The organism is Pseudomonas sp. 1912-s (genome assembly GCF_029269205.1).
GTDB lineage: Bacteria > Pseudomonadota > Gammaproteobacteria > Pseudomonadales > Pseudomonadaceae > Aquipseudomonas.
Genome location: NZ_JARIXR010000001.1, coordinates 228,832 through 454,926, shown reverse-complemented (window position 1 = coordinate 454,926; position 226,095 = coordinate 228,832). Strand labels below are relative to the sequence as shown.

Annotated in this window: 223 protein-coding genes and 1 tRNA gene (2 of these 224 cut by a window edge); 112 read left to right on the top strand and 112 right to left on the bottom strand. The window is 61.6% G+C overall.

Annotated elements, in window-relative coordinates; all coding sequences use genetic code 11:
- The 3 genes in view from P3C29_RS02095 to P3C29_RS02085 are tightly spaced (at most 17 nt apart) and all read left to right on the top strand, a layout consistent with a single transcriptional unit that may run on beyond the window.
- Positions 1-194 carry the 3' portion of a (2Fe-2S)-binding protein gene (locus tag P3C29_RS02095; RefSeq protein ID WP_169387611.1) on the top strand. The gene continues 259 nt to the left of window position 1, outside the view, so 194 of the gene's 453 nt are visible here — the last part of the coding sequence; its start codon lies beyond the left edge, outside the window; it ends in the stop codon at positions 192-194.
- Complete coding sequence (locus tag P3C29_RS02090) at positions 194-2,446, top strand: molybdopterin cofactor-binding domain-containing protein (RefSeq protein ID WP_275963811.1); 2,253 nt, start codon at positions 194-196, stop codon at positions 2,444-2,446. Before P3C29_RS02095 ends, P3C29_RS02090 begins: the two co-directional genes overlap by 1 nt.
- 17 nt (positions 2,447-2,463) lie before the next feature.
- On the top strand, positions 2,464-3,807 hold the full coding sequence (locus P3C29_RS02085) for a cytochrome c (protein WP_010175837.1): 1,344 nt from the start codon (positions 2,464-2,466) through the stop codon (positions 3,805-3,807).
- A 282-nt stretch (positions 3,808-4,089) separates the two neighbouring features.
- Here P3C29_RS02085 and msrA read toward each other — a convergent pair whose 3' ends face one another.
- Entirely contained in the window at positions 4,090-4,596 is a 507-nt protein-coding gene (gene msrA, locus P3C29_RS02080; RefSeq protein ID WP_275963810.1) for a peptide-methionine (S)-S-oxide reductase MsrA, read from the bottom strand.
- Positions 4,597-4,839: 243 nt separating this feature from the next.
- On the opposite strand from msrA, the gene P3C29_RS02075 reads away from it, so the two are divergent.
- From P3C29_RS02075 to P3C29_RS02065, 3 genes are all read left to right on the top strand, one after another.
- Positions 4,840-6,177 carry an MFS transporter gene (locus tag P3C29_RS02075; RefSeq protein ID WP_169387607.1) on the top strand — a complete coding sequence of 446 codons (1,338 nt, stop codon included), beginning with the start codon at positions 4,840-4,842 and terminating at the stop codon, positions 6,175-6,177.
- A gap of 137 nt (positions 6,178-6,314) precedes the next feature.
- Positions 6,315-6,782 carry a thiol-disulfide oxidoreductase DCC family protein gene (locus P3C29_RS02070; RefSeq protein ID WP_275963809.1) on the top strand — a complete coding sequence of 156 codons (468 nt, stop codon included), beginning with the start codon at positions 6,315-6,317 and terminating at the stop codon, positions 6,780-6,782.
- Between the two features lie 210 nt (positions 6,783-6,992).
- A complete protein-coding gene (locus P3C29_RS02065) occupies positions 6,993-7,535 on the top strand; it encodes a GNAT family N-acetyltransferase (RefSeq protein ID WP_275963808.1) in 543 nt (180 codons plus the stop codon).
- 6 nt (positions 7,536-7,541) lie between these two features.
- On the opposite strand, the gene P3C29_RS02060 is transcribed toward P3C29_RS02065, so the two are convergent.
- Positions 7,542-8,105, bottom strand: coding sequence for a recombinase family protein (locus tag P3C29_RS02060; protein ID WP_010175847.1), 564 nt, complete (start codon positions 8,103-8,105; stop codon positions 7,542-7,544).
- Positions 8,106-8,376: 271 nt separating this feature from the next.
- Here P3C29_RS02060 and P3C29_RS02055 point away from each other — a divergent pair, with 271 nt between their 5' ends.
- Entirely contained in the window at positions 8,377-9,444 is a 1,068-nt protein-coding gene (locus P3C29_RS02055) for a fatty acid desaturase (protein WP_275963807.1), read from the top strand.
- A gap of 4 nt (positions 9,445-9,448) precedes the next feature.
- On the top strand, positions 9,449-10,594 hold the full coding sequence (locus tag P3C29_RS02050; RefSeq protein ID WP_275963806.1) for a serine hydrolase domain-containing protein: 1,146 nt from the start codon (positions 9,449-9,451) through the stop codon (positions 10,592-10,594).
- A gap of 108 nt (positions 10,595-10,702) precedes the next feature.
- On the opposite strand, the gene P3C29_RS02045 is transcribed toward P3C29_RS02050, so the two are convergent.
- From P3C29_RS02045 to P3C29_RS02035, 3 genes are all read right to left on the bottom strand, one after another.
- The gene (locus P3C29_RS02045) at positions 10,703-11,737 is read right to left on the bottom strand and encodes a methionine synthase (protein ID WP_169387603.1); all 1,035 of its coding nucleotides are present in this window, start codon (positions 11,735-11,737) and stop codon (positions 10,703-10,705) included.
- Positions 11,738-11,764: 27 nt separating this feature from the next.
- Positions 11,765-12,748 carry a DUF1852 domain-containing protein gene (locus P3C29_RS02040; RefSeq protein WP_275963804.1) on the bottom strand — a complete coding sequence of 328 codons (984 nt, stop codon included), beginning with the start codon at positions 12,746-12,748 and terminating at the stop codon, positions 11,765-11,767.
- Between the two features lie 240 nt (positions 12,749-12,988).
- On the bottom strand, positions 12,989-13,441 hold the full coding sequence (locus P3C29_RS02035; protein ID WP_169387601.1) for an Lrp/AsnC family transcriptional regulator: 453 nt from the start codon (positions 13,439-13,441) through the stop codon (positions 12,989-12,991).
- Between the two features lie 189 nt (positions 13,442-13,630).
- Between P3C29_RS02035 and P3C29_RS02030 the strand changes: the two genes are divergently transcribed.
- The 3 genes from P3C29_RS02030 to P3C29_RS02020 are packed head-to-tail and all read left to right on the top strand — an operon-like array spanning position 13,631 to position 15,628.
- Positions 13,631-14,248 (top strand): LysE family translocator, encoded by a 618-nt coding sequence (locus P3C29_RS02030; RefSeq protein ID WP_275963803.1) that lies wholly within the window; start codon positions 13,631-13,633, stop codon positions 14,246-14,248.
- Positions 14,249-14,272: 24 nt separating this feature from the next.
- Positions 14,273-15,112 carry a 3-methyl-2-oxobutanoate hydroxymethyltransferase gene (gene panB, locus P3C29_RS02025; RefSeq protein WP_275963802.1) on the top strand — a complete coding sequence of 280 codons (840 nt, stop codon included), beginning with the start codon at positions 14,273-14,275 and terminating at the stop codon, positions 15,110-15,112.
- A gap of 30 nt (positions 15,113-15,142) precedes the next feature.
- The gene (locus tag P3C29_RS02020) at positions 15,143-15,628 is read left to right on the top strand and encodes a MaoC family dehydratase (RefSeq protein WP_010175864.1); all 486 of its coding nucleotides are present in this window, start codon (positions 15,143-15,145) and stop codon (positions 15,626-15,628) included.
- Between the two features lie 70 nt (positions 15,629-15,698).
- On the opposite strand, the gene P3C29_RS02015 is transcribed toward P3C29_RS02020, so the two are convergent.
- Positions 15,699-16,931 (bottom strand): MFS transporter, encoded by a 1,233-nt coding sequence (locus P3C29_RS02015; protein ID WP_275963801.1) that lies wholly within the window; start codon positions 16,929-16,931, stop codon positions 15,699-15,701.
- 65 nt (positions 16,932-16,996) lie between these two features.
- Here P3C29_RS02015 and P3C29_RS02010 point away from each other — a divergent pair, with 65 nt between their 5' ends.
- The gene (locus P3C29_RS02010) at positions 16,997-17,992 is read left to right on the top strand and encodes an AraC family transcriptional regulator (protein WP_275963800.1); all 996 of its coding nucleotides are present in this window, start codon (positions 16,997-16,999) and stop codon (positions 17,990-17,992) included.
- A 14-nt stretch (positions 17,993-18,006) separates the two neighbouring features.
- On the opposite strand, the gene P3C29_RS02005 is transcribed toward P3C29_RS02010, so the two are convergent.
- From P3C29_RS02005 to P3C29_RS01995, 3 genes are all read right to left on the bottom strand, one after another.
- Entirely contained in the window at positions 18,007-19,116 is a 1,110-nt protein-coding gene (locus P3C29_RS02005; protein ID WP_275963799.1) for a beta-eliminating lyase-related protein, read from the bottom strand.
- Between the two features lie 133 nt (positions 19,117-19,249).
- On the bottom strand, positions 19,250-19,930 hold the full coding sequence (locus tag P3C29_RS02000; RefSeq protein WP_275963798.1) for a DUF695 domain-containing protein: 681 nt from the start codon (positions 19,928-19,930) through the stop codon (positions 19,250-19,252).
- A gap of 43 nt (positions 19,931-19,973) precedes the next feature.
- Complete coding sequence (locus P3C29_RS01995; protein ID WP_275963797.1) at positions 19,974-20,894, bottom strand: DMT family transporter; 921 nt, start codon at positions 20,892-20,894, stop codon at positions 19,974-19,976.
- Positions 20,895-21,018: 124 nt separating this feature from the next.
- Between P3C29_RS01995 and P3C29_RS01990 the strand changes: the two genes are divergently transcribed.
- The 7 genes from P3C29_RS01990 to P3C29_RS01960 all read left to right on the top strand — a co-directional run bounded on the left by P3C29_RS01990 (position 21,019) and on the right by P3C29_RS01960 (position 25,227).
- Positions 21,019-21,825 (top strand): helix-turn-helix transcriptional regulator, encoded by an 807-nt coding sequence (locus P3C29_RS01990; protein WP_275963796.1) that lies wholly within the window; start codon positions 21,019-21,021, stop codon positions 21,823-21,825.
- Positions 21,826-21,898: 73 nt separating this feature from the next.
- A complete protein-coding gene (locus P3C29_RS01985) occupies positions 21,899-22,351 on the top strand; it encodes a MarR family transcriptional regulator (RefSeq protein WP_201122640.1) in 453 nt (150 codons plus the stop codon).
- 28 nt (positions 22,352-22,379) lie between these two features.
- Complete coding sequence (locus tag P3C29_RS01980) at positions 22,380-22,943, top strand: cysteine hydrolase (protein ID WP_275963795.1); 564 nt, start codon at positions 22,380-22,382, stop codon at positions 22,941-22,943.
- Positions 22,944-22,945: 2 nt separating this feature from the next.
- On the top strand, positions 22,946-23,275 hold the full coding sequence (locus tag P3C29_RS01975; RefSeq protein ID WP_010175884.1) for a hypothetical protein: 330 nt from the start codon (positions 22,946-22,948) through the stop codon (positions 23,273-23,275).
- Between the two features lie 5 nt (positions 23,276-23,280).
- The gene (locus P3C29_RS01970; RefSeq protein ID WP_010175886.1) at positions 23,281-24,495 is read left to right on the top strand and encodes an MFS transporter; all 1,215 of its coding nucleotides are present in this window, start codon (positions 23,281-23,283) and stop codon (positions 24,493-24,495) included.
- 176 nt (positions 24,496-24,671) lie between these two features.
- Positions 24,672-25,043: a hypothetical protein gene (locus P3C29_RS01965; RefSeq protein ID WP_169387590.1), complete on the top strand. Its 372-nt coding sequence runs from the start codon at positions 24,672-24,674 to the stop codon at positions 25,041-25,043.
- Positions 25,044-25,047: 4 nt separating this feature from the next.
- A complete protein-coding gene (locus P3C29_RS01960) occupies positions 25,048-25,227 on the top strand; it encodes a DUF1289 domain-containing protein (protein WP_169387589.1) in 180 nt (59 codons plus the stop codon).
- 19 nt (positions 25,228-25,246) lie between these two features.
- Here P3C29_RS01960 and P3C29_RS01955 read toward each other — a convergent pair whose 3' ends face one another.
- The 4 genes from P3C29_RS01955 to P3C29_RS01940 form a co-directional block, all read right to left on the bottom strand.
- The gene (locus P3C29_RS01955) at positions 25,247-26,110 is read right to left on the bottom strand and encodes a DNA/RNA non-specific endonuclease (protein ID WP_275963794.1); all 864 of its coding nucleotides are present in this window, start codon (positions 26,108-26,110) and stop codon (positions 25,247-25,249) included.
- A gap of 158 nt (positions 26,111-26,268) precedes the next feature.
- Positions 26,269-26,661, bottom strand: a complete 393-nt coding sequence (locus P3C29_RS01950; RefSeq protein ID WP_207201850.1) for a DUF2846 domain-containing protein — start codon at positions 26,659-26,661, stop codon at positions 26,269-26,271.
- 35 nt (positions 26,662-26,696) lie between these two features.
- Positions 26,697-27,125, bottom strand: coding sequence for an Sbal_3080 family lipoprotein (locus P3C29_RS01945; RefSeq protein WP_201122635.1), 429 nt, complete (start codon positions 27,123-27,125; stop codon positions 26,697-26,699).
- A gap of 45 nt (positions 27,126-27,170) precedes the next feature.
- Complete coding sequence (locus P3C29_RS01940; protein ID WP_242487030.1) at positions 27,171-27,827, bottom strand: TetR/AcrR family transcriptional regulator; 657 nt, start codon at positions 27,825-27,827, stop codon at positions 27,171-27,173.
- Positions 27,828-27,898: 71 nt separating this feature from the next.
- Between P3C29_RS01940 and P3C29_RS01935 the strand changes: the two genes are divergently transcribed.
- Positions 27,899-28,765, top strand: a complete 867-nt coding sequence (locus P3C29_RS01935; protein WP_275963793.1) for an aldo/keto reductase family oxidoreductase — start codon at positions 27,899-27,901, stop codon at positions 28,763-28,765.
- A 3-nt stretch (positions 28,766-28,768) separates the two neighbouring features.
- Here the strand turns inward: P3C29_RS01935 and P3C29_RS01930 are convergent, their stop codons facing one another.
- Positions 28,769-29,464 (bottom strand): tRNA (adenine(22)-N(1))-methyltransferase TrmK, encoded by a 696-nt coding sequence (locus P3C29_RS01930; protein ID WP_010175896.1) that lies wholly within the window; start codon positions 29,462-29,464, stop codon positions 28,769-28,771.
- 95 nt (positions 29,465-29,559) lie between these two features.
- Here P3C29_RS01930 and P3C29_RS01925 point away from each other — a divergent pair, with 95 nt between their 5' ends.
- The 6 genes from P3C29_RS01925 to P3C29_RS01900 all read left to right on the top strand — a co-directional run bounded on the left by P3C29_RS01925 (position 29,560) and on the right by P3C29_RS01900 (position 34,887).
- A complete protein-coding gene (locus P3C29_RS01925; RefSeq protein ID WP_275963792.1) occupies positions 29,560-30,066 on the top strand; it encodes a GNAT family N-acetyltransferase in 507 nt (168 codons plus the stop codon).
- 75 nt (positions 30,067-30,141) lie between these two features.
- On the top strand, positions 30,142-31,032 hold the full coding sequence (locus P3C29_RS01920; protein ID WP_010175899.1) for a bestrophin family ion channel: 891 nt from the start codon (positions 30,142-30,144) through the stop codon (positions 31,030-31,032).
- A 129-nt stretch (positions 31,033-31,161) separates the two neighbouring features.
- Positions 31,162-32,664 carry a glycine betaine/L-proline transporter ProP gene (proP, locus tag P3C29_RS01915; RefSeq protein WP_275963791.1) on the top strand — a complete coding sequence of 501 codons (1,503 nt, stop codon included), beginning with the start codon at positions 31,162-31,164 and terminating at the stop codon, positions 32,662-32,664.
- 123 nt (positions 32,665-32,787) lie between these two features.
- Positions 32,788-33,216 carry a DUF2231 domain-containing protein gene (locus P3C29_RS01910; RefSeq protein ID WP_275963790.1) on the top strand — a complete coding sequence of 143 codons (429 nt, stop codon included), beginning with the start codon at positions 32,788-32,790 and terminating at the stop codon, positions 33,214-33,216.
- A complete protein-coding gene (locus P3C29_RS01905) occupies positions 33,213-34,505 on the top strand; it encodes a sorbosone dehydrogenase family protein (protein WP_275963789.1) in 1,293 nt (430 codons plus the stop codon). Before P3C29_RS01910 ends, P3C29_RS01905 begins: the two co-directional genes overlap by 4 nt.
- 82 nt (positions 34,506-34,587) lie before the next feature.
- Complete coding sequence (locus P3C29_RS01900) at positions 34,588-34,887, top strand: DUF3144 domain-containing protein (protein ID WP_010175907.1); 300 nt, start codon at positions 34,588-34,590, stop codon at positions 34,885-34,887.
- Positions 34,888-34,902: 15 nt separating this feature from the next.
- Here P3C29_RS01900 and P3C29_RS01895 read toward each other — a convergent pair whose 3' ends face one another.
- Both P3C29_RS01895 and P3C29_RS01890 read right to left on the bottom strand, forming a co-directional pair.
- Positions 34,903-35,283, bottom strand: a complete 381-nt coding sequence (locus tag P3C29_RS01895) for a type 1 fimbrial protein (protein ID WP_201122621.1) — start codon at positions 35,281-35,283, stop codon at positions 34,903-34,905.
- A 111-nt stretch (positions 35,284-35,394) separates the two neighbouring features.
- Positions 35,395-36,618: an MFS transporter gene (locus P3C29_RS01890; RefSeq protein WP_201122619.1), complete on the bottom strand. Its 1,224-nt coding sequence runs from the start codon at positions 36,616-36,618 to the stop codon at positions 35,395-35,397.
- Between the two features lie 124 nt (positions 36,619-36,742).
- Here P3C29_RS01890 and P3C29_RS01885 point away from each other — a divergent pair, with 124 nt between their 5' ends.
- A complete protein-coding gene (locus P3C29_RS01885; protein WP_201122617.1) occupies positions 36,743-37,447 on the top strand; it encodes a TetR/AcrR family transcriptional regulator in 705 nt (234 codons plus the stop codon).
- Here P3C29_RS01885 and P3C29_RS01880 read toward each other — a convergent pair.
- Entirely contained in the window at positions 37,350-38,273 is a 924-nt protein-coding gene (locus P3C29_RS01880) for a LysR family transcriptional regulator (protein ID WP_275963788.1), read from the bottom strand. The genes P3C29_RS01885 and P3C29_RS01880 overlap by 98 nt on opposite strands.
- A gap of 218 nt (positions 38,274-38,491) precedes the next feature.
- On the opposite strand from P3C29_RS01880, the gene P3C29_RS01875 reads away from it, so the two are divergent.
- From P3C29_RS01875 to P3C29_RS01855, 5 genes are all read left to right on the top strand, one after another.
- Positions 38,492-38,785, top strand: coding sequence for a hypothetical protein (locus P3C29_RS01875; RefSeq protein WP_275963787.1), 294 nt, complete (start codon positions 38,492-38,494; stop codon positions 38,783-38,785).
- Positions 38,786-38,826: 41 nt separating this feature from the next.
- The gene (locus P3C29_RS01870) at positions 38,827-40,083 is read left to right on the top strand and encodes a hypothetical protein (RefSeq protein ID WP_275963786.1); all 1,257 of its coding nucleotides are present in this window, start codon (positions 38,827-38,829) and stop codon (positions 40,081-40,083) included.
- 95 nt (positions 40,084-40,178) lie between these two features.
- A complete protein-coding gene (locus P3C29_RS01865) occupies positions 40,179-40,700 on the top strand; it encodes a sigma-70 family RNA polymerase sigma factor (protein ID WP_275963785.1) in 522 nt (173 codons plus the stop codon).
- Positions 40,701-40,704: 4 nt separating this feature from the next.
- Positions 40,705-41,664 (top strand): FecR family protein, encoded by a 960-nt coding sequence (locus P3C29_RS01860; protein WP_201122611.1) that lies wholly within the window; start codon positions 40,705-40,707, stop codon positions 41,662-41,664.
- Positions 41,665-41,738: 74 nt separating this feature from the next.
- Entirely contained in the window at positions 41,739-44,174 is a 2,436-nt protein-coding gene (locus P3C29_RS01855; RefSeq protein ID WP_275963784.1) for a TonB-dependent siderophore receptor, read from the top strand.
- Here the strand turns inward: P3C29_RS01855 and P3C29_RS01850 are convergent.
- Positions 44,149-44,724: a flavodoxin family protein gene (locus tag P3C29_RS01850; RefSeq protein WP_275963783.1), complete on the bottom strand. Its 576-nt coding sequence runs from the start codon at positions 44,722-44,724 to the stop codon at positions 44,149-44,151. The two genes, P3C29_RS01855 and P3C29_RS01850, sit on opposite strands and share 26 nt — an antisense overlap.
- Before the next feature lie 114 nt (positions 44,725-44,838).
- Between P3C29_RS01850 and P3C29_RS01845 the strand changes: the two genes are divergently transcribed.
- Positions 44,839-45,423, top strand: a complete 585-nt coding sequence (locus P3C29_RS01845) for a TetR/AcrR family transcriptional regulator (protein WP_275963782.1) — start codon at positions 44,839-44,841, stop codon at positions 45,421-45,423.
- A gap of 14 nt (positions 45,424-45,437) precedes the next feature.
- Here P3C29_RS01845 and P3C29_RS01840 read toward each other — a convergent pair whose 3' ends face one another.
- The 3 genes from P3C29_RS01840 to P3C29_RS01830 form a co-directional block, all read right to left on the bottom strand.
- Entirely contained in the window at positions 45,438-46,040 is a 603-nt protein-coding gene (locus tag P3C29_RS01840) for a hypothetical protein (RefSeq protein WP_275963781.1), read from the bottom strand.
- 96 nt (positions 46,041-46,136) lie between these two features.
- Positions 46,137-47,177 (bottom strand): hydroxyacid dehydrogenase, encoded by a 1,041-nt coding sequence (locus P3C29_RS01835; RefSeq protein WP_275963780.1) that lies wholly within the window; start codon positions 47,175-47,177, stop codon positions 46,137-46,139.
- Between the two features lie 28 nt (positions 47,178-47,205).
- Positions 47,206-48,570, bottom strand: coding sequence for an MFS transporter (locus tag P3C29_RS01830; RefSeq protein ID WP_275963779.1), 1,365 nt, complete (start codon positions 48,568-48,570; stop codon positions 47,206-47,208).
- Positions 48,571-48,724: 154 nt separating this feature from the next.
- On the opposite strand from P3C29_RS01830, the gene P3C29_RS01825 reads away from it, so the two are divergent.
- Both P3C29_RS01825 and P3C29_RS01820 read left to right on the top strand, forming a co-directional pair.
- Entirely contained in the window at positions 48,725-49,642 is a 918-nt protein-coding gene (locus P3C29_RS01825; protein ID WP_275963778.1) for a LysR family transcriptional regulator, read from the top strand.
- On the top strand, positions 49,635-50,528 hold the full coding sequence (locus P3C29_RS01820; protein ID WP_201122596.1) for a LysR family transcriptional regulator: 894 nt from the start codon (positions 49,635-49,637) through the stop codon (positions 50,526-50,528). The genes P3C29_RS01825 and P3C29_RS01820 overlap by 8 nt, the downstream gene beginning before the upstream one ends.
- On the opposite strand, the gene P3C29_RS01815 is transcribed toward P3C29_RS01820, so the two are convergent.
- A complete protein-coding gene (locus tag P3C29_RS01815) occupies positions 50,513-51,421 on the bottom strand; it encodes a LysR family transcriptional regulator (protein WP_010175927.1) in 909 nt (302 codons plus the stop codon). The genes P3C29_RS01820 and P3C29_RS01815 overlap by 16 nt on opposite strands.
- A 116-nt stretch (positions 51,422-51,537) precedes the next feature.
- Here P3C29_RS01815 and P3C29_RS01810 point away from each other — a divergent pair, with 116 nt between their 5' ends.
- The 3 genes from P3C29_RS01810 to P3C29_RS01800 all read left to right on the top strand — a co-directional run bounded on the left by P3C29_RS01810 (position 51,538) and on the right by P3C29_RS01800 (position 54,873).
- The gene (locus P3C29_RS01810) at positions 51,538-52,203 is read left to right on the top strand and encodes an RraA family protein (RefSeq protein ID WP_010175929.1); all 666 of its coding nucleotides are present in this window, start codon (positions 51,538-51,540) and stop codon (positions 52,201-52,203) included.
- An 11-nt stretch (positions 52,204-52,214) separates the two neighbouring features.
- Positions 52,215-53,423, top strand: coding sequence for a pyridoxal phosphate-dependent aminotransferase (locus P3C29_RS01805; RefSeq protein WP_275963777.1), 1,209 nt, complete (start codon positions 52,215-52,217; stop codon positions 53,421-53,423).
- Between the two features lie 91 nt (positions 53,424-53,514).
- Positions 53,515-54,873: a cation:dicarboxylase symporter family transporter gene (locus tag P3C29_RS01800; RefSeq protein ID WP_201122591.1), complete on the top strand. Its 1,359-nt coding sequence runs from the start codon at positions 53,515-53,517 to the stop codon at positions 54,871-54,873.
- Here P3C29_RS01800 and yghU read toward each other — a convergent pair.
- Genes yghU through P3C29_RS01780 form a run of 4 tightly spaced genes read right to left on the bottom strand, consistent with a single transcriptional unit; the run spans position 54,806 to position 61,451 of the window.
- Entirely contained in the window at positions 54,806-55,639 is an 834-nt protein-coding gene (gene yghU, locus P3C29_RS01795) for a glutathione-dependent disulfide-bond oxidoreductase (protein WP_275963776.1), read from the bottom strand. The genes P3C29_RS01800 and yghU overlap by 68 nt on opposite strands.
- A gap of 5 nt (positions 55,640-55,644) precedes the next feature.
- Positions 55,645-57,087, bottom strand: coding sequence for an efflux transporter outer membrane subunit (locus P3C29_RS01790; RefSeq protein WP_275963775.1), 1,443 nt, complete (start codon positions 57,085-57,087; stop codon positions 55,645-55,647).
- Positions 57,080-58,261 carry an efflux RND transporter periplasmic adaptor subunit gene (locus tag P3C29_RS01785; protein ID WP_275963774.1) on the bottom strand — a complete coding sequence of 394 codons (1,182 nt, stop codon included), beginning with the start codon at positions 58,259-58,261 and terminating at the stop codon, positions 57,080-57,082. The genes P3C29_RS01790 and P3C29_RS01785 overlap by 8 nt, the downstream gene beginning before the upstream one ends.
- A gap of 1 nt (position 58,262) precedes the next feature.
- The gene (locus P3C29_RS01780; RefSeq protein WP_275963773.1) at positions 58,263-61,451 is read right to left on the bottom strand and encodes an efflux RND transporter permease subunit; all 3,189 of its coding nucleotides are present in this window, start codon (positions 61,449-61,451) and stop codon (positions 58,263-58,265) included.
- A gap of 288 nt (positions 61,452-61,739) precedes the next feature.
- On the opposite strand from P3C29_RS01780, the gene P3C29_RS01775 reads away from it, so the two are divergent.
- Positions 61,740-62,156: a MarR family winged helix-turn-helix transcriptional regulator gene (locus tag P3C29_RS01775; RefSeq protein ID WP_275963772.1), complete on the top strand. Its 417-nt coding sequence runs from the start codon at positions 61,740-61,742 to the stop codon at positions 62,154-62,156.
- An 871-nt stretch (positions 62,157-63,027) separates the two neighbouring features.
- On the opposite strand, the gene P3C29_RS01770 is transcribed toward P3C29_RS01775, so the two are convergent.
- The 4 genes from P3C29_RS01770 to P3C29_RS01755 are packed head-to-tail and all read right to left on the bottom strand — an operon-like array spanning position 63,028 to position 67,868.
- On the bottom strand, positions 63,028-63,972 hold the full coding sequence (locus tag P3C29_RS01770; RefSeq protein WP_201122585.1) for an aldo/keto reductase: 945 nt from the start codon (positions 63,970-63,972) through the stop codon (positions 63,028-63,030).
- A gap of 12 nt (positions 63,973-63,984) precedes the next feature.
- On the bottom strand, positions 63,985-65,334 hold the full coding sequence (locus P3C29_RS01765; RefSeq protein WP_275963771.1) for an efflux transporter outer membrane subunit: 1,350 nt from the start codon (positions 65,332-65,334) through the stop codon (positions 63,985-63,987).
- A gap of 51 nt (positions 65,335-65,385) precedes the next feature.
- Positions 65,386-66,840 carry an MFS transporter gene (locus tag P3C29_RS01760; RefSeq protein WP_275963770.1) on the bottom strand — a complete coding sequence of 485 codons (1,455 nt, stop codon included), beginning with the start codon at positions 66,838-66,840 and terminating at the stop codon, positions 65,386-65,388.
- Positions 66,837-67,868: an HlyD family secretion protein gene (locus tag P3C29_RS01755; RefSeq protein WP_275963769.1), complete on the bottom strand. Its 1,032-nt coding sequence runs from the start codon at positions 67,866-67,868 to the stop codon at positions 66,837-66,839. The genes P3C29_RS01760 and P3C29_RS01755 overlap by 4 nt, the downstream gene beginning before the upstream one ends.
- 104 nt (positions 67,869-67,972) lie before the next feature.
- Here P3C29_RS01755 and P3C29_RS01750 point away from each other — a divergent pair, with 104 nt between their 5' ends.
- Both P3C29_RS01750 and mug read left to right on the top strand, forming a co-directional pair.
- On the top strand, positions 67,973-68,596 hold the full coding sequence (locus P3C29_RS01750; protein WP_275963768.1) for a TetR/AcrR family transcriptional regulator: 624 nt from the start codon (positions 67,973-67,975) through the stop codon (positions 68,594-68,596).
- On the top strand, positions 68,593-69,108 hold the full coding sequence (gene mug, locus P3C29_RS01745; protein WP_275963767.1) for a G/U mismatch-specific DNA glycosylase: 516 nt from the start codon (positions 68,593-68,595) through the stop codon (positions 69,106-69,108). The genes P3C29_RS01750 and mug overlap by 4 nt, the downstream gene beginning before the upstream one ends.
- Here the strand turns inward: mug and P3C29_RS01740 are convergent.
- From P3C29_RS01740 to P3C29_RS01725, 4 genes are read right to left on the bottom strand one after another with little or no spacing between them, the layout of a single operon-like run.
- Positions 69,105-70,223: an agmatine deiminase family protein gene (locus P3C29_RS01740; RefSeq protein WP_169387560.1), complete on the bottom strand. Its 1,119-nt coding sequence runs from the start codon at positions 70,221-70,223 to the stop codon at positions 69,105-69,107. The genes mug and P3C29_RS01740 overlap by 4 nt on opposite strands.
- Positions 70,224-70,243: 20 nt before the next feature.
- Complete coding sequence (locus P3C29_RS01735) at positions 70,244-71,332, bottom strand: extracellular solute-binding protein (RefSeq protein WP_275963766.1); 1,089 nt, start codon at positions 71,330-71,332, stop codon at positions 70,244-70,246.
- 1 nt (position 71,333) lies between these two features.
- A complete protein-coding gene (aguB, locus tag P3C29_RS01730) occupies positions 71,334-72,227 on the bottom strand; it encodes an N-carbamoylputrescine amidase (protein WP_275963765.1) in 894 nt (297 codons plus the stop codon).
- A gap of 4 nt (positions 72,228-72,231) precedes the next feature.
- The gene (locus P3C29_RS01725; RefSeq protein WP_275963764.1) at positions 72,232-73,284 is read right to left on the bottom strand and encodes an agmatine deiminase family protein; all 1,053 of its coding nucleotides are present in this window, start codon (positions 73,282-73,284) and stop codon (positions 72,232-72,234) included.
- Between the two features lie 134 nt (positions 73,285-73,418).
- On the opposite strand from P3C29_RS01725, the gene P3C29_RS01720 reads away from it, so the two are divergent.
- Positions 73,419-74,288, top strand: a complete 870-nt coding sequence (locus P3C29_RS01720; protein WP_201122568.1) for a LysR substrate-binding domain-containing protein — start codon at positions 73,419-73,421, stop codon at positions 74,286-74,288.
- Here P3C29_RS01720 and P3C29_RS01715 read toward each other — a convergent pair.
- On the bottom strand, positions 74,285-76,330 hold the full coding sequence (locus P3C29_RS01715; RefSeq protein ID WP_275963763.1) for a prolyl oligopeptidase family serine peptidase: 2,046 nt from the start codon (positions 76,328-76,330) through the stop codon (positions 74,285-74,287). The genes P3C29_RS01720 and P3C29_RS01715 overlap by 4 nt on opposite strands.
- Positions 76,331-76,489: 159 nt before the next feature.
- Between P3C29_RS01715 and P3C29_RS01710 the strand changes: the two genes are divergently transcribed.
- The gene (locus P3C29_RS01710) at positions 76,490-76,753 is read left to right on the top strand and encodes an Ada metal-binding domain-containing protein (protein WP_275963762.1); all 264 of its coding nucleotides are present in this window, start codon (positions 76,490-76,492) and stop codon (positions 76,751-76,753) included.
- 65 nt (positions 76,754-76,818) lie between these two features.
- Here P3C29_RS01710 and P3C29_RS01705 read toward each other — a convergent pair.
- Positions 76,819-76,894 (bottom strand) — tRNA-Asn (locus P3C29_RS01705).
- A gap of 175 nt (positions 76,895-77,069) precedes the next feature.
- On the opposite strand from P3C29_RS01705, the gene P3C29_RS01700 reads away from it, so the two are divergent.
- Entirely contained in the window at positions 77,070-78,452 is a 1,383-nt protein-coding gene (locus tag P3C29_RS01700) for a glycerophosphodiester phosphodiesterase family protein (protein WP_169387554.1), read from the top strand.
- A gap of 57 nt (positions 78,453-78,509) precedes the next feature.
- On the opposite strand, the gene P3C29_RS01695 is transcribed toward P3C29_RS01700, so the two are convergent.
- From P3C29_RS01695 to P3C29_RS01680, 4 genes are read right to left on the bottom strand one after another with little or no spacing between them, the layout of a single operon-like run.
- The gene (locus P3C29_RS01695; protein WP_275963761.1) at positions 78,510-79,334 is read right to left on the bottom strand and encodes an SDR family NAD(P)-dependent oxidoreductase; all 825 of its coding nucleotides are present in this window, start codon (positions 79,332-79,334) and stop codon (positions 78,510-78,512) included.
- Between the two features lie 2 nt (positions 79,335-79,336).
- Complete coding sequence (locus P3C29_RS01690) at positions 79,337-80,029, bottom strand: pirin family protein (protein ID WP_275963760.1); 693 nt, start codon at positions 80,027-80,029, stop codon at positions 79,337-79,339.
- A gap of 59 nt (positions 80,030-80,088) precedes the next feature.
- Positions 80,089-80,964 (bottom strand): pirin family protein, encoded by an 876-nt coding sequence (locus P3C29_RS01685; RefSeq protein ID WP_169387551.1) that lies wholly within the window; start codon positions 80,962-80,964, stop codon positions 80,089-80,091.
- A 20-nt stretch (positions 80,965-80,984) separates the two neighbouring features.
- A complete protein-coding gene (locus P3C29_RS01680; RefSeq protein ID WP_169387550.1) occupies positions 80,985-81,425 on the bottom strand; it encodes a DoxX family protein in 441 nt (146 codons plus the stop codon).
- 162 nt (positions 81,426-81,587) lie between these two features.
- Here P3C29_RS01680 and P3C29_RS01675 point away from each other — a divergent pair, with 162 nt between their 5' ends.
- The gene (locus P3C29_RS01675; RefSeq protein ID WP_275963759.1) at positions 81,588-82,505 is read left to right on the top strand and encodes a LysR family transcriptional regulator; all 918 of its coding nucleotides are present in this window, start codon (positions 81,588-81,590) and stop codon (positions 82,503-82,505) included.
- 6 nt (positions 82,506-82,511) lie between these two features.
- On the opposite strand, the gene P3C29_RS01670 is transcribed toward P3C29_RS01675, so the two are convergent.
- The 3 genes from P3C29_RS01670 to P3C29_RS01660 are packed head-to-tail and all read right to left on the bottom strand — an operon-like array spanning position 82,512 to position 86,088.
- Positions 82,512-83,744: a CaiB/BaiF CoA-transferase family protein gene (locus tag P3C29_RS01670; protein WP_201122560.1), complete on the bottom strand. Its 1,233-nt coding sequence runs from the start codon at positions 83,742-83,744 to the stop codon at positions 82,512-82,514.
- Positions 83,745-83,770: 26 nt separating this feature from the next.
- Positions 83,771-85,300 carry a 3-hydroxyacyl-CoA dehydrogenase gene (locus P3C29_RS01665; RefSeq protein ID WP_275963758.1) on the bottom strand — a complete coding sequence of 510 codons (1,530 nt, stop codon included), beginning with the start codon at positions 85,298-85,300 and terminating at the stop codon, positions 83,771-83,773.
- Positions 85,301-85,302: 2 nt separating this feature from the next.
- Entirely contained in the window at positions 85,303-86,088 is a 786-nt protein-coding gene (locus tag P3C29_RS01660) for an enoyl-CoA hydratase (RefSeq protein ID WP_010175990.1), read from the bottom strand.
- 263 nt (positions 86,089-86,351) lie between these two features.
- Between P3C29_RS01660 and P3C29_RS01655 the strand changes: the two genes are divergently transcribed.
- The 4 genes from P3C29_RS01655 (at position 86,352) to P3C29_RS01640 (ending at position 90,990) form a co-directional block, all read left to right on the top strand.
- Positions 86,352-87,209 carry an IclR family transcriptional regulator gene (locus P3C29_RS01655; RefSeq protein ID WP_169387546.1) on the top strand — a complete coding sequence of 286 codons (858 nt, stop codon included), beginning with the start codon at positions 86,352-86,354 and terminating at the stop codon, positions 87,207-87,209.
- 69 nt (positions 87,210-87,278) lie between these two features.
- On the top strand, positions 87,279-88,433 hold the full coding sequence (locus P3C29_RS01650; protein WP_275963757.1) for an acyl-CoA dehydrogenase family protein: 1,155 nt from the start codon (positions 87,279-87,281) through the stop codon (positions 88,431-88,433).
- Between the two features lie 186 nt (positions 88,434-88,619).
- Positions 88,620-89,894 carry an MFS transporter gene (locus P3C29_RS01645; protein WP_010175996.1) on the top strand — a complete coding sequence of 425 codons (1,275 nt, stop codon included), beginning with the start codon at positions 88,620-88,622 and terminating at the stop codon, positions 89,892-89,894.
- 169 nt (positions 89,895-90,063) lie between these two features.
- Positions 90,064-90,990 carry a GGDEF domain-containing protein gene (locus P3C29_RS01640; protein WP_201122553.1) on the top strand — a complete coding sequence of 309 codons (927 nt, stop codon included), beginning with the start codon at positions 90,064-90,066 and terminating at the stop codon, positions 90,988-90,990.
- Positions 90,991-91,026: 36 nt separating this feature from the next.
- On the opposite strand, the gene P3C29_RS01635 is transcribed toward P3C29_RS01640, so the two are convergent.
- From P3C29_RS01635 to P3C29_RS01605, 7 genes are all read right to left on the bottom strand, one after another.
- Complete coding sequence (locus tag P3C29_RS01635; RefSeq protein WP_201122552.1) at positions 91,027-91,821, bottom strand: iron-containing redox enzyme family protein; 795 nt, start codon at positions 91,819-91,821, stop codon at positions 91,027-91,029.
- A 46-nt stretch (positions 91,822-91,867) separates the two neighbouring features.
- Positions 91,868-94,330, bottom strand: a complete 2,463-nt coding sequence (locus P3C29_RS01630; protein ID WP_010176002.1) for an EAL domain-containing protein — start codon at positions 94,328-94,330, stop codon at positions 91,868-91,870.
- A 75-nt stretch (positions 94,331-94,405) separates the two neighbouring features.
- Positions 94,406-96,226 (bottom strand): ABC transporter ATP-binding protein, encoded by a 1,821-nt coding sequence (locus P3C29_RS01625; RefSeq protein ID WP_275963756.1) that lies wholly within the window; start codon positions 96,224-96,226, stop codon positions 94,406-94,408.
- Positions 96,219-96,854: a DsbA family protein gene (locus tag P3C29_RS01620; protein ID WP_201122546.1), complete on the bottom strand. Its 636-nt coding sequence runs from the start codon at positions 96,852-96,854 to the stop codon at positions 96,219-96,221. Before P3C29_RS01620 ends, P3C29_RS01625 begins: the two co-directional genes overlap by 8 nt.
- A 3-nt stretch (positions 96,855-96,857) precedes the next feature.
- Positions 96,858-97,802 carry a rhodanese-related sulfurtransferase gene (locus tag P3C29_RS01615; protein WP_010176008.1) on the bottom strand — a complete coding sequence of 315 codons (945 nt, stop codon included), beginning with the start codon at positions 97,800-97,802 and terminating at the stop codon, positions 96,858-96,860.
- A gap of 275 nt (positions 97,803-98,077) precedes the next feature.
- Positions 98,078-98,371 carry a BolA family protein gene (locus P3C29_RS01610; protein ID WP_003216739.1) on the bottom strand — a complete coding sequence of 98 codons (294 nt, stop codon included), beginning with the start codon at positions 98,369-98,371 and terminating at the stop codon, positions 98,078-98,080.
- A gap of 6 nt (positions 98,372-98,377) precedes the next feature.
- A complete protein-coding gene (locus P3C29_RS01605; protein WP_003216742.1) occupies positions 98,378-98,896 on the bottom strand; it encodes a DUF2059 domain-containing protein in 519 nt (172 codons plus the stop codon).
- A 193-nt stretch (positions 98,897-99,089) separates the two neighbouring features.
- Here P3C29_RS01605 and P3C29_RS01600 point away from each other — a divergent pair, with 193 nt between their 5' ends.
- Positions 99,090-100,478 carry a class II fumarate hydratase gene (locus P3C29_RS01600; protein WP_010176012.1) on the top strand — a complete coding sequence of 463 codons (1,389 nt, stop codon included), beginning with the start codon at positions 99,090-99,092 and terminating at the stop codon, positions 100,476-100,478.
- Here P3C29_RS01600 and P3C29_RS01595 read toward each other — a convergent pair.
- The 3 genes from P3C29_RS01595 to pap form a co-directional block, all read right to left on the bottom strand.
- Positions 100,472-101,431, bottom strand: a complete 960-nt coding sequence (locus P3C29_RS01595; protein WP_275963755.1) for a DMT family transporter — start codon at positions 101,429-101,431, stop codon at positions 100,472-100,474. The genes P3C29_RS01600 and P3C29_RS01595 overlap by 7 nt on opposite strands.
- 909 nt (positions 101,432-102,340) lie before the next feature.
- On the bottom strand, positions 102,341-103,525 hold the full coding sequence (locus P3C29_RS01590) for a thiolase family protein (RefSeq protein WP_275963754.1): 1,185 nt from the start codon (positions 103,523-103,525) through the stop codon (positions 102,341-102,343).
- A 102-nt stretch (positions 103,526-103,627) separates the two neighbouring features.
- Positions 103,628-105,145, bottom strand: a complete 1,518-nt coding sequence (gene pap, locus P3C29_RS01585; RefSeq protein WP_010176026.1) for a polyphosphate:AMP phosphotransferase — start codon at positions 105,143-105,145, stop codon at positions 103,628-103,630.
- 141 nt (positions 105,146-105,286) lie between these two features.
- Between pap and mnmC the strand changes: the two genes are divergently transcribed.
- On the top strand, positions 105,287-107,266 hold the full coding sequence (gene mnmC, locus P3C29_RS01580) for a bifunctional tRNA (5-methylaminomethyl-2-thiouridine)(34)-methyltransferase MnmD/FAD-dependent 5-carboxymethylaminomethyl-2-thiouridine(34) oxidoreductase MnmC (protein ID WP_275963753.1): 1,980 nt from the start codon (positions 105,287-105,289) through the stop codon (positions 107,264-107,266).
- Here the strand turns inward: mnmC and P3C29_RS01575 are convergent.
- Positions 107,263-112,056 (bottom strand): NEL-type E3 ubiquitin ligase domain-containing protein, encoded by a 4,794-nt coding sequence (locus tag P3C29_RS01575; RefSeq protein WP_275963752.1) that lies wholly within the window; start codon positions 112,054-112,056, stop codon positions 107,263-107,265. The genes mnmC and P3C29_RS01575 overlap by 4 nt on opposite strands.
- Before the next feature lie 232 nt (positions 112,057-112,288).
- On the opposite strand from P3C29_RS01575, the gene P3C29_RS01570 reads away from it, so the two are divergent.
- The 4 genes from P3C29_RS01570 (at position 112,289) to P3C29_RS01555 (ending at position 117,454) form a co-directional block, all read left to right on the top strand.
- On the top strand, positions 112,289-114,061 hold the full coding sequence (locus P3C29_RS01570; protein ID WP_201122537.1) for an N-acetylglutaminylglutamine amidotransferase: 1,773 nt from the start codon (positions 112,289-112,291) through the stop codon (positions 114,059-114,061).
- 3 nt (positions 114,062-114,064) lie between these two features.
- The gene (gene ngg / locus P3C29_RS01565) at positions 114,065-115,810 is read left to right on the top strand and encodes an N-acetylglutaminylglutamine synthetase (protein WP_275963751.1); all 1,746 of its coding nucleotides are present in this window, start codon (positions 114,065-114,067) and stop codon (positions 115,808-115,810) included.
- Positions 115,811-115,982: 172 nt separating this feature from the next.
- Positions 115,983-117,167 (top strand): osmoprotectant NAGGN system M42 family peptidase, encoded by a 1,185-nt coding sequence (locus tag P3C29_RS01560; protein WP_003216760.1) that lies wholly within the window; start codon positions 115,983-115,985, stop codon positions 117,165-117,167.
- A gap of 59 nt (positions 117,168-117,226) precedes the next feature.
- Complete coding sequence (locus tag P3C29_RS01555; RefSeq protein WP_003192759.1) at positions 117,227-117,454, top strand: YheU family protein; 228 nt, start codon at positions 117,227-117,229, stop codon at positions 117,452-117,454.
- 3 nt (positions 117,455-117,457) lie between these two features.
- Here P3C29_RS01555 and csrA read toward each other — a convergent pair whose 3' ends face one another.
- Positions 117,458-117,655, bottom strand: a complete 198-nt coding sequence (gene csrA, locus P3C29_RS01550) for a carbon storage regulator CsrA (protein ID WP_275963750.1) — start codon at positions 117,653-117,655, stop codon at positions 117,458-117,460.
- A gap of 224 nt (positions 117,656-117,879) precedes the next feature.
- Positions 117,880-118,701 (bottom strand): SDR family oxidoreductase, encoded by an 822-nt coding sequence (locus tag P3C29_RS01545; RefSeq protein ID WP_275963749.1) that lies wholly within the window; start codon positions 118,699-118,701, stop codon positions 117,880-117,882.
- Positions 118,702-119,030: 329 nt separating this feature from the next.
- Between P3C29_RS01545 and P3C29_RS01540 the strand changes: the two genes are divergently transcribed.
- Positions 119,031-119,183, top strand: a complete 153-nt coding sequence (locus P3C29_RS01540; RefSeq protein WP_003216767.1) for a DUF3309 family protein — start codon at positions 119,031-119,033, stop codon at positions 119,181-119,183.
- Between the two features lie 60 nt (positions 119,184-119,243).
- Here P3C29_RS01540 and P3C29_RS01535 read toward each other — a convergent pair whose 3' ends face one another.
- Positions 119,244-121,331, bottom strand: coding sequence for an LTA synthase family protein (locus tag P3C29_RS01535; RefSeq protein ID WP_201122535.1), 2,088 nt, complete (start codon positions 121,329-121,331; stop codon positions 119,244-119,246).
- Between the two features lie 322 nt (positions 121,332-121,653).
- Between P3C29_RS01535 and P3C29_RS01530 the strand changes: the two genes are divergently transcribed.
- Entirely contained in the window at positions 121,654-122,124 is a 471-nt protein-coding gene (locus P3C29_RS01530) for a methylated-DNA--[protein]-cysteine S-methyltransferase (protein WP_029616117.1), read from the top strand.
- A 37-nt stretch (positions 122,125-122,161) separates the two neighbouring features.
- On the opposite strand, the gene P3C29_RS01525 is transcribed toward P3C29_RS01530, so the two are convergent.
- Entirely contained in the window at positions 122,162-122,353 is a 192-nt protein-coding gene (locus P3C29_RS01525) for a PLDc N-terminal domain-containing protein (protein WP_010176042.1), read from the bottom strand.
- 68 nt (positions 122,354-122,421) lie between these two features.
- Entirely contained in the window at positions 122,422-122,952 is a 531-nt protein-coding gene (locus P3C29_RS01520; RefSeq protein ID WP_201122534.1) for a hypothetical protein, read from the bottom strand.
- Between the two features lie 201 nt (positions 122,953-123,153).
- Between P3C29_RS01520 and P3C29_RS01515 the strand changes: the two genes are divergently transcribed.
- Entirely contained in the window at positions 123,154-124,119 is a 966-nt protein-coding gene (locus tag P3C29_RS01515; RefSeq protein ID WP_275963747.1) for a hypothetical protein, read from the top strand.
- Positions 124,116-124,475, top strand: a complete 360-nt coding sequence (locus P3C29_RS01510; protein WP_201122532.1) for a hypothetical protein — start codon at positions 124,116-124,118, stop codon at positions 124,473-124,475. Before P3C29_RS01515 ends, P3C29_RS01510 begins: the two co-directional genes overlap by 4 nt.
- A gap of 18 nt (positions 124,476-124,493) precedes the next feature.
- Here the strand turns inward: P3C29_RS01510 and P3C29_RS01505 are convergent, their stop codons facing one another.
- Positions 124,494-125,009: an ankyrin repeat domain-containing protein gene (locus tag P3C29_RS01505; protein WP_010176046.1), complete on the bottom strand. Its 516-nt coding sequence runs from the start codon at positions 125,007-125,009 to the stop codon at positions 124,494-124,496.
- A 96-nt stretch (positions 125,010-125,105) separates the two neighbouring features.
- Entirely contained in the window at positions 125,106-126,932 is a 1,827-nt protein-coding gene (locus P3C29_RS01500; protein ID WP_275963746.1) for a long-chain-acyl-CoA synthetase, read from the bottom strand.
- Positions 126,933-127,329: 397 nt separating this feature from the next.
- Between P3C29_RS01500 and P3C29_RS01495 the strand changes: the two genes are divergently transcribed.
- Positions 127,330-127,608, top strand: coding sequence for a DUF3509 domain-containing protein (locus P3C29_RS01495; protein WP_003216777.1), 279 nt, complete (start codon positions 127,330-127,332; stop codon positions 127,606-127,608).
- 55 nt (positions 127,609-127,663) lie between these two features.
- Here P3C29_RS01495 and P3C29_RS01490 read toward each other — a convergent pair whose 3' ends face one another.
- From P3C29_RS01490 to aroC, 4 genes are all read right to left on the bottom strand, one after another.
- On the bottom strand, positions 127,664-127,954 hold the full coding sequence (locus P3C29_RS01490) for a helix-turn-helix transcriptional regulator (RefSeq protein WP_201122529.1): 291 nt from the start codon (positions 127,952-127,954) through the stop codon (positions 127,664-127,666).
- A 233-nt stretch (positions 127,955-128,187) separates the two neighbouring features.
- Complete coding sequence (locus P3C29_RS01485; protein ID WP_275963745.1) at positions 128,188-128,733, bottom strand: acireductone dioxygenase; 546 nt, start codon at positions 128,731-128,733, stop codon at positions 128,188-128,190.
- A 28-nt stretch (positions 128,734-128,761) separates the two neighbouring features.
- Positions 128,762-129,913: an MFS transporter gene (locus tag P3C29_RS01480; RefSeq protein WP_029616118.1), complete on the bottom strand. Its 1,152-nt coding sequence runs from the start codon at positions 129,911-129,913 to the stop codon at positions 128,762-128,764.
- A gap of 148 nt (positions 129,914-130,061) precedes the next feature.
- Positions 130,062-131,153: a chorismate synthase gene (gene aroC, locus P3C29_RS01475; protein ID WP_201122525.1), complete on the bottom strand. Its 1,092-nt coding sequence runs from the start codon at positions 131,151-131,153 to the stop codon at positions 130,062-130,064.
- 143 nt (positions 131,154-131,296) lie between these two features.
- Between aroC and P3C29_RS01470 the strand changes: the two genes are divergently transcribed.
- Positions 131,297-132,259 (top strand): alpha/beta fold hydrolase, encoded by a 963-nt coding sequence (locus P3C29_RS01470; RefSeq protein WP_275963744.1) that lies wholly within the window; start codon positions 131,297-131,299, stop codon positions 132,257-132,259.
- 100 nt (positions 132,260-132,359) lie between these two features.
- Positions 132,360-133,163 (top strand): hypothetical protein, encoded by an 804-nt coding sequence (locus P3C29_RS01465; RefSeq protein WP_201122523.1) that lies wholly within the window; start codon positions 132,360-132,362, stop codon positions 133,161-133,163.
- A gap of 85 nt (positions 133,164-133,248) precedes the next feature.
- On the opposite strand, the gene prmB is transcribed toward P3C29_RS01465, so the two are convergent.
- Positions 133,249-134,157, bottom strand: a complete 909-nt coding sequence (gene prmB / locus P3C29_RS01460) for a 50S ribosomal protein L3 N(5)-glutamine methyltransferase (RefSeq protein WP_003213129.1) — start codon at positions 134,155-134,157, stop codon at positions 133,249-133,251.
- Between the two features lie 239 nt (positions 134,158-134,396).
- Here prmB and P3C29_RS01455 point away from each other — a divergent pair, with 239 nt between their 5' ends.
- The 5 genes from P3C29_RS01455 to P3C29_RS01435 all read left to right on the top strand — a co-directional run bounded on the left by P3C29_RS01455 (position 134,397) and on the right by P3C29_RS01435 (position 137,172).
- Positions 134,397-134,987, top strand: a complete 591-nt coding sequence (locus P3C29_RS01455) for a cysteine hydrolase family protein (protein ID WP_010176063.1) — start codon at positions 134,397-134,399, stop codon at positions 134,985-134,987.
- 130 nt (positions 134,988-135,117) lie between these two features.
- Positions 135,118-135,438 (top strand): hypothetical protein, encoded by a 321-nt coding sequence (locus tag P3C29_RS01450; RefSeq protein ID WP_010176065.1) that lies wholly within the window; start codon positions 135,118-135,120, stop codon positions 135,436-135,438.
- 75 nt (positions 135,439-135,513) lie between these two features.
- Entirely contained in the window at positions 135,514-136,071 is a 558-nt protein-coding gene (locus P3C29_RS01445) for a Smr/MutS family protein (RefSeq protein ID WP_010176067.1), read from the top strand.
- Between the two features lie 79 nt (positions 136,072-136,150).
- Positions 136,151-136,696, top strand: coding sequence for a GTP cyclohydrolase I FolE (folE, locus tag P3C29_RS01440; RefSeq protein ID WP_003204506.1), 546 nt, complete (start codon positions 136,151-136,153; stop codon positions 136,694-136,696).
- A 104-nt stretch (positions 136,697-136,800) separates the two neighbouring features.
- Positions 136,801-137,172: a glutathione S-transferase N-terminal domain-containing protein gene (locus tag P3C29_RS01435; protein ID WP_010176073.1), complete on the top strand. Its 372-nt coding sequence runs from the start codon at positions 136,801-136,803 to the stop codon at positions 137,170-137,172.
- 95 nt (positions 137,173-137,267) lie between these two features.
- Here P3C29_RS01435 and P3C29_RS01430 read toward each other — a convergent pair whose 3' ends face one another.
- From P3C29_RS01430 to P3C29_RS01420, 3 genes are read right to left on the bottom strand one after another with little or no spacing between them, the layout of a single operon-like run.
- Entirely contained in the window at positions 137,268-137,582 is a 315-nt protein-coding gene (locus P3C29_RS01430) for a hypothetical protein (RefSeq protein ID WP_010176076.1), read from the bottom strand.
- Entirely contained in the window at positions 137,579-138,910 is a 1,332-nt protein-coding gene (locus P3C29_RS01425; protein ID WP_201122518.1) for an acyclic terpene utilization AtuA family protein, read from the bottom strand. The genes P3C29_RS01430 and P3C29_RS01425 overlap by 4 nt, the downstream gene beginning before the upstream one ends.
- Position 138,911: 1 nt before the next feature.
- Positions 138,912-140,204, bottom strand: coding sequence for a citrate:proton symporter (locus P3C29_RS01420; protein WP_201122516.1), 1,293 nt, complete (start codon positions 140,202-140,204; stop codon positions 138,912-138,914).
- A 131-nt stretch (positions 140,205-140,335) separates the two neighbouring features.
- Here P3C29_RS01420 and P3C29_RS01415 point away from each other — a divergent pair, with 131 nt between their 5' ends.
- A complete protein-coding gene (locus P3C29_RS01415) occupies positions 140,336-141,223 on the top strand; it encodes a LysR family transcriptional regulator (protein WP_275963743.1) in 888 nt (295 codons plus the stop codon).
- Positions 141,224-141,298: 75 nt separating this feature from the next.
- Here the strand turns inward: P3C29_RS01415 and P3C29_RS01410 are convergent, their stop codons facing one another.
- Both P3C29_RS01410 and P3C29_RS01405 read right to left on the bottom strand, forming a co-directional pair.
- A complete protein-coding gene (locus P3C29_RS01410) occupies positions 141,299-141,901 on the bottom strand; it encodes a glutathione S-transferase family protein (protein ID WP_201122513.1) in 603 nt (200 codons plus the stop codon).
- An 11-nt stretch (positions 141,902-141,912) separates the two neighbouring features.
- Complete coding sequence (locus tag P3C29_RS01405; RefSeq protein ID WP_275963742.1) at positions 141,913-143,079, bottom strand: PLP-dependent aminotransferase family protein; 1,167 nt, start codon at positions 143,077-143,079, stop codon at positions 141,913-141,915.
- 81 nt (positions 143,080-143,160) lie between these two features.
- Between P3C29_RS01405 and P3C29_RS01400 the strand changes: the two genes are divergently transcribed.
- From P3C29_RS01400 to P3C29_RS01390, 3 genes are all read left to right on the top strand, one after another.
- Complete coding sequence (locus P3C29_RS01400; RefSeq protein ID WP_177075541.1) at positions 143,161-143,595, top strand: MarR family transcriptional regulator; 435 nt, start codon at positions 143,161-143,163, stop codon at positions 143,593-143,595.
- 190 nt (positions 143,596-143,785) lie between these two features.
- A complete protein-coding gene (locus P3C29_RS01395; RefSeq protein WP_010176087.1) occupies positions 143,786-145,132 on the top strand; it encodes an NCS2 family permease in 1,347 nt (448 codons plus the stop codon).
- Between the two features lie 63 nt (positions 145,133-145,195).
- Positions 145,196-145,822, top strand: coding sequence for a LysE family translocator (locus P3C29_RS01390; RefSeq protein WP_010176088.1), 627 nt, complete (start codon positions 145,196-145,198; stop codon positions 145,820-145,822).
- On the opposite strand, the gene P3C29_RS01385 is transcribed toward P3C29_RS01390, so the two are convergent.
- Positions 145,819-151,032 (bottom strand): DUF6543 domain-containing protein, encoded by a 5,214-nt coding sequence (locus P3C29_RS01385; protein WP_275963741.1) that lies wholly within the window; start codon positions 151,030-151,032, stop codon positions 145,819-145,821. The two genes, P3C29_RS01390 and P3C29_RS01385, sit on opposite strands and share 4 nt — an antisense overlap.
- A 156-nt stretch (positions 151,033-151,188) precedes the next feature.
- Entirely contained in the window at positions 151,189-151,542 is a 354-nt protein-coding gene (gene uraH / locus P3C29_RS01380; protein ID WP_010176091.1) for a hydroxyisourate hydrolase, read from the bottom strand.
- A 389-nt stretch (positions 151,543-151,931) separates the two neighbouring features.
- On the opposite strand from uraH, the gene puuE reads away from it, so the two are divergent.
- From puuE to P3C29_RS01340, 8 genes are all read left to right on the top strand, one after another.
- On the top strand, positions 151,932-152,858 hold the full coding sequence (gene puuE, locus P3C29_RS01375; RefSeq protein ID WP_008432189.1) for an allantoinase PuuE: 927 nt from the start codon (positions 151,932-151,934) through the stop codon (positions 152,856-152,858).
- Positions 152,855-153,370: a 2-oxo-4-hydroxy-4-carboxy-5-ureidoimidazoline decarboxylase gene (uraD, locus tag P3C29_RS01370; RefSeq protein ID WP_169387526.1), complete on the top strand. Its 516-nt coding sequence runs from the start codon at positions 152,855-152,857 to the stop codon at positions 153,368-153,370. The genes puuE and uraD overlap by 4 nt, the downstream gene beginning before the upstream one ends.
- A gap of 81 nt (positions 153,371-153,451) precedes the next feature.
- A complete protein-coding gene (gene alc / locus P3C29_RS01365; protein WP_063032007.1) occupies positions 153,452-154,447 on the top strand; it encodes an allantoicase in 996 nt (331 codons plus the stop codon).
- A 188-nt stretch (positions 154,448-154,635) separates the two neighbouring features.
- The gene (locus tag P3C29_RS01360; RefSeq protein ID WP_010176097.1) at positions 154,636-155,139 is read left to right on the top strand and encodes an ureidoglycolate lyase; all 504 of its coding nucleotides are present in this window, start codon (positions 154,636-154,638) and stop codon (positions 155,137-155,139) included.
- Positions 155,140-155,189: 50 nt separating this feature from the next.
- Positions 155,190-156,491 (top strand): urate hydroxylase PuuD, encoded by a 1,302-nt coding sequence (locus P3C29_RS01355; protein WP_008432185.1) that lies wholly within the window; start codon positions 155,190-155,192, stop codon positions 156,489-156,491.
- Between the two features lie 135 nt (positions 156,492-156,626).
- The gene (locus P3C29_RS01350; protein WP_010176099.1) at positions 156,627-157,979 is read left to right on the top strand and encodes a nucleobase:cation symporter-2 family protein; all 1,353 of its coding nucleotides are present in this window, start codon (positions 156,627-156,629) and stop codon (positions 157,977-157,979) included.
- Between the two features lie 43 nt (positions 157,980-158,022).
- Positions 158,023-158,418 carry a hypothetical protein gene (locus P3C29_RS01345; RefSeq protein ID WP_169387525.1) on the top strand — a complete coding sequence of 132 codons (396 nt, stop codon included), beginning with the start codon at positions 158,023-158,025 and terminating at the stop codon, positions 158,416-158,418.
- Positions 158,415-159,200 carry an outer membrane protein OmpK gene (locus P3C29_RS01340; protein WP_003209104.1) on the top strand — a complete coding sequence of 262 codons (786 nt, stop codon included), beginning with the start codon at positions 158,415-158,417 and terminating at the stop codon, positions 159,198-159,200. The genes P3C29_RS01345 and P3C29_RS01340 overlap by 4 nt, the downstream gene beginning before the upstream one ends.
- A gap of 81 nt (positions 159,201-159,281) precedes the next feature.
- Here P3C29_RS01340 and P3C29_RS01335 read toward each other — a convergent pair whose 3' ends face one another.
- Both P3C29_RS01335 and P3C29_RS01330 read right to left on the bottom strand, forming a co-directional pair.
- A complete protein-coding gene (locus tag P3C29_RS01335) occupies positions 159,282-160,427 on the bottom strand; it encodes a patatin-like phospholipase family protein (protein ID WP_010176102.1) in 1,146 nt (381 codons plus the stop codon).
- Between the two features lie 32 nt (positions 160,428-160,459).
- The gene (locus P3C29_RS01330) at positions 160,460-161,395 is read right to left on the bottom strand and encodes a lipid A biosynthesis lauroyl acyltransferase (protein ID WP_010176103.1); all 936 of its coding nucleotides are present in this window, start codon (positions 161,393-161,395) and stop codon (positions 160,460-160,462) included.
- 118 nt (positions 161,396-161,513) lie between these two features.
- Between P3C29_RS01330 and minC the strand changes: the two genes are divergently transcribed.
- The 5 genes from minC to P3C29_RS01305 all read left to right on the top strand — a co-directional run bounded on the left by minC (position 161,514) and on the right by P3C29_RS01305 (position 165,738).
- Complete coding sequence (gene minC, locus P3C29_RS01325) at positions 161,514-162,251, top strand: septum site-determining protein MinC (protein ID WP_003209099.1); 738 nt, start codon at positions 161,514-161,516, stop codon at positions 162,249-162,251.
- Positions 162,252-162,450: 199 nt separating this feature from the next.
- Positions 162,451-163,263, top strand: a complete 813-nt coding sequence (minD, locus tag P3C29_RS01320; protein ID WP_010176105.1) for a septum site-determining protein MinD — start codon at positions 162,451-162,453, stop codon at positions 163,261-163,263.
- A 3-nt stretch (positions 163,264-163,266) separates the two neighbouring features.
- Positions 163,267-163,521, top strand: coding sequence for a cell division topological specificity factor MinE (gene minE / locus P3C29_RS01315; RefSeq protein ID WP_003175252.1), 255 nt, complete (start codon positions 163,267-163,269; stop codon positions 163,519-163,521).
- 96 nt (positions 163,522-163,617) lie between these two features.
- Positions 163,618-164,253 carry an RluA family pseudouridine synthase gene (locus P3C29_RS01310; protein WP_008432172.1) on the top strand — a complete coding sequence of 212 codons (636 nt, stop codon included), beginning with the start codon at positions 163,618-163,620 and terminating at the stop codon, positions 164,251-164,253.
- Positions 164,254-164,448: 195 nt separating this feature from the next.
- Complete coding sequence (locus P3C29_RS01305; RefSeq protein WP_003209095.1) at positions 164,449-165,738, top strand: M18 family aminopeptidase; 1,290 nt, start codon at positions 164,449-164,451, stop codon at positions 165,736-165,738.
- 65 nt (positions 165,739-165,803) lie between these two features.
- Here P3C29_RS01305 and glp read toward each other — a convergent pair whose 3' ends face one another.
- Both glp and moaB read right to left on the bottom strand, forming a co-directional pair.
- Entirely contained in the window at positions 165,804-167,030 is a 1,227-nt protein-coding gene (gene glp, locus P3C29_RS01300) for a gephyrin-like molybdotransferase Glp (RefSeq protein WP_201122501.1), read from the bottom strand.
- Complete coding sequence (moaB, locus tag P3C29_RS01295; protein WP_003209092.1) at positions 167,014-167,553, bottom strand: molybdenum cofactor biosynthesis protein B; 540 nt, start codon at positions 167,551-167,553, stop codon at positions 167,014-167,016. Before moaB ends, glp begins: the two co-directional genes overlap by 17 nt.
- A gap of 75 nt (positions 167,554-167,628) precedes the next feature.
- Here moaB and mobA point away from each other — a divergent pair, with 75 nt between their 5' ends.
- The gene (gene mobA, locus P3C29_RS01290; RefSeq protein ID WP_201122499.1) at positions 167,629-168,231 is read left to right on the top strand and encodes a molybdenum cofactor guanylyltransferase MobA; all 603 of its coding nucleotides are present in this window, start codon (positions 167,629-167,631) and stop codon (positions 168,229-168,231) included.
- 80 nt (positions 168,232-168,311) lie between these two features.
- The gene (locus P3C29_RS01285; protein ID WP_003209090.1) at positions 168,312-168,533 is read left to right on the top strand and encodes a YgdI/YgdR family lipoprotein; all 222 of its coding nucleotides are present in this window, start codon (positions 168,312-168,314) and stop codon (positions 168,531-168,533) included.
- Between the two features lie 57 nt (positions 168,534-168,590).
- Here P3C29_RS01285 and P3C29_RS01280 read toward each other — a convergent pair whose 3' ends face one another.
- The 11 genes from P3C29_RS01280 to P3C29_RS01230 form a co-directional block, all read right to left on the bottom strand.
- Positions 168,591-169,481, bottom strand: a complete 891-nt coding sequence (locus P3C29_RS01280) for a pseudouridine synthase (protein ID WP_085989930.1) — start codon at positions 169,479-169,481, stop codon at positions 168,591-168,593.
- A 65-nt stretch (positions 169,482-169,546) separates the two neighbouring features.
- Positions 169,547-169,882, bottom strand: coding sequence for a hypothetical protein (locus P3C29_RS01275; protein WP_029616120.1), 336 nt, complete (start codon positions 169,880-169,882; stop codon positions 169,547-169,549).
- 74 nt (positions 169,883-169,956) lie between these two features.
- Positions 169,957-170,193 (bottom strand): glutaredoxin family protein, encoded by a 237-nt coding sequence (locus P3C29_RS01270; RefSeq protein WP_010176117.1) that lies wholly within the window; start codon positions 170,191-170,193, stop codon positions 169,957-169,959.
- Between the two features lie 79 nt (positions 170,194-170,272).
- Positions 170,273-171,274, bottom strand: a complete 1,002-nt coding sequence (locus P3C29_RS01265) for an aromatic ring-hydroxylating dioxygenase subunit alpha (RefSeq protein WP_201122498.1) — start codon at positions 171,272-171,274, stop codon at positions 170,273-170,275.
- On the bottom strand, positions 171,271-172,410 hold the full coding sequence (locus P3C29_RS01260; protein ID WP_275963740.1) for a hypothetical protein: 1,140 nt from the start codon (positions 172,408-172,410) through the stop codon (positions 171,271-171,273). The genes P3C29_RS01265 and P3C29_RS01260 overlap by 4 nt, the downstream gene beginning before the upstream one ends.
- Positions 172,407-173,555 carry an ATP-grasp domain-containing protein gene (locus P3C29_RS01255; RefSeq protein WP_275963739.1) on the bottom strand — a complete coding sequence of 383 codons (1,149 nt, stop codon included), beginning with the start codon at positions 173,553-173,555 and terminating at the stop codon, positions 172,407-172,409. Before P3C29_RS01255 ends, P3C29_RS01260 begins: the two co-directional genes overlap by 4 nt.
- Positions 173,543-174,901: a F390 synthetase-related protein gene (locus tag P3C29_RS01250; protein WP_275963738.1), complete on the bottom strand. Its 1,359-nt coding sequence runs from the start codon at positions 174,899-174,901 to the stop codon at positions 173,543-173,545. Before P3C29_RS01250 ends, P3C29_RS01255 begins: the two co-directional genes overlap by 13 nt.
- Complete coding sequence (locus P3C29_RS01245) at positions 174,891-175,745, bottom strand: MBL fold metallo-hydrolase (RefSeq protein ID WP_275963737.1); 855 nt, start codon at positions 175,743-175,745, stop codon at positions 174,891-174,893. The genes P3C29_RS01250 and P3C29_RS01245 overlap by 11 nt, the downstream gene beginning before the upstream one ends.
- A complete protein-coding gene (locus P3C29_RS01240; protein ID WP_275963736.1) occupies positions 175,742-176,749 on the bottom strand; it encodes an NAD(P)-dependent oxidoreductase in 1,008 nt (335 codons plus the stop codon). Before P3C29_RS01240 ends, P3C29_RS01245 begins: the two co-directional genes overlap by 4 nt.
- Complete coding sequence (locus P3C29_RS01235; protein WP_010176128.1) at positions 176,749-177,768, bottom strand: beta-ketoacyl-ACP synthase 3; 1,020 nt, start codon at positions 177,766-177,768, stop codon at positions 176,749-176,751. Before P3C29_RS01235 ends, P3C29_RS01240 begins: the two co-directional genes overlap by 1 nt.
- Before the next feature lie 88 nt (positions 177,769-177,856).
- Positions 177,857-179,065 (bottom strand): ammonium transporter, encoded by a 1,209-nt coding sequence (locus tag P3C29_RS01230; protein ID WP_275963735.1) that lies wholly within the window; start codon positions 179,063-179,065, stop codon positions 177,857-177,859.
- Between the two features lie 348 nt (positions 179,066-179,413).
- On the opposite strand from P3C29_RS01230, the gene P3C29_RS01225 reads away from it, so the two are divergent.
- The 8 genes from P3C29_RS01225 to P3C29_RS01190 all read left to right on the top strand — a co-directional run bounded on the left by P3C29_RS01225 (position 179,414) and on the right by P3C29_RS01190 (position 188,268).
- Positions 179,414-179,728: a YqjD family protein gene (locus tag P3C29_RS01225; protein ID WP_010176132.1), complete on the top strand. Its 315-nt coding sequence runs from the start codon at positions 179,414-179,416 to the stop codon at positions 179,726-179,728.
- Positions 179,729-179,731: 3 nt separating this feature from the next.
- Positions 179,732-180,118, top strand: coding sequence for a phage holin family protein (locus P3C29_RS01220; RefSeq protein WP_003209078.1), 387 nt, complete (start codon positions 179,732-179,734; stop codon positions 180,116-180,118).
- Positions 180,115-180,456: a hypothetical protein gene (locus tag P3C29_RS01215; RefSeq protein ID WP_010176133.1), complete on the top strand. Its 342-nt coding sequence runs from the start codon at positions 180,115-180,117 to the stop codon at positions 180,454-180,456. The genes P3C29_RS01220 and P3C29_RS01215 overlap by 4 nt, the downstream gene beginning before the upstream one ends.
- Positions 180,457-180,550: 94 nt before the next feature.
- Positions 180,551-181,714 (top strand): EAL domain-containing protein, encoded by a 1,164-nt coding sequence (locus P3C29_RS01210; RefSeq protein ID WP_201122484.1) that lies wholly within the window; start codon positions 180,551-180,553, stop codon positions 181,712-181,714.
- A 72-nt stretch (positions 181,715-181,786) separates the two neighbouring features.
- A complete protein-coding gene (locus P3C29_RS01205; protein ID WP_201122481.1) occupies positions 181,787-183,118 on the top strand; it encodes a deoxyguanosinetriphosphate triphosphohydrolase in 1,332 nt (443 codons plus the stop codon).
- A gap of 225 nt (positions 183,119-183,343) precedes the next feature.
- The gene (locus P3C29_RS01200) at positions 183,344-183,751 is read left to right on the top strand and encodes a response regulator (protein ID WP_201122479.1); all 408 of its coding nucleotides are present in this window, start codon (positions 183,344-183,346) and stop codon (positions 183,749-183,751) included.
- 249 nt (positions 183,752-184,000) lie between these two features.
- Positions 184,001-184,627 (top strand): response regulator transcription factor, encoded by a 627-nt coding sequence (locus P3C29_RS01195; RefSeq protein WP_010176136.1) that lies wholly within the window; start codon positions 184,001-184,003, stop codon positions 184,625-184,627.
- 8 nt (positions 184,628-184,635) lie between these two features.
- Positions 184,636-188,268, top strand: coding sequence for a transporter substrate-binding domain-containing protein (locus P3C29_RS01190; RefSeq protein ID WP_275963734.1), 3,633 nt, complete (start codon positions 184,636-184,638; stop codon positions 188,266-188,268).
- A gap of 37 nt (positions 188,269-188,305) precedes the next feature.
- Here the strand turns inward: P3C29_RS01190 and P3C29_RS01185 are convergent, their stop codons facing one another.
- Positions 188,306-188,788 carry a GAF domain-containing protein gene (locus P3C29_RS01185; RefSeq protein ID WP_275963733.1) on the bottom strand — a complete coding sequence of 161 codons (483 nt, stop codon included), beginning with the start codon at positions 188,786-188,788 and terminating at the stop codon, positions 188,306-188,308.
- Positions 188,785-189,675 carry an ATP-binding protein gene (locus P3C29_RS01180; RefSeq protein WP_010176140.1) on the bottom strand — a complete coding sequence of 297 codons (891 nt, stop codon included), beginning with the start codon at positions 189,673-189,675 and terminating at the stop codon, positions 188,785-188,787. Before P3C29_RS01180 ends, P3C29_RS01185 begins: the two co-directional genes overlap by 4 nt.
- Before the next feature lie 167 nt (positions 189,676-189,842).
- Here P3C29_RS01180 and P3C29_RS01175 point away from each other — a divergent pair, with 167 nt between their 5' ends.
- Positions 189,843-192,152, top strand: coding sequence for a response regulator (locus tag P3C29_RS01175; RefSeq protein ID WP_275963732.1), 2,310 nt, complete (start codon positions 189,843-189,845; stop codon positions 192,150-192,152).
- On the opposite strand, the gene P3C29_RS01170 is transcribed toward P3C29_RS01175, so the two are convergent.
- From P3C29_RS01170 to msrB, 3 genes are all read right to left on the bottom strand, one after another.
- On the bottom strand, positions 192,136-192,588 hold the full coding sequence (locus P3C29_RS01170) for a MarR family transcriptional regulator (RefSeq protein WP_201122471.1): 453 nt from the start codon (positions 192,586-192,588) through the stop codon (positions 192,136-192,138). The genes P3C29_RS01175 and P3C29_RS01170 overlap by 17 nt on opposite strands.
- The gene (locus tag P3C29_RS01165) at positions 192,585-193,070 is read right to left on the bottom strand and encodes a glutathione peroxidase (RefSeq protein ID WP_010176144.1); all 486 of its coding nucleotides are present in this window, start codon (positions 193,068-193,070) and stop codon (positions 192,585-192,587) included. Before P3C29_RS01165 ends, P3C29_RS01170 begins: the two co-directional genes overlap by 4 nt.
- 132 nt (positions 193,071-193,202) lie before the next feature.
- Complete coding sequence (gene msrB / locus P3C29_RS01160) at positions 193,203-193,595, bottom strand: peptide-methionine (R)-S-oxide reductase MsrB (RefSeq protein ID WP_010176145.1); 393 nt, start codon at positions 193,593-193,595, stop codon at positions 193,203-193,205.
- 202 nt (positions 193,596-193,797) lie between these two features.
- Here msrB and P3C29_RS01155 point away from each other — a divergent pair, with 202 nt between their 5' ends.
- A complete protein-coding gene (locus P3C29_RS01155; protein WP_010176146.1) occupies positions 193,798-195,009 on the top strand; it encodes a pyridoxal phosphate-dependent aminotransferase in 1,212 nt (403 codons plus the stop codon).
- 314 nt (positions 195,010-195,323) lie between these two features.
- On the top strand, positions 195,324-196,211 hold the full coding sequence (gene htpX / locus P3C29_RS01150; RefSeq protein ID WP_003209055.1) for a protease HtpX: 888 nt from the start codon (positions 195,324-195,326) through the stop codon (positions 196,209-196,211).
- 51 nt (positions 196,212-196,262) lie between these two features.
- Here htpX and P3C29_RS01145 read toward each other — a convergent pair whose 3' ends face one another.
- Positions 196,263-196,919, bottom strand: coding sequence for a thiopurine S-methyltransferase (locus P3C29_RS01145; protein WP_275963731.1), 657 nt, complete (start codon positions 196,917-196,919; stop codon positions 196,263-196,265).
- A 102-nt stretch (positions 196,920-197,021) separates the two neighbouring features.
- Here P3C29_RS01145 and P3C29_RS01140 point away from each other — a divergent pair, with 102 nt between their 5' ends.
- Positions 197,022-197,789, top strand: a complete 768-nt coding sequence (locus P3C29_RS01140) for a class III extradiol ring-cleavage dioxygenase (RefSeq protein ID WP_010176148.1) — start codon at positions 197,022-197,024, stop codon at positions 197,787-197,789.
- A gap of 69 nt (positions 197,790-197,858) precedes the next feature.
- Here P3C29_RS01140 and P3C29_RS01135 read toward each other — a convergent pair whose 3' ends face one another.
- Positions 197,859-199,532 (bottom strand): DEAD/DEAH box helicase, encoded by a 1,674-nt coding sequence (locus tag P3C29_RS01135; RefSeq protein ID WP_003209050.1) that lies wholly within the window; start codon positions 199,530-199,532, stop codon positions 197,859-197,861.
- A gap of 423 nt (positions 199,533-199,955) precedes the next feature.
- Here P3C29_RS01135 and P3C29_RS01130 point away from each other — a divergent pair, with 423 nt between their 5' ends.
- Positions 199,956-200,747, top strand: coding sequence for a crotonase/enoyl-CoA hydratase family protein (locus tag P3C29_RS01130; protein WP_010176149.1), 792 nt, complete (start codon positions 199,956-199,958; stop codon positions 200,745-200,747).
- Between the two features lie 870 nt (positions 200,748-201,617).
- Here the strand turns inward: P3C29_RS01130 and P3C29_RS01125 are convergent.
- Entirely contained in the window at positions 201,618-202,373 is a 756-nt protein-coding gene (locus P3C29_RS01125) for a spermidine synthase (RefSeq protein ID WP_010176150.1), read from the bottom strand.
- Between the two features lie 119 nt (positions 202,374-202,492).
- On the opposite strand from P3C29_RS01125, the gene P3C29_RS01120 reads away from it, so the two are divergent.
- Entirely contained in the window at positions 202,493-203,839 is a 1,347-nt protein-coding gene (locus P3C29_RS01120; protein ID WP_010176152.1) for a 3-deoxy-7-phosphoheptulonate synthase class II, read from the top strand.
- Here the strand turns inward: P3C29_RS01120 and P3C29_RS01115 are convergent.
- Positions 203,819-205,048, bottom strand: coding sequence for a winged helix-turn-helix domain-containing protein (locus P3C29_RS01115; protein WP_275963729.1), 1,230 nt, complete (start codon positions 205,046-205,048; stop codon positions 203,819-203,821). The genes P3C29_RS01120 and P3C29_RS01115 overlap by 21 nt on opposite strands.
- Before the next feature lie 45 nt (positions 205,049-205,093).
- Positions 205,094-205,300, bottom strand: a complete 207-nt coding sequence (locus tag P3C29_RS01110) for a DUF1127 domain-containing protein (RefSeq protein ID WP_201122464.1) — start codon at positions 205,298-205,300, stop codon at positions 205,094-205,096.
- A 70-nt stretch (positions 205,301-205,370) separates the two neighbouring features.
- Here P3C29_RS01110 and P3C29_RS01105 point away from each other — a divergent pair, with 70 nt between their 5' ends.
- A complete protein-coding gene (locus tag P3C29_RS01105; RefSeq protein ID WP_201122462.1) occupies positions 205,371-206,252 on the top strand; it encodes a LysR family transcriptional regulator in 882 nt (293 codons plus the stop codon).
- Here P3C29_RS01105 and P3C29_RS01100 read toward each other — a convergent pair.
- On the bottom strand, positions 206,242-206,991 hold the full coding sequence (locus tag P3C29_RS01100; protein ID WP_029616122.1) for a sulfite exporter TauE/SafE family protein: 750 nt from the start codon (positions 206,989-206,991) through the stop codon (positions 206,242-206,244). The two genes, P3C29_RS01105 and P3C29_RS01100, sit on opposite strands and share 11 nt — an antisense overlap.
- Positions 206,992-207,099: 108 nt before the next feature.
- On the opposite strand from P3C29_RS01100, the gene P3C29_RS01095 reads away from it, so the two are divergent.
- The 4 genes from P3C29_RS01095 (at position 207,100) to P3C29_RS01080 (ending at position 210,190) form a co-directional block, all read left to right on the top strand.
- The gene (locus P3C29_RS01095; protein WP_275963727.1) at positions 207,100-208,050 is read left to right on the top strand and encodes a LysR family transcriptional regulator; all 951 of its coding nucleotides are present in this window, start codon (positions 207,100-207,102) and stop codon (positions 208,048-208,050) included.
- Between the two features lie 77 nt (positions 208,051-208,127).
- Positions 208,128-208,580: a MarR family transcriptional regulator gene (locus P3C29_RS01090; protein WP_169387506.1), complete on the top strand. Its 453-nt coding sequence runs from the start codon at positions 208,128-208,130 to the stop codon at positions 208,578-208,580.
- A gap of 149 nt (positions 208,581-208,729) precedes the next feature.
- A complete protein-coding gene (locus P3C29_RS01085; RefSeq protein WP_010176159.1) occupies positions 208,730-209,149 on the top strand; it encodes an organic hydroperoxide resistance protein in 420 nt (139 codons plus the stop codon).
- A 24-nt stretch (positions 209,150-209,173) separates the two neighbouring features.
- Positions 209,174-210,190, top strand: a complete 1,017-nt coding sequence (locus P3C29_RS01080) for an alpha/beta hydrolase (RefSeq protein WP_275963726.1) — start codon at positions 209,174-209,176, stop codon at positions 210,188-210,190.
- Positions 210,191-210,257: 67 nt separating this feature from the next.
- Here the strand turns inward: P3C29_RS01080 and P3C29_RS01075 are convergent, their stop codons facing one another.
- Complete coding sequence (locus tag P3C29_RS01075; protein ID WP_003218698.1) at positions 210,258-210,830, bottom strand: elongation factor P; 573 nt, start codon at positions 210,828-210,830, stop codon at positions 210,258-210,260.
- 49 nt (positions 210,831-210,879) lie between these two features.
- A complete protein-coding gene (gene earP, locus P3C29_RS01070; RefSeq protein ID WP_275963725.1) occupies positions 210,880-212,013 on the bottom strand; it encodes an elongation factor P maturation arginine rhamnosyltransferase EarP in 1,134 nt (377 codons plus the stop codon).
- 131 nt (positions 212,014-212,144) lie between these two features.
- On the opposite strand from earP, the gene P3C29_RS01065 reads away from it, so the two are divergent.
- A complete protein-coding gene (locus tag P3C29_RS01065) occupies positions 212,145-212,513 on the top strand; it encodes a hypothetical protein (RefSeq protein WP_275963724.1) in 369 nt (122 codons plus the stop codon).
- Between the two features lie 15 nt (positions 212,514-212,528).
- Entirely contained in the window at positions 212,529-213,011 is a 483-nt protein-coding gene (locus tag P3C29_RS01060; protein ID WP_275963723.1) for a transcription elongation factor GreAB, read from the top strand.
- A gap of 5 nt (positions 213,012-213,016) precedes the next feature.
- On the opposite strand, the gene cysB is transcribed toward P3C29_RS01060, so the two are convergent.
- The 5 genes from cysB to P3C29_RS01035 all read right to left on the bottom strand — a co-directional run bounded on the left by cysB (position 213,017) and on the right by P3C29_RS01035 (position 216,944).
- On the bottom strand, positions 213,017-213,991 hold the full coding sequence (cysB, locus tag P3C29_RS01055; protein WP_010176165.1) for an HTH-type transcriptional regulator CysB: 975 nt from the start codon (positions 213,989-213,991) through the stop codon (positions 213,017-213,019).
- A gap of 104 nt (positions 213,992-214,095) precedes the next feature.
- The gene (locus P3C29_RS01050; protein ID WP_010176167.1) at positions 214,096-214,596 is read right to left on the bottom strand and encodes a universal stress protein; all 501 of its coding nucleotides are present in this window, start codon (positions 214,594-214,596) and stop codon (positions 214,096-214,098) included.
- Between the two features lie 63 nt (positions 214,597-214,659).
- Positions 214,660-215,577 (bottom strand): 5'-nucleotidase, encoded by a 918-nt coding sequence (locus tag P3C29_RS01045; protein WP_010176168.1) that lies wholly within the window; start codon positions 215,575-215,577, stop codon positions 214,660-214,662.
- 15 nt (positions 215,578-215,592) lie between these two features.
- Positions 215,593-216,555: a putative 2-dehydropantoate 2-reductase gene (locus tag P3C29_RS01040; RefSeq protein WP_169387501.1), complete on the bottom strand. Its 963-nt coding sequence runs from the start codon at positions 216,553-216,555 to the stop codon at positions 215,593-215,595.
- The gene (locus P3C29_RS01035; protein WP_010176170.1) at positions 216,552-216,944 is read right to left on the bottom strand and encodes a hypothetical protein; all 393 of its coding nucleotides are present in this window, start codon (positions 216,942-216,944) and stop codon (positions 216,552-216,554) included. Before P3C29_RS01035 ends, P3C29_RS01040 begins: the two co-directional genes overlap by 4 nt.
- On the opposite strand from P3C29_RS01035, the gene P3C29_RS01030 reads away from it, so the two are divergent.
- Entirely contained in the window at positions 216,943-217,377 is a 435-nt protein-coding gene (locus P3C29_RS01030) for a PilZ domain-containing protein (RefSeq protein ID WP_201122450.1), read from the top strand. The genes P3C29_RS01035 and P3C29_RS01030 overlap by 2 nt on opposite strands.
- Before the next feature lie 133 nt (positions 217,378-217,510).
- Entirely contained in the window at positions 217,511-218,587 is a 1,077-nt protein-coding gene (locus P3C29_RS01025) for a 3-deoxy-7-phosphoheptulonate synthase (RefSeq protein WP_003218719.1), read from the top strand.
- Between the two features lie 112 nt (positions 218,588-218,699).
- On the opposite strand, the gene P3C29_RS01020 is transcribed toward P3C29_RS01025, so the two are convergent.
- Positions 218,700-218,981 (bottom strand): GNAT family N-acetyltransferase, encoded by a 282-nt coding sequence (locus P3C29_RS01020; RefSeq protein ID WP_003189869.1) that lies wholly within the window; start codon positions 218,979-218,981, stop codon positions 218,700-218,702.
- A gap of 626 nt (positions 218,982-219,607) precedes the next feature.
- Between P3C29_RS01020 and oprI the strand changes: the two genes are divergently transcribed.
- Complete coding sequence (oprI, locus tag P3C29_RS01015; protein WP_003172710.1) at positions 219,608-219,859, top strand: outer membrane lipoprotei OprI; 252 nt, start codon at positions 219,608-219,610, stop codon at positions 219,857-219,859.
- Between the two features lie 132 nt (positions 219,860-219,991).
- Here the strand turns inward: oprI and P3C29_RS01010 are convergent, their stop codons facing one another.
- The 3 genes from P3C29_RS01010 to P3C29_RS01000 all read right to left on the bottom strand — a co-directional run bounded on the left by P3C29_RS01010 (position 219,992) and on the right by P3C29_RS01000 (position 221,990).
- Positions 219,992-220,960, bottom strand: coding sequence for a L,D-transpeptidase family protein (locus tag P3C29_RS01010; protein ID WP_010176177.1), 969 nt, complete (start codon positions 220,958-220,960; stop codon positions 219,992-219,994).
- Between the two features lie 72 nt (positions 220,961-221,032).
- On the bottom strand, positions 221,033-221,326 hold the full coding sequence (locus tag P3C29_RS01005; protein ID WP_003218723.1) for a hypothetical protein: 294 nt from the start codon (positions 221,324-221,326) through the stop codon (positions 221,033-221,035).
- 58 nt (positions 221,327-221,384) lie between these two features.
- Complete coding sequence (locus tag P3C29_RS01000) at positions 221,385-221,990, bottom strand: arylesterase (RefSeq protein WP_275963722.1); 606 nt, start codon at positions 221,988-221,990, stop codon at positions 221,385-221,387.
- Between the two features lie 10 nt (positions 221,991-222,000).
- Here P3C29_RS01000 and P3C29_RS00995 point away from each other — a divergent pair, with 10 nt between their 5' ends.
- Both P3C29_RS00995 and P3C29_RS00990 read left to right on the top strand, forming a co-directional pair.
- A complete protein-coding gene (locus P3C29_RS00995) occupies positions 222,001-222,684 on the top strand; it encodes an ABC transporter ATP-binding protein (protein WP_010176179.1) in 684 nt (227 codons plus the stop codon).
- Complete coding sequence (locus tag P3C29_RS00990) at positions 222,684-225,194, top strand: ABC transporter permease (protein WP_201122447.1); 2,511 nt, start codon at positions 222,684-222,686, stop codon at positions 225,192-225,194. The genes P3C29_RS00995 and P3C29_RS00990 overlap by 1 nt, the downstream gene beginning before the upstream one ends.
- Positions 225,195-225,240: 46 nt before the next feature.
- Here P3C29_RS00990 and greB read toward each other — a convergent pair whose 3' ends face one another.
- Entirely contained in the window at positions 225,241-225,714 is a 474-nt protein-coding gene (gene greB, locus P3C29_RS00985) for a transcription elongation factor GreB (protein ID WP_010176181.1), read from the bottom strand.
- A gap of 159 nt (positions 225,715-225,873) precedes the next feature.
- Positions 225,874-226,095, bottom strand: the 3' end of a protein-coding gene (locus P3C29_RS00980) for a hypothetical protein (RefSeq protein WP_275963721.1). The gene runs 981 nt beyond the window's last position; the window shows 222 of its 1,203 coding nt (coding positions 982-1,203); its start codon lies off the right edge, out of view; its stop codon occupies positions 225,874-225,876.

The window sequence follows — 226,095 nt, the reverse complement described above, 5'->3', positions numbered from 1 at the left end:
CGTGGGTCGAGTATCAGGTCGCTCAGTGCGGTTACTGCCAGTCCGGCCAGGTGATGGCGGCCACGGCGCTGCTCAAGCACACGCCCAAGCCGAGCGATGCGCAGATTGAGGCGGCGATGGTCAATCTCTGCCGCTGTGGCACCTATAACGCCATTCATGCGGCGGTGCATGACCTTGCGAAGGGAGAGGCCTGATGAACGTTCGCATTGATCCCGCTGCCCTGCCCTTGGTCGCAGCGTTGACTGATCCGGTGAACCTGTCGCGCCGGCGTTTCCTGGCCAGCACGGCCGTGGGTGCGCTGGTGATTGGTTTTGGTCTGCCGCTGGGTTCTGGCCGGGTGCAGGCGGCCACTGCGGCCGCCGCCGGTGAGCGCGGTACGCAGGTGCCGGCGTTCCTGGAGATTCGGCCAGACAACACGATTCGTTTGCTCAGCCCGTTTATCGAAGGCGGCCAGGGTACGTTCACGGCGATGGCACAGATTGTCGGCGAGGAGTTGGACGCCGACCCGGCCACGTTCCTGGTGGAGTGTGCCCCGCCCGGCGAGGCCTTTGTGGTGATGGAGAATGGCATGCGTATCACCGGCGGCAGTATGTCGGTGCGCATGAGTTACCCGACGATGCGCCGGCTCGGGGCGTTGGCCCGGGCGATGTTGCTGGAGGCCGGGGCGCAGGCGTTGAAGGTGCCGGTGGGCGAGTTGTCGACCGAGCCGGGCAAGGTGGTGCACGCGGCCTCCGGGCGCTCCCTCACGTATGGCGAGTTGGCCGGGCGGGCGATGGACCTGCCAGTGCCGGACGTGGCCAGTGTGAAGCTGCGCGACCCGAGCCAGTTCCGCTGGATCGGCAAGCCGGTGAAGCGTCTGGATGCGTATGACAAGTCCACCGGCAAGGCGCTGTACAGCATTGATATGAAGGTGGACGGCATGCTCCACGCGGCGGTGCAGCATGCGCCCCGCCTGGGCATGACGGTGGGCAGCCTGCGCAATGAAGACCAGGTCAAGGCCATGCCGGGGGTGCACTCGGTGCATCGCCTGCCGGGTGCGGTGGCGGTGGTGGCTGAGCGTTGGTGGCATGCCAAGCGTGCGGTGGAGTCGATTCAGGTCGACTGGCTGGAGCCTGCGGCCGACTCGAAAGTGCGCGGGATGCCGAAGGACTTTTCCAGCGACGAGCACTTCAAGCACCTCGCTGCAGAAACCGGCCCGGCCCGGGATGATGAAAACGAGGGTGATGTGGCCGGCACGCTGGCCAACGCCAAGACCAAGGTCGAGGCCACGTACCACAACCAGTATCTGCACCATGCCCAGCTGGAGCCGCCTTCGGCGCTGGCGAGTTTCAATGCTGATGGTTCGCTGGAGATCTGGTTGCCGAATCAGGCGCAGGATATGTTCCTGGCCGATATCGCCAAGCGCACTGGCCTGGCGCCGGAGCGGATTACCCTGCATTCGCCGTTGTTGGGCGGGTTTTTCGGGCGGCATTTCCTGTATGACTCGGCCAGCCCTTACCCGCAGGCCATTGAGTTGGCCAAGGCGGTCGGGCGTCCGGTGAAGATGATCTGGAGCCGTGAAGAAGAATTCCTGCGGGACGTGCTGCGCCCGGTGGCGGCGGTGAATTTCCGTGGGGCGCTGGACGGTGACGGCTGGCCGGTGGCGATTGAGGCGGTGAGTGCCACCGAGGGGCCGACCGAGGCCCTGGCCGGTAAACAGGGCGAGAAGCTCGACCCGACGGCGCTGGAGGGTTTGTCCGGGAAGTCGTATGCGATTCCCAACAAGCGCATCGCGCAAATTTATGTGAAGGGCCCGGTGATGCTGGGCTATTGGCGGTCGGTGGGTAACTCGCTGAACGACTTTTTCTACGAGTCGTTTCTGGATGAGCTGGCGGACAAGGGCGGCAAAGACCCGTTCGAGTTGCGCCTGCATCTGCTGCGGGATAACCAGCGGCTGACCACGCTGCTGAAGGCGGTGGGCGAGTTGTCGGGTGGCTGGAAACGCGGCCCGTTTGTCGCCGAAGACGGCAGCAAGCGTGCGCGCGGGGTGGCGATGGCGTCGCCGTTCGGCACGCAGACGGCGGTGATTGCCGAGGTGTCGATCGAGAACGGGCAGGTGAAGGTGCATGACATCTGGCAGGCGATCGACCCGGGCAGCATCGTCAACCCGGCGATTGTCGAGGCGCAGGTGAATGGCGCGGTGTCGCTGGGATTGTCCCAGGTGCTGTTGGAAGAGGCGGTGTATGTGGACGGCTTGCCTCGGGCGCGTAACTACGATTTGTACCCGGTGCTGCCGCCTTCGCGGATGGCGCGGGTGCACGTGCGCGTGATCGAGAGCGGGGAAAAAATGGGCGGCATTGGCGAACCGCCGTTGCCGGCCGTGGCACCCGCCGTGGCCAACGCCGTTGCGGCCTTGACGGGGCAGCGCGTGCGCAGCATGCCGTTAAGCCGCCACTCCTTTACCTGACCGGGGCCTGAGCACTTATGAACAACCGCCGATTCGCAAGAACCGTTGGCTGGCTGGCGCTGCCGTGCCTGGTCGCGGCAGGCCTGCTGGCCTGGTATGTCACCCGAGAGCCTGCTTCATCGCTGTCCGCCGGGCCCGTCGCCACGGAGCCGGCGCTGGTCGCCCGAGGCGAGTACGTCGCCCGGGTCAGCGACTGTGTGGCCTGCCATAGCGTGCCCAACGGCGCGCCCTTTGCCGGAGGCCTGGAGATGGCCACGCCGCTGGGGGCGATCCATGCCACCAACGTTACGCCAGACCCGGAAACCGGTATCGGCCGCTACAGCCTCGCGGACTTCGACCGCGCGGTGCGCCACGGTGTCGCGCCGGGTGGGCGCCGGCTGTACCCGGCGATGCCGTATCCGTCCTATGCCAAGCTCAGCGACGATGATGTGAAGGCGTTGTACGCGTTCTTCATGAAGGGCGTAGCGCCGGTGCGGCAGGCCAATGAGCCGAGTTCGATCCCGTGGCCGCTGAATATGCGTTGGCCCATCGCGCTGTGGAATGGCGTGTTTACCGACAGCCAGCCGTACGTCGCCAAGGCTGGCAAGGACGAGCTGTGGAACCGCGGCGCCTACATCGTGCAGGGACCGGGGCATTGCGGCAGTTGCCACACGCCGCGGGGCCTGGCCTTTAACGAGAAGGCGCTGGATGAAAGCGGCAAGCCGTTCCTGGCCGGTGCCTTGCTGGATGGTTGGTACGCGCCGAGCCTGCGGGACGATCACAACACCGGCCTGGGGCGCTGGAGCGAGCCGGAAGTGGTGCAGTTCCTGAAGACCGGTCGCAATAAGCATGCGGTGGTTTATGGCTCGATGACCGAGGCGTTCAACAACTCCACCCAGTTCATGAGCGACGATGACCTGGCCGCGATTGCGCGCTATCTCAGGTCGTTGCCGGGGGACGAGCAGCGTGATGGGGCGGCCTGGCAGTATCAGGCGGTGTCGGCTGCGGCACGTCTGGATGTGCCGGGCGCCCATACCTACGTGACCCGCTGCGCTTCGTGCCACGGCTTGGAAGGCAAAGGGCAACCGGACTGGATGCCGCCGCTGGCGGGTGCCACCTCGGCGCTGGCCAAGGAGAATGCTTCGGCGATCAACATTACCCTCAACGGCTCGCAGCGCGTGGTGGCGGCCAATGTGGCGGACGCTTATCGCATGCCGGCGTTCCGGGAGCAGTTATCGGACCAGGAGATCGCCGAAGTGCTGACGTTTGTGCGCGGCACCTGGGGCAATCAGGGCGGTGCGGTGGATGCGAAGGCGGTGGGCAAGTTGCGTGAGCACACGGGCCCGGCGAGCAGCAGCCCGATTATTTTGCAGATGCGTTGAGGGGTATGGTGAGCGGGCTGTGGTGAGCTGGCCTGTGGTGAGCGGGCTTGCCCCGCGCTGGGCTGCGAAGCGGCCCCAATAAGGCCACCACAGAGTGTCAGGCACCATGCGGTGGCTGGTTTTAGGGCCGCTTCGCAGCCCAGCGCGGGGCAAGCCCGCTCACCACAAGTCCACTCACCACAGTCCGCTCACCACAAGCCCGCTCACCACAAAGGGATTCTGTGCCAGCTGCAAGAGTTGCGTAGATACCTGTGTTCATCAGGTACGCCCGCTCCCACAGTTTTAACTGCGTTTCGGCAGCTTCCAGTTCGGCCGAATAAAGTGGCAGGTGTAGCCATTGGGAATCCGCTCCAGGTAATCCTGATGCTCCGGCTCCGCCTCCCAGAACGGCCCCGCCGGTTCGATCTCGGTCACCACCCGGCCCGGCCACAGCTTTGACGCATCCACATCCGCCGCGGTGTCTTGCGCCACGTCGCGCTGCTGTTCGCTCAGGTAGTAAATCGCCGAACGGTAGCTCGGCCCCAGGTCGTTGCCCTGGCGGTTGGGCGTGCTCGGGTCGTGAATCTGGAAAAAGAACTCAAGAATCTGCCGGTAGGTGATCACCGCCGGGTCGAAGACGATCTCGATGGCTTCGGCGTGGTTGCCGTGGTTGCGGTAGGTGGCATTCGGCACGTCGCCGCCGGTGTAGCCGACGCGCGTTTGCAGCACGCCGGGGTAGCGTCGCAACAGGTCTTGCATGCCCCAGAAGCAGCCGCCGGCGAGGATGGCGGTTTCGGTGTGGTTGGTCATGGTGTTCTTCCCCTGGATGGATACAGCCCTAGTTATGGGGCCGGGTTGAGTAATACCAAGGCTGAACCGCGGGTTACCAGCGCCGCCCGTCGACAGTCCCCCGCGCCTTACCTGGCCCAATTCCTGCGTACTCCACACCCGCCAAGTCGCTACTGACTACGCGGACGACTCTTTTGAGCCCCGCCGCCCAACCCCTGCCCCCGATAATCAATCATCCCCCTACCACCGCCGAGGCCTTCCCCCATGACGAGCCCCTCCACCGAACAGGTCAGCCCCCAAACCCTGCGACGCGTGATCATCGCCGCCGGCATCGGTAACTTCGTCGAGTGGTTCGACTTCGCCGTCTATGGCTTCCTCGCCACCACCATCGCCCAACAATTCTTCCCCAGCGGCGACGCCAGCGCGGCGTTGCTCAAGACCTTCGCGGTATTTGCAGTGGCCTTTGCCTTCCGGCCTCTGGGCGGGATTTTCTTCGGCATGCTCGGCGACCGGATCGGGCGCAAACGCACGCTGGCCATGACGATCTTGCTGATGGCCGGCGCCACCACGCTGATCGGCCTGCTGCCCACCTACGCCGCCATCGGCGTGGCGGCGCCGATTCTGTTGTCGCTGATCCGCTGCGCCCAGGGCTTCTCCGCCGGCGGTGAATACGCAGGCGCCTGTGCCTATCTGATGGAGCACGCGCCGAGTGACAAACGCGCCTGGTATGGCAGCTTTGTGCCGGTGTCGACCTTCTCTGCCTTCGCCGCAGCAGCCGTGGTGGCTTATGCGCTGGAAGCGTCGTTGTCGGCCGAGGCGATGGGCAGTTGGGGCTGGCGCCTGCCGTTTCTGATCGCCGCGCCGCTGGGCCTGGTGGGACTTTACCTGCGCTGGAAGCTGGATGAGACGCCGGCCTTCCAGGCGGTGAAGCAGGAACACGCGGTCGCCCACTCCCCGCTCAAGGAAACCCTGCGCAACCATGGTGCGGCGATCTGCTGCCTGGGCGCTTTTGTGTCGCTCACGGCGCTGTCGTTTTATATGTTCACCACCTACTTCGCGACATACCTGCAAGTGGCCGGTGGTTTGAGCCGGGCGATGGCGTTGCTGGTGTCGCTGATTGCACTGATTTTCGCGGCGGCGATTTGTCCGCTGGCGGGGCTGTATTCGGATCGGGTGGGGCGTCGGGTCACGGTGATGACGGCGTGTGTGTTGTTGATCGTAGTGGTCTATCCGTCGTTCCTGATGGCCAGTTCCGGTTCGTTCGCCGCGTCTGTGGTCGGGGTGATGTTGCTGGCGGTGGGCGCGGTGCTGTGTGGGGTGGTCACGGCGGCGCTGCTGTCGGAGACCTTTCCGACCCGCACGCGGTATACGGCTTCGGCGATTACTTACAACATGGCTTACACGATCTTCGGCGGTACGGCGCCGCTGATGGCGACGTGGCTGATCAGCACCACGGGCAGCAACCTGTCACCGGCGTTTTACCTGATTGCGGTGGCGTTGCTGGCATTGGCGGGCGGGTTGGCGTTGCCGGAGACGTCGCGGATTTCGCTGCATGAGGTGGGCACCGAGGAAAAAGGCGCGGCGGCAGTCTTGTCGCGTTAAGTGAACACAATACCCAAGACAACAAACAGCTCCCACACTGGAGTCTCTTGGTTGATTGGATCGCCACTCCCTGAGTAAACAGTGCGAACGAACGCGGGTATGATCCAGGCTGACCCGGCCCGACTGGACCCACCCTCATGCCCGCCTCCCAAACCCGCCCCACCCCCGCGCCATTGCTCAAGCCCGGCGAAACCGTGGTGCTGTTCGACGGCGTGTGCAAGCTGTGCAACGGCTGGGCAAGGTTCCTGATTCGCCATGACCGCGACCACCGCGTGCGGTTGGCGGCGGTGCAATCGCCCGAAGGTCAGGCGCTATTGGCCTGGGCCGGGCTGCCGCTGGATCAGTTCGACACCCTGTTGGTGATCCGCGACCGGCACTATTGGGAGCGTTCGGAGGCGGTGTTCGAAATCATCGCGCAACTGCCTGCGCGCTGGCGCCCCTTGCTGGTGCTGCGGGCCATCCCGCGCTTCGTTCGGGATTGGGCTTACGACCGCATCGCGCGCAATCGCTATCGGCTGTTCGGAAAGTACGACACCTGCCTGTTGCCAGACCCGGACCATGAACGGCGGTTTTTGAATGACACGACAGCTGACAGCAGCAATTAATCGCCTTCCCAACAGAGCCTGTGTGACCTGCTCAATGTAATCAAACACCTCAGACTGAACCGAGTATTGATACTGCTTACGGCGGTTCTTCGAGACTGTGCCGTTATTGGTCAGACACATCATCACAAGGTTGGGTGGATCAGAAAACGGGAAAGGCGCCCGTTACCGATGCTTAAGGGCCAACAGCAGATCAACAAGGAGCGTCAAATAATGGAGCTATACACCGAACGGCTTTACATGCGGCAACTGGAAGCCGGCGACTGGGACCTTTTCCTCGCGTTACACACCGACCCGTCAGTGATCCAGTACGTGTGCGACGCCCCCTGCGAAACCGAAACCCGAGAGAAATTTGAATCCCGGTTGCCGCAATGGCTGCCAGGCGCCAGCCATTGGTTGTGCCTCGTCGTCTTCGACCGGCACAGCGGTTGTGCCGTTGGGGTCACGGGATTAAAGCTGGCAACCGATGAAGAGGCGACGGCAGAAGTCGGTTACCTGTTTCTCGCCGGGCATCAAGGAAAGGGCTATGGTTTTGAATCCCTGCAACAGTTGATGAAGTATGCCCACGAAACGCTTGGGCTGAACACGCTCACGGCCGTCGTGACCGAGGGAAATACTGCCTCTTGCCGCCTTCTTGAGAAGTGCGGCTTCCTGTTTGAGCAACGTCATTGCGACGCTTATCACATCAATGGGCAGTTACTTGATGACCTCCTCTACCGGCATCGGATAAGCGAGTCTCTGGATAACGGTCAATAGAATCCTCTACGTAGATCTCAAGTACCGATAAAGCGTCTGGCGACTGATCTCAAAATCGCGCGCCAATTTGGATCTGCTTTCTCCAGCGCAGGCGCGGTCAATCAAACTGACAACCTGAGTGTCAGACAGTTTTTTCTTGCGACCACCGTAGGACCCGCGATTCCTGGCGGTAGCAATTCCAGCGGCCTGTTTTTCCCTCGCCGCAGTGCGCTCGAACTGCGCGACCAGTTCCATGACCGCAATGATGGGCTCCACCACTTCAAGGCAGTCATGCCGGAAAATCAGGTTTTCGTTGGAAAACTCCAGCGTTACCTGCTTTTCAATCAGCCGGCGAATGATGCTGCACAGCTGCTCGGTACTGGAGGTGAGCGAGGCCATGCTGTCCACGACGACAGTGTCCCCGGGCTGCAGGTAGCGAATCAGCCGCTCAAGGCCTGCGCGATTCGCCGCATTGTCTGCACGCTCATCGCAAAACATTGCGTCAAATACATCAGGGCTTGTTATTTCCTCTACCGCGCCCTCAGGTTCTTGTAAAGAAAGCCGGAAATATTTGATGCGATGCAATCTCATGGTGCCTCCTTGGCAATACTTGTACAAAGTCGTTTTGTACTTGTACAAACTGTAACTAAACCATTAATTCCTTACACCTGTAACACTGAACCCACCCAAAATACACAGTTGCAAAGACTTGAACTTACCTTATCATTTTAAAACCTGCAATATTCCTAACAAGTGCAAGAAAAACAGTCGATTTCACTTTTACCGAATGACCCGCGTGAATTCACGCAGTGAATTCGTATGCCCGCTGTTTTATAGCCCGAAGCAAGCAGAGGATGAATTGATGAACGTCATGGAAAACGCGATAGACATTGATCGCCTGACTACCGATCAGGGAAAGATTGATCATGTAACCCGCAGCATTACCGAGCATGGGAATTACCTGCGCAAACGTTATCCGATCCTGCAACACCAGAATGCTCTGGGGGCGAGTGTCATGGTGTTTTCCCTGGTCGGGATGGTCGTGACGGGAGGGCTCTACATAAAGGGTTTCATCCCCGCCTGGACGTGTATCCTGATCAATGCGCTGCTCACGTCGTTCATTCATGAGATCGAACATGACTTGATTCATCGGCTTTATTTCCGAAAGCAGCCGCTGGCGCATAATGCCATGATGTTTTTCTGCTGGCTGGCCCGGCCGGGAATGCCGAGTCCCTGGTTAAGACGCAATCTGCACTTTCATCATCATAAGGAATCCGGAACGGATACGGATGTCGAGGCGTGGATCACAACCAGTGGCAGCCCTTGGGGAATACTCCGCTTATTGAAACTGATCGACGGTTTTGTATTTGGTTTTCTAAACGCGGTTTTTGCGCCGGGATGGCGGCAAAAGGTCAGATTGTTAGGCAGGATTATCCGACTCAATACACCTTTCGGGCTTTTGTACTGGGGGTGCTGGTATGTGTTCCTCGGCTACCACCTGTATGTGTGGGCGGGGTCATTCATGGGCCAGGATATTCAGAGTTCGGCTGCGACGCTGGAGTTCATGAATGTCATCAATAGCGTGGTAGTTATCCTGATCGCGCCCAATATAATCCGGCAGTTCTGCCTGTTTTTCATAAGTTCAAACATGCACTATTACGGTGATGTTGCCCCGCGCAATGCGCTACAACAAACACAGGTAATGAACCCTTGGTGGTTGTGGCCGTTCCAGATGTTCTGTTTCAACTTCGGCAGCACTCACAGCATTCACCATTTCGTGGTGAGAGACCCGTTCTATCTTCGTCAGATGACGGCACCTTATGCGCATAAAGTCATGGCGCAGGCCGGTGTCAGGTTCAATGACTTCGGCACCTATAAACGTGCGAACCGTTTTTCCCTGGGGCACTCTCAAACTCGGTCGCGGGGGTGAGTTCATGAACGCGCAAGGGATGTGTGCGACGCAGTTCGACGCCGTCAGGCAGGCTTTCGAGGAGATGTTTGATGATCCGCAGGAGCGTGGGGCCGGGCTTTGTGTGCAGGTAGACGGCGAGAGGGTTGTCGACCTGTGGGCCGGCATGGCAGATCAGGCAGGCACGAAGCCTTGGGCACGCGATACGCTGGCCAATACCTTCTGCGTTATAAAACCCTATGTGGCGGTGGCCGTTCTGATGCTGGTTGAAGCGGGCAAGCTGGAGCTGGATGCGCCAGTGGCCCGCTACTGGCCGGAGTTCGCCCAGCACGGGAAAGCCAAGGTCACTTTGCGCCAGGTGATGAACCACACCGCAGGCCTGCCGGCGCTGCGGGCACCCGACCATAACGCCATGATGTATGACTGGGAGCATATGGTGCGGGTGTTGGCGGCCGAGCCGCTTTGGTGGGAACCGGGAACAGACCTGGGGTACGGCACCACCACGTTTGGCTGGATTCTCGGTGAGTTGATTCGTCGGGTGGACGGACGAGATCCCTGTGTGTTTATCCACGAGGAAATTCTGGAGCCCCATGACCTGGACGTTCACCTTGGCGTGGACGAAAAACACTTTCATCGCATTGCCCGTTTCGACAGCGCCACGGGGCGAGTCGGTGATCCTTACTCGCAAGCGTTGCGCACCGTGCTGAAAAACCAGCCATCGCACATCGCGACATTGGCCTTCACCAACCCCGGGATGGTGCCCAGGCGAACCAGTGACCCGCGCTGGTGGGCCTATCGGCAACCGGGTGTGTGCGGGCATGGAACAGCTCACGGCCTGGCCGGTTTCTACAGTGCGTTACTGGCGGGACACTATATCGGTCGCGAGCTGCTCAGTGAGTTCACGCGAGAGCACAGCCATGGCATGGATCGGGTATGGATGCGCCCCATGCGTTATGGCTTGGGCTGCATGCTGGAGCAACAACGCGACCCGATGGCTTCCCACGCAATGGGCCCGAACACCTTTGGGCATATCGGGCTTGGCGGCCCGATAAGCTTCGCCGATCCCGAAAAGCGCGTGAGCTTTGGTTTTGTTACCACGACCTCAGGCAGCCATACGATGATTGATCCCCGCGCTGGCCGGCTATCGTCCCTTGTCTATGGGGCGCTTTGAATTCACGCTCAGGGCGACTGTTTTCCCCCGGGCTCCAAAGAGGGCCTGAAGCAGCGCGGTATTTTTTCAAACTGCCGCGCCCCTTCCGTGCCCCCTTCCGACTGTATTTCAGCGCAGGTTCAAGAGTTCTCTTCGAACGATTTCGGCGCCTGCGCTTAACGCATTGAGCTTGCCTCTCGCGACACCACGAGACAAAGGAGCCATGCCACAGTTAGTGCAAGGATAGAGCTTGTCGGCGTCCACAAACTGAAGGGCTTTGCGTAGCGTGTTGGCGACTTCTTCCGGGGTCTCAATGGTATCGGATGCCACATCAATGGCCCCTACCATCACTTTTTTACCGCGGATGAGCTCAATGAGGTCCATTGGCACATGGGAGTTGTGACATTCCAGCGAAATGATATCGATGCTGGATTTCTGCAGCTTTGGAAAAGCCTCTTCATACTGACGCCACTCCGAGCCCAGCGTCTTCTTCCAGTCCGTGTTGGCCTTGATGCCATAGCCATAGCAAATATGCACGGCCGTTTCGCATTTAAGGCCTTCAATGGCCCTCTCCAGGGTGGCGACGCCCCACTCATTCACTTCATCAAAGAAAACGTTAAAGGCCGGCTCATCAAACTGGATAATGTCAACGCCGGCAGCCTCCAGCTCCCGAGCTTCTTCATTGAGAATTTTGGCGAATTCCCAGGCCAGTTTTTCACGACTCTTATAATGGTTGTCATACAGCGTATCGATCATGGTCATGGGGCCAGGCAGCGCCCATTTAATGGGTTGATCGGTTTGCTGACGCAGAAACCTGGCATCTTCAACAAACACCGGCTTTTGCCGAGTAACCGCACCCACCACCGTCGGCACGCTTGCGTCGTAGCGATCACGAATTCTTACGGTCTCACGCTTCTCGAAATCAACGCCGCTCAGGTGTTCAATAAACGTAGTGACAAAGTGTTGGCGGGTTTGTTCGCCATCACTGACGATATCAATGCCGGCGTGCTGTTGTTCTTGCAGCGCCAACCGCAGGGCATCTTGTTTACCCTCGACCAATTCCTCGCCTTGCAACTTCCAGGGCGACCAAAGTGTCTCGGGCTGTGCAAGCCAGGAGGGTTTTGGCAAACTGCCAGCCGTTGACGTGGGCAATAGCTTTTTCATGATAGATGACCTTGTATTATTAATGATTTAAAAGGCGCAGTGGGCGGACCATTGCTCAAGCGTGGCCTGGTAGGGCTTGATGAAGTGCTCCTCAACAAATTTGCCCTGCTCAATCGCCAGCCGGCTACGTTCCTCTCGATCATAAACAATGAGCGTCAATGAATAATCCTGGTGTTTCAAACTCGGCTGATAGGACTTTCCTGCGGCGGAATTCGCGTTATAAATCTCGGGCCGGTAAATCTTCTGGAAAGTGTCCATCGTGCTGATGGTGCTGATAAGCTCAAGAGTGGTGTAATCACTGAGCAAGTCGCCAGAAAAATAAAAGGCCAAGGGCGCAACACTGTTGGAAGGCATGAAATAGCGGACCTTCAGCCCCATTTTCTTGAAGTACTCATCCGTCAACGAGTATTCATCCTGCTCGTACTCAATACCCAGCACCGGGTGCTGGTTTTCAGTCCGGTGGTAAGTCTTGGTATTGGAAACGCTCAGGCAGATGACCGGCGACTTTTTAAAGTTATCCCTGTAAGCACTTGAGTTCACGAAGCACTTGAACAGCTTGCCATGCAAGTCTCCAAAATCATCTGGCGTACTGAACGTTGGCTGATCCTTGTTATGCCCCAACAACACCACGCTGAAATCATAGTCCCTCACGTAGGAGGAGAAGTTATTCCCTACAATGCCTTCAAATCGCTCATTGGTTTTTCGATCAACGATATTCGTTTTCAATATTTCAATCAACGGAATGGCATGACTGCCGCCTTCAGCGTCAATGTCCATCTCAACAGAGATGATTTCAAGCTCGACGGTATAACGATCCCCCTTGGGATTATCCCAGTGGGCCAACGCATTGAAACGGTTGTCGATCATTCTCAACGTGTTGCGCAAGTTCTCCTGACGGTTCTTCCCTCTCGCCAAATTAGCAAAGTTGGTGGTGATGCGCGTATTTTCCGAGGGATGATAATCCTCGTCAAAACAAATGCTCTTGATCGTAAATACAAACTCTTTATTCATTATAATCTGACACCCTGTTTTCCGGGGCAAACCTGAAGTTATCTAGCACTTTTCTGGCTTGCACCCGGCAGTCTTCATATTATCTATAATTAAGAGGTATTTTAGGCTGAGCCATTGACTGAGTAATAATGAATTGATTTCACCAACTCTTTAGCCCTCTTCATGATGGAATAGTGCTGTCACCGACTGTGTGCGTAACCGCTGCGCGGGCGCTGAAGTAAAGAGCACGTAGTGCGCCAGTTACAACGGTAGCGCCCGGTCTTGAATGACCCGCTTCATCACCAGGGTGGAGGTCAGCCGTTGCACATTGGGCAGTGTGGAAAGTCTCTCGTCGTAAAGTCTTTGGAAGGCGGGCAAGTCCTGGGCAATCACGTGCAGCAGGTAGTCCGGCTCCCCGAACAGCCTCTGGGCATCGACCACCTGCGGGATATCCATGAGTGCTGTCTCGAACGCCTCGACTGCTTGCCGGTTGCCGTCTCGGAGCGTGGCAAACACCATGGCGGAAAAGTTCAGGCCCAACGCAACGGGATCAAGCTGCGCCCGATAGCCGAGCAACACACCAGACTCTTCCAGTGCCCGCACCCGCCGATGGCAAGGAGAGAGACTCAACCCTACGCGCTCGGCCAATTCCGTGACGGAAAGTCGCCCATCCCGTTGCAGTTCAGCAAGAATCTTCCGGTCTATTCTGTCCAATCAGAACTTTCTCCCCTTACAAGACACAATAACAGCATGCTTTGAGAGCAAATTCTAACCATATTTCACTAATCTTCCTCCCGTTATTAACCACCGTGCCCCGCATTAAAAAACCCGAGGGACGGCTTTTGAAAGGACAGGCAGGATGATGAATAAAGCGGTGAGTCACGAATGGGCGCGGGGGACGGCATGAGTTTCAGTACCTTTGCAGCCTTCTGGGCGATGTCGATTCTGTTCGTCATTACGCCCGGTGCGGATTGGGCCTATGCGATTTCTGCGGGGCTGAAACATCGAGTCGTCGTACCCGCCGTGGCGGGCCTGCTGTCCGGTCATTTGATCGCCACGCTGGTGGTTGCCGCAGGTGTTGGCACGCTGGTCGCCAGCCACCCGGTGGCCCTGTCAGTGCTGACGGTGGCCGGCGCGGGTTACTTGTTTTGGTTGGGCCTCAATATGCTCCTTCGCCCCGCCGCGCCCCGGGCGGATGACGTTCAAGCGTCCGGCTCATGGACGCGCTGGATGCTCAAGGGGCTTTGCATCAGTGGCCTGAACCCGAAAGTCTTCCTGCTGTTCCTGGCGCTCCTGCCTCAATTTGCCGATGCCACGGCGCCCTGGCCCGTGCCGATGCAGATGATCGTGCTGGGGCTCGTACACACCCTCAGTTGTGGCGTTGTTTATCTGTTGGTTGGGTTTGGCTCACACGTCGTACTGCGCACACGCCCCGCCGCAGCGCACTGGGTCAGCCGGTTCTCCGGGACAGCCATGCTCCTTATCGCAGTGACGTTGCTTACCGAACAAGTGCTGGACTAACTTTCCATCAGCGAGACAGACACCATGAACAACCAACCTTCGCCGTACGGCAGCGCACCGCTCGCCCGACAGACCCGAGTCCGGATTCCCCATCTGAAACAGATGAAGAGAGAGGGCCAGAAATGGGCGATGCTCACTGCGTATGACATGTACAGCGCCATTATTTTTGAAGAGGCCGGAATACAGGTGCTGCTGGTGGGTGACTCCGCCTCCAACAATGTGTACGGCAACGAATCCACGTTGGCCGTCACCGTTGACGAACTTATCCCTCTGGTTCGCGCGGTCAGCCGTTCGACCCGGCAGGCACTGGTCATTGCCGATCTGCCCTTCGGGTCTTACCAGGCATCGTCGGAGCAGTGTTTTCATACGGCTGCTCGTTTCATGAAAGAAGCCGGTGCACACGCGGTGAAACTGGAAGGCGGGACCGAGGTGCTGCCTCAGGTCGAGATGCTCACCCGTTCAGGCATACCTGTCATGGCGCACATCGGTTTTACGCCACAGCAGGAGCATCAACTGGGCGGCTATCGTGTGCAGGGTCGTGACGAAGATGCACAGCGCCTGATAGACGTTGCCAAGGCCTTTGAAGCCGCCGGTGCATTCGCCATTTTGATTGAGATGGTGCCCGGTGATGTGGGTCGAGCGATCACCGAGGCGGTTTCGATTCCAACCGTCGGGATTGGCGCTGGCAACCAGTGCGATGCACAAGTGCTGGTCTGGCAGGACATGGCCGGACTCCGCACTGGTCGCCTGCCGCGGTTCGTCAAGCAATACGCTGACCTGCGTTCGGTACTGCACAATGCGGCAAAGGACTTTGCACTCGAGGTGAGTACAGGAGCGTTTCCAGGCCCCGAGCATACGTTTTAGCTTCCCGCCCTCACCTTTCAAGGAGCCTGTATGACAAGCCCAAGAGAACGTGCCGCCGAAGGTCTGCAGGTTGGAGACCAGTTCACGGTCATGCGTTGTTTTTCAGAAGATGACATTCGTCAGTTTGCGCAGATTTCCCGCGACTACAACCCGGTGCATTGCGACACCCCGTACGCTGCGTTGCGCGGGTTCAAGAGGCCCATAGCCCATGGCCTGCTGACAGCCAGTCTCGTCACCGAAGTGGGTGGGCAAATGGGTTGGCTGGCGACAGGCATGAGTTTCGAGTTCAAGCGCCCCGTGTACGCGGGCGACCTGATCACCTGCCACTGGCTCATCGCAGGCATCGATGAGCAAGGGCATGCAAAGGCCGAAGTGCGGATAGTCAACGCAGAAGGCATCACGGTACTGGAGGCGACAACGACGGGTGTGCTGCCCAGTGCTGAACAACGTGAACGCCTTGGTCAGATGCTCGCTGAAGGAGACCCCACCAATGGTGCTGCCCGCCCCGAGGGTTGATTGATGGAAAGGGGGCGAACGGATCGGTCTACCTCGACCGTCCATACGCCCCTTTCCCCCAGGTATTTTTTCAAAGATGAAACGCTGCTCCCGCCTCTGCGCCTTGCCCAGGCGCATCAACCTTCACCTTCAACGCAATCAACAGCGCCGCCAACAGCATCAACACACCCGCCGCAACAAACACCCCGTCAATCCCACTGAAGCTGAACATCGCGCCGCCCGCCGCCGCCCCGGCGGCAATCGCCGACTGCACCGAGGCCACCACCATGCCGCCGGCGCTTTCGGCCTGATCGGGCACCGCCCGCGCCACCCAGTTCGACCAGGCCACCGGTACACCGCCAAACGCCAGGCCCCAGAGCATCAACAACCCCACCTGGCCCGTCACGGTCGCCGGCAACAGTGCCAGGGCGAGTGCCGCCACGCCGACCAGTGCCGGCATCAGCACCAGCGTGCCGCGGGGCAGACGCACCAGTAGCCATCCGGCCAGCAGCGTGCCGGCAAAGTTCGCCACACCGAAGCCCAGCAACATCAGCGCCAGCCCTTCGGCGTCGACACCGGTGGTGCTTTCCAGGAAGGGCCGGATGTAGGTGAACAACGCGAAGTGCCCGGTGTGCACCAACACGCACCCCAACATGCCCACGGCGATGCCCGGGCGCAGCAGTACGTCGAGCACTGTCCTCAAGCGTGCGGTCCTGCGGGGTGCGAGAGACGGCAATGTGAACAGCTGGAAAACCAGGGTCACGCCTCCCACGGCAGCAGCGGCCAGGAACGCGCTGCGCCATCCATAAAGACCGCCCAAAAAGCTGCCCAGCGGTACGGCCACGACCGTGCCCACCGCGATGCCGCTGAAGATGATCGACAATGCACGCGGCAGCAGCGCCGCCGGGACCAGCCGCATCGCCACCGCCGCCGCCATGCTCCAGAAGCCACCGAGTGCGACGCCCAACAACACCCGCATCAGCAGCAGCACCGTCAGGCTCGACGAGACCGCCACCAGCAGGTTGGAACAGATCATCAGCGCACTGAAGGCCAGCAGCACCACACGCCGATCGACGCCGCGGGTCAGGCCCGGCACCAGCAGCCCGGCGAACAACGCCACCACGGCCGTGACCGTCACCGCCTGCCCGGCCAACGCTTCCGAGACGCCGAGTTCGGCCGCCATCGGCGTCAGCAAACTGGCCGGCAGGTACTCCGCCGTGAGCAATCCGAACACACCCATCGCCAACGAAAACACCGCCATCCACGCGGGTGCCGCAGGGGCGGCCTCCACACCGGATACTGCATCACACACACTATTGCTCATCACCAGACATCCTCTAAAAGTTATCGCGACCGGAAGTCTAGGTACGAAGAGCAGGATGATCTATGATGCAAAATCTTGAATCCTTTACCGAAACCCCGGAAATGATGCCTCCAGAACCGTTCGACGTGTCCTCTGACCTCATCAACGAGCTGCTGCGCGGCATGCGCCTGCGGGGTGTCGAGTACCGGCGTATCCAGGCCGGGCCGGCGTTTGGCCTGGGTTTCCCGGCCAAACCCGGGCACGCCTACTTCCACCTTATCGCCGCCGGCTGCGTCACCCTGCGTACCGAGGACGGCACGCCATACGAGCTGACGCCTGGCAATGCGGTATTTATCTCCCATGGGGGCGCCCACCAGTTGTTGTCCAGCCCGGAGGTGCCGGTGCAAGCCATCGACAGCTTTGATGCGGCGTCCCTCGGTGATGCGGTGTGTGCGGTGGATGCCCGGCTCGATGGGGGCGAGGATCAAAGCACCCTGCTCTTCAGCGGCTGCATGGAGTTTGAGCTGGGGAGTTTGCAGGGCCTTGGCCGCCTGATGCCGGACCTCATGCTGATCGACGCCAAGGGCCAGCGTTATCCGGGGCTGATGCCGATCCTGGCGGCCATGGAGCGTGAAGTCAGCAGCGCCCGCATCGGCTTCGCCGGCATCCTTGCGCGCCTGGCAGACGTGGTGGCGGCCATGGTGGTTCGAGGCTGGGTTGAATGTGCGTGCGGGAATGCGTCCGGGCTGGTAGCCGCGTTACGCGACCCGCGCCTGGCCAAGGCCCTGTTGGCGTTGCATCAACAGCCGGGGCGCGATTGGACGGTGGAGGAACTGGCGGCGCAATGTCACACCTCCCGCTCGGTGTTCGCCCAGCACTTTCAAAGCACCCTCGGCCTGCCACCGCTGCGCTACGCCACCGAACTTCGAATGCGCCTGGCCAGCCAGTGGCTGACGCTGGAGCGGTTGCCAATCGAAACCGTGGCGCAGCGCCTCGGCTATAACTCCCAGGCGGCGTTCAGCCGGGCGTTCAAGCGCGTCACCGGGCAGCCGCCGGGAGCCAGCCGGCGACAGCTGGTTTAAGGGCAGCGCTGGCATCAGTCGCCTTGAGTTGCTCGCCGCATCAAGTCGGTGAACAGTTGCAGAACCCGCTCATCCTCCACGCCCAATAAGCGGTCACCCACATAACACTCGGTCTTGCACCACCCCGGCACCTCGGTGGGTTCCAGGTGGGTGAACAGCCAATAGCCGTGCTCTCGGGCAATCTCATCGCGAGCGTTGAGCAGTGCCGCCCGGTCTGCGTCGAAATACACGTGGAGCATGTTCACCTGCGGCGTGCGCGGCAGAAGACGAATACCGGGAATCGCCTGCAGGCAGCTCGCCAGCCTCAGGGTTCGCTGATAGCAGGCCTCGAGCGTCCCCAGGCGGTGATCGAAGCGCATGGCCGCCGAGACCACCATGGGGCTCTGCTTGATCAAGGTGCCCCCCAGCCGTTGGCGCCACAGGCGTGCCTGTTGGATAAAGTCGGTATCGCCAACCAGCAGCGAGCCGGCGATTCCGCCGAGGCCTTTGTAGGCCGAGACGTAGACGGAGGAGAAACCCTCGGCAATTTCCGCGTAGGAGCGCTGGTAGTAGGCCCGGGTTTCCCACAGGCGGGCACCGTCCATGTGCAGCGGCGTACCCGAGGCGGCAGCGGTGGCTTTCAAGGCTTCCAACTCATCCCATTCAGGCAGCTGCCCGCCGATCTCGCGGGCCGGCAGCTCAACCACCAGGCAGCTCAGTGGCTCGGCAATCGCTGCCAGGTCGTCGGCCAGGATCGGTCGCAAGCGGTGCCCCACCATCACCCCGTGCAAGTGCAGCAAGGCCTGGAATGCCTGCTCTTCGTGGAGCTGCAAATGAGAGGACGCATGGATCCCGAAGCGCGGCAGCCTGCCTCGCTCACTCCAGATGTTGACTGCAATCAATTGCGCCATCACCCCGCTGGGCATGAACACCGCAGCAGGCTTGCCCAGCAGTTCGGCCACCTTGGCTTCAAAGCCTTCAATCAACGCACCGCCCCCATAATGATCATGGGACACGTTGTTGGCCTGGGCCCACTCCGCCATTTCCTGGAACCACTGGGCCGGCGTGGGCTCGGCAAACCCGCTGATCTCGACAGTGCAGGCCGCCTTGAGTTGGCGGCGTTCTTCTTCAGTGTTTGGTATCACGGTAGAGCGCCTGTGCAGGAGAAAGTAGGGGCAGGAATGTCCGGCCCCGTGAACGTATCAGTCCTTGACGAACCTGGCCATGCGCAGCCTTGAAAGATCATCATGCCCACTGACCACTACAACCCTCCCGCCATCATTCCATGCACTTTTTCGGCGTCAGACGACTGTCTTGCGCAGTGTCCACGTCGGTGCCCAGGCCTGACTCCCTGCGTGCGCTGAACTCGATCGGGTATGGCCCGGTCGGTGCCAGCACCGACTTGATTCGTGCGATAAACACCGCGTCATCCCGGGTGTAGAAGATCCACTGCCGCTGCTTTCCACCGGTCACCGTGCAGGCCCACTTCGCCAGGCCATTTTCCTTCGCCGCCGCCAGCAGCAGGCTCTCCATGTCTTCCATGGGAACACGGTCCCTGGGCTCCGGGCCGAACCGCTTGGAAAGGTATTTCCAGGTGACTTTGATCTTGAATGGCTGCTCGCGCCTTTCAGTCGCGGAGAGTGAATCAGCTCCCCTGTAAGTCATGGGAGTGGGCGTATCCGGATAGTCGGAGAGTTGGAACGTAGGGGTGCCGGCTGGCTGAATTTCTAAGTAACGAAGGCTGCCCGGATCGTTAAGCGACTTGAGCAACTCCCTGAGCAGCGCCGCGCGGTCGGCCAGACAGTTATCGTAGCCCTGGCTGTTAACCGGCCCCTGTGCCAGACACGGCTCGAGCTCGAGCGGTGTGGGCGTGTGCGTGTGCGAACTGGAGCAGCCCGCCATGAGTGCGCTGGCCAGTGCGAAGAGTCGCAGGCGGTGATGTGTGGATGCAGCTTGCAAGAGACGCCTTTCCTTGTGCTAGTGATGATCATCAGTAGCATTATTATGCCATCACCTCGCTGCGCCGCCGCAAAAGATCATGCCCACTCACCACCACAATCCCCACCAGCACCAACACCGAGCCCACAATGAACGATGACTGCAAGGTCTCGTCCAGCAACCACACACCGAACACCACGCCAAACAAAGGCGTCATGAACGACAGCACACCCAACCGCGATCCCAGGTAACGGCCCAGCATCCAGAACCACACCAGCAGGCTCAGGAACGAGAACACCACGGTCTGGAACGCCAGGCTGGCCACCGTAATAGCCGAGAAATGCACCCCGGTTTGCCCGGTGGCCCACGCCAATGCAGCCAGGATTACAAACGCCCCGGCCAGTTGATAAAACAACGTCAGTGGCGCCGGCGCTCCGGCCAGTCGCGAGCAACGAATGGTGACCGTAGTGGCGCCCCACGCCGCCGCGCCCAACAAGCCCAGCGCATCACCCAAGCGCTGATCGGCCATCGAGGCATGGCTTTCACCCGGCGCGAAAAACGCGACGATCACGCCGACAAACGCCAGCAATATGCCGCCCCACTGCACCGCCGTCAGCCGCTCACTGGGGAACCGAACGTGCAACCCGATGGCCGCAAAGATCGGCGCCGTGTACAGGAAAATCACCATGTGCGCGGCGGACGTATAACGTAGCCCCTCGCCGACGGCCACGTATTCCAGGGCAAACAGCGCGCCCACCAACAGCCCGCCGCGCCAGGTGTCGAGGTTCAAGGTCATCTTGTTCCGGCGCAGGATCAGGATCAGGCCCACCAGCACAGCGGCAATGCCGGAGCGCAGGGCGATCTGGAAGATCGGCGCAATATCCGGCGCGGCGACCTTGATCGCCACCTGCTGAAGGCCCCAGATGGCGCACATCACCGTCATGGTGACCGCAGCGGGCCCATCAATCGGCTGACGCTTCTCCACGACACTCTCCCACCCACGTTTGTATGGGCGGAGTCTGCGATCTGCGGAACGGCTGGATATAGCGCCAAAACGACAAGCGATAGCGCACAATAGCCATTCGACTGGCCGCAGCGGTGTGATCCTGATGAACAAGCCATTTGCCCACCGGGTCGTTGCGCCGTTCACCGATGAACTGCCGACCCCCCTGTACTTTCGTGCCGCGCAGATGCAGGCCTTGACGACTTACCCGTGGCATCGCCATCCCTGGGGTGAGTTTGTGTATTCGTTCAGTGGTGTGATGGAGATCAAGCTCGCCGACGAGCACTTCATCGTGCCGCCGCAGTTTGGCCTGTGGCTGCCGCCCGAGGCCGAGCACCTGGCGCTCAATCGCCAGGAGGCTTATCACTCTTCGCTGTATATCGCGCAGCCGTTGTGTGAACACTTGCCGGACACGGCCTGCGCGTTGACGATCACCCCGTTGATCCGCGCCTTGCTCGACGACCTGCGGGCCTCACCGCCCGCGCCGGTGCAAACCGAGGAAGACAGCCGCCTGCTCTACGTGCTGCTGGACAAGCTGAAGCAAACCTCCCGCGTCGGCTCCTACCTGCCCGGCTCCAATGACCCGGTGCTGTCGCCCATCCTTGAAGCCCTGGAACAGAACCCCGCAGACGCCCGCTCCCTGGCCGACTGGGCGCGCCTGGTCAACGCCACCGAGCGCACGCTGCTGCGGCGCTGCCAGCGTGACTTGGGGATGTCGCTGAACCACTGGAAACAACGGCTCAAGGTGATGCACTCGCTGAGCCTGTTGCGAAGTGGCGTTACCGTCGAGACCCTCGCACTTGACCTGGGCTACAGCAGCTCCTCAGCCTTTATCAGCATGTTCCGCAAGCTCACGGGCGAGACACCCGATGAGTACCGCAAGGCAAAATTAGGGTCAGTCAAGGACGGTTGATGCAGGGTTTTCTGACAAAAATTTCATACAGCTAAACTGTACAGTTTTTCTGCACGCATGCTAATGTCCGGGCATGAACAGATCCTCCAACACCCCAGAAACCCAATCCGCCGCCGCCCTGGCCGCCGAACTGCGTATCTCCCTGGGCAAGCTGATCCGCCGGCTGCGGGAACAAACCCATCCGAATGATTTCACCTCCGCCCAGAAGTCGGTGCTGCTGCGCCTGGACCGTGACGGGCCCAGCACCGTCTCGGCCCTGGCCCGGGCCGAGAGCGTGCGCCCGCAGTCCATGCGCATCACCGTGGCCGGGCTTGAAACGATGAAAGCGATCAGGGGCAAACCCGACCCCAGCGATGGGCGACAAACCCTGATCGAGCTGACACCCGGCTTTCGCAAACACCTCATCGCCAGCCGGGCCGCCAAGGACGATTGGCTGTTGCGGGCGCTGCAGGAACAACTGTCTGCCGACGAACAAGCCGAACTCGCGGCGGCCGTAAAGCTGCTGGAGCGCCTCGCCGATTTTTGAGCCACCCCTTCCCGTTTGAGGACATTCCATGGCCGTCACCTCGCTGGATCCCAACACCGCGCTGATCATCGTGGACTTGCAAAAAGGCATCGCCGAGTACCCGTTCATCCACCCCATCGGCGGTGTGGTCGAACGCTCCCGTGCACTGCTCGATGCGTTCCGTGAACGCGGCTTGCCGGTGGTGCTGGTCAACGTCACAGGCTTTGCACCCGGGCGCACAGAGCGGCCACGGCGCAGCGATGTATTTCCACCGGGATGGGCCGACCTGCTGCCTGAACTCGGTCAGCAACCCGGCGACATGGTAGTGACCAAACGCACCTGGGGCGCCTTCGCCAGCACCGATCTTGAGGCGCAGTTGAAGGCGCTCGGCGTGACCCAAGTGGTGATCACCGGGGTGGCCACCGGCACCGGCGTGGAGTCCACCGCGCGCCAGGCCTATGAGGCTGGCTTTAACGTGACCCTGGCCACCGACGCCATGACCGATGCGAACGCCGAAGCCCACCACTACAGCCTGCATCAGGTGTTCCCGAAGCTAGGGGAAACCGGCACGGCGCAACACATCATCGGCTTGCTTGAAACAAGGGGTGCGTGACGATGCAGTGGCATGAACTGGTGTCTTACTTCTTCGGCGGTGTGTTGCTCGCCAACGCGGTGCCGCATTGCGTCAGTGGCTTGATGGGCCAGTCATTCCAGACGCCATTTGCCAAGCCGCGCGGCCAAGGGCGGTCTTCCTCGACGCTGAATGTGCTCTGGGGGTTTCTCAACCTGGTGATCGGCTATGTGCTGGTCTGCCGGGTCGGGGATTTCGCGCTCGACAACACCGCTGATGTGCTCGCCCTCGGGCTCGGGGCCTTGGTGCTGAGTGTGTTCCTGGCGCAGCATTTCGGGCGCTTCAACGGTGGTAATCCCTCAAGGCCGGTGTGAGTTCGATGGGCATTTTCCGCTCGCTGCGCAGCGTCAATTACCGTATCTGGGCCGCCGGTGCCCTGGTGTCGAATATCGGCACCTGGATGCAACGCACCGCCCAGGACTGGCTGGTGCTGACCCAACTCACGCCGCATAACGCCTCGGCCGTCGGTATCGTCATGGCGTTGCAGTTCGGGCCGCAATTGCTGTTGCTGCCCTGGACCGGCTTCGCCGCCGACCACTACGACAAGCGCAAGCTGCTGATCGTCACCCAGGGCGTGATGGGCGTGCTGGCGTTGATGCTGGGGGTGTTTACCCTGACCGGCATCGTGCAGCTGTGGCACGTGTATGCGTTCGCGTTTTTGTCGGGCTGTGCCTCGGCATTCGACGCCCCCGTGCGGCAGATTTTCGTGGCAGACCTGGTGGGCGAAGCGGACCTGTCCAACGCCATCGCGCTCAATTCCACCTCGTTCAACATGGCCCGCATGATTGGCCCGGCCGTGGCCGGGGTGACCATCGCGTCGGTGGGCACCGGCTGGGCGTTCCTGCTCAATGGCGCGAGCTTTTTCGCGGTGCTGGCCTCGCTGTTTCTGCTGCGGGTTTCCGGCCTGCACACCCGCCTGCGGGCACTGCGCACCAAGGGCAGCCTGACCGAAGGCTTGCGCTATGTGTGGGCCCGACCGGACCTGATGGCGATACTGATCATGCTGTTTTTGATCGGCACCTTCGGCATGAACTTCCCCATTTTCATCTCGACCATGGCCGTCACCGTGTTCCACGCCGATGCCCGTGGCTATGGGCTGCTGACGTCGACCCTGGCCATCGGCACCATCGCCGGGGCGCTGCTCGCCGCCGGGCGCGAGCGGCCACACTTCAAGTCGCTGCTGTACGGCGCGCTGGTGTTCGGGGTGGGTTGCACGTTGGCGGCGATTGCCCCGAACTATTGGCTGTTCGCCGGGGCCCTGGTGATCATCGGCGTGGGCGCCCTGACCTTCAGCAACACCACCAACAGCCTGATGCAACTCACCACCGAACCCGCCATGCGCGGCCGAGTGATCGCCCTGCGGGTAGGCGTGGCCCTTGGCGGCACACCGATTGGTGCACCGATTGTGGGGTGGGTGGCCGACCATCTTGGCCCGCGTTGGGCGCTGGCCGTCGGCGCGGCCTCGGGCATCCTGGCCGCCGGGGTGGCGGTCTATACGATGACGCGCAAGCTGGATCGGCCAAAGAAAATCTGACAGGCAAACCCAATCCAGTGTGGGAGCTGTCGAGCCCCAGCGAGGCTGCGAAGAGGCCCTGTCAGTCGATAAAGATGTCGCCTGCCAGTCCGCCTTCGCAGCCTCGCTGAAGCTCGACAGCTCACACCGTTGATCTCTCGGGTATCATCCCAGCCATCACCCATCCAGGAATCACCATGCCTTCAAACACACGCGACAGCGCCCGGATTGAACGTCGCCTGGTCGCGGCCCTGACCGAGGCCTGTGAAATCGCCAAGGCCGAAATCACCGGCTTCGACTGGCTGACCCACGAAGTCGACTACCTGGCCTTTGCCCAAAGCCTGGTCGTCATCTGGGTGTTCGATACACGGGCGAACCGGGAGTTGGCCCTTTCAAGCGGGCTGGACCGGCGCATGCGCGAGCTGACGGCCACGGCGCTGGAGGATGCCGGGGTGGATCGCCCTTCTTCGGACCGCTACGTGCGCTTCGACTCCGAGGAAGAATGCCACCTGCAGCATGGCGGCGATTGGCGCCTGCGCCTGCTCAAACTGTATGCCGTAAAGGGGTAAAGCCTTGGCTAAAGATATCGAGAATCCGTGCGTCTCAACCTGCCAGCTCAGTGGTGAGCTGTGCGTGAGTTGTGGACGCACCAAGGACGATATTCGCAAATGGAAAAGGATGAAGCGGCCAGAGAAGATGGCCGCTGTGCAGCGAGCAACGCTGCGGTTGAAGACGTTGAAAAAGGGCAAGTGACGCACCCGGTTTCAGGCCGTCAAGTACGCCCAACGGATCCCGTCACCGGCAGATTCCCCAGCAGCTTGAGCCCGGTGGTCTTCACAAACGTCGCGTAGTCCATCGGTTTCTCGATACGGGTTTCAGCGTTGGGCAGCACGTAGGCCCAGGCACGCTGGGACGATACGTCGTATACCAGCTTGAACAGGCGGGTCGGCACCCAGACCTTGTTGTCGCCAATGGTGCTGTAGCCCGGGTCAAACAGCGGGCCGGTGAACACAAACACATTGCCGTCGGCGCGCTTGGTGAACTTGCGCACGTCCGCCTCGACCTTGCTCCAGATCTTGCGGTTGTTGGTGGGGTCTTGCGGCACCATGTTCGACAGCGCGAAGGATTGGGCCATGGCGTTGGTGCTCGGCGCATCGGCGGCCGGCGATTGATGGCCACGGTCCACGGCCGGGTGTTGGCCACGGTAGTCACTCAACTCGGCACGCGCGCCCTTGGGAATGCGCGGGTCCGGGTAAAACTGGTTGGTGCGCTCCTCGCCTTTGGCGTCCTGCAACTGGCCGGCATTCAGGCGCTCGACCACCACCAGCGGGGTCTTGCTGGTTTGCGAGTAGAGCACCGCAAAATTATCGGAACACAGCGCCAGGGGTTTCATGGTGGCCGGCACGGTGGCGGTGTTGATCGGTTGCGCGGCCGGGAACAGGTCGGCGCAACTGTCGAACGACGGCTTTTTCTGTTGGTTTGAATAGAGGTCCAGGGCCGCGCCCTGACTGATGGAGCCCGAGCGGGAGGTGTGTTGCTGATGCGGCGTGATGAGGTCCAGCAGGCCACGGGCTTGCGCCCCGGTGGAGAGCAAAACAAGGGCCGACAGCCCAACTGCAATTTTGCGAAGGTGCATGGGTTAAATCTTCAAATGGGGGGGAGGAAAAAACGTACCGCGAGGCTCTATTCCGAGCCACACGACCGCTCACAGTCGTGCGGGGGTTATTGACCATCACTCCTTACATTAGTGCCGGGGCACCGGGGTTAACCTGCGCAGTCGTTGCAACCGCGCCGTCACTTCACCGGTATATACGAATACCCGCGCACCATGGTTTTCCCTTCGTTCGTCTCCCGCTTGCGAATCTTCTCGAACATGTTCTCCTGGGTGTACTCAACGAAGTATTCCTTGCCCGGCTCAACCGAGAGCGTCAGGAATACGTTCCGGGGATGCGGCTGCTGTCCGGCCGAAATCTTGTGCACGCCAGGGCTGACCAGCACCCAGGAATAGGTCTCGCTGCTCAGCCCCACGATTGCGCTGTCATCGATACTGAACACGCTGTCATAGAAGCTGCCCTGGATAACCTGGGTTCGCATCAGGTAAACCAGCGCCTTGCCTGGAGGTGGCGGCGGCGGTTCGAAATAAGGTTCGCTGGTGCTGGTATGACCACACCCTGGCAGTAGCAACATGAGCAACAGGACCGGGATACTTTTTATGAATGTGCTCACTTGGCCTGCCCCAATAGCTGGTTGATCACCGGTGCCATTTTTTCCTCGACCGTGTTGTATTTCGACAAATCGAAGCCCCCGCCGCCCGCCAGGGTGTACTGCGCAAAACCAATGGACTGGTCGCCTTTGTAGAGCCGGACGCTGGCATCGGACAGGTAGGCAGAAAAGTCCCAGGAACGAATGGCGGTGTAGGTCAGACGGTATTCACAATTGCCCGGAACCGGCGCGGCATACAGCCGGCTTTCAATGTGGTGCTTGCGCAGCAGCGTTTGCAGGCCATCGACAAAGTCCCCCACCACGACTTTGGGGTTCTCTTCGATGCACAACCGGGAGATGTTGTATTGAGGCGAGACAGGCTCAACCTTGACGTTGGTACACCCGGCCAAGGCCAGTAGCAGGCCTGCCGTGAGGGCTCTGGACAGCATATTCAATCCTTGAATCGAGAGTGATATCAAAATAATGGCCGCATGCTACTTTGGCGCCCTTTCGCGGTCAATTGGCGGCGACTGAAACGTTTGAAGATAAGCCCGCAGCAGCCGGGTCACCTGCTGTTCCAGGCCGGCTTCATAGGCCGGCGTTGCATTGCCTTCAAGCAGCGTCCGCACCGGGCCCACCACGGCACTGATCGAGATGGCCGCGGTTAAAAACGGGTCGTCAAAACGGGCATCCGATGCCGTCCCCAACATCGCCGCCACGGCGCCCACCATCCGCTTGTTGATCCGCGCCACAAGCTCCGCACCGCCCCGCTCAGCCGCAATGGCATAGAGGGCTTTGGACGCCGTCGGGTCCATGAGTTTCACCGCCAGAAAAGCCGTGACAAACCCCGACGCCATTTCCGCCACCGTGGCGCCCTGATGTTGATCGCAGGCCTGCTCAACGGTCTCGGCCACGTGCACCAAATGCTTTTCCAGGACTGCCGCCAGGAGTGCATCGCGGTTCGGATAGTACTGATAGAGACTGCCCACCGACATGCCCGCGCGCTCGGCCACGCGGGTCGTGGTGCAGCGGACCAGTCCCTGAGCCGTCAGAACCTGAAGGGTCGCCGTGTGCAGCGCCTCGACCGTCGCCGCCGAGCGCGCCTGGACCGCTGATTTTCTTGGCTTTAGGGAGGCTTTGGGAGTGCTCATGGAATGCGAATTCTAAACCTGAAGGATCCTTCATATTATAGGCTTCCTCCCGTCAAGCAAGAGCCACCGCCATGACCCGCTCAGGAAACCGCAGCACCTTCACTCTCGGTGATCGCACCGTCAACCGCGTCGGTTACGGCGCCATGCAATTGGCTGGCCCTGGGGTATTTGGCCCGCCAAAAGACCGTGATGCAGCGCTCGCTGTGTTGCGCGAGGCCGTCGCCTGCGGCGTGAACCATATCGACACCAGCGACTTCTACGGACCGCACATCACCAATCAGATTATCCGCGAGGCGTTGCACCCGTATAAAGACGACCTCACGATCGTCACCAAGGTGGGCGCCCGTCGTGGCGCCGATGGCGGCTGGTTCAACGCGTCGTCGAAGGCCGAGCTGACGCAGGCTGTGCATGACAACCTGCGCAACCTGGGCCTGGACGTGCTGGACGTGGTCAATGTGCGGGCCATGCACGGCGTGATGGGCACTGCCGAAGGCTCGATCGAAGAACCCCTGAGCGCCATCGCCGAGCTGCAACAACAGGGGCTGATACGCCATATCGGCATCAGCAACGTCACGCCCACCCAGGTGGCCGAAGCGCGAAAACTCGTGCGTTTCGTGTGTGTCCAGAACCTCTACAACATCGCCCATCAACACGATAACGCGCTGATCGACGAGTTGGCCCTGGAAGGCATTGCCTATGTGCCGTACTTCCCGCTGGGCGGATTCTCGCCGGTGCAGTCAGCGGTGTTGTCGAACGTTGCGCAGCGGCTTGGCGTCGCACCGATGCAATTGGCGCTGGCGTGGTTGCTGCGTCGCTCGCCCAACGTCCTGCTGATTCCCGGAACATCCTCGGTCCCCCATTTGCGTGAAAACCTCGCGGTGGGCGAACTGGAGCTTTCGGATGATGTGCTGGCCGAGCTGAACACCCTCGCGGGCTGACCCTCACGCCAGCAGCTCGGTAATCCACCGGGCTTGTTGCGCGACCTCTTGCACCTTGTCCTCGGGTACCGCCTGCCGCGCCTGGGCAAAGTCGTTCAGGGTCTGGTGTTTGTGGCGCAGGATGCGCTGCCACTTGAGCAGGAACTCCGGGCTGCGGGCCTGCATTTGCAGCGGGCCGAAGTACAGTTGTTCGGCGGTGTAGCTCACAGGCTCGGCGCGCTCGGCCACGATGATCTCGTAGAAGAAGCGGTTCTCCCGCAGCAGTTCCTCGCAGACGATGGAGTAACCGTTTTCCATCAACCATTGCCGCAAGGGTTGCTCGCCGCCGTTGGGTTGCAGGACCAGGCGCTCCTGGCCGTTGAGGCGCGCCTTGTCACTGTCGAGGATGTCGCGGATGGTCTCGCCGCCCATGCCGCAGATACTGATCGCGGTGATCCCGTCGCCCGGCTCGATCGCCGCCAGGCCACTGGCCAGGCGCACGCTGATGTAGGGCTCCAGTTCGTTCTCGCGCACCGTACGCTCGGCCGCACGAAACGGCGTCAACGCCACCTCGCCCGCCACCGCTGCTGCGATGGCGCCGCGACGCATCAACGCCACCGGCAGGTAGCCGTGGTCGGAGCCGATATCCGCCAGGCGCGCACCGGCGGGTACATGGGCTGCCACGCGCTCCAGGCGCATGGACAATGTGTGTTCGTTCAACTGCCGTTCCTTTTTGCCACGAATGGGCTCGTCTGCTCAGGATAACTGATGGGGTATGCTTGCTCACCGCACAAATTGCCAGGAAGAGGTGATCGATGACGTCATTTAAGGTTCGCGAGCTGAGCAGTACGGACACTGAAGCCTTGCTGGCCTTCGAATCCCGCAACCGTGAGTGGTTCGAGTCGCATATTGATGCACGCGAGCCTTCGTTCTATTCCGTACAGGGTGTGGCCGAGCACATCCAGGCCTACCTGGCCGACTTCGCCCTGGGCGCCTGGCACCCGTTTGTGATCGAGGACGCCAGCGGCGAAATCGTCGGCCGCGCCAATCTGAAAAGCATCGACTCACCGAAGGGTTCTGCCGAAGTCGGTTATCGCGTGGGTGAGCAAGCATGCGGGCAAGGGCTGGCCACTCAGGCACTCAAGCATCTTATCCAGCAGGCACAGGCACGTTGGGCGCTGACGCAATTGGTGGCGTATGTATTCCCGGAAAACGTGGGCTCACAAAAAGTGCTGCAGCGCTGCGGATTCGTGGCTGAACAGCCTGCTCCGGGCGACCAGGCTCCTGCCGAAAAGCGCTTCGTCCTGACACTCCAGACCTGAAGACGCGAACCTTTACCCGGAAAACACCGTCCGAGCTAGGGCACTGATGCTTACTGCTCGCCACGAGGTTTCCGTTTGAAAGCTGCCATCGTCAAAAAATACCGCCTGATCATCAAGACCATGGGCTATGTGGGCTGGGCGCTGTTCTGGCTGCTGCTCTGGGATATCGCCGTCACCGTGGATTTCATGCTGTTCCTCAACAGCAAGATCAACCTGCCGCTGATGCCCCTCACGCTGCTCGGCTCGGCGCTGGTGGTGCTGATCAGTTTCCGCAACAGCAGCGCCTACAACCGCTGGTGGGAAGCGCGCACGCTGTGGGGGGCGATGGTCAACAATTCCCGCAGCTTCGCCCGGCAGGTCCTGACGTTGCTGGATGACCCGGGCCACGAGATCAACCCGATAAAAGCGACCTTGCTGCGCCGTCACGTGGCCTATGTGAACTGCCTCGCGGCGCACCTGCGAGGCCAGCCGTGCCCGGATGAGATTCGGGCGTTTCTGCCGGCCGCAGAGTTCACCCGCAGCACCACCACCAATAACTTTGCCAACGACATCCTCAACGGTTCCGCGGCCCTGCTGGCCCAGGAATACAAGGCCGGGCGCCTCGACAGCATTCGCCTGGCGCGGCTGGAGTCGACCCTGGTGGACTTGTCCAACAGCCAGGGCGGCATGGAACGTATCGCGAATACGCCGCTGCCCTACCCTTACGTGTATTTCCCGCGGCTGTTTATTTCGCTGTTCTGCCTGATCGTGCCGGTGGGTCTGGTGGAATCCCTGGGCTGGTTCACCCCGCTGGCCTCCACGGTGGTGGGCTTTATGTTGCTGGCCATCGAACGCATCGGCACCGATTTGCAAAGCCCGTTCCGGGACAGCGAGCACCAGATCCAGATGGAAGCCCTGTGCGAGACCATCGAGAAAAACCTGCAATCGATGCAGCGTGATTCCCTGGGTGGCGACCGGATCAGTTGATCCTTGCCGGGCCGATAACAAAAAAAACCGGCCAGTGGTGAATTATTCAGTGTCCGCATGTATCTGACCCATTAAGCGCATGCCACCAAAACAGTGGCATCGAAATGGACCCGCGGCTGAGTAATTCCCATGAAATCACGCAAGAAAACCGTCAATCCGATTGGATTGGATGACATCACCATCGTCGACGACGCCAAGATGCGCAAGGCGATCACCGCCGCTGCGCTGGGCAACGCCATGGAATGGTTCGACTTCGGGGTGTATGGCTTTGTCGCCTATGTGCTGGGCAAGGTGTTCTTCCCCGAGGCGTCCCCCAGCGTACAGATGATCGCCGCCCTGGCGACCTTCTCGGTGCCCTTCCTGATCCGTCCGTTGGGCGGCCTGTTCTTCGGCCGACTGGGGGACAAATACGGCCGGCAAAAGGTCCTCGCGGCGACCATCGTGATCATGTCCCTGAGCACTTTCGCCATCGGGCTGATCCCCTCGTATGACTCGATCGGCATCTGGGCGCCGATCCTGTTGCTGCTGGCCAAGATGGCCCAGGGCTTCTCGGTGGGCGGCGAATACACCGGTGCCTCGATCTTCGTCGCCGAATACGCCCCGGACCGCAAGCGCGGCTTCCTCGGCAGTTGGCTGGACTTCGGCTCCATCGCCGGCTTCGTCCTCGGCGCGGGCGTGGTGGTGCTGATTTCTGCAGTGATCGGCGAAGAGGCGTTCCAGTCCTGGGGCTGGCGCCTGCCGTTCTTCCTCGCGCTGCCGCTGGGCATGATCGGGCTCTACTTGCGGCATGCACTGGAAGAAACACCGGCCTTCCAACAGCATGTGGAACAACTCGAACAAGGCGATCGCGAAGGCTTGGCGGGCGGCCCGAAAGTCTCGTTCAAGGAAGTCGCCACCAAACACTGGCGCAGCCTGATGACCTGTGTCGGCGTGGTGGTGGTGACCAACGTCACGTACTACATGCTGCTCACCTACATGCCGAGCTACCTGTCGCACAACCTGCACTACAGCGAAAACCACGGCGTGTTGATCATCATCGCGATCATGGTCGGCATGTTGTTCGTGCAGCCGATGATTGGCTTTGTCAGCGACAAGATCGGGCGCAAACCCTTCATTCTGTTCGGCAGCATCGCGCTGTTCTTTCTCGCCATTCCGGCGTTCATGCTGATCAACAGCGGCAAGCTCGGGCTGATTTTCTCGGGGCTGCTGATCATTGCGGTGGTACTCAACTTCTTTATCGGCGTGATGGCGTCCACCCTGCCGGCGATGTTCCCTACCCACATCCGCTACAGCGCGCTGGCCAGCGCCTTCAACATCTCGATCCTGATTGCCGGCCTCACGCCAACCGCCATGGCCTGGCTGGTGGAGACCACCAACAACCTGTACATGCCGGCCTATTACCTGATGGTATTCGCCGTACTGGGGCTTTTCACCGCCCTGACCATGAAGGAAACCGCCAACAACCCCCTGCGCGGTGCGGCACCGGCGGCGTCGGATATCGAGGAAGCCAAGGAGCTGCTGCAGGAGCACGAAGATAATATCGAGCAGAAGATCGAAGATATCGACGCGCAAATCGCCGAGCTGGAAGCCAAGCGTGAAAACCTGGTGCAGCAACATCCACGCATCAACTGACGCAACATATTTGGAAACGAATAGCGGGTGAACTAACGCGCAAGCAGCACGCTCCTTCCTTAAGCGCAGTCAGCGCGGCCCTGATGAGCCTCATCAGGGCCGCTCAACGATAAGGAGCCGCCCGTGACCGACACCACCACCCTCATCTACCGCTGCACGCCTGGCCCGCTTCACGCGACCTTGCTGGCCGGTACCGTCCCGCTGTTTCTCGGCGCCCTGCTGAGCGACATTGCCTACTACCAGACCTACCAGATCCAATGGAGCAACTTCGCCGCCTGGCTGATCGCCGGCGCCCTGCTGTTCTGCGGGCTGGCGGGATTGTTTGCACTGGTCAACCTGCTGCGTGCCGACCGCAAGGCCGGGCGCCCCACGGTGTACTTCCTGCTGTTGCTGGGGACCTGGGCGCTGGGCCTGGTAAATGCCTTTGAGCATGCGAAGGATGCCTGGGCCGTGATGCCTTCGGGCCTGGTGCTGTCTGCCGTCGTGACCCTGCTGGCCTGCGTGACCACGTGGGTCGGGCTGACCAACCTGCGCTCGGGAGGTGCCCAATGAAGCCTTCCAGCACGCTGACCGTTTTAAGCATGGCGATGTTGTTGAGCGCCTGCGGTGGCGAAGCCGACAGCACTCAAGCTCGCGGCCCCGACCCCAAGCTGCCGGAACCCCAGCGCGGCCTGTTGCCCAGCATGAAGATCGCCGAACCGGTGGCCTGGGGCGAGCAAAAACCCACGGTGCCCGAGGGTTTCAGCATCACGGCCATCGCCACCGACCTGCGAATCCCGCGCCAGACCCTGGTGCTGCCCAACGGCGACATCCTCGTCGCCGAAGGCCGCGGCGGCAGCGCGGCAAAGCTCAAGCCCAAGGACGTGATCGCCAGTGTGATCAAGGCCGAGGGCAACACCAAGGTCAAGGGCGGCAACCGCCTGACCCTATTGCGGGATGCCGACGGTGACGGCACCTACGAGCTGAAAACCGTGTTCGCCGAAAACCTCAACGCGCCCTACGGCCTGGCCTTTGCCAACGGCAAGCTGTACGTGGCGAACCAGGATGCGCTGGTGCGCTTCGACTACGAAGACGGCCAGACCAAGGCCGGTGGCCCGCCCACCACCGTCACCGAGCTGCCCGCCGCGATCAATCACCACTGGACCAAATCCCTGGCGATCAGCCCCGATGGCCGCTCGCTGTATGTGGGCATCGGCTCCAACAGCAACATCACCGAGCGCGGCATGGAAGTCGAGATTGACCGGGCGATGGTCTGGCAGATCGACGCCGCCACCGGTGCCCACAAGCCTTATGCAACCGGTTTGCGCAACCCGACGGCATTGACCATTCAACCGGGCTCCGGGCAGGTGTGGGCAGTGGTCAACGAGCGGGATGAACTGGGGCCGGACCTGGTGCCGGATTACCTGACCTCGGTGCGCGAAGGCGAATTCTACGGCTGGCCCTACAGCTATTGGGGCCAGAACGTCGACACCCGCGCCCAACCGCAGAACCCGGCCAAGGTCGCCGCCGCGATCAAGCCGGATTACAGCCTGGGTTCCCACGTCGCCGCGCTGGGCGTCGATTTTTCCATCCCGGCCATGGGCGAGAAATATGCCGACGGCGTCTTCGTCGGCGAGCACGGCAGCTGGAACCGGGACAATCCGGTGGGCTACAAGGTGATCTTCGTGCCGTTCAGCAATGGCCGGCCTGCCGGTGAGCCGCTGGACTTCGCCACGGGTTTCCGCGGGGACGATGGCAAGACTCGCGGGCGGCCGGTGGGGGTCACGGTTGATCCAAAGGGTGCGCTGATCATTGCCGATGACCTGGCCAACACGGTGTGGAGGGTGACGCGCAATAAATAAGGCCTGAAGCGGCCAACGTGGTTGCCTTCCCGTGGAGCGTGGCGGTACCTTCGCCGCACTCACGAACAGGAAGGTAACCGCAATGCCAGACACCACCGACAACGGCTTCTACGATCGCGCGGACGCGCACATCGAGCTGTCCAACGAACAGTTCAGGGCGTTCGCCGACCTGGGCAAAGTCAGCGCCTCGATGATGTTTGGCACCACACGCTTCAACGCCTGGGTCAGCGCACGCAGCTTTAAATCCGGCGAAGAAATGGCCCAGGCGCGTGAGGCGATGCTGAAGTATTTCTGTGATCAGTACCGGATGATGCTTGAGGATAATCTGGATGATCACATCAATAATTTCAGCCAGTACATGCTCGTCAAGGCACCTGAATAAGCTGGCTTTCTTTCCTCAAGGCGAGGTCAGCGTAATCAGATACTGCCCCGAGGTCACAGGCTTCCCTTGGCCATCCACCAACGCGTATTGCTGCTGGTAATAGCGGTCTCCCCGGCCGCTGTCGGCGACCAGCTTCACGTTCACGGCGCTGTGATCGAGGGCCGTGACCGAGCCCACCGGTGCCACGCTGCGCACGCTGATGGCACTGCCGCGTGCGGACGTCGGGCAGTTGTTGAGCGTCATCCCGTGGGCCACGGCGAGCGGTGTGCAAGACGCCTCGACGATGCTGCCGTGAAACGTGATGACACCCTGCCCTACGGAGCCTGCAGCCATGCAGGCACCGGACAGGCTGAACAACAGGCCAACATGGATTGCAGACATTCTCGTGATGCGCATGCCGATACTCCCTGGGTGATAAAGCCTATGCCCAGGGATATCGGCCGAGTGGCGGGTTATTTTAAGATTTGTCTGATGTTAGCAGCGGTTTTTCCACAGACTTTGGAAATATCAGTGCCCGCCAACTGCAGGCTTGCCGTGTGCCCTGTGCCCCGGCTTGAAGCCATGGAATCGCGCACGCCACACAATCGCGAAGCCCACCGCCAGCAGCGCCAACATCGCCCATGGGAAAGAAGCCACACCCCAGGTATCGAGCAACACTCCGCCGACCACACCACTTCCCGCAATCGCACTGTTCCAGGCCACCACGTTCAGCGACAGTGCCACGTCAGCCCCGTCCCCGGCCGCGTCCGCCAATGCCGTTTGCAGCAACGTTGCAGCGCCGCCAAAACTCAGGCCCCACACCGCCACACCGAGGTAAATCACGCCCTGCACCTGCGCCAGAAAACCGAACGCCAGGCACGTCGCCGCAAAGGCCGCCAGGCTCACCAGCACCGTGTTGCGCAGCGCTGCATCCACCAATCTGGCGGTCATCCAAATCCCGACCAGCGCCGCCACACCAAACACCAACAGCACCAGGTCCACCCGGTCCACCAACCCCGCCGGGGCCACAAACGGGGCGATGTACGTGTAGAGAATGTTGTGGGCGAGCATCCAGGCAATCACCACCGCCAGCACCGGCCGCACGCCCGGCGTGGTCAGTACCTTGCGCAGGGCCATGCGCTGATGGGCCGACTGGCCGGGGTAGTCCGGCACCTTCACCAATACCCACACAATCAATACCAACGTCAGCGCCGACATGACGCCGAACGTCGTGCGCCAGCCCACCAGCCCGCCCAGCCAGGTGCCCAGCGGCACCCCGAGTGACAACGCAATCGGGGTTCCCACCATGGCCAGCGCCATGGCCTTGCCCTGTTGATGCGGCGCCACCATGCGCCGCGCATACCCGGCCAACAAACTCCACGCCAGCCCCGCCGCCATCCCGGCGAGGAACCGCGCCAGCAGTGTCAGCCCATAGTGGGACGACAGCGCGGTGATGGAATTGAACAGCAGAAAACCGACGATAGTCAGCAGCAGCACATTGCGTCTGCGCCAGCCGCGAGTAGCAATGGTCAGTGGGATCACCGCCAACACCGAGCCCAGCGCATAGGCGGTGACCATCTGCCCGGCCATGGACGCTGAAATCGACAGGCCGTCGCTGATCAGCGGCAACAGGCCCGCCGGCAGGGTTTCGGTGACGATGCAGATAAAGCCGGTCATGGCCAGGGCGAGCAAGGCGCCGATGGGCAAGCGGTCGGGGACGGCGTCTGCCGATAAGGTGGTTGAGGGGGTCACAGGGAAACTCCTTGAAGAAGAGGACTTAAGTACCGATCGATATAAATGTTGGGCGCCCTACGCAGCGTTGTCAACGACTTATGTATCGACTAGTATTTATCTCATCACCCGAGAGGATTTCCACATGGCACAGATGGGCCGCCCCCGCACCTTCGACCGCGACCAGGCCGTGGAACAGGCCATGCACCTATTCTGGCAGCACGGTTACGACGCGACGTCCCTGAGCCAGTTGAAAGCCGGATTGGGCGGCGGCATCTCCGCGCCGAGTTTCTACGCGGCGTTCGGCTCCAAGGACGCGCTGTTCCAGGAGTGCGTGCAGCGTTATCTGGCGACCTTTGCCCAGGTCACCGAATGCCTGTGGGATAACAGCCTGCCGCCGCGCCAGGCCATCGAGACCGCGCTGCGCCAATCGGCGCGCATGCAGTGTGAAGACAGCCACCCCAAGGGCTGCATGGTGGCTTTGGGCGTGATGAGCGCGCCCTCCCCCGAGAGCGCGCAAGTGACCCATGCGCTGACCCATTCGCGGGAGCGCACCCGGGCGGGCATCGTGCATTGCGTGGAGCGCGGCATCAGTGCCGGCCAGTTGCCCGCCGAGACCAACGCCCGTGCCATGGCCACGGTCTACGACAGTTTTCTGCAGGGCGTGTCGATCCTCGCCCGGGATGGCGTGGAGGCCAGCGCCATCGACGCCGCAATCGGCCAGTTGATGCTGACCTGGGATGTGTCCGCCGCTACAGCGCCGCCCACTCGGTACGGTGCTCCAGCAGAAAGTCGACAAACGCCCGCACCCGATGGGGCACGTAGCGGCCGTGGGGATACAGCAAGGTAAACGGCCGCGAACGTCCGCCGTAAGGCTGCAACACCTCCACCAGGCTGCCGTTGGCCAACTCTTGCTCGACGATGAATTTGTAGGTCTGGAACAGCCCGGCGCCATGCTTGGCCAGGGTCACGCCACCCAGCACATCGTCGGAGCAGCTGTACCCGGCCTCACCGGCAAATTCCCGCTCCTTGCCATCGGCCTGGAACAACCAGGAAATGCGCCGCCCATTGCTCGGCAATTCGTACTGGATGCACTCATGGACCGGCAAATCCTCCAGGGTCTGGGGCGTGCCGGCGCGCTGCAGATACGCCGGCGATGCAACCACCACCAGCTTGGCGTCTTCGAGCAAGCGCGCGATCAGCGTCGAGTCCGGCTGGGCGCGCACGCGGATCGCCAGGTCGTAGCCTTCGGCGACAAAATCGATGTTGCGGTTGCTGATGTGAATATCCACGGTGACCTGCGGGTACAGCGCGCGAAATTTCGGCAGCAGCGGCAGGATGCGGTGATGGCCGTAAGTGGTCGGGATGCTGATGCGCAACAGCCCGGACGGCACCGATTGCGCGCCCATCATTTCCTGTTGCGCTTCCACCAGTTGCGTGAGGGCCTGGCGGCATTGCTCGAAAAACGTCCGGCCGCCATCGGTCAGGCGGATGCTGCGGGTGGTGCGCACAAACAGCCGGGAGCCCAGGCGCTCTTCCAGCCGCGAGATGCTGCGGCTGACGGCCGCCGGGGTCACGCCCGCCACTTGGGCGGCGGCGGTAAAACTGTTGGCCTCGGCGGCCAGGCAGAACAGCTCGATGCTGCCCAGCTGCAAGTCTTCGAAATGGCGCTTCATGATTGATTACACCGGGTATCCGCTGAACGACTGCCCTACACTTTCCTACGTTTTGGCGCACCAATACAGCGAATTCACTGATCAATAGAAGCGATATCACATTGACATTACTTCTTTCCAAAAAAAGCTTATATGTTCATACTGAGGCCCCTATTAAAGCTCGTGTCGCAGACTAGATGACACCGCATAGACCCAAATGACTCTCAAGGACGAATACCATGCCGGATGTCTCAGTTGAAATCTCGGAAACTGAAGCGCTCAACCAACTGATAAATCTCGACCCCCAAGCTGAAACTTCAAAACGTCACGGCATGGATGGGATCACTGTATTTACTGTGGTAATGACACTCGCCCCTTTGGTGATAAAAGGTATAGTCGACATCGTCAACGCCCAACTTGCTGCGAGAAAGCACGTGCGGGTCACCGTGAAAGGTGTTGAGATACGCGGAGTTAGCGAAAAAGCGCTACACGCCATAGTCGACAAAGCACTCAAAGCAGATACCGAACGGTGAACGGCGCCGAAAGAGTTGACCGTCTAATAAGTGCTACGCGCATGAACGTACAGCAGCGTGTAAATACTGACCTATACGAATCGACCATCGACAAAATAAAGATTTTCGCCGAAAGCATGGATATTAATTTAAATATCAGAATAGTCTACTCACCTAGCCGCCAGGCCGAGACTAGAACTTTTGGCGAGCATACTTGGCTAATATACGACCAGTACATGGGCCAGTCCATGAATTTGCTGAACCGTATATTTATAGAAGCAGACGATGACGAACCAGCATTTATATACTTCCATAAAGTTCTCTCAGAGCGATTACTTGAAGTAGGGAACCTTAACGAATCACTTCATTGCGCGTCAATTTATGCCCAAGAGCGCGACAAACTCAAGGGTAAATTTACAAATGAGAAACTTCGCGACACCTTGACTAATGCTCAAGAGCGTTTCTATTTCTACCATGAGTTTGGTCATCGCATTTATGCAGAACCCAAGCTACAGCCTTTAGTGCGAGAGCAGGTTCAACGTCTAGTTGAGGAATGCATCACGCAGAAAACCCTGCCACTAGACGAATTGATTCTTCAAATGCGGGCCGCCCCTCCAGCGGCCTATCACCACATGGATCTTGAACAGCTTATCAACGAGATCAGAAAAGACTTTATTAGTAAAAAAAAGTGCGACTTCACTCAAGCTACGCTTGCAGCCTTAGTTGACCCAGCAATTCATGAAGAGATATTTTGTGACATCTTGGCTGCCGACCTGTTATCCGTGGACGCCATCGTTAACGAATTAGATCAAACTGAAATTTTACGTGCTATTTATATCGGATTTTATCATCTCCAGGCATTTGAATACATTCGTCGATTTCCCAACTTACCAAGAGGCAACGGCCCCGTAGGCAGCGACTGGAAAAGAGACAATATGCCGAGAATCCAAGCCCGCAGCCACTGTTTAAAGTCTCATCTTTTATTTAGTTACGAAGGTCACTTACGCACTTTTTCAGAATTCGATGACGAGGCCATTTCAGCCAAAATCGAAAGCTTCGCAATTCAACTAATGGATGACCAGAAACGCCATTACGATTTAATTTTCGACATCACCATGAAAATATGTGACAACTTGCGCAGAGGAAATCGTATAGCAAAGCTAGGCAAGAAAGCGAAATCTCGCATAGAACCCAAAGCGCCACGTAGTGCAGCAAAAGGCAAACCCCTGACATCGGATGAGATCAAGGACATTATTTTAATCACCACTGGCTGGTTTCACGACGACATGCGGCCTGAACCCACTTCATCACTACCCTAAAATCCCTGATGCAGAGCGGGGAGAATAGGCACTTGCGCTGTCTACCGTCCCCCCGCTAACCTTGCGAATAATTCTTATCCGCAGACACTCCCGACATGTCCGCCAGCGACCTTCCCTTGAACCAGGCCGTCCATATGCTCTACGCCGAGCACCATGGCTGGCTGTTCGGCTGGCTGCGGAAAAAGCTCGGTTGCCCGCAAAACGCGGCGGACCTGTCCCATGACACCTTCGTGCGCATCCTCGCCTCCCGCGATGCCCTGGGCGGCATGCGCGAGCCTCGGGCGTTCCTCACGACCACGGCGCGCCACCTGATCATCGACCGCGCCCGCCGCCGCCAGATCGAGGACGCTTACCTGCGGGAACTGGCACTGACAATCGACCTGCTGGAAAGCTGCCAGCAATCGCCGGAACAGATCCTGCTGACCCTCGAAGCCCTGGAGCAGATTGCGTTCGTGCTCGACGGCCTGGCGCCGAATGCCCGGCAGGCGTTCCTCATGCATTTCCTGGAAGGGCTGCGCCAGGCTGACATCGCCAGCCGCCTGGGGATTTCCGAGCGCATGGTGCGCAAACACCTGATGAACGCCCTGGTGCACTGCCACCACGCGCTGGATGTTTGAGCCGATGCTTGACTCCCCGCAGAGCCTCGACGAGCAGGCCGCCAACTGGATAATGCGCCTGCACGACGGCAACCTCAGCGAGCGCGAGCGCCAGCAGTTCGAGCAGTGGAAAGCCCAGGACCCGCACCATGCTGCCGCAATCGAGCGCCTGCAAGGCTTCGTCGGCCGCTTGCAGGCGTTGCGCCCGCAACACGCGCCGGTGCAGGCCGCGCTGGATGCGGCGTTGGTGAAACGTCGGCGCAACCCGGCCGGCAGAGTGGTGCTTGGGTTGATGCTCGCCCTGCCCCTGGCGTTGCTGCTGCGCAGTTATCCGCCGAGTTATTTACTGGCCGACCAGCGCACCGCGCCGGCCGAGTGGCAGCGAATCGACCTGGACGACGGCTCGCAGTTGATCCTCAGCGGCAACAGCGCCGTGGACCTGACCTTCAACCCGCAGCAACGCCAGGTGAAGCTGCTGCGCGGGGAGATCCTCGTACAGGTGGCCCACGACGCCACGCGGCCATTTATCGTGGTGACTGAGGACGGACAAATGCGCGCACTCGGTACCCGCTTCACGGTCAAGCGCGAGGCGCCCGGCACGCTGCTGACCCTGCTTGAATCGAAGGTCGCCGCCCAGGATGCCAACCATCACCCGGCCGTCGAGGTCAGCGCCGGTGAACAGGCGCGCATCACCCCGCAAGCGGTCACTCCGTTGGGCCATGTCGACACCCGGGCGACCAACGACGCCTGGCAGTACCACCAACTGGTGGTCCAGGACCGGCCGCTGCCGGAAGTGCTCGATGAACTCGCCCGCCAGTATGGCGGACACCTGCAGTTCGACCGCGAGCAACTGGCCGACCTGCGGGTGTCGGCGGTACTGCCGCTGGACGAGCCACGACGTGCACTGCAACTGATCAGCGATGCGTTCCCGGTGCGGGTGCGCTCGTTCAGCCCGCTGTGGTTGAAGATCGAGCGCGAAAAATAAACCGGCGCGCCGGGTTCCGCTTTTTTTAATCGCCCCGTCAAGGAAGAAAGCACCTCATCACAGGAACCTCTTCCATGCCGTCGGATTTCAGCGTTTCGCGCCACCCCACGCGTTCTTTCGTGCCCCTTGCCCTGGCGATCAACCTGGCGACGTTTTCCCTGTTGGGCCTTGGCATCAGCTCGCCGGCGGCGGCCCAGAGCGAGGTGCAGCGCTACGCCATTGCACCCGGTGCCCTGGGTCCGGCGCTGAATCTGTTCGCCCAGCAGGCGCGCGTGGCGTTGCTGTTCGATGCCCGCAGCGTGGCCGGTTTAAGCACCGCCGGGTTGCAAGGCGAGTTCGCCGTCAACCAGGGTTTTGTCCGGCTGCTGCAAGGCAGTGGTTTCCAGGCCGTGCAAGGTGCCAACGGGTTTGTGCTGACGCCGGTGAGCAACACTTCGGGCTCACTGGAACTGGCGCCCACTTCCGTGACCGGGCTGACCGAAGAAGCCTCCACCGAACACGTCAAAGGCTACGTGGCCACCCGCAACCTGAGCGCCACCAAGACCGACACGCCGATCATCGAAACCCCGCAATCGCTGTCAGTGGTCACCAGCGACGAAATCCGTGATCGCCAATCGGAAACCCTGTCCCAGACCCTCGACCTGACGCCCGGTTTCACCAGCCAGCCCACCAGTTTCAACCGCACGTCGGACCGCTTTCGCATCCGGGGTTTCGACGTCGAGTCGGCCACCGGCGGATCGTTGCGAGACGGCCTGCGCCTGCAAAACAACTCCTACGACGGCGTGCAGGAACCCTATGGACTGGAACGCGCCGAAGTGATTCGCGGCGCGGCATCGGTGCTCTACGGCCAACTGTCGCCGGGCGGGCTGATCAACACCGTCAGCAAGCGCCCGAGCCAGACGCCGTACCACGAAGTGAACGTGCAGGCCGGGCAAAACAATCGCAAGCAATTGTCCGCCGACTTCACCGGCCCGCTGGGCGACAGCGAGACCTTGAGCTACCGCCTGACCCTGCTGGACCGCAAGAGCGACACCAGCGCCGACCACATCAACAACGACAAGGTCTACGTCGCCCCGGCCCTGACCTGGCGCCCGGATGACGACACCTCGCTGACCCTGTTGTCGTTCTACCAGAAGACCGAGACCCGCTTCTCGGCGCCACTGCCCTATCAGTTGGTAAAAGGCGTCGGCGACGGCAAGTTCCAGATTGGCCGTCACGACTTTATCGGCGACCCGAACTACGACGAAATGAACGGTGAGATGTCGGCGCTGGGCTACGAGTTCGAGCACCGGTTCGACGAGCACACCCGCCTCAGCAACAAGCTGCGCTATTACCAGTCGGAGGTGACCTGGCGCTACCTGCAAGTGAACGCCACGCCCGCCTTCATCGCCACGGCGCAAAACACCGGCATCCTGCGCCGCCAGTACAGCGACCGCGTCGAACGTTCCCGTGGCCTGGCCAGCGACACCAACCTCGAAAGCAAATGGCAATTCGGTGATTGGCAGCACACCTTCCTGCTGGGCTTCGACGGCTATGACACCAGTTACGACTCCCACAATTTCCGTGGCAATGCACCGTCGTTGAACCTGGCGAACTACGCCAACAACCAGCCGGTGGTGGTCAACCGCGCACCGAATACCGACCGGGGCTCGCAGATCGATGCCCTGCAAAAAGGCGTGTATTTCCAGGACCAGATCAGCTTCGACGAACACTGGATTGCCGTACTCGGTGGCCGCCACGACTGGGCCGACCAGGACACTGAACTGTTTCGCAACTCCGCTAAAACCAGCCAGAGCGACGAGGCCACCACCTGGCGTGCGGGGCTGGTGTACAAGGCTGACAACGGCCTGGCGCCCTACCTGAGCTACAGCGAGTCATTCTTTCCGGTGGCAGGCGTGGACAAGACAGGGCAAGCGTTTGTACCCACCGAAGGCAAGCAATACGAAATCGGCATTCGCTACCAACCCGAAGGCAGCGCCACCTTGCTGAGCGCCGCCGTGTATCAGTTGGTGCAAAAAAACGTACTGACCCAGGACCCCACCGATATCACCTATTCGGTACAAACCGGCGAGGTGCGTTCCCGTGGGCTGGAGCTGGAGGCCAAGACCGAAGTCACGCCGAACCTCAGCCTGATCGGCTCTTACGCCTACATCGACGCCCGCATTACCAAAAGCAATATCGCCAGCGAAATCGGCCAGCGCAGCGAAGACACGCCCTACCACCAGGCTGCCCTCTGGGCCGATTACCGCCTGGCAGAACTCGGCTTGCCGCAACTGCGCCTCGGCGGCGGAGCGCGCTATAAAGGCACCACCCAAGCCTCCGGCGTGCCGTCAGAGATGCCCGCGTATACGCTGTATGACGCCCGCGCCAGCTACGAGATCGACCCGCATTGGGAAGTTGCGCTCAACGCCAATAACGTCACCAACAAACGCTACACCTACTGCGAGTTCGCGATTTGCCGGTATGGCGATGAGCGCCAGTTGGTCAGTTCGGTGACGTATCGTTGGTGAGTGTGAGGCGTCCGGCGATCTTCGCCACCCGCTCGCCGTAGAGCAGCGCGGTCTTCATGTCGCCCTCGGGAATGCCGGAGGCGTCCGCATCCGCCGGGGCCTGTACGATCAGGCCCACCGAGCCGCCCAGGTTGTTGACGTCGTTACGGGTGGCGGCCACGGTGTTGGCCGGCAGCAGGCCCAGGCTGACCCAGATGCCGCCGTGTTGGGAAGCCAGGGTTTGCAGGCCGATCAGCGTGACCTGTTTGTCACCGCTGAAGCTGGCGCTCACGGTAAAGCCGCCAAACACCTTGTCTTGCCAGCCCCGGGTAAACCAGTACTTGGCGGTGGCGTCCGAGAACTTCTTGAACTGCCAGGCGCTGGAGCCCATGTAGGTGGGCGTGCCGAAGATGATCCCGTCGGCGGCGCTCAACAGTTCCCAGCCGTCTTCGGGAATATTTCCCTGTTCGTCCACTTCCAGCAGCCGCGCGCCTGCGCCTTCAGCCACGGTCTCGGCGACGCGGCGGGTATGGCCGTAGCCAGAGAAAAACACCACTACTGTGTTGGTCATGTGCAGCTGTCCTGTCAGGATTTTTGAGTAACCATACTGACCAGTCGGTTTGACTCTCGTCAAGACGTGACCCTAGACTCTTTTTCAACTGTTTTCGAAAAGGCGGGCATAACGATGGGGCGACCTTCACGCAAGGACGAGCTGCTGGCAGCAGGCATTGCGGTGTTACATCGCCAGGGCTATGCCGGTTCCTCGGTGGACGCCATCGTGGAAGAGGCAGGCATGCAGAAAGGCTCGTTCTTCGGGCATTTCGGTTCCAAGGAAGCCTTTGCCAGCGAAGCCCTCAAGGGCTATTTCAACGGCTGGACCGCCAATGCCGAAGCCATCCTGGCCAACACCGAGCTGAATAACCTGGGCAAGCTTGAGGCTCTGGTGCGGATTTCTACGCCCGGGGACTGCGAGGATTACGGCTATGGCTGCCTGATCGGCAACCTGGCCGCCGAGATGAGCATGCGCCACGACGACGTGCGCAACACCCTGGTGGATATCCTTGCCGAGTGGGCCAGGCCATTTGCACAACTGGTGCGCGAGGGCGTGGCCAGCGGGGAGTTTCGCGCCGGGCTGGAGCCCGAGGCCACGGCGCGCTTCTTGATCAATGCGCTGCAGGGCAGCGTACTGCGCGGCAAGGTGGACCGCACCACCGAACCCTACGAGGATTTCCTCTCACTGGCCTCCACGTTACTGCTGGCGGATGTGTGAAAGCAGCGCCGCACTCAGCGATTCAGGGTGGCCATGTAGCGGACGCTCGGGCCGTGGGCGTTGAGTCCGGGGTCCAGGTCATTGACCACGGCGTAGCGTTGCATCAACTGCGCGCCTGCCGAATGGCTGACCATGATGATTTCCTTGAGGGCCGGGAATCGCTGCCGGTCGGAAAGGTAGTGCACCACGTCATCAAGCACCTGGAAAGCCGGGATGCCCTTGTGGCCATATTGCGATTCGATGCCTTGCGCCCACTGGTCCCGGGGCCACAGGGGCATGTCGTCGCTGGCGCCTGCATCCTCCGGGGTGAGGAAGTCGGGGGCCAGCAACAGCGTGCGTTCGCCGGAGAACTTGGCGGCGCCCGCCAGCCTGGTGTGTTCGTCGCGGATGATCACCACGGCGCGCTCGACGGATTTGGGCGGGTTGTAGAGATCGGCGCTGGCGTAGAGCAGGAACGGGTAGGCCTGGGCGTCATGGCCCAGGCGCAGGACCTGGCGAGCATCAGTGTCGTGCCTGGCGTTGGCCCCGGCCTGGAGGTCGACGCTGGTGCAACTGGCTCCCACCGTCATCCAGGCGAAGGAGATCAGCACAGTGGCGAAGGTGCTGCTGCACTTCATGTCGGCAGTTCTCGTGTTTTTCAGAAGCCTATCAGCGCGGTTGCCCCCTGAAAAATATCCAGATAATGCGACTTGAATACTTTAAACATATGACGCTCAACCCCTGGCCTGGCTGAGGCGTTCACAGAACCGTTCCCACACCTGCGGGTTCAGCAGATGCGCCGGGCGCTCGCCCCGCAGCATCGCGGCGATCTGTTGCGCCGATGACCTCGCCACATTGCGCCGCCCGCCGTGGGTGACGCCCGCCGTGTGGAAGGTGGCGACCACATTGGGCAGCGTCATCAGGGGCGCGTCCTGCGCCGGCGGCTCGCAGGCCCACACGTCGAGGCCGGCGCCCCCGAGGTGGCCGTTATTCAAGGCCTGGAACAACGCCGCTTCGTCATGAATGCCGCCCCGGGCGGTGGAGACAAACACTGCGCCCGGCTTCATCGCCGCGAACTGTTCGGCCCCCATCAGGTGGTGAGTCGTGGCGTTCAACGGGCAGTGCAACGACACGTAGTCACTGCGCCCCAGCAACGCCTCCAGGGTCACCGGCTGTGCGCCCCGCTCGCGGATTTGTTCAGCGCTCAGGTACGGATCGTACGCCAGCACCTCCAGGCCAAAACCCTGGGCGATGCGCGCCGTGCGCCGGCCGATTTCACCGAGGCCGATCAGCCCGAGGGTGTTGCCGTGGATCTCTTCGCCCATCAGGTCTTCACGGCTGAAACCGCGTTCACGGCGCAGTTTGTTGTCGGACTCGACGATGCGCTTGACCACCGCCAGCAGCAAACCGAAGGTGTGCTCCGCCACCGAAAACGCATTGGCGCCCGCCTGGTTCACCACCGCGATGCCTGCACGGGTGCAGGCATCGACGTCTACCGTATCAAAGCCCGCGCCACCGGAAGACACGCAGAGCAGATCAGGGCACTGCGCGATCAACGCCTCGTTGACGAACCACGCCCGAGGCAGCTCGTCCTTGGCCGCCGACACATGGTAGGCATGGGCCCGGCTCAGGGCTGCCAGGGTGCGCGGGTCCTCGCCCTGATGAGCCAGCACCTGCAGCGCCAGGTTGGCCTCGCTGGAAACTAGTTCGTCAAACACGGGGCTGATCCATAAATCGAGCCGACAAACCTGCATGACGCGCGACGAATCGTTCATCCGGGATCCTTCAAAAAAAGTGAGTGGTTCAGGGTTTGGCGTGAGCCAGGGGCGATGCCAAGGGCTCGCGGTGATCCTGCGCACGCGCAGCGGGCCGTGGTTCGATCATGGTCAGCACGGTGGCGAAGGTGATCAGCGAACACACACCCAGGAAGCCGAACACGTAGTCCCAACTGAAGCTGTCCAGCAGCAGGCCGACCACGAACGGCGCGAAGGCCCCGCCCAGCGAGCCGCCGGTATTGACGATGGAGGCGGCAAACGGCACCCGGTCCTTGGTCGCCAGGCCCATGGGGTACACGAGGAAGGTCGAGAAACCGATATTCAGCAACACGCCCGCCAGCAGGAATACTGCCGCCAGCAACGCCGGATCGCTCGGTGAATGCAGCAGCACAAACATCATCACCACCGTGGCCAGCGAACTGATCAGCATGGCCGGCTTGCGGCGCTTGTCGAAGACCCGGTCCGACAGCCAGCCACCCAGCAGGTTGCCGATCACCGCGCCCACCCACGGGGCCGACGCCACCGCGCCCATGGTGATCACCGAAAACTGTTTGACGGTGATCAGGTAGGTCGGGATCCAGGTCATGATCGAATAGGTAATGCCCACCATCATGAAATAGCCGAACGCACAGGCCCACACATTCCACGACGCCAGGATGCTTTTGTTGTCGGCCAGGGGTTTGACGTCGCGGCTGCGAATCAGCCTGTCGACCCATGCCGGCATGCGCACCATGGGCCTGGCCACCACCTGCCCGTGCACCTCGGTGCCCTGGATATGCCGCACTTCGCTGGGCGATACATACGGGCTGTCCGCCGGGTCATCCTTGACCAGCCACCACCACAGCAGCGCGACAAAGAACCCCGGCACGGCAAAGAAGTAGAACACCTCGCGCCAGCCATACAGGTGCACGATCCAGGCACACAACGGCGGTACAAAGGCCGGCGCGAACTTGATCGAGGACATGAAAATACCGGTGGCCAGGCCCTTCTCGCTCGGCGGAAACCACCGGTTGATGATCGACACGATCCCGATATTGATCGGCCCTTCCGCCGCCCCCAACAACGCCCGCGCCAGCTTCAGTTGCAGCACGCTGCCGGTGAAGCCGATCAAGAGCGTGGCCAGTGAGGTCAGCACCAGGGAGCCGGTGAGCAGCTTGCGGATGCCGTACTTGCCGAACAGGTAGCCCGCGGGAATCTGCACGATGGCGTAGGTCAGGTAAAACAGGCTGGCCAGGGCACCGATGTCGGTGTTGCTGAGGTGGTATTCCTGCTTGATGAAAGGCACCACCACGCCGATGTTCGCGCGGTCGGCGCCGGCAACCATATAGGCCAGGAAAAACAGGGCCGCCACAACCCAGCGAAAGCCGCTGGCAGGCTTCGAATCCGCGTTCATTTCTTCACCGATTTTATTGGATTTATGGTCGGTAACTTCGTGAAGGGTCATTCACGCCAGTAGGCCGTGAGCCAAATAGTGCCGAGGAAATTTAAGTAGACATAGGGATATTCCGTGAACTAAAAATATTCCAAACCCAGATGAGACAACACCTGTGGCCACCTTCAAACAGCTGGAAGCATTGATTGCCGTGGTCGATCACGGCACCTTCGAGGGTGCTGCCACGCGCCTGGGGCTGGTGCAGTCGGCGATCACCCGGCAGATCCAGGAACTGGAGCACTGGCTGGGTTTCCCGCTGTTCGACCGCAGCGGGCGCAGCGCCAAACCGACCCTGATGGCCGCCGAAGTCGTGACCCACGCCCGGCAGGTGCTGCTGCAACGCGACATCGTCAGCAGTTGCCTGATCAGCCCCGAGGTGTTGAGCCGCAAACTGCGCATCGGCATTACCGAACTGAGCGCCCTGACCTGGCTGCCGCGCCTGATCAAGGCAATTTCGACCCACTATCCCAAGGTCCGCATCGAGCCGGAAGTGGAGCTCAGCGTGCGCCTGCACGGGTTGCTGATGGCGGGCCAGGTGGACGTGATCGTGGTGCCGGATGCCTTCAGCTCGAACGGCCTGGTCAAGGTTGCGCTGGATGCGGTGCACAATAGCTGGTTCTGCGCCCCGGGCCTGCTCGACCACCAGCGGCCGCTGGCCCTGGAAGACCTGACCCGCTACACCCTGCTCACCCAGGGCAAGCTCTCAGGCTCAGGGTTGCTGGTAGACCGCTGGCTCGCCACCCGGCACGCCAGCCCCCAGGCGCATATTCCCTGCAGCAGCCTGGCCGCGCTGGTCGGCCTGACCGTCTCGGGGCTCGGCGTCACCTACCTGCCCGACTCCACCGCCGCACCCTACCTGGCGAGTGGGCAACTGGTGCGGCTGTGTGTCGAGCCGCCGCTGCCGTCGACACCCTATGTGGCGCTCGCCCGGGCCGACAGCTACAGCCCGTTCCAGCGGCATGTCATCGAGTTGATCCGGACCCATTGCGACCTGCACCACCCCTATCAGCGGGAGGGCCTTGAGCATGATTAACCTCAAGCAGATTGAAGCGTTCTACTGGACCTTGAAACTCGGCACCTTGCAGCGTGCGGCCACGCAGTTGTTCCTCACCCAATCGGCGGTCACCAAGCGTTTGCAGGAGTTGGAAAAGCAGGCGTGCCTGCCGCTGTTCGAAGGCGCGGGGCCCAAGGCGCACTTGAGTGCCAAAGGCGCCGAACTGCTGGAGGCCTGTGAAGGTTTGATCGACAGCCTCGCCAGGCTTGACGGGCTGCGCGGAGCATCGCGGCACGCCCTGCGCACAGTGCGCATGGGGCTCACGGAACTGGTGACGGTGACCTGGTTTTCGGACTTTGCGGCGCGGGTGAAAGCAGTTCACCCGGAGGTGGCCTTGCACCCGGATGTTGACCTTTCGGCGTCGCTGCAAAGGAAGTTGCTGGATGGCGAGCTGGACCTGGTGGTGATCCCGCAGGACTACGTGACGCCGGCAATGGCGGCGATCGATTTGCAATCCGTCGAATTCACCTGGTTGGCACCGGCGGGCCTGGCGTTGCATGCGCGCTCGCTGTCCCTCAAGGAACTCGCGCAGTGGCCCGTTATTGTCCAGGGCGCGCACTCGGGGATCACCCAGCGTTGCGAGCAGTTGTTTGCCCGGGCGGGGATCGAGTTCAACCGCGTGTATGGCAGCAACAGCCTGTTCGCGCTGGTGGCGTTGATCCGCGCCGGGGTCGGGGTCAGTTGCTTACCCCGAGGGCTGTTTGGTGATGAGGTCCGGCGTGGCGAACTCCAGGAAATGCTCCTGGATACCCCGCCCGAGCCGGTCAACTATCAACTGGCCTTCCTCAAGCATGGCCACCTCGGCCTGACTGCCTCCCTGGCAGAGCTGGCCAGCCAGTGCGCGGCGGCTCATACAAACCGCTGAAGCAACAGCCGGGAAAAATCGCAGCATCGGCGGGCCAGTTGCGCAACGTTGCGGTTCAAACCGAGCTGGCGGTCCGAGCGGTGCAGGGCCACATAACGGATGCTCGGCAAGGCCGGTTCGGTGACCAATACCCGCAATGCCCCCGCCTCTACCAGGTGTGAAAGGCAGGCCGTGGGCAGGTAGCTCACGCCCACGCCTGACAGGGTCAGGCCCACCTGAACCAGCAGGTTATGGCTGGTCAGGGTGCGGGGCAGCTGCACCTCGTGGGCCGCCAGCCAACGCTCGTAGGTCAAGCCGGTGCCCGACTGCGAGCCCTGGGTCAGCACGGTGTAGTCCGCCAGCACCCCGAGGCTGACCGGGTCGTTGTCAGGGATCAGCCCGGGCACGCACATCCAGGCATTCTCCACACTGCCCAGCGGCGTACTCAGGAACCGCGAATCACTGTAGGCATCGGGCACGATGACCAGGTCCAGTTGATCACTTTCCAGTTTGCGAAACAGCTCGCTGCTCAACTCCACCGACGGCTCGATCTGCACCTTGGGATAAGCCTCGCGCAGCGCTTCGACCAGGGCGGGCAACCAGGTCAATGCGGTCAGCTCGGTGACCCCCAGGCGAAACCTGCGCACCAGCACTTCCCGGGCGCTGACCCGCTCCAGCAGGTAGTCACGGCGCTCCAGCAGGTCCTTGCCGTAGTCGAGCAGCTCGGCGCCTTTTTCGGTCAACCGCGCATTGCGCTTGCTGCGGTCGAAGACCTGCACATCGAAGGTTTCTTCCAGCTCCTGGATGCGCTTGGAAATCGCCGACTGCGACATATTCAGCTTGTTCGCCGCGGCCTCGAAACTGCCCAACTCGGCAATCCAGTACAACGCGTCGATTTGCTTGAACGTGATCATCGGCCACCTCCCATGAGAAAAAGCGATCCTATCAGATAATAAAATATCGCTAAAACTGTATGTTCATCGCTCCTAAGATCTAGCCACAGTCCAACAAGATCAATCGGAGATACGCCATGTCCTTGCCCGGTTCCCGCATCCTGCCCAACCCGCCCCTGGCTTCTGCCGAGGTGCTTGAAGCGTTTGCCCAGGTGGTCACCCCGCACATCAGCGACAACCTCGGCCGGCACATCGGCGCCCGGGGGCTGAACCGCTACAACCGCACCGGCAAGCTGGTGGGCACCGCGCTCACGGTGAAAACCCGCCCCGGCGACAACCTGCTGATCTACAAGGCCATGAGCATGCTGCAGCCGGGCCACGTGCTGGTGGTGGACGCCCAGGGCGACACCAACAACGCGGTGATCGGCGAGCTGGTCAAGCTCTACGCCCAGCAACGCGGCTGCGTGGGGTTTGTGATTGACGGGGCGATTCGGGATGTCGCGAGCTTCGAGGACACCCCCTGCTACGCCCGCAGCGTGGTGCATTGCGGCCCTTACAAGACCGGCCCGGGCGAGGTGAATGTGCCGGTGTCCATCGGCGGCATGTTGATCAACCCGGGGGATTTGCTGGTGGGCGACGAAGACGGCCTGGTCGCCTTCTCCCAGGCCGACGCCGCCGAGGTGCTGCGCAAGGCCGCCCAACACGCCGCCCATGAAGAAGAAGTGAAAGCCGAAATCGCCACCGGTGCGGTGCGCCAGAGCTGGATGGACAAGGTCTTGAAACAGGCCGGCCTGGCGGATTGAAGGGGATCATCATGAGCACTGCATTTCTGTCGGACCGGGTGCTGGGCATTGCGCCCTCCCCGAGCATCGCGGCCAACGCGCTGGTCACCGAACTGCGCGCCCAGGGCCGGGACATCGTCAACTTCACCGTGGGCGAGCCGGACTTCGATACCCCGGCGCATATCCTCGAAGCCGCCAGCGCCGCAATGCACAGCGGCGACACTCACTACACCGCCACCACCGGCACCCTCGCCCTGCGCCAGGCCATCTGCCTCAAGCTGAAACGCGATAACCAGCTGGACTACGGCCTCGACGAAGTGGTCGCCGGCTGCGGTGGCAAACACATCATTTATCACGCCCTGGCGGCGACCCTGAATCGCGGCGATGAGGTCATCGTGCACACGCCGTATTGGGTGTCGTACCCGGACATCGCGCGGCTGAATGACGCGACGCCGGTGATCATCCCCGGCGACGAATCACTGGGTTTCAAACTCTCGCCACACGCCCTCGAACAGGCGATCACCCCGCGCAGCAAATGGGTGATCCTCAACAGCCCGAACAACCCCAGCGGCGCGGTGTACAACGAGGCCGAACTGCTCGCGCTGGCCGAAGTGCTGCGCCGTCATCCCCACGTGTTGATCATGGCCGACGAGATCTACGAGCACTTCGTCTACGACGAGGCACGGCATGTATCGCTGACCCGACTCGCACCGGACTTGAAGCCGCGCACGCTGATCGTCAACGGCGCCTCCAAGGGCTACGCCATGACCGGCTGGCGCCTGGGTTTCGGGGCCGGCCCGGCCTGGCTGATCGCAGCCATTGCCAAGTTGCTCTCGCAAACCACCACGTGCCCCAGCTCCCTCAGCCAGGCCGCTGCGGTGGCCGCATTCGCCGGCGACCAGGCGCCTATCGCCGGGATGCGCGAGGTGTACCAGCAACGTCGCGAACGCATGCTGAGCTTGTTGAACGACATTCCCGGCGTGACCTTCACCCCGCCCGACGGCGCGTTCTACGTGTTCGCCAACGTCGCCGGGTTGATGGGTAAAACCACCGGGCACGACGAACGGATCACCAGCGACACCCAACTGGCCGAGCACCTGCTGCGTGAACACGGCCTGGCGACGGTGAGTGGTGCGGCGTACGGCATGTCGCCGTATATCCGCCTGTCGTTTGCCAGTTCCCTTGACGTGATTGAAGAAGGTTGCCGTCGCCTGAATGAAGCGTGCCATCGATTGCGCTGACGGATTCCCGCCCCACCCGGCGGCCACGGATGGCCGCTCACTGACTGCCTAGAACAACACTCATAATCATTGATATAAATGAGGCATTCCCATGCATACGCCCCGCATCGCGCTGGTCTGGCAGATCCTGATCGGTTTGCTCGCCGGCATCGCCATCGGCGCCCTGCTGCACCGTTTCCCCGAATCCCGGCCATGGCTGATTGAAAACCTGCTGCAACCGGCGGGCGATATCTTTATCAAGCTGATGAAGATGATCGTCGTACCCATCGTGTTTTCCTGCATGGTGGTGGGCATTGCCGGGCACGGTGACGGCAAGTCCCTGGGGCGCATCGGGGTCAAGTCCCTGAGCTATTTCTTCTGCATCACCACCCTGGCGATCATCGTCGGGCTGGTGATGGGCAACCTGCTCAAGCCCGGCGCCGGCACCGAGTTGTCCAGCCTGCAAGCCAGTGCAATGACCTTGCCCACCAGCAGCGCCGGCGGTGGCCACAGCCTGGGGCAGATCATCGTCGGGATCATCCCGGACAACGTGGTCAACGCCATGGCCCAGGGCAGCTTGCTCTCGGTGCTGTTCTTTGCGGTGATGTTTGGCCTGGGGGTTTCGCGTTTGCCGGCCGAACGCAAGGACCCGGTGATTGCCGTGCTGCGCGGGGTGTCGGAGGCGATGTTCAAGGTGACGTCGATGATCATGGCCTACTCGCCCATTGGCGTGTTCGGGATGATCGCGGTCACCGTGGCCAACTTCGGTTTCAGCTCGCTGTTGCCGTTGGCCAAGTTGATCATGGTCAGCTACGTGTCCATCGCGTTCTTCGTGCTGGTGGTGCTCAACCTGGTGGCGCGGCTGTGCGGGATCAACCTGTTTGCGCTGATGCGGCATATCAAGGATGAGCTGATCCTGGCGTTTTCCACGGCCAGCTCCGCGGCGGTGATGCCGCAACTGATGAAGAAGCTCGAAACCTACGGCGTGCCGCCTTCGCTGGTGAGCTTTGTGGTGCCGGTGGGGTATTCGTTCAACCTGGACGGTGCGTCGCTGTTCCTGGGGATCGGCACCTTGTTTGTGGCGCAGTTGTATGGCATCGACCTGAGCCTTGGCGACCAGGCACTGCTGGTGGTGACCATGGTGCTGACGTCCAAGGGCGCGGCCGGGGTGCCGGGGTTCATGTTCGTGATCTTGTCGGCGACCCTGGCGAGTGCGGGCTTGCCATTGGAGGGCATCGCCTTTATCGCCGGGGTGTATCGCCTGATGGAAATGCCGACCACCGCGTTGAATGTGCTGGGCAATGCCCTGGCACCGCTGGTGATCGCCAAGTGGGAACGCCGTGACGGCGCCGCTGACACCTGTGGTGAGGGAACAAGCTCCCTCGCCACAGGGAGCGCTGGGGTCAGTCGAGGTCCGACGCGTCATGACGCTCGCGCAGTTGCTCTGACGGCTCGCCCGAAACGCGGTTGACCCGGCGCCCACGCTGCACCGCAGGCCGCGCTTCGATGGCATCGGCCCAACGCAGCACGTGCGTGTAATCCTGTACCGAGAGAAACTCTCCACCCTCATACAAGCGGCCTTTCACCAGGCCGCCGTACCACGGCCAGATCGCCATGTCGGCAATGGTGTACTCGTCGCCGGCGATGTATTCGCGCTCGGCCAACTGCTTGTCCAGTACGTCCAGTTGACGCTTGGTTTCCATGGCGAAACGGTCGATGGCGTATTCGATCTTGGTCGGTGCGTAGGCGTAGAAATGCCCGAAACCACCGCCCAGGTAAGGCGCGCTGCCCATTTGCCAGAACAACCACGACAGGCACTCGGCACGGGCCGCAGGCTCGATGGGCAGGAACGCGCCGAACTTCTCGGCCAGGTACTGCAGGATCGCCCCGGATTCGAACACCCGAATCGGCTTGGGCCCGCTGCGGTCCAGCAATGCGGGAATCTTCGAGTTCGGATTGACCCCGACAAAGCCGCTGCCGAACTGGTCACCGTCGCCGATCTTGATCAACCACGCATCGTATTCCGCCCCCGTGTGCCCCAGGGCCAACAGTTCTTCCAGCAGGATCGTGACCTTTTGGCCATTGGGCGTTGCCAGGGAATACAGCTGCAACGGATGACGACCTACCGGCAATTCCTTGTCGTGGGTCGCACCCGAGATGGGCCGGTTGATACTGGCGAAGGTGCCGCCGTTTTGGGTCTTCCAGGTCCAGACTTTTGGCGGTACGTAATCAGTCATGCTTATTACTCCTTGGGGTTCAATTGCGAGGTGTCGGCCAACTGGGCCAGGTTCCAGCCGCCACCCAATGCTTTGATCAGCCCTACGTTGGCACTTAACTGTTGAGTCTGTAGATCCAGCACCGTTCGCTGTGCCTGCAACGACGCCACTTGCGCCGTCACCACATCCAGGTACGCCGCGCCGCCCTGGCGATACCGCGCCAGTGACAAGTCCTCGGCGTACTGCGCCGCAGCCGCCGCGTCCCGCTGGTCTACCAGGGCGGTGTCGAGCCCCGAAATGATCGACAGGTTGTTCTCTACCTGCTCGAACGCGGTCAACACTACACCACGGTACTTGGCCGCGGCTTCATCGGTGGCCGCCTTGGCACTGTCGACCCCGGCCTGGCGCGCGCCGCCGTCAAAGATTGTCCCCACCAGCGACGGGCCAATGGCCCAGAACAGGTTGGGCGCGCTCAGCAAATGCGCGAACTCGTCGCTCTGGAAACCGCCCTGGGCACTCAGGGTAACCGCCGGGAACCAGGCGGCTTTGGCCACGCCTATGCGTGCGTTGGCCGAGGCGATCCGGCGTTCAGCGGCGGCAATGTCCGGCCGACGCTGCAACAGCGTAGACGGTACACCGGTGGGCACGCCGGGCAAGGCGATATCCGCAACGCTGGGGGCAATCGTGTAGGTCGATGCGGATTCACCCAGCATCGCCGCTATCGAATGTTCGAGCACCGCACGCTGCACCAGGTTCTGGCTCAGTTGGGATTTGACTGTCGACAGTTGGGTACGCGCCCGCGCCACGTCGAGGCCGGAAACGATGCCACCGCCGTGCAGGCCTTCGGTCAGGCTCAAGGCCTTGGCATAGGCGTCGCTGGTTTGCTGCAGCAACTGGTCTTGCCGGTCGATGCCACGCAGGCGGATGTAGCTGTCGGCCAACTGCGCCTGCAAGCTCAAGCGCACCGAAGCCAGGTCGGCCTTGGCGGCCTGGGCATCGCTGGTGCCGGCGGCCACGGTGTCGCGCACACGGCCCCACAGGTCGACTTCATAGTCCACCTCCACGCCCAGGGTCCCGGAATCGTAGACATTCGGCGGCGTGGTTGCGCGCAGTGGCCGGGTGTCGGACTGACGAATGCGCTGGGCATTGCCGAACCCCGATATCTTCGGAAACAGCCCGGATTGCGCCTGGGCCACGAACGCCTGGGCCTGGGAATAGTGAGCCAGCGCCGCACTCAAGTCCGGGTTGTTTTGCAGCAACTGCTGCTCCATGCCATCCAGTTGCGGGTCCTTGTAGATGTGCCACCAACCGTCGCGGCTCGCTTGGTCGTTCGGCGTGCCGACGGTCCACGGCCCCTGGGTGTGAAACTGCGCGGCCACGGGCACCTCTGGCACATCCAACGGCGGCGCAAGGTGGCAGGCGCCCAGGCCCAGGGTGGCGGCCAATACTAGGCAAGTGCGCTTAGCCATGGGGTTTGGCCTCTGGGGTGTTGGCGGCCAGTTGCACCGAATCGTCGTCGGCCAGGCCGTCGGGCGGGGTGTCGATCACCCGGTCGGTGGCAGCCAGGCCACTGCCGATTTCCACGCTGTCGCCGAAGTCCCGGGCAATGGTCACGGTCTTGAAGTGCACGTGATTGTTCCCATCAAGGGTCGCCACGCGCATGCCCTTGTCATCGAACACAAGAGCACTGGCGGGCAGGCGCAGCACGTCGGTCTGCACCGGCAAGGTGAATTGCACGCTGGTGTAGGCGCCCGGCAACAGGCGGCTGCCGGGGTTGTCCACCAGCAGTTGCACCAGGGTGCTGCCGGACGCGGCATTCACGGCATCGGCGGTGGCGATCACCTTGGCGGTGAAGGTTTCACCGCGATATTCCGGCACGCTCAGACGCGCCACGGTGCCCACCTGGATCTGCGGCGCTGACGATTGGGGCACCTGCACATACACCCGCAGGCGGCTGACGTCAGAGACCGCGAACAGCTCTTTGCCGGTGGCGCCACCGGCACTGATCAACGCCCCCACATCGGTGGAGCGCGCAGTGACCACGCCGGCGAACGGCGCGGTCAGGCGCTGGAAGCCCTTGGTGGCAATCAACTGGTCGACGTTGGCCTTGGCCGCGACCACTTTGGCCTGCTTGGCGGTCAGGTCGCCGGTGCGCTCATCCACGTCCTGGCGCGACACCGAGTCCGACGCAAGCATCGCCTGCCAGCGCTTGGCGGTGGTTTGTGCCAGCGACTCGTCGGCCTGGGCCGAAGCCAGTACGGCCTTGGCTTGCAGCAGTTGCTGATCGAGCTCCGGCGTGTCGATTTCGGCCAGCAGTTGCCCGGCCTTCACGTGGTCGCCGATGTCGACGTTCCAGGTCTTGAGGTAGCCATTGACCCGGGCAAAGATCGACGCCCGGGAGTACGCCTCGAGGCGTCCCGGCAGGTTCAGCACCGGGCCCTGGGGCTGCACGCTCGGGGTGATCAGGATCACGCTGGGCAAGGCCTGGGCGTCGGTCCAGGTTTTCAGATCGCGGGATTCGCTGGCGCGTACGCCGATGCCGAATACTACCACGGCAACCAGCACCACCAGCCCCAGCACCAGCCAGAGCAGACCACGGGATTTACGGCGGGGTGAACCCGGATTGGAAACGGAAATGGACATGTCAAACCCCTTGAGTGGCGGTGGTCGCAAGCGTGGCGTGCTGACGCCGCCCGTGCACAAGACTGAAAATCAGCGGAACCAGGAACAACGTGGCAATGGTGGCGAAGGCCAGCCCGCCGATGACCGCACGGCCCAGCGGGGCGTTCTGTTCGCCGCCCTCCCCCAGGCTCAGGGCCATCGGCGCCATGCCGATGATCATTGAAATGGCGGTCATCAGTACGGGGCGCAAACGGGTGAAGCCGGCTTCAAGGGCCGCCTGCACCGCATCACCGTGCACCGCGAGCCGCTCACGGCAGAAACTCACCACCAGGATGGCGTTGGCGGTGGCCACGCCCATGCACATGATCGCCCCGGTCAAGGCCGGCACCGACAGCGGCGTGTGGGTGACAAACAGCATCCACACAATGCCTGCGAGCGCCGCCGGCAAGGCGGTGATGATCACGAACGGGTCGGCCCAGGACTGGAAGTTGACCACGATCAGCAGGTAGATCAGCACCACCGCGCCGAGCAGGCCAAACAGCAGGCCGCTGAAGGCCGCGTTCATGGTTTGCACCTGGCCCTGCAACAGCACCTTGGAACCGGTGGGCACCTCGCTGGCGTGGGCGGCGATGATCTTCTGGATGTCCGCCGCCACCGCACCGAGGTCGCGGCCCTGGATCGCGGTCAATACTTCCACCACCGGCTGGATATCCGACTGGGTCACCACCGAGTTGCTGTGAGTGCGCTCGATGGAGGCCAGGCCGCCCAGGGTCTGGTCTGACGCTGCACCGGCGCTGCCGCTCAACGGCAGGTTATGCAGGGCCGCCAGTGTGTCGAGGCCGTACTGCGGGGTTTGCATCACAATCGGGTACGACACGCCGTTGGCCGGGTTGAGCCAGAAAGTCGGCGCCACCTGGCTGGAACCCGCCAGGTTGACCACCAGGCTGTTGGTCACATCGCGTTCGTTCAGGCCCACCAACTGCGCTTGCGTGCGGTCCACATCAATCTTGAACGTGGGCAGTTGCCGTGACTGCTGGATACGCGCATCCACCACGCCCGGCACCCGGCGAATGTCCCGCAGCAAGGTGCTGGCATAGGTGAAGTTGGCCGGCAGGTTATTCCCGGCGATTTGCACATCCACCGGCGCGGAAGAACCGAAGTTGAGAATCTGCCCGACGATGTCGGAGGCCGGGAACGAGAACACCGCATTCGGGAATTCACGAGGCAGTCGTTCACGCAGTTCGCGCATGTAGTCGGCGGTGGGGCGATGGCCCTCTTTCAGGCTGATCTGGATGTCGCTGTCCTGGGAGCCAACGGTGCCGGTGTTGTTGTAGGCGACGTTGATCCCGCTGATGGCCAGGCCGATGTTGTCGACGATGGCCGCCAGTTCCTGCGGCTCGATCACCTTGTGGAGGGTGTCTTCGATCTGCGAGACCAGCCGCGCATTGCTCTCCACCCGCGTGCCGATCGGCGCCCGCACATGCAGCAGGATCTGCCCGGAATCCACCTCAGGGAAAAAGTTGCGGCCCAGGAACGGCACCAGCGCAAACGACACGGCGACAAACGCCAGCATCGCAATCACCACGATACGGCGGTGATGCAAGGCACTTTCCAGCGCACCGTGGTAAACCCCGCGAAACGCCTCGAACTGGCGCTCGAACCCGCGCTGGAACTTCACCAGCGGGTTGCTCGATGGCGCCACCACCGGCGTACCGTCCGCATGGTGTTCATGCGGTTTGAGCAGGTAATTGGCGAGGGTCGGCACCAGGGTTCGCGAGAGGATGAACGAGGCGATCATCGCGAAGATCACTGCTTCCGCCATCGGCACAAACAGGAAACGCGCCACGCCTTCCAGGAAAAACATCGGCACAAACACGATGCAGATACACAGCAAGGAGACGAACGCCGGCGTGACGATCTGCGACGCACCGTCGAGGATCGCCGTCTCCACCGGCTTGCCCTGCTCCAGGTGCCAGTTGATGTTTTCGATGGTCACCGTGGCGTCGTCCACCAGAATCCCCACGGCCAGTGCCAGGCCGCCGAGGGTCATGATGTTGAGGGTTTCACCGAGCGCCGACAGCGTGGCAATCGACGACAGAATCGCCAGCGGAATCGACGTGGCGATGATCACCGTGGAGCGCCAACTGCCGAGGAACAACAGGATCATCAGGCTGGTCAGTGCCGCTGCAATCACCCCTTCCCGGGCCACACCGCTGATGGCCGAACGCACGAACAGCGACTGGTCGCCGATCAGGTCGATATTCAGGTTGGGCGGCAAGGCGCCCTTGTTGTCGGCCAGTTTGTCCTTGATGCCGGCGATCACCCCGAGGGTCGAGGCCGAACCGGTCTTGAGCACCGGCAGCAGCACGGAACGGTTGCCGTTGACGTGCACGATGTTGGTCTGCGGCGGGTTGCCGTCCCGCACCGTGGCCACGTCACGAATCAATACGGTGGTGCCGTCGGCGGTCTTGATCGGCAGGTTTTCCAGGTCGTGGAAATCCGTCGGCGAGTTGTTCAGTTGCAGGTTGAACTCATAACTGCCGATCTTTTGCGTGCCCACCGGGGTGATCAGGTTCTGGGTGGCCAGGGCGTTGGCCACGTCCTGCGCCGAGAGGCCCCGCGCCTGCATTCGCGCCGAATCGAGGTCGATCTGCACCTGGCGCGTCTTGCCGCCGAACGGGTACGGCAGCGCGGCACCGGGCACCGTGGTCAGCATCAGACGCACGGTGTTGAGGCCCAGATCGCCCAGCCGCTGCTCGGTGAGCCCTTTGCCGGACAACGCCAGTTGCACGATCGGCACCGTCGAGGCGCTGTAATTGAGCACCAGCGGCGGTGTGGTACCGGGCGGCAGTTGGCGCAGGATGGCCTGGGACACCGAGGTCACCTGTGCGTTGGCCGTACTGATATTGACCCCCGGCTGGAAGTACACCTTGACGATGCCGAAGCCGTTCAGCGACTGCGCCTCGATATGGCGGATGTCATTGACCGTGGTGGTCAGCACCCGCTCGAAGGGCGACGTGATACGGCCGGCCATCTGGTCCGGAGGCAAGCCGGTGTACTGCCAGATCACGGCAATCACGGGGATGCGAATTTCGGGGAAGATGTCGGTCGGGGTACGCCAGGCCGCGAGCGGGCCCACAATCAGAATGAAAATAGCCAATACCAGGAAGGTATAGGGGCGCCGCAATGCGATGCGCACAAGGTTGAGCATAGGTCTGATCCAGACAGGAAGTTGATGACTGAAGGAGGTACCAAACAGCGCTTCCCTCCTGCCCCGCCCGTCTGTGATCCGGGCCAACTGCACTGACATCCGGTCAAAATAGAGGCATATGCCACGATATAGCGTTTAGAGGCATACGCAACTAATTTGTTGCTACATGTGTCAATATTCATCTTGCCGGATTAACGTTCGGTTAACCCTTGGCCTGTAGCGAGTGACCCGCCTGTGAAATGCGCACCGCCCACCCTGAATAGCCCCAGCACCTGCTCCAACGGAGCCGTGCGTCGCGCGTCCCGTCGCATGGCGCAGATCTATGACGAAGCGTTTGTGCCGTTTGGCCTGAAGGCTACCCAGTATTCGCTGATGAACCACATCGCCCAGGGTGACGCGCCCAAAATGCGCGACCTGGCGCATTCGTTGGTGATGGACCTTTCGGCCCTGGGGCATACGCTCAAGCCGCTGGTGCGGGACGGGTTGGTGGTGTTGCAGGTGGACGAGCTGGATCGTCGCAGCCGGCGGGTGCTGTTGACCGACGCGGGGCAGCGCAAGTACGAGGAGGCGCGGGTAGTGTCTCGGCAAATGGCGGTGCGGTTTGATGAGGTGTTTGGTGCTGAGGCGGCTTGCGAGTTGCGCAAGGCCATGGACTTTATTGCGTCTGATGAGTTTGCTCGGGCGTTGTTGGGTAAGGGTGGGTGATTGGGGGCATATCCGTTTCTTCGGTTATGGCTGGTATGGGTTCCGCTCTTACAGCGGGTCACTTTTGAAAAGAGCCGGAATGCCGGCCCAGCCAAAAGTAACCAAAAGGCTCTTGCCCCACCACTCGGCACCTCGCTCACGCTCGGTGTGCCCTCACTCCGGYATTACTRCGCGGGCCGCCGCGACGGGGCGTCCCTGCCCCGTCGCGGCTAAACCGGCGTCCTGCCGGTTTACCCGCTCCGTACTACCTGCGTTCGGCCAGCGTGGTTTAACGGGGCGCCTAAGATCAAGATCAAAAGCAGATCAACAGCACAGCGGCCTACAGGCCGGCTTGAGTGGTGTGAAGCAAAGGCAACATCAAGATCAAAAGCTACAGCGGGCACGGTCAAATGTGGGAGCTGGCTTGCCTGCGATAGCATCGCCTCGGTGTACCTGAAAGACCGAGGTGTCTGCATCGCAGGCAAGCCAGCTCCCACAGAAAAGCAGAGCTGCATCCGCTTCAGATTTGGTTTTCGCTTTGCTTTTGCTGTGGCTTCTACCACTCAAGCCGGCCTGTAGGCCGCTGTGCTCTTGCTTTTGATCTTGATCTGGCTCTGACTGCCCCATTCAGCCCGAGGCCGAACGCAGGTATTGAGGAGCGGGTAAACCGGCAGGACGCCGGTTTAGCCGCGACGGGGCAGGGACGCCCCGTCGCGGCGGCCCGCGGAGCAATGCCGGAGTGAGGGAACACCGAGCCTAGGCGAGGTGCCGACAGGCGGGGCAGAGCCTTTTGCTTACTTTGGGGCTTTTCCAAAGTGAGTCGCTGTAAGAGCGAAACCATAAGTAGCCGTTACCTAAATAACGGATATGCCCCCCTCCCCCCCGATTGAACTCAAAACTTCTCCCGCGAAATAAACCCCAACACCCCGGTATCCATCACCGGATTAAAACGCACCCGGGTCGTGATGTCCTTCTCGATCTCACGCATCGCCGCCTGAGGCAATGTGGAAATATCCGCATCCTCCTGAATCCGCGCCGGCGTCACCGAGGACGTCAAAAACGCCACCCCACGCTGCACCGACCACGCCAGCGCAACCTGAGCCGGCGTCTTCTGCACCCGCCGCGCAATCGTGGTAATCACCGGTTCATCCAGCACCCGCGGCCTCATCCCATGCCCCAGCGGCGCAAACGCCAGCACCACAATCCCGTGCTGTTTGCAGAACTCCAGCAACTCCCATTCGGGCAAATAGGGATGTGACTCAACCTGCACCACCGCCGGTTTTATCCGCGCCACCGCCACCAGCTCCCGCAACGTTTCCAGGGTGATGTCCGATAACCCGATGGACTTGCAGCGCCCCTCATCCACCAACCGCTCAAGCACCCGCCACGTCTCGATCAGCGTCACACCCGAGTCATACAGCACATGCCCAAACGCGTCCCGTGGATGCAGCTCGTCACCCGGCAGAAACGCAAACGGCGTATGGATCATGTAGCAGTCGATCACATCCACCCGAAGCCTGCGGCAACTGGCCTCAAACGCCGGCACCACCCGCTCGGGCCGATGGTTGTTGTTCCACAGCTTGGTGGTGATGAACAGTTCCTCACGCCGGACTTTACCGGCCGCCATAGCGTCGTGAAGCGCCGCCCCCACCTGCGCCTCGTTGCCATACCGCTCGGCGCAATCGAAATGCCGAAAGCCCGCCTCCAACGCTTCCGTGACGGCCTGGGTGGTAGCCGTCAGGTCCCTGAACAGTGTGCCGAACCCCACCGCCGGCATCGCGCCCGCGCCATGCTGCAAAGGAAAACGGGTATCGCGAAGGGCATCGTAATAGCTCATTTTTTTACTCCACTAGCGTTTGAAATCGTTGACCGAGCGACCGCCGAGCGCCACGAACAGGCGCACGGTGTCGAGGTGTCGGGCGGTGCTCGCCCGGATCTGCCCGAGCAGCGCCTGCTCATAGGCGCGTTGTGCCTCCAGCACTTGCAGCAAGCCGTTCTCCCCTGCTCCATAGGCGTGCTGGTTCAGGCGCAAACTGTTGTCGGCGGCCTGTAGCGCAGCGGTCTGCGCCTGGTATTCCTCGGCGTCGTGGTTGATCGCCTGCAAGGTGTCTGCGACCTGGCCGAAGGACTGGATGACGGTCTGCTGATAGTGGGCGAGCGCGGCGTTGTAGCCCTCCACCGCCGCTTGACGCTCGGCCTTGCGGGTGCCGCCGTCGAAGATCGGGCCCGCCAGCCCGGCGGCGAACCCCCAGAGTGCTGCACCTCCGTTGCCCGACGCGGCCTGGGCCAGGGAGGCGGAAAGCTCAACATGGGGATAGAGATTGGCAGTGGCTACGCCGACCGCCGCACTGGCGGCGTGCAGTTCGGCTTCGGCTTGCTGCACGTCCGGGCGGTCGTGGGCCAGTTCGGACGGCAGGCTGACGGGCAGTGTGGTGGCCGAGGCAAATTCAGCCAGGTTGAAGTCCGGCGCACGCCAATCCGCCGGCCCCTTGCCGGCCAGGATCGACAGCGCATGCCGCGCCGCATCGCGCTGCTGGGCCAGTGGCGGCAACAGCGTGCGGTCCTGCGCCAGCCGCGTTTCGGCCAGGGAAATATCGAGCTGCGTCGCCGCGCCGCTGTGTTGCGCGGCGCGCACCAGTTCGAGGTTTTTTGCGTCGGTGGCGAGCAAGGTCTGCACCGCTTCCATCTGCGCAGTGGCCGAGGCCATCAACAACGCCTGGCTGGCGACGTCGCCCGTCAGCGTGAGGTAGGCCGCTTCGAAGCGGTGTTGCTGGAGATCGGCAAACGCTTGCTGTTGCTCGACCCGGCGCTGGTTACCGCCGAATACGTCGAGGTCGAAGCTGACCTGCGGGCCGACGCCGTAGAAGTTCGTCACCGCGGGCCGGGCGGCGTTATGCACGCGCTGGCGGCCCGCCTGAGCAGCGAACTCCACCTGCGGGAAAAGCGCACCTTCCGCCGCCGCCACCGACGCGGCCGCCTGGCGCAACGTGGCGTCCGCCGCCGCCGCCAGCTCAAGGTTGCCGGCAATCGCCCGGCGCATGACGCGGTCCAGCGTGTGGGAATGAAAGGTCGACCACCAGTCGACGCTCACCTTCTGGTTGAACGAAACGCGCTGTTCCGCCTGCACGTCATAGTGCTGCGAAGCGGTAACGGACGGCGCCTTATAGTCCGGGCCGACAGAACAGGCGGACAGGGTCATAACGGCCGTGATAACAAGCCCATGGGGTTTCATTTGGCACACTCCGGAAAACTAGTGGGTCGTGACAGGTTTACGCAGCAGCAGAACCAGCGGGCTCACCACCAGCATCGCCCACAGCAGAATCTTGAATTGGCCGAGCACCGCGATGAAGGCGGCCTGGCCGGTGATGGCTTCGTTGAGCGCACCGAGCCCGGCCAGGGACGTCGATGCCGGGACCGCCTGCACGGTCAGGTGGCTGGCCAGCGCCACGTGCATCGCCTGGGTATTGTTGAAGAAGAACCACTGCACCACCGCCACGCCGAGGGTGCTGCCGTAGACCCGGGACAGGTTGAACAGCCCGCTGCCTTCAGGGCGCAATGTGGGTGCGAGGGTGCTGAACGCCACCCGGGAAAGTGCCGGCATCAGCAGGCCCAGGCCCGCCCCCTGGATCGCGCCGGCCAGCGCCACCGGCCAGCCATCCATCAACGGCGAATAACCGAGCATCGAGTGGTTGGCGTAGATCACCACGGCGATACCGGCGACCACGAACGGGCGGCCATCCAGGTGCCCGGGCACGCGGTTCATCAGCCAGAACGCACCCAGCAGACCCACGCCACGGGGGATGGTGAGGAAGCCTGTGGTGTCCGGCGGGAAGCCGAGCAGTTCGTCCAGCATCGGCGAGGTCATCGCCATGGTCGGCAGCAGCACGAAACCGACCGCGAAGAAGATGATGGTCGACAGCACGAAGTTGCGGTCGCGCAATAACCCCTTGCTGATGAAGTGCGTACTGGACGTGAATCGGTGCGCGGCGAACAGGTAAAATCCCAGGGCGCTGGCGGCCGCTTCCAGCCAGATTTCGGGCGAGTCGAACCACTCCAGGCGCTGGCCCCGGTCGAGGAGCATTTGCAGGCCGATCACGCCGAGGGTAAAGCTGGCGAAACCTGCAAAATCAAAGGCCGGCGCGCTGTTGGCTTTCTTCTCGGGTTGCAACAACGCCACGATCAATACGGCGTAGGCCAACAGCGGCAGGCTGGCGTAAAACATCCAGCGCCAGCCGAAATGCTCGCTGATCCAGCCGCCAATCGCCGGGCCGCTGACGATGCCCAGCAGCCCGATGGCCGTCCACAGCGGGCCGAATGTTGGCCGCTTTTGCGCGGCCAATGTCTCCAGGGCGATGGCCATCGACAGCGGTGCCAATACGCCGCTGGCGGCCCCCTGGATTATCCGGGCGCCGACGAATTGCAGCGAGGTGGTTGCCCCGGTCGCGAGCAGCAATCCGACGGCGAAGATCGCTATCGCCGCCTGGTAAACCGCCTTCACACCGAAGCGCGCGGCGAGCCACTGGGCCACCGGCAAGGTGATCGCGCTGGCGGCCAGGTACGAGGTGAAGATCCACCCCGCCTCATCGTCCGTCATCGACAAACTGCCCTGGATAAACCTGAGGGCCGAGTTCGGCAGCGACACGTTGACCGCCTGCAGCCAGGTCACCAGCAACGCCGTGAACCTGAGGGTGAGTGCGCTGTTCATGGGCCGGTCCTGGTATCAACGGTTACGGTGGCGCTGGTGCCGGAGAACAGCGGCAAGTCGGCGCTGGCGTCATCCAGTTCCAGGCGCACAGGCACCCGCTGGACCACCTTGACCCAGTTGCCGGTGGCGTTCTCCGGCGGCAGCAAGGCGAAGTCGGCGCCGGCGCCCGGGCTCAGGCTGGTGATGTGGGCCTTGAAGGGATGGTCCGGGTACGTGTCGAGCCTGACGGTTGCCTGCTGGCCGGCCCGCATATGGGTCATCTGGGGCTCGCGAAAGTTGGCTTCAACCCAGGTGCGACGGGGCGACAGCAAGGCGAAGGCCGGCGCGCCGCTGTTCAGGTAGTCACCGACCTGCACGTCATCCACCTTGGCGACGACGCCATCGTCGGGCGCATACACCGTCGCGTACGAAAGGTAGAGTTGCGCTTCATCGAGCTGCGTCTGGGCCTCGCGAATCGCGGGATGGCGGTCGATTTCAATGTCTGGATTGCCGTTCAAGGCCACCACCGTATTGGCGAGCTGCTGCTCGATGGACGCGACGCGTTGCCGGGCGACTTTCAAGTCGGTGTCCGCTCGTTCAAACACGGCCTGAGACACGAACTCGGTAGCCACCAGGGCCTTTTTACGGGCGAATTCCTTCTGGTCGAAACCCGCCGACTCCCTAGCCGCTTGCAGTTCCGCCTGCTGTTGCCGGTAGCTGGCCTTGAGGCCTTCAATGCGCAAGCGCGCCACGCTCAATTGGGCCTGAGCACGGTCAACCGCCACCTGGAACGGCTCGGGGTTGATCCGCAACAACACCTGCCCTTTGCGCACCGCCTGGTTGTCTTCCACGGCGATCTCGACCACCTGCCCGGACACCCGCGCATTGACCGACGCCTTCGCCACCCGGGCATAGGCGTTATCGGTGGATACATAGGGCGCATCCTTCAGGTAATACACATACCCCGCCGCGGCCACGAGTACCGGAAAGCCCACCATCAACAGTGAACGCCAGGGTGTGCGGGTCGTGTTTTCCAACGCTCTGCTCATGATCGAATCACCTTTACTGAGCCCGGGATTTCTGAGGCTTTAATTTTATGCGATGATGCAAGAATATCGGCCCACCCACCTCTACTCAAGGATTTTTGTACGTCATGGCACAAAAAAAGATCACAGAGGCAAAAGGCCGTGGCCGCCCGCGCGCCTACGACCCTGAAACGGCGCTGCAAAAAGCCCTCGGGGTGTTCTGGAGTACGGGGTATTCCGGCGCCTCACTGGACGGCATCGCCACTGCTGCCGGGATGAACCGGCCGAGCCTGTACGCGGCGTTCGGCGACAAACACGCGATCTACCTCAAGGCGCTCGAGCAGTATTGGGGCCTCGCGTCAGCCGCCATCGACGAGGCATTGGACGACCCGAGCCTGAGCTTGGCCGACGCACTGATGCACCTGTATGAAGGCCAGTTGTCGATCTACTTTTCGGGGGACGGCGAGCCACGGGGCTGCTTTATCATCGGCACCGCCACCACCGAAGCGGTCGAGGACGCCGAGATTCGCGCCGTGCTGTTGCAGCGCCTCGACGCCCTCGACGCCCATCTCGAAACCCGCCTGCGCACGGCCATCGAGGCCGGTGAATTGAAAGGCGGTGCAGACCCGGCAGCCGTCGCCGTGCTCGCCGCCTCTTTGGTGCACAGCCTGTCGATTCGCGCTCGGGCGGGCAAACCTCACGCCGAGCTGATCGCACTCGCGCGCAGTGCCGTGCAGGTCATCTGCGGATGAAGGAAGGACTGGACGATGTTCTGGCCGAAAATCTCGCCGTGATTTTTTGCGGGATAAACCCGGGGCTGCAGGCCGCCGCCACCGGGCATCACTTCATGGGCAGGAGCAACCGGTTCTGGCGCACCCTGCACCTGGCCGGGTTTACGCCCCATGAAGTGCAGCCGGAAAACGACCGCACGATCCTGCATTATCAGTGCGGGCTGACCACGATGGTGGAGCGGCCTACGGCCCGGGCGGATCAGTTGTCGGCGGATGAATTCAAGGCGGCGGCAGCGCGTTTTGAAAGCAAGATCACCCGTTATGCGCCACGGTTTGTCGCGTTTCTGGGGAAGGCGGCGTACAGCGCGTTGAGCGGTCAGCGGGACATTGCGTGGGGGTTGCAGCCGCATGCTCTCGGACATTCCCGCGTGTGGGTTTTGCCTAACCCCAGCGGCAGGAACCTGGGCTTTACCCAGGCACAGTTGGTCGAGGCATACGGTCAACTGAAGCTGGCACTGGGTGCCCCCGCCTAAACCGCCGGCTGGTGACTGGTCACACAATGAATCCCGCCGCCACCCGCCGCAATCGCATCGATATCGAGCTGCACCACCTCGCGCTCAGGGTAGAGCCTGGACAGTAATTCAAAGGCTTTTGCGTCGGCCACCTTGTCGCCGAACTCGGGCGCAATCACTGCCCCATTGATGACAAAGTAGTTGATATAGCCCGGCGCAAAATCCGGATTGTTCCGGTTGAAACGGCTCTTGCGCGGATTAAGCGGCGGCGACACGGTGTGCACCTGCAGCGGCCGACCGTCTGCGTCGGTGGCCTGCTTGAGAATGTCCAGGTGCGCCAGCGTGACCTTGTGATCATAGGACTCGGGGTCGGTGTCGAGGTTGGCAATCACCACGCCCGGCTTGACGAAGCGCGCATAAAAATCGACGTGGGCATCGGTGATGTCCTGGCCTTTGATGCCCGGCAGCCAGATGATCTTGCGCAGGCCCAGGCGTGCCTTAAGCTCTGCCTCCACCTCGGCCTTGCTCCACCCGGGGTTGCGGTTGCCATTGATCCAGCTGCTCTCTGTCATGATCCCGGTGCCGTGGCCATCCACCTCGATAGCCCCGCCCTCGCCCACCAGTTCGCTGCGAATCGGCCGGGCCTCGGCGACTTCGGTGACCAGGGCAGCCACCTGCGCATCCTCGGCGTGCTGCTGTTTGTTGCCCCACCCGTTGAAATTGAAATCCACGGCGCCCAGCCCGCCCTGGCCATCGATGACAAAATTGGCACCGGTGTCGCGCATCCAGATGTCATCCAGCTCGGTGACCACAAACGTGGTGTTGCGGGTGCCGCATTTTTCTTCAGCCAGCGCTCGCTCCTCTTCCCGACAGAACACGGTCACCGGCTCGTGACGGGCGATGGCGCGGGCGATCCGGCCCAGGGCTGCTTGCACGTCGGGCGTAAAGTCCTCGTGAATGGCCTCCTGCGCGCCAAAGGCAATGAACGCCTGCTGATGTTTTTCGCCTTCGTCGGGCATGAACCAGTGGCCCTGGGTGGCGGCCTGTGCCCAGCGCGAGCCCAGCCCGACGGACACGGCAGCGCCCAGGGTGGCGACCACCGATACCTGTTTGATGAATTCGCGACGTGTTGCCATGGGTACCTCTGGAAGTGGGATCATTGGACGGTAGCGGTCTTGAATTTGGTCCATACGCGCATGCGTGCACGCATGTCCGCCTGGGGGATGTCTTTTCCCGGGATCAGACGCTCAAACGTGGCCTCATCCGGGTAGATCTGCGGGTTGTTGCGCATCGCCGGATCCACCTCGGGACGCGCCTTGGCGTTCGCGGTGGGGTAGCCGGTGAAGTTGCTGATGGCGGCCATGTTCTGCGGGCGCATCACGAAATTGATGAACGCGTAGGCGTACTCCGGATGCCGGGCATCGACGGGGATTGCCATCGTGTCCATCCACACCGTGGTGCCCTCGCGGGGGATGTGATAGTCGAACGTGACCTTTTTTCCGGCTGCGTCTGCCGCCCGTTGCGCCTGGGTCATGTCGCCGCTGTAGCCGAGGGACAGGCACAGGTTGCCGTTCACCAGGTCGGTCACCGACTGCGACTGGAACTTGCGGATGTAGGGTCGCAGCTTGAGCAACAGCTCGCTGGCGGCGGCCAGGTCAGCCGGCTTGGCGCTGCGCGGGTCACGCCCCAGGTAATTGAGGGCCACCGCCAGCACTTCATCCGGTGAGTCGATCAGGGAAATCCCGCAGTCGGCGAACTTGGCGGCAAGCTCCGGCTTGAATAACAGGTCGAGGCTGTTGACCGGCGCGTCCGGCATGCGCTGTTTGATCTGCTCGGTGTTGTAGGTCAGGCCGATGGTGCCCCAGGTGTAAGGAACCGTGGCGTTGTTCGAGTAGGTGTAGTGCGTGCGCAGCATCTGCAACCCGGGCTCGATGTCATTCAGCGCGGTGAGCCTGGACTGATCCAGCGGTTGCAGGCTGCCCGCGCGCATCAGCCGTTCGCCCACGGTGTCGCCAGGGAAAATCAGGTCATAACCGCTGCCACCGGCCATCAGCTTGGCCTCCAGGGTTTCGCTGCCGTCCATCACATCGTAGATCACCTGGATCCCGGTTTCGGCGGTGAACCGCGACAGCGTGTCCTCGGCAAAGTAATCGGCCCAGTTGTAGAGCTTCAGGGTTTTTTCTTCGGCGTGCAGGGACGACGCCAGCACCAGGGAGCCAAGCAACAGCGTACAGATAATCTTCATGTCAAAGCCCTCGGTGGGTGTGATGACCATCCAGACTCAACAACCCGCCATACATTTCCGGGCGACGGTCACGGTAGACGCCCCAGGTCAGGCGGTCCTCGCGCATCGCCGCCAGGTCGAGGCTGTGCACCAGCACACCGGTGCTGTCGCGGTCCGCTTCGGCAAGCAACTTGCCCTTGTGATTGCAGATAAAGGACGAGCCGTAGAAGTCCATCTGCAAGGCCGGGTCGGTGGTCGCCACCTCGCGACCGACACGGTTGGCAGCGACCACCGGCACCAGGTTGGCGGCGGCATGTCCGCGCATGGTCATCTGCCAATGGTCCCGGGAGTCCAGGGTCGCGCAGCCGGGTTCAGAGCCGATCGCCGTGGGAAACAGCAACACTTCAGCCCCCATCAGCGCCAGGCAGCGCGCGGTTTCGGGGAACCACTGATCCCAGCAGATGCCCAGGCCGATGCGCCCGAACGCCGTGTCCCAGACCCGAAAGCCGGTATCGCCGGGGCTGAAGTATTCCTTCTCCTGATAGCCGATGGCGTTGGGGATATGAGTCTTGCGATACACCCCCAGCAGTTGCCCGTCCGCATCGGCCACGCTCAGGGAGTTGAAGCAGGCGTTGCCGGCCTTTTCGAACCAACTGAGGGGCAGCACCACGCCCAACTCCCGGGCCAGGGCGGCGAAGCGTTTGAGCACCGCGCTGTGTCGGTATTCCTGCGCCAGCGCCAGGTGTTTGTGATGCTGCTCGATGCAAAAGTACGGCGTGGCAAACAGCTCTTGCAGCAGGATCACCCGGGCGCCCTGCCTGGCCGCGTCACGCACCAATTGCTCGGCCAGATCGAGGTTCGCGGACAGGTCCCAGGTGCAGGGCATTTGTGTGACAGCAATCGTCAGCACTGACATGGCATCACCCCTTCACCGGCCAGGCGGGTTGCTGTTGGGTGATGCAATGCACCCCGCCGCCGCCATGGGCCAGGTGATTGATGCGCACCGGCACCACCACGCGCCCCGGGAACGCACGGGCCAGGACATCGGCGGCGACCTGGTCGGCGTCAATGCCATAGGCGGGCATGATGATCGCGTGGTTGGCGATGTAGAAGTTGGTGTAGGAGGCGCAAAACACTTCAGCCTCGGTGTCCACCGCATCGGTGGCTTCATACAGTTCGATCATCTCGAAGCGACGGCCTCGGGCGTCGGTGGCCAACGCCAGGGCCCGACGGTTTTCCCGCACCACCTCGGCGTACACCGAATGGGTGTCATGGGTGGCATCCACCAGCAACACGCCCGGACGGGCAAATGCGCACACGCCATCGACATGGCCGTCGGTCATGTCGCCGGTCACGTGGTCGGGGTCGCCTGGCAGCCAGATGGTTTTTTTCACGCCCAGCAGGCGGGTGAAAACCTCCTCGATCTCGGCCTTGGTCACCCCCGGATTACGGTTGGGGTTGAGCAACACCGATTCGGTGGTGATCAACGTCCCCTCGCCGTCCACATGAATGGCGCCGCCTTCGTTGCTCAACGGTGTGCCCAGGCACTCCACGCCCAGGTGATTGAGCACACGGCGCGCCAGGCCTTCATCCAGGTCATGGGCCGACTTGCCGCCCCACGCGTTGAAACGCCAGCTCACACCGGCGAGCCCGTGTTGCGGATGGCACACAAAACTCGGGCCGGAATCGCGACACCAACTGTCATTCACCGCCAGTTCGATCAGTGCGATGTTTGGCCCGCACAACGCCCTGGCGCTGGCCACAGCCGAAGGATCGACGATCATTTTCACCGGTTCGAACCGCGCAATCGCATTGGCGACACGGGCAAAGTCCTCCTGCACCAGCGCCAATGTAACGCCCCAGCCGGACTCCCACAGCGCCTGGTTATGCGGCCAGACCATCCACGTCGCGGCATGCCTGGCCCACTCCGCCGGCATCCACCCGCCACCGTTTTGAATTTCATTCTGCTGCATGACAAATACCTTTGAGTTAAGTCATTGTGTTCAATGAAAACTGCCTGTGAGGTCTTGGCATGCATGCTACGGCTGTAAAAACGGGCTAACAAACGATGGATTTTGTGGAAAACTGATTAGAGGAACTTATCAGCATGCTTAACCATTGGCCGCCGCTCGGCACCCTTCGCGGCTTCGAAGCCGCCGCCCGGCTGGGCAGTTTCCACAAGGCCGCCGAGGAGCTGCACCTCACTCAATCGGCCATCAGCCAGCAAATTCGCAGCCTTGAGGCGTACCTGGAGCAACCGCTGTTTTTCCGCAGTGGGCGCAGCGTCAGCCTGACGGATGCCGGGCACGACTTCCTCAGCACCACCCAGGCTCTATTGCAGCAATTGGCCGTGGGCGTTCGTCGCCTGGGGCAGTACCGCAAGCCCAACCAGTTGGTGCTCAACACCACGCCGACCTTCGCCCGCCACTGGCTGCTGCCGCGCCTGGAGGATTTCCGCCGCCAGCACCCGGAAGTGGACCTGTGGATTTTCAGCACCGACGAAGTCCCGGACATGGCCAGCCAGACCATCGACCTGGCCGTGCGCGACGACATCAGCTCCCAGGCCGAATGCAGCTTCAAGGTGCTGCATGCCGACCGCCTGTTTCCCGCGTGCAACCCACGCGTGCTGGCACTGCCCAGGGAGGAGCGCACCACCCTGCACGGCGAACGGGAGATGGATTGGAGCCATTGGGCGGTGGAGGCCGGGATTGATGTGGGGCAAAAGGATCAGGGGCTGAATTTCTCCGACCCCGGGCTGTTGCTGGAGGCGGCGTGTACCGGGTTGGGGATTGCGCTGGTCAGCCAGTTATTGAGCCGACAGGCATTGGAAGACGGGTTGCTGCAACCGCTGGTAGAGGCAACCATTCGCGGGCCCAACTGGGCCTTGCTGACCCACCGCGACAGCGAGAACAACCCGCTGGCACGGTGCTTCAGTGAGTGGTTGACGCGCAACCTGGTCACCGCCGGTGCCGATTAGTCCCGGCTGACGCTCAGCTTCTCCCACAAGAAGCGGTAGACCAGCGCACTCATGTGCGCAGCCTGCGCGTTGTCCGCCGCCCCGCCGTGCCCGCCCTCGATGTTTTCGTAATACGTCACGTCCTTGCCGGCCTCGATCATCTTCGCCGCCAGCTTGCGGGCGTGGGCCGGGTGCACACGGTCGTCGCGGGTGGAGGTCAGGAAAAACACCGGTGGGTAGGTCTTCGCCGGGTCAAACAGGTGGTACGGCGAAAACGTCTGGATGTAGGCCCACTCTTCGGGCTCGTCCGGGTTGCCGTATTCCTCCATCCACGACGCCCCGGCCAGCAAGTGGTGGTAGCGCTGCATATCGAGCAAAGGCACCTGGGACACGATTGCACCGAACAGCTCCGGGTATTGGGTGAGCATATTGCCGGTCAACAGGCCGCCGTTACTGCCGCCCTCCGCGCCCAGGTGGCGGGGCGAAGTGATCCCGCGGGCGATCAGGTCCCGGGCCACCGCCGCGAAATCTTCATAGGCCCGCCCACGGTTCTGCTTGAGTGCCGCCTGGTGCCAGCGCGGGCCGTATTCACCGCCACCACGAATGTTGGCAACCACGTACACGCCACCTTTCGAGAGCCAGGCGCGGCCTACTTCACCGGAGTAATTCGGCGTCAGGGAGACCTCGAAACCGCCGTAGCCATAGAGCAAGGTCGGCGCCGTGCCATCGAGTTGCAAGTCCTTGCCGCGCACCATGAAATACGGCACACGGGTGCCATCCCTGGAGACCGCGAACTGCTGCTCGATCACGTGCTGGCTTGAGTCGAAAAATGCCGGCAGGGTTTTCAGCACCTCGGGCGCCTGACCGATCTCGGCCAGCGCCAGGGTGGTCGGCGTCAGGTAATCGGTGGTCACCAGCCAGACGGCATCACTGTCGTCGCTGTCCACTGCGCGGGCATACACCGTGCCCATGCCGGGCGCCCCCGTGAACGGGCTGTGCTGCCATCCGTTCGCGCCGGGCGTGAGCACGCTGAGGCGACTCTTGACGTGATCGAGCACGTTCAGCACCAGGTGATTCAGGGTCCAGGTAAACCCTGTCAGCGAGGTGCTGTCCGTGGGCGTGAACAACACCTCGAAATCCCGCTGGCCTGCCATGAAGCGATCAACGTTGATCGCCAGCAAGGAGCCCGAGACAAACACTTCATCCAGCGCCCAGTCCTCGCGTAACTCCAGCAGCAGCCAGTCTTTATGCACCGACTTTTCAGCCGAGTTCGGCGCGTCGATTTTGCTCAACTGGCCATCGTTGCCCCGCAGGTACAGCTCGTTGTTGTAGAACGCCAGCGTACGGCTGACGAAGTCACGCTCATAGCCGGGCGTATCGTCGTGCATCGCCGCGATGTACATATCATCCAGCGTGCCTTCGTAGACAACACGGGCGGCACTCAGCGGCGTGCCGCGCTGCCACTGCTTGGCGATGCGAGGGTAACCCGAGCGGGTCATCGAGCCTTCGCCAAAATCGGTGAAGACATACACGTTGTCACGGTCGATCCAGCCCAGGCCGCCCTTGGACTCCGGCAACTGGAAGCCGTCTTCGACCCAGGTCTTGCTGGCCAGATCAAACTCGCGGATGACACCCGCATCAGCCCCGCCGCGCGACAACTCCAGCAGGCAGCGCTGGTAATCCGGGCGCAAGTAATCAGCACCGTGCCACACCCAGTTTTCGCCTTCGGCGGCGTTCAGTGCATCCAGGTCCAGCAGCGTTTCCCAGGCAGGTTGCGCCTTGCGGTACTCCGCCGGGGTGGTACGACGCCACAGGCCGCGCGGGTGAGCGGCGTCCATCCAGAAGTTGTAGTAATAAGCACCGACCTTGTTGACGTGGGGGATGTTGCTGTCCGAGTCCAGCATCTCCAGCACGTCGGCCTTGATTTGCTTGAAGCTGTCGGAGCGGGCGAGCCGGTCTTCGGTCTTGAGGTTTTGGGCTTGTACCCAGTCCAGTGACCGGGTGCTGTCGATGTCTTCAAGCCATAGGTAGGGGTCGGTGGACGTTTCGGGAAGTGTTGGCATGTTCGACTCCTGTCGGAAATCAGTGATGGATAACGCGTAGGGTGCCCGACTTTGACTGTCTTTGAGCGATAAAAAAAGCAAGAAACCGGGTGTGCTACCCAATATGAAAGGCGATACATAGGGACGCAAGCGCGGGCCGTTACGGCAGGAGTACAGGCGATGGCTGAAAAAACCGTATGGATACTGATGGGCGCAGACGCAGAACCTTTCCCAAGCCCCGAGCCGGGAACGCTGGGCGGGCACCGTCGTAGCAGGCTCTATGGAAAGCTCGACTGCCGTGCGGCACTGCAAGCGATTGCGCGCGGCGGCTATGTGAAAAATCGCGTGTTTTTTCTCGATGAATTCACTGCTATCGCGGCTGGATATCGTCCTTGTGCAGTCTGTATGCCCGACGAATACCGTCTGTTTCGAGGACACGCCTGAATCGAGTGGTCGGGTCAAATTCCAGGCAAAAAAAAGCCTGCATCGCTGCAGGCTTTTTTACTATCTGGCTCCACGACCTGGACTCGAACCAGGGACCCAATGATTAACAGTCATTTGCTCTACCAACTGAGCTATCGCGGAATGCGCCGTATGTTACTGATTGAAAAGGAGAAGTCAAGCGTTCAGTGAGATTTTGTGTACCCCAGATTGCGCCGCGCCCGGAAATCATCATCTCCACACTTGTCACAACGCTGTCATACGCCAACGCCAACATCCGCAGATACCCCGCTCCTACCCTCCTCTTGAAGGACAACATATGCACACTCGCTCAGGCCCGCCTGCGGTAAAAACCCTGCTCGCCCGTTTTATCGTTATCGGATGCGCCCTGACGGTGAGCGCGTGTGACAGTGTGACCAAGAGCGCACCGGTCGCCTCTGCTTCGTTCAAGACCCTCGACGGTGCACCGCCCCTGGTGATCGGCCATCGCGGCCTGCCGGGGCTTTACCCGGAGGAAACCCGGGCCTCGTATGAACATGCGGCCGATGCGGGGGCGGATTCGCTGGAGCTGGACCTGCACATGACCAAGGACTGTGTACTGGTGGCCCGACACAATCCCTGGTTGAGCGACAACACCAACATCAGCGACGTCGCGAAGACCAACCCAGAGGTTGCACGCCGCAAACGTACGGTTCCGGGCGTACTGGTTAACGTCCGGTATCCGGCCACCGCCGAGAATGGCCCGGCCCAGTACCTGAGCGACTTGACCAACCCCAACGATCCAAAATCCGTGCTGAAGTCCTTGATCGTGGATGGCGAAGACCATACCAATGACTGGTCTATCAGCGATTTCACCCTGGCCGAACTCAAGCAATGGATCGGCGGCACAACCTACGATGCCCGGGACGAGCGCCCCACCGACCTCAACGGCAAGTTGCCGATCCTGAGCTTCCAGGAAGTGATCGACATTGCCAAAGCCAAAAGTGCCGCCACCGGCCGGGTGATCACGACCTACCCCGAAAGCAAGAACCCGATCTGGAACAACGCCCAGGCCATTGCCAATGGGTGCGGCGCGCCGGGCAGTCATCCGTTCGAAGCCGCGTTTCTCAAGACCCTGAAAGACAACAACCTCAATCGCAAAGACGCGCCGGTGTTTGTGCAGAGCTTTGACCCCAACAGCCTGAAATACCTACGCTCTATCGGCCTGCAAGCCAGGGCTGTTCAACTGGTGGATGGGAACGGGGTGAACTTCAAGACCGGCGAAACCATTTTCATCACCGACAAACCCAACACCTTCGTCAGCGGCCGCCCTTATAGCTGGACCGTCGCGGGCGACCCACGCTCGTTTGGTGCGCTGCTGACACCGGCCGGGTTGGCCGAGGTCAAGACCTACGCCGACGGCATCGGCCCGTGGAAGCCACAAGCGATGTCGCTGACCGCCACTTCAGCGCCAAACCCCGGATTGCCCGAGGTCGACACCTTCAAGCCCACCAGCCTGATCAGCGATGCGCACAAGGCCGGGCTGTTCGTCCATATCTTCACCTTCCGCAACGAAGCGAAGTACCTGGCAGGCGCCTACAAGGGCAACCCGGCGGCCGAATACCTGGCCTTTTTCCGGGCCGGTGTTGATGGTGTATTTACAGACTTCACGCCGACTGCCGTTGCTGCCCGAAATACCTACCTGAAAGAAGTCACGCGCTAAAAAGCGGACGGCAGTTGTGAACCAGCTGCCGTCAGCTTCCCCCGCTCGATAATGCCCTCAGGCCAAGCCCGTCAACACCGCGCTGTCATTCCAAAGCTTCTGCGCAACATCCTCACGCCTAGCCAGCTCGGACGGCTCGGGCCACGTCACCTCGCCCCTCACAAGGGATGCATACAGACGCCCGGGCGGCGGAACGATGCGCCCAAGCGCAAGATCGGCCAGGACGTGCCCGGCGTGCAGGCGCGCGGCCTCAGCCTGTTGAGCGCTCGATAGCGGCAGCGTCCCCGGCGGCAAGTTGCGCCCCAGACCAGTACCGGGAATATACCCAGGGTTATAAGCAATCACTCGGGCATCGGATGCCGCCGCGAAGGCACGCGCCGTCAACAGGTTGCACAGCTTCGACGTGGCGTAAGCGCGGAATCCGGACTCGAATGCCAGGCCGCCAGATTCAAGGTCCAGGTACGCCAGTTGGTGTGCATCGACATAGGGAAACGGGGTGACCGGGCTGAACATCGGGTCATGGGTATTGCTGGTGGTGATCACCACAATCGCATCAGGTGCCAACGCAGGGGCAAGCAGCCGCAGCAGTAAATAGTGGCCGAGGTGATTCACCGCAAAGGTGGTCTCATAACCGTCCACCGTGCGCACCGCTGTGGGAAAGCTGAGCCCGGCATTCAGCACCAGGGCATCAATCTTCGTCTCGCCCAGGGTATCGAGTACTTGCCTGGCGAACTGCCTGACGCTGCTTAGGCTCGCCAGCTCCAGGGGCCAACGGGTTTCACGCCCGCCAAGGATAAGCCGGGTGCCAGGAGTCGAGCTCAACCGCTGCGTAGTCGCTTCCCCCAGGCCGAACGTCCCGCCGGTCATGATGATCGTGCTCATGCTCAAAACACCTCGACCAGTATCACTTCGGTATCGTCGATAGCCTCGACCGCCAGCACGCGCTCTTGGGTCATGGCCACACCATCCCCGCCTTCAACCGTCGCGCCATTGACTGTCACTGCACCGAGGGTCGGCACCAGATAGCCCTGGCCAGTCATCGAATAGTTCAAGCGCTGACCGGCCTTGAGTGTGGCGCCGAGCACCCGTGCATCGGCGCAGATCTGCAATGCGCCCTGATCGTCCGGCATCCCGCTGGCCAACACGGCCCATTGACCAGCCCGACCCGCCTTTGGAAACGGGCGCGACCCCCAACGGGGAACACCACCGTTTTCCCGTGGCCGCAACCAGATCTGAAACAGCCTTAACGGAACACCTTGCGCGTTGCGCTCTTCATGCCGAATTCCGGTGCCGGCACTCATCACCTGCACGTCACCCGCCTCGGTACGGCCTTGGCCGCCGGCACTGTCCCGATGACTCACCGTACCTTCCAGCACGTAGGAAACGATCTCCATGTTTTCGTGGCCATGCATCGGGAAGCCGCTGTCAGGCGCTATCAGGTCATCGTTCCAGACCACCAGAGCCCCCAGGGGGCGGTGAGCGGGATTGCCATCGGGCGTTACCTTGAAGTGATGACGGGCCTTGAGCCAGCCATAGTCGCCGCCGCCGAGATCGGCCTTGAGTCGGTGCTCTAGCATTTCAGTTCCTGTAGGTGCAGCCAGGTGCCGCGTAAATGGGCCGACATGGGTCGTTTGGGTTAGCGGAAAACGGGCACGGTGTCGGGCTGCTTTGCACGCCCCAGGTGCTCACGCAACCGGGCGCCGATTTCGGCAATTTTTGCCTCGCCCGCGTGCAAGGCCTGCGCGCTGGTGTGAACCGAGTAGTTTCCCAGCGCCAGGTCATAGGGGTGAGGCGCCGCTGAACCGATCACGAACACCGTATCGCGCTGCATCGCCGTCAGCGTCACAGCGCCACTGCCGGGTTCGAAGACGGCCATTTCTCCCGCCATGACTAGGCCGGGTGCAGCGAGCTGCCCGCGGCTGACACTCAGCCACAATGACTCGTGCCCATTGGGCGGCACATAGGTCCAGGACTCACCGTCTTGCAGCGTAACCAACAGGTAATTAATGCCCGCCGGCGCCCGAACCGGGCTTTGCACACCTTGGTACTCGCCAACAATCACCCGTGCCGGCCCCGCTTCCGGCATCACGCTTGACTCCAGGTATTGGCTATCGACGCGCGCGTTTTCCAACGCCGGTGGCAGTGCAACCCACAATTGAAAACCCTGGATGCGCTTAGACGTGCCAACCGACATCTCCTTTCCGTGCCACACGCCACCACCCGCCCGCATCCATTCAACACCGCCATAGTCGATCGTCCCGACACCCGATTCAGCATCCTCAAAATGCAGATTGCCTTCGGTAATCACGGTGACGGTGGCGATGCCCGAGTGAGGGTGCATGGGCATGCCGTGGATGAATGAACTCTCGCCTTCAAACAGATCCAGGAACACGAAAGGCTTGATCAGGTGCCCCAGGTCCGAAGGGCTCATCAGCCTCACAATCGGGCCATGCCCACTGCCGGTGGTGCGGTAAGTGATTGCCCGAGGGGCAACGGTTTCATGAACGGCCATGATGATTGCTCCAGGCGGTATCAGCGGCGACGAGCATCGAGGCTGAAACGACCGGCACCAAAGGCAACCACTTGCAGCAGGCCACCGGCCATGGCGATGTTCTTGAAGAAGTGGATGAACTGGTTTTGATCTCCCAGCGCATTATGGAAAGCCAGCGCCGTGGCCACGCTGAACAGTGCCAGTACCGCCGCAACGACACGGGCGCGATAACCCGCGATCAGCGCCAGGCCACCGCCCAGTTCAACGATGACCGCCACCACCAATGCCACTTGTGGAAACGGCAACCCGACGGAGCTGATGTAACCAACCATCATGGCGGGCGCTGCCAGTTTCGAAACGCCGGAGAGGATGAAGATGGCACTGAGCAGTACTCGGCCAATCAACGAGGCCGAGGCATGAGCCACATCAGATTGGCTGTGTTCGGCGTTGTCGGAATGAGCGATGTGTTGAGAAGTAGACATGGGATATTTCCTTCGATTGGAAACGGCTCGACATGAACCGCTCTCTTGAAGAAATGTTGCGCCTGACCAGCTAATCTGAATAGCTGGTTAATTTAGATCATTAGATTCGATTAAATAGACAAGCTACTCTGCATCAATCAACGCACGCCTGAGGCTACCCACATGCTTTCTGAGCCCGGAACACCGACACTGGACCAACTGCGCGTGTTCCTGACGGTGGTGGAAGTCGGCAGTTTTGCAGCGGCCGCCCGAAAACTTCACCGCGCCACCTCGGTCGTCAGCTACTCGATCGCCAACCTGGAAACACAACTGGGCGTGTCGCTGTTTGACCGCCATACCACCCGCAAACCCCAGCTCACCGAGGCAGGGCGCACCGTGCTGGCCGAAGCCCGGACCATCACCAACGGCATTCATGGCTTGCGCGCCAAGGTCAAAGGCCTGCTTCAGGGGCTCGAAGCCGAAGTCCATGTAGTGCTGGATGTGATGCTTCCCGCCGAGCGCGTGGTGGACGCCCTCAAATCCTTTCGGGAGGCGTTCCCCACGGTTTCACTGCACCTGCACATGGAGGCGCTCGGCGCCGTCGCTGAACTGGTGATCAACCGCGAAGCGATCATCGGCGTGAGCGGGCCGATGAATGAGGGCATCGACGGGATCGAACGGATGGGCATCGGCAGTGTCGAGCTGATCCCGGTGGCCGCGCCGAATCATCCACTGGCATCAGGCGACGCCAATGTACCGGGCGCCGGGCGCGAGCTGACGCAACTGGTCCTGTCCGATCGCTCACGCCTGACCAAGGACAAGGATTTCGCCGTGCTCAGCAACCGCACCTGGCGCCTGGCCGACCTGGGCGCCAAGCACATGCTGCTGCGTGAAGGGATCGGCTGGGGGAACATGCCGACCCCGATGGTGCAGGAGGACCTGGAGAGTGGCCGGCTGGTGAAATTGAACATCCCGGAATACGAAAGCGGCAAATACACGTTCGACGTTATCTACCGCACGGATGTGCCACCGGGGCCTGCGGCGAGGTGGTTGATCGAACGGTTTGTTCAACAACGTTCGGCGCAGGAGTCGCCTGTTTGAAACGGCTCAGTCGAGTTGCTCGATCACCCCACCCGCCTTGAGTTGCCCCAGCTGTTCTGCCGACAACCCCAGCCGCTCACCCAGCACTTCATCGGTGTGCTGTCCCAACATCGGCGCCGGCCTTACATACTCCACCGGCGTGCCCGACATCTTGATCGGGCTGCCGACCATCTCGAACTCCGGATTCTTGGGATGCGGGATTTTCACCATCAACCCACGGGCAATCACCTGCGGTTCTTCCAGGGATTGAGCGATGTTATTGATCGCGCCCACCGGCACTTTCGACGCGTGAATGCTCGCCACCCACTCGTCCGCCGTACGCCCCAGGAAGTGCGCCGACAACAGCTCGACAATCTCTGCCCGATGCGCGACCCGATCGGCATTGCGCCGAAAGCGCGGGTCTTGCGGCAGGTGTGGCAAACCAATGCTGTGGCACAGCGCAATAAACTGGCTGTCGTTGCCGCAGGCAATGATGAAGTCGCGGTCTGCGGCGCGGAACACCTGGTACGGCACGATGTTGGCGTGGGCGTTGCCGTAGCGCTGCGGTACCTTGCCCGAGGCCAGGTAGTTCATGCTCTGGTTGGCCAGGGTTGCCACTTGCACGTCCAGCAGGGCCATGTCGATGTGTTGGCCGACGCCGGTGCGTTCGCGGCTGAGCAGAGCGGCCTGGATCGCGACGGTTGAATACAGGCCGGTCATCAGGTCGGAGAACGCCACGCCGACTTTTTGCGGGCCGCCGCCGGGCAGGTCGTCGCGCTCGCCGGTGATGCTCATCAGGCCGCCGATGCCCTGGATGATGAAGTCATAGCCGGGCTCTTCGGCACGCGGGCCGGTCTGGCCGAAACCGGTGATGGAGCAGTACACCAGCCGAGGATTGATCTCGGCCAGGGTCGCGTAGTCCAGGCCATAGCGGGCCAGGGAACCGGCCTTGTAGTTTTCGATCAGTACGTCGGAGCTGGCCGCCAGCGCCCGCACCAGTTCCTGGCCTTCGCTGGTGGCGAGGTCGATGGCCACGGAGAGTTTGCCGCGGTTGGTGGACTGGTAATACGACGCCTGCCCGGACGATTCACCAGTGTCGGTCTTCATCCACGGCGGCCCCCAACCCCGGGTATCGTCACCACTTTGCGGCCGTTCGATCTTGATCACTTCCGCGCCCAGGTCAGCCAACACCTGGCCACACCAGGGCCCGGCCAATACCCGGCTTAAGTCCAGCACCCGCAAACCTGTCAATGCACCCATTATTCTTGTCCTGTGATGAATCGAAATCAGCCGACTGCCGGCTCTTCATGACGCAGGGAAATCCCCAGCACCGCACGCCGCCGCAGCCAGGGGCTGGGGCGATAACGTGGGTCGTGGGTGAGTTCGCTCATGCGCTGCAAAATCGTGAGGATGCGCCGTGGCCCAAGGGCATCGCCCCAGGCCAGTGGGCCTTGTGGGTAACCCAGGCCGAGCTGCACCGCCTGGTCGATATCGTCGACGCTGGCGATGCGTTGCTGGGCAATGTCGCAGGCCAGGTTGACCACCATCGCCAGGGTGCGCTGAGCGACGAAGCCGACGCTGTCGCTGATCACCGTCACGCCTACACCGTCATTGGCGAGCAGCGCGTGGGCGGCGTCGCGGCTGGCGCTGGACGTCAGCGGGGTTTGCATCAGGGTGCGATGGCGCGACAGGTCGGTCAGCAGGTCGATGCACAGGGTGCGCGCCGGGTCGGTGTGGAAGCGTTCGCTGGCCGAGGTGGCGTCGAGGCCGTAAGGCGCCAAAAGGCACAACGCTTCTGGCGATGGCTGCGCCGCGCTTTCCAGGTGCGCGCCCAACTCGATCACCAGGGCGCTGAGGCGCTCGTAGTCATCGGCGTTTTCGGTGGCGATCCACACCGGCGGGAATAGCTTGATGGCAGGCACCGGTTGCGGCTGCGGGCCGTCGACCACCTGGCCATTTTCATAGCGGTAGAAGCCCTGCCCGCTTTTGCGCCCGAAGCGTCCGCCCACCAGCATCTGGCGGGTCAGGGGCGACGGTTTGTAGCGCGGGTCTTGATAGAACTGGTTGTAGATCGACTCCATCACCGGGTGGGACACGTCGAGCCCGGTGAGGTCCAGCAGTTCCAGCGGGCCCATGCGAAACCCTGCGCCTTCACGCAGGATGCGGTCGATATCGCCGCGCTCGGCAACGCCTTCATCGAGCATCTTCAAGGCTTCGGTGCCGTACGCACGGCCGGCGTGGTTGACGATAAAACCCGGGGTGTCCTTGGCGCGCACACCGCGATGGCCGGTGCGGGCAACGAAGGCCAGCAGGTCATCGCCGACCTTCGGCGCGGTGGCCAGGCCGTCGATCACCTCGACGACGCGCATCAACGGCACCGGGTTGAAGAAGTGCAGCCCGGCCACCCGTTCAGGGTGTTGGCAGCCGGTGGCGATGGCCGTGACCGACAGCGATGAGGTGTTGGTAGCGAGGATGCAGGCCGCGCTGACCACACCTTCGAGTTGCTGCAACAGGCCGCGCTTGGCGTCGAGGTTTTCGACGATGGCTTCCACCACCAGGTCGCAATCGTGCAGCTCCCCGATGGTGGCGGCCACTTGCAGGTTTTCCAGCGTTGCGTCCACCGCCGCCTGGGTGATCTTGCCCTTGGCGGCCAGCTTGGAAAGCGTGGTGCCGAGGTTGTCCCGGGCAGTCTGCGCCGCACCGTCGCGGGCGTCGAACAAGCGCACCAACACATTGGCCTGGGCGGCAATCTGTACAATCCCGGCGCCCATCACGCCGGTGCCTACCAGGCCCATGATCTTGATTGAATCCGTCATCGTCATTCCCCCAGGTAGTTCGCGGTGCGTTTTTCGAAGAACGCCGCGGCGCCCTCCTTCTGGTCTGCCGAATCGAACAGCAGTTGAAAGGCCTTGCGCTCCAACACCAGCGCGCTTTCCAGCGGCAGGTCGGCACCGGCGAGCATCACTTCCTTGATCTGTTCCACCGCCAGCGGCGGCAAGGCGGCAATCTGCGCCGCCAGCTCCAGGGCGCGGGGGATGGTCTGGTCATCCGCCACCACCTCGCTGAGCATGCCCATGGCCAGCGCTTCCGGCGCCTTGACCATGCAGCCGGTCAACGCGATGCGCATGGCCTGGAACTTGCCCACGGCGCGCACCAGGCGCTGGGTGCCACCGGCGCCCGGCATCAGGCCCAGCTTGACCTCGGGCTGGGCGAACCGCGCCGATTCCCCGGCGACGATCAGGTCGCAATGCATGGCCAGCTCACACCCGCCGCCCAGGGCAAAACCATTCACTGCGGCGATCACCGGCTTCGGGCAGCGGCTGATGGCTTCCCACAGGTATTCGGTGTGCCGGCGATACATCTCGATCGGGCTGGCACTGGCGAACTCCTTGATGTCGGCACCGGCCACGAAGAACTGATCGCCGCCGGTGAGCACGATGGCGCGCACATCACGGCGCTTGGCCAGGGCACGAAAATGCTCGGCCAGCTCTTCGCGGACCTGGGCGTTCAAGGCGTTTTTCACTTCGGGACGGTGGATGCGTACCACGGCGACGCCATTGTCCTGGACGTCGAGGTGCACTACGGGTTGGTCGAGGCTGGCCACAGATTCTCCTGCTGCAATGTTCTTGTTAGTTCGGATATCGACAGTTTCGCTATGCGAAACAACATTCCGTATTTAGCGATAATCATAAGGACCGACCCATCGTGATGTAAACGTAAAAACCTGAGCACCCCGTAAATCGGGCTATAACTCGTTGTTTAGACAGATTTTATTAAACAAAAAGACAATCACCCGCGAAGTTGCTTAGTTTCGCTGTGCGGAATACAATTTTGTTTTGTTGATTTTCTAAAAAAAGGGGGACTAACATGCGCCGTCGAAACCTGGACCCGAACACACCCGAAACACCGGCCGGCAACCACGGGTTCGAGCACTTGCTGCTCGACCCGATGAACGCCGACGAGGAGGAAGACAAGGACCGCCAGTTCGTCACCGCCCTGGCCCGAGGCCTGGAACTGCTGCGCTGCTTCACCCCCAGCGAAAGCGTGCTGGGTAACCAGGAACTGGCGCGCAAGACCGGGCTGCCAAAGCCGACGATTACGCGGATGACCCACACGCTGACCCGCTTGGGCTATCTCAAGCACCTGCCGCAGTCGGGCCGGTATCAGCTGGATGTAGGGGTGATGGCGTTCGGTTACGCCATGCTGTCGAACCTGTCGGTGCGGGCCGTGGCCCATCCACTGATGGAGACGATGGCCAAGTACGCCCAGGCCGCAGTGGCGATGGCCACGCGGGACCGCCTGGACATGGTGTACCTGGACGTGGTCCAGGGTGAAGCCAACATGACCATGCGCCGCCAGGTCGGTACGCGGTTGCCGTTGCACTTGAGTTCCGCAGGCCGCGCCTGCCTGGCAGCGATGCCGGAAAACGAGCGGGAATTTATCCTCGACCACATCCGCCAGCGTCATCTGGAGGACTGGCCGGGCATCAGGAAGGGCCTGGAACGCGCCTTCCGGGATTACACCGATTTCGGCTACTGCATGTCGATCGGTGAGTGGCACCGCGATGTAAACGCCATCGCCGTACCGCTGCTGCATGCACAACATGGGCTGCTGACGTTCAACTGTGGCGGACCGAGTTTTCACCTCTCCCGGGAGAAACTCGAGGACGACATCGGGCCCCGTCTCAAGCACATGGTGAACAACATCGAGGCCGCCACCCGCTAGACAGATCGGTGCAGGGCCTCGGCAGATTGACGACAACAGGCCCGCTGAACGGGCCGCTGAGGAATGCACATGATCCGAGACGCCGAAACGCTTCACCTGTTGCTGGAAACCCTGCAGCAGTTCGTCAACGAAGCGCTGATCCCACGGGAAAACGAGCTGGCCGAGACCGATGACGTCCCGGCGGATATCGTCAGCCAGTTCCGCGAGCTGGGCCTGTTCGGCCTGACCCTGCCCGAAGCCTACGGCGGCCTCGGGCTGACCATGGAAGAAGAGGTCAACGTGGCCTTTGAGCTGGGGCGCACCTCGCCGGCATTCCGCTCCTACTTCGGCACCAACAACGGCATCGGCTCCATCGGCATCCTGCTGGACGGCACCGAGGCGCAGAAGCAGCACTACCTGCCGAAGCTGGCCAGCGGTGAACTGCTCAGCTCGTTCTGCCTGACCGAGCCGGACTCCGGCTCCGACGCCGCCTCGCTGAAAACCACCGCCGTTCGCGACGGTGATCACTACGTCATCAACGGCACCAAACGTTTTATCACCAATGCCCCCCACGCCGGGATCTACACGGTGATGGCCCGCACTAACCCGGACATCAAGGGCTCGGGCGGCATCAGTGCATTCATCGTCGAGCGTCATACGCCGGGCCTGTCCCTGGGCAAGCGCGACCACAAGATGGGCCAGAAAGGCGCCCACACCTGCGACGTGATTTTCGACAACGTGCGCGTGCCGGCCGACCAGTTGATCGGTGGCGTCGAAGGCGTGGGCTTCAAGACGGCAATGAAGGTGCTCGACAAGGGTCGCCTGCACATTGCCGCCGTGAGCGTCGGGGCCGCCGAGCGCATGCTCAACGATGCCTTGCTGTACGCCCTGGAACGCAAGCAGTTCGGCCAGCCGATTGCCGAGTTTCAACTGATCCAGGCGATGCTCGCCGACAGCAAGGCCGAAATCTACGCCGCCCGCTGCATGGTGGTGGACGCTGCGCGCAAGCGTGACGAAGGCCTGAACATCGGCACCGAAGCGTCCTGCTCGAAGATGTTCGCCACGGAGATGTGCGGCCGCGTGGCCGACCGTTGCGTGCAGATTCATGGCGGTGCCGGGTATGTGAGCGAGTACGCCATCGAGCGGTTTTATCGCGATGTGCGCTTGTTCCGGCTGTACGAAGGCACCACGCAGATCCAGCAATTGGTGATCGCCCGCAACATGATTCGCGAGGCCAAGCACTAACCCCGGGAACAACACCGAACCAATGTGGGAGCGGGCTTGCTCGCGAATGCGGTACATCAGCCACCGGATGCATTAACTGACACACCGTATTCGCGAGCAAGCCCGCTCCCACATTTTGATCGTGTTCCAACCGCATGACCGCAACACCCATAACTTGTGCCCTAACAACTACAACAAGGTATCGCTATGGAAGTCGCCGCTTCGGCGGGCGCGTTGTCGCCCGCGAAAAACAACCTGTGGATCATTGTTTTCATCTTCTGCTTCCTCGGCCTGCTGATCGATGGTGCAGATTTGATGCTGTTGTCCTACAGCCTCAGCAGCCTCAAGGCCGAGTTCGGCCTGACCAGCGTCGAAGCCGGCAGCCTGGGCAGTTTCACCCTGGCCGGCATGGCCATCGGCGGGATTTACGGCGGCTGGGCCTGTGACCGATTTGGCCGGGTGAAAACCGTGGTCTGGAGCATCGTGCTGTTTTCTGCCGGCACGGCGATCCTGGGCATGACCCACAGCTATTGGCAGTTCGCGAGCACGCGCTTCTTCGCCTCCCTGGGGCTGGGCGCGCTGTACGTCGCGTGCAACACGCTGATGGCCGAATACGTGCCGACCCGCTATCGCACCACCGTCCTCGGCACCCTGCAGGCCGGCTGGTCGGTGGGCTATATCGTCGCCACCCTGCTCGCCGGCTGGATCCTGCCCAACCACGGCTGGCGCTGGCTGTTCTACGTGGCGATCATCCCGGTGATCCTCGCCGTGCTCATGCAGCGCCTGGTGCCGGAGCCGCAAGCCTGGCTCAAGGCCCAGGCCGAACGCGCCCGGGAAAAGGCCGAAGGCATCAAGCGCGTCTCGGCGAAGAAGCCCGACGGCATGTTCAAGCTGATCTTCAGCGACCCGAAAGCCAGCCGCATGTTCATCCTCTGGGCGCTGACCGCAGGCTTCCTGCAGTTCGGCTACTACGGGGTCAATAACTGGATGCCGTCCTACCTGGAAGGCGAATTGGGGATGAACTTCAAGTCGATGACCAGCTACATGGTCGGCACCTACGCGGCGATGATTTTCGGCAAGGTGCTCGCCGGGCTCGCGGCAGACCGCCTCGGCCGGCGCCTGGTGTTCGCCGTCGGCGCGTTGGGCACGGCGATTTTCCTGCCGGTGATCGTGCTGTTCCAGAGCCCGGACAACATCCTGTGGATGCTGATTGTGTTCGGCTTCCTGTACGGCATTCCCTACGGTGTGAACGCGACCTACATGACCGAAAGCTTCGAAGCGAAATTTCGCGGTTCGGCGGTGGGCGGGGCCTACAACATTGGCCGGATTGGCGCGGCAGTGGCGCCGGCGGCCATTGGCTTCCTGGCGTCCCATGGCTCGATCGGCGTGGGGTTCCTGGTCATGGGCGGTGCGTACTTCATCTGCGGGGTGATTCCGGCGCTGTTTATCCGCGACAAGCAGTTTGACCCGCAAAAACAATAAGCCCGATGCCGGGGCCCGCAGCAACGCGGCCCCGGCTATAAGACGTGCGGCAGTTATACCCTCAAGCAAACCGGGCTAGACTGTACGTCAGTCCTACGGAACTGAAGGAACAGTAAGACGCTCTCACCCAGCCTGTAAGACAGTTTTGTGCTTAGAGGCTCATTCGCTTATGAAAACACCGACCCAGACCAACGCAATTGACTTCGACAGTGCCAAATTGCAACGCCTGGGCTTTGGTCAGCCTTCCTTACTCCCGCGACGCCCCGCCACTGTTGCCCAACTTCGCCACCAATTGGGCATGCAGTTGCAAACCAGCCTGGAGCCGGAGCACATCCTTGCGTTGTTCTTCCGCGAAATCCAACGCCTGGTACCGCTGGACGCCCTGCAATACCGTCACGAAGCCAGCGACCTGCGCCTGGAATATGGCCATCGCGGTCACCATTCGGTGAGCTATGCCCTCAGCCACGACGGCGAGCACCTCGGTGAACTGGTGTTTCGGCGCAACCAGCGCTTCGTCGATGACGAGCTGGCCAACCTGGAATCATTGCTGGCCACCCTGCTCTACCCGATGCGCAACGCCCTGCTCTACCGCGCGGCAACCCGCAGCGCCCTGCGCGACCCGCTGACCGAAACCGGCAACCGCATCGCCATGGACCAGACCCTGCAACGGGAAATCGACATGGCCCGCCGGCACCTGCAGCCGCTGTCCCTGTTGATGCTGGACATCGACCACTTCAAGCACATCAACGACACCCACGGTCACGCCACGGGCGACAAGGTGCTGAAAGCGGTCGCCGCCTCGATCAAGAACCAGCTGCGCAATGTGGACATGGTGTTTCGGTTTGGCGGGGAAGAGTTTTTGATCCTGCTGTCCAACACCGGCCGGGATGCGGCGTCGATGGTCGGTGAGCGCCTGCGCCAGGCGGCACAGGCCCAGGATTACTGGGCGGATGAGGAACGTATCGAATTGACGGTGAGCCTGGGTTGCTCGACCTTGCTGGCGGGAGAGTCCGCCGAGAGCCTGTTGCGCCGGGCGGACAATGCCTTGTATGTGGCCAAGCGTGAAGGCCGCAATCGCCTGGCAATGGCGGGGTAACCGCTTTACTTCACAGCGGCCCCGCCATCCCGCTGTTTATGCCTCGCTGGCAACCAGTTCCGGTTGTTTGCGGGTGCTGGTCGCCGACTTTTCCAACTGCATGCAGCGTTCCAGGAACAGGTACATGTAGTCGTAGCTCTTGCACACCGCCTGGCGCAGCTCAACCTGCAGTTCCTTGGTCGGGTTCATGCCGGCCAGGGTGCAGATGATTTCCAGCGCTTCCCACGGGTGGGCGTCATCGTACTGGGCATGCATCTTCAGCCACTTCATGGCGCGCTTGCGGTCTTCCTCAGGGAATGCCGCGGCATACACGCCGGTCGAACACACCACGGCGGACCACTCCCCAGTGGCCCCCTCGATGGCGTAGTTGGTGGCGGCAATCGCAACAATCAGCGAATCGGCCGAGCTGGTGTGCCAGCACCAATGGCTCAGTGCGTGCAGCTCCGGCGGCACTTCCTGTGCCTGCAACTCTTCGAGGCTGACGCCATGGGCCCGGGCCCAATGCACCCAATAGTCGGCATGGTTGAGTTCCACGCGAATATTGCGCATCAGCCAGCGGCGCGCCATGTCCTCCCCAGGATGGCGGGCAAATTTGGTCTTGGTGAGGTTCTGTGCCATGTACAACGCAAACTGTTCCACCACTGGCCAACCACCAATCAGGTAGTGGCGCATAGTCTTGGCGCTGAGCTTGTTATCGCGCATGCGCTGGTACAGTTCGTGTTCGACAACGCGGCGCTTGCTCTCGCTACAGGCCTGGATCAGTTGCTGCGCCCAGGCGGGGTAACTTGAGGCTTCCATAAGCGGGCCGGTTCTGTTGAATGTGTCGATCACTGTCGGGCTCCTTTTGATTTGTGATATGTACAGACCAGCAAATGTTTCATCGGAACGTGCCAGGCGCCTTGAATAACAGAGGCTGCGGTCGCACAGGTCGACACTGCAAACTATCAAAGGTAAACAACTGCGGACGCTCGATCAGGTATCCCTGAGCGTAGTCGACCCCGATCTCAAGCAACGCTTGTTCGATCTGGGGTGTCTCGACAAATTCGGCAATTGTGCGCTTACCCATGACATGGCCGATGTGATTGATCACTTCGACCATAGCGCGGTTAATCGGGTCGTCCAGCATATCCTTTACGAAACTTCCATCGATCTTCAAGAAGTCTACAGGTAAATGTTTAAGATAGGCGAACGAGGACATCCCGGCGCAGAAGTCATCCAGGGAGAAATAGCACCCTAACTCTTTGAGCTCGTTAATAAAACGAATTGCACTGCCCAAATTCGCGATAGCGCTGGTTTCTGTAATTTCAAAACAAATCATTTCTGGCGGGATGCCATAGGCGCTGAATTGCTCACGCAAAAACCCGAGAAAGTCTTCATCGCCGATGGTAATGCCTGACAAATTGATCGCACACATGGCCATGGGCCGGCCCGGGCGCTCACGCATGCAGCCCGCGATGATCTTGAACACGTTCTCCACCACCCAGCGGTCCAGGGAGGTCATCAACCCGTAACGTTCGGCCGCCGGAATAAAGCTGTTCGGCAGGATGATCCGCCCCGCCTCGTCATGCAGGCGCAGCAGGATTTCGATGTGCCCGTCGCCATGTTCGGTGTGCCCCAGGGGCGCGATTTCCTGTGCGTACAGGCAAAAACGGTTCTCTTCCAGGGCCATGTGCAGGCGCTGCACCCAGGCCATCTCGCCAAAGCGCAGGGACAATTCCGAGTCATCGGCGTGATACACCTGCACGCGGTTGCGGCCCTTTTCCTTGGCCATGTAGCACGCCATGTCGGCGGCACGCAGGGACGTTTCCAAAGTGGTCGGGGCTTGGGTGATGTGCACCAGGCCGATACTCACGGTGGTGACAAACGGCCGGCCCTTCCACACAAAGTGCAGGCTCTGCACAGTATGGCGCAGGCTTTCGGCGATCTTTTCCGCCACCGGCGCCGGGCAGTTCTCCAGCAGGATGCCGAACTCGTCGCCGCCCAACCGGGCCAGGGTGTCGCCTTCCCGCAGGTCGGACTGCAACAGTGCGCAGATATGCCGCAACAGCTCATCCCCGGCGGCGTGCCCGCAGGTGTCGTTGACCAGTTTGAACTGGTCCAGATCAAGGAACATCAAGGCGTGGCGCCCGGATTGCTGGCGCCCGACGTTATGCAGCACCTGCTCCAGGCGGAACTCGAACTCGCGCCGGTTGGCAAGGCCCGTCAAGGCATCGTGGGTCGCCTGCCAGGACAGATTGGCGATGTACTGGCGTTCCTGGGTCATGTCGTGCAGCACCAGCACTGCGCCGACGACTTTGCCGGCACTGCGGATCGGCGCGCCCACCAGGGTGACCGACACGGTGGTGCCGTCCAGGCGCTGGATCAGCTTTGAATGCTCGCTGCCGCCGCCGAGCTGGCCGCCCAGAATACGTTCGATCAGGGTAAAGCCGTCGGCCTGGGCATTCTCGTCCAGCAGGTTGAACAGCGCCGCCAGCGGCAACCCCTGGGCCTGGGCGGCTTTCCAGTGGGTCAGCGCTTCGGCGGCCGGGTTCATATAGGCGATGGCGCCATCGACGTCGGTGGTGATCACCCCATCGCCAATCGACTCCAGGGTGATCTGCGCCCGCTCCTTCTCCAACTGCAATGCGTCGGCAAACGCATGCCGCTGAGCCAGCAGTTTGTGGGTGCGCAGCAACGCCAACATGATCAGGCCCAGCGCCGTGGCCAGGTTGGTCACCAGCAGCAGGCGCAGGATCATCCGCGAGCCCTCGCCCAAGGCATCACTGAAGGCTTTGGCCGCCGGCGTCACGCCGTCGTTGATCGCAAAAATCCGCTCCTTCCAGCCCTGTACGTCGGCGCTGCTGACCTGATTGGCCAGGATCGCGCGGTGCATCTCCTGGGCCAGGTCGTCCAGTTGCACCAGGTAGCCATCGCCCACGGTCCACAGCTCGATGGCTTTTTCCAGGTAACTGAAATGGCGAAAGTTGAGGTACAGCCAGATCAGGCTGGAAACGTCGTCACGGTGGTTGCCGCCCTTCAGAATGCCCAGGCGCGCGGCGGTCAGGTCCGGGGTCGGGCGATCGAGGGCCACCCGCAGTTCGTGCCCGCCCTGGGGCACGGCAATCGCGTTCTGGTATTTGAGGAAGGTGGCTTCGTTGCGGTTGTCGGCGTACAGCGTCAGGTAGAAGATCGCGTCTTTCTGGCCCTTGGACCACAGGCTTTCGCCCGCCACATAGCCGCGCACCGCCGAGAGCACGTAGAGACTGACGCAGCCTAACAATGCCTGGAACAGTACGACGGCAATAAAAGGCCAGACGATGCCCAATAACCGAGGGGTTCCGAGAGTCTGCTTTTGCTTCATGAGGTCCCTTGCACATGCACAACTAAAATACGCACGCGAGTGAAAACCGCTCCTGATAGCTCAGCGTAGGCTAAATCACCGCACTTGTTGCAAGTGTCCGTAAAGTTTGGCGTACAGGCCACCGTCGGCAATCAACTGCTGATGGTCGCCATCTTCGGCAATATGCCCGCCATCAAACACCAACACCCGATCCGCCTGTTTCACCGCCGACAGCCTGTGGGCGATGATCAAGGTGGTACGGCCGCTGAGAAACCGTGCCAGCGCCTGATGCAGGTTGTATTCAGTCGCCGCATCGAGCGCCGAGGTCGCTTCGTCGAGTATTACCACTTTCGGCTCCGCCAGCACCATCCGTGCAATGGCCAGGCGCTGACGTTGCCCACCGGAGAAGCGCACACCGGAGCGCCCGACCACGCTGTCCAGGCCCAGTGGCAGTGCCATGACGGTCGCGTCCAGCTGGGCAATCTCCAGCGCCTGCCAGCAGGCCTGGTCGCTGCGTTCGCGGCCCATGGTCAGGTTGGCGCGCACCGTGTCGTTGAACAGTGCCGGGTGTTGCAGCACCACGGAGACATTCTCGCGAATCGTCTCCAGGCCGATTTCCTGCTGGGTCAGCCCGCCAAAACGAATGCTGCCGGCCTGCGGCGTATACAACCCCAGCAACAGCTGCACCAGGGTACTTTTGCCGCCACCACTGGCGCCGACGATCGCGACCTTTTCACCCGGGGCAATGTTCAGGTTCAACTGGTCGAGCACCAGCTCTTCGCCATAACCGAAGTTCAGGCCGCGCACCTCGATGCCCACGGTCTCACGCCCGGTAAACGGGTCGGCACCGCCGGCGTACTGCGGCTCGTCGGCGCGGGCCAGCAGTTCGTTGATCCGCGTCAGCGCCCCGCCCGCCGCGTAGTAGGCATATTGCAGGTTCAGCAGTTGTTCCACCGGGCTGATCATGAACCACAGGTAACTGAACACCGCGAGCATCTGGCCGATGGACAGGTCGGAAAACAATACCGTCAGCATCGCTGCCGCACGGAAGATGTCGATACCGAACTGGAACAGCAAGCCACTGGCACGGCTGGAGGCGTCGCTTTTCCACTGGGAATTGACCGCAAAGTCCCGCACTTCCTGGGCGCGCTGGCCCAGGCGCCCGAGGAAAAAGCCCTGGCGGTTGCCGGCGCGCACTTCCTGGATCGCATCAAGGGTTTCGGTGAGGGCCTGGGTAAACCGCGACGTGCTGTCGTTTTCCAGCTTCTTCAGGTGCTTGACCCGCTTGCCCAACTGCACGGTGGCGTAGATCACCAGCGGGTTGAACAGCAGGATCAACAGCGCCAGCTTCCAGTGCATCCACATCAGGATGCCGGAGGTGCCCACCAGTGTCAGCATCGCCACCAGGAAACGGCTGAGGGTCTCGCCGACGAATTTGTCCACCGTGTCCAGGTCGGTCACCAGGTGCGTGGTCACCGTGCCGCTGCCCAGGCTTTCATATTCGCTGAGGGAAATGCGCTTGAGCCGCTCGATCAGCCGCACACGAATGCGATACACGATGTCCTTGGCCAGCCGCGCAAACAACCGCGCCTGCAACACGTTGAACACCAGCGCGCCGCAACGCAGGAGCAAGGTCACCAGCAGCATCAGGCCGATATAACCGGCGGCCTTCTGCCAACCCAGGGGCAGCGCGTGGTTCATGACTTTCAGCGCCGCGTCGCCGTGGCCCAGCAGCACTTCGTCCACCAGCAACGGCAACAGCAACGGAATCGGCACGCTGCACAGGGTCGCCAACACGGCAACGCCGTTGGCGATCCACAGGGATTTCTTGTGACGCAGGGCCAGGCGGCGGACTTCCGCCCAGGTCAACCGGTCGACGCGCTTCGGCTGTTCGATGGGATCAGGCTGATCATGCACAGGCAGCTCGCTCCAGCCAGCGACTCAACAGCGGCGCCAACTCGGACAGCGGCTGATAGCCGTTGGTAAGGAGCGCCAGTTGCCCGTTGCGCTCAGCCAGCAAGGTCGGGAAACCGGCGATGCCCAAATCCTGGACCCAGGTGAAATCCGCCGCGGTGGCCGCATGCTGGTCGGCCCGGTCGAAGGCTTCGGCGAATTCGATACGCGGCACACCGGCCGTCTCGGCCAGCTCCACCAGCACGTCGGCGCGGGTCACGTCGCGACCCTCGACGTAGAACGCCTGCTGGATCAGACCCAGCAGTTTCCACGCGCAATCCGGTGCCAGGCTGCGGGCGGTGACCACGGCGCGGCAAGCCGGCTCGGTGTCGTACACAAAACCGTCTGGCAACGCGCCTTCAACCTTGAACGGCTGGCCGGTGGCGTCGGTCACCGCCTGCCAATGCTCCAGAATGTAGCGCCGAGTGGTCGGCTCCAGCGCCGCGCCGCTGCCGGTGCGCAAGCCGCCCACCACCAGGTGCAGCTCCACGCCTGCGGCCTGGGCCTGCTCAACCAGCGCCTTGGCCACCGGGGCGAAACCCCAGCACCAGGAACACATCGGATCCATTACATAGAGCAGGCGCGCGGACATGGCTCAGGCCTCGGAGGATGGGGATTGCTTGTAGTTGTAGCCAATCGGGTGCGGCATATTGCGGGCCTTGGCCAGTTCAATCTGCTTCTGCCGGTCGATCGCACTGCGACGGGTCTTCTCGGAAAGCTTATCCCAGCAATGCGGGCAACTGATGCCAGCCACGTAGTGTTCGGATGCACGGTCTTCGACGCTGACCGGTGTGCGGCAGGCATGACATTGATCGTAGTCGCCTTCGCTCAAGTCGTGGCGCACGGTCACGCGATTGTCGAACACAAAGCAGTCGCCCTGCCACTTGGTTTCTTCCTGCGGCACCTCTTCGAGGTACTTCAGGATGCCGCCCTTGAGGTGATACACCTCGTCGAAACCCTCGCTGAGCATATAGCTCGAGGCTTTCTCGCAACGAATGCCGCCGGTGCAGAACATGGCGACTTTCTTGTGTTTGGCCGGGTCGAAATTGGCTTTGATGTAGTCGGGAAATTCGCGGAAGCTGGTGGTCTTCGGGTCGATCGCGCCTTCAAAGGTGCCGATGGACACTTCGTAGTCGTTGCGGGTATCGATCAGCAGCACTTCAGGGTCGCTGATCAGCGCATTCCAGTCCTGCGGGTTCACGTAGGTGCCGACTTTCTTGTTGGGGTCGACGCCTTCGACGCCCAGGGTCACGATCTCTTTCTTGAGCTTGACCTTGGTGCGGTAGAACGGCTGCTCGTCGCAGTACGACTCTTTGTGGTCGATGTCGTCCATGCGCGGGTCGTTCTTGAGCCAGGCCATCAGGCCATCAATGCCTTCGCGGCTGCCGGAAACGGTGCCGTTGATGCCTTCTTCGGCGATCAGCAAGGTGCCTTTGATGCCGTTGTCGACCATCGCCTGCAGCAGTGGCTCGCGCAGGGCGACGTAATCTTCGAGGGTGACGAACTTATACAGTGCCGCCACGACAATCGGTTGGGTCATGGATGTTCTCTCCAGGTGGCTACCCTCGTAAGGGGTGAACCGGATGCAAAAAAAACGCGCCGACTGAGCGGCGCGTTGCGGATTCTAACAAAAATGGCGACGATTATGGACCGCCTCTTTACTGTGGCGAGGGAGCTTGCTCCCGCTGGGCTGCAAAGCGGCCCCAACAAGGCAGTTGCAACCTTTCAGTAAGATCACGGTGAGTGGCAGAAGGGCTGCTACGCAGCCCAGCGGGAGCAAGCTCCCTCGCCACATCAAGCCAATGTGCCACAGTGTCAGTGACCGCCGGCGCAGGTCGGCGAGGCCGGGGCTGCGTCGATTTTCGCCCATTCTTCAGGCGTGTAGGTATGCAGCGCCAACGCATGGAATTCGCTCATCAGGTCACCCAGGGTGGCGTAGACCTTCTGGTGGCGCTTGACGCGATTGAGCCCCTCGAACTGCTGGCTCACCAGCACCGCCTTGAAGTGGGTCTGCAACCCACGGCTGTGCATATGGCTTTCATCCAGCACGCTCAAGTGTTCCGGGCTCAGGGCGACGAGTGCCGATTCGATACGCTGTTGCATGGTCATTCCTGTTTACTTCTTCTTGGCCGGGGCCGGGGCTTTTGGCGTCAGCTCGTTGGTCATGTCTTCCAGCAGCTTGTTCACCACCGGTACCGCGCTTTCCAGCTTGGCCTGGGTCATCTGGGCCGATTGCTGAGTCAGTTGCGGCATTTTTTCCAGGACTTTCTTGCCCAGCGGCGACTGGTAGAACGCAACCAGGTCCTTGAGCTCGGATTCGCTGAAGTTGTCGGTGTAGAGCTTGATCATGTCCGGCTTGAGCTTGTTCCAGCCGATGGCCTGGTCCAGGGCGGTGTTGGCCTTGGCCTGGTAGGTGTCCAGGACGGTTTGCTTGGAAGCCGGCGCCTTGGTCTGCTCGAAACGCTGGGCGAACATTTGCTGCACTTGCATGTACACCGGGGTACCCAGCTTGTCGGCATGGGCCAGGGTAAGGAAGGCTTCGGCACTGGCGTTGTGGCTGGCGGTATCGGCAAAAACCTGGCCGCTGGCACATACCAGAGCAACCGCGGTACAGATGGCACGAAGACGAGTCATCGAGTTTCCTTTTCTAGCAGGCGAGGTAAGACCCCAAGGGCGCCCATTCTGCGCCTAAAAAACGCCGCGGCTCAACCCCACGCCTTATGGGCCTTGGTTTTGCGGGGCTTAATCCGATGAAAAGTCTTTTAAGGGAACCCCCAGGGACGATCAAGGCCTAAACTGCGCAAACGAACCTGAAGGAGTGTGCCCGATGAGCCGTATCGAAACCGACAGCCTGGGAGAAGTGCAAGTCCCGGATGACGCTTACTGGGGCGCCCAGACCCAACGCTCGCTGGTGAACTTCGCCATCGGCGACCAACGCATGCCCCTCGCCGTGTTGCACGCCCTGGCCCTGATCAAGAAGGCCGCGGCCCGGGTCAACGACCGCAATGGCGACCTCCCCGCCGACATCGCCCGGCTGATCGAACAGGCCGCCGACGAGGTGCTCGACGGAAAGCACGACGACCAGTTCCCCCTTGTTGTGTGGCAGACCGGCAGCGGCACCCAGAGCAACATGAACGCCAACGAAGTGATCGCCGGCCGTGCCAACGAACTGTCGGGCAAGGCCCGTGGCGGCAAGAGCCCGGTGCATCCCAACGATCATGTGAACCGCTCACAAAGCTCCAACGACTGCTTCCCCACGGCCATGAGCATCGCCGCCGTGCAGGCCGTCACCGAGAAGCTGCTGCCGGCCATCCGTGAATTGTCCGGCGGCCTGGCGGAACTGTCGGCGCGGCACATGAAGCTGGTGAAAACCGGCCGCACCCACATGATGGACGCCACGCCGATCACTTTCGGCCAGGAAGTGTCGGCTTTTATAGCGCAACTGGATTACGCCGAACGCGCGATCCGCAGCGCCCTGCCCGCTGTGTGTGAACTGGCCCAGGGCGGTACTGCGGTGGGCACCGGGCTCAATTCGCCCCACGGTTTTGGCGAAGCGATCGCCTCCGAGTTGGCAGCGCTGTCCGGCCTGCCATTTGTCACTGCGCCGAACAAATTTGCCGCGCTGTCGGGCCATGAGCCCTTGACCACCTTGCACGGCGCCCTGAAAACCCTCGCCGTGGCCCTGATGAAAATCGCCAACGACCTGCGCCTGCTGGGCTCCGGGCCGCGGGCCGGGCTGGCAGAGGTCAAGCTGCCGGCAAATGAACCGGGCAGTTCGATCATGCCGGGCAAGGTCAACCCGACCCAGTGCGAAGCGCTGTCGATGCTGGCCTGCCAAGTGCTGGGCAACGACGTGACCATCGGCTTCGCGGCGAGCCAGGGGCATTTGCAGTTGAACGTGTACAAACCGGTGATCATCCACAACCTGCTGGAGTCGATCCGACTGCTGGCCGATGGTTGCAGCAACTTCCAGGAGCATTGCATCGCCGGACTGGAGCCGGACGCCGAGCAAATGGCTGCGCACCTTGAGCGCGGTCTGATGCTGGTGACCGCGCTGAACCCGCACATCGGCTACGACAAGTCGGCCGAGATTGCCAAGAAGGCCTATGCCGAGGGGCTGACCCTACGGGAAGCGGCGCTCAAACTGGGTTACCTCACGGATGAAGAGTTCGACCAGTGGGTGCGCCCGGAAAACATGCTGGAAGCCGGTCATTGAGACGCTAACCGTGCACGCCGGGCCCTGAGCCCGGCGAACAACGACGGCGCCAGCGCCACCGTCGCAGACCCCAACACCACCAACACGGCCCCGCCGTAGCCGAGGGCATTGATGTCTTCGGCGTGCACATAGTCGGGCCACATCCACGCAGCCACGGCGACTGCGACGAAGGTCACCAACGGCGTCATCGCCAGGGTGGCGCTGACCCGCGAGGCTTCCCAGTGGGCCAGGGCTTCAGCGAATGCGCCGTAGGCAACCAGGGTGTTGAAGCAGCAGGCCACCAACAGCCAGCCTTGTACCGGGCTCAGTTGCAGCGCTTCCATCGGGTGCGCCCAGGGTGTCAGCAAGAGCGCGCAGGACAGGTAGATCACCATCATCACCTGCACCGAATTCCACACGGTCAGCAACTGCTTTTGGCCCAGGGCGTAGAAGGTCCAGACGGTGGTGGCCAGCAGGATGGTGAGCACCCCGGCGGTGTAGGCGCCCAGGGAGGTCAGCAGTTCGGTCAGGCGCTGGTTGAAGAACAGGCCGAAGCCGGTGATCAATATGAGCAGGCCCACGCCCTGGCCCAGGCTGAAGCGTTCCTTGAACACGAAGACGCTGGCGATCATCAGGAAGATCGGGCCCACCTGCACCACCAGTTGCGCGGTGCCGGGGCTCAGCAGCTTCAGGCCGACCAGGTAGAGCACGTAGTTGCCCATCAGGCCGCACACGGCGATTGCCACCAGCCAGCCGCCTTTGGGCCCGAGGGCGCGCCAATCGGGCAAACGCCGGACGGCGGTGAGGTAGACGAACAGGCAACTACCGGAGACCACCAGGCGAAACCAGGTGACGGTGACCGGGTCCATCACCTGCAATACCTGTTTGAGTTTGATCGGCAGAATGCCCCAGAGCAGCGCGGTCAGCAGGGCCAGGGATAAACCGTAGACCCAGCGGCCCGATGAGATGTGCATGAGTGCCCCGAATGCCAGAGGTGGAGGAGCTGCATTCTAGGGGGATGCCGGGGGTGGGTGTATATCCGTTTCTTCGGTTATGGCTTCTATTGGTTCCGCTCTTACAGCGGGTCACTTTTGAAAAGAGCCCAAAAGTAACCAAAAGGCTCTTGCCCCACCACTCGGCACCTCGCCTAGGCTCGGTGTGCCCTCACTCCGGCATTACTACGCGGGCCGCCGCGACGGGGCGTCCCTGCCCCGTCGCGGCTAAACCGGCGTCCTGCCGGTTTACCCGCTCCGTACTACCTGCGTTCGGCCAGCGTGGTTTAACGGGGCGCCTAAGATCAAGATCAAAAGCAGATCAACAGCACAGCGGCCTACAGGCCGGCTTGAGTGGTGTGAAGCAAAGGCAAAATCAAAATCTAAAGCGAGCACGGTCAAATGTGGGAGCTGGCTTGCCTGCGATGGCATCGCCTCAGTGCATCTGAAAAACCGAGGTGTCTGCATCGCAGGCAAGCCAGCTCCCACAGAAAAGCAGAGCTGCATCAGTTTCAGATTTGGCTTTGGCTTTGGCTTTGGCTTTGGCTTTGGCTTTTGATCTGGCTTCTACCACTCAAGCCGGCCTGTAGGCCGCTGTGCTCTTGCTTTTGATCTTGATCTGGCTCTGACTGCCCCATTCAGCCCGAGGCCGAACGCAGGTGGTGCGGAGCGGGTAAACCGGCAGGACGCCGGTTTAGCCGCGCTGGGCCAAGGATGGCCCATCGCGGCGGCCCGCGGAGCATCGCCGGAGTGAGGGAACGCCGAGCCACAGCGAGGCGCCGACAGGCGGGGCAGAGCCTTTTGCTTACTTTGGGGCTTTTCCAAAGTGAGTCGCTGTAAGAGCGAAACCCTAAGCCGCCGTTATCTAAATAACGGATATACCCCCAAAAACTACCGCACCGCTTCAAACAACCCAGTAGCCCCCATCCCGCCCCCAACGCACATCGTGACAATCCCGTAACGCAAATTCCGCCGCTGCAACTCACGCACCAAATGCCCCACCTGCCGCGAGCCCGTCATCCCAAACGGGTGCCCGATGGAAATCGACCCGCCATTAACGTTGTACCTGGCATTATCAATTTCCAGCCGATTACGCGCATACAGGCACTGCGAAGCAAACGCCTCATTCAATTCCCACAAATCAATATCCGCCACCGCCAGCCCCCGGGCCTTGAGCAACTTGGGCACCGAAAACACCGGCCCGATACCCATCTCATCCGGCTCACACCCGGCCACCGTAAACCCGCGGAAAAACGCCTTCGGCTTCAACCCCAATTCCAGCGCCTTTTCCAAACTCATCACTAACGTCATCGAAGCCCCGTCAGACAACTGCGACGAATTCCCCGCCGTCACCGACCCATCCTCGGCAAACACCGGCTTCAACCCCGCAAGACTGGCCAAGGTCGTATCCGGACGATTGCAGTCATCCCGATCCACTACCCCGTCCAGCACCTGCACCGCACCGGTGTTCTTGTCCTCAACCTTGTACTTCACCGCCATCGGCACGATTTCATCATCAAACAACCCGTCAGCCTGGGCCTGGGCCGTACGCTGCTGGCTTTGCAGCGCATACAGATCCTGTTCCTCACGACTGACGTGATAGCGCCGCGCAACGATTTCCGCCGTCTGCCCCATGGGGAAGTAGATGCCCGGCACCTGCTCCTTGAGCAACGGGTTGATCAGGTTGTCGGTGTTCACACTCTTCATGGTCAGGCTGATCGACTCAACCCCGCCGGCGACGATGATGTCGCTGCAACCGGACGCAATCTGGTTGGCCGCAATGGCGATCGCCTGCAAGCCCGAGGAACAGAAGCGGTTGAGGGTCATGCCCGCCGTGCCGGTGCCCAGCTGGGACAGCACCGCCACGTTGCGCCCGATGTTGTAACCCTGGGCACCTTCGTTGGAACCGGCGCCGACGATGCAATCCTCAACGCTGACCGGGTCGATGCCGTTGCGGGTCAGCAGCGCATTGACGCAATGGGCCGCCATGTCATCGGGACGGGTCTGGTTGAATTTGCCGCGAAAGGACTTGGCCAGGCCGGTTCGCACGCTGTCGACGATCACTACTTCACGCATGGGCCACCTCGATTGTTGTGGGTGTTGAGAGATGGATCGAGCATAGATCCAGCCCTCGTCAACCGCGACAATCATTCATCCCGCGTATGCAAAAGCATGGCGCTACTTCTTCTTGTCCTTCTTGTCATGCTTGTCGGTCTTGTCGAACGCTTCTTCCAGCGCCCGGTTGATGGTGCGCAACACCTTCACCCGTGCCCAACGCTTGTCATTGGCCTCCACCAGCGTCCACGGCGCAATCTCGGTGCTGGTGCGGTCCACCATGTCACCCACCGCCGCCCGGTAGTCGTCCCACTTTTCGCGGTTACGCCAATCGTCCTCGGTGATCTTGAAGCGCTTGAACGGGATTTCCTCCCGCGCCTGGAACCGCTCCAACTGCGTCTGCTTGTCGATCGCCAGCCAGAACTTGACCACGATCACCCCGGCGTCGCGCAGTTGCTCTTCAAAGTCGTTGATTTCGCCGTAGGCGCGCATCCAGTCGGTCGGCGTGCAGAAGCCCTCGATGCGTTCCACCAGCACCCGGCCGTACCACGAGCGGTCGAACACGGTGAACATGCCGCGCGACGGGATTTTCTGCCAGAACCGCCACAGATAAGGCTGGGCACGCTCGTCTTCGCTCGGCGCGGCAATCGGTACGATGTGGTACTGCCGGGGGTCCAGGGCCGCCGCCACCCGGCGGATCGCCCCGCCCTTGCCGGCGGCGTCGTTGCCTTCAAATACCGTCACCAGGGCGTGCTTGCGCATGCGCTTGTCGCGCATCAGCCCGGAAAACCGCGCCTGCTCGGTGATCAGTTGCTCTTCGTAATCGGCCTTTTCAAGGCTCAGGCTCATGTCCAGGCTGTTCAGCAGGCTCATCTGGTCAACCGCCGACGGCAGCGGTGCGGGGTTCATGCCGCTGGTTTTAGCCTTGGACAGTTTCAAGGCGTTTTGCAGGCCTTCGAGCAGGATCTTGCCCACGGTCAGCCCACGGTAATGCGCATCCACACCCTCAATCACAAACCACGGCGCATAGTCACGGCTGGTGCGGCGCAGGATCCGCTCACCAAAATGCACAAACTTGTCGTAGGTCTTCGATTGCTGCCAATCCAGCGGGCTGATGCGCCAGCTGTGCAGCGGGTCGTCCTGCAAGGCCTTGAGCCTGGATTTCATCTGCTTTTTGGAGAGATGGAACCAGAACTTGAAGATCAGCGCGCCTTCGTCGCAGAGCATCTTCTCCAGACGTTCGGCCCCGGCGATGGCCTGGTCCAGCCGCGCATCCTTGATCTCGCCATGCACGCGCCCCTGCAGCATCTGGCTGTACCAGTTGCCAAAAAAGATGCCCATGCGGCCTTTTGCCGGCAGCTGGCGCCAGTAACGCCAGGCCGGCGGGCGGGCCAGTTCTTCGTCGGTCTGCTGGTCGAAGGTGCGCACCTCGATCAGGCGCGGGTCCATCCATTCATTCAACAGTTTGACGGTTTCGCCCTTGCCGGCGCCTTCGATGCCATTGATCAGGATGATCACCGGGAAGCGCTTTTGCTGCTGCAGCTCGTACTGCACTTCCAGCAAGGCTTCACGCAGGGCCGGCACTTCGGCGTCGTAGGTTTCTTTGTCGATGGCGTGACCGATTTCGGCAGATTCGAACATGGGCGGCTCCGTTCCAGAATGAGGCAAGACTAGCGGATTGGACGGCGCTACGCCGGAGGAAATTCCACACCCGGTTGTCATGGATCAATGACACCCCGGTTGATCGGCTAGAATGGCCGCCTTGTCTTTACCGAGCCGCCCATGAACCCCGTATCCCACGCCCAGCTCGACTGGGATGAACAAGGCCGCCCGCACTCGCGGGTGTTCGACGACGTGTACTTTTCCGACCAGTCGGGCCTTGAAGAAACGCGCTATGTGTTCCTCGAGCAGAACCGTTTGCAGGAGCGCTTTGCTGCGATGCCGGCGGGCGGGCGGCTGGTGATCGGTGAGACCGGCTTCGGCACCGGCCTGAACTTTCTCTGCGCCTGGCAGTTGTTCGAGCAGCATGCGGTGCCGGGCGCGCGCCTGCATTTTGTGAGTGTGGAAAAGTACCCGCTGAGCCGCGCCGACCTGCAACGCGCCCTCGCCCTCTGGCCCGAACTCAAAGCGTTCTCCGATCAGTTACTGGGGCAATACATCGCGATTCATCAAGGCTTCCAGCGCCTGGTGCTGGATAACGGCCGCGTCACCCTCACGCTGCTGATCGGCGACGCCCTGGAGCAACTGCCGCAACTGGACGCACAGATCGACGCCTGGTTTCTCGACGGTTTTGCCCCGGCGAAAAACCCGGACATGTGGACTGCCGAGCTGTTTGCCGAGCTGGCGCGGCTGGCGGCGCCGGGCTCGACCATCAGCACCTTTACCAGCACCGGCTGGGTGCGGCGGTTGATCAACGCGGCCGGGTTCAAGATGAAGCGCACACCGGGCATTGGCCACAAATGGGAGATCCTGCGGGGTGAGTTTCTTGGCTGGCCGGCCGAGACGCCGCCACCGGCGCTGGCCAAACCGTGGTTCGCCCGCCCACCAGTAGTCGGCGGCGAACGCCGGGCGCTGGTGATCGGCGGCGGCCTGGCCGGCTGCGCCAGTGCCGCCAGCCTGGCCGCCCGGGGTTGGCAGGTCAGCCTGCTGGAGCGGCACGACGGCCTCGCCCGGGAAGCCTCGGGCAATCCACAAGGCGTGCTGTACCTCAAGTTGTCGGCCCACGGCACCGCGTTGTCGCAACTGATTGTCAGCGGTTTTGGCCACACCCGGCGCCTGCTGGAACACTTGCAGCGCGGGACGGACTGGGACGGCTGCGGCGTCCTGCAATTGGCCTTCAATGCCAAGGAAGCCGAACGCCAGGCACAGCTGGCCGAAGCCTTTGACCCGCAGCTCTTGCACCTGCTGGATCAACCCCAGGCGCAGGCGCGCGCGGGGGTTGCGCTGGAGCATGGCGGGCTGTATTTCCCCGAAGGCGGCTGGGTGCATCCACCCGCGCTGTGCCAGTGGCAGGCCAAACAACCGGGGATCGAGGTACTGCCCCATCACCACGTGCTTGAGCTGCGCAAGGCCGACGGCCAATGGCAGGCGTGGGACGGCGAGCGCCTGCTGGCCAGTGCGCCGGTGGTGGTGCTGGCCGGGGCCGCCGAGGTTAAACACTTTGCACCGAGTGCCGACCTGCCCCTCAAGCGTATTCGCGGGCAGATCACCCGGCTGCCACACACCCCGCAGAGCCAGGCACTGAACACGGTGGTGTGCGCCGAGGGTTACGTTGCCCCGGCCCGCTTGGGCGAACACACCCTGGGTGCCAGTTTCGATTTCAAAAGCCTCGACCTGACCCCCAGTACTGCCGACCACGCGGGCAACCTCGCACTGCTGGAGGAGATTTCCCCGGACCTGCGCCGGCGCCTGCACGCCGACTCACTCGACCTTGAAACCCTCCAGGGCCGCGCCGCTTTCCGCTGCACCAGCCCGGACTACCTGCCCATCGTCGGCCCACTGGCAGACCCGGCGCGGTTCAACGACGCCTATGGGGTATTGAGCAAGGATGCACGCCAGGTACCCGACACGCCCTGCCCGTGGCTGGACGGCTTGTATGTCAACAGCGGCCACGGCTCGCGCGGGCTGATTACCGCGCCGTTGTCCGGGGAATTGCTGGCGGCGTGGCTCGACAATGAACCGCTGCCGCTGCCCAGGAGCGTGGCACAGGACTGCCATCCAAACCGGTTTGCCGTACGCGCCTTGATTCGCGGCAAGGCCTAAAGCGGGCACGCTACCGTCAACGGTTTATCCACCTCCTCCAGCGCCCTGCGGGTCAGGCGCTCCACCAGTTGCTCACGGGCTTGTGCGTGGTCGCTCTGTACGTTGAGCGCTTGGGATAAATAGGTGGAACTGGCCACGTCCAGGGCTTTGAGCCGGGTGTCGTACACCTGACTGACGCGACTGAACTCAGCCGCATACTGACGTTTCAGGTATTCCAGCCAAAACCCCTGGCGTGCCATGAAACGCGCCAGGTTACCCGTTATCTCCCGACTGCTGACCTGGGTGACGGCATCAGTGAGGTCCTCCTGGGTCACCCCGCCCACCTCACGGTACGTGATGCTTTCCGGCTGGCCCGGCAACTCCAGGATCTTCGCCAGACCGCTGCGATACACCAGGCGCACTGCCAGTTGATCGGCGATGTTTTTGCGGCGACTGAACACATCGGAAATGCTGTCCAACTGCTCCAGCCGGAATAACCCGCGGCCCAGTTTCAGCAAGGTCGCGACACTGGGCTGTGTGACACCGGCTTCCTTCATGGCCTTGTTGAGCATCACCGTGACTTCCATTTCACTGAAGCTGTAGGCCGCCGCGTCCACACAGTTGGGCTCGCCCCTGGCCAGGTTGAACAGTAACGCCCGCAGTTCACTGTCCTCGGCCGCCGCGTCCATTACTTGCCACACCCGGCGCACCAGGTCAGCGCGCACCTGCTTGTATTTCGGGGTATTGACCAGTTGGCGCAGCACCGCAAAAAAGTCCCCGGACTGCCAATCGTCCTGGAGCAACTCCCAGGTCGCCCGACGGGCGAGATAAGCATCGGCCGTCTCGCCCTCAAGCCAGGCTTGTTGGGAGCGCTGCTCGCTCAACAGCGCAATATTGTCCTCCTGCAAGCCCATGCCCACGCCTGTGCGGAGGCGGTATTCATCCAGGTCCTGGCGGCTGCGCACGGACACCGGATTGAGCCGCAAGTTGATTTTTTCGGTCACCGCCACCGGCGCAGTAAACAAGTCCGGGGGCAGTTCGATAATGCTGTTCTCCCGCAGGTTGGCGTCCTCCAGATGCAGGCGCGTGAGCAAACCCTCGGGCAACTCCCTGGCTCGCGTGTCACGCAGGTTCAGGTGCTGCAAATCATGCATGTGCGCCACCGAAGGCGTTTCGCCCAACGGGTTGCTGCTCAGGTCCAGGGAGCGCAGGCCGCTCATGGCTTGCAGTTTTCTGGTAGTCGCGTCGGTCAGGTTGAGGCGGTTTTGCGCCAGGCTCAGGCGTTGCAGGGAAGGCATGTGGGACAGCACTTCAGGCAGCCATGTCAGCTGGTTTTTGTCCAGTTCCAGTGAGCGCAACCCCTTGAACGCCTTGAGGAAGTACGCCACATCGTTGTCCAGTTCCATGTTTTTCAGGGACAGGCGCTGCACATGGCCAAAGTCGATATCGGCTGGAAAGTCTGGCAGTTTGCCAACCCGCATGCCGTCCAGGCTCAGGCCATAGACTGAGGCGTGGGTTTCATCAACGAGCCGGACCTGGTGGCGCCAGGCACTGCGCAAACGGTTTGCGACCTGCCGACGGCTGTGGCGGTAGTCATTCAGCCGGCCCGGGAGTTTGCGCATGTCCGTGTCCTGCTGGGTCCAGGCCTTGAGCACGCCGTCAAGCTTCAACAGTTGCTGCTCGCGCAGGCGCACCGCACTGGCCCGCGACACATCATCAGGGCCCAGGCCCTCGATCAGTTCGCTGGCTTGGCGCTCGGTGAAGAACGGGTACAGGTTTCTGATTTTGCGCACCAGCCCACGCTGGGTTCGCGAAAGCGTCGGTGGCTGCGGTGGGTCGCCGACCTGGCAGGCAGCCACGCCCCCGACGGGACTGATGGGTGCCTTGCCGCGTACAGCCAGCGCACGATCAAGCAGTTGATAACGCAATCGCCGGGCGTCAGACAGGGTGCTGCCGCCAATGTCCAATGCGGTACGCAACGGAATCGGCAGGGCCTGCAAGGTCGCGCGATAAAACCCGTGCGGGCCGCTGAAGACTTCGCCCAAGGCCCGCCCATCCGCCTCGAAAGCCTGATAGCGCTCACCCGTCTGGACCACCACACGCGACTGAGTGGCCGCAGCATCGCCCATGCGTTGCAACACCGTCCCGGTGGTCGATGCCTCGCGCAACTGCAACTGGAAGGTGTCGGGAAAAGCAGGCATCTGTTCCAGCAGGCGCCAGGAAAAATCCCGGGCCTGCGTGTCGGCCAGCTCCGTCAAATAGAAACTGGCGGTCAGGCGCTCACGCTGGATCCGGGCTGCCGCCTCACGGGCGGCCTGCCGCAGCGGCAGCGGCACCCGGCGTGCGTCACGCAAATGGATTCGATCGATGCTTGCAGCGTTATCAATCAGCTCCTGGGCAACCTGGGAAGGCAAACCCGGCACGCTCTCCACCAGGCGCCTCTGCTCTGCCCCCGCAGGCTGGTCATAGTCGGCATACAGCTTCTGATACAACGGTTTGCGATCAATACTCAAGGTGTGCGCCAAGCGCCGTGCCAGTGCCTCGGCATCGGTTTCGCCGGCCTTGACGGGCATATCGCCGAACAATGTGTCCAGCTCAGCCCGGTACATGCCATCGGTCACGCCCAACAACACTTCACCCTCCTCCAGTTGGTCCTGGCTGATGATCACGCTCAACTCGCTGTCGATACGCGCGCTGGATGGATAGAGGGCCGTGACCCTGCCTGCGGCGTCCTGCACTTCGAGGTAACGACCACGGGGCCAACCGGGCATCAGCGGCAAGGCGTCCAGTTGCAACGTGATGCTCTCGGGGGTAAAGGGCTGGCGTTTCTCCAGGCGCCAGATCAAGTCTGTGATCTTCTGGTCCAGCGCAAACCGCTGGACGCTGTCCTGCAGACCTGCGGGCAGCTTGAGGTTGTCCTGTGCCCAGCGCTGCAGTTGGGGGAGTTGTACATCGCCTACCTGGCGAATCTGCTCCAGGCGGGTGTCGTCCAGGGCGCTCAGGCGCGGGTCCAGGCGCCGCAGGGCATAGAGGTGGTTACTCCACTCCTGCGGTCGCTCATGGATCGACCGCCAGCCACCCCCGCCGTTATGCATCACCGGCGGTGCATAGGCATACGGACGGCCGGGATGGCGAATACGCCACTGCCCCAAAGCGGGGTCAAAACGCACTTCATGGCCACGGCCATCAATACTGATCCATGGCCGCCCGTCCTTCCAATGAAAGCCCTGGGCATCGGCTTCACCCGCCGCCAATGCCTGCCCATAAGGCCTGAGGCTGGAACGCCATAGCCGGCGCCGCCCGTCCGCGCTTTCAACCGCTTCAACGTTATCGAGGCCTTCCAGGGTTTCCCGCGCCCCACGGCGCAAAGTGCCAATGACTTTGCCACCCGCTACAAACGCCGCCATCGACGCCACGCTCTCCAGCACGTTGCGCAGGTGTGACAGCGCCGCGCTGCGGTCCTCGTGGCGCCAGTCCTGCACCCCTTCGTAGATTTCGCCAAGCATTTGCCCGACGGCCACGCCCATCATCAACTGGCCGATCACCGGTACAAAAAAACCGGCAAGGTTGAGCAGGTCCAGGCCCCACGATTCATAGTCTCGCCAACGCTGGTCACGCACCGCCTGGTCAAAGTCTGCGGTGGGCACCGCCAGCACCCGGCTGTCTTTTTGCAGCTTGCCGATGGTGCTGTTGAAGAAAAACTGGAACAGCCCCACGTCGATCGGCAATGACTTGATCACCCCCAGGGATTTACCCACAGAAAACCGGGTGGAAAAATCACCGCGGGACTCTTCGTCCAGGTAACGCGCAAAAAAATCGGCGTAGCTTTTCACCTGCAACTTCAGCGTCAGGTAACGCTGAAAATCTGCAAAGCTGGGGTATTCGAAAATCGGCCGATAAGGCTCTCCCGGCATGTAGACGATGCACTGGGTTGCGGGGTGTTCATCAATGACTTCCCGGGAAAATACAACGACGCCCCACAGGCAACAGTCATGCACATCCAACCCTTGAAAAACCAAGGGCCTGGCGCCGTATGTCTCAGTGAGCATGGTTGCCTTGGCGAGGTTGGCGCCCTGACGGGTAAAGCCCAATAACAGCTTGAAGGCCGTCTCGCCAATGTCACCACGCAGGTACGCGAGGTACACATCAGCCGCCATGTCATACACCTTCAGTTGCCTGAACTCGCTGGCATCCGGGTTGTGCAAATACTCATCGGCCAGCGGCAGGGTCTGGTTGATCGCGCCACGCAAGTGCTCCTGGTAGCGTCGCCCCAGGTCAAGGGTGCGGCAGTAGGCGGCAAACGCCGGGACGCTGACGGCGCTCACCCGAGTATCGGTGTCACGTCGTACCTGGCTGCCAGAGGGAAATACGCTGCCCAAGGCCTCATCCTCGGAAAAGTTCTGCATCGCCGCCTCCAGCAATGTCCGGGTTTCAATCACCACCTTGGTGGCGGGAATCCCGAATGAAGTGCTTCCCGTGTCGAGGCGATCCCACGGCAGCCATAAATGATCACGCTTCACGTCCAGGGTCACGCCGAACCGGCTTTTGAGGCCACGGGTCAGTTCTTCGGCACAAAACTGATCAAGGCCTTTGATGCGTTGCAGGATCGCATTGACCCTGGGCTCGTGAAGCCCGGCCAACGCGTGGACCTTCTCCAGTTGGTCCAACAGTTCGGGCTTGGCCGTCAGTAACCAGGGAGGCAGGCGTTGCTGCAGAACATCGGCTTTATCCAGGTCGCCGGTCAGTTCCAGCAGGGTTGACGAGAGGAGTTGCGGGGTGAGTTGAGCGGGCACGGAAACGGGGTCAGCCATCGGCAATATCCTTTTGCACAGGAGTGAGCCCCCACGATAACCATCCCCCCACGCCCGGCGCCCATAACTATGTGACGCCACCCGGGTATACGCCCGAGCCCTCCCTGAAAAGCCTGCTTATAACCGATCGTTCTAAAACTCCCTAGATTCATCCGTGTCAGTTTCTGGGTAGCCGCCGTTTTGGCGCGACTGCTTTTGACCCCTCCCCAACGGAAAAACCGGTAAGGAATTTATGTGCGGATTAGCTGGAGAGTTACGTTTCGATGCCCAACCTGCCGACCTGGCAGCCGTTGAGCGCATCACCCATCATTTGGCCCCTCGTGGTCCTGACGCGTGGGGCTTCCATGCCCAAGGGCCGGTTGCCCTGGGCCATCGACGCCTGAAAATCATGGACCTGTCGGACGGCTCCGCCCAACCGATGGTCGACGCCCAATTGGGGCTGTCCCTGGCGTTCAACGGCGCGATCTACAACTTCCCGGAACTGCGCGAAGAGCTGGAAGCCCTGGGCTATGCCTTCTATTCCGGCGGCGACACCGAAGTGCTGCTCAAGGGTTATCACGCCTGGGGCGAAGCCTTGCTGCCCAAGCTCAACGGCATGTTTGCGTTTGCCATCTGGGAGCGGGATGCCCAGCGCCTGTTTATCGCCCGTGACCGCCTCGGCGTGAAACCGCTGTACCTGTCGCGCACCGGCCAGCGCCTGCGTTTTGCCTCGGCCCTGCCGGCGCTGCTCAAGGGCGGCGATATCAACCCGATCCTCGATCCGGTGGCGCTCAACCACTACCTGAACTTCCATGCCGTGGTGCCTGCACCGCGCACCCTGTTGGCCGGCATTGAAAAACTGCCGCCCGCCACCTGGATGCGTATCGAGGCAGACGGCAAGACCGAGCAGAAAACCTGGTGGACCCTGCCCTACGGCCCCCACGCCGACGAAGCCAACCTGACCCTGGAAGACTGGACCGACCGCGTGCTCGACAGCACCCGCGAAGCCGTAGCGATTCGGCAGCGGGCGGCGGTGGATGTGGGCGTGCTGCTCTCGGGCGGTGTCGATTCGAGCATGCTGGTGGGCCTGTTGCGCGAAGTCGGCGTGCAGGACCTGTCGACCTTCTCCATCGGTTTTGAAGACGCCGGTGGCGAGCGCGGCGATGAGTTCCAGTATTCGGACTTGATCGCCAAGCATTACGGCACCCGACACCACCAACTGCGTATCGCCGAGAGCGAAATCATCGAGCAATTGCCGGCCGCGTTCCGCGCCATGAGCGAGCCGATGGTCAGCCATGACTGCATCGCCTTCTACCTGCTGTCCCGGGAAGTCGCCAAGCACTGCAAAGTGGTGCAGAGCGGCCAGGGCGCGGACGAGTTGTTCGCCGGCTACCACTGGTACCCGCAAGTGGACGGCGCCAGCGATCCGTATGCCGCGTACCGCGATGCGTTCTTCGACCGCAGCTACGACGACTACGCCGCCACCGTCGCCCCCAAATGGCTGACGGCCAATGACGCGGCCGGCGACTTTGTGCGCGAGCATTTCGCCCAGCCCGGCGCCGATGCCGCGGTGGACAAAGCCCTGCGCCTGGACAGCACCGTGATGCTGGTGGACGACCCGGTGAAGCGCGTCGACAACATGACCATGGCCTGGGGCCTGGAAGCGCGTACGCCGTTTCTCGACTATCGCCTGGTGGAACTGTCAGCCCGCGTGCCGGGTAAATTCAAGCTGCCGGACGGTGGCAAACAAGTGCTCAAGGAAGCCGCGCGCCGGGTGATTCCAAGCGAAGTCATCGACCGCAAGAAAGGCTACTTCCCGGTGCCCGGCCTCAAGCATTTGCAAGGCGACACCCTGAACTGGGTGCGTGACCTGCTGCTGGACCCGAGCCAGGATCGCGGCCTGTTCAACCCGGCGATGCTCGACCGCCTGCTCACCGATCCCCAAGGCCAATTGACCCCGTTGCGCGGCTCCAAGCTGTGGCAACTGGCGGCGCTGAACCTGTGGCTCAGCGAACAAGGAATCTGATTCATGAAACCTCACGCCACGGCTTACAGCCAACGCTTGCTGCGGGGCCAGGCGCCCTCCTACGAGCGCCTGCAAGCCCGCTTCGCCGAAGACGGCAGCGAACTGGACCCCACGCCGATTGCCGTGCATTGCGGCTGGGGCCGGCTGTTGATCGGCCACACCTTCCCGGACCCGGCGAGCCTGGCCCTGGAGTTGCTCAACGAGCAGCCTGGCGAGCGCGACATCGCACTGTATGTGGCCGCGCCGCAGCAGATCCTCGGGATTGATCCACAGCAGCTGTTTCTCGACCCGTCCGACACCCTGCGCCTGTGGTTCACCGACTACCGTCCGGCAACCCGGGTGTTTCGCGGGTTCCGGATTCGCCGGGTACAAAGCGAGGCGGACTGGCAGGCGGTGAACCAGCTGTATCAGGGGCGCGGCATGTTGCCGGTGGACCCGGCGCTGCTGACCCCGCGTCATCAAGGCGGCCCGGTGTATTGGCTGGCGGAAGACGAAGACAGCGGTGCGGTGATTGGCAGCGTCATGGGCCTGAACCACCAGAAAGCCTTCCACGACCCGGAGAACGGTTGCAGCCTCTGGTGCCTGGCGGTAGACCCGCAATGCACCCGCCCCGGCGTGGGTGAAGTGCTGGTGCGCCACCTGATCGAACACTTCATGAGCCGTGGCCTGAGCTACCTCGACCTGTCGGTGCTGCACGATAACCGTCAGGCGAAAAGTCTCTATGCCAAGCTGGGCTTCCGCGCACTGACCACCTTCGCCATCAAGCGCAAAAACGGTATCAACCAACCGCTGTTCCTCGGCCCCGGCCCGCAAGCAGGGTTCAATCCCTATGCGCGGATCATCGTCGAGGAAGCCCATCGGCGCGGGATCGATGTGCAGGTGGATGATGCCGATGCCGGCTTGTTCACCTTGAGCCTCGGTGGCCGCCGGGTGCGTTGCCGCGAGTCCCTGAGCGACCTGACCAGCGCCATCAGCATGACCCTGTGCCAGGACAAGAGCCTGACCCACAAGGTGCTCAAGGCCGCCGGCTTGAACCTGCCGGAGCAGCAGTTGGCCGCCAGTGCCGATGACAACCTGGAGTTTCTCGACGAGCACCAGCGCATCGTGGTCAAGCCGCTGGATGGCGAGCAAGGCCAGGGCGTGGCGGTGGATTTACAGAGCATCGAAGAGGTACAGAAAGCCATTGAAACAGCCCGCCAGTTCGACAGCCGAGTGTTGCTGGAAAGCTTCCACGAAGGCCTCGACCTGCGCATCCTGGTGATCGGCTTTGAAGTGGTTGCCGCCGCCATTCGCCGCCCGGCGGAAGTTACCGGCGATGGCCAACACTCCATCGGCGCGTTGATCGAGGCCCAGAGCCGCCGGCGCCAGGCCGCCACCGACGGCGAAAGCAAAATCCCCCTGGACGATGAAACCCAACGCACCCTGCATGCCGCCGGCTACGACTACAACAGCATCCTGCCCCGTGGCGAGCGCCTGGCCGTGCGCCGTACTGCCAACCTGCACACCGGCGGCTGCCTGGAAGACGTCACCGCCATCCTTCACCCGACCCTGGTCGACGCCGCCGTGCGTGCGGCCCGTGCCCTGGACATCCCCATGGTGGGCCTGGACCTGATGGTGCCGGCTGCCGACCAACCGGACTACGTGTTTATCGAAGCCAACGAACGGGCCGGGCTGGCCAACCATGAACCGCAGCCGACGGCTGAAAAGTTCGTGGACCTGTTGTTCCCGCATAGCCAGCCGACGGCTTGAGAAATGCGTTGCCTTGACTGGCCCCTTCGCGGGCAAGCCCGCTCCCACATTTGGAATACATTCCCCTGTGGGAGCCGGGCTTGCCCGCGATGGGGCCGGAACAGCCGATGACTCTCTAGCCAATGGCCCACTCATCGAAACCATCGATGCCCTCAACTCATCAGGAGTTTCCATGACCCGAACCATCCCCGAACCGGATCTCGCTTACCTGCAAAAAGTGCTGCTGGAAATGCTTGCCATCCCCAGCCCCACCGGATTCACCGACACCATCGTGCGCTACGTTGCCGAGCGCCTTGAAGAGCTGGGCATTCCCTTTGAAATGACCCGGCGCGGGACCATTCGCGCCACCCTCAAGGGCCAGAAAAACAGCCCCGACCGCGCCGTTTCCGCGCACCTGGACACCATCGGCGCTGCCGTGCGGGCGATCAAGGACAATGGCCGCCTTACCCTGGCGCCGGTGGGCTGCTGGTCCAGCCGGTTTGCCGAAGGCAGCCGCGTCAGCCTGTTTACCGACAACGGCGTGATCCGTGGCAGTGTGCTGCCGCTGATGGCGTCGGGGCACGCGTTCAATACGGCCGTGGATGAGATGCCCATCAGCTGGGACCACATCGAACTGCGCCTGGACGCCTACTGCGCCACCCGCGCCGACTGCGATTCCCTGGGCATCAGCGTGGGCGATTTCGTCGCCTTTGACCCGCTGCCGGAGTTCACCGAGAGCGGCCATATCAGCGCCCGCCACCTGGACGATAAAGCCGGGGTTGCCGCCCTGCTGGCGGCACTCAAGGCGATTGTCGACAGCGGCCAACCGCTGCTGATCGACTGCCACCCGCTGTTCACCATCACCGAAGAAACCGGCAGCGGCGCAGCGGCGGCCTTACCGTGGGATGTGAGTGAATTCGTCGGGATCGACATTGCGCCGGTGGCCCACGAGCAGCACTCCAGCGAACACGCGGTGAGTGTGGCGATGCAGGATTCCGGCGGACCGTATGACTATCACCTGTCACGTCACCTGCTGCGCCTGGCGGCGGAAAATGAGTTGCCGGTGCGCCGCGACCTGTTTCGCTATTACTTCAGCGACGCACATTCGGCGGTGACCGCCGGCCACGACATTCGCACGGCCCTGCTGGCGTTTGGTTGCGATGCCACCCACGGCTATGAGCGCACCCACATCGACAGCCTGGCGGCGTTGAGTCGCCTGTTGGGTGCCTACATCCTCAGCCCGCCGGTATTCGCCAGCGATGCCCAGCCGGCCAAAGGCTCCCTGGACCGGTTCAGCCACCAGATCGAACACGACACGCAAATGGAGAGCGATACCCGCGTGCCGTCGGTGGACAGTCTGGTGGGTCAAAAAACCTGAGACTGGCAACTGGGATCCCGGCGCAGTAGCATCGCCGGGATTCCTTAGCTGAGGCTTGTATGCTGATTCCTTACGATGCACTTGAAGTCGACACCCTGACCCGCCTCATCGAAGACTTCGTGACCCGCGACGGCACCGATAATGGCGACGATACGCCCCTGGAAACCCGGGTGCTGCGGGTACGCCAGGCGTTGACCAAGGGCCAGGCCCTGATCGTTTTCGACCCCGAGAGCGAGCAGTGCCAATTGATGCTCAAGCACGACGTGCCCAAGCACCTGTTCGACTGACCCTCAGGGGTTGGGAGCAGGTTGGGCCGGTTGCCCCTGACGGCTGAGAATCTTCTGATAGACCTCCGTGCGATGCACATTGACCCCCACCGGCGCTTCGACGCCCAATTTCACCTGGGTGCCGCTCACCTCCAGGATGCGCAGCGTGATGTGGTCGCCCACCGAGATTATTTCGCCTACCGCGCGGCTTAATACCAGCATGGGGTTCGTCCTTTTTAAGTTACCGAACCCCGACCTTGCGCTACCCGCCTGGCACCATCAATGGCCTTCAGGATAAACAGGCATGTCTTACACATCAGGGTAAATTACCCTACAGACAGGCAGTGAATAATCTCGAATTACACCCAAGAACCAAACGATATGTTCATATTTGCAGGCGATCTCTGTGGCGAGCTCCCTCGCCACATCAGTTGCTCACCTGAAATTCAACCTTTCACCGCCTGCGACTGAGCCTTGGCCCGCATCTTGTCCGCCATCACGGTCATTTCGTCGTAGAGCAGCTGCGGGTTCTTCTGCTTCAGCGCCCAGGCCATGCGCCCCTGCTCGTGGGGCAGGATCATGAATTGCCCTTCAGCCACCTGCTGGTAGATGTAGTCGGCAATCTCGGCCGCCGTAATCGGTGAGCTTTCCAGGAGCTTGCCCACCTGGGCTTTCATGGCGGGGGTCGGCCCGCGGAAGGAGTCCAGCAGGTTGGTCTGGAAAAAAGAAGGGCACACCACGTGTACGCCCACTTCCTGTTGCTTGAGTTCCACCAGCAGGCTTTCGGAGAGCGCCACCACGCCGGCCTTGGCCACGTTGTAGTTGCTCATGGCCGGGCCCTGCATCAGTGCGGCCATGGAGGCGATGTTGATGATGCGGCCCTTGCTCTTTTCCAGCAGCGGCAGGAACGCCTTGCAGCCCTTGACCACGCCCATGAGGTTGATTGCGATCTGCCAGTCCCAGTCTTCCAGGGACAGCTCACTGAAGAACCCGCCCGACGCCACACCCGCGTTGTTGACGATCACGTCGATGCCGCCCAGCTTCTCCTCACAGGCCTGTGCGAAAGCCGTGAGCTGGCTGTAGTCGCGCACGTCGCAACGCTGTGTGAAACCGTCACCGCCGGCCTGGCGCACCTGCTTGAGGGTTTCTTGCAGCCCCGCTTCACTGACGTCCGACAAGGCCAGCTGCCAGCCCTCGCGGGCCCAGCGCAGAGCGATTTCGCGACCCAGGCCAGAACCGGCGCCGGTGATCATCATGCGATTTTGCATAGGAAAGTAGCCTTGTGGTTCACGGAAGAAGTGAGCCGCAGTGTAGCGAAGGTTTTTCCCGCACCCACGCACCATCAGAGTGCTGAATGCCCCGGGCAAACCGCGGGCCGGGTCGGATACCGGCGATCCCGCCAAGTTCAATTTATTTCAACTAAGGATGGATATTTGCAACGCGGTTAAAGGAAATAAGCAACTTAGCAAAAAGCTTTAAAAAAACACGGAATTTTCTGCCAGACGTACCGGTCGGAGTTATTAAGGCGTCCGTAATAGCTGTCGGGCTTACTCGTTAAATATCAGGTCTTTTCAGAAGACTATAAGGAAAACAAAACATGAGCCTCATTCTTATCATTATTCTGATCCTCCTGCTGGTCGGCGGTCTTCCAGTGTTCCCACACTCACGCAACTGGGGTTACGGGCCATCGGGTATTCTCGGTACCGTGTTGGTAGTTCTGTTGATTCTGTTGTTGCTCGGCAAGATATAACCGGTTTAACAGCGCAAAAAAAAGAGGCCTTAAAAGGCCTCTTTTTTTATGCGCGGGTGTTTAGTCCGGCTTGCCGTCCACCACACCTGCGGTGTTGTCCAGCAGGCTCTTGGTAGCAGTCTGCAGGAACGATTCGAGCTTCTGCTTCAACGCAGCCTCGTCCGGCGACTCTGGAATCACCTTCCCGGTAGGGTTGGCGCCCAGTTCGTATTCCCACAACTTCGGTGGCATTTCCTTCGGCAGTACCAGCACGCGGTCGCCAGTGAGCAAGGCCACGGTCTGGTCGCTGCCCGACGGTTTGATCACGCCAAAGCCCTTGTCGCCTTCCGGCAGGTTGAGCAGGTCACGGCCCCAGCACTGGTGCAGGGTGTCACCGCCGAGGCGGCCCATGATGGTCGGCACGATGTCGATCTGGGTGCCCACGGTGTGGTCACGCTCGCCGAACTTCTCCTGCATGCCCGGTGCGATCATCAGCATCGGCACGTTGAAGCGGCCCAGGTCCATCTCGGTGATCTGCTGTTCGTTGCCGAAGCCGTGGTCGCCCACGATCACGAACAGGGTTTCCTTGAAGTAAGGCTCCTTGCGGGCCTTTTCAAAGAACTGGCCCAGGGCCCAGTCGGAGTAGCGCATGGCAGTCAAATGCTCGTTGAGGCTGCCACGGTCAGTGACTTTCTCGACCGGCAATGGCGTCGGCAACGCATACGGCGTGTGGTTGGACAGGGTTTGCAGCAGCGCGTAGAACGGCTTGCCGCCTTCACGGGCTTTCAGCTCTTCCAGGCCACGGTTGAACATGTCCTGGTCGGACACGCCCCAGGTCGGGTCCGAGAACACCGGATTGACGAAGTCATTGCGGCCAATGAAGTTGGTCATGCCCTGGTTGCTGAAGAAGCCCGACTGGTTGTCCCAGGCGAAGTCGCCGTTGTAGACATACACGTCGTCGAAATCACGATGGCTGAGCAACTGTGGCAGGCCCGACAGTTTGTGGCTGCCTTCCGGGGTCTGCATCAGGTATTCGAAGCCTGGCAGGTTCGGGAAGCAGGCCATGGTGGCGAACATACCCTGGTGGGTGTGGGTGCCGTTGGAGAAGAAACGGTCGAACAGCAGGCCTTCCTTGGACAGTTTGTCGAAGTACGGCGTGATGTTGCCCGGGCGGCCCAGGGCGCCCACCGAGTGACCGGCGAAGCTTTCCATCAGGATCACCACGACGTTCTTGATCGGCAGGGTCTTCTCGGCCGGCGGCGTGAAGTCACGGCGCACGGCGGCGGTGTCGGTATCCACCAGTTTTTCGCTTGGCAGCACCAGCATGTCGCGCACGGTCTGGGTGGCCTGGGGTTGTTCCAGGGTGGCTTTCCAGATGTTCGAACGCTCTTCGGAGAAGCGCGATTTGGCCGCCGCAATCAGCGACAACGTGCCGTTGAGGCCCAACTGGTTGGCGAAGTTCGAATCGGTGGTGTACACGTCACCCCAGCGCAGCGGCGGGCCCTGGCGCAGGGTGCCACGGATGGCGACCACGGCGATCAACAGGCAGACCACGAACACCGCGATGCGGGTGTACCACGGCGCCACCTGGCGGGTGCCGATGCTGCCACCGCTGAACGGGCCGCGTGGGCGGGTTGCACGGTCGGCGCCTTTAAAGGCGATGCTCAGGATCAGCGTGCCCACGGCCCAGGCCAGCAGGTAGCGCACCACCGGGAAACCGTACCAGAGCATGCTCATCACGGTTTTCGGATCTTCCTTCACATACTGGAAGACCAGGCCGTTGAGGCGCTGGTGGAATTCGCGGTAGAAGTCCATCTCCATCAGGCCCAGGAACAGCGCGATGCTCGACGCGACCGTCAGCCAGAAGCGGAAGAACCCGCGCGCCGCCATCGCCCGCACGCTGAACAAGGCCAGCAGCAGCGGGACCAGCACGTACATCACCAGGCGAATATCCAGGCGCAGGCCGTTGGCGAATGCTTCAAGGAACGTGGAGGCCGGTGTGTCGAGGATCATCTCGCGGTTGTAGACCAGCAGCGCCAGGCGCAGCAGGGAGAACATCACCATCATGACCAAGGCACAAAGCAGCGTGTACGCCAGATGGGATTTGACGGTCGGTTGCAGCAAGCGATTAGAAGCTCGCTGCTGATTCAGGGCGTCCGGGTTTGCCATGTCGTTTTAGGACCCATTGGAAGTTTAAGTTGCGAATGAATACAGCGGCGCCCCGCCCTCGCCCAGGCTGGCTGGGGTAGACGGTGAACGCAATGGCGCAAATGGTGCCCGATCAACGCCGGCAACGCCATTGATTACTCACTCCGGCCGTTTGTTGGCACTCGTCTTAGAGCACTCGGACAGGAAAATAGCCGGCGAATTGTCTTGGATGGAATGTGAAAATTTTGTACAGCGAATATCTCGACACACAAAAAACAACGGGATTGTAGCGGCCAACTTACGGCCGTATCTTTGCCCTCTGCCCTTTTGGATTGCCCCGATGATGTTTTATTGCTATCACCCAAGTCCGCTCGGGCCGCTGTTACTGGCGGCGGATGAACAAGGGCTGCGCCTGTTGTATATGGACGTGCATCAATGTCCGGTGCAGGCAGACTGGATTCCGGCAACTAATGAGCTGGATGAAGTGCGTCGGCAACTGGATGAGTATTTCGCGCGCAAGCGGGAAGTGTTCGACCTGGCGCTGGCGCCGGTGGGTACGTCGTTTCAGCAGCAGGTATGGCAGGCGCTGTTGCAGATCCCGTACGGGCGCACCTGGACGTATGGCGAACAGGCCCAGTACCTGGAGAATCCCAAGGCGATCCGCGCGGTGGGCACGGCCAATGGCGCCAATCCGATCTCCATTATCATTCCGTGCCACCGTGTGGTGGGCAGCGATGGAACATTGGTGGGGTTTGGCGGCGGGATTGAAAACAAGGTGAAGTTGCTGGAGCTGGAAGGCAGTTGGTTGATCTGAAGGCTCCCGTGCGACGCACGGGAGCCTCGCCCGGCGATCAGATCCGCACGTTGCCGCGCGGCCCGGCGATCGCCCAGATGATCAAGCCCAGCACCGGCAGCAGCAGGATCAACAGGATCCACAGCACTTTGGCGCCGGTACCTGCGCCGCTTTTGAACACGTTGATGATCGCCCAGATATCCAGCGCCAGGATGATCAACCCGATCAGGCCATTAAAAGTGGAACCCATGGTATCGCTCCTAAGTGAGGGCTTGCCTGCTTAGGATAGTCAGCCGTGGCCAGGGGTTCCGTTTTATTTCAGACGTGGACCGCAACCCGCAGGGCTTCCAGGGACGGTTCGCCCTTGATCCCGACTTCGGCGCACAACGCCAGCACCCGTGGCACGTCGTTGCCGTAGACCAGCACGGCCTGGATCTCGTCGTCCAGCAACTGGCTGAAGTTGACCAGCACGTAGCCGCCGCTCTCCGGATTAAGGGCACTCATCTGGATCTGGATGCGGTTCAGCGCGGTCAGCGCTTCGGTTTTGGCCAACTGCTTGGGCTTGAGATTGAACGCCACGCCGGGGCCGAACGAGGCGACGATCTGGGCGAACAGGTCCTGGTAAGTGTCGGCCTGGAACAGCACGGTGTCTGGCAGACTGCCGACAACGATCCACTCGCCCAGGGGAATCGGGAAAGTGTCGTCGTAGTTAATGTCCGGGTTGGCGGCCAGGAAAGCGTCAGGATCGGCGTAGGCCTGGGCCGCTTCATCCGCCACCCTGGCGATCTCGGGTTCGCTCATGCAGCCGGAGCTGATTTTGCTGATGAGTTCGACGAGTGCGGTTTTCATGGGGTGGTCCACGGCTGATTTGGGGGGCGCGAAGATAACATTGGTTCAAGGCGAGCAACAAATCCACTGTTGGCGTAGCCGCCTTCTATCAACCTATGTAGTCCACTTCCCAAATTTTGTTTTCTGATCATCCTCTTGTTTTGTTGCGCGTTCAGTTACTTATATTCCGTGGCCATATTTATTCCTTCAAGGATGTGGGATATGGCCCAGGCGTATATCAATCAACACACCACCGACCTGCCCAGCTTGAAATCCCGGCTGCTGACCGGTTCCAGCCGGCAACTGGGCGATCAATTCGATGCACTGAACCTGCATCTACGCAACGGCCTCGTGACACCGGGGCAGATGGTGATCATTCCCGACGACTACGGCGTGGCCTGCACGGCGGACGATGCATGGTTAATGCGCCATGCACTGGAGATCCGGCGGGGACTGGAGCAGGATGCGGCCGCCGGTGCGGCGGTGATCAACAACTATGATTTGCTTCAGAGCTGGTTGGGCTATGGGTCGTTGGGCGTAGGCAGCACCACTTCGGCATGGGCGCGGCACCTGGGCGAAGTGAAGACGACGCTGGAGCACGTCGAGTGGCTTTATCAACAGTTTAAAGACGGCAAACTGGATAGGAACGCGTTTATCCAGCAACGCCAGGCGCTATTCAAGAAACTCGATACGCAACTTCAAGGGGCGGCCCGTTTTGGTACCCGCTTGCGCACTCATAAATCGCTGAAGAAGATTCTGGGTATTTCTACCAAGAGTTATCTGCACAAGAGTGAAGTCGTGGGCTACACGCAACGGATCAGGAGTATTGCCGAGACTTCACGGTTTTTGGGCAAGGGGACTTATGTAGGGTTGGCGCTGGATGTGGGAGCGGCGGGGCTTGCGATCAAGAAGGCGTGTATGGAGGGGCGCGAGGGGATGTGTGAGCGGGCGAAGTATGTGGAGACGGGGCGGTTGGTGGGTGGGGTAATAGCGGCCGCTGGTGCAGGGGAAATATCAGCGAGGGGGGCCGATAGGCCTTGTGTCGTGCTGAAGATAGCAACCCGCGGGTTGGGCAAACTCGGGTGCGGCATCATCGGTGGAGCCGCAGGAGGATTTGCAGGCGGAATCATCGGGGGCTCTATTGGCGCGAGTTATGGTTATGTGCTGTATAAGGCATCGGAACAATGAGTCTCACGCTAGCCATCTACCTGACAATTGATATTGCCCTGACGTCATGGATTCTCTGGTATCTCAAATACAGAAAACTCGAAGAAATAGAGCGCTATTTCACCGAAAACATCGCACTACAACGGAACAAGCGATTTTGGTCCTGGAACAAAGAGATCGATAGAAGGTGGCGTGTAACTTTTATCACCATGTACCTGGTCGCACCCAAAGAGATGATCAGGCGTGGCGAAGTGACCAAAGAAGAACTGGCCGCTGTTCCACAGCCCTTGAAACGTTGGTTTATCTGGAGCTTTTACTGGGGAACCCTGAACGTGATCGCCATGTTTGCCTGGCTCATTTGGGCGAAAGTTCTCTAGGGTCCCCTGGCCCGTTTCTTAAACCAGTTTTTGCAACTGCGCCGCCGTATCCACCGCCCCCATGGTCTGGGCCGCTGCCAGCGCGGTCACGCCCTGGGCATCGGTGGCCTTGGGGTTGGCGCCCTGGCTGATCAGGTAATCCACCATTTCGGTGCGGTTGAACATCGCCGCCATCATCAACGCCGTACGGCCATCTGAAGAGGCGCCCTCGACCAACGCTCCGCCTTCGATCAACGCCTTGACCACCGGCAGGTTGCCCTTGAACGCCGCGCCGGCAATCGGCAGCTGGTTCTTGTCGTTGGCAATCTGTGGGTCGGCCTTGAACTCCAGCAGCACTTTCACCGCATCGACATGACCGTGATAGGCCGACAGCATCAACAGCGTGTCGCCGTTGTGGTTGCGCAGGTTCGGCGGCAAGCCCTTGGCCAGCAACGCCGCCAGCATCGCGGCATCGCCCTTGCGTGCCACGTCGAATACCTGCTCGGCAAATTCGGCGGCTTCGTCTTCGGTCATTTGTTTGGCTTGGTCTGACATGTGGGGCTCCTTGTCTGGTGTTTCATAAGGCGTCCAGTCTCGCGACGGAGTTCCCCACTGTCATGCCTTTTTTCCCAAAAGCGGCGATAGGCAGAATCAATAACGGAACTTGCCCGCCTGGATATCCGCCAGCAGTTGCCCGGTCACCGGCACGTAGCTGTCCGATCCCGGCAGCCAGGCAAAGATCGGATCGTCACCGGCCTTGTCCGGGTCGAACGCCTCTTCCTTGAGTTTTACCTTCTGGTATTTGAAGGTGCCGGTGGTTTCCATCTTCACTTTGATCCGCAGGAACAACGGCACCGCATAGGCGGGCAATTGCCCGTGGGCAAACGTCAGCAGTTCGCGCATATCCAGGGACGCCAGGGATTCAGCGGGGGTGATGGCCGCCATGCCGGCGCGACCATTGGTGTTTTCAATCTCTACGCCGTAGGCCACCACTTCGGAAATCTGCGGGTGCTGCAAGAAGATGTTCTCGACTTCGGTGGTGGAGACGTTTTCGCCTTTCCAGCGGTAGGTGTCCCCCAGCCGGTCCACGAACTGGGCGTGACCAAAGCCGATATTGCGCAACAGGTCGCCGGTGTTGAAGTAGCGGTCGCCCTTCTCGAACACGTCGCTGAGCACCACCTTGCGGTTCTTCTCGGGGTCGGTGTAGCCGTCGAACGGTGCCTTGTCATCGATCCGGGCCAGCAGCAGCCCCTGGCCGCCCTTCGGCACTTCGCGCATGAAACCGTCACTGCCGCGAATGGGCTCACAGCTGTCATGGGCGTAGTCCACCAGCGCCCAGTGCATCAGGGAAAAGCCGATGGTGTTGTCGAAATTCAGCACGTTGGTGAAGCCGATGTTGCCGTCGCTCGCGGCATACAGCTCACAGATGTGATCGACGCCAAAGCGCTGCTTGAACTCGGCCCAGACGCCGGGGCGCAGGCCGTTGCCGATCATCTTTGTCACACGGTTATCACGGTCCTGCTCGCTGGCGGGCTGGTCGATCAGGTAGCGGCACAACTCGCCGACATAACCCAGGGTGGTCGCGTTGAACCGGCGCACGTCATCCCAGAACTGGCTGGCGCTGAACTTGCGGCGAATGGCAAACCCCGACGCTCCGGCAATCGCCGAACCCCAGCACACGCACAAGCCGGTGGCGTGATACAGCGGCAAGGTGCAATAGACGACGTCTTCGGGGCCCATATCCAGGGCGATGGTGCCGAAACTGGCCGAGGACTTCATCCAGCGGCCGTGTTTGAAAATGCCGGCCTTGGGCAAGCCCGTGGTGCCGGACGTATAGATATAGAAGCAAGGGTCGTTGAAGTAGATCTGCTGAGTGCTGGCGGGGTTTTCCAGCGAATGATCAGCGCTCGCGGCCATCAGGTCCACATAACCCGGCGGTACGCTGGTGTGCTGTTGATCGGCGATAAACCAGGTTTTTTCTGCGCCGATTGCCACCTGGCTGCGAACCGCCTCGTAGGCACCCATCAACTCGGCACCCACCACAATGGCCGCCGGCGTCACCAGGTTGAGGCTATGTACCAGTGCGGTCTGGGTTTGCGAGGTATTGAGCATCGCGCAAATGCCGCCCACCTTGGCCACCGCCAGCACGCTGAGCAACAGCTCTGGGCGGTTCTCGATAAACAACGCCACCACGTCACCCTTGCCAATGCCCTGCTGCTGCAGGTAATGGGCCATGCGGTTGGCCTGCTGATTGGCCTGGCGGTAAGTGAGGACGCTGTCGCCATACAGCAGCGCGGCGCCATCGGGGTTGCGCTGGGTGGCTTGCTCGAAGGTCCAGCCGAGGCCGCATGGCTGGTCGGGGTCGGTGATGTTGGCAACGCGGATACCGCGCACCAATCGGGGCAGCGCACGGACAATGGTGGGCACCTTACGCAGCATCATGCCCCAGGTGATCATGTCACTTGGCGGGTGGTTCATGGTGGGAACGTCCTTTTTCTTATTGTTCGTATGACCCTCAAGCACCTTTTGCACCGTAAGACCGGCGCCGGATGCCTTGCAGGAAAATACGCCAGCCATTCTTCGACTGTACATTCAGGATTTGAAAAGTTTTGTATCCCGAAAGGAAAAGGAATTTCGCAACCCGTCTCGCGGTCACTATGGAAGACCTGCCTTGCGCGCCTGCGGATAAATCCCACGCAGAACCACGCAAAATGCAGGATGCACGATGGCCATTCATGCAATTTGCACGAAACCGAAAATCTTATAAATTTTTAACTTGTTGATTTATAACGCTTTTTAACGATACCCAGTACTGGCACAATCACTGCACCTATCACTCCACGCTGCAAAACATGAGCTAACGGAGCTGATAGACATGAGCCTGATCCAAGACAAATTTTCTTCTGTGTTCTCCAATTTCGACGTCACCACCCAGGCACGTCCTGATGGCGGCATCCTGCTGACCTTGCGCAACAGCGAAGGCAAGCAAATCAAACGTTCGATCTCTTATCAGCAGTTGCACACGGCCGACCAATTGACTTGGGTCATCAGCGCCATTCGCCGTGACCTGGCTGAACAAGCCAGCGACCTGCCACAGATTTCGATGCTGCAAAGCCAGAACCGCTTTGCCCTGCCGACCTACCATTCGGCTTGACTGTAATGCAGGACTCGAACAGGTCGTGGTGCCGTTGCGCATCACGGCCTTTTTTTTATTCGCACAAACCCTGCTTGAGCGCCTCGTTCACCGCCTGAACCCGGTTCGTCACCTGCAACTTTCCATAGATGTTACGCAGGTGAAACTTCACCGTGGCCTGGGAGATTGAACGAATCCTGCTGATTTCCCAGACCGTCTTGCCTTCAGTGGCCCAGCGCAGAACCTCCCGTTCCTTTGGGGTCAGGGGTTTACCGGACAACAACTTCTTCGCACGCGTGTTGCTGCTGTCAGCAGGTCGGTTGTCGCTTTCGGTGGACGGCTGTTCCAGTGGTTCTGGACCGTTCATGCAGGCCTCTCTCTTCTTCAGGTCTTATAACGCCCGTATTCGGATTGCTCCTATTGACAGGCCATTAACTGTTGAGAAAAGAGAGAGTTACACAAAGAGTGGAAGTATTAAGTAAGGCCCGCGAGAAACAGCTGTTGCTCACAAACCTATAAGCTTCTTCCCACAACAATTTCCAACTTGTATGGGTTGATCTTTAAAGCAGCCTCCTATCCGGGAAGCTGCTGTTGGCGAGCTTAGTCCTCGAGCCGAGGAAAATCCTGGGCGATCCCATCGCCGGTCAGGTTGACCGCCAGCCCTTCCAGGCTGTTGAACAGGCGGATCGTTACGAAGTGCGGGTTCTCCCCCATATCAAACCAGTGTGCAATGCCGGCCGGCACCCAGATCAGGTCGTTTTTCTCGCAGAACACCGCGTACACATAGTCGTCGATGTGCAAGGTAAACAGGCCACGACCCGCGACGAAGAAGCGCACATGATCATGCGCCAAACGGTGTTCATGGAGGCGCTCGGCGCGCAGCTCGGCTTTCTGCGGGTGGTCGTTGCTGACGCTGACGACATCGACGTGGGTGTAACCGCGCTCGGTCATCAGCTTGTCGATGGGCGCCTGGTAGGCCGCGACGATCTCAACCTCGCTGGCGCCCGCCTCAAGCCGGGTGGCGGCCTGCCAGCGGTCGAAACCCACGCCCAGCTCGGCCAGGGTCGAGGCGATATCGTCCGGGTGAGTCAGGACCTTGTTCGGGGTATCGGGGGTGGAGACGTGGTAAACCGCGAGATAGCTCATCAAACTCTTCCTCTGTCACGGGACAGGCTCATGGCCTCTCCTCTTGCAATCGAATGCCAATGATTATGGCGGCGGCCAGGGCCGCGAGGCTGGCAATGCTGAAGGTCAGGGTCGGCCCCAGCAGGTTCCAGCTGTAACCTGAATAGAGTGCGCCCAATGCGCCGCCGGTACCGGCCAGTGCGGCATACAGTGCCTGGCCCTGGCCCTGCTGGCGAGCACCAAAGCTGCGCTGCACGAACTGGATGGCCGCCGCGTGAAAACTGCCGAAGGTCGCCGCGTGCATCACTTGCGCCAGCAGCAGTACCCAGAAGAACTCGGCGAACGAGCCCAGCAGCAACCAGCGCAGCGCCGCCAGCAGGAAGCTCGCCATCAGCACCCGGCGCACCGAAAAGCGCGTGAGGATCCGGCTCATGGCCAGGAACATCAACACCTCCGCCACCACGCCCAGCGCCCACAGCATGCCGATCACGCCCCGGCTGTAACCGAGGTGTTCGAGGTGCAAGGTGAGAAAGGTGTAGTACGGGCCGTGGCTCATTTGCATCAGCGCCACGCAGGCATAAAACGCCAGCACGCCGGGGCTGCGCAATTGCCGCAAAAAGCCGTCGCCCGCCAGACGGTTGCCCTGGGTCAACGGCTGCGCATTCGGCACCCAGAGACTGGCGCCGATGATGCCCGCCATGATCACCACGACCACCACCGGGTAGATGTCCAGGCTCAGCCAGTCGAACAGGCGGCCCATGATCACAACGGTGAGGATAAAACCGATGGAGCCCCACAGCCGCACCTGGCTGTAGCGTGAGGTCTGGCCCTGCAAATGCGCGAGGGTGATGACTTCAAACTGCGGCAGCACCGCGTGCCAGAAGAACGCGTGCAACGCCATCACCAGCGCCAGCCAGGCGTAGGTCTTGCTGACAAAGATCAGTGAGAAGCTCACCAGAGTACACACCGCGCCAAAACGCACGATGGCCAGGCGCCGGCCGGTGTAGTCCCCCAGCCAGCCCCACAGGTTGGGGGCCACGCAGCGCATCAGCATGGGGATGGCCACCAGCTCGCCAATACGCGCGCTGGAGAACCCCAGGTGATCGAAGTACAGCGCCAGGAACGGCGCTGTCGCCCCCAGCAGGGCGAAATAGAACAGGTAGAAGCTGGAGAGTCGCCAGTACGGGAGTGCTTCCGTCAGCATAAGTGGCGGGTGGCGAGCGAGCGTGCTCGCGCTGGGTCGCGAAGCGGCCCCACTAGAAGCGCCGCATTTCTCCAGGTAATGCCGGGTTGCAGGCTTTGGGGCCGCATCGCAGCCCGGCGCGAGCACGCTCGCTCGCCACACACCGTCACAGCTGGCCCAATACCGGCGTACTGACCTTTACCTCGGCGTTCTGCCCGCGATGGCGCAGCAGGTGGTCCATCAGCACGATGGCCATCATTGCCTCGGCAATCGGCGTGGCACGGATGCCGACACATGGGTCGTGACGGCCCTTGGTGATCACGTCCACCGGGTTGCCGTTCACATCAATCGAACGGCCCGGGGTGGTGATGCTGGAGGTTGGCTTGAGCGCCAGGTGCGCAACAATCGGCTGGCCCGAAGAGATGCCCCCCAGAATGCCGCCGGCGTTGTTGCTGAGGAAGCCTTCCGGGGTCAGCTCGTCACGGTGCTCGGTGCCACGCTGGGCCACGCAGGCGAAACCGGCGCCGATTTCCACGCCCTTGACCGCGTTGATGCTCATCAGCGCGTGGGCCAGTTCGGCGTCCAGGCGGTCGAAGATCGGCTCGCCCAGGCCCGGCATCACGCCTTCGGCAACCACGGTGATCTTGGCGCCGACGGAGTCCTGGTCGCGGCGCAACTGGTCCATATAGGCTTCCAGTTCCGGCACCTTGTCCGGGTCGGGGCAGAAGAAGGCGTTGTCTTCGACGCTGTCCCAGGTCTTGAACGGGATTTCGATCGGGCCGAGCTGGCTCATGTAGCCGCGAATCACGATGCCCTGGGCCGCCAGGTATTTCTTGGCAATCGCACCGGCCGCCACGCGCATCGCGGTTTCCCGCGCCGAACTGCGGCCACCGCCACGGTAGTCGCGTTCGCCGTACTTGTGGTGGTAGGTGTAGTCGGCGTGGGCCGGGCGGAACAGGTCCTTGATCGCCGAGTAGTCCTTGGACTTCTGGTCGGTGTTGCGAATCAGCAGGCCAATGGCGCACCCGGTGGTGCGGCCTTCGAACACGCCGGAAAGGATTTCGACTTCGTCGGCTTCCTGGCGCTGGGTGGTGTGGCGGCTGGTGCCGGGCTTGCGGCGGTCGAGGTCACGCTGCAGGTCTTCCAGGGACAACTCAAGGCCCGGAGGGCAGCCGTCGACAATGGCGACCAACGCCGGGCCATGGCTTTCGCCCGCGGTGGTAACAGTGAACAGCTTGCCGTAGGTATTGCCGGACATGCAGGGCGCTCCGTGAAATCAGTTGAATCAAGTCAACCGTAATAACTTAAGGCGGCCAGTATACGCAGGCTAACCGACTAGATCATCATCGAAACCTTACCGGTAGACATTGGTCCAACCGGCACCTTCCTCATGATGGCGCGATGATGCTGCGAGTTCTGCTTTTGACCCTTACCCTGTTTTCCAGCCTTGGCTTCGCCGCCTCCCCTGTCGTGCTGCAACGGCCCATCAGCCTGGACACCGGCAGCGGCGAGTTGTTTGGCTCGCTGTTGTTGCCCAAATCCGACAAGCCAGTGCCGGTGGTGCTGATCATTCCCGGCTCCGGCCCCACCGACCGCAACGGCAACAGCGCCGATGGCGCGCGCAATGACAGCCTCAAGCGCCTGGCCTGGGTGCTGGCCCGGCACAACATCGCCAGTGTGCGCTACGACAAACGCGGCGTGGCCGCCAGCCTTGCCGCCACCCCCGATGAACGCAACCTGACCCTGGACGCCTACGTGTCCGACGCCGTGGCCTGGGGCAAGCTGCTCAAGGCGGACCCGCGCATGGGGCCGTTGATTGTGCTGGGCCACAGTGAAGGTGCGCTGGTGGCTGCCCTCGCCGCCCCACAGCTCAACCCGGCCGGGGTGATTTCCCTGTCCGGCAGCGCCCGCCCGGTGGACCAGGTGATCCGCCAGCAACTGGCCGATCACATGCCGCCTGCGCTGTTGCTGCGCAGCAACCAGATTCTCGACCACCTCAAGGCCGGCCAGGTGGATGCCGATGTGCCCACGCCGCTTGAGGGCATTTTCCGGCCCAGCGTGCAGCCTTACCTGATCAGCCTGTTCCGCGCCGATCCGTCGGCGGCCTTTGCCAAACTGAAGATGCCGGCCCTGATCATCCAGGGCACCAATGACCTGCAGGTCGGCGTGGCCGATGCGCAACAACTGCAGAAGGCCAAGCCGGACGCCGAGTTGACGGTGATCGAGGGCATGAACCACGTGATGCGGATCGTGCCCAATGACGTGAAGCAGCAATTGGAATCCTATAACGACCCACAGTTGCCGCTGGCTGCCGAACTGGGCACCCGCCTGGTTCGCTTTATCGACGGACTTCGCGCCAGTTAAGCGAGTATTCCCCCTCCAGTCCTGAGTAAAACGGCCGATAAGCCATGGGTCGACAGCAAAAAGCCTGTCGGCCCGCAGAGCTTGGACAGGATCGCGCCGAATGACGAACACCGAAGCAACACCCGAATCTACCGCCGAGAGCACGGCTGAAACCGAGGCCGCCGCATCGGCCGCGTTACCGTGGGCGGAGGTACAGGCCGAACATTTCAAGATGCTGCGCCTGGCCCCTTTGGCCACCGACCGCGCCACCGGCGTGCGGCCCCTGCGCTTCGTGCAATTTGGCTGGGCCGAACGCAATAACAAGGACCACAGCCTGCTGCGCATGGTCATTCAGTTGCCTGGCCAGCGGGTACGCCGGGAACAGAATCACCTGGATATCTGGGTCGATCACGCCACCCACCGGGTGCATTTTGGTCCGGGCAACAGCCTGGAGATCGAACCGGCGAACCGCGGCATCGGCCGTTTCCTGGTGGCCCAGGGCGCTGCCTGGGCGAAAAAGAAGTGGTCGCACTACCGCGTCGACGGCGTTGACCTGGCCAACAAGGATGCGCTCAACGAAGCGACGCGCCTGCGGCGTGATCACTTCCTGCGCATCCAGGGTTTTGATGTGGCCTATGCCGATGTCCAGCATTTGAAGGGCAACGTGCAGCCGGGCAAGGTCAGCGATGTGCTGGACAGCTGGAACACCGAAAAGCTGCAGTTCGTGGAAATTCTGGAAGCGGCGCAGATGCTGCAACAGGCCGAGCAGAACCTGGCCGAGCAGGAGGTGAAGCTGCGCAAGGAAGAGGAAAAGGTCACCAAGTTCAAGCGCGAAGACAGCGGGCTGCGCTTCACGATTACTTGCCTGGTGGCGTTTACCGTGTTTCAGGCGGGGTTGTTGATCTGGATTGCAACACACCGCTAAGCCGGTTTCCCAATTGAAACCGGATCAACATGTGGGAGCGGGCTTGCCCGCTCCCACACTGACCGCGTTACCCACTTGGAAGCGGTTAAACCCTGGCGGCAAACACCGCCTGATGCGCCCGGCACTGCTCAGCCGTCAACATGAACACGCCATGCCCACCACGCTGGAACTCCAGCCAGGCAAAGTCCACTTCCGGGTACAGCGCCTCGACGTGAACCTGGCTGTTGCCCACCTCGACAATCAACAAGCCCTTCTCGGTCAAGTGATCCGCCGCCTCGGCCAGCATCCGCCGAACCAGGTTCAAACCATCATCGCCACACGCCAGGCCCAGTTCCGGCTCGTGCTGGTATTCATCCGGCATGTCGGCAAAGTCTTCGGCGTCGACATACGGCGGGTTGGACACGATCAGGTCAAACCGCTGCCCCGGCAAACCGTCAAAGCCATCGCCCTGAACGGTATACACACGCTCATCGACGCCATGGCGCTCGATGTTCTGGTTGGCCACTTCCAGCGCTTCAAAGGACAGGTCGCCCAATACCACTTCGGCGTCCTGGAATTCGTAGGCGCACGCAATACCAATGCAGCCGGACCCGGTGCACAGGTCCAGAATGCGTGCCGGCGGCGTGCCCAGCCACGGTTCGAAGCGGTTTTCGATCAGCTCGCCAATCGGTGAACGTGGAATCAATACGCGCTCATCGACGATAAAGGACATGCCGCAGAACCAGGCTTCCTTCAACAGGTAGGCGGTAGGCACGCGCTCATGGATACGGCGGTGCAGCAACCGCTGCACATGGGAGATTTCCTCTTCTTCCAGGTTGCAATCCAGGTAGCTGTCGGCAATTTCCCACGGCAGGTGCAAGGCGCCGAGCACCAGTTGCCGGGCTTCATCCCAGGCGTTGTCGGTGCCATGGCCGAAAAACAGGTCTTCCCCATGGAAACGGCTGACGGCCCATCGGATGTGGTCGCGCAAGGTGCGCAGGCGGGAAGTGATCACGGGGGCAAGCTCCTGGAAAAAACGACCGGCGATTCTAACAGTCTTAAGCTGTACCGACGATGTACGAAAAACCCTTTGCCGCACGTCGGATTTCATCTTAATTGTGCTTTTTGCTTAAACGTAGTGCCCTATTGACATCGCTACACGCCAACAACGGCGTACCTTACGATGGTAGCGATTCACAGAAGCGCTCAGCCAGAGGACAATGTCACAAAAGCCCCACTCACAGGAGCCCCAGAATGTCCGTTCCAAAGACGATGTTTCAACTCAGCGGTCGTGGTTACGCAGCGGCGAACCTGAACCATGCGACCCTCGTGATCATCGACGCCCAGAAGGAATACCTCAGTGGCCCCCTCGCCCTTTCGGGCATGGATTCTGCTGTCGATAACATCAAGCAACTGGCCGCTGCCGCGCGCAACGCCGGGCGCCCGATCGTGCATGTGCGCCACCTGGGCACGGTCGGCGGGCTGTTTGATCCCCAGGGTGAGCGCGGTGAATTCATTCCCGGCCTCGAACCCCAGGCCGACGAAACCATCATCGGCAAGCTGCTGCCCAGCGCCTTTCACGGCACCGGCCTTGAGAAGCACCTGCAGGACCTCGGCTCCCTGGACCTGATCGTCTGCGGCTTCATGAGCCATTCCAGCGTCAGCACCACCGTGCGCGCGGCGAAGAACCTGGGCTTTCGTTGCACCCTGGTGGAAGACGCCTGCGCCACCCGCGACTTGCCTTACAAAGGCGGCATCCTCAGCGCCGACCACGTGCAGCAGACCGAAATGGCCATCATGGCTGACAACTTCGCCACCCTCGCCTTGACCAAAGATCTGATCTGATCGACCTTCGATGAGCGGGTAGCCGCCCGCTCATCCGCAAAAGCCTGTCATTTGCAGCAATTGCCTCTGTACCCGGAACAACCTGTGTATCTTCCGGTCGAAGGGCCGATACCCTGGAGGAAAGGTCGGAATGAAGATATCCGATGGTTTTGATGCTCGTCGCTTGCGCCCCAAGGGCCCGAGCAACTGGCGTCTGCGCATCGGCGCCGGCTTTGCCGCGCTGTTTGCGATCGTGGGCGTGCTGCTGGCAATCGCCGGCGCCGCTGGTTTGTTGGGACACTCACCGGCACTGGGCGAGCTGAATGCCAGCCCTGGCGGTTCTGCAATACTGTTGGTGATCGGCCTGCTGGTACTGTGGTTCGGCGTATGGCTGTGGCGCCGTTTGCGTCGGCGCATGCGCCAGCCCCTGTCATTGAACATCGCGTCGCACCTGATGAAAAAGCACGACTGATGGCATCCAGATAGCGTTTGTTGCGCATCAAGCCGCCGCGATTAGGTAAACTGCCCGCCCTTCGCGGAGGCTGACATGCAAGACGACGACTTTTCCCTATTCAAGAACGAGCTGCGCGGCGTCAAGCCGATCAAGCACGATCGCGCCGAGACCGGCAAACCCAAGACCGACCGCGCCCAGATCGCCAAGCTACGCCAGGCGGCGACCGTGCGTACCGACGCCACCACCGTGGACGGCCTGTCGGATCAATTCGTTATCGATGTAGGCCCCGAAGACGAATTGATGTGGGCCCGCGACGGCGTGCAGGAAAGCCAGATGCGCAAGCTCAAGGTCGGCCAGATCCCGTTCGAGGGCAGCCTGGACCTGCACGGCATGACCGTCGAAAAAGCCCGCGAAACCCTCTGGGCGTTCCTCGCCGAAGCCACCAAATTCGAAATCCGCTGCGTGCGCGTCACCCACGGCAAGGCTGTGCGCCTGGACGGCAAGCGGCCGATGATCAAAAGCCACGTCAACACCTGGCTGCGCCAGCATTCCCAGGTGCTCGGCTTCACCTCGTGCCAACCGCGCCACGGCGGCGCCGGCGCGGTGTATGTGATGCTCAAGCGCACCATGATGGAAGGCCGCGACGAGTAACAAGTGCCATCGTCAGGCTTGCAGCGATGTGTCGGCCGCCGTACCCTTGCCCTTTGCGAAAATCCCACTAGGTAGTTTCATGTCCCTGGAACAGAATTACACCGCGATCCTCGGCCAGCTCGGCGAGGACGTCTCCCGCGAGGGCCTGCTCGACACGCCAAAACGTGCCGCCAAGGCCATGCAGTACCTTTGCCGCGGCTATGAACAGACCCTCGAAGAAGTCACCAACGGTGCCTTGTTCAGCTCTGACAACAGCGAAATGGTGCTGGTCAAGGACATCGAGTTGTACTCGCTGTGCGAACACCACCTGCTGCCGTTTATCGGCAAGGCTCACGTCGCGTATATCCCGAGCGGCAAAGTGCTGGGCCTGTCGAAGGTCGCGCGTATCGTCGATATGTATGCCCGTCGCCTGCAGATCCAGGAAAACCTCAGCCGCCAGATCGCTGATGCGGTCCAGCAGGTGACCGGCGCCCTGGGCGTTGCGGTGGTGATCGAGGCCAAGCACATGTGCATGATGATGCGCGGTGTGGAGAAGCAGAATTCGTCGATGATCACCTCGGTGATGCTGGGTGAGTTCCGCGAAAACGCGGCCACCCGCAGCGAGTTTCTCAGCCTGATCAAGTAACACGCAGCACCTGGAAAAACCGGCGTTCATCGCCGGTTTTTTTTCGCCTGTGAAAAATCAGGTAAGCTGCGGCCCCTTAAGTCTAGGGCAAGAGGTTTATAACCGTGTTCGTTAAAGCGCTTCGAGTCGGCCTCGGCCAGATCATCATCTTCGGCGACTTCATCACCCGCCCGCGCAAGCAACAACGCCCGGCGAGCGCTCAAGCCCTGGTCGACCAGTCGGCCAAGGACCTGACGCTGTATCAGTTCCACGCCTGCCCGTTCTGCGTGAAGACCCGCCGCACCCTGCGCCGCCTGAACGTGCCGGTGGCGTTGAAGGACGCGAAGAACAACGAGCAGGACCGCCAGACCCTGCTGGAGCAAGGCGGCAAGATCAAGGTGCCGTGCCTGCGCATTGAAGAGAACGGCCAGACCACCTGGATGTACGACTCCAAGGTGATCATCGATTACCTCGACAAGCGGTTTGCGGCGGTCTGAAACCCGCCCTGCCCTTTGTAGGAGCTGGCTTGCCAGCGATGAGGCCGGCGGGTTCTCCGCCCATCTTCAAGCCGCTATCGCCGGCAAGCCGGCTCCTACAGGTTGATGTGCAGGTCCAGCAATGCGGAGCCCAGGCACTTGCCATGGGCGTCCAGCGCCAGCGACCGCGTCACCCCGCCCCGCAGGATCCCCGGCAACACGAAGTTCAGTGCCTGCACGTTGGGCAACTCGTACCGCCGCACCGGTGCCGCCCCCGCCTCCAGCAACGGCGCAAAAAACGCCGCCACCGCCTCCGCCGTCAGGTGTTCGCAGAGCAGCGGATAGTCCTCGGCCCGATACGCAATGATCGAGATGTTCGAGGTGTCGCCCTTGTCTCCCGTACGGGAGTGGGCCAGGGTGTGCAGCTTCATGATTCGATCCTCGGATTGACCGCGTGCCGGGGCAACAGCAATGACGCCACTGCCACCACCTGGCGCAGGCCCTTGCTGGCACCACCGCCACCGGACGGGCCGTTGGTGTAGAGGGTTTCCACTTCATTGCCGACGCGCACCGCCTCGCTGCGTTCTTCGCAACGGGCGGCGATGCGCAAGCGCACTTCCCACGGTTCAACAGTGCTGCGCGGGCCGTGCAGGGAGTCGATGCCGATCAATTCGGCGCGCACGTCCTGCATGCGTACGCCGGTCAATTCCAGGCGCTTGAGGACCACATCACGCGCCAGTTGCGCACGGGCAACCGCCCCCGGGCCGCCGTAGGAAATCTGCCCTTCGCCGATCCAGCCGTCCAGATACCCGACGCTGACTTTCAACTGTTCAGGCCGTGGCCGCCCGTTTGCGCCGTGGGCCCGCACCCGGTCCACGGCCTCCTCGGTAAACGACACGCTGGAGAAGTCCGCGCACACGTCCGGCGTCAGGTACGCCGCCGGGTCGTGCACTTCGTAGATCAGTTGTTCGGTGCAGGTGGCACGGCTGACCCGCCCGCCGGACCCGGCGACCTTGGTGATCAAGGCCTCGCCATCTGCGTCAATCTCGGCCAACGGAAAGCCCAGCCGCGCCAGGTCGTCCACATCCTTGAAGCCCGGGTCGGCAAAGTAGCCGCCACTGACCTGCCCCGCACATTCCAGCAAATGCCCCACCAGCGTGCCGCGCCCCAGGCGCTGCCAATCATCGGCAGCCCAACCGAATTCAACCATCTGTGGCGCCAGGAACAACGACGGGTCTGCTACCCGGCCGGTGATCACCACGTCGGCATCGGCGCGCAAGGCCTCGATAATGCCCTCTGCACCCAGGTAGGCATTCGCGGAAATCAGCCGGTCGCCCAATGAGCCCAGGGTCTGGCCGTTGTCGAGCAACTGCTCCGGCTCGCGGCGCAACACCTCAAGCACGTCATCCCCCACTACCGCCAGCACCTTGAGGTTAAGCCCCAATTCGCTGGCAATCCGCCGCACTTCAACCGCCGCCGCCACCGGATTGGCCGCGCCCATATTGGTGATCACCCGCAGGCGCCGGCGGCCGTCGGGCTGGCCGACAAAGGGCAGCACGCGGCGCATGCGCTCACTCAATAACGGGTCGTAACCGCCTTGTGGGTCGCTGATGCGTGCCTGTTGCGCCAGGGCGATGGTGCGTTCAGCCAGGCATTCGAAGACCAGGTAATCCAGGTCGCCCCGCTCGGCCAATTCCACCGCAGGTTCGACACGGTCACCGGAGTAGCCGGCGCCGGAACCGATGCGCAAGGTTTTCATTTCAAATCACTCCCAGGAGCAAAGCCGTCAGGGTCATCAACACTGACGCGGCAAACAGAAAGGGGATGGTGAAGCGCTGGTGATCGGCCAATTCGATCTTGCACAGGCCCACCAGCAGGAAGGTCGCGGGCGTCAGCGGGCTGACCGGGAAGCCGGTGGTGTGCACGCCCAGCAGCGAGGCCTGGGCCACTTGCAACGGGTCGACGCCCAGCGCCTTGCCGACTTCGGCAATCACCGGCATCACGCCGAAGTAGTAGGAATCGGGATCAAACAGCATGCTCAACGGCATCGACAGGAAGCCCACCACCGCCGGGATCAGCTTGCCGTGGCCCGCCGGAATCTGCGCCACCGCCACTTCGGCGATGGCCTTGAGCATGCCGGTGCCTTGCATGATGCCGGTGAACACCCCGGCGGCGAGCAGGATGCTGGCCATGGTCAGGGCCGTTTTGGCATGGGCGTCGATCCGCGCACGCTGGGCGTCGACATTCGGGTAGTTGAGGCACAGCGCAACCACGGTGCCGAGCATGAACATCACCACCGGGTCGACCCAACCGGCGATCATCACCACCATCACCAGCACCGTCAGGATCAGGTTGACCCAGAACAACCGCGGGCGACGCAGGGCGATGTCATCGTCGCTGAGCACCCGTTGCGGCACCGCGTCCACACTGGAGCCGGCGCCCAGGCCCAGGCGTTTTTCTTCACGGCGGCCCAGCCACCAGGCGCAGGCGAACACAAAGACCAGGCCGACGATCTGCACCGGGATCAGCGGCTGGAACAGGTCCGCCACCGGCACATGCAACGCCGCCGAGGAGCGCAGCACCGGGCCGGTCCACGGCAGGAAGTTGACCCCGGCCGCCATCGCCGCCACACAGGCCAGGATGCGCTTATCAATGCCCAACCGCGTATACAGCGGCAGCATCGCCGGTATCGTCACCAAAAAGGTCACCGCGCCGGAGCCGTCCAGGTGCACCAGCAGCGCCAGCGTCGCCGTACCGACGACAATTCGTGTAGGACGCGTCCCTACCGTGCGCAGGATGCGATCAATGATGGGGTCAAGCATGCCGGCATCGGTCATGATCCCGAAAAACAGGATCGCGAACACAAACATGCCCACCACGGGGGCGACGTTCTTGATGCCGGTGATGATGAAGGCGCTGGTTTGCAGGCCGAACCCGCCGAGCAGCGCGGCGATGATCGGCAAGGCGATCAGCGCCACCAGTGGCGAGAGGCGCTTGCTCATGACGGCAGTGAGCAGGCACAGGATGGTGATGACACCCAGGGTAGCGAGCATGGGGTAGCTCCAGAACGGCGTTTTCGGCCGGTTATTGTTTTCCCTGGAGTATTGGAATCGCGTTAGGCTTTGTAAATTGGAATATTCGTCACTCCATATTCGTAAAAACAAAACGCTCGAGCAAAATAAAAATGAAAAATTCGATCCAGCATATCCAGGCGTTTCTCGCCGTTGCCCGCACGGGCAGCTTTACCAAGGCCGCCAACGAACTGCATCTGTCGCCCTCAGCGCTGACTGTGCAGGTGCAGCAACTGGAAGAATGGCTGGGCGTTGCCCTGCTCGACCGCAGCCCGCGCCACGTCAGCATCACCGCTGCCGGCCTGGATGCCCGTGGGCCGATGGAGAAGTTGTTGCTGGACCTGGACAACATCGTCACCGGCTCCCGCGACCTGGCGGCGCTACGTCGCGGTGTGGTCACCATCGCCGCCCTGCCCTCCGTGTGCGCCGGTGCCTTGCCACCGGCCCTGCGGCTGTTCCGCGAGCGTTTCGCCGGGATCGAGGTGCGGCTGCATGACCTGGTGGCCCATCGGATTCATGCGCAAGTGCGTTCGGGTGAGGTGGATTTCGGCATTGGTGTGCGAGCGCGGCTGAGTCACGGATTGGCGTTTGTACCGGTGCTGAATGACCGGCTGTGTGCGTTTGTGCCGCTGGATCACGCCCTGGCGCGCCATGCCCGGTTGACCCTGACCCAACTGGCCGATCAGCCGATCATCCTCACCGGGCGCGACAGCAGCGTGCGCGAACAGGTAGATGCGTTGTTCGATGAACGACAGGTGACGATGCAAGCGGGGATGGAGGCCAATTACATGTCGACGGTATTGGCGCTGGTAAGGCAGGGATTGGGGATCAGCATCCTGCCGGAGTCGGCGGCGGACAGCCTGGAGGGGTTGAAGCGGATTACGATTGATCATCCCGGCGTGAACCGGGAGATCGGGTTAATCAGCCGCAGTGGGCAGCCGTTGAGCCCGGCGGCGCAGCGCTGTTTTGAGTTGCTCAATGGAGAATTGCGCGCTTTGTAGGAGCCCGGCTTGCCGGCGATGGCCTCGTTGAGGGCGCTATCGCCGGCAAGCCGGGCTCCTACAGGGTTTCGGTGATCAGTCCAGCATTGCCACATGCTTCGGATGGCTGGCCACGCGTTTCAGCCACGCCTGCACGCCCGGATAAGCGCCCAGGTCAAAACCACCTTCATCCGCCACATGGGTGTAGGCATACAACGCCACATCGGCAATCGAGAACTGGTCACCGACCAGGTACGGCGTCAGCTGCAACTGGCGCTCCATCACCTTCAGGGCCTTGTAACCGCCCTTGTGCAGCTTCTTGTACTCCTCCAGCCGATCTTCCGGCAGCCCCAGGTAAAACTGGATAAACCGCGCCACCGCGATGTACGGCTCATGGCTGTACTGCTCGAAAAACTGCCACTGCAGCACTTGGGTACGCAGGCGCGGCTCGGTCGGCAGGAACTCGCTGCCGTCGGCCAGGAAGTTGAGGATCGCGTTGGATTCCCACAGGCAGGTACCGTCTTCAAGCTCCAGCACCGGGATCTTGCCGTTGGGGTTCTTGGCCAGGAACTCGGCGGTCTGGGTGTCGCCTTTCAGAATGTCGACATTGATCCACTCATAGTCGATGCCCAGCAGGCTGAGCATGAGTTTGACCTTGTAGCAGTTGCCCGATTTGTAATCGCCGTAGACCTTGTACATGGAGGCTCCCCTTATGCCGCTTGCGCGTGCTGTGCTTGACGGACCACCGCAGCGAGACGCTTGAGACCTTCGTCCAAACGCGCCGGGTCGATATGGCTGAAATTGAGCCGCAAGTGACCGTGATGGTTATCCGGCTCGGAAAAGAACGGTTCACCGGGCATGAACGCGATGTCCTGGTCGAGCGCAGGTGCCAACAAGGTGCGGGTGTCGAGCGGTTGTTTCAAGGTCAGCCAGAAGAATAATCCGCCCTGGGGTATTTGCCAGTCCGCCAGGTCGCTGAAATATCGCTCCAGTGCAGCCTGGAACGCATCGCGGCGGCCTCGGTAGAAGCTGCGCAGTTCCACCAGGTGGTGCTGGTATTTCTCGGTGCCGATCCATTGCATTGCCTGCCACTGGCCAACCCGGTTGGTGTGCAGGTCGGCCGACTGCTTGAGCTTGAGCAGGTGCGGGAACAGGTCGGGGCTGGCGATCAGGTAACCGACCCGCAGGCCCGGCAACAGGGTCTTGGACACGGTACCGGTGTAGATCCAGCTGGCCTTTTTCAGGCGGCTGACGATGGGTTGCGCGCTGCCGCCATCGAAGGTCAGTTCGCGGTAGGGTTCGTCTTCGATCAGGGTCACACCGAACTCGTCCAGCAGCGCGGCGACGGCCTCGCGCTTGGCCTCGCTGTAGCGCACGGCTGACGGGTTCTGGAACGTCGGGATCAGGTAGACGAAGGATGGACGATGCTGCTCAAGGCTGTTGCGCAGCGCCTTCAGGTCCGGACCGTCCGCTTCAAGCTGCACCGTCAGGCAATCGGCGCCGAACAGCTGGAATATCTGCAACGCCGCGAGATAGGTCGGGCCTTCCAGCAGGATCCTGGTGCCCCTGTCGATATACAGCTTGGCCGCCAGATCCAGGGTTTGCTGGGAACCGCTGACCACCATGACCTGGCTGGCCTGGCACGCAATGCCCAGCACCCGCGCCTCGGCGGCCAGCAGTTCACGCAGCTGCGGCTCGCCTTCGCTCATGCCGTACTGGCCAATATTCAGCGGCATGCCTTCCCATTCCAGCTTGGGCAGCATCACTTCGGCGGGCAGGCCACCGGCGAAGGACATCACCTGTGGCTTTTGCGCCGCCGCGAGGATTTCACGGATCAGGGAGCTTTTAAGACGCGAAACACGTTCTGAGAAGGCCATAGGGTCACCGGTAGCAAAACCTGAGGAAAATACGTCAAACTGCTTGACCGAAATTACGACGACTTGGGCAGATACGTCAATATGCTTGACCTTAAAAACCAGACCAGCCAGCAAACCGCCATGGAAGCGTTTTTCTTCGGCTACCAGGCGTTCACCGCCAAGGCCGACGAAATGCTTGAGCGCCGCGGCTTGAGCCGGGTGCATCAACGCATCGTGTTTTTTATCGCGCGCTACCCGGCCTTGAGCGTCAAGGAACTGCTGGAGCTGCTCGGTGTGAGCAAGCAGGCGTTGAACATGCCATTGCGCCAACTGCAGGAAATGCACCTGGTGGACAGCGTGGCGTCCGAGACCGACAAGCGTAAGCGTTTGCTGGAGTTGACCGAGGAAGGGCTACGTTTCGAACAGTCCTTGCGACGGGAGCAGGTCAAGCTGCTGCAACGGGCGTTTGCCGAGGCCGGCGAGACCGCCGTGGAGGGCTGGCTGGCGGTGAACAAGGCGCTGAGTGGCCAATCCTGAATTGCCTTTCATCCTTTTCGCACACAAAATAGAAAACATTATTTGCTTTATTTGTATACAAAAGCATAATTCGCTTCGTGCGAGTTCCTGACCTATCGGTCAACAAAACCCGCTGGTACCTCAAAGCGCTGCTGCCCACTCATGTGTCCGGCGCTGGAAATAACAATAAAACTCTTGAGGAGTACTTGCTGTGGAAAGCCGCAAATCCGAAGCCCCTACGCTCGACCTTTCGCCACCCCACAACGGTTGGCTGGAACGCCTGTTCAAACTCCGCTTGCATGGCACCACAGTGAAGACCGAGCTGATCGCCGGCCTCACGACCTTTATCACCATGGCGTACATCATCTTCGTCAACCCCAACATCATGGCCGACGCCGGCATCGATCATGGCGCGGCATTTGTCGCCACCTGCATCGCTGCGGCGCTGGGCTGCCTGCTGATGGGCCTGTACGCCAACTGGCCAGTAGGACTGGCGCCGGGCATGGGCCTGAACGCGTTTTTTACCTACACCGTGGTCGGCACCATGGGCTACAACTGGGAGACCGCACTGGGTGCGGTGTTTATCTCCGGTGTGTTGTTCATGATCCTGACGCTCTCACGCATCCGCGAGTGGCTGCTCAACAGCATTCCGGTGAGCCTGCGCCACGCCATGGGCGCGGGTGTGGGGCTGTTTCTCGGGGTGATCGGCCTGAAAACCGCCGGCATCATCGTGCAAAGCCCGGCCACCCTGATCAAGCTCGGTTCCCTGCATGAGCCTGCCCCGCTGCTGGCGGCCGTCTGCTTTCTGTTGATCGCGATCCTCAGCTACCACCGGGTATTCGGCGCAATCCTGATCAGCATCATCGCCGTGACCCTCGCCGGTTGGGGCCTGGGCCTGGTGGAATACCACGGCATCCTGGCCACCCCGCCAAGCCTGGCACCGACCTGGATGGCGATGGACGTAATGGGCGTGTTTAACGTCAGTATGATCAGCGTGGTGTTCGCCTTCCTGTTTGTGCACATGTTCGACACCGCCGGCACCTTGATGGGCGTGGCCCAGCGTGCAGGCCTGGTGAATGCCGACGGCAAGATCGAAAACCTCTCCCGCGCCCTGAAAGCCGACAGTGCTTCCAGCGTGTTCGGCGCCATGGTTGGCGTGCCGCCGGTCACCAGCTACGTGGAAAGCGCCGCCGGTGTGGCCGCCGGTGGCCGTACCGGGCTGACCGCCGTCACCGTGGGCGTGCTGTTTATCGCCGCGATGTTTTTCGCACCGCTGGCTGGCATGATTCCCGCTTATGCCACCGCCGGTGCGTTGATCTATGTAGCGATGCTGATGATGAGTGGCATGGCCCATATCAACTGGGATGACGCCACCGACAGCATTCCGGCGATCGTCACCGCGATCATGATGCCCCTGACCTTCTCGGTCGCCGACGGTATCGCCCTGGGTTTTATCACCTACGTGGCGCTGAAGGCCGGCACCGGTAAACACAAGGAAATTTCCATCAGCCTGTGGGTGCTTTGCGCGATCTTTATTGCCAAGTTCGCATTCCTGTAGGCCAACCCGCTTCACCCCGCCTCACCCCGTCGGGTGGGGCTTTTGTACGAATGGAGGAATGCAATGAGTCTGGAAACCTGGCTGCTGTTCAGCGGCGCTGCGCTGGTGGTGATCCTGATCCCCGGCCCCCTGTCCTTGCTGATGATCAGCAACAGCCTGAACTACGGCCTGCGCCGTTCGTACCCGGCGTTTCTCGGCGGGGTGATTGCCTCGATCTGCCTGTTGAGCGCCTCGGCGCTGGGCCTGGGTGCGTTGTTGCTAGCCTCGGAACAGCTGTTCAGCGCCCTGAAGATCGTCGGTGCGGTGTACCTGTTTTACCTCGCCTGGCAGAGCTGGCAGCAATCCCGGCAACCGTCCCACGGCGCCGACGTGCCGCCAGTGGCCGCCACCCCGCGTTTTCGCGCGCTGTTTGGCCGGGCCTTTGTGCTGGGCGCGAGCAACCCGAAAGACATTCTGTTTTTCGCCGCCTTCCTGCCGCAGTTTCTCAGCGCCCAGCAGGCCTTTCTCCCACAGCTGCTGATCATGATCGCCACCTGGACCGTGCTCGACCTGCTGTGCAAGCTGGCCTACGGCCTCGGCGCCCATGGTGCCGCGCGCTACCTGCGCAGCGGCAAGGGCCAGAGCTGGTTCAACCGGATCAGCGCCGGGCTGTTTTCCGGGGCCGGAGCGGCGTCATTGTTGAGCCGCTAAAGGTCCATCACTTTGACGAAGTACACCGTGACGCTGTTGGAGCGGGCGTCGTGATGTATGCCCGCGACGACTCTGACCAGACGCCCCTCCTTCAGCGCCCGGAGGACCGACTGGTGCGCTTGCGCCCGCCCCAGGACCGTCGACCGGGCGTTGCTGCGCAACCAGGCGTCAGACAGTTGCACCAGGCCTCCCGACCCCAGGGCAACGCTCGGAGTTTCGGTCCAGCGCGTCAGCACGTAATACAGGTTGGTCGACTTCGGATGGGTGCAGACAAAGTTGACCAGGCTGGCCGGGCTGCCCTTGCGCAGCGTCTGCAGCACAAACCCCTGCCGCTCCAGCACTGACCGGACAGCGGCTTGCGCCGCCAGGGGCCGGGCGCGGTCCAGTGCCCTCGCCGTGTGGGCCAGCAACCTCGGATCAAGGGCGGTCGGCAACTGGAAATCCACGCGCTCCAGGCCCGGCGCTTGCCCTGCTTGCCCAATATTGATACTGACCTGGCGCCTTCTTGAAACAGGCCTGAGCATGCGTAACAAATCGTCCGTTTGCCCGGTCAATGCGGGCGCTGGTGGCAGCCAATCGTCCAGCGTCGCGCGGATATTGAGGATCCGGGTTGCGGTCATCGAACGACCGGAATCCGCCAGCTCCATCAGGCGTTCCGTCACAAAGCGCTGGCTGGCCGGGGTCAGACCGGGGAATGCCGTGCCCACCGACATTGACAAGGGATGGCTGAACAACGGTTCACGAGGGACCCACGCCTGACCCTCGCCCCAGGTGGCCGGTATGGGTTGCTCGCTTACCACACCGGGTATCAGCCAGCGGGCCAGCTCATCCCGGGCAGGTGCGTAGGGCAACTCGGGGGCTCTTAAAAAAATGACGCCGTCCGGTACGGTCGAACCATTGGGCAGCAGTTCGTAGTAATGGCTACCCAGTTTTACCGCGTCAACGCCTGGCACACCCTGAACCCGATACAAGCGGCGTGACGCCGAAATCTCCACCACCGCCTGCTCGTTGAGCGGGCGGCCCCAGGGATGCCAATGGGTGGAGACCAACAAGGGTTGCCGCTCCACCCGTTCGAAATGCGAAGCCGGGGGTGCCAACCACTCTGTGCCGCCCCTTGGTGCTTCCCATGGACGCCGTATGCCGGAGCTTGGACCTGCCCGAGGTGTGGGTGGCGCATCGGCGCCCAGCAACCACGCGCCAGGCTCCTCAATGGACAGCACCAGTTCGTCCTGGCCGCTGTCACTGGCGCTTTTCAAGCGCAACGCCGGCTCGTTCCGGCGTCGATACACCGGATAGGCATGGCTGTCCTCGACGACAAACTGTTGGCCGCCCTTCACATGGCTGCCTTGGTTGATCGGCCCGTGCAAAGCCACAGAGCCCTCCAGCGTCAGGTCCTTGCGGTAGCCCTCAAACCCCTTGAAGCCTCGAGCTACCGGCGGTAATCCGGAACTGACACCATGGCGCCGTGGCTGGCGGCGGATCACGTTCAGGGCCGACAACATCGACACTCGCCTGACCGGCAAACCGGGTTTGGGAGCGCCTTTGGCCAGCGGGAATGCCGTCAGCGCGACGTCAGCGATCAAGATCAAGGTGGCAAAGCCGGTAGCAACCCCGTCCCGGGCGTCACCGCTGTGGTGAAAACGCCGGGCGGCCAGCAGCACCTCGTAGAGATTCATCCCGACACTCACCCCGGGGATGAACGACAACAGCCCGCGCACCCGCGCCGCCGATTGCTCGCCCAGGCGCAGTTGCCGATAACTGACAAGGTCCCGGGCGGAGTTGGCGACCGCCTGTACGTCGCGCTGCGTCGCCAATACCCGGGCGTGCGTGAGCATGCGCAGCAGGTCGCAGCCGGTGGTCGGGGTAATGCCCAGCCACTGCTGCGGGGCTTGTTCGATCTGTTCGTGGATCTCTTTTTCAATCTCCGCCACTGCCGCCGCCGGCTGGGCACGCCGCACCCCAAACCAACCCCGGACGGCTTGCACCACACCCCACAGGGAGGCAAAGGAAAAGGGCCAGATGGCGCCCCACCTCGACAGGGCATGATAGGTGCGATCAGGCGTGCCACGGGTTGGCCGAACCGCCACCGGGTAGCTTTCCAGGGCTTGCGCCTCCCAGCCGGGAGCGATGGATTGAGCCAGCACGTCAAGGTTTCCAGGGCTCAGCGCCGCGGTGATTAATGCTTGCCGCGCCGCCGCCACACTGTCGTGCTCGGTCAACGGCGGATAGCCCTTCACCGCCGGCCAGTAGAGCAGCGTCTTGCCCAGCGCCCGGTCATCGATCACCAACACCCCGGCGACATGCCGTGGCTGTTCAAGGGTGAGTGCCGCCAGATGCACACAGCACACTTGCAGGTGATGACCATTTTTCTTCAAATCCCCGGGCGTCCTGGCGGCCAGGGCTGTGGCGAACCCACTCAACGCCCCCTCGCTCAGCCCTTGCTGCCGGGCGCTGAAATGATCCCGCCGCGCACGCTGCAACCACGGCCGCTCCAGCAGCGCGGTCGACAACCTGGCCGGCGCCCCGCTGGCATCCGGATAGAACGCATGCGCAATCAAAAGCTCATACTGGCCCGCCAGGTCGAGGCCGGCGATCAGACGGGTCAAGCCCTCGGCTGGCAGATGCTGCGCCCACAGAGGTTCGAGGTAGCGGCTGTGGCGCAGTCGCTCGCGCGTCCAGGGCGCGTCGGTGTCTAGGTTGTGCAAGGCCAATTGCAACAGGCTGTAGGTATGCCGCTCCTGGCTGACCACCGTCCGGCCCCCGGAATCCCCGGCCGGACGCTGGGGATGAGATTCCCAATGAGTGCTGACATCGTCGGGCATGTCCAGGAACGGGGTGTCGATATCCAGCGGCGCGGTTATCCTTTCGCGCTTTAATGCCTCGACCAAGGTCTTGCGGGCGAATGCCTCAAGGCTCGGCAGCACTTGCCCCAGTTCCTGCTCAAGAGCACCGGCGCTGGCCAGGTAATGCGTGTGCAACCGCTGATAGCGCTTGCGCAACGGGCGCGAAGCACTTGTCAGCCAGGCAGGCAATGTTTTGGCCTGGGCCACCGCCAGGCGCAACACGCTGATATTGGCCAACGCCCGGGTACGCGCGGTGCCGAGGGGCAGATGCAGGCTGTCAGCCAGCTCGCGGGCGAGCAACGTGCGTGTCAGCGCCACGTCAGTAACTTCGCTGAACGGCCGCCCGCCCTGGCCTACCCAACGGTCGGTCTGCGCGGAGTGCTCGATCTGCTCCTTGAACGGATCGGAGAGCACGTTGCCTTCCATCACCTCGTAATAGACGAGTGTCGGCTCGTCAGCGGCCATCGCGTGGATCACCTCGCGGGCTTCCCGGCGTTGATCCTGCGGAATGCAGTGCCAGAGCACCGAACCGTCCGGGCTCTTGAGGCTCGCATCGAGGCTGGCGGATAACTCATCCAGCGAGCCGAACGCCTGAAAGCCGCCGTACTTTCCCGGCAACTGGAGCACCACAGGCTGCAAGCGATCAGCGTGGCTGACGGCTTCCCGGGTGGTGACGACCAGCACCCCGACCAATCGAAAGAGCGTCTGCCGCCCGCGCCCGACGGACAGTTGCAGAACGCGGGTAGTGCTGGCCGCCCGGTCGCTGGCCCGTGGCACGGTGTACACCTCGGTCAACAACGTGCGCTCGACCTCCTCCAGCAAGCCCAGGCGATAATAAAGGTGCGCGTCTTTAATCAACGCTGAACGCTGAGCATTCAGCCGTTGTACGCCGCGGCTGGCGGTCGAGCCGGGCACTTTTTCCAGCCAGAACGCCCTGTCGCCCAGGCGATGTTCGTGGCCGTCCAGCATCCCGTGCAGCTTCTCTACGTGTTCAAGCCATTGCCCGTGCAAGGTCTCAACGTCGCTGTAAGGCCGGTAGTCCTGGCTCAGGTCCGCCGCGTTCAGCAGCGCCAACAGCCCTTGCTCGTGACGCCGCACCAACGCCTCGGCGGTTCCCCTGGCCAGGCCCGGTGCCAGTGCTGCACAGCTGACTTTCGGCGCCCGGCGCTGGCGGTCCCACTCCAGCAGTTGCTCCACGGCCACGCGCAACCCTTCGTCGGCAGGCGACCGGCGCCGGGCCTGTTCAACCCGACGCAATCGCTGGGAGGCGCTCCACGCAGCGCTTTCCCTGTCCACACTCACCCTGGACGCATGTCGCGCCAGCAGGCAGTCCCGTTCGTTGTCCCGCTGGAGGTACACCTGCGCCAACGCGCTATGCCTGAGTGCATCCCCCGCCAGCGTCGGCCCACGGTATACGCCGAAATCCTTCGCCAACCCGTGCCGGCGCCGCAGGGGCAACTGTTGCCAGAACACGTCCCGGTGTACGCCGTTGATCAGGGCGGGCAACTTGACCTGCATCTGTGCCAGGCTGGCGAACTCATGAAGCCCCTGGCCAAGCCCTGGCAGGTAAACCACCTGCCGTTTGTCCAGGGCGTCTCCCGAGCGGCAGATATGCAGCGCGCCGGCCAAGGGCACCCCGCTTCCTGCATCCGACGGCCACAGCACCGGGCTGACCTGCAAGCGCTCCCACGCACCGCCAGCCTGGGTACGGACCTGTGGGGTGGGCGCATCGAGAATGCCCAGCGCCATGGCAAACCCATGATCCGACAAGTCGTACAGCGTGTGGGCAAGGTACGCGCTTTCAGCGAAGGCCTCGAGGTGCACTTGCACCCAGCGCTCTTCCCGGGATAGCGCGCTGCCAAATGCCAACCCTTGCCAATAACCGGACACCGCCGCCCGGACTTGCCCGGGCAAATCCAGGGCATTGACCTTGTGCAACGCTTCACTGGCGCTGAACGGCAATGTAGCCACGGCGTCACCTTGCATGCTCAGTGTGGTGTAACGATTGATGTTGATCGGGAACTGCGGGTTATCCAGCAGGCCCAGAGCCCGATCGGTGAGGCTATCCACTGCCAGCGGCCCGCCCGGCGTCACCGGCTCGCTGAACAACAGGCGGTCGGGGTCGAGGTCGAACGCTTCACGCAGCGCCTTGCGCACCAGGCGATGGATACTCGGCGCCTGCTCCAGCAACCGCCGCAACAGTCTCTCGGCCTCGCGGCAGCGCGCCTGGGCACCCTGCAATTGGTTGATGAACCGGCTGGGCCTGGGGCTTGATTCGACGCGCCGGGTCAGACGCAGACGAAGGCGCGCCAGCTCGTCCAGGGAGTCATCGGGGTCAGGTTGGGGAGAATCGGGGTCGGTAGTCATGTCGCCATCGGTTCCAGATGAAAAACCGAGGGTAAGCAGCGCCTTGCTCCAAGGGGCCTTACATAGTTAGGCCGACCGCCAGGCAAAAAAAAGCCCGCAGTGTGAGCGGGCGAAAAACCAACGAAGAGCTTTGGGGGTGTGAAGCGCGGTGACGACTCAGCTACCGCGATAGGTGGAGTAGCTGTAAGGCGAAATCAGCAACGGCACGTGGTAATGATCCTGCTCGGCACTGATACCGAAGCGCAGCACCACCACGTCGAGAAACGCAGGCTCGGGCAGTTGCACACCGCGAGCGCGGTAGTAATCACCGGCGCTGAATTGCAACTGATAGACACCGCTGCGGTAGTCATCGCCTTGCAGCAAAGGTGCATCGCAACGGCCGTCGTTGTTGGTCAAGGTGCTGGCCACCAGTTCAAGCTGTGTGCCCTCGACACGGTACAACTCAACCTTGATCGCGCTGCCAGGGCAGCCATGCGCGGCGTCCAATACGTGTGTGGTCAAACGTCCCATAGCGTCTGCGCGCCTCCCGAAGTCAGTAAAGTGAAAGACCGCACCTTTTCAGGGCACTGAAAAAGCCGGCGATGACTGATTAAGACACTTTTCAAAAAAATTGTACACAATAAAAATCACAAACTTATGTACCACCCCGTCATCGCGGGTGCATGAGCCGATTGATGAGCAGTCCTTGCTTTTAAACGACCTTTTATCCATTAGCTGACCAGTCAGGCAGGTTTCTTGCAATGCTACTCTGCGAAGACCCTGCGGAAAAAATGCAGAAATACAGGCTTACAAAGTGCGCACCAAGTTGTATACAATCAGTCATCGTCGTGACGCCACCCAGTCTTTCCGCTGCCCGGCCGCCACACACACCGCTACCACGAACAAGAAGGAAGACTGCAGTGAGCGCTGACTACCCACGCGACCTGATCGGTTACGGCAGTAACCCTCCTCACCCACACTGGCCCGGCAAGGCCCGTATCGCCCTGTCGTTCGTACTCAACTACGAAGAAGGCGGCGAGCGCAACATCCTGCATGGCGACAAAGAGTCCGAAGCCTTCCTCTCGGAAATGGTGTCGGCGCAGCCCCTGCAAGGCGAGCGCAACATGAGCATGGAGTCGCTGTACGAATACGGCAGCCGTGCCGGCGTGTGGCGCATCCTCAAGCTGTTCAAGGAATTCGACATCCCGCTGACCATCTTCGCCGTAGCCATGGCCGCCCAGCGCCATCCGGACGTGATCCGCGCGATGGTCGCCGCCGGCCACGAGATCTGCAGCCACGGCTACCGCTGGATCGACTACCAATACATGGACGAGGCCCAGGAACGCGAGCACATGCTCGAAGCGATCCGCATCCTCACCGAACTCACCGGCGAACGCCCGCTGGGCTGGTACACCGGGCGCACCGGCCCCAACACCCGGCGGCTGGTGATGGAGGAAGGTGGCTTCCTCTACGACTGCGACACCTACGACGACGACCTGCCCTACTGGGAACCCAACAACCCGACCGGCAAGCCGCACCTGGTGATCCCCTATACCCTGGACACCAACGACATGCGCTTCACCCAGGTCCAGGGTTTCAACAAGGGCGACGACTTTTTCGAATACCTGAAGGACGCGTTCGACGTGCTGTACGCCGAAGGCGCGGACGCACCGAAAATGCTCTCCATCGGTTTGCACTGCCGCCTGATCGGCCGGCCGGCGCGCCTGGCCGCCCTCAAGCGCTTTATCGAATACGCCAAGGGGCATGATCAGGTGTGGTTCACCCGCCGCGTCGACATCGCCCGTCACTGGCATGACGTACACCCTTTCCAGGGAGCCGCCAAATGACTGCGTTCCAGACCTTGAAACCGTCGACCCTGAGCCGCGACGCATTCGTCACAGCTTTCGCCGACATCTACGAACATTCGCCATGGGTGGCCGAAAAGGCCTTCGACCTGGGCCAGGATTCTTCAATCGACGAGATCGAAACCCTGCACCAGCGCATGAGCGACATCCTGTTGAGCGCCGATCACACCAGTCAACTGGCCCTGATCAACGCTCACCCGGACCTGGCGGGCAAAGCTGCCGTCCAGGGCCAGCTTACCGCAGCCAGCACTGAAGAACAGTCTGGCGCGGGTATTCACCAATGCTCGAGCGACGAGTTTTCGCGCTTCACCGAGCTGAACGATGCCTACAAGGCGAAGTTCAAGTTTCCCTTCATCATGGCGGTAAAAGGCAGCAACCGGCATCAGATCCTGGCCGCGTTTGAAACGCGCATTCACAACTCGGTGGAAGCCGAGTTCAAATGCGCATTGGCCGAGATCAACAAGATCGCGTTGTTCCGATTACTGACTCTTTAAGCAGACCTGGCCCGAGCGGTTCATGAACGCCCAGGGCCTGGCGAGCATCCCAAGCCACTTACTTTAAGGCAGACAAGAAGAATGAAAGCTTACGCCGTACCTTTCGAGAAGTTCGTCAACCTGGCCGACGCCCGCCTGGGCACCAAGATCATCTCTGTGACCGATGACTGGTTCGCCGACGCCAACCGCCTGTTCCAGCCGACCCCGGCCGTGTGGAAGGAGGGCGTTTTCGATGACAACGGCAAGTGGATGGACGGCTGGGAGTCGCGCCGCAAGCGCTTCGAAGGCTACGACAGCGCGGTAATCCGCCTGGGCGTACCGGGCTCGATCAAGGGCGTGGACATCGACACTTCATTCTTCACCGGCAACTTCCCGCCATCGGCGTCCCTGGAAGCCTGCTTCCTGGCGTCCGGCGAGCCGGATGACAACACCCAGTGGGTTGAAGTGCTGTCGGCCGTGGAGCTGCAAGGCAACAGCCATCACTTCCACGAGATCAACAACGACCAGGCCTTCAGCCACCTGCGCTTCAACATCTACCCGGACGGTGGCGTGGCCCGCCTGCGCGTGTACGGCATTCCGTTCCGCGACTGGTCGGCCGTGGGCGACAACGAACAGGTTGACCTGGCTGCGGCCCTGAACGGTGGCCGTGCACTGGCCTGCTCCGATGAACACTTCGGGCGCATGAGCAACATCCTCAACCCGGGCCGTGGCATCAACATGGGCGATGGCTGGGAAACTGCACGTCGTCGTACGCCGGGCAATGACTGGGTGATCGTCGCACTGGGCCACCCGGGCGAGATCGAGAAGATCGTGGTCGACACCCTGCACTTCAAGGGCAACTACCCGGACACCTGCTCGATCCAGGGCGCCTTCGTGAAGGGCGGTACCGACAGCCAGATCGAAACCCAATCGCTGTTCTGGCGCGAACTGCTGCCGGCGCAGAAACTGGAAATGCACGCTGAACACACGTTTGCCGAGCAGATCAAGGCGCTGGGTCCGATCACCCACATTCGTCTGAACGTGTTCCCGGATGGTGGTGTGAGCCGCCTGCGTGTACTGGGCAAGGTTTCGAAGTAAACGGTGAACTTCTGTGGTGAGCGGGCTTGCCCCGCGCTGGGCTGCGAAGCGGCCCAAAAGGTCCGAACGCGGTGCCTGTTTTCAGGGCCGCTTCGCGCCCCAGCGCGGGGCAAGCCCGCTCACCACACAAGCCCCCCTCACCACAAACAGTAATGCCAACAACACAGAATCCGGATAAGAAGACAGCCATGCGCACACTGATGATCGAACCCCTGACCAAAGAAGCCTTCGCCCCTTTCGGAGACGTTATCGAAACCGATGGCAGCGATCACTTCATGATCAACAACGGGTCGACCATGCGCTTTCATAAACTGGCGACGGTGCAAACCGCCACGCCAGAAGACAACGCGATCATCAGCATCTTCCGCGCCGACGCGCAGGACATGCCGCTGACCGTGTGCATGCTGGAACGACACCCGCTGGGCAGCCAGGCTTTCATTCCGCTGCTCGGCAACCCCTTTCTGATCGTGGTCGCGCCCGTTGGCGATGAACCTGTATCGGGCTTGGTCCGCGCCTTCGTTACCAACGGCAGGCAGGGCATTAATTACCATCGCGGCGTCTGGCACCACCCGGTGCTGACGATCGAAAAGCGGGATGACTTCCTGGTGGTTGATCGCAGTGGCACAGGCAATAACTGCGATGAGCATTTTTTCAAAGAGGATGAGCGGTTGATCCTCGCCCCCCACCAATAAGAGAAGGTCTGATCACTCGACGACAGAGTGACAGGCGAGAGGTAAAGACTGTGGAAGCACATTTGATGGAATGGCTGAACCTGAGCGTGCGCTGGGTTCACATGATCACTGGCGTCGCCTGGATCGGCGCTTCGTTCTACTTCGTCTGGCTGGAAAACAACCTCAATCGCGTCAACCCCAAGGACGGCCTCGCCGGCGACTTGTGGGCGATCCACGGTGGCGGTATCTACCACCTGGAAAAATACAAACTGGCCCCGCCGACCATGCCGGACAACCTGCACTGGTTCAAATGGGAAGCCTACTTCACCTGGATGTCCGGCATCGCGCTCCTGTGCGTGGTGTTCTACGCCAACCCGACCTTGTACCTGCTGGCCCCGGGCAGCAGCCTCAGCGGTCCGGAAGGTGTGTTGCTGGGCCTCGGCTCGCTGCTGGCCGGCTGGTTCATCTACTCCTTTCTCTGCGACTCGGCACTGGGCAAGCGCCCTGCCCTGCTCGGCCTGATCCTGTTCGTGCTGTTGATTGCCGCCGCTTACGGCTTCAGCAAAGTGTTCAGTGGCCGTGGTGCGTACCTGCATGTGGGCGCCGTGATCGGCACCATCATGGTGGGTAACGTGTTCCGCATCATCATGCCCGCCCAGCGTGCACTGGTGGCGGCCATCGCGGAAAACCGCACGCCCGACCCGGCACTGCCGGCCAAGGGCCTGCTGCGTTCGCGCCACAACAACTATTTCACCTTGCCGGTGCTGTTCATCATGATCAGCAACCACTTCCCGAGCACCTACGGCAGCCAATACAACTGGCTGATCCTGGCGGGTATCGCAGTGGCGGCCGTGTTGGTACGGCACTACTTCAACACCCGTCATAACAGCCAGAAATATGCCTGGACCCTGCCGGTGGGCGCGCTGGCAATGATTTGCCTGGCCTACGTGACCGGCCCAAAACCGGTGGCGACTGCACCGGAAGTGGCCAAGGCTCCCGCGGCGATCGAGTACCAGCCACTGCCAGAAACGGCATTGGGTGGCGGGCTTAAACCGGCTGCGCCAGCAGCACCTGCACCGGCTCCCGCCGAAGCGGCACCAGCCCAGGCGTCGATTGATTTTGACAAGGTCCACGGGGTGATTCAGGAGCGCTGTGCGGTGTGCCATTCGGCCAAGCCCACCAGCCCGCTGTTCAGCACCGCGCCCGCCGGGGTGATGTTTGATACACCCCAGCAGATCCAGCAAATGGCCCCGCGCATCCAGGCGCAGGCCGTGGCCAGCCAGATCATGCCGCTGGGCAATATCACCCAGATGACCCAGCAGGAACGGGACTTGATTGGCACCTGGATCACTCAGGGGGCGCGTACCAACTAACAGCCTGATGCAGATCCAAATGTGGGAGCGGGCTTGCTCGCTCCCACACTAGAGTTGCGGCGTGTTTTGAAGAATGAGTTCCACCCGGCAATTGAATGCCGAACAACACAACAATAAAAAGATTCGAGGTGTTGCATGTCCCAGTTGGAAACGCAGATTCCTGCCGCGCCCCCCATGGTGCGGCTTCCCCTCTTGCAACTGATTCTGGTAGGCCTGCAACACGTCTTGCTGATGTACGGTGGCGCCGTCGCCGTGCCTTTGATCATCGGCCAGGCCGCGGGCCTGAGCCGTGAAGAAATCGCCTTCCTGATCAACGCCGACCTGCTGGTGGCCGGCATCGCAACCATGGTCCAGTCGTTCGGCATCGGCCCCGTCGGCATCCGCATGCCGGTGATGATGGGCGCCAGTTTCGCCGCAGTCGGCAGCATGGTCGCCATGGCGGGCATGCCCGGCATCGGCCTGCAAGGGATCTTCGGCGCAACCATCGCCGCCGGTTTTTTCGGCATGCTGATCGCGCCGTTCATGTCCAAGGTGGTGCGCTTCTTTCCGCCGCTGGTGACCGGCACCGTGATCACCGCCATCGGTCTTTCGCTGTTTCCCGTCGCGGTCAATTGGGCCGGCGGCGGTGCTGCGGCCTCCACGTTTGGCTCACCGATTTACCTGGCGATCGCCGCACTGGTACTGGCCACAATCCTGCTGATCAACCGTTTCATGCGCGGTTTCTGGGTGAACATCTCGGTGCTGATCGGCATGGCCCTCGGCTACGGGTTGTGCGGGATGATCGGCATGGTCGACCTCAGCGGTCTCGCGCAAGCGCCGTGGGTGCAAGTGGTGACGCCGCTGCATTTCGGCATGCCCAAGTTCGAGTTGGCGCCGATTCTGTCGATGTGCCTGGTGGTGGTGATTATCTTCGTCGAGTCCACCGGGATGTTCCTTGCCCTGGGCAAGATCACCGGCCAGGACGTCACGCCAAAGATGCTGCGTCGCGGTTTGTTGTGTGACGCCGGCGCGTCGTTTTTTGCCGGGTTCTTCAACACCTTTACCCACTCCTCGTTCGCGCAGAACATCGGCCTGGTGCAGATGACCGGCGTGCGCTGCCGCTCGGTGACGATCATGGCGGGGGCGTTTCTGATTGTGCTGAGCCTGCTGCCCAAGGCCGCGTTTCTCGTGGCCTCGATTCCTCCCGCTGTACTGGGCGGCGCAGCGATTGCCATGTTCGGCATGGTGGCGGCCACCGGGATCAAGATCCTCCAGGAAGCCGACATCGCCGACCGCCGTAACCAGTTGCTGGTGGCGGTGAGTATTGGCATGGGTTTGATCCCGGTGGTGCGTCCCGAATTCTTCGCGCAACTGCCGCTGTGGATGAGCCCGATCACTCACAGCGGTATCGCCATGGCCACGATCAGTGCGCTGTCGCTGAACCTGTTATTCAACATTCTGGGTGGCGCCGAGCGCGCTGTTACCAGCGAACACGCACACCAACATTGATTCCTGCGTCACAACAAAAACAATAACGATCAGGGAATACACCATGCACGCCATTCACCCGGGGCCGGCCAGACGCCGTGCCCCATTCTCGCCCCGCGCGCTCTGTAACAGCGCACTTGAGCACAGGCCTGGGAGTCAGTATTCTCGGCGCCCGCTCAAATCGACTCAAAAAAAAACAGCGAATGTAAAAGCTGACTGCAAGGCCAACTTATCCCGGCCCCAGGTCCGCAGCCAATGTGTGCAAAAACTCTCCGAATTCGACTGCGTCAATCGCAGCCGACGGGGATTTTTTGGCTTTTTAAACACCTTGGCGCAGCTCTTGCTAAAAGCATTAAAGCTGACCGAACAGACGATTTTTGCGGTAAGCCAAAAGACGCCACACCAGAGCGTCCGCTTAGAAAAAAAACCAGAAACCTTTACCTCGGGAGCAACCGAATGAAACGTACTGTGAACAGCCTGATGCTGGCAGGATCCCTGCTGGCCGGGGGCCAGGCCATGGCCGGTGATCTGCTGCAGTGGCAGAACAACAGCCTGACTTATCTGTGGGGCAAGAACTTCACTGTCAACCCGCAGATCCAGCAAACCGTGACCTTCGAACACGCCGACGCGTGGAAGTACGGTGACAACTTCTTCTTTCTCGACCGCATCTTTTACAACGGCAAGGAAGACGGCAACGTAGGCCCAAGTACTTACTACGGTGAGTTCAGCCCGCGCTTGTCGTTCGGCAAGATTTTCGACAAGGACTTGTCGTTCGGTCCGATCAAGGACGTGTTGCTGGCGTTCACTTACGAGTTCGGTGAAGGCGATAACGAATCGTACTTGCTGGGCCCGGGCTTCGACTTGGCAATCCCTGGTTTCGATTACTTCCAGTTGAACTTCTACCAACGCCAGACCGAAGGCAATCGCCCGGGTGACGGCGTGTGGCAGATCACACCGGTGTGGTCGTACACAATCCCGGTGGGCAACTCCAATGTGCTGATCGACGGTTTTATGGACTGGGTGGTGGACAACGACAAGAACGCCCGCGGCACTTACCACGCCAACCTGCACTTCAACCCGCAGATCAAATATGACCTGGGCAAGGCGCTGCATTGGGGCGAGAAGCAGTTGTATGTCGGTATCGAGTACGACTACTGGAAGAACAAATACGGGATCCAGGACAGCGGCGCGTTCGAGACCAATCAGGACACGGCGAGCCTGTTGGTGAAGTACCACTTCTGATGTTCCCCTGTAGGAGCCCGGCTTGCTGGCGATGGCGTTCTCAAGGGCGCTATCGCCGGCAAGCCGGACTCCTACAGGTAATCAGCCAAGGCCCAGAAACCGCTTCAGCTCTTCGCGCTTGGCCAGCGCATCCCGCCGTCCCAATTCGATCAACTCGCTGCAATATCCCGCCTCGAACAGCAAGTAGCTGAGCACGCCCGCGCCACTGGTTTTGGTCGCCCCCGGCCCGCGCAGAAACAGGCGCAATGCCGCCGGCAATTCCTGGCGGTGACGTGCCGCAATTTCATCGATTGGCTGGCTCGGCGCGATCACCAATACTTCCACCGGCGCCAACCCTTGTATCGCCGCATTGGCAGGCAACACATGACTGAACTGGTTCAGGCGCTCGAGCAATTCGATGTCGCTTTCCAGGCTGTCGATGAACGTGCTGTTGAGCATGTGCCCGCCGATCTGCGCCAGGGTCGGCTCCTGACCCGTGAACGTGCGTGCCGGGTTCGACGGGTCATTGCCGCGCGGGTTGCCACTGACGCCCACCACCAGCACACGGCTCGCCCCCAGGTGCAACGCCGGGCTGATCGGCGCCGATTGCCGCACGGCACCGTCGCCAAAATATTCCTGATCGAGTTTCACCGGCGCAAACAGCAGCGGAATCGCCGAGCTGGCCAACAGGTGTTCAACGGTCAATTGGGTGGGAATGCCGATGCGCCGATGCCGCAGCCACGCATCGATGGTGCCGCCACCCTGATAGAAGGTGACCGCTTGCCCGGACTCGTAGCCAAACGCAGTGACGGCCACCGCATGCAGGTGCTTCTGGCGGATCGACTCGTTGATGCCTTCCAGGTGCAGTTTGTCCCGCAACAAGTCCCGCAGCGGCGAACTGTTGAGCAGCGCTACCGGCACCTGCGCTCCCAGCCCCAGCAGGCTGTGGATAAGAAACCGGCTCGCCTGGCTGATCACTCCGGGCCAGTCGCTGCGCAGCACCAGGTGGCTGCGAAAGCCTTGCCAGAAGGCGGTCAGGCGCTGGATGGCGGCGGTAAAATCCATCGCGCCGCTGGCCAGGCTGACCGCATTGATCGCCCCGGCCGAGGTGCCGACAATCACCGGAAACGGATTGGCCGCCCCCGGCGGCAACAGTTCGGCAATCGCCGCCAATACCCCCACCTGATAGGCGGCCCGCGCCCCGCCTCCGGAAAGAATCAAACCTGTGACCGGTTCAGCTGGGCGCATTGCATCACTCCATGTTGCTTGGGGACTTCAGATCAACGACGGCGTTTCTCATACAGCTTAGGCTCACCCGGTGGCCGGCTCTTGAAGCGGCGGTGGGTCCACAGGTATTGCTCGGGGCATTCGCGCACGGAGGCCTCAACCCACTGGTTGATGCGCAGGCAATCGATCTCGTCGGTTTCACCGGGGAAGTCGGTGAGCGGCGGATGGATCACCAGGCGATAACCACTGCCGTCGGCCAGGCGTTCCTGGGTGAACGGCACCACCAGCGCCTTGCCCAGGCGTGCAAACTTGCTGGTGGCGGTGACGGTGGCGGCCTGAATGCCGAACAACGGCACGAAGATACTTTGCTTGGCGCCGTAGTCCTGGTCCGGTGCGTACCAGATGGCGCGGCCAGCCCGCAGCAGCTTGAGCATGCCGCGCACGTCTTCGCGCTCTACGGCCAGGGAGTCGAGGTTGTGCCGCTCGCGGCCACGGCGCTGGACGAAATCGAACAGCGGGTTGCCGTGCTCGCGGTACATGCCGTCGATGGTGTGTTTCTGCCCCAGCAACGCGGCGCCGATTTCCAGGGTGGTGAAATGCAGGGCCATGAGGATCACGCCCTTGCCTTCCAACTGCGCCTGCTTGAGGTGCTCCAGCCCTTCGACATGGGCCAGGCGCGCCAGGCGCGGCTTGGACCACCACCAGCTCATGGCCATCTCGAAGAAGGCAATGCCGGTGGAGGCAAAGTTTTCCTTGAGCAAATGTTTACGCTCTTTGGCGGACTTTTCCGGGAAGCACAGCTCCAGGTTTCGCGCGGCGATGCGTCGACGTTCACCGGCTACCCGGTACATTCCCGCACCCAGGGCACGGCCAATCCCCAGTAAAACCCGGTATGGCAACTGCACAATCAGCCACAGCAAACCGAGTCCCAGCCATAACAGCCAAAAACGCGGGTGAAAAAATTCAGCTCGAAAACGCGGGCGATCCATTAATGATTCCGGCAAAGACAACGGCCGCGCATTCTACAACGGTTCGACCCGGCTTGCGGCTAGCGGATGTTCTCGTTATAAGTCTCGACACTTTTCGTGACAAGCCGCTTTGCCGACCATGAGCCAAACCGAACCGCTAGACCAAGATCCCGTGTTCCAGCTGAAAGGCAGCATGCTCGCCATTACCGTGCTGGAACTGGCCCGCAACGACCTTGATGCCCTGGACCGCCAGCTCGCCGCCAAGGTCGCCCTCGCGCCGAACTTCTTCAACAATGCGCCGCTGGTGCTGGCCCTGGACAAACTCCCGGCCGGCCAGGGCGCTGTCGACCTGCCCGGTCTGATGCGTGTGTGCCGTCAACATGGCCTGCGCACCCTGGCGATTCGTGCCAGCCGTATCGAAGACATTGCCGCGGCAATCGCCATTGAACTGCCAGTACTGCCGCCGTCCGGTGCACGGGAGCGTCCGCTCGACCCGTTGGTCGGCGAAGAGAAGAAAAAACCGGAAAAACCGCCGGAGCCGACGATCAAGCCTACAAAGATCATCACCTCTCCCGTACGGGGCGGGCAGCAGATTTACGCCCAGGGTGGCGACCTTGTCGTCATCGCCCCGGTCAGTCCGGGGGCGGAACTTCTCGCCGACGGAAACATCCATGTATACGGCCCCATGCGTGGTCGTGCACTGGCCGGCATAAAAGGTGACACAAAGGCCCGTATTTTTTGCCAGCAGTTGACCGCTGAGCTAGTGTCCATCGCAGGCCAGTACAAGGTTTCGGAAGATTTGCGCCGCGATCCGCTGTGGGGGGCCGGGGTACAAGTCAGCCTGTCGGGCGATGTGTTGAACATCGTTCGTCTTTAACGGATACTGCCGCATTTTCCAAGCATCTCTAGACTCTGATAGCACAGCGAAAACGGCAAAACTTGTGTAGGAATAATTTAAAGGCGGGGTTTGCCCAGGCAAACCGTGCTTTCTCCTACAAGAGCTGCCCGCCTGCAGCGAGTTTCAAGAGATGTTTTTCAGGGGCTAAAAAGTCCTTTTTCCTTAGGGGTGAAACACCTTGGCCAAGATTCTCGTGGTTACATCCGGCAAGGGTGGTGTGGGTAAGACCACCACCAGCGCCGCTATCGGTACCGGCCTCGCTCTGCGCGGCCACAAGACAGTCATCGTCGACTTCGACGTCGGTTTGCGTAACCTCGACCTGATCATGGGCTGCGAACGCCGCGTGGTGTACGACTTCGTCAATGTCGTGAACGGCGAAGCCAACCTGCAACAGGCCCTCATCAAGGACAAGCGCCTTGAGAACCTGTACGTACTGGCCGCCAGCCAGACCCGCGACAAAGAAGCGCTGACCAAGGAAGGCGTGGGCAAGGTCCTCGCCGAACTGAAAGAAACCTTCGAATACGTGGTGTGCGATTCCCCGGCGGGTATCGAGACCGGTGCTCACCTGGCGATGTACTTCGCCGACGAAGCCATCGTCGTGACCAACCCTGAAGTGTCGTCGGTACGTGACTCGGACCGCATGCTCGGCCTGCTGGCCAGCAAGTCCCAGCGCGCCGAGAAAGGCGAAGAGCCGATCAAGGAACACCTGCTGCTGACCCGTTACAACCCTGAGCGCGTCAGCAAGGGCGAGATGCTCGGCGTTGAAGACGTCAAGGACATCCTGGCCGTGACCCTGCTGGGCGTGATCCCGGAATCCCAGGCTGTGCTGAAGGCTTCCAACCAGGGCGTGCCGGTGATTCTCGACGACCAGAGCGACGCCGGCCAGGCGTACAGCGATGCGGTTGATCGCTTGCTGGGCAAAACCGTGGAACATCGCTTCCTCGATGTAGCGAAGAAGGGATTCTTCGAGCGTATCTTTGGAGGCAACTAAACAATGAAATTTCTCGACTTCTTTCGCGCCAACAAAAAGCCAAGTACCGCGTCGGTAGCGAAAGAGCGTCTACAGATCATCGTGGCGCACGAACGCGGCCAACGCAGCACCCCGGATTACCTGCCAGCCTTGCAGAAGGAACTGGTTGAGGTGATCCGCAAGTACGTCAATATCGGCAACGATGACGTGCATGTCGCCCTGGAAAATGACGGCAGCTGCTCGATTCTGGAACTCAATATCACCCTGCCTGATCGTTGATCGAAAAGGCGGTCGCCACGGCGGCTCGGTTACCTGGCTCCCCACAAGGGGCCGGGTGAGCGAGCCGCCGTTGGCGTTTGTTACGAGGCTGTTTTAATGCCGTTGTCCAATGTCCATATCCTTCATCAGGACGCTGCTGTCCTGGTGGTGAACAAGCCAACCCTGCTGCTCTCGGTGCCCGGTCGCGCCGACGACAACAAGGACTGCCTGATCACCCGCCTGCAGGAAAACGGCTACCCCGAAGCCCGCATCGTCCACCGGCTGGACTGGGAAACGTCGGGCATCATCCTGCTGGCTCGCGACGCAGACACCCACCGTGAACTGTCCCGTCAGTTCCACGACCGGGAAACCGAAAAGGCCTACACCGCGCTGTGCTGGGGCCAACCGGAACTGGACAGCGGCAGCATCGACCTGCCATTGCGCTACGACCCGCCGACCAAGCCACGGCACGTGGTGGACCATGAGTTCGGCAAGAACGCGCTGACCTTCTGGAAAGTCCTGGAGCGCTGCGGCGACTGGTGCCGGGTTGAACTGACGCCGATCACCGGCCGTTCGCATCAACTGCGGGTGCACATGCTGTCCATCGGGCATCCGTTGCTGGGTGACGGTTTGTACGCCCATGAACAGGCACTGGCCGCCTGGCCACGCCTGTGCCTGCACGCCAGCATGTTGAGCTTCACCCATCCCCAGAGCGGCGAGCGTCTGCGCTTCGAGTGCCCGGCGCCGTTTTAAGCTGCAACCCCGATCAAAGGTGGGAGCTGGCTTGCCTGCGATAACGGTGTGTCAGCCCCATATTGGTGACTGGCAGACCGCTATCGCAGGCAAGCCAGCTCCCACATGGGTTTTGTGCCCGTATCAAGAAAACAGCTTCCCTCCAAATTCTGAGCCAATACGGTAAACTCGCGCCATTGCTGTCTGGAGCTACTTATGCGCGAAGAGTTGAACCAAGGCCTGATCGACTTCCTCAAGGCCTCCCCTACCCCGTTTCATGCCACCGCCGCCCTTGCACAGCGCCTGGAGGCGGCCGGTTTCCAGCGTCTTGACGAGCGCGAGACCTGGACCACCGAGGCCAACGGGCGTTATTACGTGACCCGCAACGACTCCTCGATCATCGCCTTCAAGCTCGGCCGCCACTCGCCCCTGCAAGGCGGCATCCGCCTGGTCGGCGCCCACACCGACAGCCCGTGCCTGCGGGTCAAGCCACAACCTGAACTGCAACGCCAGGGTTTCTGGCAACTGGGTGTGGAAGTGTACGGCGGTGCGCTGCTGGCACCGTGGTTCGACCGCGACCTGTCCCTGGCTGGCCGCGTGACTTTCCGCCGTGACGGCAAGGTCGAAAGCCAGTTGATCGACTTCAAGCTGCCCATCGCGATCATCCCCAACCTGGCCATTCACCTGAACCGTGAAGCCAACCAGGGTTGGGCGATCAATGCCCAGACCGAACTGCCGCCGATCCTCGCGCAGTTTGCCGGTGACGAGCGTGTGGACTTCCGCGCAGTGCTCACCGAGCAGTTGGCCCGTGAACACGGCCTGAACGCTGATGTGGTGCTCGACTATGAACTGAGCTTCTACGACACCCAGAGCGCGGCCGTGATCGGCCTCAATGGCGACTTTATCGCCGGTGCCCGCCTCGACAACCTGCTGTCGTGCTACGCCGGCCTGCAAGCCTTGCTCACCGCCGAAACCGACGAAACCTGCGTGCTGGTGTGCAACGACCACGAAGAAGTCGGCTCGTGCTCCGCCTGCGGTGCCGACGGCCCGATGCTGGAGCAGACCCTGCGTCGCCTGCTGCCGGAAGGTGATGAATTCGTACGCACCATCCAGAAGTCGCTGCTGGTGTCTGCGGACAACGCCCACGGCGTGCACCCCAACTACGCCGAGAAGCACGACGCCAACCACGGCCCGAAACTCAATGCCGGCCCGGTGATCAAGGTCAACAGCAACCAGCGCTACGCCACCAACAGCGAAACGGCCGGGTTCTTCCGCCACCTGTGCATGGCTGAAGAAGTGCCGGTGCAGAGCTTTGTGGTACGCAGCGACATGGGGTGCGGCTCGACCATCGGCCCGATCACCGCCAGTCACCTGGGCGTGCGCACCGTGGATATCGGTTTGCCGACGTTTGCCATGCACTCGATTCGCGAGCTGTGCGGCAGCCATGACCTGGCGCACCTGGTGAAGGTGCTGAGTGCGTTTTACGCGAGTCGTGATTTGCCGTAAACCTGAGGAAATCGAGCTTTTGTGGCGAGGGAGCTTGCTCCCTCGCCACAAGGGTAATGCGGTGACTAACTCAAGACTTCACTCAACGGAATGAAGTTGACCCGATCACCGATCTCCAGCGTCGTCCCTTCCCGCACTTCCACCAACCCCTCGGCCCAGGCCGCACTGCGCAGCACACCCGAGCTCTGGTTGCGGTAGATGATCGCCTTGCCCTGCTCCAGCCGACCGCGCAAGTACTCGCGACGGTTCCCCGGCTTGGCCCACACAAACCCCACCGGCACTTCAATGCGCAACGGCTGCACGTCCTGCACGCCCTGGCGGCGCAACAGGTAAGGCCGCGCCAGCAAGGCGAAGGTCACCAGCGTCGACGCCGGGTTGCCCGGCAAACCGATCACCGGCACGCCACGGAAATGCCCGAACGTCAGGGGCTTGCCCGGCTTGATCGCCAGCTTCCACAGCGCCAGTTCACCTTCTTCGCGCAGCGCAATCCCGAGGAAATCCGCCTCGCCCACCGACACACCGCCGGTGGACAGGATCAGGTCAACCGAGCCCAACGCCCCCAGGCGCTCGCGGGTTTGTTCCAGGTCATCCGGCAGGATCCCGGCGTCCACCACTTCGCAGCCCAGGCGCTCCAGCCAGCTGCACAACACCCGGCGATTGCTGTTGTAGATCTGCCCGGGGCCCAACGGCAGGCCCGGCTCGATCAACTCGTCGCCGGTGGACAGCACGGCCACACGGGCGCGACGGATCACCTCCAGGCGATCACGGCCCAGGGATGCGGCCAGCCCCAGTTCGATCGGCCCCAGGCGTGTGCCGGCGGGCAACACCAATTCGCCCACGGTGGTTTCCTGGCCTTGGGGACGGATGTTTTGATCCACCTGCAGCGACTCGGTAAAGCTCACGCGCTGATCGGGGTGGACCACGGCGTTTTCCTGCATCTCAACGCAGTCCGCCCCTTCCGGCACCGGGGCGCCGGTGAAGATCCGCGCACAGGTGCCGGCGGCCAGGGGCTGCGGTGCCGTGCCGGCGAAAATGCGCTGGCTGACCACCAGTGGCTCGCCGGTCCAGTCCGCCAGGCGCAGGGCGTACCCGTCCATGGCGCTGTTGGGCCACGGCGGCAAGTCCAGGGTAGAAACCAGCGCCTGCGCCAGCACCCGACCGTCACATTCGGCCAGCGGCAAGGTTTCCTGCTCGCGAATCGGCGCTGCCTCGGCCATCGCCAGCAGCTGTTCGAGGGCGTCTTCCACCGGCATCAACGCGCCGGTCTTGCCCGGCTTACCCACGGGATTCACAGGGCTCGGCCTGTTTCAGGTGCGGGACGAAGTTGCACGGGCGGTGACGGTTATCCAGCTGCTCGGCGAGTATCCCGTCCCAACCGGTGCGCACCGCGTTGGTGGAGCCCGGCAGGCAGCACACCAGGGTGCCATTGGCCAGGCCGGCCAGGGCACGGGACTGCACGGTGGAGGTGCCGATATCGGCCACGGAAATTTGCCGGAACAGCTCACCGAAACCATCTACCTGCTTGTCCAGCAAGCAGCTCACCGCTTCCGGGGTGCTGTCGCGGCCGGTGAAGCCGGTACCGCCGGTGATCAACACCACCTGCACCACGTCTTCGGCAATCCAGTGCGCCACTTGCGCACGGATTTTGTACAGATCATCTTTAAGCAGCACCCGCTCGGCCAGCAGGTGGCCGGCGGCGGTCAGGCGGTCGACGAAGACCTGGCCCGAGGTGTCGGTTTCCAGGGTGCGGGTGTCACTGACCGTCAATACAGCGATATTCAGGGGTACAAAGGGCGCATCAGCCTTGGCTTTCATGGCTCGGTCCGGTTGTCGAAGGAACAGCCCGATGTTATATCACAGCCCCCCATTTCACTGCCCGCAGGAGCCGTCATGCCAAGCCATTCTTTCCCACTGCCCTGCTCCGTGCTGTTGCTGGCCGGCGGCCGAGGCCAGCGCATGGGCGGCCTCGACAAGGGCTTGCTCGACTGGCACGGGCAGCCTCTGATTGCGCACCTGCATCGCCTGGTGCGGCCGTTGACCGACGACCTGATCATCTCCTGCAATCGCAACCAGGCGCAGTATGCGGCGTACGCCGATCAATTGGTCGGCGATGACAGCCCGGACTTCCCCGGCCCCCTTGCCGGTATCCGCGCAGGGCTGGCGGCGGCACGGCATGGGCATCTGCTGGTGTTGCCGTGCGACGTGCCGCAAATCGATGAGCAACTGCTCGCCGACCTGCTCGGCACGGCCCGGCAAAACCCGTTGCTGCCGGTGATGGTGCGCCATGGCGACTTCTGGGAGCCGTTGCTGTGTGTGATACCCACTCTGCTACATGAAACTTTCGAGCGTGCCTGGGCAGCCGGCGAGCGCAGCCCACGCCAGATCATGCAGGCGCTGGGGGCCAAGGCCCTGGATTGCCCTGCGGATGACCCTCGCCTGGCCAACTTCAACACACCTGAGTTGTTGCACCGCCCGCCCAGCGTGTCAGAATGAACGTCGAACAAGGAACTTTGCCGGCGTTGCACACGTCACAAGGTCAGTACTCAACAAAGCATTCTCTCGGAGACAAACTCATGACTCAACGGACCATCGCCGCTCTCATGCTTGCACTGGGCCTCGCTACCCTTGCCGGTTGCGCCTCGCCAACAGTGATCACCCTGAATGACGGTCGCGAAATCCAGGCCGTCGACACTCCTAAATTCGACAAGTCCACCGGCTTCTACGAATTCGAACAGCTGGATGGCAAGCGCACCCAGATCAACAAGGATCAGGTTCGCACCGTTAAAGACCTGTAAGTCTTAACGCCGGATACGAAAAAGCCCGCTTGATGCGGGCTTTTTCGTACCTGGGGTTTACCAGTCCAGGCTGATCTCGCTGCGAAAACTGCGCTCCTGGCCGGTCACCGGGTCGATAAAACGCACGCCCTGGGCCAGCAGCTTGAGCGGATTGGCGTAGTCGTCCTCGGCATCCTTGATGACGTCAGGGTAGAACGGATCATTGCAGATACTCGCGCCCAACGCCGTCATGTGCACCCGCAACTGGTGTTTCTTGCCGGTCACCGGAAACAGGCCATAACGCCACAAGTCACCCTGCTTTTCCCGCACCTCGACTGCCGTCTCGGTATTACTCGCGCCCTCGCCTTCTTGCATGCGAAAGAACGGCTCGCCATCCACCAGCCGGCTTTTATGCACCAGCGGAAACGTCAGCCCGGGCAAGGCCGGGGCAATGGCTTCATAGAACTTGTCGATCTTGCGCGTGGGAAACAGCTGTTGATACGCCGAACGCGTCCGGGGATTGGCCGAAAACAACACCAGCCCCGCCGTATGCCGGTCGATGCGATGCAGCGGCACCAGGGCCGGGTTGTCCAAGCGGCGAATCAAGCGCCGCAACAGGGTTTGTTCGACGTACTCACCGGCGGGCGTTACCGGCAGAAAATGCGGCTTGTCGGCCACCACCAAGTGTTCATCGGCGTACAGGATGGTCTCCTGAACCGGGATCACTTTCTCGTTCGGCACTTCACGGAAATAGTAGATGCACAGGCCTTCGCGGTAGGCGAGGTCCTGATGGATGGGTGCCCCGTTGATGTCCAGCACCCGGCCCCGGGCGACGCGGTCCAGCCATTGTTCACGGCTGATGGCCGGGAAGTGCTCACACAGGCAATCCAGCACGGTCGCCCAGGCGCCTGGCGGCAGGTACAACGTGCTGGCTTGATGCTGGGCAGCGGAAAAAACGGACATGGGCAGGCTCAACGCGTCGAAATACAGGCGGGCATTATCCCGCATGCCGCTGGATCAGGCCCAGCACAGATTCAGGCCTTGACCAATTCCGCGCGCAACACCGGCGATGCACTGGCCGCCTCGGTGAATTCCTTGAGCCAGCGCAGCACATCCACCGCTTCCCAGCGGCCCGGATCGTAAAGCGCGTACAGCAAGCCCTGATAGCCCACCACATCCAGCTGCTTGTGATAACCGGCACGCTGGAACAGCGCCTCGATCTCGGCAAAGCAGGTATTGAAATGCACTTTGTTAAACGGCGTCTTGCCTTCCGTGACCAGGCCATCGAGGCGCAGCTCGTTCACCGCGTCGCGCACGACGTCGGCGGACATGCGATTGACGCTGCTTTTCAGTTGTTCAACATTCACCACGGGCGTTCCCTCTCATTCAATCGCTGTACAAACATACAGTAACCGAATAATCGGGAACTCGCCATCGCCGAGTGCTAGCCAAGAAAGTTCACCACCTGCGCTTCGTCGAACGGCCACTCCAGCTCGGCGCCCGTGTCCACCCGGCGCAGCACCGGAATCCGCAGGCCGTAGGCCTCGAACAAGGCTTCGGAATCGGCGATATCCACCAACTCCACCAACAGGCCGTGTTCGACCAACGGCATGATTTCGGCTTCGGCAAACTCACACAGGTGGCAGCCCAGGGTGCCGAACAACTGACATTCAGGAAGCATGGCAAAGGGTCCGGGAAGAATCAGGTGCCTATTCTAACAGTGTCCGGGTACCGCAAAACATGGCCCCCTCCTGACGCCCCTACAGCCAGATTTCCAGCTCTCGCTCGGCAAAGACCAGTGGCTGACCGTTCTCCAGCAACTGTCGTATGCCTGGCCCCAGCAGGTCTTGCGGCCCATCCAGAGGCGTCGCCGGGATGCGGTGAAAGCGCCGCTGATTAGCGCTGACACGCTCGAGGATCTGACGGTCCTGGCGCAGGATCACCCCGAACAACCGGCGCAACACCCAACGCTTGAGCAGCGCCGGCAATACTCCGCGTGTCGTGGCCACCCGGGCAAACAAGCGCAATTGGCCATCGCCACTCGGCGTCATCCACGCACTGACCAGCAAGTTAACGCCGCCGCGTGCATCGCGGTATTCGATCTCGGCCAGCCCCGGCAAACGAAAGCGTCCCATGCTGACGCCACGCTCGCCCTCGAACCAGTGTGAGATCAACCCTGACTGCTTGCCCTCTTCGCTATAGACCGCCTCCACGCCGTCTGCGAGGGCGCGCACCCGAACCCTGAGTTTTTGCCGCTGCCTGTCGTGTCGTATCCATCCGGCATGCACGAAATGCGTGTGAAACCCGTCGAGGAAATTTTCCGCAGCGTCCTGGAGTGAGCACTGCACCTGGTCGGTTATCCAGAATGTGTCGAGGTTCTGCTGCTGCGGGGCAGGCGCCACCGGCGGTGCTTGCGGACGCTCGGGCCCTGGACTGACCCAGACCAGCCCGTGGGCCTCGCAACTCTGCACACTATCCAGCAACGGCTTGTTGCACGTTGCCTGCTCGGTGCCCGGCACCCGCGTACAGCGCCCGTCGGCGGCAAATCGCCAACCGTGATAGGGGCATTCGATCTGCCCATCACGCACCTTGCCTGCGCTCAATGGCGCAAAGCGATGAGGGCAGCGATCAGGCAGGACGGCGGCGCGCCCGCCCTCATCCCGAAACAGCACCAGCGGCAGACCCAAAAGCTGGCATGCCAACGGCGCATTGCGCAGTTCGTGGCTCAGGGCTACCGGCCACCAGGCGTTTACCTGACTCATAGTTTGAACCTGCGCATCAGGGGCACACCGATGCCATGCAACAGTTGGCTCAGGACACGCCAAACCCACCTGCGGCCCCAGGATAAATGGGCGACATGGATCAGGCTGTATTCGATCTGCGGCTGGCCCCCGCGCAAGCGTTTGAACCCGGCAGCACCCGAACTGAAATTCAGCACCACACCGCGCTCAACCGCCTCTTGCAGGCACAACCGCGTGAGCTGGCGGTACAACCCGGCCCGCTGTGGCAAGCCCGTGTCGTAACCCACGATCGGCGTGCTGATCAGTGCCGCATTGGCAAACCAGCCCAGGGCACCGTCAATGCGCCCCTCACTGTTGCGTAACGCGCGCATCTCCAGCCAGCCTTCGCGCTGACCACGCTGCATCCACTGGGCGCTGTAGTGCGGGTTCAGCGTGCTGTACTTGTCCAGGTAAAGCAGGTTGTAAAGATGCTCGATGCGTTGGAAGTCGGCGTCGTCCAGCGCTGCGCCCGGCACCACTTCATAGGGGCTGCGGCGCAGCAACGTGGCGTCAAGCCGGGTGTTGTGGTGGTTGAGAAAGGCGGCCTGTGCCCCCGCCCGGCCATCGAACAGATAGACCTGCCGAGTGGGAATACTCAGGTAGCCGAGGTTTTCCAGACACTGGCGCAATGGCCGATTGCTGAAGTCGTTCAGCGAGCGAAAACCAAACCCGTGATCGGGAAACGTTCGCTGCAGCAAGGCGGTGATCGCCGGCAACTCGTTGATGTCCCAATCGCCGGGGTAAAGGTTGGTGGACAGAAGCCAGTTGTTGACCTGCACCAGCTTGTCGATCCTGGCCCAGCGCAACATGTGCTGCACGCCCTGGGTCAGGACCTTCAGCGGCCAGGTCAGCCGGGGCCGCCCAAGGCGTTTGATCTCTTCGAGGGCGTAACCGCTGAAGGCGGTTTGAGGCGACACCACGTAGCAATTGCCATCCGGCTCAAGGCCCTCGGTGATACTGACGGGGAACTGCTGCGTCCCGGTGTCGAGCAGCGCCATGCGGGTGCTGACGTTGCCGATCAGCGCGCCGCCGGCGCAGGTGCGCACATAGCGCCGGGCAAGGCTATCGTCGGCGGGTGGGGGCTCATTGAGCAGTTGCTCTTCGAACAGTAACCTCATGGCAGGTACTCGCTCAACGGCTGGCCGTTCCACTCGATGTCTGCGGTGGACGCGGCCAGCAGCCCGCAGCGCCGGGAAGCCGCGCGGGCGATGATTTCCGCCAGGCTCAGGAGTTGGGCAGGCAGCGGCCAGAAGTCACCCTGGCGGGTAATCACATCCCGGGCATCGCTATAGTCACGCCAGAAGCCCGCGCTCAATACCCGCTGCGGCGCTGCCAGCAGAAGCATCGCCAGCGCAATCATCCGGGGCTCGCAGGTGGGTTCAAGCACACCGCTGCCAGTCAGGCTGGCCACCAGTTGCTTGCGCTGATTGTCAAACAGGTGCACCCCACTGGTGGCTCGCGGGTTGCATTCCAGGACATGAAAATGTCCGCCTGACTCTTCGATAAAGTCGAAGCCGACTTGCCCGGTGTAGCCCGTTTCGCGACCGAATTGTTCGAGAAACTGGCGCACCGGCACTGGCATACAAGGCTCGAAATAAATCCCCGACCCACGCCCCACCCGGTAGCGCGGGTGGTAGCAGCTGTGGGCGCGCAACTCACCGTCGATCAACACGCTGAAGCTGCAGTATTCCCGGCCCTCGATAAACCGCTGCGCCACCCACGGCGCCGCTTCACTGGGCTGTACCTTGACCAGTTGTCCGGCAGACGGACGAATCAACGTCTGGGAGGCAAAACGCGAATAAGCCGGCTTGAACACCCACTGGCCTGCTTCATCCATCAATGCCTGCACCGCCGGGCGATCGGTCAACAGCCGGGTTTCAGGCGCCGCCAACGCCCACCCCTCGGTCATGGCGGCAAAGCGCCCCTTGTGATGCAAGCGATGCAGCAAGGCAAAATCGCTGGTCAATATCCGGCACAGCGGCGCCAGGCGTGCGAGACCGTGAGCCAGGTAAAACACTTCCTCGCAGGTGGGCAGTAGCAAATCGATGTGCTGCGCCTGGATCACCTGCGCCAGCGCCTCGATCCAGGCGGCGGGAGCCTGTCGAGGTTCCGGCAAACGCACAAAGTGTTGCACCGAACAGCTGAAACGGCTCAGCGGCTGGCTCAAGGAATCACCCACGCTGACCGTCCAGCCCGCCTCGTCAAAGGCCCGCGCCCACTCCAGGCACGCTGGGGCGCGTGCGCCAAGAATCAGTACATGCATGGCAAACCCTCGGGCAGTTGCAGCAGTTTCAGACGGCGGCGCTTGGCAAACGCCGGCGGCGGCTGCCACTGGCCAAAACTCAACGCCGGAGGTTGCAGCCCCTGCTGCTGGCAGAATGCGTGAATGCTTTGGATCAAGGCCTGGCACAGGTCGGCGTGATCACCGGCAGCTTGCACGTTGATCTGCCAGTGCAGGCCTTGCTGGTGGATTTCATATTCCCGCAAGCACTCACCGTGCATCAGCAAGGCGCGCCGCAGCACATCCGGATAGAGCGCGCGCAATTGAACACCGCTCACGTCGGGCAGCCAGAGAATGTCATCCATACGCCCCTCGACCGCGGCAATCGCGCGTTCGACACGCCCGCACGCGCAAGGCGCCTGGGTCACCCGCAACACATCGTTGAGACGGTAACGCACGATCAATTGGGTGCGTCGGGAGAAGTCGGTGATAATCGGCTGAAAACGTGTGCGCGCGGCGTCCAGCCAATCCGCCTCGATGTGCAGGTGGCTTTCGTTCAGGTGCAAAGTACCCTGTTCGCAGGTGTAGCCAAGGAAGCCTTCGCTGGCCTGGTAAATCTGCCGGGGAGCCACGCCGAACGCCGCCTGCGCCGCTTCTGCATCCGCCGTTTCGAGGACTTCCGCCACCGACAGGATATGGCTCGGGCGGATGGACAGGCGCCCGGCCAGCGCGGCTTCGGCCAACCCGCGCAATACCGTGGCCGGCGCCACCAGTACGTCGGGTTGCTGAGTGTTGAGACGCGCCAGGCCGGCGTCGAGCCCAAGGGTCAGGTCGTGGAAGGCAAAGTCGATGCGTCGACTGGCCAGCGTTGTGTAGAGCCGGCTATTGGCCCGTAGAAAGAATGCGATGCGCAACGGCGCGCACCATGGAAAAAGCAGGCGTGGCAGCAGATGACGCGGCAGCGTGCGCGCCAGCAGGATGCCGGCCCAACGTTGACGCTCAAGGCTGCTGACGAGGAATACGCCTTGATTACCCGAGGTCCCGCTCGACAAGCCGACGGTGAGGTCACCCAGCGTCGGGCTGAAATCCCGGGACTCTTCAGCCCGGCGTGCCACCGGCAGCACCTGCGCCAGGCTCAAGCCACGGGTGTTGAACCCGGCGAAATCGCCCATCAGCGTGGCTTTGTCCATCAGCGGCAAAGCACTCAGGTCCGTCACCACCTGCCCCTTGAAACGGTGCGACTGAGGCAATACCCGTTGCAGGAAATACTTCAACTGGCGTGCCTGCCAGGCTTCCAGTTGTTCCCGGCGGGCAAACTGCAGCCAGTAGCGGCTGTGCAGGAAACTGGCGGTGCTGCGCAATGTGCCGATCAAGCGCTCATCGCTCATCGCCGAACGCCTCCCAGGCATGGGTGCAATGGGAAGGCAGCACGGCCACGGCCGGTTCGCGGCGAATCAACTCGCCCAAGCCGCTGTAGGTCTGGCGATACTGTTTGGCATCGTGGCTGGCAAACCACAAGGCCGGTGGCGCCGGCAACCGCCCGGCACGACAGGCGGGGACCGACCAGCACGCGTCGGCCACCAGAAACACCGGTCGCCCCTGGGCATCGGGCATGAACAAACCCAACTGCCCTTCGCTATGCCCCGGCAGCGGAACGCCCAGCAGGCTGCCATCGCCGAGCAGATCCAGACCGTGGTGAAACGGTGTCATCCAGTCCGGCAGCGCGGCTTTTTTGCAGGTGTCGGCGAGGGTCATGCGCGCGGCGAAATCGTCGGGCAACAACGCCGGCAGATGACCGCCCAGGGTCGCTCGCCAGCGATGGCCCCGCAGGCTGTCGATGTGTTTGCGGTCGGCCTCCAATGCGATGAACTTGGCCTGGGGGAAGTCCCTGAGCCCGGCGATGTGATCGCTGTGGAAGTGCGAAATGATCACCGTGCGTATGTCATCGGGACCGATACCGAATGCGCGTAATTGCGTGAGCAGCTGTTCTTTCACCGGCAGCTCGACCGGCACCGCGCTGCGATACAGGCGCTCGGGCAGTGCCTGGGTGGCGTTAAAAAAGTGCTCGGCGTAACCGGTGTCGTAGAGTATCCAGCCCGCGTCGGGATGGCGGATCAAACCGCACAAGGCCGGAAAACGCGTCGGCGCCCAGCGCCCTCCCCGATCGGCCAGGCATTCCAGGTGCTGGCACCAGCCGGCGCGCAACACACTCAGGCTGACAGTACGGCTCATGCTCCCACTCCTTGTTGGGCAAGCCACCACTGCGCGTGCTGGCGGATGCCTTCGTCCTGCGTCACGACCGGGCGGTAGCCCAGCTCGTTTCGAATGGCACTCAGGTCCAGGGTTTGGCTGAACGCCAGCACACCGGCGCCATAGCGTGTCAGCAACGGCTCGCCGCTGCCTCTCAGGTGTGCGCCGACTTCCAGCACCCGAGCCAGCGCGTCCATGAGTCGCCATGGCAAGCGCCGGGTGCGCAGATTCAGTTGAAACTGCTCGGCGACGCGTTGCAGTAAGTCAGCGACCGTCAACGGCGTGCCATTGCTGACGTTATAGGTGCACACCGCCCGTGGCAGCGGTTGGGTCAGGCTCAACTGCACCGCGTGTACCAGGTTGTCGACGCAGGTAAGGTCCAGTTGCGCCTGCCCCCCCCGCATCAGCGGAATCGGCCCGCGCTGCATCACCCGCACCAGACGTGGCATCAAGGTGGCGTCCCACGGGCCAAACACCGCACGCGGGCGCAGGATCACTGCTTCGGCAAGCCCCGCCTCATTCACCCGTACTTCCGCCAATGCCTTGCTGCGCGCGTATTCGTTGACCGGGGGTGGCAGTGGTTCGTCTTCACGAATATCGAGACGATCACGGAACGCAAAATACAGACTGGGTGTGGACAAGTGCACCAGCCGCTTCACCTGGTTGACGCGGCAGGCATTCAGCACCTCGGCAGTGGAATCGAGATTGGCTCGGGCAAATGCTGGCACCGTACCCCATGGCGAGGACAGCGCCGCGCAATGAACCACCGCCGCACACGCACGCGAGGCATCGAGCAACGTGCGGCAAGCCTCTGAGGTGCCGTGCTCCAGCGGCACCCAGGATGCCACGCCGGGGCTCTGGCGAATGACCTCGGCCGCAGCACGGGCATTGCGGCCGGTAAACTGCACCTCACACCCCTGGCCGGCGAGGCGCCAGACAATGTGCCGACCAATGAATCCGGTGCCACCGGTGACGAGAACTTTCATCAGTACTCCAGGACCATGCCGCCAAGGGATAAGCCCGCGCCGGTACCTATCAACATCAGGCGCTGGCCGCGCTGGATACGCTGGTCACGGATGGCGATATCCAGCGCGGTGGGCAGCGACGCCGCCACCTGATTGCCGTGCGAAGCGAAGATGTCGATGACCTGTTCCGGGGCAAATCCCAACCGTCGGGCCGCATGCTGCATCGCCTGCTGGCTGGCCTGGTGCGGGATGACCCAATCAATCTGCGACTTGGTCAAACCGGCCTGATCCAGCAGTTCTTCCACCAGCATGGGCAGGTGTTTGGCCGCCAGCCGAAACACACTTTTGCCCTGCATCGAAAAACTGGTCAGTGGTTCGAACGGGCCGTCGATGCGCCGCGGGTGATGACGCGAACCGCCGGCGGGGATCTGGCACAAATCTGCGCCTTCGGAATACGTCTTGAGGTTTGAGGCCAGGATTTTCGACCCGCCGTCGCTGACTGCCAGCACCACCGCCGCAGCACCGTCGCCGAAGATTGCGCAGACTTCCACCTGCTGCCAGTCCAGCCCGCAGGAAGCGATGTCCGAACACACCAGCAAGATGCGCTGGTAGCGCCCGGCCAGCAGCGGCCAGGACAGCGTATCCAGCGCGGCGATAAACCCCAGGCAACTTGCATTGATGTCCATGGCGGGAATGCCGGAAGACCCCAACCCCAATTCGCGGTGCAACAACGCGGCGTTACACGGCATGCCCTGGTCCATGGTGCCACTGGCACAGACCACCAGGTCGATCTGCTCCAGCGCCAGCCCCGCGGCCAGCAATGCCCGGTGTGCGGCAATGGCACCGAGGCTCGCGGCGTTCTCGCGACGGCTGGCCACGTGCCGATGGGTGACGCCGCTGACGCGAGCGACGCTGCCGGCTACCAGACCGAGTTGAACATCCAGTTGCGCACTGGTGAGGATGTGCTCAGGCAGTGCATGCCCGGTCCCCAGGATTATTATTGGCCTGTGGGCAAGGGGCAAACGTTGAGAGGTTGGCATTCAAGTTCCGTTTGAAAGGGTGTCGCCTGGTTGTTGTTTGCCCATATTAGCAGCGGCAAGGCGCAACCCCCTAAACGCAAACCGCCCCTCAGTCCTGACTGACAGCGCCAATCTTGTGGATCGACAAATCGGCGCCGTAATATTCCTCTTCCTGACTCAGGCGCAGGCCGTAAACGCGCTTGATCACGCCGTACACCAGGAAACCGCCGACGAGTGCCACCACCACGCCCAGCGCGGTGCCGATCAACTGGCTGAACAGACTCACGCCGCCCAGACCACCGAGGGCGGTCTGGCCGAAGATCCCGCAGGCGATCCCGCCCCACACGCCGCACAGGCCGTGCAGCGGCCACACGCCCAGCACATCATCGATCTTCCAGCGATCCTGGGCCGCGATGAAGCACCAGACAAACAAGCCCCCCGCCACCACGCCAGTCACCAGCGCGCCTACCGGGTGCATCAGGTCGGAACCGGCACAGATCGCCACCAAGCCGGCCAACGGGCCGTTATGCAAGAAGCCTGGGTCGTTGCGCCCGATCACCAACGCCGCGACCGTGCCGCCGACCATCGCCATCAACGAATTGACCGCCACCAGCCCGCTGACGCCAGAGAGGGTTTGCGCGCTCATGACGTTAAAGCCAAACCAGCCGACGATCAGAATCCACGAGCCCAACGCGAGGAACGGGATGCTCGACGGCGCAAACGCCACCAGGCGACCTTCCCGATAACGCCCTTGCCGTGGCCCCAGCAGCAACACCGCCGCCAGCGCCAGCCAGCCGCCCATGGCGTGCACCACGACGCTGCCGGCAAAGTCATGGAAGCTGGCGCCGAAGGTGGCCAGCAACCAGGCTTGCAGGCCGTAGTTGCCGTTCCACACCATGCCTTCGAAAAACGGGTAGATGAAGGCCACGATCAACGCGGTGGCACACAGTTGCGGAACAAAACGTGCACGCTCGGCAATACCCCCGGAAATGATCGCCGGGATCGCCGCAGCGAAGGTCAGCAGGAAGAAGAATTTCACCAGGCCATAGCCGTGGTCGGCGCTGATCACCGCCGCCGGTTGCATGAACGTCACGCCATAGGAGATCCAATAGCCTATAAAGAAATAGGCCAATGTGGAGATGGCGAAGTCACTGAGGATTTTCGACAGGGCATTGACCTGGTTCTTCTGGCGCACGGTGCCGACTTCCAGGAACGCAAAGCCGGCGTGCATGGCCAGGACCATGACCGCACCAATCAGAATAAACAGCGTGTTGGAACTGTGGACGAGGGTGTCCACCGCGCTTTGCAAATTTTCCATGGAGAATGGCAGGCCTGCACATGCAGGAAAAAGCACCAAAGCAGTTCATGACCTTCATGACGCGCACTAAATTGGCACCGGCGGCCCGACCCTCTATTGAGGCCGTGAACCGCTTTAGCGCAGCGTTCAGTGAGAAAGGCAGAATCCGACAGGGTTTTTCCGCGAGTTTTAGTTATTTAGGGTAAGGTTTTTCAGGGTTTGAGCCCCGACCGCCCGGATTCAGCGCAAGGCCCCCGGCCCGCGCACCAAGGCAAAGCAAAAGCTGTACCAGACAATTGCAGTGAACCTTCACCGACGCCGGTGACTCGAAACCAAAAGTAAACAGACCAGCCACTCACGGAGATAACCATGGCCAGAAATACGGCAAAGACTGCTCAAGAAATATTGATGGCGGATTTTCAAACCCTGGTCAGCGATACCGAGAAGCTGCTGGACGACACCGCGATCCTCGCGGGCGACCAGGCGGATGAGCTGCGCAGCAAGATTCACGAAAGCCTGCTCAAGGCCCGGGAAACCCTGCAACTGACCGAAGACTCCCTGCGCGAACGCGGCCAGGCGGCTGTCACGGCCACGGAAGACTATGTCCAGGCCAACCCTTGGCAGTCCGTCGGCATCGCGGCCGGTGTGGGCTTTTTGATCGGCCTGCTGGCTACAAGGCGCTAATTTATGTCTATCGGCGAATCCGGCTCGTCCACGGGCCCAAGTTCTACTTCACGGCGCCTGGGCGCGGCTGTCCTGGGTTTGCTGCACAGCCACGTCGAGCTGTTTGGCATCGAGCTGCAGGAGCAGAAAGCCCGCACCGTCAGCCTGCTGCTGTTTGCCGGCCTGGCGCTGGTGTTTGCCTTGCTGTTGCTGGTGGGCCTGTCGGCGCTGGTAATGATTCTGGTGTGGGACACCTACCGCCTGACCGGGATCATCAGCCTGTGTGTGTTCTACATATTGGCCGCAGCCTTCTGCGGGTTACGCTTGAAGGCGGCGGTGTTCGATGAGTCCACGCCGTTCCACGCCACCCTCGAAGAGCTGGCCAACGACCGGGAGCGCCTGCTGCCATGAGCCTGACTGAATTGCCGCAAAACACTTCCCGGCGGGAGATGCGCAAAGCGTTGATCCGCCTGCGCATGGAAATGCACCGCCAGGAAATTCGTCACGAGTCCCAGCAACTGATGCTGCCGCTGCAAAAGGTCCGCAACATGGGCCAGAGCTGGCAGGACGGCTTTGGCATCAAGCACGCGCCGCTGTGGGGCGTGGGCGTGGTGACACTGCTGGGCTTTCTCACCGGCAAAGGCGCCAAGGGCGGCGGAATCGGCACCATGACCCGCCTGGTGCGGCTGGGTGCCGGTCTGATCCCGCTGATCAAACTGGCCATGCAAGGTGCTTCGCGCAAAAGTTGAGCCGCGCTGGCTGCATTCTTGCAAACAGATAAGGCCCGGCCCTCTCCATCGAGGGCCGGGCCTTTTTTCATTTCCGGTCTTTTAAGGAGGCCCCGTGATCGACGGGCAACCGCTCGCCTGCTTCCAGCCATTCATCGACACCGCCACCGGCCGCATCGCCGGCGTAGAAGCCCTGGGCCGCCTGCGCCAGGCGAACGGCCAACTGCGCTCGGTGGGTCCGCTGTTTGCCGACCCGCGCACGCCTTCCGTGGCCTTGCGCCGACTGGACCGGCAGATTCGTGACAACGCCCTGAGCCGCCTGCATGAAGCGCCGGAAGACTGGTTCCTCAGCCTGAATATTTCGCCACGCTGGATCACCCGCCTGCGCCCGGGGCAGGCCCTGCCGAGCCTCAAACAACTGCAGGTACACAACGTCGACCCGCGCCGCATCGTGTTCGAGATCACGGAACTGGGCGGCGATATCCTGCGCCTGGCCGAAGTGGTGGAGCGTTACCGCGAGGCCGGGGCGCGGATTGCCATTGATGACTTCGGCGCCGGCTATTCCCAACTGGACCGGGTGCTGGCCTTGCAGCCAGACATCCTCAAGCTCGACATGCGCCTGTTCCAGGCCGCTGCCCGGGGCGGCCCAAGTAGTGAGGTGGTACGCGCACTGGCGCAAATGGCGGAAAAAACCGGCTGCTGGATCATTGCCGAAGGCGTGGAAACCGAGGCACAGCTGAATTTCGCCCTGGAATGTGGTTCACGTTATGTCCAGGGTTACCTGTTTGCCCAGGCCCAGCTGGACTGGTTCGCCACCGACGCGTTCGTGCCGCGTTTCGCCCAACTGCGCACCGGGTATGTCCAACAGAAGCTGGCCGAGCGCGGCCGGATCATGCACCTGCGCCACCAACTGGCAGAACTGATGCAGATCCTGCAAACCTGGGCGCAGGCACAGGCGCCCCTGAGCCAGCTGCCGCAATTGCCGGCGTTTCCCTGGCTGCTGCGTTTTTACCAGTGTGATCGGCATGGCACGCAACTGACGCCCAATTTCGAATGGCACCAGGGCGCCTGGCAAGCCGACAGCCGCTACCTGGGCCACAACTGGTCATGGCGCCCGTACTTCTATCATCTGCTCGCCGAGGGCTGGGAGGAGCGGCGCTTGAGCCTGTCATCGACCTATCGCGATGCCACCACCAACCAGTACTGCCTGACGGCCGGACAATTCTTTGATAATGGTCAGCGCCTGCTGTTAATCGATATCGACGCCGTCGGCCTGTAGTTTTTCGCTTGCGCAGGCCTGGCTGAACCGGGAAGCTGGGCGACGTCATTCACCGCACGGAGAGTACCCGCCTTGGATTGGCCCACCCTGCTTACCCGCGAACGTCTTGGAAAACCCCTGCACAGCCCGGAAGAACTGGGCCGCAGCCCCTTTCACAAAGACCACGACCGCATCATCTTTTCCGGCGCGTTTCGCCGCCTGGGCCGCAAGACCCAAGTGCACCCGGTGACCAGCAACGATCACATCCACACCCGGCTGACCCACTCCCTGGAAGTCAGTTGCGTGGGCCGGTCCCTGGGCATGCGTGTGGGTGAGACGATCCGCAGCGCCCTGCCCGACTGGTGCGACCCGAGTGACCTGGGCATGGTGGTGCAATCGGCCTGCCTGGCCCACGACATCGGCAATCCACCCTTCGGCCACTCTGGTGAAGACGCGATCCGGCATTGGTTCCAGCAGGCTTCAGGGCGTGGCTGGCTGGATGACATGAGCAGCGCCGAGCGCAATGACTTCCTCAATTTCGAAGGCAATGCCCAGGGTTTCCGGGTACTCACCCAACTGGAATACCACCAGTTCGATGGCGGCACCCGGCTCACCTACGCCACCCTGGGCACGTACCTGAAATACCCCTGGACTGCCCGGCACGCCGACTCCCTGGGCTACAAGAAGCACAAGTTCGGCTGCTACCAGAGCGAGTTGCCGATTCTCGAACAGATCGCCCAGAAACTCGGCTTGCCGCAATTGGAAGAGCAACGCTGGGCCCGCCACCCGCTGGTGTACCTGATGGAGGCCGCCGACGATATCTGCTACGCGCTGATCGACCTCGAAGACGGCCTGGAAATGGAGCTGCTGGAATACGCCGAGGTCGAGTCATTGCTGCTGGACCTGGTGGGCGACGACTTGCCGCAAACCTATCGGCAACTCGGCCCGCAGGACTCCCGGCGGCGCAAGCTGGCGATTCTGCGAGGCAAGGCCATCGAGCACCTGACCAATGCCGCAGCCCGGGCATTCGTCGAACAACAGGACGCCTTGCTGGCCGGTACCCTGCCGGGAGACCTGGTGGAACACATGCACGGCCCGGCCAAGCGCTGCGTGCTGGATGCCAAGGACATGGCCCGCAAGAAAATCTTCCAGGACAAGCGCAAGACCCTGCATGAAATCGGCGCCTACACCACCCTGGAAATCCTCTTGAATGCCTTCTGCGGTGCGGCCCTGGAACAACATGGCGGGCGTACTCCGTCGTTCAAGAACCGGCGCATCCTCGACCTGCTGGGCAACAGTGCCCCCGACCCGTCGTGGTCATTACACGCCTCGTTCCTGCGCATGATCGACTTCATCGCCGGCATGACCGACAGCTACGCCAGTGAGATGGCCCGCGAAATGACCGGACGCTCCAGCCCGCAATGAAGCACAGCCCTGGCTTATGGCCAGGGTTACCTTTCAAAGAATCGCCCTACGCACGGAACAGAGCGGCCTGATCGAAGTTCTTCCCCGCCGCAATGAATAATCGCGCGCCCTGATCGCAGTCTTTCGAACTGTTCCTACGCCCGATAGCTGAAAGGCCCATTAACTTCTTACTACACGCCCTGGCGGAGCGTCTTCAGGGCACTTGCCCCTTTCATGGAAAAAGCCATGCTCGAACAACTTCGTATCCTGTTGGTGGAGGATCACCCTTTTCAATTGCTGGCGACCCAATGTTTGTTACGAAACTATGGTTACCACGACCTTGCCCTCGCTGAAAATGCCGAACAGGCCATTCGACAGATGACACAAACCGAACTGCCATTCGATATTCTGCTGTGTGATCAATGCTTGCCAGACCTGCCCGGGCTGGAGTTGATTGAAATCGCCCACCGCAGAGGCTTTATAAGGTCCGCGATCTTGCTCAGCGGCCTCCCCGTGAATGAACTGGAAAACCTGAAGTCCCAGGCGTTCCAGCGTAACTTTCCGTTACTTGGCTACTTGCCGAAGCCGCTGAACCCTATTGGATTGAGCGAACTCATACGCCAGTTGCTCCTTCCCCGCTCAACAAAAAAGTAGGAAGTTAAACGCCCGGCCGACAGGGAAATCCCGCTTTATAAAACCGCCTACCCACTGCCACTTACTTTTAAACTTCAGCCACGCAAAACTCTTACGCCCAAACAACAAACACCCCGCGAAGCGTAATCCTTTGCTTTTTTTAATGTAGGAACATTCTTGTTTTACGTTTGTTCCACATCAAGTTCATCCTCCTTCATTGCCATGTGAGCTAATGTGCCGACTTTATTTGCGCTTGTATGGGATTTGATTATGAACTCAGTTTTTATTATCGACGACCACCCTGTTATCCGGCTTGCCATTCGAATGTTGTTAGAGCACGAGGGCTATAAAGTAGTTGGAGAAGCCGATAACGGATGTGATGCGATACAAATGGTCAAGGAGTGCCAGCCGGACCTCATCATCCTTGATATCGGGATTCCGAAACTCGACGGCCTGGAAGTACTGTGCCGGTTCAACGCAATGAGTACCTCGACCAAGACGCTGATCCTGACGGCCCAGACCCCCAAGCTCTTTGCCACTCGGTGCATGCGCTCCGGCGCCGATGGTTATGTCTGCAAGGAAGGCGACCTGAGTGAACTGCTCAGTGCCATCAGGGCAGTCTTGTCAGGTTACAACTACTTCCCGAGCCAGGCCCTTAATGGCAACAACAATGAAACAGATTGCAACGAAGAGCTTGAACTTTTCAAAGTGGTCAATGATCGCGAACTCATGGTATTACAACTTTTTGCCCAGGGCCGGACAAACAAGGAAATAGCCAAAGGCATGTTCCTTAGTAACAAAACCGTCAGCACGTACAAAAAAAGGCTCATGCAAAAACTAAAAGCCAAATCCTTGGTAGAACTTATCGAGATGGCAAAACGTAACGCGCTAGTGTGAGAAATCGGATGCCCAGGCGTATAAAGGACTATCTAATCATTTTGAGTATCGGGGTATGCCTCAGCACTTCCGTGCCTGCCGAACAACCGGTTCCCGAGCAATATGCACTGCTGGGGCGTGCGGGTGCCGTTCAACTCGACACCCCCTTGAACAAGACACAACGCCAGTGGCTGCAAAACAAGCGGGAATTGATACTGGGCACCTCCGGGCCCGACTACCCGCCCTTCGACATCACCTCCAGCGGGCGTGACTATGAAGGGCTGACTGCCGATTACGCCGGCCTGGTGGCCAAAACGCTGGCAATACCGCTGACGGTGTTGCGCTACTCCACCCGGGAAGCGGCGATCCAGGCGCTGGAAAACGGCGAGATCGACTTTCTCGGATCCTCCAACGGCTTTGAAGCGGCAAACCCGGACATCGTCCTGTCATTGCCCTACGCGGTGGACCAGCCGGTACTGGTCACCCGCGAAGGCGAAAACCGCAACCTGAGCGACGGCCTGGCAGGCCTGCGCCTGAGTCTTGTCTACCACTACCTGCCCATGGACGAAGTGCAGGCGCTGTATCCAAAAGCAACCATCCACGCCTACCCGTCCTATCAAAATGCCTTGAATGCAGTGGCATTCGACCAGGCTGACGTCTTCCTGGGCGACACCATTTCCACTCACTACATGATCAACAAGGGGTACCTGAGAAACATCCGCATGGCCAACTTCGGCAAGCACGAGGCACATGGCTTCAGCTTCGCCTTGCGCAAGGACCAGCCTATTCTCCTGAGCATCATCGATTCGGTGCTCGATGGCGTATCGACCTATGAACGCGACAGCATTGCCAAACGCTGGAGCGCAGGCAGCGACATCCTGCTGACCGACCGCAAGCTGCAACTGACCCTGCGCGAAGAGCGCTGGCTCAAGGAAAACCCGGTGGTGAAGGTCGTCGTCAACGAAACCTTCGCCCCCCTTACATTCTTTGATACCGATGGCAACTTCCGGGGCGTCACCGCCGATCTGCTTGAGCTGATCCGGCTGCGAACCGGCCTGCGCTTCGAGATTCAACACGTGCGCGACGTCTCCAGCATGATCAATCTGGTCCACTCCGGCGCCGCCGACATCATCGGCGCCATCACGCCGAGTACCGGGCGCGAGTCCCTGCTGACCTTCAGCCGACCCTATCTGGAAAACTCATACGTTCTGCTGACACGCAAAGAGACGGGGGCGCCCTCCAGCCTTCAACAGATGGCTGGCAAGCGCCTGGCGATCACCCTGGGCAATCCGCTGGAAAAGTTCCTGCGCCAGGAATTTGCCCAGATCACCCTGGTGGAAGCCGGTGATACCTTCAAGGCATCCGAGTTATTGGTGCAGGGACAGGTAGAGGGTGCCGTGACCCCGTTGGTGATCGCCAACTACTTCCTCTCGTCACCGGTGTTCCAGGATAAATTGCAGATCAGTTCCAGCATCGGCACGTTGCCAGCCACGTTTGCCCTGGCAACGTCCCGTCACGCCATCGAGCTGAGTTCGATCCTCGACAAGGCGCTGCTCAGTATTGCGCCGGATGAGCTGACGGCCATCAATAGCCGCTGGCGCGGCTACAACGCGGCATCCGATGGTTACTGGCGCAACTATCATCGCCTGATCGCCCAGATCATCATCGGCACCGGATTGCTGTTGTTGATTTCCCTGACGTGGAACGGCTATCTGCAGCGCCAGATCAAGCATCGGAAGCTGGCCGAGCGCGCCCTGAATGACCAGTTCGAATTCATGCGGGCACTGGTCAATGAAACGCCGCATCCGATCTACGTACGTGACCACAACGGTTTCCTGCAGACCTGCAACGACAGCTACCTGCAAACGTTCGACGTCAAGCGTGCAGACGTCATCGGCAAGAGCATCACCCAGATGGGCATGGCCCTTGAGACGGAAGCGGCTCAATACCATGCCGACTATCAACAGGTCGTGGCCGAAGGCAAACCGCTGATCCTTGATCGCACCCTGCATGTTCACGGAAAAAAACTCACGATCTATCACTGGATCCTTCCGTACCGCGACTCCATGGGCGAGGTGCAGGGCATCATCGGCGGCTGGATCGATATCAGTGAACGGCGCCAACTGTTCGATGAACTTCGCGCTGCCAAGGAACGCGCCGACGAGGCCAACCGCGCCAAGAGCACGTTCCTGGCGACCATGAGCCACGAAATCCGCACCCCCATGAATGCGGTGATTGGCATGCTGGAGTTGACACTCAAGCGTGCCGACCAGGGGCATCTGGATCGCCCCGCCATCGAGGTGGCCTACAACTCGGCCAAGGACCTGCTGGAGCTGATCGGCGACATTCTGGACATCGCACGCATCGAATCCGGTCGGCTGAGCCTGGCCCCGGAAAGGGTCAACCTGCGGGAGGTGATCGAGTCGGTGGTCCGCGTGTTCGATGGCCTGGCGCGCCAGAAAACCCTGAGCCTGGTGCTGGAGGTCTCCCCCGATGTCGACGGCACCGAGGTACTGATCGACCCCTTGCGGTTCAAGCAGGTGCTGTCGAACCTGGTGAGCAACGCGATCAAGTTCACTGAGCGCGGGCAGGTAAAGATCAAGGTGCACCTGAAGGAGACCGGGAAACCCCAACAGATCGAGATGAAACTGGTGGTGGAGGACACCGGCATCGGGATCAACCGCGAAGACCAACTACGCCTGTTCGAACCTTTTGCCCAAGCCGACAACTCCGGGCACCTGGCCAGGAGCGGCGCCGGCCTGGGCCTGGTGATCTGTCGCAGCCTGTGCGCGATGATGGGCGGCCAATTGAGCCTGAGCAGCGTGCCCATGGTGGGCACCCAGGTACACGTCAGCCTGACGATGACCAGCCTGCAGCCGGTCAAGGCCGTCGACAAACTGGAGCCTGCCGCGACCACGCCGGCACCGGTTCTCAATGTACTGGTGGTGGACGACCACCCGGCCAACCGCTTGCTCATGTGCCAGCAACTGGGCTTCCTCGGCCATCAGTTCACCGCCGCGCATCATGGGGCTGCCGGGTTCCAGGCGTGGCGCCAGGAACATTTCGACCTGGTCATTGCCGACTGCAATATGCCGATCATGAATGGCTACGAGTTGAGTCGGTCCATTCGCGAGTATGAGCAGCGCGAGCAAAAAGCACCGTGTGTGATACTCGGTTTCACTGCCAATGCCCAACCAGAGGAGAAACAACGCTGCTTCGACGCAGGCATGAATGATTGCCTGTTCAAACCCATCAGCCTCACTGCGCTGGAGCAGCATCTGGCGCAAGTCGAACCGCTCCCCACTCGCAACGTATTTACCCTTCAAAGCCTGGACGCGATGACAGGCGGTGACTCAGAGTTGAGCCGCCGGTTGCTTGAAGAATTGCTCAACAGCAGCCGGCATGATCGGGTCGACCTGATGGCCCTGCTGGCCCGGCAAGCCTCTGCCAACGACCTGATCGACCAGGCCCACAAAATCAAGGGTGCCGCCCGGATCATCCAGGCCAATACCCTGTCCGGGCAATGCGAAGCGTTGGAACTGGCCTGTGGCGAACGCGACAATCCACACGTGATCGAAGCAGGCATCAAGGCAATAGAGAAATCCATGCTTGAGCTGGAGAGGATGTTACAGATGCAACTGGACGTGCTGGACCGTCTGTAGGAACGAGCGTGCTCGCTCCTACAGGAGGGTCAGCCCATCAGCAATCGGTCAACCGCAGGAAAATCGCCGCCAACTGCTCGATGCCGGCCTGATCCTGCGGGGTAAACCGCGACAGCGATGGACTGTCCAGATCCAGTACGCCAATCAGGCGCCCTTCCTTGACCAGCGGAACCACCAGTTCGCTGTTCGAGGCGCTGTCACAAGCAATATGCCCAGGGAACGCGTGCACGTCTTCCACCCGCTGGGTTTTCCGCGACGCCGCAGCCGCGCCGCACACACCGCGGCCAAACGGAATGCGCACACAGGCAATCTGCCCCTGGAACGGCCCAAGCACCAACTCTTCATTGCGGTTGAGGTAGAAGCCCGCCCAGTTCAAATCGTCCAGCTGATTGAACAGGAACGCGGAAAACTGTGCCGCATTGGCAATGAAATCCCGCTCATCCGCCAGCAAGGATTCCAACTGCGCGTGGAGCATGGCGTAACCATCAAGCCCAGTGCCGGCCTGCTGCAAATCGATCATGGTTGACGCTCCAGTAATTTGAGGCCCACCCAATAGCGGGCGAACTGATAGGCACAACGCCCGTTGCGATTGCCACGCCCGGTTGCCCAGCGCACCGCGAGGATGTCCAGCGCTTCATCACGCTGCCACTGCAAACCGGCCTTGCTCGCCAACTCACCGATCCAGTGCTCGACCACATCCAGGAAGTGCTCCTGGTTGAACGGGTAAAACGACAGCCACAGGCCGAAACGGTCAGACAGGGCGATCTTGTCCTCAACCGCTTCGTTGGGATGCAGTTCACCGTCTATGTTCTTCCAGTTTTCATTATCACTCTGGTTTTCGGGCACCAGGTGACGACGGTTGGAGGTGGCGTACAACAGGACGTTTTCCGGTGCCTGTTCCAGGGAGCCGTCGAGTACGCTCTTGAGCACGCGGTAATCGCTCTCGCCGGCCTCGAAGGACAGGTCGTCGCAGAACAGCACAAAGCGTTGCGGCAATTTGATCAGTTGCTCAACCACCCGCGGCAAATCCGCCAGATGATCGCGTTCGATCTCGATCAAGCGCAATCCGGCCTTGGCATGCTGGGCCAGCAAGGCCCGCACCATGGACGATTTACCGGTGCCGCGCGAGCCCCAGAGCAATGCATGGTTGGCCGGCAAACCCTCGAGAAACTGCTGGGTGTTGCGGGCCAATTGTTCGCGCTGTTTGTCCACACCGATCAAGTCGGACAGGCGCATGTCCAGGCTGACCTCCAGCGGCAACAAAAAGCCGCTGCGGCCTTCGCGCTGCCAACGGGCAGCCAGGCAATGGTTCCAGTCAACGGCTTCGCGCGGGGCAGGCAAAAGGGGTTCCAGGCGAGCAAGCACCGCATCGGCACGCTCAAGAAAGGCATTCAATCGAGAATCCACGACTATTCCTCTGGCAAGTTCTTGTAAAAGATGGCGTATTGGCAACCCTGAGGCAGACCGTGCAGGGCTGCACCGAATAAAATCGATTCATGCCGGGCAAGTTTGAGCCTGTGGATGTTCAGCTATGCTTGCCGGGCGAAAGGAAACGTAAAGTGGTACAGCACCCGATGGATATCAAGTTCGCCCACCGCTTGTCTTATAAACAAGCCAGACTGACAGTGCTGGTCGGATTCGTCTTGGGAACCTTGCTCAGCCTGATACAGATTGGGATTGATTATGCCAGCGAAGACGCTTCCATCAACCGTGAAATACGTGCGCTGATTGAAATCAGCCATAACCCGGCTTCGCGCATCGCCTATAACATCGACGCCGAACTCGCTCAGGAACTGACCCTGGGCCTGCTGCACTCCCCTGCCATCACCCGTGCACAACTGATCGACAACAACGGGTTGGTTCTGGCCGATGTGCATCGCCCGCGCAAGGAAAGCACCTACCGCCCCATCAGCGACTTCCTGTTTGGCGCCAACCGCCAATTCGAAGACCGGCTGTACCTCACCCACATGCCCAATGACGCCCTCGGCGTGCTGCGGCTCGACGTCGACACCTACGCGTTCGGCAGCCGCTTCCTGCGCCGTGCCGAGATCACCCTGCTCAACGGGTTTGCCCGCAGCCTGATCCTCACCGGGATTTTGTTGGGGCTGTTCTACGTCATGCTGACCAAGCCGCTGGTGCGCATTATTCGCGAGCTGAGCTCCCGCAAGCATGAGCGCCTGGACTGCCCGCCGGGGCACGAACACGATGAAATCGGGGTGTTGGTCAACGTCGCCAACCAGCAGTTTGAAAACATGGAGACCGAAATCCAGCAACGTCGGCATGCCGAGAACCGCCTGACGGAATACCTCGGGCAACTGGAAGACATCGTTTCCGCGCGCACTACCGAACTCAAGGCCATCAACCACCGATTGACGTTGTCGAACGACGAGCTGGAAGCCGCGAAGATGACAGCCCTTGGCATGGCTCAGGCACGGGCGGCGTTCCTCGCCAACATGAGCCATGAAATCCGTACGCCACTCAACGGCCTGCTGGGGATGATCGCTCTCTCCCTCGACAGCCCGCTGAATGCCGAGCAACGCCAGCAGCTGTCGATCGCCCATGACTCGGGCAAAGTGCTGGTGGAATTGCTCAACGATATCCTCGACCTGTCCAAGTTCGACGCCGGCCAGCTGGAGCTGGAAAGCATCCCCTTCGACCTCGGCTCACTGGTGGAAGACACGGCCAATCTGCTCTCGCAAAACGCCGCGCCCAGTGTGGAATTGACGTGCCTGATCGACCCGCAGTTTCCCGCCCAGGTGCTGGGCGACCCGACGCGGGTACGGCAGATTGTCAGCAACCTGCTGTCCAACGCCCTGAAATTCACACGTTTTGGCCGAGTGGACGTGCGCCTCAGCGCCCAGGCCGGCCGGGTCAGGATCGAGGTCTGCGACACCGGTATCGGGATCGCCCAGGACGCCCAGGTCAAGATCTTCCAGCCGTTTACCCAAGCCGGTGCGGGCATCACGCGTCAATTCGGCGGCACCGGCCTGGGCCTGGCGCTGACCCACAATTTGTGCGAGGCCATGAAGGGCCGCCTGAGCATCAGTTCCGAGGCAGGCTTTGGCAGCCAGTTCTGCGCCGACCTGCCATTGCCGACGCATTTACCGGCTGCGCGCCTGGCACCTTTGGCAGGGGAAGTGATCGCGATCACCAGCACCAGCAGCGGCCTGGCTGAACTGCTCGACAGCCTGCTGCCGAGTTGGGGGCTGGCGCCGCGCTTCTATTCCATCGACGATGACTTGAGCGGGCAGAATCCCGACCTGCTGATCACCGACTGCCCCGAATGCCTGTTTCGCCTGCGCCCGGCGATCACCGCGCCGATCCTGTTGGTGACCGCCTACGGCAACTTCATGCCGAGTGAAGAAGTCGCAGCCCTGGCGCCTTTGCAGCAACAGGCCCGACCTCTCAGCCGCACGGCGCTGTACCAGATACTGCAACGCAACTTGCGCATCGATCCGGACCTGGTCCTTGACCTGATCCAGCTGGAAACCGGCCCCCTCGCTCACCGGGCGCGCATCCTGCTGGTGGAAGACAACCCGGTGAATCAACTGGTGGCCAAGGGCATGCTCGGCAAGCTCGGCTGCGAGGTGATCGTCGCCGCCCACGGTGGCGAAGCCCTCAAGCTGCTGGAAGAACACAGCTTCGACATGGTGCTGATGGACTGCAACATGCCGGTGATGGATGGCTATGAAGCCAGCCGGCAGATTCGCCGCAGCGGGCGCTGGCCGGACCTGCCGATTGTCGCCCTGACCGCCAACGCCATGTCCGAGGAACGCGAGCGCTGCCGGGCGGCAGGCATGAATGATTACCTGGCCAAGCCGTTTCGCCGGGAAGAACTCAAGGCCTTGCTCGACCTGTGGGTGCCGACTACGACAAGTCTCTGATCTGGCGCAGTAACTCATCCAGGCCGTCTCGCAGGGCATCAGCCTGGTTCAGATCAACTCCGCTGTCGCACAACAGCTGTGCCTTCAGCGGTTGCACCTGATCACGCAGGTGCCGGCCTTCATCCGTCAGGCTCAGGTGCACTTCGCGCTCATCCAGCGTACTGCGCTGACGCCGCACCAGGGCAAGCTGCTCCAGGCGCTTGAGCAGCGGCGTCAGCGTGCCGGAGTCCAGCAACAAGCGCTCGCCCAACGCCTTGACCGTCGGTTGTGGCAGGGCTGCCGCCTGCCATTCCCACAGCACCAGCATCACCAGGTATTGCGGGTAGGTCAGGCCCAACCGGTCGAGCATCGGCTTGTAGGCCCGGGTGACTGCGCGGGAGGCGGCGTACAGCTTGAAGCACAGTTGGTCATCGAGGGCCAGGGACAGGTCGGTCATTTGAGCAGGGCTTCAATCTCTTGGGTCAGGTCCTGGGGCTTGGTGGTAGGCGCAAAGCGCTTGACCACTTGGCCGTCGCGTCCGATCAGGAACTTGGTGAAGTTCCACTTGATGCCCTTGGAGCCCAGCAAACCCGGGGCCTGCTTTTTAAGCTGGACGAACAACGGGTGCGCTTCGCTGCCGTTGACGTCGATCTTCTTGAACAGCGGGAAGCTGACACCAAAGTTCAGCTCGCAAAATTCCGAAATGGCGCCTTCGTTGCCCGGCTCCTGCTTGCCGAACTGGTTGCAGGGGAAACCCAACACCACCAGGCCCTGGTCCTTGTAGTGCTGCCAGAGTTCTTCAAGGCCCTTGTATTGCGGGGTGAAGCCGCATTTGCTGGCGGTGTTGACCACCAGAATCGCCTTGCCGGCGAAGTCGGCCAAGGTCTTTTGCTCACCCTTGATGGTGGTGCAAGGAATGCTCAGCAGGTTGTCGCTCATGGCAGTGCCTCGAAAGAAACAGGAAGAGTAAAAAGATAGTAGACAATTCAATTGTGTGCAATTGAATTGTCCGGACTTATACCTGGATATAACGGCCGCTGCGGACGCAAAGGTCCGCAGTCGGCGCAGGGTCTAGCGTGGCACGAGGTCCAGGCACACCGAGTTGATGCAATACCGCAAGCCGGTCGGCGGCGGGCCATCCGGGAACACGTGGCCCAGGTGCGCATCGCACTTGGCACAGGTGACTTCGGTACGGATCATGCCGTGGCTGATGTCCCGAATCTCGACCATCGCCTGCTCGGCAATCGGCTCGTAGAAGCTGGGCCAGCCGCAGCCGGAATCAAACTTGGCCCTGGAATCGAACAGCGGCTCATTGCAGCAGATGCAGTGGTAAACGCCGTCGGTCTTGGTGCCGTTGTACTTGCCGCTGAACGGTCGCTCGGTGCCTTTGAGACGGCACACGTTGTACTGCTCCGGGTCGAGCATGGCTTTCCATTCATCAACGGTTTTCTGCAACTTTTCCATCGGTACACCTCGGCAACTGAAAAAGCCTGATCTGTGTCTTTTCCATGGATCAGGCGGCACGTATGATTGCGCCTCTTCAAAGCGCCAGTCTGGCACCCGCGTTACCGGCATTCAAACGTATTTATGGGTCAGGCCAACGCAGGATTCTCAGCACGGTAGTCTTCACACCGTCTGGATCGTTCATTTTCAGGATCACATCGCCATGCAGGTCAGCAAATCGAACAAGCTCGCCAACGTCTGCTACGACATTCGCGGCCCAGTGCTCAAGCACGCCAAACGCCTGGAAGAGGAAGGCCATCGCATCCTCAAGCTGAACATTGGCAACCCGGCACCCTTTGGTTTCGAAGCGCCGGACGAAATCCTCCAGGACGTGATCCGCAACCTGCCGACCGCCCAGGGCTACAGCGACTCCAAAGGCCTGTTCAGCGCGCGCAAGGCGGTCATGCAGTACTACCAGCAAAAGCAGGTTGAAGGTGTCGGCATTGAAGACATCTACCTGGGCAACGGCGTTTCCGAACTGATCGTCATGTCCATGCAGGCCCTGCTCAACAATGGCGACGAAGTGCTGGTGCCGGCGCCCGACTACCCGCTGTGGACCGCTGCCGTGACGCTGGCCGGCGGCCATCCGGTGCATTACCTGTGTGACGAGGGCGCCGACTGGTTCCCGGACCTGGCCGACATCAAGGCCAAGATCACCCCGAACACCAAGGCCCTGGTGATCATCAACCCGAACAACCCCACCGGCGCGGTGTATTCCAAGGAAGTATTGCTGGGCATGCTCGAACTGGCCCGCCAGCACAACCTGGTGGTGTTCTCCGACGAGATCTACGACAAGATCCTGTACGACGACGCCGTGCACATCTGCACCGCCTCCCTGGCCCCGGACCTGTTGTGCCTGACCTTCAACGGCCTGTCGAAATCCTACCGGGTGGCGGGCTTCCGTTCCGGCTGGATCGCGATCTCCGGTCCCAAGCACAATGCCCAAAGCTACATCGAAGGCATCGACATGCTGGCCAACATGCGCCTGTGTGCCAACGTGCCGAGCCAGCACGCCATCCAGACCGCACTGGGCGGCTACCAGAGCATCAACGACCTGGTGCTGCCACAAGGCCGCCTGCTGGAGCAACGCAACCGTACCTGGGAACTGCTGAACGCGATTCCGGGTGTCAGCTGCGTCAAACCCATGGGCGCGCTGTACGCCTTCCCACGGATCGACCCGAAAGTGTGCCCGATCCTCAACGACGAGAAGTTCGTGCTCGACCTGTTGCTGTCGGAAAAGCTGCTGGTGGTCCAGGGCACAGCGTTCAACTGGCCGTGGCCGGATCACTTCCGGGTGGTCACCTTGCCGCGGGTGGATGACCTGGAGATGGCCATCGGTCGTATCGGCCACTTCCTGAAGTCCTATCGCCAGTAACGAACATTGCGCCGTACGGCCCACTCGCGGTCGTACGGCGATTATCTGGCAACACTTCTCTGCCCTGTGCGGGCCCCTTCACCTTTTACACTTACCGGTTCGCCCCTTGTTCCGGCATCACCCTATAATTACGGGGCCGCAAGGCAATGGAGCGGAACGCCCGGGCCACCCGTGGCTTCGGAAATTCCCTTCAAGGCTCTACATTCAGGCTGTAGGACACAGTTTGAAATAGTCCCTCGGTTGAATAGCCCCATGCCGCACCTTATATACCCCGCAGTACGCGACATATTAAGCATGAGGAGAATTCTACAACCATGATGCGCATTCTGCTGTTCTTGGCCACTAACCTGGCGGTCGTGCTGATTGCCAGCATCACGCTGAGCCTTTTCGGCTTCAATGGGATCATGGCGGCCAACGGGGTTGATCTGAACCTCAATCAGCTGCTGATCTTCTGTGCGGTCTTTGGTTTCGCCGGTTCGATTTTCTCGCTGTTCATCTCCAAGTGGATGGCGAAGATGAGCACCAGCACCCAGATCATCACCCAGCCACGTACCCGGCATGAGCAATGGCTGCTGCAAACCGTCGAGCAACTGTCCCGCGAAGCCGGGATCAAGATGCCCGAAGTCGGGATCTTCCCGGCCTATGAAGCCAACGCCTTTGCCACCGGCTGGAACAAGAACGACGCGTTGGTAGCCGTCAGCCAGGGCTTGCTGGAGCGGTTCTCGCCCGACGAGATCAAGGCGGTGCTGGCCCACGAGATCGGCCACGTCGCCAACGGTGACATGGTCACCCTGGCACTGGTGCAGGGCGTGGTGAACACCTTCGTGATGTTCTTCGCGCGGATCATCGGCAACTTTGTCGACAAGGTGATCTTCAAGAACGAACAGGGCCAAGGCATGGCCTACTACGTGGCGACCATCTTCGCCGAACTGGTGCTGGGCTTCCTCGCCAGCTCGATCGTGATGTGGTTCTCGCGCAAACGGGAGTTCCGCGCAGACGAAGCCGGTGCACGCCTGGCCGGTACCGGCGCCATGATCAGCGCCCTGCAACACCTGCGCTCCGAACAGGGCTTGCCGGTGCACATGCCGAACACCCTGACGGCCTTTGGCATCAACGGTGGCATCAAACAGGGCATGGCTCGCCTGTTCATGAGCCACCCACCGCTGGAAGAGCGGATTGACGCACTGCGTCGTCGCGGCTGACGGCGACAAGAAGAAGGGGCGATTCAATCGCCCCTTTTTTGTGGGCGCGCTTCAGCCCTTGGCCAACCGATAAACCCGCTCGTCCAGGCGTGTGACACCCTCCTGAACAAACTTCCAGCTGTCGTCCAGAATGTCCTGCTGCTCCATTACCTCCAGGCTCCACTGCGCGCCGAGCAGCAACTTCACTTCCTCGTGGCTCACCGCAAATGGCGGGCCGGCCTTTTGCGTCTGTTCATAGTCGAGGGTGATCAACAGGCCGCGACTGCCTCCGACCATGATCCCGCTCAAATGCGCGGCATACCGCGCCCGCATCAACGGTGGCAAGGCAATCAACGCCGCACGATCGTAAAGCGCTGTGCAATCAACCACCGCTCCGGGATCCAGCGCGAAGAAATCCCCGCACCACAGTTCGATGGAGCCCGCCTGGAAGACCTTGAAAGCGCCCCGCTGGCTAACCTGCGGCGTCAGCTCCTGCTCGCGGAAGAACTCTTCAACGGCCTTTTCCGACAGCTCAACCCCCACCACCCGATGCCCGATACTCGCCAGCCACACCAGGTCCAGGCTCTTGCCGCACAACGGCACCAGCACCTGCGCCCCGCTCGCCAAGCCCAGATCGGGCCAGTGGCGCAGCAGGTAAGGATTCACCTCGGGTAGATGGAAACCCGTCTGATTGCGCGCCCAACGCTCATGCCAAAATCCAGGCTCCATGATTCACCCTAAAACTTGATCAAATAGCGCTAAAACTTATATTAGATTTAGATCAATGATCTGATTGAAGATGGTCCCATCTTAACCCTCAGGACCCTACTCATGCTTCCCAGCCTGTTTATCTCCCACGGTTCGCCCATGCTTGCCCTGCAACCCGGTGCCAGCGGCCCGGCCCTCAAGCGCCTGGCCGCCGAGCTGCCACGACCCAAGGCCATTGTGGTGGTCTCGGCACACTGGGAAAGCCAGGGTTTGCTCGTGACAGGCAGCGCGGCCCCCGAGACCTGGCACGACTTCGGCGGCTTCCCCCGGGAATTGTTTGCCGTGCAGTACCCGGCCCCCGGTGACCCGCAGTTAGCCACCCAAATCGTGCAATTGCTCAAGGCTGATGGCCTGGAGGCGCGCCTTGATGACCAGCGCCCCTTCGACCACGGCACCTGGGTGCCTCTGTCGCTGATGTACCCGGCCGCTGATATTCCGGTGGTACAAGTATCGCTGCCAAGCCGCATGGGCCCTGCCCTGCAAACCCGCGTCGGGCACGCACTGGCGAGCCTGCGGGAACAAGGCGTGCTGCTGATCGGCTCCGGCAGCATCACCCATAACCTTGGCGAACTGGACTGGCACGCCGGACCGGAAAGCATCGAGCCCTGGGCGCGGGATTTTCGCGACTGGATGGTCAGCAAGCTGGCCGCCAACGATGAAGCCGCGTTGCACGACTATCGCCGCCAGGCCCCCCATGCCGTGCGTAGTCATCCCAGCGACGAGCATCTGCTGCCGCTGTATTTCGCCCGAGGCGCCGGCGGAGAATTCAGCACCGCCCACCAAGGCTTCACCCTGGGCGCGCTGGGCATGGATATCTATCGTTTCGCTTGATTGCAGGCAAAAAAAATCCCCGAACCAGTCGGGGATTTTTTATGTTCGATCAATCAGCCCAAGGGCGGATCAATCTTCGCGGTAGCGACGCAGCTTCAACTGCTTGCCGGCAACGCGAGTGTCCTTCAGCTTGGTCAGGAGTTTCTCCAGACCATCTTCCGGCAGCTCCACCAGGGAGAAGCTGTCACGCACCTGGATGCGACCGATCGCTTCACGTGCCAGGCCACCCTCATTGAGGATAGCGCCCAGCAGGTTCTTGGCGGCGATGCCATCACGCGCGCCCAGCGCGGTACGGCAGCGAGCACGGCCTTCAGCCAATGGAACCGGAGCACGACGCTCACGATCACCACGGTCCGGACGGTCACCGGTACGCTCTGGACGATCACCGCGCGGGGCGTTGTTCGGTACCAGTGGGCGTTCTTTCTCGATGGCAGCCAGGGTCAGGGCCTGACCGTTGGTAGCCTTGCGCAGCAGGGCTGCAGCCAGGGCACGCGGGGTGCAACCGATATCGGCAGTCAGGCGGTCCAGCAGGTCGCCGTGGGTCGATTCAGCGTCAGCCACCAGCGGCGACAGGCTGTTGGTCAGTTTCTTGATGCGGGCATCGAGAACGGCCTGGGCATCCGGCAGGCGGACTTCGGCAACTTTCTGACCGGTTACACGCTCGATCACTTGCAGCATGCGGCGCTCACGTGGAGTCACCAACAGCAGTGCACGACCTTCGCGACCCGCACGGCCGGTACGGCCGATACGGTGAACGTAGGACTCCGGATCGTAAGGCATGTCAACGTTGAACACGTGGGTGATACGTGGAACGTCGAGGCCACGGGCAGCAACGTCGGTCGCCACAACGATGTCCAGACGGCCATCCTTGAGGGAGTCGATTACACGCTCACGCTGGTTCTGGGCAATGTCACCGTTCAGCGCAGCGGCTTTGTAGCCTTTGGCTTCCAGGGCGCTGGCCAGGTCCAGGGTCGCTTGCTTGGTGCGCACGAACATGATCAGGGCGTCGAAGTCTTCGACTTCCAGCAGGCTCAATACAGCCGAGGTCTTCTGGTCAGCGTGAACCAACAGGTGAGCCTGTTCGATCGCGGTAACGGTCTGAGTCTTGGTCTGGATCTTCACGTGTTGCGGATCGCGCAGGTGGCGTTCGGCAATGGCACGGATCGACTGTGGCAGGGTAGCCGAGAACAGTACGGTCTGACGGGTCGCTGGCAGCGCCTTGAAGATGACTTCCAGGTCGTCCATGAAGCCCAGCTTGAGCATTTCGTCAGCTTCGTCCAGAACCAGGTGGTTCACGGTCGACAGCACTTTTTCGTCGCGACGCAGGTGGTCGCACAGACGGCCCGGAGTGGCGACAACGATCTGTGCGCCGTTACGGATTGCTTTCAGTTGTGGGCCCATAGGCGCGCCGCCGTAAACGGCCACAACGGTAACGCCCGGCATTTGCTTGGCGTAGGTTTCGAAAGCGGTTGCTACTTGCAGCGCCAACTCACGGGTTGGCGCCAGGATCAGGGCTTGCGGCTCGCGCTTGGCAGGATCGATGCAGTGCAGGATTGGCAGGGCGAACGCGGCGGTTTTACCGGTACCGGTTTGCGCTTGGCCAATCATGTCTTGGCCGGCCATGATGATCGGGATCGATTGCTGCTGAATAGCCGAAGGTTCTTCGTAGCCAGTCGCGATGACGGCAGCAAGAATATTCGGGTTAAGATTAAAAGCGGCGAAGCCGCCGGTTTCCTGGGTCATGGGTCTGCCTCTAAGTGCATCCGCAAAGACCCATGCTCCAAAGCTGCGCATGCCGTGTTGAGACTCAAGAGTCGCCCTGGCTGCTTTGTCGGCGGGGATTTGCGAAAACGAATGAATGAAAAAGATTCGTCAAGGAAGAGTCCGCTGTGCGGACGTGCAGCCGAAGCTGACTTCGGGGAATTGCGCTACCTAAACGCGGCCCGGTTAAAGGCCGGCGCGCACTATACCGGAAATCGCTGAAAAAGGGAGCTTTTTTTATCGGAAAACCCAGGTGAACGGCTCTGCATCAAAGGCTTTGCGCATCCGGGCGCCAGGGTCTATTTTTCAAAGGCCCGGCCCTGTTGGTCATGACGCTTAAACGGTTCACCCTGAACAGCGGGCCCTTCGGTCCGAAACCTCCCTTTGCGCCCGAGGGCACACGCCATGAACCCAGCCACCAGCAGCCGCGTCAGCCGTGAACAGCAGGGCCATATCCTGTTACTGGGCCTGGATCGCGTGGCCAAGCGCAATGCGTTCGACCTGGAATTGCTCAATGAGTTGAGCCTGGCGTATGGCGAATTTGATCGCAATGAGGAAGCGCGGGTGGCCATTGTCTTTGGGCATGGCGATCACTTTACCGCCGGGTTGGACCTGGCCAATGTGGGCCCGACCATGGCACAAGGCTGGCAGCCACCGTTGGGTGGCTGTGATCCGTGGGGTGTTTTCGCGGGGCCCCGGGTGAGCAAGCCGGTGATTGTCGCGGCCCAGGGTTATTGCCTGACCATCGGGATCGAGCTGATGCTGGCGGCGGATATCAACCTGTGCGCCAGCAACACTCGCTTTGCGCAGATGGAGGTGCAGCGTGGGATCTTTCCTTTTGGGGGCGCGACATTGCGGTTTCATCAGATTGCCGGGTGGGGGAACGCCATGCGCTGGTTGCTCACGGGGGATGAATTTGATGCCCATGAGGCGCTGCGGTTGGGGTTGGTGCAGGAGGTGATGGCCAGCGAGGATTTGCTGCCCCGGGCGGTGGCGCTGGCAAACCGCATTGCACAGCAGGCGCCGCTGGGGGTGCAGGCGACGCTGATGTCGGCGCGACAGGCCAGGATTGAGGGGGAGACCGCGGCGGCGGCCGGGTTGCCGGTGTTGGTGGAGAAACTGTTGAACAGTGAGGATGCCAAGGAGGGCGTACGGGCGATGGTCGAGAAGCGGCCCGGGGTGTTTAAAGGCTGTTGATCGGGGCTTGGGGCGGGGTACATATCCGTTTTTTTGGTTATGGCTTCTATTGGTTCCGCTCTTACAGCGGGTCACTTTTGGAAAAGAGCCCCAAAAGTAACCAAAAGGGCTCTTGCCCCACCACTCGGCACCTCGCCTAGGCTCGGTGTGCCCGCACTCCGGCATTACTCCGCGGGCCGCCGCGACGGGGCGTCCCTGCCCCGTCGCGGGTAAACCGGCGTCCTGCCGGTTTACCCGCTCCGTACTACCTGCGTTCGGCCAGCGTGGTTTAAGGGGGCGCCTAAGATCAAGATCAAAAGCAGATCAAGAGCACAGCGGCCTACAGGCCGGCTTGAGTGGTGTGAAGCAAAGGCAAAATCAAAATCTAAAGCGGGCACGATCCCCTGTAGGAGCTGGCTTGCCGGCGATGGTCGTTAACGATGACGTTGGCGTCCTGAATAAACGCGGCGTTCTCAGGTTTTTCGCCGGCAAGCCGGCTCCTACAGAAAAGCAGCTCTGTTTTCGCTTTGGCTTTTGCTGTGGCTTCTACCACTCAAGCCGGCCTGTAGGCCGCTGTGCTGTAGATTTTGATCTTGATCTGGCTCTGACTGCCCCAATAAGCCCGAGGCCGAACGCAGGGATTGAGGAGCGGGTAAACCGGCAGGACGCCGGTTTAGCCGCGACGGGGCAGGGACGCCCCGTCGCGGCGGCCCGCGGAGCAATGCCGGAGTGAGGGAACACCGAGCCTAGGCGAGGTGCCGACAGGCGGGGCAGAGCCCTTTGCTTACTTTGGGCTGGGCCGGCATTCCGGCTTTTCCAAAGTGAGTCGCTGTAAGAGCGAAACCATAAGCCGCCGTTACCCAAATAACGGATATGTACACCCCCAAAAACCTACGTAGCCGGCCGAATCGCCTTAATCAGCGATTGCAGCGAATACCCCAACCGCGGCGCCAAGACCTCCGCCCGAGCCGACAACGCAGCCACATCAAGCCCCTGATCCAGATCCGCCGGCACCAGCAGAATCACATTCCCCTCCTTCACCGGCAGCTCCCAATAATGCCGGTGATACAACCCACGCAACAACGCCGCCCCCAACGGCTTGCCATCATCGGTAGCCCACTGATTAATCACCAGCCACCCACCAGGATTGAGCTTCTTCTGGCAGTTCTCCAGAAACGTCCAGGCCAGATGCCCCACCCCAGGACCAACATCCGTATACAGATCGACAAAAATCAGGTCCGCCGACTCCGCAGTGGGCAGTAACTCCAGGGCATCCCCGACGCGGATGTACAGCCGAGGATCATCATCCAACCCCAAGAACTCGATGGCCAGGCGCGGCACATCCGGCCGCAACTCGATGGCTTCAACATCGTCCAGAGGCAGAAACTTCAGGCACGCCTGGGTCAACGTCCCCGCCCCCAACCCAAGGAACAACGCACTCTCCGGCCGCTCATGGCACAACGCCCCAATCAACATCGCGCGGGTGTAGTCGTATTCCAGCCAACTCGGGTCGGCAGTAAACACGCAGCTCTGCTCGATGGCATCGCCAAACTCGAGAAAGCGGTAATCGGCCACTTCCAGCACGCGGATCATGCCGAAGTCATCATGGACCTCGGCCAGCAGGCGCTCGACGCGCTCCTCAGACATTGCAACTCCTAACGGCGTGCCAACGGGAAAGCCGGGATTGTGGGCGAACCGGCGGCAGCAGGTCACGTACTAATTGCTGATAACATGGCAGCCCCGATCGCAAATCACTCGAGTTCATGATGAGCCAACCCTGGAGCCCCGACAGCTGGCGCGCCCTGCCGATCCAGCAACAACCCCAGTACCCTGACGCTGCACACTTGTCGCAGGTCGAGCAAAACCTGGCGAGCTATCCGCCGCTGGTGTTTGCCGGCGAGGCCCGTGAGTTGCGCCGTCAGTTTGCCGAGGTGACCCAGGGTCGCGCGTTCCTGTTGCAAGGCGGCGATTGCGCCGAGAGTTTTGCCGAGTTCTCGGCGGCAAAAATTCGCGACACCTTCAAGGTGCTGCTGCAGATGGCGATTGTGATGACATTCGCCGCCGGCTGCCCGGTGGTCAAGGTCGGGCGCATGGCCGGCCAGTTCGCCAAGCCGCGCTCTTCCAACGATGAAACCATCGACGGCGTCACCCTGCCCGCTTACCGCGGCGATATCGTCAACGGTATCGGCTTCGACGAAAAAAGCCGCGTGCCGGATCCGGACCGCCTGCTGCAGTCCTATCACCAGTCCACCGCCACCCTGAACCTGCTGCGGGCGTTTGCCCAGGGCGGTTTTGCCGACCTGCATCAGGTGCACAAGTGGAACCTGGACTTCATAGCCAACTCGGCCCTGGCCGAGAAGTACAGCCAACTGGCCGACCGTATCGACGAAACCCTGGCCTTCATGCGCGCCTGCGGCATGGACAGCTCGCCGCAACTGCGCGAGACCAGTTTCTTCACCGCCCACGAGGCGCTGCTGCTCAACTACGAACAAGCCTTCGTGCGCCGCGACAGCCTGACCAACGACTACTACGACTGCTCGGCACACATGCTGTGGATCGGTGATCGCACCCGTCAACTGGACGGTGCCCACGTCGAATTCCTGCGCGGGGTGAACAACCCGATCGGGGTCAAGGTCGGCCCGAGCATGAACCCCGACGACCTGATCCGCCTGATCGACATCCTCAACCCGGACAACGATCCGGGCCGCCTGAACCTGATTGCGCGCATGGGCGCGAACAAGGTCGGCGACCACCTGCCGAACCTGATCCGCGCGGTACAGCGCGAAGGCAAGCAGGTGCTGTGGAGCTCCGACCCGATGCACGGCAACACCATCAAGGCCAGCAGCGGCTACAAGACCCGGGACTTCGCGCAGATCCTCAGCGAGGTGAAGGAATTCTTCCAGGTGCATGAAGCCGAAGGCACTTACGCCGGCGGGATTCATATCGAAATGACCGGGCAGAATGTCACCGAATGCATCGGCGGCGCGCGGCCGATCACCGAGGACGGGCTGTCGGACCGCTACCACACCCACTGCGACCCACGGATGAACGCCGACCAGTCGCTGGAACTGGCATTCCTGATTGCCGAGACGCTAAAACAGGTCAAGCGCTAAGAGCGCCACGCGCAACCGCGCCGCACTGGCCCGCTGGCAATTGAGCTGTATCTGCTCAAGCCCGAGCCAGTCGGCCATCTGCCGCAGATTCAGGGCCAGCGCCTGCATGCCCTCCTCGTCCAGCCCCAGCTCTTCCTCGTGAACGGCATGCACCGCCAGGCGCCCTGCCGCCCGCTCCGCGCGTAAATCCACCCGCGCCGCGATCCGCTCATTGTGCAGGAACGGCAACACGTAATAGCCGTACACCCGTTTGTCCTGGGGCGTGTAGATCTCCAGCCGATAGCGGAAATCGAACAAACGCTCGGTACGGCTACGCTCCCAGATCAGCGAATCAAAAGGCGATAACAGCGCACTGGCAGGCACCTTGCGCGGGACTTTTGGCTCGGGCAGGCAATAGGCCGGCTGTTTCCAGCCCTGGACCTGGCACGTGACCAATTGCCCGTCCTCGACCAACTCCGCCAGGCGTCCACGGCTGTCGCCCGGGTCCAGGCGGAAGTAGTCGCGCAGGTCTTTTTCAGTACCCACCCCCAACGCCGTGGCGCTGTGCAGCAGCAAGCCGCGCTGGGCCTCGGCCTCGCTCAAGGGGGCTTGCTGGAGGATGTCGGCCGGGATCACACGCTCCGGCAAGTCATACAACCGCTCAAACCCCCGGCGTCCGGCGACGGTCACCAAGCCTGCTGCGAACAACCATTCCAGGGCATGTTTTTCATCGCTCCAGTCCCACCAGGGACCGGCGCGCTCCTCGCGGGTCGACAAACTGCCCGCACCCAAGGCGCCCTGCTGTTCGACGATGCCCAGCACCCGGGTGATGGTGGCCTGTTGCTCGCGACCAAAGCGTGCCATCTGCTGATAGATGCCCTGCCCCTGAGCCGCCCGTTCCATGCGCCAGCGCATCAACGGGTACAGCGCCATCGGCAGCAACGAGGCCTCGTGGCCCCAATACTCGAACAGCGAACGGCGCCGACCCGAGCTCCACGCGGCCTGTTCAAGAATCAAGGGAGAGTAGTTACCCAAACGGGAAAAAAGCGGCAGGTAGTGCGAGCGCACCACCGCGTTTACCGAATCAATCTGCAACACGCCCAAACGCTCAACCAGGCGATTGACCTGCGCGGCCTTGATCAGCGCCGGCGGCTGGCGCCCGGAAAAGCCTTGGGCGGCCAGCGCCAGGCGTCGCGCCTGCTTGAGGGAAAAGGACAGTTCTGCGGGCATGTGCATCTCCTTGTGTGCTCGCGAACCACCCTACTGCATCCCGAGTCATTTTCGCAGCGGGTCTTCCCAAAAATGCCGGCGGCTTTCCTGCTCGACATCGCCACGGTTGAGCCCGATATCCTTGAGCGCCTCATCGCTCATGCCCATCAACAACTGGCGCTCACGGTGCACCGCCAACCACCGGGAACCCAGCTGGAACAGCCCGGAAAGCGGCCGTTTCGCCATCAGCACAAAACCTCTTTGACCTTTCATCATCTCGCCCTCCAGTGGGGATGACTGAAGTCTGTGCCTGGCGCTATGATCAATCCAACGAATGTTTCTTATGCAATACATCTCGGAGATTGATCGATTGTCCAGCTACCCGAGTATCGACACCGAAGTGCTGCGCACCTTCGTCGCCATCGCCGATCAGGGTGGTTTCACCCGCGCCGGCGAGCAGGTCAACCGCACCCAGTCGGCGGTGAGCATGCAGATGAAACGCCTGGAAGAAGATGTGTTGCAGCGCAAGCTGTTCGAGCGCGATGGCCGGCAGGTGCGGTTGACGCCGGAGGGCCAGGTGCTGCTGGGCTATGCCCGCAGGATTTTGAAGCTGCACAGCGAGGTGTTCAACACCTTGCGCGAGCCGCACATGGTCGGGCTGGTGCGCATCGGCACGCCAGACGACTACGTGATGCGCTACCTGCCGGGGATTCTCAAGCGCTTTTCCAAGGCTTACCCGCTGATCCAGATTGAAATGCACTGTGAATCGTCACTGGTCCTGATGCAGCGCCGGGATCTCGACCTGACCGTTATCAGCCGCGAACCGGGAAATGAAATCGGCGAACTGCTGCGCCATGAACGCATGGTCTGGGTGGCGGCGCCCTGCTTTTGCATGGACGAGCACAGCGCCGTCCCCTTGGCCATTTCCGGCCTCGACAGCTTTTGCACACAGTGGGCACGCGCCGCGCTGGACGCCCAAGGGCAGGAGTACCGGCTGGCGTATCACAGCTCCAACGGGGCCGCGATCCTCGCCGTGGTAGGCGCCGGCCTGGCAGTCACGATCAACATGGAGAGTCTGGTGACCGAGGATCTGCGCATATTGGGCGCAGCGGATGGTTTCCCGGCGCTGCCGTCGGTCAATCTGCGGCTGTTGCGCAACCCACGCACCACCTCGCCGATTACCGAATGCCTCGCCGAGTACATCATTGAAGGCTTCAAACTTTAAAGGTCAGCATCACCGCACACACCGCCAGGAAACCGCAGAACAGCCCGCGCAACAGGCGCTCCGGCATGGCGTGGGCGACCTTCACCCCCCAACTGATGCTGAGCAGGCCGCCGACGGCCAGGGGCACGCCGATCAGCCAGTCCACTTCATGGTGCCAGGCGTAGGTCACCAGGGTCACGCTGGTACTCGGCAAAGCCAGCGCCAGCGACAGCCCTTGGGCCACCACCTGGCTGGTCCCGAAAATGCTGGTCAGCACCGGCGTGGCCACCACCGCGCCGCCCACCCCGAACAAACCGCCCATGGACCCGGACGCCGCACCCAGCACTCCCAGCCATGGCCAGGAATAGCGCATCTGCGCCGACGGCGGAGCATTGTGGGTAAACATTCGCAGCAGGTTGTAGGACGCCAACACCAACAGGAACGCGATAAACCCCACCCGCATCACGCCCGCATCAATGCCCACCGCCCAGATCGAACCCAGCCAGGCAAAGGAGAAGCCCATCACGCCCAGCGGCAAGGCATGGCGCAGTTCAATCCGGTTGCGCTGGTGATAGCGCCACAACGCAAGCATCACATTCGGCACCACCATCACCAGGGCCGTACCTTGGGCTATCTGCTGGTCCAGGCCACAAAACACGCCCAACACGGGAATCGCAATCAACCCACCGCCAATCCCGAACAAGCCGCCGACGGTGCCCAATGCCACACCCATCACCAAATACAACGCTAAATCTGCCACCACTTCGCTCCCGCCGATCCCAGGCCTTGCATGCTACGCAGTCCGCTCTGGCGCGGAAACGCACAGCAACGCACAATGGCTGTGCCTACTTCGCACAAGCAGCCGCTGATGAACCCCAATACCCTGACCGATCAACTGAGTCTGTTTCTCGATGTGCTGGAAGCCGGCAGCTTTTCCGCCGCCGCCCGCCGTCATCCGCTCACGCCTTCTGCCGTGGCGCGGCGCATCGACAGCCTGGAAGCCTCGGTGGGCAGCCGGCTGTTTCAGCGCAGCACTCATGCCGTGGTGCCGACGCCCGCCGGCCTGGCGTTCGCCGAGCGCGCCCGGCGGATTGTCAGCGAGCTGCAACTGGCGCGGGCCGAAGCAGTGTCGCTGAGCCATGCACCTGAAGGGCTGATCCGCGTGGACGCACCGGCCGCCTTCGGCAGGCGGCACCTGGCGCCGGCCATCGCCGACTTTCTTAACGTGTACCCGGGCCTCGACGTGCACCTGCACCTGATCGACAGCTTTGTCGACATGCAGGGCGAGCATTTGGGCAAGGTCGACCTGGTGCTGCGGGCCGGGCATATCGTCGACACCCGGCTGATCGCCACGCCCCTGGCCAGCATCGTGCGCATCGCCTGCGCCAGCCCCGGCTACCTGAAGAGCCGTGGCACACCGACCCATCCCAGCCAGTTGAACGAACACGATGGCCTCGACTGGGAAGGCCTGGCCCCCATGTTCGCCTGGCGCTTTGAACTGGATGGGCGCAAGGCCACCTACCGCCCGCAGCGCATCCGCATGAGCGCCAACAACGCCGAAGCCCTGCTGTCAGGCGCCCTGGCCGGGCTGGGTATCGCGCACCTGCCCACCTGGCTCGCCAGTGAATACCTGGTGCGCGGCGAACTGGTACCGCTGTTCTGCGAGAACGGCTTGCCAACGCCTGAAACCGCCGGCATCTACGCCCTGCGCCTGGAGCAACAGGCCAACGCCCGCAGCCGCTTATTGCTGGAATACCTCAAGGCACGCTTCAGCCCGGTGCCGCCGTGGGATCTGGCGCTGCAAAGCGGCTTGGGCTGACCGGCCGGACAGAATTGTCTGGCGCGTTAAAGGTTTGCCCGCTAGATTCAAAACCAGACACGTTTTAAGGCCCTGCCATGACCAAGCCCCTCGATACCTGCGAATCCTTGCTGCTCGACAACCAACTGTGTTTTGCCCTGCATTCCACCTCGTTGCTGATGACCAAGGTCTACAAACCGCTGCTGCAAGCCCTCGGCCTGACCTACCCGCAATACCTGGCCATGATGGTGCTGTGGGAAGAAGATGGCCTGACCGTGGGGGAAATCAGCAATCGCCTGCTGACGGACCCCGGCTCCCTGACGCCGCTGCTCAAGCGCCTGGAAGCCGAAGGCCTGCTCAGCCGCACCCGCAGCCGCGAAGACGAGCGCGTGGTGGTGGTTGAATTGACCGAGACCGGGCGGGCCCTGCGGGACAAGGCCATGGACATACCGCAGTGCATTCTGGGCGCCAGCGGGCTGGACATCGAACAACTGCGCAAGCTGCAGGGGGACTTACTGGCGCTGCGCGGGAATTTGCAGCGTAGCGTTTAACCCAGGAACCGCGTGCTAGAGCCACCCAGCCCTCACACGCGGATTTTTTTGTAAATTTATCTTGCGCACTAATTATTAGCGCGATACATTCATCTCGCCACTTACTTAGCGCGCAAATAATTAGCGCAAATGCTGACGAGGAAATCACCATGCAAACTCTCTACACCGCAGTAGCCACCGCCACCGGCGGCCGTGATGGCCGTGCTGTTTCCAGCGACAACATCCTTGACGTAAAACTCTCCACGCCAAAAGAGCTGGGAGGCGCAGGCGGCCAGGCCACCAACCCGGAACAACTGTTCGCTGCCGGCTACTCCGCCTGCTTTATCGGTGCCCTGAAATTCGTCGCCAGCCAGACCAAACGCAAAATCCCGGATGACGCTTCGATCACTGCCCACGTCGGCATCGGTCAAATCCCCGGCGGTTTCGGCCTGGACATCGACCTGCACATCAGCCTGCCCGGCCTGGCCCAGGACGATGCGCAAAGCCTGGTCGACGCTGCCCACCAGGTCTGCCCTTACTCCAACGCCACTCGTGGCAACGTCGATGTACGCCTGCATGTAACCGTCTAACCCACGCGGTTTTTGGAGAAGAACATGAACACATTTGGCAAAGTACTCACCGGCACCCTGCTCGCCTTCTCGATCACCAACGCCTTTGCGGCCAGCGGTGACGTGGAGCACAACACCCAGGCGTTTCTGGATGCATTGAACGCCGGCACCGGCAAACCGATGGAGCAACTGACGCCCAAGGAAGCGCGGGCGGTGCTGACCGGCGCGCAATCGGGAGTGAAGCTCACGCTGCCCAAGGCCGACGTCAGCCAGAAGACCATTCAGGTCGATGGCCAGCCGCTGAGCCTGACCATCGTGCGTCCGGCCGGGGCCAAGGGCACATTGCCCGTGTTCATGTTCTTCCATGGCGGCGGGTGGGTACTCGGGGATTTCCCGACCCACGAGCGGCTGGTGCGTGACCTGGTGGTGGGTTCGGGAGCGGCGGCGGTGTTCGTCAATTACACGCCATCACCTGAAGCGCATTACCCGGTGGCGATCAACCAGGCGTACGGGGCAACCAAGTGGGTGGCCGAACATGGCAGCGAGATCAACGTTGATGGCAAACGCCTGGCCGTCGCCGGCAACAGCGTCGGCGGCAACATGGCAGCCGTGGTCAGCCTGATGGCCAAGGACAAGGGCACTCCGGCGATCAAGTTCCAACTGCTGTTGTGGCCGGTAACCGACGCCAACTTCGACACCGGGTCCTACAACCAGTTTGCGGAAGGCCACTTCCTGACCCGAAACATGATGAAGTGGTTCTGGGACAACTACACCACCGATGCCAACCAGCGCGCCGAGATCTATGCGTCGCCCCTGCGGGCAACTGCCGCACAGCTCAAGGGTTTGCCTCCGGCACTGATTCAGACCGCAGGCTCCGACGTACTGCGTGACGAAGGCGAAGCCTATGCCCGCAAGCTGGATGAAGCCGGTGTACCGGTGACCGCCGTGCGCTACAACGGCATGATCCATGACTACGGTTTGCTGAACGTCGTCAGCCAGGTTCCGGAAGTTCGCTCGGCGCTGCTGCAAGCGTCCGAGGAACTGAAGCAACACTTGAAGTAAAAAACGGCACCCACAAAAAAGCCCGACTCATGGTCGGGCTTTTTCTGTCGTACCGGTGGCGCAAGAATTACTTCTTGGCGCGACCTTTGTACGAACCACCTTCACGGGTGTCGATCTCGATCAGGTCGTCGATTTCGATGAAATCGGCCACTTGCAGTTCGGTACCGTTAGCCAGCTTGGCAGGCTTCATCACTTTGCCCGAAGTGTCGCCACGAGCGGAACCTTCGGTGTAGGCAACCTTACGCACGATGGTGGTCGGCAGCTCTACGGAAACCAGACGGTCTTCGAAGAAGATAGCTTCGCAGACGTCTTCCATGCCTTCTTCCACGAATGGCAGAACGGCTTCGATGTCTTCAGCGTTCAGCTCGTACATGGTGTAGTCGGTGGTGTCCATGAACGTGTAGGTGTCGCCGCTGATGAAGGACAGGGTCGCTTCTTTGCGGTCGAGGATCACGTCGTCCAGTTTGTCATCGGCGCTGTAGACGATCTCGGTCTTGTAACCGGTCAGCAGGTTCTTCAGCTTGGTCTTCATGATTGCGCTGTTACGACCAGACTTGGTGAACTCAGCTTTCTGAACCAGCCAAGGGTCGTTTTCGAGACGGATCACTGTACCGGGTTTCAGTTCTTTACCAGTTTTCATTGCGAATATCCGAAATTTGGATGGGATTTACAAAAATCAAGGTCGCGTATCATATCCAATTTACATAAAACTGTACCAGCGCCGTCGCAAGATCGGTCCGCGAGCCTTGTTCCAGAGCCCATCTTTCGGCGTTCGCGGTCACTTCCGGCCAGTGTTCGAGGAGCGTTTTCCAGCTTTGTGCCATATCGCCATCAGCGTTCCAGGCCTGCCAAAGAGTGATCAACGCGACTTTCGCGGCCGGCGACAAGCCCTCGGTGTACAGCTCAAGGAAGGCATCCAGCTTGTCCAGGTGAATGTCTTCGTCCTGGCGGTAGATGTGCCACAGCAGGGGTCGACCGGCCCATTGCGCCCGCACAAAGGAGTCTTCGCCGCGCACGGCGTTGAAGTCGCAGCACCAGAGCAATCGGTCGTATTGCTCCTGGCGTACGAACGGCAGCACCTGCAGCGTCAAGGCATCGCGCCGGTGCACGTCGCCCACGCTCAGCGACTCGACGCCCAGCCAGCGCTGCACATCACCCAGGATCCGCCCTTCCGGCACCAACAGATGAGTGGCGCGCCCATCGGCGGCCAGCACGTCGAGCCAACTGGCCAGCCCGGCGTTTTCGTAGGCAAACAACGACATGATCCGCGCGCCCGTGGTCGGGAAAACCCCAAGCGCCTGCAGAAACTGCTGCCGGGCGGCGGCGTCTTGCTGGAAGGCATCGCGCTGTTCCAGCAGCCCGGCTTCGCGCAGCAAACCGCCGGTACCGGGACGGAATCCGGGAAAGAAGAAGTACTTTTGCACGCCCTTGAATTTCACCGAGGGCAGCCCGTGGCAGCCAACTACCCAGTCTTCGGCGCTCAGGTAATCCAGGTTCATCCACAACGGCGTGCGTTCGCGTGCGGCCATCGCTTCCATGTAGTCAGGCGGCAATTGGCAGGCGAATGCGGCGATCACCACGTCTGCCGCGTCGTTCTGCGGCCAGTCGCAAGGCCAGTGGCGCACGTCGACGCCCTCCTGCCATTGCTGGTGCACCTGCACATCAATCTCGGGGCACATACGTTCGAACGCCCGCAGGTCATCGACCCACAGGCACACCGCACAACCGTGTTCCGCCACCAGTTGCCGGGCCAGGCGCCAGGTCACGCCAATGTCGCCGTAGTTGTCAACGACGCTGCAAAAAATATCCCAGCGGGCTTTCATTCCGGGCTCCAACATTCAAAGGCTCGATTGTCCGCATAAAAGCCTCGATTGCGAAGGGTTGATCACGATTATTCTGCACGCGGCTGTGGGACAATCGGCGCCATGCCGCACGCGCCCGCCAGGAGGCCACCATGTCTGATCGTTCGTTCTCGCTGTTCAAGCTCAGTATCGCCGTGGCCTTCGGCCTGTGGCTGGGTTTTATCGCCATCGTGCTGAGCGTGTGGCTGGGGTCCCGCTATTTGCCTGAGCAAACCGTGGCACCGGTGGCCCGGGTGGTGCAGCAGTTGGGCAAACCGGAGGTGGTCGCACCGGAGCCGCCGAACCGTATGTTCGAGCAGTACCAGGAGAACCTGCGCAAGCAGGAGCAACAGCAGACCCTGGACCAGGCCCGCAATAACCCGCGCAACCTGTCCGACCCCAAATGCCAGTTCTGGCTGCAACAGGACCAGAACGCCCCCAACGACAAGAGCCGGGCCAACGTCCTGCAATTTTGCGATTGATCACGAAAGCCGCCCATGAATAAGCACGCCGTTCACCAATTGGTCCTGGACAAGCTCGCGGTCGATCTCGATATCGCCCAGCGCGCTGCGCAAACCGCCTACGAAACCGCAACCCACGAAGAAAACATCGCCGAGAACAAGTACGACACCCTGGGGCTGGAGGCGTCCTACCTGGCCGCCGGCCAGGCCCGGCGCGTCGAAGAGATCAAGCAGGCGCTGATGCTCTGCCAGAACATGCAGTTGCGCGCCTACGATGACCAACGCGGGATCGAGGTGGGCGCATTGCTGGGGCTGGTGGATGAAAACGATCGCCAGCAGTGGCTATTCCTGGCACCGGACGGCGCAGGGTTGAAAGTCGATGTGGTGGGGCAACCGGTGACCGTCATCACCCCACGCTCGCCCCTGGGCAAAAGCCTGTTGGGCAAGTTCGAAGGGGATGAGGTGGAGATTCTGGTGGGAGGCGCTCGGCAACAGTTTGCTGTTACCGAGGTGAAATAAGCCGATCAGTGAACCGGCAGTTCGACGCCGTCGAACAGCTCTTCCAGTTCCTGCTTGTTGTGGCACTGGATGGCCTTGGCCATGACCTCGCGCGTCAGGTGCGGGGCGAACTTCTCGATGAAGTCGCACATGAAGCCGCGCAGGAAGGTGCCACGACGGAAGCCGATCTTGGTCACGCTGGATTCGAACAGTTCGCTGGCATCGAGCACCACCAGGTCGCTGTCGAGCTTGGTGTCGACCGCCATCTTGGCGACGATGCCGACGCCCAGGCCCAGGCGCACGTAAGTCTTGATCACGTCGGCGTCGGCGGCGGTGAACACCACTTTCGGCGTCAGGCCGCGGTGGCTGAAGGCTTCGTCGAGTTTCGAACGGCCGGTGAAACCGAATACGTACGTCACGATCGGGTATTCAGCCAGGGCTTCCAGGGTCAGCTTCGGCAGCTTGGCCAGCGGGTGACCTTGAGGGACCACAACGCAGCGGTTCCAGCGGTAGCACGGCATCATCACCAGGTCGCCGAACAACTCCAGGGCTTCGGTGGCGATGGCGAAATCGACGGTGCCGTCTGCGGCCATCTCGGCGATCTGCATCGGCGAACCCTGGTGCATGTGCAAGGCCACGTCCGGGTACTGCTTGATGAAGCTGCTGATCACCGGTGGCAGCGCGTAACGTGCCTGGGTGTGGGTGGTGGCGATCGACAGGGTGCCCTTCTTCTCGTTGGAGAATTCCTGGGCGATCTGCTTGATGCTTTCGACCTTGCGCAGGATCTCGCCAGCGGTGGTGATGATGCGCTCACCGGCCGGGGTGACACGGGTCAGGTGCTTGCCGCTGCGCGCGAACACTTCAACGCCCAGCTCGTCTTCGAGCAGGCGGATCTGCTTGCTGATACCGGGTTGCGAGGTGTAAAGGCTTTGAGCAGTAGCGGAAACGTTGAGGTCGTGGTGCGCCACTTCCCAGATGTAGCGCAGTTGTTGAAGCTTCATATGTGTCCCTCAAAGCGGATAGACGCCACGGGTATCAGCGACGGTATATAACTATATTAAAGGTTAGATGGATAAATCTAGAACTTTTTATCGTTTTCTACCAATCACACGTCATCACTGCGTCGACGCTGCAACAGCGGCACCAGGTACACCGGCACCTGAGACAGCTGCAACACCCGTGCGGCGGTTCTCCCCAGGGGTGTCGCCACCCCGACCGCCTGGCTGTGACTACCTACGATCAACAAATCCACGGAGAGTTTCTGCGACTGGTCGAGAATCACTTCGCAGGGATCGCCCTGGATCACTCGCACCGAACGGATCAACTTGAGGTCCTGCTCCCCTTCCCCCAGCTCCTCGCGAAAACTGTCGAGCACCCGTTGTTCGATGGTTGCCATCACGGTGGTCAGCCCCTGGCTTTGCCATTCACTCAAGGCCCGCTCATCAAGGTAGCTCTGCAACACCGATTCGGCGAACAGCCCGATGGGCTCGACCACATGAATCACATACAGATCAGCCTTGAACGTTCGTGCCAGCGCCAGGGCATGTTGCATCACATAAGGCGCGTACAGACCAAGGTCCGTGGCGTACAACATCGAACGAATCATAGAACCTCCTGGACAGCCAGGATGGCGGAGATTGATTCAGCTTAGCAGCGCCTTTGGCAGTGCTCAGCCCTCGGTCTGAATTTTCAACTCGTTACTGATCCCATGGGGGACGTGCCCGGTGGCCACGAACTCCCTGGCCTTCTCGCAATGCCCTTCCTGGTCATCGAAAAACACATCGGCGGCAAAGGCTTCGAGGAACGCCGACTTTTCCAGGCCACCGAGAAACAGCGACTCGTCGAGACGGATATCCCATTCGCGCAGCGTGCGAATCACCCGCTCGTGGGAAGGCGCCGAACGGGCGGTCACCAGCGCGGTACGGATCGGGCAGGACTCGTCGGGGAACTCACGCTGCAACAAATTGAGCGCCGCCAGGAAACCCTTGAACGGACCGCCGCGCAACGGCTCGCGTGCCGACTCCCGCTCGCTGGCCTGGAAGGCTTCCAGGCCTCCCGATTGGTAGATACGCTCGGACTCGTCGGAAAACAGCACCGCGTCGCCGTCGAAAGCGATCCGCAATTCGGCGCTGGAAGCCCGCCCTGCGCCGCCCGACAAAATGGTCGCGGCGGCAAACCCGGCATCCAGGGCGCTGCGCACATCTTCGGCATGGGTGGACAGAAACAGGTGGCAGCCAAACGCGGCCAGATAAGGATAAGGACTGCGCCCTCCGACGAACGCGGCGCGCGAGATATCCAGGCCGTAATGCTGGATCGAATTGAACACGCGCAAGCCGGTGTCGGCACTGTTGCGCGACACCAGCACCACCTCGACCCGGGCACGGCCGAGGCTGGCGTTGAGGCTCAGGAGTTTCTTCACCAGTGGGAAGGCGTCACCGGGCTCGAGGGTTTCTTCCTCGTGGTCGATCTGGTACTTGCGATAGGCCTCGACCCCTTGTGCCAGGTAAACCCTGTGGCTTTCGCTCAGGTCGAACAGGGCCCGCGAGGAAATCGCCAGCACCAGTTTGTCGCCCAATCCCTTTGCCATGTGTGTTCCCCCGAATCAGCGGTTATGCCGATCAATAAAACTCAAGGCCTGGTACAGCGCCTGCATGCGTGGCAATTCACAACCCGCCGCCTTTGCGGCAGCCAAGGGGCGTGCGTAGATCGCCGCCAGCTCCAGCGGGCGCTTGTGCACGTAATCGTGATACATGCTGGGCAGGTAGTCATCCATGCTCTCGGTCATGGTGAACATCTGCCCGGCGTAACTGGCGGGAATTTCATGCCCGCACGCGTGGGCCCCCTGCACCACTTCGGCCATCAGCGCCTGGATCAGTTCGCGGCTGGACTCATCCGCCATCATCGCCGTGGTGCCGGTGCCAAACAATACCGAGAGACCGTTGTACGGCACGTTCCACACCAGTTTGTGCCAGCGTGCCTGATGCACGTTGGCCATGGCCTGGGAATCGATGCCGGCCTGGTGAAACAGTGCAGCGCCTGCTTCGACAATCGCCTGCCGGTCGGCGTCATCGTTTGCCGCTGGGCCACTGTGGTAACCCAGGTTGACCCGGCCCAGCGCCTGGTGCTCGACAATTCCCGGCCCGGAGCGATGCACGCCGATGTAGCACAGGCCACCCAGCAAGTGCAGCGACGGCGGCAGGTGTTCGCGCAGGCTGTCCTCTACATCGAGGCCATTTTGCAGCAGGATGACTTTGGCGTCCGGGGCGGCGATCTGCGCGATGGTCGGGGCCAGTTCGACATTGCCCGTCGATTTGGTGCCCACCAGCAGCCAGTCGCATGGCGGCATATCTGCGGCGCGGGCATAGGCCTGCACCGGGTGAAGGTGCACCGTTCCATGGATCGTGCTGTTAAGTTGCAGGCCGCGCTCGCTGACCGCCGCGTACTCGCTGCGCAACAGGAAATGCACATCGAAGCCGGCACGCGCGAGCATCAGGCCGTAGAAGCCACCAATGGCCCCGGTGCCGATAATCCCGATCCGTGGCGACTGCTTTGTTACGTCAATCATGGCAACTCCTCTGGAATTCGTTTGAGCGCCTGCTGCACACCCTGAGTCAGGTCGCCGGCGGTCAGACGCGTCAGTGACGCTAATATTCCATGGAATTTGCCGTCACACACCACAAACAACGCCGGCAGATGAAAGATCTCGTAGCGCTCCACCGCGCCACCATTGTGACCTGCATCCACCCAGCAGACCCGGTCCACCGGCAAGTCCCAACCTGGCAGTTGCTGGTGCAGGAAGCGGCAGCGCGAGCATCCGTCACCGGTAAACACCAGCAGCGAGGTGCCCGGAAGCCCCAACAATTGCTGGTCGATATCCAGATCGGTAAGGTGCAGTTCTTTCACTATACTGCTGCCACCGCCGTCAACTGGACGGTGCTCGGAGTCCGTGTGCATGGGTCGTTTCTTTCCTCACCCTGATGATGTCGCTGTCGAATTAACCCAACGTCCCATTTCCGGCATTTCCCGCCAACGGCTGCACACTATCGGCCTGGGCGGCGTCGCTTGCAATTACCCCCGCGCCTGGCGCCAGGGCACGGCCATCGAGATGCACATCCCTTCACTGGGCCTGACGGCCCGCTATCCGGGCTACGTAGCCTGGTGCCGCAAGGCTGAAAACGGCTACCGCGTCGGCATTGCCTTTACCGATGAGCAGGCCTTGTTCGGTGCACGGATGGGCGAGCAAGTGTGCCAGATCGAACGTTACTGCCGGCTCAACGAAGGCGCCATGCCGACACCCCGGCAGAGCGAAGCCCTGGCCCGCGAATGGGTCACACGCCATGCCAGCGAGTTCTCCCATGAAGCTTTTGTGCAGCCAGCACTGGATTAAAGCGGCCTTTGCCCATTGTCTCCCAGGCTTGTAACGCGCTAAGGTTCCGCTCCCCGCTGCACTTAAATCATGCTGTGCTCCGCCGCACGGGGATCGCTGGCGGCCGGCACCCGTGACCCTGACGAGTAACACGATGGCTGATTTACCGATCAACGACCTTAACGTCGAATCCAACGAGACCCTGATCACGCCCGATCAGCTCAAGCGCGAAATCCCCCTGAGCGACGCTGCCCTGCAGACCGTCACCAAGGGCCGCGAAGTCATCCGTGAGATTCTCGACGGCACCGACCACCGCCTGTTCGTGGTCATCGGGCCGTGCTCGATCCATGACCTCAAGGCTGCCCACGAATACGCCGAGCGCCTGAAAGTGCTGGCGGCGGAAGTGTCCGACACCTTGTATCTGGTGATGCGCGTCTATTTCGAGAAACCGCGTACCACTGTCGGCTGGAAAGGTTTGATCAACGACCCGTACCTCGACGACTCGTTCAAGATCCAGGATGGCCTGCACATCGGTCGTCAATTGCTGCTGGACCTGGCGGAAATGGGCCTGCCGACGGCAACCGAAGCCCTGGACCCGATTTCCCCGCAGTACCTGCAAGACCTGATCAGCTGGTCGGCGATTGGTGCGCGCACCACTGAATCCCAGACCCACCGGGAAATGGCTTCCGGCCTGTCCTCGGCGGTCGGGTTCAAGAACGGCACCGATGGCGGCCTGACCGTGGCGATCAATGCCCTGCAGTCGGTCTCCAGCCCGCACCGTTTCCTGGGCATCAACCAGGAAGGTGGCGTGTCCATCGTTACCACCAAGGGCAATGCCTACGGTCACGTGGTGCTGCGTGGCGGCAACGGCAAGCCCAACTATGACTCGGTCAGCGTGGCCCTGTGCGAGCAGGCGCTGAACAAGGCGAAGATCAAGCCGAACATCATGGTCGATTGCAGCCACGCCAACTCCAACAAAGACCCGGCCCTGCAGCCGCTGGTGATGGAGAACGTGGCCAACCAGATTCTGGAAGGCAACCAGTCGATCATCGGCCTGATGGTCGAGAGCCACCTGAACTGGGGCTGCCAGGCGATTCCAAAGGACCTGGCCGACCTGCAATACGGTGTCTCGATCACCGATGCCTGCATCGACTGGTCTGCTACCGAGACCACCTTGCGCAGCATGCATGCCAAGCTCAAGGACGTCTTGCCCAAGCGCCAACGCGGCTGAGCAAAGACTGCGGACACAAAAACGCCGGGCTTAGCCCGGCGTTTTTTTTGATCGTTCCCTCGCTCTGCGTGGGAATGCCGCCTGGGACGCTCCGCGCCCCGCCTTACGCTACTCAGAGCTTCGCGGCATGGCGCTGGTGGCGCTCCATGTAGCGCTCCACGTAGGAGCAGGACGGGATCACCGTATAACCTGCTTCTTCGGCAAACTTCAACGCTTCCTCGGTGAGCGCGGCAGCAATGCCACGTCCTCGCAGCGCGTTGGGCACGAAGGTGCGATAGATATCCAGGGTCTGCTTCCCAAGGTCCATATAGGTCAGATAGGCACGATGACCGTCCACATTGGTCTCGAACTGATGACCAGCCTGGTCATGGTGGATGGACAACGCCTCGCTCATCACTACTCCTCGCGGGTCTTGGTTTCTGACCCCTACCTTACCGATGTTTTTCCGGCGAAGGAACATCTACGCCACCCGGTGCCGGTTTCGACAACGAGAAAAGCCGCCAGTGCCTTGCACTAGCGCTCACAACCAGCCCACGGAAATAGTAGGCACCAATCGCGTAATTGCTCAAGGCGCACTCGTCATCCTTCTGCGCTGGCGGACATAGAAAGGGCGATCGAGCATCCTTAGGTCGATGGCCTGAACATTGCCGGCAGTTGAAGCTTGAGACGAACACCCGCTCTTAAAGTCACCTCTACATGCACAAAAGATACCGAGGGGCGAAAAGACAATCTGAACAATAGTGTCGGGGACGATATATAAAATGACTTATGTTTACATGGCTTAACACATGCCAGCCGGCCCTTTCAGGCTGGATCCAATCCCCGGCAGAGTGCAAAAATCTGGATATTTTTTATACAGACTCTCAAAAGATTAGCCAAAATAGATTGGCCGCGAGAATTTTTTTTGCTTCTTGCGCTACGTCAGTTTACTTACTACAAGTAATGGGTAGTATGTACGCCGGCTATTAGCTCACTCTGAGAAAGTAGCCATTTAATAGAAAGTCCTTGAAGGGGAACACGATGAACAACGTTCTGAAATTCTCTGCTCTGGCTCTGGCCGCAGTTCTGGCTACCGGTTGCAGCAGCGTCTCCAAAGAAACCGAAGCTCGTCTGACTGCAACTGAAGACGCAGCAGCTCGCTCCCAGGCTCGTGCAGACGAAGCCTACCGTAAAGCTGATGAAGCTCTGGCTGCTGCTCAAAAAGCACAACAGACTGCTGACGAAGCTAACGAGCGCGCTCTGCGCATGCTTGAAAAAGCAAGCCGCAAGTAATAATCCTTCGGGGTTGTTATCAAGCCGATCCATTCTTGGATCGGCTTTTTTTTGCCTGGAATTTGGCTGACGTCCGGGCAATAAAAAACCCGCTACCGCGCAAGGCGATAACGGGTTATGGCGCCTGCAGGCTTATTGCTGCAGATCGACCGGCGTGCTCGACACCATCGGCGCCCCGCCCGGCACACCGATTTCAGTCGGCAAACCGTCTTCGGCGGCAACGACATCACGCACCTGGTCCCAGTTGACCCGCAGGTTGCTGGACAGGTCTTCACGCTTGAGCAAGGCGTTGATCACCGCAGTGTGCTTGTCGACCACCGATGGAGTACCGTCGTCGTTCAGCGGCGTATGGGCTTCCAGATACACCTTGCCACCGGCTGCGCCGAACTTGTACGCATCGTTGATGATCCGCACCGACGTGCCCACCGGCACCATGCTGGCCATTTCCAGCACGTTGTTGTTGAACATGCGGAAGCAGCCGTGGCTGGTGCGGGTGCCAATGCCGAACTTCATGTTGGAGCCGTGGATCAGGTAGCCCGGTGTGCCCAGGGTGAACTTGAACGGCCCCAGCGGGTTGTCCGGGCCGGCCGGCACCACGTTGGGCAACGGGTCGCCATTGGCGGCGTGCTCGGCCTTGATCGAGGCGGGCGGGGTCCAGGTCGGGTTCGGGATCTTGCCCGTGATGGTGGTGTGGGCCACCGGCGAGCCCCAGCCCTCACGGCCAATCCCCAACGGGAACGTGTACACCACGTTCTGGCCCTTGGGGTAGTAGTAGAGCCGGTATTCCGCCAGGTTGATCACGATGCCCTCACGCGGGCCCGGCGGCAGGATGAAGCGCGTCGGCAGCACAATCTCGGTACCCGCCCCCGGCAACCAGGCGTCGACGCCCGGGTTGGCCGCGACCATCTCCGAATAACCCAGGTCGTAGGTCGTGCCCAGGTCGGCGAAGGTATCTTCGTACTTGGCCTTGATCACCTGGACCTGGCCAACGATATCTTCACCCGGTGGCGGCAAAGGCAACTGCAAGGCTGCAGCGGAACCGGCCGCGCAGAGCGCAGCAAGAGACAGGCAGCAGGTGACGACGGAGAGGCGCGACAACATCCGGGAATTCCTTCGCAGATCGACGGGTAGTAAAAAATGGATTGTACACGGCTGCCCGGCGGGCACCCATATTCAAAGTTCGAAGCGCAGCTCTGGCCAGATCGGCGGTGTGCCGCGCTTTTGCGACTCCAGGATCGCCCGGCACAAGGGGCACAAACGCTGGTCCTGGAAGATCGAGCGATCCACCGACGACCAGCGTGGCTGAGCGGGCAATAACGTACCGCAGAGGGTACGGTCGATGGACCCGCCCAACTCCAATTGACGCGTCACCAGATGCACCCGGACTTCCTGGCAGGCGAACAGATCCAGCTGCTCGTCAGGCTCGATCAGTTGGTAGGCAAACAGGGACCAGGCAGGACGCGACATCGGGGGCTCCAAATCGGGGGGGCGCCACCTTAGCCGAAAGACCGCTGCTAGAAAAGCGTCATAGCAGTGGTTTTAGCGTTGGCCAGACATTTTCCAGCAACTTGCCCTGCGCGCCAACTGCCGGGTGCAATTGGTCAGCCTGCATCAGCTCTGGATGGCCGCCGATACCTTCCAGGAAAAACGGCACCAGCGGGACGTTTTTTTCCTTGGCCAGGGCCCCGTAAACCTCGGCAAACGCGGTGGTGTATTTAGGGCCGTAGTTGGGCGGCAACTGCATGCCCAACAACAGCACCTTGGCACCACTGGCCCTGGACTGGTCGATCATCGACGCAAGATTTTGTTTCAATTGCGCAGGTGGCTGCCCACGCAAGCCATCATTGCCCCCCAGCTCAATGATCACCAGGTCCGGCTTATGCTCTGCAAGCGCCGCCGGCAGCCGCGCCAGACCTCCGGCACTGGTGTCGCCGCTGATGGAGGCGTTGACCACTTTATCGTCGAAACCTTCGCTCTTGAGCCGTTGTCCCAACAACGCTACCCACCCTTTGCTGGTATCCAGCCCGAAACCGGCACTGATACTATCGCCAACGATCAGGACTGTACCCGCCGCTGCGTTCTGGGCCATGCACATCAAGGCCAGGCCAGCACTCAAAAACCACATTCGCATTGGATTCTCCATGGGCGCAAGCATTCTCACCGCGCGAAACCTTAGCAAAGTGGTTCCCAGCGCGGAAGGTGAACTGACTATCCTGCACGAACTGAGCCTGGAACTGAACAAGGGCGATAGCCTGGCTATCGTCGGCGCCTCCGGCTCCGGCAAATCCACCCTCCTCGGCCTGTTGGCCGGCCTCGACCTGCCCAGCAGCGGCGAAGTCACCCTCGCCGGGCAAGCCCTGAGTACCCTCGACGAAGATCAACGTGCGCGCATCCGTGCCGAGCACGTAGGGTTTGTGTTCCAGTCCTTCCAGTTGCTCGACAGCCTCAATGCGTTGGAAAACGTGATGCTGCCGCTGGAGCTGGACGGCCGCAAGGACGCCCGCGAACGCGCCAGACACCTGCTCGAGCGCGTCGGCCTGGGCCAGCGCCTGACCCATTCGCCGCGCCAGCTCTCGGGCGGCGAGCAGCAACGGGTGGCGATTGCCCGGGCGTTTGCCGCCGAACCGGACGTGCTGTTTGCCGATGAACCCACCGGCAACCTCGACAGCCACACCGGCGAGCGCATCAGCGACCTGCTGTTCGAACTCAACAAAGAGAGCGGCACGACCCTGGTGCTGGTGACCCATGACGAGCGCCTGGCCCACCGCTGCCGCCGCCTGATCCGTCTTGAAGCCGGCCTGATGGTCGCGCCCCTGGAGCCTTGATGGCACGTTTGCCGCTGTTACGCCTGTTCAGCCTTGCCCTTCGCCAGCTGCTGCGCGATGCCCGCGCCGGCGAACTGCGCGTGCTGTTCTTCGCCCTGCTGGTGGCTGTCGCCGCCAGCACCGCCATCGGTTACTTCGGGGCTCGCCTGAACGGCGCCATGATGTTGCGCGCCACGGAGTTCCTGGCGGCCGACCTGGTGCTGGAAGGCAGTTCACCCGCCCGTACCGAGCAAATCCAGAGCGGCACCGAACTGGGCCTGCAGCACGCCCGGGTCGTGGAGTTCTCCAGCGTGATTGCCACCGATAACGGCATCCAGCTGTCCAGCATCAAGGCGGTCAACGAGGAGTATCCGTTGCGCGGCGAGCTGAAGAGCGCCGCCGAGCCCTTCGGAGAGGAAACTCCCGGGGGTGGCCCCAAGCCCGGTGAAGCCTGGGTGGAAGCACGGCTGCTGACGGCACTGAACCTGAAAATCGGCGACAGCATCGACGTCGGCATGAAGACCCTGCGCCTGGCCCGCGTGCTGACCTACGAGCCGGACCGAGCCGGCAACTTCTATAGCCTGACGCCCAGGGTGATGATCAACCTGGCCGACCTCGATGCCACCGGCGTGGTGCAGCCCGGCAGCCGCGTCAGTTATCGCGACCTCTGGCGCGCGCCCCAGGGCGGCACTGTGCTGCAAACCTATCGCGACCTGGTCAAGCCCGGCCTGGCGGCCAACCAGCGACTGCAGGATGCGCGCGACGGTAACCAGCAGATCGGTGGCGCCCTGGGCAAAGCCGAGCGTTACTTGAACATGGCCAGCCTGGTGGCGGTGCTGCTCTCCGGCGTGGCGGTAGCGCTCTCGGCGAACCGCTTCGCCAGCCGGCGCTTTGATGCGAGTGCCTTGCTGCGCTGCCTCGGTTTATCGCGGCGCGAGACCATGCTGCTGTTCAGCCTGCAACTGACCGTACTGGGGCTGCTGGCCAGCCTGACCGGCGCCCTGCTCGGCTGGCTGGCGCAGTTGGGCCTGTTTGCGCTGTTGCATGACCTGTTGCCAGCGGACGTTCCGCCCGGTGGGTTGTTGCCAGCCATCGCCGGGATCGGCACCGGGCTGGTGGCCCTCGCCGGTTTCGCCCTGCCGCCCCTCGCCGCGCTGGGACGCGTGCCACCGTTGCGGGTACTGCGGCGCGACCTGCTGCCCATCCCTTCCAGCACGTGGATGGTTTACGGCGCCGCGTTGTTCGCCCTGGGCCTGATCATGTGGCGCCTGAGTCTCGACCTGGTGCTGACGTTCGCCCTGCTGGGCGGCGGAGTGATTGCCGCGCTGGTTCTCGGCGGCCTGCTCCTGCTGCTGTTGCAGAGCCTGCGACGCCTGCTGGCCCGGGCCTCCCTGCCCTGGCGCCTGGGGCTCGGCCAGTTGCTGCGTCATCCACTGGCCGCGGCGGGCCAGTCCCTGGCGTTCGGGCTGATCCTGTTGTCCATGGGCTTGATTGCATTGTTGCGTGGCGAATTGCTCGACACCTGGCAAAACCAGTTGCCCAAGGACGCGCCCAACTATTTCGCCCTGAACATCCTGCCCGCCGACAAAGACACCTTCGGCGCACGCCTGCTGGAACTGCAGGCGCAGTCTGCCCCGTTGTATCCGGTGGTGCCGGGGCGACTGATCAGCATCAATGGCGCGCCGGTGCAGGAGATCGTCAGCAAGGACTCGAGCGGCGACCGTGCGGTACAGCGGGACTTGAGCCTGACCTGGGCCGCCGACCTGCCACCGGGCAACACGCTGACGGCGGGCTCCTGGTGGACAGCGCAGCCGACCGACGAAATCCCCGGCGTCTCGGTGGAGGCGAAGGTCGCTGATAGCCTGAAACTCAAGCTCAACGATCATCTGGTGTTCACCGTCGGCGGGGAAAACCGTGAAGCCCGGGTCACCAGCCTGCGGGAAATCAACTGGGACAACTTCCAGCCCAACTTCTTCATGATCTTCCAGCCCGGCACCTTGAAGGACCTGCCGGCCACCTACCTCACCAGCTTCTACCTGGCGCCCGGCCACGACCAGCAGATCGTCGACCTGTCCCGGGCCTTCCCGGCAGTGACCATCCTGCAAGTGGAGGCACTGCTCGAACAACTGCGCAGCATTCTGGCCCAGGTCACCCTGGCGGTAGAGTACGTGCTGTTGTTCGTGCTGGCAGCGGGGATGGCGGTCTTGTTCTCCGGGCTCCAGGCAACCCTCGATGAGCGGATTCGCCAAGGTGCCCTGCTACGGGCGCTGGGGGCGGAACGCAAGTTGCTGGTCAAGGCCCGGCGTATCGAGTTTGGTCTGCTGGGTGCGGTCAGCGGCCTGCTGGCGGCGCTGGGCACGGAACTGGTGACGCTGGTGCTGTATCGCTATGCGTTCGACCTGGCCTGGCACCCGCACCCATTGCTGTTGCTGCTGCCGGTGATCGGCGCGGTGCTGATCGGCGGGGCCGGCGTATTCGGCACCCGCCGCGCGCTGAATGCCAGCCCGTTGACGGTGCTGCGCGAGGGCTGAAAACGCAGATGGCCCGCGCTCTTCAAAGCGCGCGGGCCATCCGTTATTACTTCACATATTCGATAGCGGTGATCCACCAGCACACTTCGCCGGTTGGGGTCTGCACCAGCGCCTCGTCATCCACTTCCTTGCGCAGCAGTGCGCGAGCCATGGGTGAGTCGATGGAGATGTAGTCCATACGCTCATAAATCTCATCGTAACCCACGATGCGAAAACGCTTGGTCTCGCCCTGTTCGTTTTCAATCTCCACCCAGGCGCCGAAAAACACCTTGCCTTCCTGCTCGGGCATGTACTCAACCACGCGCATGTCTTCCAGGCGCTTGCGCAAATAGCGCACCCTGCGGTCAATTTCCCGCAGCAGCTTCTTGTTGTACTGGTAGTCGGCGTTTTCGCTCCGGTCCCCCAGGGAAGCGGCCCACGTCACTTTACGGGTGGTGTCAGGACGCTTTTCTCGCCACAGGTAATCAAGCTCCTTTTTCAGGGCTTCATGACCTTCTTTGGTAATCAGCTTGGTGCTCAAAAGCTCTACATCCCCTGGAAGTTTCCATTTTTCAGACCCGCTGCCGCATCAGGCACAACGCATTCAACGCCCAATGCCGGCTGTGGGGGTCGATGATAAATGAACACAGGAAAGTAGCCAGACCCGCCGACGCATTCCGGTGCCGGGACCGGCACAGTGTCAGTCTGCATCCGACTGAAGCAGGCGGCTTTCAGGCTGGCTGCGTCCAGTCTCATTCAGCCACGCAAGAGACTCATCCAGGGTTTGCAGTGCAACCCTCAGGTTGTCCCGCAGGACAGGCAACTGAAACAGTGCGGCCGCCAGCTGCTGCTCCTTGTGACAAACGTCCAGGTCACGGTTGTGCAACTGGGTTTCCTGGCTCTCCAGATAGCGCATACGCTC

Bases quoted from the DNA above. Each gene is read 5' to 3' on its own strand.
- P3C29_RS02090 (WP_275963811.1), top strand. From the start codon at position 194: ATGAACGTTCGCATTGATCCCGCTGCCCTGCCCTTGGTCGCAGCGTTG.
- P3C29_RS02085 (WP_010175837.1), top strand. From the start codon at position 2,464: ATGAACAACCGCCGATTCGCAAGAACCGTTGGCTGGCTGGCGCTGCCG.
- msrA (WP_275963810.1), bottom strand. From the start codon at position 4,596: ATGACCAACCACACCGAAACCGCCATCCTCGCCGGCGGCTGCTTCTGG.
- P3C29_RS02075 (WP_169387607.1), top strand. From the start codon at position 4,840: ATGACGAGCCCCTCCACCGAACAGGTCAGCCCCCAAACCCTGCGACGC.
- P3C29_RS02070 (WP_275963809.1), top strand. From the start codon at position 6,315: ATGCCCGCCTCCCAAACCCGCCCCACCCCCGCGCCATTGCTCAAGCCC.
- P3C29_RS02065 (WP_275963808.1), top strand. From the start codon at position 6,993: ATGGAGCTATACACCGAACGGCTTTACATGCGGCAACTGGAAGCCGGC.
- P3C29_RS02060 (WP_010175847.1), bottom strand. From the start codon at position 8,105: ATGAGATTGCATCGCATCAAATATTTCCGGCTTTCTTTACAAGAACCT.
- P3C29_RS02055 (WP_275963807.1), top strand. From the start codon at position 8,377: ATGAACGTCATGGAAAACGCGATAGACATTGATCGCCTGACTACCGAT.
- P3C29_RS02050 (WP_275963806.1), top strand. From the start codon at position 9,449: ATGAACGCGCAAGGGATGTGTGCGACGCAGTTCGACGCCGTCAGGCAG.
- P3C29_RS02045 (WP_169387603.1), bottom strand. From the start codon at position 11,737: ATGAAAAAGCTATTGCCCACGTCAACGGCTGGCAGTTTGCCAAAACCC.
- P3C29_RS02040 (WP_275963804.1), bottom strand. From the start codon at position 12,748: ATGAATAAAGAGTTTGTATTTACGATCAAGAGCATTTGTTTTGACGAG.
- P3C29_RS02030 (WP_275963803.1), top strand. From the start codon at position 13,631: ATGAGTTTCAGTACCTTTGCAGCCTTCTGGGCGATGTCGATTCTGTTC.
- panB (WP_275963802.1), top strand. From the start codon at position 14,273: ATGAACAACCAACCTTCGCCGTACGGCAGCGCACCGCTCGCCCGACAG.
- P3C29_RS02020 (WP_010175864.1), top strand. From the start codon at position 15,143: ATGACAAGCCCAAGAGAACGTGCCGCCGAAGGTCTGCAGGTTGGAGAC.
- P3C29_RS02015 (WP_275963801.1), bottom strand. From the start codon at position 16,931: ATGAGCAATAGTGTGTGTGATGCAGTATCCGGTGTGGAGGCCGCCCCT.
- P3C29_RS02010 (WP_275963800.1), top strand. From the start codon at position 16,997: ATGCAAAATCTTGAATCCTTTACCGAAACCCCGGAAATGATGCCTCCA.
- P3C29_RS01990 (WP_275963796.1), top strand. From the start codon at position 21,019: ATGAACAAGCCATTTGCCCACCGGGTCGTTGCGCCGTTCACCGATGAA.
- P3C29_RS01985 (WP_201122640.1), top strand. From the start codon at position 21,899: ATGAACAGATCCTCCAACACCCCAGAAACCCAATCCGCCGCCGCCCTG.
- P3C29_RS01980 (WP_275963795.1), top strand. From the start codon at position 22,380: ATGGCCGTCACCTCGCTGGATCCCAACACCGCGCTGATCATCGTGGAC.
- P3C29_RS01975 (WP_010175884.1), top strand. From the start codon at position 22,946: ATGCAGTGGCATGAACTGGTGTCTTACTTCTTCGGCGGTGTGTTGCTC.
- P3C29_RS01970 (WP_010175886.1), top strand. From the start codon at position 23,281: ATGGGCATTTTCCGCTCGCTGCGCAGCGTCAATTACCGTATCTGGGCC.
- P3C29_RS01965 (WP_169387590.1), top strand. From the start codon at position 24,672: ATGCCTTCAAACACACGCGACAGCGCCCGGATTGAACGTCGCCTGGTC.
- P3C29_RS01955 (WP_275963794.1), bottom strand. From the start codon at position 26,110: ATGCACCTTCGCAAAATTGCAGTTGGGCTGTCGGCCCTTGTTTTGCTC.
- P3C29_RS01950 (WP_207201850.1), bottom strand. From the start codon at position 26,661: ATGTTGCTACTGCCAGGGTGTGGTCATACCAGCACCAGCGAACCTTAT.
- P3C29_RS01945 (WP_201122635.1), bottom strand. From the start codon at position 27,125: ATGCTGTCCAGAGCCCTCACGGCAGGCCTGCTACTGGCCTTGGCCGGG.
- P3C29_RS01940 (WP_242487030.1), bottom strand. From the start codon at position 27,827: ATGAGCACTCCCAAAGCCTCCCTAAAGCCAAGAAAATCAGCGGTCCAG.
- P3C29_RS01935 (WP_275963793.1), top strand. From the start codon at position 27,899: ATGACCCGCTCAGGAAACCGCAGCACCTTCACTCTCGGTGATCGCACC.
- P3C29_RS01925 (WP_275963792.1), top strand. From the start codon at position 29,560: ATGACGTCATTTAAGGTTCGCGAGCTGAGCAGTACGGACACTGAAGCC.
- proP (WP_275963791.1), top strand. From the start codon at position 31,162: ATGAAATCACGCAAGAAAACCGTCAATCCGATTGGATTGGATGACATC.
- P3C29_RS01905 (WP_275963789.1), top strand. From the start codon at position 33,213: ATGAAGCCTTCCAGCACGCTGACCGTTTTAAGCATGGCGATGTTGTTG.
- P3C29_RS01900 (WP_010175907.1), top strand. From the start codon at position 34,588: ATGCCAGACACCACCGACAACGGCTTCTACGATCGCGCGGACGCGCAC.
- P3C29_RS01895 (WP_201122621.1), bottom strand. From the start codon at position 35,283: ATGCGCATCACGAGAATGTCTGCAATCCATGTTGGCCTGTTGTTCAGC.
- P3C29_RS01885 (WP_201122617.1), top strand. From the start codon at position 36,743: ATGGCACAGATGGGCCGCCCCCGCACCTTCGACCGCGACCAGGCCGTG.
- P3C29_RS01880 (WP_275963788.1), bottom strand. From the start codon at position 38,273: ATGAAGCGCCATTTCGAAGACTTGCAGCTGGGCAGCATCGAGCTGTTC.
- P3C29_RS01875 (WP_275963787.1), top strand. From the start codon at position 38,492: ATGCCGGATGTCTCAGTTGAAATCTCGGAAACTGAAGCGCTCAACCAA.
- P3C29_RS01870 (WP_275963786.1), top strand. From the start codon at position 38,827: ATGAACGTACAGCAGCGTGTAAATACTGACCTATACGAATCGACCATC.
- P3C29_RS01865 (WP_275963785.1), top strand. From the start codon at position 40,179: ATGTCCGCCAGCGACCTTCCCTTGAACCAGGCCGTCCATATGCTCTAC.
- P3C29_RS01860 (WP_201122611.1), top strand. From the start codon at position 40,705: ATGCTTGACTCCCCGCAGAGCCTCGACGAGCAGGCCGCCAACTGGATA.
- P3C29_RS01855 (WP_275963784.1), top strand. From the start codon at position 41,739: ATGCCGTCGGATTTCAGCGTTTCGCGCCACCCCACGCGTTCTTTCGTG.
- P3C29_RS01850 (WP_275963783.1), bottom strand. From the start codon at position 44,724: ATGACCAACACAGTAGTGGTGTTTTTCTCTGGCTACGGCCATACCCGC.
- P3C29_RS01845 (WP_275963782.1), top strand. From the start codon at position 44,839: ATGGGGCGACCTTCACGCAAGGACGAGCTGCTGGCAGCAGGCATTGCG.
- P3C29_RS01840 (WP_275963781.1), bottom strand. From the start codon at position 46,040: ATGAAGTGCAGCAGCACCTTCGCCACTGTGCTGATCTCCTTCGCCTGG.
- P3C29_RS01835 (WP_275963780.1), bottom strand. From the start codon at position 47,177: ATGAACGATTCGTCGCGCGTCATGCAGGTTTGTCGGCTCGATTTATGG.
- P3C29_RS01830 (WP_275963779.1), bottom strand. From the start codon at position 48,570: ATGAACGCGGATTCGAAGCCTGCCAGCGGCTTTCGCTGGGTTGTGGCG.
- P3C29_RS01820 (WP_201122596.1), top strand. From the start codon at position 49,635: ATGATTAACCTCAAGCAGATTGAAGCGTTCTACTGGACCTTGAAACTC.
- P3C29_RS01815 (WP_010175927.1), bottom strand. From the start codon at position 51,421: ATGATCACGTTCAAGCAAATCGACGCGTTGTACTGGATTGCCGAGTTG.
- P3C29_RS01810 (WP_010175929.1), top strand. From the start codon at position 51,538: ATGTCCTTGCCCGGTTCCCGCATCCTGCCCAACCCGCCCCTGGCTTCT.
- P3C29_RS01805 (WP_275963777.1), top strand. From the start codon at position 52,215: ATGAGCACTGCATTTCTGTCGGACCGGGTGCTGGGCATTGCGCCCTCC.
- P3C29_RS01800 (WP_201122591.1), top strand. From the start codon at position 53,515: ATGCATACGCCCCGCATCGCGCTGGTCTGGCAGATCCTGATCGGTTTG.
- yghU (WP_275963776.1), bottom strand. From the start codon at position 55,639: ATGACTGATTACGTACCGCCAAAAGTCTGGACCTGGAAGACCCAAAAC.
- P3C29_RS01790 (WP_275963775.1), bottom strand. From the start codon at position 57,087: ATGGCTAAGCGCACTTGCCTAGTATTGGCCGCCACCCTGGGCCTGGGC.
- P3C29_RS01785 (WP_275963774.1), bottom strand. From the start codon at position 58,261: ATGTCCATTTCCGTTTCCAATCCGGGTTCACCCCGCCGTAAATCCCGT.
- P3C29_RS01780 (WP_275963773.1), bottom strand. From the start codon at position 61,451: ATGCTCAACCTTGTGCGCATCGCATTGCGGCGCCCCTATACCTTCCTG.
- P3C29_RS01770 (WP_201122585.1), bottom strand. From the start codon at position 63,972: ATGAGCTATTACGATGCCCTTCGCGATACCCGTTTTCCTTTGCAGCAT.
- P3C29_RS01765 (WP_275963771.1), bottom strand. From the start codon at position 65,334: ATGACCCTGTCCGCCTGTTCTGTCGGCCCGGACTATAAGGCGCCGTCC.
- P3C29_RS01760 (WP_275963770.1), bottom strand. From the start codon at position 66,840: ATGAACAGCGCACTCACCCTCAGGTTCACGGCGTTGCTGGTGACCTGG.
- P3C29_RS01755 (WP_275963769.1), bottom strand. From the start codon at position 67,868: ATGAGCAGAGCGTTGGAAAACACGACCCGCACACCCTGGCGTTCACTG.
- P3C29_RS01750 (WP_275963768.1), top strand. From the start codon at position 67,973: ATGGCACAAAAAAAGATCACAGAGGCAAAAGGCCGTGGCCGCCCGCGC.
- mug (WP_275963767.1), top strand. From the start codon at position 68,593: ATGAAGGAAGGACTGGACGATGTTCTGGCCGAAAATCTCGCCGTGATT.
- P3C29_RS01740 (WP_169387560.1), bottom strand. From the start codon at position 70,223: ATGGCAACACGTCGCGAATTCATCAAACAGGTATCGGTGGTCGCCACC.
- P3C29_RS01735 (WP_275963766.1), bottom strand. From the start codon at position 71,332: ATGAAGATTATCTGTACGCTGTTGCTTGGCTCCCTGGTGCTGGCGTCG.
- aguB (WP_275963765.1), bottom strand. From the start codon at position 72,227: ATGTCAGTGCTGACGATTGCTGTCACACAAATGCCCTGCACCTGGGAC.
- P3C29_RS01725 (WP_275963764.1), bottom strand. From the start codon at position 73,284: ATGCAGCAGAATGAAATTCAAAACGGTGGCGGGTGGATGCCGGCGGAG.
- P3C29_RS01720 (WP_201122568.1), top strand. From the start codon at position 73,419: ATGCTTAACCATTGGCCGCCGCTCGGCACCCTTCGCGGCTTCGAAGCC.
- P3C29_RS01715 (WP_275963763.1), bottom strand. From the start codon at position 76,330: ATGCCAACACTTCCCGAAACGTCCACCGACCCCTACCTATGGCTTGAA.
- P3C29_RS01710 (WP_275963762.1), top strand. From the start codon at position 76,490: ATGGCTGAAAAAACCGTATGGATACTGATGGGCGCAGACGCAGAACCT.
- P3C29_RS01700 (WP_169387554.1), top strand. From the start codon at position 77,070: ATGCACACTCGCTCAGGCCCGCCTGCGGTAAAAACCCTGCTCGCCCGT.
- P3C29_RS01695 (WP_275963761.1), bottom strand. From the start codon at position 79,334: ATGAGCACGATCATCATGACCGGCGGGACGTTCGGCCTGGGGGAAGCG.
- P3C29_RS01690 (WP_275963760.1), bottom strand. From the start codon at position 80,029: ATGCTAGAGCACCGACTCAAGGCCGATCTCGGCGGCGGCGACTATGGC.
- P3C29_RS01685 (WP_169387551.1), bottom strand. From the start codon at position 80,964: ATGGCCGTTCATGAAACCGTTGCCCCTCGGGCAATCACTTACCGCACC.
- P3C29_RS01680 (WP_169387550.1), bottom strand. From the start codon at position 81,425: ATGTCTACTTCTCAACACATCGCTCATTCCGACAACGCCGAACACAGC.
- P3C29_RS01675 (WP_275963759.1), top strand. From the start codon at position 81,588: ATGCTTTCTGAGCCCGGAACACCGACACTGGACCAACTGCGCGTGTTC.
- P3C29_RS01670 (WP_201122560.1), bottom strand. From the start codon at position 83,744: ATGGGTGCATTGACAGGTTTGCGGGTGCTGGACTTAAGCCGGGTATTG.
- P3C29_RS01665 (WP_275963758.1), bottom strand. From the start codon at position 85,300: ATGACGGATTCAATCAAGATCATGGGCCTGGTAGGCACCGGCGTGATG.
- P3C29_RS01655 (WP_169387546.1), top strand. From the start codon at position 86,352: ATGCGCCGTCGAAACCTGGACCCGAACACACCCGAAACACCGGCCGGC.
- P3C29_RS01650 (WP_275963757.1), top strand. From the start codon at position 87,279: ATGATCCGAGACGCCGAAACGCTTCACCTGTTGCTGGAAACCCTGCAG.
- P3C29_RS01645 (WP_010175996.1), top strand. From the start codon at position 88,620: ATGGAAGTCGCCGCTTCGGCGGGCGCGTTGTCGCCCGCGAAAAACAAC.
- P3C29_RS01640 (WP_201122553.1), top strand. From the start codon at position 90,064: ATGAAAACACCGACCCAGACCAACGCAATTGACTTCGACAGTGCCAAA.
- P3C29_RS01630 (WP_010176002.1), bottom strand. From the start codon at position 94,330: ATGAAGCAAAAGCAGACTCTCGGAACCCCTCGGTTATTGGGCATCGTC.
- P3C29_RS01620 (WP_201122546.1), bottom strand. From the start codon at position 96,854: ATGTCCGCGCGCCTGCTCTATGTAATGGATCCGATGTGTTCCTGGTGC.
- P3C29_RS01615 (WP_010176008.1), bottom strand. From the start codon at position 97,802: ATGACCCAACCGATTGTCGTGGCGGCACTGTATAAGTTCGTCACCCTC.
- P3C29_RS01610 (WP_003216739.1), bottom strand. From the start codon at position 98,371: ATGACCATGCAACAGCGTATCGAATCGGCACTCGTCGCCCTGAGCCCG.
- P3C29_RS01605 (WP_003216742.1), bottom strand. From the start codon at position 98,896: ATGACTCGTCTTCGTGCCATCTGTACCGCGGTTGCTCTGGTATGTGCC.
- P3C29_RS01600 (WP_010176012.1), top strand. From the start codon at position 99,090: ATGAGCCGTATCGAAACCGACAGCCTGGGAGAAGTGCAAGTCCCGGAT.
- P3C29_RS01595 (WP_275963755.1), bottom strand. From the start codon at position 101,431: ATGCACATCTCATCGGGCCGCTGGGTCTACGGTTTATCCCTGGCCCTG.
- P3C29_RS01590 (WP_275963754.1), bottom strand. From the start codon at position 103,525: ATGCGTGAAGTAGTGATCGTCGACAGCGTGCGAACCGGCCTGGCCAAG.
- pap (WP_010176026.1), bottom strand. From the start codon at position 105,145: ATGTTCGAATCTGCCGAAATCGGTCACGCCATCGACAAAGAAACCTAC.
- mnmC (WP_275963753.1), top strand. From the start codon at position 105,287: ATGAACCCCGTATCCCACGCCCAGCTCGACTGGGATGAACAAGGCCGC.
- P3C29_RS01575 (WP_275963752.1), bottom strand. From the start codon at position 112,056: ATGGCTGACCCCGTTTCCGTGCCCGCTCAACTCACCCCGCAACTCCTC.
- P3C29_RS01570 (WP_201122537.1), top strand. From the start codon at position 112,289: ATGTGCGGATTAGCTGGAGAGTTACGTTTCGATGCCCAACCTGCCGAC.
- ngg (WP_275963751.1), top strand. From the start codon at position 114,065: ATGAAACCTCACGCCACGGCTTACAGCCAACGCTTGCTGCGGGGCCAG.
- P3C29_RS01560 (WP_003216760.1), top strand. From the start codon at position 115,983: ATGACCCGAACCATCCCCGAACCGGATCTCGCTTACCTGCAAAAAGTG.
- P3C29_RS01555 (WP_003192759.1), top strand. From the start codon at position 117,227: ATGCTGATTCCTTACGATGCACTTGAAGTCGACACCCTGACCCGCCTC.
- csrA (WP_275963750.1), bottom strand. From the start codon at position 117,655: ATGCTGGTATTAAGCCGCGCGGTAGGCGAAATAATCTCGGTGGGCGAC.
- P3C29_RS01545 (WP_275963749.1), bottom strand. From the start codon at position 118,701: ATGCAAAATCGCATGATGATCACCGGCGCCGGTTCTGGCCTGGGTCGC.
- P3C29_RS01540 (WP_003216767.1), top strand. From the start codon at position 119,031: ATGAGCCTCATTCTTATCATTATTCTGATCCTCCTGCTGGTCGGCGGT.
- P3C29_RS01535 (WP_201122535.1), bottom strand. From the start codon at position 121,331: ATGGCAAACCCGGACGCCCTGAATCAGCAGCGAGCTTCTAATCGCTTG.
- P3C29_RS01530 (WP_029616117.1), top strand. From the start codon at position 121,654: ATGTTTTATTGCTATCACCCAAGTCCGCTCGGGCCGCTGTTACTGGCG.
- P3C29_RS01525 (WP_010176042.1), bottom strand. From the start codon at position 122,353: ATGGGTTCCACTTTTAATGGCCTGATCGGGTTGATCATCCTGGCGCTG.
- P3C29_RS01520 (WP_201122534.1), bottom strand. From the start codon at position 122,952: ATGAAAACCGCACTCGTCGAACTCATCAGCAAAATCAGCTCCGGCTGC.
- P3C29_RS01515 (WP_275963747.1), top strand. From the start codon at position 123,154: ATGGCCCAGGCGTATATCAATCAACACACCACCGACCTGCCCAGCTTG.
- P3C29_RS01510 (WP_201122532.1), top strand. From the start codon at position 124,116: ATGAGTCTCACGCTAGCCATCTACCTGACAATTGATATTGCCCTGACG.
- P3C29_RS01505 (WP_010176046.1), bottom strand. From the start codon at position 125,009: ATGTCAGACCAAGCCAAACAAATGACCGAAGACGAAGCCGCCGAATTT.
- P3C29_RS01500 (WP_275963746.1), bottom strand. From the start codon at position 126,932: ATGAACCACCCGCCAAGTGACATGATCACCTGGGGCATGATGCTGCGT.
- P3C29_RS01495 (WP_003216777.1), top strand. From the start codon at position 127,330: ATGAGCCTGATCCAAGACAAATTTTCTTCTGTGTTCTCCAATTTCGAC.
- P3C29_RS01490 (WP_201122529.1), bottom strand. From the start codon at position 127,954: ATGAACGGTCCAGAACCACTGGAACAGCCGTCCACCGAAAGCGACAAC.
- P3C29_RS01485 (WP_275963745.1), bottom strand. From the start codon at position 128,733: ATGAGCTATCTCGCGGTTTACCACGTCTCCACCCCCGATACCCCGAAC.
- aroC (WP_201122525.1), bottom strand. From the start codon at position 131,153: ATGTCCGGCAATACCTACGGCAAGCTGTTCACTGTTACCACCGCGGGC.
- P3C29_RS01470 (WP_275963744.1), top strand. From the start codon at position 131,297: ATGATGCTGCGAGTTCTGCTTTTGACCCTTACCCTGTTTTCCAGCCTT.
- P3C29_RS01465 (WP_201122523.1), top strand. From the start codon at position 132,360: ATGACGAACACCGAAGCAACACCCGAATCTACCGCCGAGAGCACGGCT.
- P3C29_RS01455 (WP_010176063.1), top strand. From the start codon at position 134,397: ATGTCCGTTCCAAAGACGATGTTTCAACTCAGCGGTCGTGGTTACGCA.
- P3C29_RS01450 (WP_010176065.1), top strand. From the start codon at position 135,118: ATGAAGATATCCGATGGTTTTGATGCTCGTCGCTTGCGCCCCAAGGGC.
- P3C29_RS01445 (WP_010176067.1), top strand. From the start codon at position 135,514: ATGCAAGACGACGACTTTTCCCTATTCAAGAACGAGCTGCGCGGCGTC.
- folE (WP_003204506.1), top strand. From the start codon at position 136,151: ATGTCCCTGGAACAGAATTACACCGCGATCCTCGGCCAGCTCGGCGAG.
- P3C29_RS01430 (WP_010176076.1), bottom strand. From the start codon at position 137,582: ATGAAGCTGCACACCCTGGCCCACTCCCGTACGGGAGACAAGGGCGAC.
- P3C29_RS01425 (WP_201122518.1), bottom strand. From the start codon at position 138,910: ATGAAAACCTTGCGCATCGGTTCCGGCGCCGGCTACTCCGGTGACCGT.
- P3C29_RS01420 (WP_201122516.1), bottom strand. From the start codon at position 140,204: ATGCTCGCTACCCTGGGTGTCATCACCATCCTGTGCCTGCTCACTGCC.
- P3C29_RS01415 (WP_275963743.1), top strand. From the start codon at position 140,336: ATGAAAAATTCGATCCAGCATATCCAGGCGTTTCTCGCCGTTGCCCGC.
- P3C29_RS01410 (WP_201122513.1), bottom strand. From the start codon at position 141,901: ATGTACAAGGTCTACGGCGATTACAAATCGGGCAACTGCTACAAGGTC.
- P3C29_RS01405 (WP_275963742.1), bottom strand. From the start codon at position 143,079: ATGGCCTTCTCAGAACGTGTTTCGCGTCTTAAAAGCTCCCTGATCCGT.
- P3C29_RS01400 (WP_177075541.1), top strand. From the start codon at position 143,161: ATGCTTGACCTTAAAAACCAGACCAGCCAGCAAACCGCCATGGAAGCG.
- P3C29_RS01390 (WP_010176088.1), top strand. From the start codon at position 145,196: ATGAGTCTGGAAACCTGGCTGCTGTTCAGCGGCGCTGCGCTGGTGGTG.
- P3C29_RS01385 (WP_275963741.1), bottom strand. From the start codon at position 151,032: ATGACTACCGACCCCGATTCTCCCCAACCTGACCCCGATGACTCCCTG.
- uraH (WP_010176091.1), bottom strand. From the start codon at position 151,542: ATGGGACGTTTGACCACACACGTATTGGACGCCGCGCATGGCTGCCCT.
- uraD (WP_169387526.1), top strand. From the start codon at position 152,855: ATGACTGCGTTCCAGACCTTGAAACCGTCGACCCTGAGCCGCGACGCA.
- alc (WP_063032007.1), top strand. From the start codon at position 153,452: ATGAAAGCTTACGCCGTACCTTTCGAGAAGTTCGTCAACCTGGCCGAC.
- P3C29_RS01360 (WP_010176097.1), top strand. From the start codon at position 154,636: ATGCGCACACTGATGATCGAACCCCTGACCAAAGAAGCCTTCGCCCCT.
- P3C29_RS01350 (WP_010176099.1), top strand. From the start codon at position 156,627: ATGTCCCAGTTGGAAACGCAGATTCCTGCCGCGCCCCCCATGGTGCGG.
- P3C29_RS01345 (WP_169387525.1), top strand. From the start codon at position 158,023: ATGCACGCCATTCACCCGGGGCCGGCCAGACGCCGTGCCCCATTCTCG.
- P3C29_RS01340 (WP_003209104.1), top strand. From the start codon at position 158,415: ATGAAACGTACTGTGAACAGCCTGATGCTGGCAGGATCCCTGCTGGCC.
- P3C29_RS01335 (WP_010176102.1), bottom strand. From the start codon at position 160,427: ATGCGCCCAGCTGAACCGGTCACAGGTTTGATTCTTTCCGGAGGCGGG.
- P3C29_RS01330 (WP_010176103.1), bottom strand. From the start codon at position 161,395: ATGGATCGCCCGCGTTTTCGAGCTGAATTTTTTCACCCGCGTTTTTGG.
- minC (WP_003209099.1), top strand. From the start codon at position 161,514: ATGAGCCAAACCGAACCGCTAGACCAAGATCCCGTGTTCCAGCTGAAA.
- minE (WP_003175252.1), top strand. From the start codon at position 163,267: ATGAAATTTCTCGACTTCTTTCGCGCCAACAAAAAGCCAAGTACCGCG.
- P3C29_RS01310 (WP_008432172.1), top strand. From the start codon at position 163,618: ATGCCGTTGTCCAATGTCCATATCCTTCATCAGGACGCTGCTGTCCTG.
- P3C29_RS01305 (WP_003209095.1), top strand. From the start codon at position 164,449: ATGCGCGAAGAGTTGAACCAAGGCCTGATCGACTTCCTCAAGGCCTCC.
- moaB (WP_003209092.1), bottom strand. From the start codon at position 167,553: ATGAAAGCCAAGGCTGATGCGCCCTTTGTACCCCTGAATATCGCTGTA.
- mobA (WP_201122499.1), top strand. From the start codon at position 167,629: ATGCCAAGCCATTCTTTCCCACTGCCCTGCTCCGTGCTGTTGCTGGCC.
- P3C29_RS01285 (WP_003209090.1), top strand. From the start codon at position 168,312: ATGACTCAACGGACCATCGCCGCTCTCATGCTTGCACTGGGCCTCGCT.
- P3C29_RS01270 (WP_010176117.1), bottom strand. From the start codon at position 170,193: ATGCTTCCTGAATGTCAGTTGTTCGGCACCCTGGGCTGCCACCTGTGT.
- P3C29_RS01265 (WP_201122498.1), bottom strand. From the start codon at position 171,274: ATGAGTCAGGTAAACGCCTGGTGGCCGGTAGCCCTGAGCCACGAACTG.
- P3C29_RS01260 (WP_275963740.1), bottom strand. From the start codon at position 172,410: ATGAGGTTACTGTTCGAAGAGCAACTGCTCAATGAGCCCCCACCCGCC.
- P3C29_RS01255 (WP_275963739.1), bottom strand. From the start codon at position 173,555: ATGCATGTACTGATTCTTGGCGCACGCGCCCCAGCGTGCCTGGAGTGG.
- P3C29_RS01250 (WP_275963738.1), bottom strand. From the start codon at position 174,901: ATGAGCGATGAGCGCTTGATCGGCACATTGCGCAGCACCGCCAGTTTC.
- P3C29_RS01245 (WP_275963737.1), bottom strand. From the start codon at position 175,745: ATGAGCCGTACTGTCAGCCTGAGTGTGTTGCGCGCCGGCTGGTGCCAG.
- P3C29_RS01240 (WP_275963736.1), bottom strand. From the start codon at position 176,749: ATGAAAGTTCTCGTCACCGGTGGCACCGGATTCATTGGTCGGCACATT.
- P3C29_RS01235 (WP_010176128.1), bottom strand. From the start codon at position 177,768: ATGCCAACCTCTCAACGTTTGCCCCTTGCCCACAGGCCAATAATAATC.
- P3C29_RS01230 (WP_275963735.1), bottom strand. From the start codon at position 179,065: ATGGAAAATTTGCAAAGCGCGGTGGACACCCTCGTCCACAGTTCCAAC.
- P3C29_RS01225 (WP_010176132.1), top strand. From the start codon at position 179,414: ATGGCCAGAAATACGGCAAAGACTGCTCAAGAAATATTGATGGCGGAT.
- P3C29_RS01220 (WP_003209078.1), top strand. From the start codon at position 179,732: ATGTCTATCGGCGAATCCGGCTCGTCCACGGGCCCAAGTTCTACTTCA.
- P3C29_RS01215 (WP_010176133.1), top strand. From the start codon at position 180,115: ATGAGCCTGACTGAATTGCCGCAAAACACTTCCCGGCGGGAGATGCGC.
- P3C29_RS01200 (WP_201122479.1), top strand. From the start codon at position 183,344: ATGCTCGAACAACTTCGTATCCTGTTGGTGGAGGATCACCCTTTTCAA.
- P3C29_RS01195 (WP_010176136.1), top strand. From the start codon at position 184,001: ATGAACTCAGTTTTTATTATCGACGACCACCCTGTTATCCGGCTTGCC.
- P3C29_RS01190 (WP_275963734.1), top strand. From the start codon at position 184,636: ATGCCCAGGCGTATAAAGGACTATCTAATCATTTTGAGTATCGGGGTA.
- P3C29_RS01185 (WP_275963733.1), bottom strand. From the start codon at position 188,788: ATGATCGATTTGCAGCAGGCCGGCACTGGGCTTGATGGTTACGCCATG.
- P3C29_RS01175 (WP_275963732.1), top strand. From the start codon at position 189,843: ATGGATATCAAGTTCGCCCACCGCTTGTCTTATAAACAAGCCAGACTG.
- P3C29_RS01170 (WP_201122471.1), bottom strand. From the start codon at position 192,588: ATGACCGACCTGTCCCTGGCCCTCGATGACCAACTGTGCTTCAAGCTG.
- P3C29_RS01165 (WP_010176144.1), bottom strand. From the start codon at position 193,070: ATGAGCGACAACCTGCTGAGCATTCCTTGCACCACCATCAAGGGTGAG.
- msrB (WP_010176145.1), bottom strand. From the start codon at position 193,595: ATGGAAAAGTTGCAGAAAACCGTTGATGAATGGAAAGCCATGCTCGAC.
- P3C29_RS01155 (WP_010176146.1), top strand. From the start codon at position 193,798: ATGCAGGTCAGCAAATCGAACAAGCTCGCCAACGTCTGCTACGACATT.
- htpX (WP_003209055.1), top strand. From the start codon at position 195,324: ATGATGCGCATTCTGCTGTTCTTGGCCACTAACCTGGCGGTCGTGCTG.
- P3C29_RS01145 (WP_275963731.1), bottom strand. From the start codon at position 196,919: ATGGAGCCTGGATTTTGGCATGAGCGTTGGGCGCGCAATCAGACGGGT.
- P3C29_RS01140 (WP_010176148.1), top strand. From the start codon at position 197,022: ATGCTTCCCAGCCTGTTTATCTCCCACGGTTCGCCCATGCTTGCCCTG.
- P3C29_RS01135 (WP_003209050.1), bottom strand. From the start codon at position 199,532: ATGACCCAGGAAACCGGCGGCTTCGCCGCTTTTAATCTTAACCCGAAT.
- P3C29_RS01130 (WP_010176149.1), top strand. From the start codon at position 199,956: ATGAACCCAGCCACCAGCAGCCGCGTCAGCCGTGAACAGCAGGGCCAT.
- P3C29_RS01125 (WP_010176150.1), bottom strand. From the start codon at position 202,373: ATGTCTGAGGAGCGCGTCGAGCGCCTGCTGGCCGAGGTCCATGATGAC.
- P3C29_RS01120 (WP_010176152.1), top strand. From the start codon at position 202,493: ATGAGCCAACCCTGGAGCCCCGACAGCTGGCGCGCCCTGCCGATCCAG.
- P3C29_RS01115 (WP_275963729.1), bottom strand. From the start codon at position 205,048: ATGCCCGCAGAACTGTCCTTTTCCCTCAAGCAGGCGCGACGCCTGGCG.
- P3C29_RS01110 (WP_201122464.1), bottom strand. From the start codon at position 205,300: ATGAAAGGTCAAAGAGGTTTTGTGCTGATGGCGAAACGGCCGCTTTCC.
- P3C29_RS01105 (WP_201122462.1), top strand. From the start codon at position 205,371: ATGCAATACATCTCGGAGATTGATCGATTGTCCAGCTACCCGAGTATC.
- P3C29_RS01095 (WP_275963727.1), top strand. From the start codon at position 207,100: ATGAACCCCAATACCCTGACCGATCAACTGAGTCTGTTTCTCGATGTG.
- P3C29_RS01090 (WP_169387506.1), top strand. From the start codon at position 208,128: ATGACCAAGCCCCTCGATACCTGCGAATCCTTGCTGCTCGACAACCAA.
- P3C29_RS01085 (WP_010176159.1), top strand. From the start codon at position 208,730: ATGCAAACTCTCTACACCGCAGTAGCCACCGCCACCGGCGGCCGTGAT.
- P3C29_RS01080 (WP_275963726.1), top strand. From the start codon at position 209,174: ATGAACACATTTGGCAAAGTACTCACCGGCACCCTGCTCGCCTTCTCG.
- P3C29_RS01075 (WP_003218698.1), bottom strand. From the start codon at position 210,830: ATGAAAACTGGTAAAGAACTGAAACCCGGTACAGTGATCCGTCTCGAA.
- earP (WP_275963725.1), bottom strand. From the start codon at position 212,013: ATGAAAGCCCGCTGGGATATTTTTTGCAGCGTCGTTGACAACTACGGC.
- P3C29_RS01065 (WP_275963724.1), top strand. From the start codon at position 212,145: ATGTCTGATCGTTCGTTCTCGCTGTTCAAGCTCAGTATCGCCGTGGCC.
- P3C29_RS01060 (WP_275963723.1), top strand. From the start codon at position 212,529: ATGAATAAGCACGCCGTTCACCAATTGGTCCTGGACAAGCTCGCGGTC.
- cysB (WP_010176165.1), bottom strand. From the start codon at position 213,991: ATGAAGCTTCAACAACTGCGCTACATCTGGGAAGTGGCGCACCACGAC.
- P3C29_RS01050 (WP_010176167.1), bottom strand. From the start codon at position 214,596: ATGATTCGTTCGATGTTGTACGCCACGGACCTTGGTCTGTACGCGCCT.
- P3C29_RS01045 (WP_010176168.1), bottom strand. From the start codon at position 215,577: ATGGCAAAGGGATTGGGCGACAAACTGGTGCTGGCGATTTCCTCGCGG.
- P3C29_RS01040 (WP_169387501.1), bottom strand. From the start codon at position 216,555: ATGATTGACGTAACAAAGCAGTCGCCACGGATCGGGATTATCGGCACC.
- P3C29_RS01030 (WP_201122450.1), top strand. From the start codon at position 216,943: ATGGGTCGTTTCTTTCCTCACCCTGATGATGTCGCTGTCGAATTAACC.
- P3C29_RS01035 (WP_010176170.1), bottom strand. From the start codon at position 216,944: ATGCACACGGACTCCGAGCACCGTCCAGTTGACGGCGGTGGCAGCAGT.
- P3C29_RS01025 (WP_003218719.1), top strand. From the start codon at position 217,511: ATGGCTGATTTACCGATCAACGACCTTAACGTCGAATCCAACGAGACC.
- P3C29_RS01020 (WP_003189869.1), bottom strand. From the start codon at position 218,981: ATGAGCGAGGCGTTGTCCATCCACCATGACCAGGCTGGTCATCAGTTC.
- oprI (WP_003172710.1), top strand. From the start codon at position 219,608: ATGAACAACGTTCTGAAATTCTCTGCTCTGGCTCTGGCCGCAGTTCTG.
- P3C29_RS01010 (WP_010176177.1), bottom strand. From the start codon at position 220,960: ATGTTGTCGCGCCTCTCCGTCGTCACCTGCTGCCTGTCTCTTGCTGCG.
- P3C29_RS01005 (WP_003218723.1), bottom strand. From the start codon at position 221,326: ATGTCGCGTCCTGCCTGGTCCCTGTTTGCCTACCAACTGATCGAGCCT.
- P3C29_RS01000 (WP_275963722.1), bottom strand. From the start codon at position 221,990: ATGCGAATGTGGTTTTTGAGTGCTGGCCTGGCCTTGATGTGCATGGCC.
- P3C29_RS00995 (WP_010176179.1), top strand. From the start codon at position 222,001: ATGGGCGCAAGCATTCTCACCGCGCGAAACCTTAGCAAAGTGGTTCCC.
- P3C29_RS00990 (WP_201122447.1), top strand. From the start codon at position 222,684: ATGGCACGTTTGCCGCTGTTACGCCTGTTCAGCCTTGCCCTTCGCCAG.